This is a genomic window from Citrobacter sp. RHBSTW-00944 (assembly GCF_013615435.1).
GTDB lineage: Bacteria > Pseudomonadota > Gammaproteobacteria > Enterobacterales > Enterobacteriaceae > Citrobacter > Citrobacter braakii.
In genome coordinates, this window is the sequence record NZ_CP055418.1 from 807,004 (window position 1) to 1,037,689 (window position 230,686).

Annotated in this window: 196 protein-coding genes, 6 tRNA genes, 3 rRNA genes, 1 pseudogene and 1 riboswitch (1 of these 207 cut by a window edge); of the genes and pseudogenes, 129 read left to right on the forward strand and 77 right to left on the reverse strand. The window is 53.0% G+C overall.

Going from position 1 to position 230,686, the window contains the following annotated elements; translation table 11 throughout:
• Positions 1-5 precede the first annotated feature (5 nt).
• From HV334_RS03810 to folA, 7 genes are all read left to right on the forward strand, one after another.
• Positions 6-1,292, forward strand: coding sequence for an FAD-dependent oxidoreductase (locus HV334_RS03810; protein WP_047358345.1), 1,287 nt, complete (start codon positions 6-8; stop codon positions 1,290-1,292).
• Positions 1,289-1,576, forward strand: a complete 288-nt coding sequence (fixX, locus tag HV334_RS03815; RefSeq protein WP_000203736.1) for a ferredoxin-like protein FixX — start codon at positions 1,289-1,291, stop codon at positions 1,574-1,576. The genes HV334_RS03810 and fixX overlap by 4 nt, the downstream gene beginning before the upstream one ends.
• 109 nt (positions 1,577-1,685) lie before the next feature.
• On the forward strand, positions 1,686-3,029 hold the full coding sequence (locus HV334_RS03820; RefSeq protein ID WP_103848062.1) for an MFS transporter: 1,344 nt from the start codon (positions 1,686-1,688) through the stop codon (positions 3,027-3,029).
• A 90-nt stretch (positions 3,030-3,119) separates the two neighbouring features.
• Positions 3,120-3,353: a YgdI/YgdR family lipoprotein gene (locus HV334_RS03825; RefSeq protein WP_003018880.1), complete on the forward strand. Its 234-nt coding sequence runs from the start codon at positions 3,120-3,122 to the stop codon at positions 3,351-3,353.
• Between the two features lie 103 nt (positions 3,354-3,456).
• Positions 3,457-3,987, forward strand: a complete 531-nt coding sequence (kefF, locus tag HV334_RS03830) for a glutathione-regulated potassium-efflux system oxidoreductase KefF (protein WP_016151660.1) — start codon at positions 3,457-3,459, stop codon at positions 3,985-3,987.
• Positions 3,980-5,842: a glutathione-regulated potassium-efflux system protein KefC gene (gene kefC, locus HV334_RS03835; RefSeq protein WP_181221191.1), complete on the forward strand. Its 1,863-nt coding sequence runs from the start codon at positions 3,980-3,982 to the stop codon at positions 5,840-5,842. The genes kefF and kefC overlap by 8 nt, the downstream gene beginning before the upstream one ends.
• A 198-nt stretch (positions 5,843-6,040) precedes the next feature.
• Positions 6,041-6,520, forward strand: coding sequence for a type 3 dihydrofolate reductase (folA, locus tag HV334_RS03840; RefSeq protein WP_016151662.1), 480 nt, complete (start codon positions 6,041-6,043; stop codon positions 6,518-6,520).
• Positions 6,521-6,614: 94 nt separating this feature from the next.
• Here the strand turns inward: folA and apaH are convergent, their stop codons facing one another.
• Genes apaH through lptD form a run of 6 tightly spaced genes read right to left on the reverse strand, consistent with a single transcriptional unit; the run spans position 6,615 to position 13,360 of the window.
• On the reverse strand, positions 6,615-7,463 hold the full coding sequence (gene apaH, locus HV334_RS03845; protein WP_016151663.1) for a bis(5'-nucleosyl)-tetraphosphatase (symmetrical) ApaH: 849 nt from the start codon (positions 7,461-7,463) through the stop codon (positions 6,615-6,617).
• A 10-nt stretch (positions 7,464-7,473) separates the two neighbouring features.
• The gene (gene apaG, locus HV334_RS03850; RefSeq protein WP_003018867.1) at positions 7,474-7,851 is read right to left on the reverse strand and encodes a Co2+/Mg2+ efflux protein ApaG; all 378 of its coding nucleotides are present in this window, start codon (positions 7,849-7,851) and stop codon (positions 7,474-7,476) included.
• Positions 7,852-7,853: 2 nt separating this feature from the next.
• Positions 7,854-8,675: a 16S rRNA (adenine(1518)-N(6)/adenine(1519)-N(6))-dimethyltransferase RsmA gene (rsmA, locus tag HV334_RS03855; protein WP_181221192.1), complete on the reverse strand. Its 822-nt coding sequence runs from the start codon at positions 8,673-8,675 to the stop codon at positions 7,854-7,856.
• Positions 8,668-9,660, reverse strand: a complete 993-nt coding sequence (gene pdxA, locus HV334_RS03860; RefSeq protein ID WP_181221193.1) for a 4-hydroxythreonine-4-phosphate dehydrogenase PdxA — start codon at positions 9,658-9,660, stop codon at positions 8,668-8,670. Before pdxA ends, rsmA begins: the two co-directional genes overlap by 8 nt.
• Positions 9,660-10,946 (reverse strand): peptidylprolyl isomerase SurA, encoded by a 1,287-nt coding sequence (gene surA, locus HV334_RS03865; RefSeq protein ID WP_049281584.1) that lies wholly within the window; start codon positions 10,944-10,946, stop codon positions 9,660-9,662. The genes pdxA and surA overlap by 1 nt, the downstream gene beginning before the upstream one ends.
• Before the next feature lie 53 nt (positions 10,947-10,999).
• Positions 11,000-13,360 (reverse strand): LPS assembly protein LptD, encoded by a 2,361-nt coding sequence (lptD, locus tag HV334_RS03870; RefSeq protein WP_049042515.1) that lies wholly within the window; start codon positions 13,358-13,360, stop codon positions 11,000-11,002.
• A 343-nt stretch (positions 13,361-13,703) separates the two neighbouring features.
• Between lptD and djlA the strand changes: the two genes are divergently transcribed.
• Positions 13,704-14,519 carry a co-chaperone DjlA gene (gene djlA, locus HV334_RS03875; RefSeq protein ID WP_046276044.1) on the forward strand — a complete coding sequence of 272 codons (816 nt, stop codon included), beginning with the start codon at positions 13,704-13,706 and terminating at the stop codon, positions 14,517-14,519.
• A 94-nt stretch (positions 14,520-14,613) separates the two neighbouring features.
• Here djlA and rluA read toward each other — a convergent pair whose 3' ends face one another.
• From rluA to polB, 3 genes are all read right to left on the reverse strand, one after another.
• Positions 14,614-15,273: a bifunctional tRNA pseudouridine(32) synthase/23S rRNA pseudouridine(746) synthase RluA gene (rluA, locus tag HV334_RS03880; RefSeq protein ID WP_016151668.1), complete on the reverse strand. Its 660-nt coding sequence runs from the start codon at positions 15,271-15,273 to the stop codon at positions 14,614-14,616.
• 11 nt (positions 15,274-15,284) lie between these two features.
• On the reverse strand, positions 15,285-18,191 hold the full coding sequence (rapA, locus tag HV334_RS03885) for an RNA polymerase-associated protein RapA (RefSeq protein WP_101700374.1): 2,907 nt from the start codon (positions 18,189-18,191) through the stop codon (positions 15,285-15,287).
• Between the two features lie 177 nt (positions 18,192-18,368).
• Entirely contained in the window at positions 18,369-20,720 is a 2,352-nt protein-coding gene (gene polB, locus HV334_RS03890; protein ID WP_016151670.1) for a DNA polymerase II, read from the reverse strand.
• 599 nt (positions 20,721-21,319) lie between these two features.
• On the opposite strand from polB, the gene HV334_RS03895 reads away from it, so the two are divergent.
• Complete coding sequence (locus HV334_RS03895) at positions 21,320-21,703, forward strand: DUF4751 family protein (RefSeq protein WP_181221194.1); 384 nt, start codon at positions 21,320-21,322, stop codon at positions 21,701-21,703.
• A gap of 44 nt (positions 21,704-21,747) precedes the next feature.
• Here the strand turns inward: HV334_RS03895 and araD are convergent, their stop codons facing one another.
• From araD to araB, 3 genes are read right to left on the reverse strand one after another with little or no spacing between them, the layout of a single operon-like run.
• The gene (gene araD / locus HV334_RS03900) at positions 21,748-22,443 is read right to left on the reverse strand and encodes an L-ribulose-5-phosphate 4-epimerase (RefSeq protein ID WP_016151673.1); all 696 of its coding nucleotides are present in this window, start codon (positions 22,441-22,443) and stop codon (positions 21,748-21,750) included.
• A gap of 57 nt (positions 22,444-22,500) precedes the next feature.
• Positions 22,501-24,003 carry an L-arabinose isomerase gene (gene araA, locus HV334_RS03905; RefSeq protein WP_016155678.1) on the reverse strand — a complete coding sequence of 501 codons (1,503 nt, stop codon included), beginning with the start codon at positions 24,001-24,003 and terminating at the stop codon, positions 22,501-22,503.
• 10 nt (positions 24,004-24,013) lie between these two features.
• Complete coding sequence (gene araB / locus HV334_RS03910; RefSeq protein WP_181221195.1) at positions 24,014-25,723, reverse strand: ribulokinase; 1,710 nt, start codon at positions 25,721-25,723, stop codon at positions 24,014-24,016.
• Between the two features lie 339 nt (positions 25,724-26,062).
• Between araB and araC the strand changes: the two genes are divergently transcribed.
• The 5 genes from araC to HV334_RS03935 all read left to right on the forward strand — a co-directional run bounded on the left by araC (position 26,063) and on the right by HV334_RS03935 (position 30,061).
• Entirely contained in the window at positions 26,063-26,908 is an 846-nt protein-coding gene (gene araC / locus HV334_RS03915) for an arabinose operon transcriptional regulator AraC (protein ID WP_003018834.1), read from the forward strand.
• 167 nt (positions 26,909-27,075) lie between these two features.
• Positions 27,076-27,933, forward strand: a complete 858-nt coding sequence (locus HV334_RS03920; RefSeq protein ID WP_181221196.1) for a hypothetical protein — start codon at positions 27,076-27,078, stop codon at positions 27,931-27,933.
• Complete coding sequence (locus HV334_RS03925) at positions 27,930-28,154, forward strand: hypothetical protein (protein ID WP_249415054.1); 225 nt, start codon at positions 27,930-27,932, stop codon at positions 28,152-28,154. Before HV334_RS03920 ends, HV334_RS03925 begins: the two co-directional genes overlap by 4 nt.
• 28 nt (positions 28,155-28,182) lie before the next feature.
• Positions 28,183-28,880, forward strand: a protein-coding gene (locus HV334_RS03930; protein ID WP_095033700.1) for an IS1-like element IS1B family transposase whose coding sequence is annotated in 2 segments (ribosomal slippage) — positions 28,183-28,432 and positions 28,432-28,880 — 699 coding nt in all. Because the reading frame shifts where the segments join, the coding sequence is not laid out codon by codon here.
• Positions 28,881-29,293: 413 nt separating this feature from the next.
• Entirely contained in the window at positions 29,294-30,061 is a 768-nt protein-coding gene (locus HV334_RS03935) for a DedA family protein (RefSeq protein WP_181221197.1), read from the forward strand.
• Between the two features lie 49 nt (positions 30,062-30,110).
• Here HV334_RS03935 and thiQ read toward each other — a convergent pair whose 3' ends face one another.
• The 4 genes from thiQ to sgrR all read right to left on the reverse strand — a co-directional run bounded on the left by thiQ (position 30,111) and on the right by sgrR (position 35,396).
• The gene (thiQ, locus tag HV334_RS03940) at positions 30,111-30,812 is read right to left on the reverse strand and encodes a thiamine ABC transporter ATP-binding protein ThiQ (protein WP_016151677.1); all 702 of its coding nucleotides are present in this window, start codon (positions 30,810-30,812) and stop codon (positions 30,111-30,113) included.
• Complete coding sequence (gene thiP / locus HV334_RS03945; RefSeq protein ID WP_181221198.1) at positions 30,796-32,406, reverse strand: thiamine/thiamine pyrophosphate ABC transporter permease ThiP; 1,611 nt, start codon at positions 32,404-32,406, stop codon at positions 30,796-30,798. The genes thiQ and thiP overlap by 17 nt, the downstream gene beginning before the upstream one ends.
• A complete protein-coding gene (gene thiB / locus HV334_RS03950) occupies positions 32,382-33,365 on the reverse strand; it encodes a thiamine ABC transporter substrate binding subunit (protein WP_181221199.1) in 984 nt (327 codons plus the stop codon). The genes thiP and thiB overlap by 25 nt, the downstream gene beginning before the upstream one ends.
• 33 nt (positions 33,366-33,398) lie before the next feature.
• A riboswitch (TPP riboswitch) is annotated at positions 33,399-33,501 on the reverse strand.
• Between the two features lie 239 nt (positions 33,502-33,740).
• Complete coding sequence (gene sgrR, locus HV334_RS03955; RefSeq protein ID WP_181221200.1) at positions 33,741-35,396, reverse strand: HTH-type transcriptional regulator SgrR; 1,656 nt, start codon at positions 35,394-35,396, stop codon at positions 33,741-33,743.
• A gap of 99 nt (positions 35,397-35,495) precedes the next feature.
• Here sgrR and sgrT point away from each other — a divergent pair, with 99 nt between their 5' ends.
• Together sgrT and HV334_RS03965 are read left to right on the forward strand one after the other, a co-directional pair.
• Positions 35,496-35,618, forward strand: a complete 123-nt coding sequence (sgrT, locus tag HV334_RS03960) for a glucose uptake inhibitor SgrT (protein ID WP_016151681.1) — start codon at positions 35,496-35,498, stop codon at positions 35,616-35,618.
• 115 nt (positions 35,619-35,733) lie between these two features.
• Positions 35,734-36,912, forward strand: coding sequence for a sugar efflux transporter (locus HV334_RS03965; protein WP_181221201.1), 1,179 nt, complete (start codon positions 35,734-35,736; stop codon positions 36,910-36,912).
• Between the two features lie 45 nt (positions 36,913-36,957).
• Here the strand turns inward: HV334_RS03965 and leuD are convergent, their stop codons facing one another.
• The 4 genes from leuD to leuA are packed head-to-tail and all read right to left on the reverse strand — an operon-like array spanning position 36,958 to position 41,639.
• The gene (gene leuD, locus HV334_RS03970) at positions 36,958-37,563 is read right to left on the reverse strand and encodes a 3-isopropylmalate dehydratase small subunit (protein WP_016151683.1); all 606 of its coding nucleotides are present in this window, start codon (positions 37,561-37,563) and stop codon (positions 36,958-36,960) included.
• 10 nt (positions 37,564-37,573) lie between these two features.
• Positions 37,574-38,974, reverse strand: coding sequence for a 3-isopropylmalate dehydratase large subunit (gene leuC, locus HV334_RS03975; RefSeq protein WP_047498383.1), 1,401 nt, complete (start codon positions 38,972-38,974; stop codon positions 37,574-37,576).
• 2 nt (positions 38,975-38,976) lie between these two features.
• A complete protein-coding gene (gene leuB / locus HV334_RS03980) occupies positions 38,977-40,068 on the reverse strand; it encodes a 3-isopropylmalate dehydrogenase (RefSeq protein WP_181221202.1) in 1,092 nt (363 codons plus the stop codon).
• Positions 40,068-41,639, reverse strand: a complete 1,572-nt coding sequence (gene leuA / locus HV334_RS03985; RefSeq protein ID WP_016151686.1) for a 2-isopropylmalate synthase — start codon at positions 41,637-41,639, stop codon at positions 40,068-40,070. The genes leuB and leuA overlap by 1 nt, the downstream gene beginning before the upstream one ends.
• Before the next feature lie 832 nt (positions 41,640-42,471).
• Between leuA and leuO the strand changes: the two genes are divergently transcribed.
• The 23 genes from leuO to mutT all read left to right on the forward strand — a co-directional run bounded on the left by leuO (position 42,472) and on the right by mutT (position 69,722).
• Positions 42,472-43,419, forward strand: coding sequence for a transcriptional regulator LeuO (gene leuO / locus HV334_RS03995; RefSeq protein ID WP_016151687.1), 948 nt, complete (start codon positions 42,472-42,474; stop codon positions 43,417-43,419).
• 318 nt (positions 43,420-43,737) lie between these two features.
• The gene (gene ilvI, locus HV334_RS04000; protein ID WP_181221203.1) at positions 43,738-45,462 is read left to right on the forward strand and encodes an acetolactate synthase 3 large subunit; all 1,725 of its coding nucleotides are present in this window, start codon (positions 43,738-43,740) and stop codon (positions 45,460-45,462) included.
• 2 nt (positions 45,463-45,464) lie between these two features.
• On the forward strand, positions 45,465-45,956 hold the full coding sequence (gene ilvN / locus HV334_RS04005; protein ID WP_003829566.1) for an acetolactate synthase small subunit: 492 nt from the start codon (positions 45,465-45,467) through the stop codon (positions 45,954-45,956).
• 175 nt (positions 45,957-46,131) lie between these two features.
• Positions 46,132-47,136: a catabolite repressor/activator gene (cra, locus tag HV334_RS04010; protein WP_016151689.1), complete on the forward strand. Its 1,005-nt coding sequence runs from the start codon at positions 46,132-46,134 to the stop codon at positions 47,134-47,136.
• Between the two features lie 613 nt (positions 47,137-47,749).
• Positions 47,750-48,208 carry a division/cell wall cluster transcriptional repressor MraZ gene (gene mraZ / locus HV334_RS04015; protein ID WP_005124560.1) on the forward strand — a complete coding sequence of 153 codons (459 nt, stop codon included), beginning with the start codon at positions 47,750-47,752 and terminating at the stop codon, positions 48,206-48,208.
• Position 48,209: 1 nt separating this feature from the next.
• Positions 48,210-49,151, forward strand: a complete 942-nt coding sequence (rsmH, locus tag HV334_RS04020) for a 16S rRNA (cytosine(1402)-N(4))-methyltransferase RsmH (protein ID WP_016151690.1) — start codon at positions 48,210-48,212, stop codon at positions 49,149-49,151.
• Positions 49,148-49,513: a cell division protein FtsL gene (gene ftsL / locus HV334_RS04025; protein ID WP_006686695.1), complete on the forward strand. Its 366-nt coding sequence runs from the start codon at positions 49,148-49,150 to the stop codon at positions 49,511-49,513. Before rsmH ends, ftsL begins: the two co-directional genes overlap by 4 nt.
• Before the next feature lie 15 nt (positions 49,514-49,528).
• Positions 49,529-51,295, forward strand: coding sequence for a peptidoglycan glycosyltransferase FtsI (ftsI, locus tag HV334_RS04030; RefSeq protein ID WP_016151691.1), 1,767 nt, complete (start codon positions 49,529-49,531; stop codon positions 51,293-51,295).
• Positions 51,282-52,769, forward strand: a complete 1,488-nt coding sequence (murE, locus tag HV334_RS04035; RefSeq protein WP_016151692.1) for a UDP-N-acetylmuramoyl-L-alanyl-D-glutamate--2,6-diaminopimelate ligase — start codon at positions 51,282-51,284, stop codon at positions 52,767-52,769. The genes ftsI and murE overlap by 14 nt, the downstream gene beginning before the upstream one ends.
• A complete protein-coding gene (murF, locus tag HV334_RS04040) occupies positions 52,766-54,124 on the forward strand; it encodes a UDP-N-acetylmuramoyl-tripeptide--D-alanyl-D-alanine ligase (protein WP_019078371.1) in 1,359 nt (452 codons plus the stop codon). Before murE ends, murF begins: the two co-directional genes overlap by 4 nt.
• On the forward strand, positions 54,118-55,200 hold the full coding sequence (mraY, locus tag HV334_RS04045) for a phospho-N-acetylmuramoyl-pentapeptide-transferase (protein ID WP_016151694.1): 1,083 nt from the start codon (positions 54,118-54,120) through the stop codon (positions 55,198-55,200). Before murF ends, mraY begins: the two co-directional genes overlap by 7 nt.
• Positions 55,201-55,202: 2 nt before the next feature.
• The gene (murD, locus tag HV334_RS04050) at positions 55,203-56,519 is read left to right on the forward strand and encodes a UDP-N-acetylmuramoyl-L-alanine--D-glutamate ligase (RefSeq protein WP_016151695.1); all 1,317 of its coding nucleotides are present in this window, start codon (positions 55,203-55,205) and stop codon (positions 56,517-56,519) included.
• Complete coding sequence (ftsW, locus tag HV334_RS04055) at positions 56,519-57,763, forward strand: cell division protein FtsW (RefSeq protein WP_016151696.1); 1,245 nt, start codon at positions 56,519-56,521, stop codon at positions 57,761-57,763. The genes murD and ftsW overlap by 1 nt, the downstream gene beginning before the upstream one ends.
• Positions 57,760-58,827, forward strand: coding sequence for an undecaprenyldiphospho-muramoylpentapeptide beta-N-acetylglucosaminyltransferase (gene murG, locus HV334_RS04060; protein WP_019078373.1), 1,068 nt, complete (start codon positions 57,760-57,762; stop codon positions 58,825-58,827). The genes ftsW and murG overlap by 4 nt, the downstream gene beginning before the upstream one ends.
• A 51-nt stretch (positions 58,828-58,878) precedes the next feature.
• The gene (murC, locus tag HV334_RS04065; RefSeq protein ID WP_016151698.1) at positions 58,879-60,354 is read left to right on the forward strand and encodes a UDP-N-acetylmuramate--L-alanine ligase; all 1,476 of its coding nucleotides are present in this window, start codon (positions 58,879-58,881) and stop codon (positions 60,352-60,354) included.
• Positions 60,347-61,267: a D-alanine--D-alanine ligase gene (locus HV334_RS04070; RefSeq protein WP_016151699.1), complete on the forward strand. Its 921-nt coding sequence runs from the start codon at positions 60,347-60,349 to the stop codon at positions 61,265-61,267. Before murC ends, HV334_RS04070 begins: the two co-directional genes overlap by 8 nt.
• A 1-nt stretch (position 61,268) precedes the next feature.
• On the forward strand, positions 61,269-62,102 hold the full coding sequence (gene ftsQ / locus HV334_RS04075; protein ID WP_003018758.1) for a cell division protein FtsQ: 834 nt from the start codon (positions 61,269-61,271) through the stop codon (positions 62,100-62,102).
• Positions 62,099-63,361: a cell division protein FtsA gene (gene ftsA, locus HV334_RS04080; protein ID WP_003018755.1), complete on the forward strand. Its 1,263-nt coding sequence runs from the start codon at positions 62,099-62,101 to the stop codon at positions 63,359-63,361. The genes ftsQ and ftsA overlap by 4 nt, the downstream gene beginning before the upstream one ends.
• Positions 63,362-63,547: 186 nt before the next feature.
• Entirely contained in the window at positions 63,548-64,699 is a 1,152-nt protein-coding gene (gene ftsZ, locus HV334_RS04085; protein ID WP_003018753.1) for a cell division protein FtsZ, read from the forward strand.
• Between the two features lie 100 nt (positions 64,700-64,799).
• Entirely contained in the window at positions 64,800-65,717 is a 918-nt protein-coding gene (gene lpxC, locus HV334_RS04090) for a UDP-3-O-acyl-N-acetylglucosamine deacetylase (protein WP_016151700.1), read from the forward strand.
• A gap of 286 nt (positions 65,718-66,003) precedes the next feature.
• Positions 66,004-66,510 carry a secA translation cis-regulator SecM gene (gene secM, locus HV334_RS04095; RefSeq protein WP_016151701.1) on the forward strand — a complete coding sequence of 169 codons (507 nt, stop codon included), beginning with the start codon at positions 66,004-66,006 and terminating at the stop codon, positions 66,508-66,510.
• 60 nt (positions 66,511-66,570) lie between these two features.
• Positions 66,571-69,276: a preprotein translocase subunit SecA gene (gene secA / locus HV334_RS04100; RefSeq protein ID WP_016151702.1), complete on the forward strand. Its 2,706-nt coding sequence runs from the start codon at positions 66,571-66,573 to the stop codon at positions 69,274-69,276.
• Between the two features lie 56 nt (positions 69,277-69,332).
• A complete protein-coding gene (gene mutT / locus HV334_RS04105) occupies positions 69,333-69,722 on the forward strand; it encodes an 8-oxo-dGTP diphosphatase MutT (RefSeq protein ID WP_046275370.1) in 390 nt (129 codons plus the stop codon).
• A gap of 88 nt (positions 69,723-69,810) precedes the next feature.
• Here the strand turns inward: mutT and yacG are convergent, their stop codons facing one another.
• From yacG to coaE, 3 genes are read right to left on the reverse strand one after another with little or no spacing between them, the layout of a single operon-like run.
• Entirely contained in the window at positions 69,811-70,005 is a 195-nt protein-coding gene (gene yacG, locus HV334_RS04110; protein ID WP_016151704.1) for a DNA gyrase inhibitor YacG, read from the reverse strand.
• Positions 70,006-70,014: 9 nt separating this feature from the next.
• Positions 70,015-70,758 carry a cell division protein ZapD gene (zapD, locus tag HV334_RS04115; protein ID WP_016151705.1) on the reverse strand — a complete coding sequence of 248 codons (744 nt, stop codon included), beginning with the start codon at positions 70,756-70,758 and terminating at the stop codon, positions 70,015-70,017.
• Positions 70,758-71,378, reverse strand: coding sequence for a dephospho-CoA kinase (gene coaE / locus HV334_RS04120; protein WP_016155692.1), 621 nt, complete (start codon positions 71,376-71,378; stop codon positions 70,758-70,760). Before coaE ends, zapD begins: the two co-directional genes overlap by 1 nt.
• Before the next feature lie 222 nt (positions 71,379-71,600).
• On the opposite strand from coaE, the gene HV334_RS04125 reads away from it, so the two are divergent.
• Positions 71,601-72,644 carry a GMP reductase gene (locus HV334_RS04125; RefSeq protein ID WP_003829510.1) on the forward strand — a complete coding sequence of 348 codons (1,044 nt, stop codon included), beginning with the start codon at positions 71,601-71,603 and terminating at the stop codon, positions 72,642-72,644.
• Positions 72,645-72,699: 55 nt separating this feature from the next.
• Here HV334_RS04125 and hofC read toward each other — a convergent pair whose 3' ends face one another.
• From hofC to nadC, 4 genes are all read right to left on the reverse strand, one after another.
• Complete coding sequence (gene hofC / locus HV334_RS04130) at positions 72,700-73,902, reverse strand: protein transport protein HofC (RefSeq protein WP_181221204.1); 1,203 nt, start codon at positions 73,900-73,902, stop codon at positions 72,700-72,702.
• Positions 73,892-75,277 carry a type II secretion system protein GspE gene (gspE, locus tag HV334_RS04135; RefSeq protein ID WP_047499859.1) on the reverse strand — a complete coding sequence of 462 codons (1,386 nt, stop codon included), beginning with the start codon at positions 75,275-75,277 and terminating at the stop codon, positions 73,892-73,894. Before gspE ends, hofC begins: the two co-directional genes overlap by 11 nt.
• Positions 75,278-75,286: 9 nt before the next feature.
• Complete coding sequence (ppdD, locus tag HV334_RS04140) at positions 75,287-75,724, reverse strand: prepilin peptidase-dependent pilin (RefSeq protein WP_016151710.1); 438 nt, start codon at positions 75,722-75,724, stop codon at positions 75,287-75,289.
• Between the two features lie 242 nt (positions 75,725-75,966).
• Positions 75,967-76,860, reverse strand: coding sequence for a carboxylating nicotinate-nucleotide diphosphorylase (gene nadC / locus HV334_RS04145; RefSeq protein ID WP_181221205.1), 894 nt, complete (start codon positions 76,858-76,860; stop codon positions 75,967-75,969).
• An 87-nt stretch (positions 76,861-76,947) separates the two neighbouring features.
• Between nadC and ampD the strand changes: the two genes are divergently transcribed.
• Together ampD and ampE are read left to right on the forward strand one after the other, a co-directional pair.
• The gene (gene ampD / locus HV334_RS04150) at positions 76,948-77,511 is read left to right on the forward strand and encodes a 1,6-anhydro-N-acetylmuramyl-L-alanine amidase AmpD (protein ID WP_016151712.1); all 564 of its coding nucleotides are present in this window, start codon (positions 76,948-76,950) and stop codon (positions 77,509-77,511) included.
• Positions 77,508-78,362, forward strand: coding sequence for a beta-lactamase regulator AmpE (gene ampE / locus HV334_RS04155; RefSeq protein ID WP_016155697.1), 855 nt, complete (start codon positions 77,508-77,510; stop codon positions 78,360-78,362). Before ampD ends, ampE begins: the two co-directional genes overlap by 4 nt.
• Positions 78,363-78,443: 81 nt before the next feature.
• Here ampE and HV334_RS04160 read toward each other — a convergent pair whose 3' ends face one another.
• The 3 genes from HV334_RS04160 to aroP all read right to left on the reverse strand — a co-directional run bounded on the left by HV334_RS04160 (position 78,444) and on the right by aroP (position 82,332).
• Entirely contained in the window at positions 78,444-79,394 is a 951-nt protein-coding gene (locus tag HV334_RS04160) for a family 43 glycosylhydrolase (RefSeq protein ID WP_019078383.1), read from the reverse strand.
• Positions 79,394-80,800, reverse strand: coding sequence for an MFS transporter (locus HV334_RS04165; RefSeq protein ID WP_181221206.1), 1,407 nt, complete (start codon positions 80,798-80,800; stop codon positions 79,394-79,396). The genes HV334_RS04160 and HV334_RS04165 overlap by 1 nt, the downstream gene beginning before the upstream one ends.
• A 158-nt stretch (positions 80,801-80,958) precedes the next feature.
• Positions 80,959-82,332, reverse strand: coding sequence for an aromatic amino acid transporter AroP (gene aroP, locus HV334_RS04170; RefSeq protein WP_085951098.1), 1,374 nt, complete (start codon positions 82,330-82,332; stop codon positions 80,959-80,961).
• 564 nt (positions 82,333-82,896) lie between these two features.
• On the opposite strand from aroP, the gene pdhR reads away from it, so the two are divergent.
• The 5 genes from pdhR (at position 82,897) to traT (ending at position 90,921) form a co-directional block, all read left to right on the forward strand.
• Positions 82,897-83,661, forward strand: a complete 765-nt coding sequence (gene pdhR, locus HV334_RS04175; RefSeq protein ID WP_003018699.1) for a pyruvate dehydrogenase complex transcriptional repressor PdhR — start codon at positions 82,897-82,899, stop codon at positions 83,659-83,661.
• Between the two features lie 162 nt (positions 83,662-83,823).
• Positions 83,824-86,487, forward strand: coding sequence for a pyruvate dehydrogenase (acetyl-transferring), homodimeric type (gene aceE / locus HV334_RS04180; RefSeq protein WP_016151717.1), 2,664 nt, complete (start codon positions 83,824-83,826; stop codon positions 86,485-86,487).
• A 14-nt stretch (positions 86,488-86,501) separates the two neighbouring features.
• Positions 86,502-88,394: a pyruvate dehydrogenase complex dihydrolipoyllysine-residue acetyltransferase gene (gene aceF, locus HV334_RS04185; RefSeq protein ID WP_016151718.1), complete on the forward strand. Its 1,893-nt coding sequence runs from the start codon at positions 86,502-86,504 to the stop codon at positions 88,392-88,394.
• Positions 88,395-88,569: 175 nt separating this feature from the next.
• A complete protein-coding gene (gene lpdA, locus HV334_RS04190; protein ID WP_181221853.1) occupies positions 88,570-89,994 on the forward strand; it encodes a dihydrolipoyl dehydrogenase in 1,425 nt (474 codons plus the stop codon).
• Positions 89,995-90,189: 195 nt separating this feature from the next.
• Positions 90,190-90,921, forward strand: coding sequence for a conjugal transfer complement resistance protein TraT (gene traT, locus HV334_RS04195; RefSeq protein ID WP_043018444.1), 732 nt, complete (start codon positions 90,190-90,192; stop codon positions 90,919-90,921).
• A gap of 61 nt (positions 90,922-90,982) precedes the next feature.
• Here the strand turns inward: traT and HV334_RS04200 are convergent, their stop codons facing one another.
• Both HV334_RS04200 and HV334_RS04205 read right to left on the reverse strand, forming a co-directional pair.
• The gene (locus HV334_RS04200) at positions 90,983-91,777 is read right to left on the reverse strand and encodes a DUF2950 family protein (RefSeq protein WP_047499851.1); all 795 of its coding nucleotides are present in this window, start codon (positions 91,775-91,777) and stop codon (positions 90,983-90,985) included.
• A 10-nt stretch (positions 91,778-91,787) separates the two neighbouring features.
• A complete protein-coding gene (locus HV334_RS04205; RefSeq protein ID WP_181221207.1) occupies positions 91,788-93,389 on the reverse strand; it encodes a DUF3300 domain-containing protein in 1,602 nt (533 codons plus the stop codon).
• Positions 93,390-93,836: 447 nt separating this feature from the next.
• Here HV334_RS04205 and acnB point away from each other — a divergent pair, with 447 nt between their 5' ends.
• Positions 93,837-96,434 (forward strand): bifunctional aconitate hydratase 2/2-methylisocitrate dehydratase, encoded by a 2,598-nt coding sequence (gene acnB / locus HV334_RS04210; protein ID WP_181221208.1) that lies wholly within the window; start codon positions 93,837-93,839, stop codon positions 96,432-96,434.
• 174 nt (positions 96,435-96,608) lie between these two features.
• Positions 96,609-96,971: a protein YacL gene (yacL, locus tag HV334_RS04215; RefSeq protein WP_075847966.1), complete on the forward strand. Its 363-nt coding sequence runs from the start codon at positions 96,609-96,611 to the stop codon at positions 96,969-96,971.
• 83 nt (positions 96,972-97,054) lie between these two features.
• Here yacL and HV334_RS04220 read toward each other — a convergent pair whose 3' ends face one another.
• Entirely contained in the window at positions 97,055-99,118 is a 2,064-nt protein-coding gene (locus tag HV334_RS04220; RefSeq protein ID WP_200013958.1) for a glycoside hydrolase family 36 protein, read from the reverse strand.
• A gap of 17 nt (positions 99,119-99,135) precedes the next feature.
• Positions 99,136-100,539, reverse strand: a complete 1,404-nt coding sequence (locus HV334_RS04225; protein WP_103766823.1) for a sugar porter family MFS transporter — start codon at positions 100,537-100,539, stop codon at positions 99,136-99,138.
• 239 nt (positions 100,540-100,778) lie between these two features.
• Between HV334_RS04225 and HV334_RS04230 the strand changes: the two genes are divergently transcribed.
• Positions 100,779-101,774, forward strand: a complete 996-nt coding sequence (locus HV334_RS04230; RefSeq protein WP_103766822.1) for a LacI family DNA-binding transcriptional regulator — start codon at positions 100,779-100,781, stop codon at positions 101,772-101,774.
• 27 nt (positions 101,775-101,801) lie between these two features.
• Here HV334_RS04230 and HV334_RS04235 read toward each other — a convergent pair whose 3' ends face one another.
• On the reverse strand, positions 101,802-102,149 hold the full coding sequence (locus HV334_RS04235; RefSeq protein ID WP_003018667.1) for a YacC family pilotin-like protein: 348 nt from the start codon (positions 102,147-102,149) through the stop codon (positions 101,802-101,804).
• Positions 102,150-102,302: 153 nt separating this feature from the next.
• Here HV334_RS04235 and cueO point away from each other — a divergent pair, with 153 nt between their 5' ends.
• Positions 102,303-103,919 (forward strand): multicopper oxidase CueO, encoded by a 1,617-nt coding sequence (gene cueO / locus HV334_RS04240; protein ID WP_181221209.1) that lies wholly within the window; start codon positions 102,303-102,305, stop codon positions 103,917-103,919.
• A gap of 121 nt (positions 103,920-104,040) precedes the next feature.
• Positions 104,041-104,562 (forward strand): hypothetical protein, encoded by a 522-nt coding sequence (locus HV334_RS04245; protein WP_016155709.1) that lies wholly within the window; start codon positions 104,041-104,043, stop codon positions 104,560-104,562.
• Positions 104,563-104,596: 34 nt separating this feature from the next.
• Here the strand turns inward: HV334_RS04245 and HV334_RS04250 are convergent, their stop codons facing one another.
• Complete coding sequence (locus HV334_RS04250; protein WP_181221210.1) at positions 104,597-106,987, reverse strand: glucose/quinate/shikimate family membrane-bound PQQ-dependent dehydrogenase; 2,391 nt, start codon at positions 106,985-106,987, stop codon at positions 104,597-104,599.
• Positions 106,988-107,190: 203 nt separating this feature from the next.
• On the opposite strand from HV334_RS04250, the gene hpt reads away from it, so the two are divergent.
• On the forward strand, positions 107,191-107,727 hold the full coding sequence (gene hpt / locus HV334_RS04255; RefSeq protein ID WP_016151732.1) for a hypoxanthine phosphoribosyltransferase: 537 nt from the start codon (positions 107,191-107,193) through the stop codon (positions 107,725-107,727).
• Positions 107,728-107,797: 70 nt separating this feature from the next.
• Here hpt and can read toward each other — a convergent pair whose 3' ends face one another.
• On the reverse strand, positions 107,798-108,487 hold the full coding sequence (gene can / locus HV334_RS04260; RefSeq protein ID WP_016151733.1) for a carbonate dehydratase: 690 nt from the start codon (positions 108,485-108,487) through the stop codon (positions 107,798-107,800).
• A 101-nt stretch (positions 108,488-108,588) separates the two neighbouring features.
• Here can and HV334_RS04265 point away from each other — a divergent pair, with 101 nt between their 5' ends.
• The 4 genes from HV334_RS04265 (at position 108,589) to HV334_RS04280 (ending at position 112,117) form a co-directional block, all read left to right on the forward strand.
• Complete coding sequence (locus HV334_RS04265; protein WP_046275357.1) at positions 108,589-109,515, forward strand: ABC transporter ATP-binding protein; 927 nt, start codon at positions 108,589-108,591, stop codon at positions 109,513-109,515.
• Positions 109,512-110,282, forward strand: coding sequence for an ABC transporter permease (locus HV334_RS04270; RefSeq protein WP_003829467.1), 771 nt, complete (start codon positions 109,512-109,514; stop codon positions 110,280-110,282). The genes HV334_RS04265 and HV334_RS04270 overlap by 4 nt, the downstream gene beginning before the upstream one ends.
• 103 nt (positions 110,283-110,385) lie before the next feature.
• On the forward strand, positions 110,386-110,826 hold the full coding sequence (locus tag HV334_RS04275; protein WP_016151735.1) for a PTS sugar transporter subunit IIA: 441 nt from the start codon (positions 110,386-110,388) through the stop codon (positions 110,824-110,826).
• 61 nt (positions 110,827-110,887) lie between these two features.
• The gene (locus HV334_RS04280; protein ID WP_181221211.1) at positions 110,888-112,117 is read left to right on the forward strand and encodes a polysaccharide deacetylase family protein; all 1,230 of its coding nucleotides are present in this window, start codon (positions 110,888-110,890) and stop codon (positions 112,115-112,117) included.
• A gap of 6 nt (positions 112,118-112,123) precedes the next feature.
• Here HV334_RS04280 and panD read toward each other — a convergent pair whose 3' ends face one another.
• The 9 genes from panD to thpR form a co-directional block, all read right to left on the reverse strand.
• The gene (gene panD, locus HV334_RS04285; protein WP_000621526.1) at positions 112,124-112,504 is read right to left on the reverse strand and encodes an aspartate 1-decarboxylase; all 381 of its coding nucleotides are present in this window, start codon (positions 112,502-112,504) and stop codon (positions 112,124-112,126) included.
• Positions 112,505-112,599: 95 nt separating this feature from the next.
• The gene (gene panC / locus HV334_RS04290; RefSeq protein WP_181221212.1) at positions 112,600-113,454 is read right to left on the reverse strand and encodes a pantoate--beta-alanine ligase; all 855 of its coding nucleotides are present in this window, start codon (positions 113,452-113,454) and stop codon (positions 112,600-112,602) included.
• Between the two features lie 125 nt (positions 113,455-113,579).
• Positions 113,580-114,371, reverse strand: coding sequence for a 3-methyl-2-oxobutanoate hydroxymethyltransferase (panB, locus tag HV334_RS04295; RefSeq protein ID WP_047498557.1), 792 nt, complete (start codon positions 114,369-114,371; stop codon positions 113,580-113,582).
• 120 nt (positions 114,372-114,491) lie between these two features.
• A complete protein-coding gene (gene folK / locus HV334_RS04300; protein ID WP_181221213.1) occupies positions 114,492-114,971 on the reverse strand; it encodes a 2-amino-4-hydroxy-6-hydroxymethyldihydropteridine diphosphokinase in 480 nt (159 codons plus the stop codon).
• On the reverse strand, positions 114,968-116,362 hold the full coding sequence (pcnB, locus tag HV334_RS04305) for a polynucleotide adenylyltransferase PcnB (protein WP_203457720.1): 1,395 nt from the start codon (positions 116,360-116,362) through the stop codon (positions 114,968-114,970). Before pcnB ends, folK begins: the two co-directional genes overlap by 4 nt.
• Positions 116,363-116,433: 71 nt before the next feature.
• A complete protein-coding gene (gene gluQRS / locus HV334_RS04310) occupies positions 116,434-117,330 on the reverse strand; it encodes a tRNA glutamyl-Q(34) synthetase GluQRS (RefSeq protein WP_181221214.1) in 897 nt (298 codons plus the stop codon).
• Positions 117,331-117,400: 70 nt separating this feature from the next.
• Entirely contained in the window at positions 117,401-117,856 is a 456-nt protein-coding gene (dksA, locus tag HV334_RS04315) for an RNA polymerase-binding protein DksA (RefSeq protein ID WP_003018625.1), read from the reverse strand.
• Positions 117,857-118,033: 177 nt separating this feature from the next.
• Positions 118,034-118,738 (reverse strand): DNA/RNA nuclease SfsA, encoded by a 705-nt coding sequence (gene sfsA / locus HV334_RS04320; RefSeq protein ID WP_016151742.1) that lies wholly within the window; start codon positions 118,736-118,738, stop codon positions 118,034-118,036.
• A gap of 15 nt (positions 118,739-118,753) precedes the next feature.
• Positions 118,754-119,284 carry an RNA 2',3'-cyclic phosphodiesterase gene (gene thpR, locus HV334_RS04325; RefSeq protein ID WP_047498551.1) on the reverse strand — a complete coding sequence of 177 codons (531 nt, stop codon included), beginning with the start codon at positions 119,282-119,284 and terminating at the stop codon, positions 118,754-118,756.
• A gap of 73 nt (positions 119,285-119,357) precedes the next feature.
• Here thpR and hrpB point away from each other — a divergent pair, with 73 nt between their 5' ends.
• From hrpB to fhuB, 6 genes are all read left to right on the forward strand, one after another.
• Entirely contained in the window at positions 119,358-121,787 is a 2,430-nt protein-coding gene (gene hrpB / locus HV334_RS04330; protein ID WP_181221215.1) for an ATP-dependent helicase HrpB, read from the forward strand.
• A gap of 135 nt (positions 121,788-121,922) precedes the next feature.
• Positions 121,923-124,463 carry a bifunctional glycosyl transferase/transpeptidase gene (gene mrcB / locus HV334_RS04335; RefSeq protein WP_016151745.1) on the forward strand — a complete coding sequence of 847 codons (2,541 nt, stop codon included), beginning with the start codon at positions 121,923-121,925 and terminating at the stop codon, positions 124,461-124,463.
• A gap of 232 nt (positions 124,464-124,695) precedes the next feature.
• Positions 124,696-126,930, forward strand: coding sequence for a ferrichrome porin FhuA (gene fhuA / locus HV334_RS04340; RefSeq protein ID WP_016155718.1), 2,235 nt, complete (start codon positions 124,696-124,698; stop codon positions 126,928-126,930).
• A gap of 47 nt (positions 126,931-126,977) precedes the next feature.
• Positions 126,978-127,775: a Fe3+-hydroxamate ABC transporter ATP-binding protein FhuC gene (fhuC, locus tag HV334_RS04345; protein ID WP_181221216.1), complete on the forward strand. Its 798-nt coding sequence runs from the start codon at positions 126,978-126,980 to the stop codon at positions 127,773-127,775.
• Positions 127,775-128,665 (forward strand): Fe(3+)-hydroxamate ABC transporter substrate-binding protein FhuD, encoded by an 891-nt coding sequence (gene fhuD / locus HV334_RS04350; protein WP_181221217.1) that lies wholly within the window; start codon positions 127,775-127,777, stop codon positions 128,663-128,665. The genes fhuC and fhuD overlap by 1 nt, the downstream gene beginning before the upstream one ends.
• Positions 128,662-130,644: a Fe(3+)-hydroxamate ABC transporter permease FhuB gene (gene fhuB, locus HV334_RS04355; protein WP_137367174.1), complete on the forward strand. Its 1,983-nt coding sequence runs from the start codon at positions 128,662-128,664 to the stop codon at positions 130,642-130,644. Before fhuD ends, fhuB begins: the two co-directional genes overlap by 4 nt.
• A 100-nt stretch (positions 130,645-130,744) precedes the next feature.
• On the opposite strand, the gene hemL is transcribed toward fhuB, so the two are convergent.
• Complete coding sequence (gene hemL / locus HV334_RS04360) at positions 130,745-132,025, reverse strand: glutamate-1-semialdehyde 2,1-aminomutase (protein WP_016151749.1); 1,281 nt, start codon at positions 132,023-132,025, stop codon at positions 130,745-130,747.
• A gap of 168 nt (positions 132,026-132,193) precedes the next feature.
• Between hemL and clcA the strand changes: the two genes are divergently transcribed.
• From clcA to erpA, 3 genes and pseudogenes are all read left to right on the forward strand, one after another.
• On the forward strand, positions 132,194-133,615 hold the full coding sequence (clcA, locus tag HV334_RS04365) for a H(+)/Cl(-) exchange transporter ClcA (RefSeq protein ID WP_019078400.1): 1,422 nt from the start codon (positions 132,194-132,196) through the stop codon (positions 133,613-133,615).
• Positions 133,616-133,638: 23 nt separating this feature from the next.
• A pseudogene (gene yadW, locus HV334_RS25140) lies at positions 133,639-133,704 on the forward strand (small protein YadW).
• Positions 133,697-134,041: an iron-sulfur cluster insertion protein ErpA gene (gene erpA / locus HV334_RS04370; RefSeq protein ID WP_003018581.1), complete on the forward strand. Its 345-nt coding sequence runs from the start codon at positions 133,697-133,699 to the stop codon at positions 134,039-134,041. The pseudogene yadW and the gene erpA overlap by 8 nt, the downstream one beginning before the upstream one ends.
• A 119-nt stretch (positions 134,042-134,160) precedes the next feature.
• Here erpA and HV334_RS04375 read toward each other — a convergent pair whose 3' ends face one another.
• From HV334_RS04375 to mtnN, 3 genes are read right to left on the reverse strand one after another with little or no spacing between them, the layout of a single operon-like run.
• Positions 134,161-134,784: a TRIC cation channel family protein gene (locus HV334_RS04375; protein ID WP_006686772.1), complete on the reverse strand. Its 624-nt coding sequence runs from the start codon at positions 134,782-134,784 to the stop codon at positions 134,161-134,163.
• A 37-nt stretch (positions 134,785-134,821) separates the two neighbouring features.
• Positions 134,822-135,622 carry a vitamin B12 ABC transporter substrate-binding protein BtuF gene (btuF, locus tag HV334_RS04380; protein WP_016155723.1) on the reverse strand — a complete coding sequence of 267 codons (801 nt, stop codon included), beginning with the start codon at positions 135,620-135,622 and terminating at the stop codon, positions 134,822-134,824.
• Positions 135,615-136,313 carry a 5'-methylthioadenosine/S-adenosylhomocysteine nucleosidase gene (mtnN, locus tag HV334_RS04385; RefSeq protein WP_016151752.1) on the reverse strand — a complete coding sequence of 233 codons (699 nt, stop codon included), beginning with the start codon at positions 136,311-136,313 and terminating at the stop codon, positions 135,615-135,617. Before mtnN ends, btuF begins: the two co-directional genes overlap by 8 nt.
• An 83-nt stretch (positions 136,314-136,396) precedes the next feature.
• Between mtnN and dgt the strand changes: the two genes are divergently transcribed.
• The 3 genes from dgt to cdaR all read left to right on the forward strand — a co-directional run bounded on the left by dgt (position 136,397) and on the right by cdaR (position 140,783).
• Positions 136,397-137,914, forward strand: a complete 1,518-nt coding sequence (gene dgt, locus HV334_RS04390) for a dGTPase (RefSeq protein ID WP_016155724.1) — start codon at positions 136,397-136,399, stop codon at positions 137,912-137,914.
• A 129-nt stretch (positions 137,915-138,043) separates the two neighbouring features.
• On the forward strand, positions 138,044-139,477 hold the full coding sequence (degP, locus tag HV334_RS04395; RefSeq protein ID WP_016151754.1) for a serine endoprotease DegP: 1,434 nt from the start codon (positions 138,044-138,046) through the stop codon (positions 139,475-139,477).
• A gap of 148 nt (positions 139,478-139,625) precedes the next feature.
• On the forward strand, positions 139,626-140,783 hold the full coding sequence (cdaR, locus tag HV334_RS04400; protein WP_016151755.1) for a DNA-binding transcriptional regulator CdaR: 1,158 nt from the start codon (positions 139,626-139,628) through the stop codon (positions 140,781-140,783).
• 42 nt (positions 140,784-140,825) lie between these two features.
• Here cdaR and HV334_RS04405 read toward each other — a convergent pair whose 3' ends face one another.
• The 4 genes from HV334_RS04405 to map form a co-directional block, all read right to left on the reverse strand.
• Complete coding sequence (locus tag HV334_RS04405) at positions 140,826-141,212, reverse strand: DUF3461 family protein (RefSeq protein ID WP_003018562.1); 387 nt, start codon at positions 141,210-141,212, stop codon at positions 140,826-140,828.
• A gap of 109 nt (positions 141,213-141,321) precedes the next feature.
• Positions 141,322-142,146 carry a 2,3,4,5-tetrahydropyridine-2,6-dicarboxylate N-succinyltransferase gene (gene dapD, locus HV334_RS04410; RefSeq protein ID WP_003829186.1) on the reverse strand — a complete coding sequence of 275 codons (825 nt, stop codon included), beginning with the start codon at positions 142,144-142,146 and terminating at the stop codon, positions 141,322-141,324.
• Positions 142,147-142,177: 31 nt separating this feature from the next.
• Entirely contained in the window at positions 142,178-144,850 is a 2,673-nt protein-coding gene (gene glnD / locus HV334_RS04415) for a bifunctional uridylyltransferase/uridylyl-removing protein GlnD (RefSeq protein WP_016151756.1), read from the reverse strand.
• 114 nt (positions 144,851-144,964) lie between these two features.
• The gene (gene map, locus HV334_RS04420; RefSeq protein ID WP_181221218.1) at positions 144,965-145,759 is read right to left on the reverse strand and encodes a type I methionyl aminopeptidase; all 795 of its coding nucleotides are present in this window, start codon (positions 145,757-145,759) and stop codon (positions 144,965-144,967) included.
• 449 nt (positions 145,760-146,208) lie between these two features.
• On the opposite strand from map, the gene rpsB reads away from it, so the two are divergent.
• From rpsB to tilS, 20 genes are all read left to right on the forward strand, one after another.
• Positions 146,209-146,934: a 30S ribosomal protein S2 gene (gene rpsB, locus HV334_RS04425; protein WP_016151758.1), complete on the forward strand. Its 726-nt coding sequence runs from the start codon at positions 146,209-146,211 to the stop codon at positions 146,932-146,934.
• 134 nt (positions 146,935-147,068) lie between these two features.
• Positions 147,069-147,920, forward strand: a complete 852-nt coding sequence (gene tsf, locus HV334_RS04430; protein ID WP_003018551.1) for a translation elongation factor Ts — start codon at positions 147,069-147,071, stop codon at positions 147,918-147,920.
• Positions 147,921-148,065: 145 nt separating this feature from the next.
• Complete coding sequence (pyrH, locus tag HV334_RS04435; RefSeq protein ID WP_005132114.1) at positions 148,066-148,791, forward strand: UMP kinase; 726 nt, start codon at positions 148,066-148,068, stop codon at positions 148,789-148,791.
• A gap of 139 nt (positions 148,792-148,930) precedes the next feature.
• On the forward strand, positions 148,931-149,488 hold the full coding sequence (frr, locus tag HV334_RS04440) for a ribosome recycling factor (protein ID WP_016151760.1): 558 nt from the start codon (positions 148,931-148,933) through the stop codon (positions 149,486-149,488).
• Positions 149,489-149,705: 217 nt separating this feature from the next.
• Positions 149,706-150,902: a 1-deoxy-D-xylulose-5-phosphate reductoisomerase gene (gene ispC / locus HV334_RS04445; protein ID WP_016151761.1), complete on the forward strand. Its 1,197-nt coding sequence runs from the start codon at positions 149,706-149,708 to the stop codon at positions 150,900-150,902.
• A 312-nt stretch (positions 150,903-151,214) separates the two neighbouring features.
• The gene (ispU, locus tag HV334_RS04450) at positions 151,215-151,973 is read left to right on the forward strand and encodes a (2E,6E)-farnesyl-diphosphate-specific ditrans,polycis-undecaprenyl-diphosphate synthase (RefSeq protein ID WP_003018543.1); all 759 of its coding nucleotides are present in this window, start codon (positions 151,215-151,217) and stop codon (positions 151,971-151,973) included.
• A 12-nt stretch (positions 151,974-151,985) separates the two neighbouring features.
• Positions 151,986-152,843, forward strand: coding sequence for a phosphatidate cytidylyltransferase (gene cdsA, locus HV334_RS04455; protein WP_016151762.1), 858 nt, complete (start codon positions 151,986-151,988; stop codon positions 152,841-152,843).
• A gap of 11 nt (positions 152,844-152,854) precedes the next feature.
• Positions 152,855-154,207, forward strand: coding sequence for a sigma E protease regulator RseP (rseP, locus tag HV334_RS04460; protein ID WP_181221219.1), 1,353 nt, complete (start codon positions 152,855-152,857; stop codon positions 154,205-154,207).
• Positions 154,208-154,236: 29 nt separating this feature from the next.
• Entirely contained in the window at positions 154,237-156,651 is a 2,415-nt protein-coding gene (bamA, locus tag HV334_RS04465) for an outer membrane protein assembly factor BamA (RefSeq protein ID WP_016151764.1), read from the forward strand.
• Positions 156,652-156,773: 122 nt separating this feature from the next.
• Complete coding sequence (gene skp / locus HV334_RS04470; RefSeq protein ID WP_016151765.1) at positions 156,774-157,259, forward strand: molecular chaperone Skp; 486 nt, start codon at positions 156,774-156,776, stop codon at positions 157,257-157,259.
• A gap of 3 nt (positions 157,260-157,262) precedes the next feature.
• Positions 157,263-158,288 (forward strand): UDP-3-O-(3-hydroxymyristoyl)glucosamine N-acyltransferase, encoded by a 1,026-nt coding sequence (gene lpxD, locus HV334_RS04475; RefSeq protein ID WP_047498531.1) that lies wholly within the window; start codon positions 157,263-157,265, stop codon positions 158,286-158,288.
• Between the two features lie 103 nt (positions 158,289-158,391).
• Complete coding sequence (gene fabZ, locus HV334_RS04480; protein ID WP_003018528.1) at positions 158,392-158,847, forward strand: 3-hydroxyacyl-ACP dehydratase FabZ; 456 nt, start codon at positions 158,392-158,394, stop codon at positions 158,845-158,847.
• A 3-nt stretch (positions 158,848-158,850) separates the two neighbouring features.
• A complete protein-coding gene (gene lpxA, locus HV334_RS04485) occupies positions 158,851-159,639 on the forward strand; it encodes an acyl-ACP--UDP-N-acetylglucosamine O-acyltransferase (RefSeq protein WP_003018525.1) in 789 nt (262 codons plus the stop codon).
• A complete protein-coding gene (lpxB, locus tag HV334_RS04490; RefSeq protein WP_047498529.1) occupies positions 159,639-160,787 on the forward strand; it encodes a lipid-A-disaccharide synthase in 1,149 nt (382 codons plus the stop codon). Before lpxA ends, lpxB begins: the two co-directional genes overlap by 1 nt.
• Positions 160,784-161,380: a ribonuclease HII gene (gene rnhB, locus HV334_RS04495; RefSeq protein WP_019078405.1), complete on the forward strand. Its 597-nt coding sequence runs from the start codon at positions 160,784-160,786 to the stop codon at positions 161,378-161,380. Before lpxB ends, rnhB begins: the two co-directional genes overlap by 4 nt.
• 24 nt (positions 161,381-161,404) lie before the next feature.
• Positions 161,405-164,887, forward strand: a complete 3,483-nt coding sequence (gene dnaE / locus HV334_RS04500; RefSeq protein ID WP_181221220.1) for a DNA polymerase III subunit alpha — start codon at positions 161,405-161,407, stop codon at positions 164,885-164,887.
• Between the two features lie 12 nt (positions 164,888-164,899).
• Positions 164,900-165,859: an acetyl-CoA carboxylase carboxyl transferase subunit alpha gene (accA, locus tag HV334_RS04505; protein WP_003018513.1), complete on the forward strand. Its 960-nt coding sequence runs from the start codon at positions 164,900-164,902 to the stop codon at positions 165,857-165,859.
• 99 nt (positions 165,860-165,958) lie between these two features.
• Positions 165,959-168,097 carry a lysine decarboxylase LdcC gene (ldcC, locus tag HV334_RS04510; RefSeq protein ID WP_181221221.1) on the forward strand — a complete coding sequence of 713 codons (2,139 nt, stop codon included), beginning with the start codon at positions 165,959-165,961 and terminating at the stop codon, positions 168,095-168,097.
• Positions 168,098-168,163: 66 nt separating this feature from the next.
• Positions 168,164-168,553: a VOC family protein gene (locus tag HV334_RS04515; protein WP_016151771.1), complete on the forward strand. Its 390-nt coding sequence runs from the start codon at positions 168,164-168,166 to the stop codon at positions 168,551-168,553.
• 61 nt (positions 168,554-168,614) lie between these two features.
• Positions 168,615-169,907: a tRNA lysidine(34) synthetase TilS gene (gene tilS, locus HV334_RS04520; protein ID WP_181221222.1), complete on the forward strand. Its 1,293-nt coding sequence runs from the start codon at positions 168,615-168,617 to the stop codon at positions 169,905-169,907.
• Between the two features lie 54 nt (positions 169,908-169,961).
• On the opposite strand, the gene rof is transcribed toward tilS, so the two are convergent.
• Together rof and HV334_RS04530 are read right to left on the reverse strand one after the other, a co-directional pair.
• Entirely contained in the window at positions 169,962-170,222 is a 261-nt protein-coding gene (gene rof, locus HV334_RS04525; RefSeq protein WP_047417117.1) for a Rho-binding antiterminator, read from the reverse strand.
• Positions 170,209-170,409 (reverse strand): YaeP family protein, encoded by a 201-nt coding sequence (locus HV334_RS04530; RefSeq protein ID WP_003018499.1) that lies wholly within the window; start codon positions 170,407-170,409, stop codon positions 170,209-170,211. The genes rof and HV334_RS04530 overlap by 14 nt, the downstream gene beginning before the upstream one ends.
• A 188-nt stretch (positions 170,410-170,597) precedes the next feature.
• Between HV334_RS04530 and HV334_RS04535 the strand changes: the two genes are divergently transcribed.
• Genes HV334_RS04535 through nlpE form a run of 3 tightly spaced genes read left to right on the forward strand, consistent with a single transcriptional unit; the run spans position 170,598 to position 172,294 of the window.
• On the forward strand, positions 170,598-171,140 hold the full coding sequence (locus HV334_RS04535; RefSeq protein ID WP_016151774.1) for a YaeQ family protein: 543 nt from the start codon (positions 170,598-170,600) through the stop codon (positions 171,138-171,140).
• Positions 171,140-171,562, forward strand: a complete 423-nt coding sequence (gene arfB / locus HV334_RS04540; RefSeq protein WP_016151775.1) for an alternative ribosome rescue aminoacyl-tRNA hydrolase ArfB — start codon at positions 171,140-171,142, stop codon at positions 171,560-171,562. Before HV334_RS04535 ends, arfB begins: the two co-directional genes overlap by 1 nt.
• Positions 171,563-171,592: 30 nt before the next feature.
• Entirely contained in the window at positions 171,593-172,294 is a 702-nt protein-coding gene (nlpE, locus tag HV334_RS04545) for an envelope stress response activation lipoprotein NlpE (RefSeq protein ID WP_181221855.1), read from the forward strand.
• A 47-nt stretch (positions 172,295-172,341) separates the two neighbouring features.
• Here the strand turns inward: nlpE and HV334_RS04550 are convergent, their stop codons facing one another.
• From HV334_RS04550 to metN, 7 genes are all read right to left on the reverse strand, one after another.
• Positions 172,342-173,166, reverse strand: a complete 825-nt coding sequence (locus tag HV334_RS04550) for a YaeF family permuted papain-like enzyme (protein WP_181221223.1) — start codon at positions 173,164-173,166, stop codon at positions 172,342-172,344.
• Positions 173,167-173,218: 52 nt separating this feature from the next.
• Complete coding sequence (gene proS / locus HV334_RS04555) at positions 173,219-174,937, reverse strand: proline--tRNA ligase (RefSeq protein ID WP_016151778.1); 1,719 nt, start codon at positions 174,935-174,937, stop codon at positions 173,219-173,221.
• Between the two features lie 113 nt (positions 174,938-175,050).
• Entirely contained in the window at positions 175,051-175,758 is a 708-nt protein-coding gene (tsaA, locus tag HV334_RS04560; RefSeq protein ID WP_047417110.1) for a tRNA (N6-threonylcarbamoyladenosine(37)-N6)-methyltransferase TrmO, read from the reverse strand.
• The gene (gene rcsF, locus HV334_RS04565) at positions 175,755-176,159 is read right to left on the reverse strand and encodes an Rcs stress response system protein RcsF (RefSeq protein WP_016151780.1); all 405 of its coding nucleotides are present in this window, start codon (positions 176,157-176,159) and stop codon (positions 175,755-175,757) included. Before rcsF ends, tsaA begins: the two co-directional genes overlap by 4 nt.
• Positions 176,160-176,275: 116 nt before the next feature.
• Positions 176,276-177,091, reverse strand: a complete 816-nt coding sequence (gene metQ, locus HV334_RS04570) for a methionine ABC transporter substrate-binding lipoprotein MetQ (protein ID WP_006686809.1) — start codon at positions 177,089-177,091, stop codon at positions 176,276-176,278.
• 44 nt (positions 177,092-177,135) lie between these two features.
• Positions 177,136-177,789 carry a methionine ABC transporter permease MetI gene (locus tag HV334_RS04575; protein WP_016151781.1) on the reverse strand — a complete coding sequence of 218 codons (654 nt, stop codon included), beginning with the start codon at positions 177,787-177,789 and terminating at the stop codon, positions 177,136-177,138.
• Positions 177,782-178,813, reverse strand: coding sequence for a methionine ABC transporter ATP-binding protein MetN (metN, locus tag HV334_RS04580; RefSeq protein WP_016151782.1), 1,032 nt, complete (start codon positions 178,811-178,813; stop codon positions 177,782-177,784). Before metN ends, HV334_RS04575 begins: the two co-directional genes overlap by 8 nt.
• A gap of 189 nt (positions 178,814-179,002) precedes the next feature.
• Between metN and gmhB the strand changes: the two genes are divergently transcribed.
• The 7 genes from gmhB (at position 179,003) to dkgB (ending at position 186,076) form a co-directional block, all read left to right on the forward strand.
• The gene (gene gmhB, locus HV334_RS04585) at positions 179,003-179,569 is read left to right on the forward strand and encodes a D-glycero-beta-D-manno-heptose 1,7-bisphosphate 7-phosphatase (protein WP_016151783.1); all 567 of its coding nucleotides are present in this window, start codon (positions 179,003-179,005) and stop codon (positions 179,567-179,569) included.
• Positions 179,570-179,933: 364 nt separating this feature from the next.
• Positions 179,934-181,475 (forward strand): 16S ribosomal RNA (locus tag HV334_RS04590).
• Positions 181,476-181,560: 85 nt separating this feature from the next.
• A tRNA-Glu gene (locus HV334_RS04595) sits at positions 181,561-181,636 on the forward strand.
• A 220-nt stretch (positions 181,637-181,856) separates the two neighbouring features.
• Positions 181,857-184,763, forward strand: a 23S ribosomal RNA gene (locus HV334_RS04600).
• A 97-nt stretch (positions 184,764-184,860) separates the two neighbouring features.
• Positions 184,861-184,976 (forward strand): 5S ribosomal RNA (rrf, locus tag HV334_RS04605).
• Together the 16S, 23S and 5S rRNA genes with 2 tRNA genes alongside form the textbook arrangement of a ribosomal RNA operon.
• 55 nt (positions 184,977-185,031) lie before the next feature.
• A tRNA-Asp gene (locus HV334_RS04610) sits at positions 185,032-185,108 on the forward strand.
• 164 nt (positions 185,109-185,272) lie between these two features.
• Positions 185,273-186,076, forward strand: a complete 804-nt coding sequence (gene dkgB / locus HV334_RS04615; RefSeq protein WP_019076057.1) for a 2,5-didehydrogluconate reductase DkgB — start codon at positions 185,273-185,275, stop codon at positions 186,074-186,076.
• Positions 186,077-186,096: 20 nt separating this feature from the next.
• On the opposite strand, the gene yafC is transcribed toward dkgB, so the two are convergent.
• Entirely contained in the window at positions 186,097-187,011 is a 915-nt protein-coding gene (gene yafC / locus HV334_RS04620; protein ID WP_016155740.1) for a DNA-binding transcriptional regulator YafC, read from the reverse strand.
• Between the two features lie 104 nt (positions 187,012-187,115).
• On the opposite strand from yafC, the gene HV334_RS04625 reads away from it, so the two are divergent.
• The 3 genes from HV334_RS04625 (at position 187,116) to HV334_RS04635 (ending at position 190,070) form a co-directional block, all read left to right on the forward strand.
• The gene (locus HV334_RS04625; RefSeq protein WP_094762217.1) at positions 187,116-188,291 is read left to right on the forward strand and encodes an MFS transporter; all 1,176 of its coding nucleotides are present in this window, start codon (positions 187,116-187,118) and stop codon (positions 188,289-188,291) included.
• Between the two features lie 131 nt (positions 188,292-188,422).
• Positions 188,423-189,223, forward strand: a complete 801-nt coding sequence (locus HV334_RS04630) for an endonuclease/exonuclease/phosphatase family protein (protein WP_047498513.1) — start codon at positions 188,423-188,425, stop codon at positions 189,221-189,223.
• Between the two features lie 76 nt (positions 189,224-189,299).
• On the forward strand, positions 189,300-190,070 hold the full coding sequence (locus tag HV334_RS04635; RefSeq protein ID WP_181221224.1) for a class I SAM-dependent methyltransferase: 771 nt from the start codon (positions 189,300-189,302) through the stop codon (positions 190,068-190,070).
• A gap of 49 nt (positions 190,071-190,119) precedes the next feature.
• Here HV334_RS04635 and mltD read toward each other — a convergent pair whose 3' ends face one another.
• Positions 190,120-191,478 (reverse strand): murein transglycosylase D, encoded by a 1,359-nt coding sequence (mltD, locus tag HV334_RS04640; protein WP_047498509.1) that lies wholly within the window; start codon positions 191,476-191,478, stop codon positions 190,120-190,122.
• A gap of 71 nt (positions 191,479-191,549) precedes the next feature.
• On the reverse strand, positions 191,550-192,305 hold the full coding sequence (gene gloB / locus HV334_RS04645) for a hydroxyacylglutathione hydrolase (RefSeq protein ID WP_103765863.1): 756 nt from the start codon (positions 192,303-192,305) through the stop codon (positions 191,550-191,552).
• Between the two features lie 33 nt (positions 192,306-192,338).
• Between gloB and HV334_RS04650 the strand changes: the two genes are divergently transcribed.
• Positions 192,339-193,061: a class I SAM-dependent methyltransferase gene (locus tag HV334_RS04650; RefSeq protein WP_047498505.1), complete on the forward strand. Its 723-nt coding sequence runs from the start codon at positions 192,339-192,341 to the stop codon at positions 193,059-193,061.
• Here HV334_RS04650 and rnhA read toward each other — a convergent pair.
• On the reverse strand, positions 193,058-193,525 hold the full coding sequence (gene rnhA, locus HV334_RS04655) for a ribonuclease HI (protein WP_016151805.1): 468 nt from the start codon (positions 193,523-193,525) through the stop codon (positions 193,058-193,060). The two genes, HV334_RS04650 and rnhA, sit on opposite strands and share 4 nt — an antisense overlap.
• A 64-nt stretch (positions 193,526-193,589) precedes the next feature.
• On the opposite strand from rnhA, the gene dnaQ reads away from it, so the two are divergent.
• A complete protein-coding gene (gene dnaQ / locus HV334_RS04660) occupies positions 193,590-194,318 on the forward strand; it encodes a DNA polymerase III subunit epsilon (RefSeq protein ID WP_029139417.1) in 729 nt (242 codons plus the stop codon).
• 134 nt (positions 194,319-194,452) lie between these two features.
• A tRNA-Asp gene (locus tag HV334_RS04665) sits at positions 194,453-194,529 on the forward strand.
• A gap of 154 nt (positions 194,530-194,683) precedes the next feature.
• Here HV334_RS04665 and HV334_RS04670 read toward each other — a convergent pair.
• Both HV334_RS04670 and HV334_RS04675 read right to left on the reverse strand, forming a co-directional pair.
• Positions 194,684-195,202 (reverse strand): hypothetical protein, encoded by a 519-nt coding sequence (locus tag HV334_RS04670; protein WP_016155747.1) that lies wholly within the window; start codon positions 195,200-195,202, stop codon positions 194,684-194,686.
• 1 nt (position 195,203) lies between these two features.
• Positions 195,204-195,887, reverse strand: a complete 684-nt coding sequence (locus HV334_RS04675) for a helix-turn-helix domain-containing protein (protein ID WP_249415055.1) — start codon at positions 195,885-195,887, stop codon at positions 195,204-195,206.
• A 749-nt stretch (positions 195,888-196,636) separates the two neighbouring features.
• Between HV334_RS04675 and HV334_RS04680 the strand changes: the two genes are divergently transcribed.
• The 9 genes from HV334_RS04680 to HV334_RS04720 all read left to right on the forward strand — a co-directional run bounded on the left by HV334_RS04680 (position 196,637) and on the right by HV334_RS04720 (position 205,740).
• Positions 196,637-197,185 (forward strand): fimbrial protein, encoded by a 549-nt coding sequence (locus HV334_RS04680; RefSeq protein WP_016155749.1) that lies wholly within the window; start codon positions 196,637-196,639, stop codon positions 197,183-197,185.
• Positions 197,186-197,254: 69 nt separating this feature from the next.
• Positions 197,255-197,803, forward strand: coding sequence for a fimbrial protein (locus tag HV334_RS04685; protein ID WP_019076063.1), 549 nt, complete (start codon positions 197,255-197,257; stop codon positions 197,801-197,803).
• 41 nt (positions 197,804-197,844) lie between these two features.
• Positions 197,845-200,316, forward strand: coding sequence for a fimbria/pilus outer membrane usher protein (locus HV334_RS04690; RefSeq protein ID WP_016155751.1), 2,472 nt, complete (start codon positions 197,845-197,847; stop codon positions 200,314-200,316).
• Between the two features lie 26 nt (positions 200,317-200,342).
• Positions 200,343-201,119 carry a fimbria/pilus periplasmic chaperone gene (locus HV334_RS04695; RefSeq protein ID WP_181221225.1) on the forward strand — a complete coding sequence of 259 codons (777 nt, stop codon included), beginning with the start codon at positions 200,343-200,345 and terminating at the stop codon, positions 201,117-201,119.
• A gap of 12 nt (positions 201,120-201,131) precedes the next feature.
• Positions 201,132-201,737, forward strand: a complete 606-nt coding sequence (locus HV334_RS04700) for a fimbrial protein (protein ID WP_019076065.1) — start codon at positions 201,132-201,134, stop codon at positions 201,735-201,737.
• Entirely contained in the window at positions 201,734-202,798 is a 1,065-nt protein-coding gene (locus tag HV334_RS04705; protein ID WP_131405625.1) for a fimbrial protein, read from the forward strand. The genes HV334_RS04700 and HV334_RS04705 overlap by 4 nt, the downstream gene beginning before the upstream one ends.
• A 9-nt stretch (positions 202,799-202,807) precedes the next feature.
• A complete protein-coding gene (locus tag HV334_RS04710) occupies positions 202,808-203,350 on the forward strand; it encodes a fimbrial protein (protein ID WP_016155755.1) in 543 nt (180 codons plus the stop codon).
• Between the two features lies 1 nt (position 203,351).
• Entirely contained in the window at positions 203,352-205,019 is a 1,668-nt protein-coding gene (locus tag HV334_RS04715) for an O-antigen ligase family protein (RefSeq protein ID WP_181221226.1), read from the forward strand.
• A gap of 1 nt (position 205,020) precedes the next feature.
• A complete protein-coding gene (locus HV334_RS04720; protein WP_181221227.1) occupies positions 205,021-205,740 on the forward strand; it encodes an EAL domain-containing protein in 720 nt (239 codons plus the stop codon).
• 15 nt (positions 205,741-205,755) lie between these two features.
• Here the strand turns inward: HV334_RS04720 and HV334_RS04725 are convergent, their stop codons facing one another.
• The gene (locus HV334_RS04725; RefSeq protein ID WP_016155758.1) at positions 205,756-206,166 is read right to left on the reverse strand and encodes a Spy/CpxP family protein refolding chaperone; all 411 of its coding nucleotides are present in this window, start codon (positions 206,164-206,166) and stop codon (positions 205,756-205,758) included.
• Positions 206,167-206,343: 177 nt separating this feature from the next.
• Positions 206,344-207,111, reverse strand: coding sequence for an amidohydrolase (locus HV334_RS04730; RefSeq protein WP_047417078.1), 768 nt, complete (start codon positions 207,109-207,111; stop codon positions 206,344-206,346).
• A 173-nt stretch (positions 207,112-207,284) separates the two neighbouring features.
• Between HV334_RS04730 and ivy the strand changes: the two genes are divergently transcribed.
• The 10 genes from ivy (at position 207,285) to recD (ending at position 222,160) form a co-directional block, all read left to right on the forward strand.
• Positions 207,285-207,731, forward strand: a complete 447-nt coding sequence (ivy, locus tag HV334_RS04735; protein WP_047498493.1) for an Ivy family C-type lysozyme inhibitor — start codon at positions 207,285-207,287, stop codon at positions 207,729-207,731.
• A gap of 184 nt (positions 207,732-207,915) precedes the next feature.
• A complete protein-coding gene (gene tnpA / locus HV334_RS04740; protein WP_131381019.1) occupies positions 207,916-208,374 on the forward strand; it encodes an IS200/IS605 family transposase in 459 nt (152 codons plus the stop codon).
• A 245-nt stretch (positions 208,375-208,619) separates the two neighbouring features.
• Positions 208,620-209,090 carry a prepilin peptidase-dependent protein gene (locus HV334_RS04745; RefSeq protein ID WP_016157377.1) on the forward strand — a complete coding sequence of 157 codons (471 nt, stop codon included), beginning with the start codon at positions 208,620-208,622 and terminating at the stop codon, positions 209,088-209,090.
• On the forward strand, positions 209,081-209,644 hold the full coding sequence (locus HV334_RS04750; RefSeq protein WP_049041909.1) for a prepilin peptidase-dependent protein: 564 nt from the start codon (positions 209,081-209,083) through the stop codon (positions 209,642-209,644). The genes HV334_RS04745 and HV334_RS04750 overlap by 10 nt, the downstream gene beginning before the upstream one ends.
• The gene (locus tag HV334_RS04755) at positions 209,641-210,048 is read left to right on the forward strand and encodes a DUF2509 family protein (protein ID WP_181221228.1); all 408 of its coding nucleotides are present in this window, start codon (positions 209,641-209,643) and stop codon (positions 210,046-210,048) included. Before HV334_RS04750 ends, HV334_RS04755 begins: the two co-directional genes overlap by 4 nt.
• Positions 210,033-210,356, forward strand: coding sequence for a prepilin-type N-terminal cleavage/methylation domain-containing protein (locus HV334_RS04760; RefSeq protein WP_181221229.1), 324 nt, complete (start codon positions 210,033-210,035; stop codon positions 210,354-210,356). The genes HV334_RS04755 and HV334_RS04760 overlap by 16 nt, the downstream gene beginning before the upstream one ends.
• Positions 210,357-210,368: 12 nt before the next feature.
• A complete protein-coding gene (recC, locus tag HV334_RS04765; protein WP_181221230.1) occupies positions 210,369-213,737 on the forward strand; it encodes an exodeoxyribonuclease V subunit gamma in 3,369 nt (1,122 codons plus the stop codon).
• A 179-nt stretch (positions 213,738-213,916) separates the two neighbouring features.
• Positions 213,917-216,805, forward strand: a complete 2,889-nt coding sequence (gene ptrA, locus HV334_RS04770) for a pitrilysin (protein WP_181221231.1) — start codon at positions 213,917-213,919, stop codon at positions 216,803-216,805.
• A complete protein-coding gene (gene recB, locus HV334_RS04775; RefSeq protein ID WP_181221232.1) occupies positions 216,798-220,343 on the forward strand; it encodes an exodeoxyribonuclease V subunit beta in 3,546 nt (1,181 codons plus the stop codon). The genes ptrA and recB overlap by 8 nt, the downstream gene beginning before the upstream one ends.
• Positions 220,340-222,160 (forward strand): exodeoxyribonuclease V subunit alpha, encoded by a 1,821-nt coding sequence (gene recD, locus HV334_RS04780; RefSeq protein WP_047499369.1) that lies wholly within the window; start codon positions 220,340-220,342, stop codon positions 222,158-222,160. The genes recB and recD overlap by 4 nt, the downstream gene beginning before the upstream one ends.
• Before the next feature lie 46 nt (positions 222,161-222,206).
• On the opposite strand, the gene argA is transcribed toward recD, so the two are convergent.
• Positions 222,207-223,538, reverse strand: a complete 1,332-nt coding sequence (argA, locus tag HV334_RS04785; protein ID WP_008785703.1) for an amino-acid N-acetyltransferase — start codon at positions 223,536-223,538, stop codon at positions 222,207-222,209.
• Between the two features lie 235 nt (positions 223,539-223,773).
• Here argA and amiC point away from each other — a divergent pair, with 235 nt between their 5' ends.
• Positions 223,774-225,027 (forward strand): N-acetylmuramoyl-L-alanine amidase AmiC, encoded by a 1,254-nt coding sequence (amiC, locus tag HV334_RS04790; RefSeq protein WP_016154266.1) that lies wholly within the window; start codon positions 223,774-223,776, stop codon positions 225,025-225,027.
• A gap of 74 nt (positions 225,028-225,101) precedes the next feature.
• On the opposite strand, the gene HV334_RS04795 is transcribed toward amiC, so the two are convergent.
• The 3 genes from HV334_RS04795 to HV334_RS04805 form a co-directional block, all read right to left on the reverse strand.
• Positions 225,102-225,178 (reverse strand) — tRNA-Met (locus HV334_RS04795).
• 34 nt (positions 225,179-225,212) lie between these two features.
• Positions 225,213-225,289, reverse strand: a tRNA-Met gene (locus HV334_RS04800).
• A 34-nt stretch (positions 225,290-225,323) separates the two neighbouring features.
• Positions 225,324-225,400, reverse strand: a tRNA-Met gene (locus HV334_RS04805).
• 205 nt (positions 225,401-225,605) lie between these two features.
• Here HV334_RS04805 and mltA point away from each other — a divergent pair.
• Positions 225,606-226,703, forward strand: coding sequence for a murein transglycosylase A (mltA, locus tag HV334_RS04810; RefSeq protein ID WP_019077597.1), 1,098 nt, complete (start codon positions 225,606-225,608; stop codon positions 226,701-226,703).
• Positions 226,704-226,742: 39 nt separating this feature from the next.
• A complete protein-coding gene (gene tcdA, locus HV334_RS04815; protein WP_019077596.1) occupies positions 226,743-227,549 on the forward strand; it encodes a tRNA cyclic N6-threonylcarbamoyladenosine(37) synthase TcdA in 807 nt (268 codons plus the stop codon).
• 47 nt (positions 227,550-227,596) lie between these two features.
• On the opposite strand, the gene csdE is transcribed toward tcdA, so the two are convergent.
• Both csdE and csdA read right to left on the reverse strand, forming a co-directional pair.
• Positions 227,597-228,040: a cysteine desulfurase sulfur acceptor subunit CsdE gene (csdE, locus tag HV334_RS04820; RefSeq protein WP_047357912.1), complete on the reverse strand. Its 444-nt coding sequence runs from the start codon at positions 228,038-228,040 to the stop codon at positions 227,597-227,599.
• Positions 228,040-229,245: a cysteine desulfurase CsdA gene (csdA, locus tag HV334_RS04825; protein WP_153690054.1), complete on the reverse strand. Its 1,206-nt coding sequence runs from the start codon at positions 229,243-229,245 to the stop codon at positions 228,040-228,042. Before csdA ends, csdE begins: the two co-directional genes overlap by 1 nt.
• A gap of 192 nt (positions 229,246-229,437) precedes the next feature.
• Here csdA and HV334_RS04830 point away from each other — a divergent pair, with 192 nt between their 5' ends.
• Together HV334_RS04830 and gcvA are read left to right on the forward strand one after the other, a co-directional pair.
• The gene (locus HV334_RS04830; protein ID WP_016154261.1) at positions 229,438-229,665 is read left to right on the forward strand and encodes a YgdI/YgdR family lipoprotein; all 228 of its coding nucleotides are present in this window, start codon (positions 229,438-229,440) and stop codon (positions 229,663-229,665) included.
• Between the two features lie 363 nt (positions 229,666-230,028).
• Positions 230,029-230,686, forward strand: the 5' portion of a protein-coding gene (gene gcvA, locus HV334_RS04835; protein ID WP_016154260.1) for a glycine cleavage system transcriptional regulator GcvA. It continues 260 nt past the right edge of the window; the window shows 658 of its 918 coding nt (coding positions 1-658); it begins with the start codon at positions 230,029-230,031; its stop codon lies off the right edge, out of view.

A 230,686-nucleotide genomic window follows, 5' to 3' on the forward strand; every position in this document is an offset into this window, starting at 1 on the left:
TACGTATGTCCGAAGATATCTTTGATGCCATCATCGTGGGTGCAGGTCTGGCGGGTTCGGTTGCGGCGCTGGTGCTGGCTCGGGAGGGCGCACAGGTGCTGGTTATCGAGCGCGGCAATTCTGCTGGCGCGAAGAATGTCACCGGTGGGCGCATGTATGCGCATAGCCTGGAGAACATCATTCCCGGCTTTGCTGAGCAGGCCCCCATTGAACGCATCATCACCCACGAAAAACTCGCCTTTATGACCGACAAAGGGGCGATGACCATCGACTATTGCAACGGCGAAGACGCCAAATCGTCGCAGGTTTCTTACTCTGTCTTACGCAGTAAATTTGACGCCTGGCTGATGGAACAGGCCGAAGAGGCGGGCGCTCAGCTCATCACCGGTATCCGCGTGGATAACGTTGTGCAGCGCGAGGGCAAAGTCGTGGGCGTGGAAGCCGATGGCGATATTCTGGAAGCCAAAGTGGTGATCCTTGCCGACGGAGTGAATTCTCTGTTGGCTGAAAAGTTGGGTATGGCAAAGCGCGTCGAGGCATCGCATGTTGCCGTCGGCGTAAAAGAGCTGATCGAGTTGCCGAAATCGGTAATTGAAGATCGTTTCCAGTTACAAGGGAACGAAGGGGCTGCCTGTCTGTTTGCCGGATCGCCCACCGATGGGTTGATGGGTGGTGGCTTTCTCTATACGAATGAAACGACCCTTTCTCTGGGACTGGTCTGCGGCCTTCATCATCTGAAAGATGCGAAAAAATCGGTTCCGCAAATGCTGGAAGATTTCAAACAACATCCGGCGGTTGCCCCGCTGATCGCCGGTGGCAAGCTGGTGGAATATGCCGCGCACGTCGTACCGGAAGCCGGTATCAACATGCAGCCAGAACTGGTGGGGGACGGCGTACTGATTGCTGGTGACGCTGCCGGAATGTGTATGAACCTCGGCTTTACCATTCGCGGTATGGATCTCGCCATATCCGCAGGTGAAGCGGCGGCGAAAACGGTGCTTTCCGCAATGAAGCGCGACGATTTTAGCAAGCAGTCGCTGGGGGAATACCGTCAGCATCTGGACGAAGGCCCGATGCGCGATATGCGCATGTATCAGAAGCTACCCGCTTTTCTTGATAACCCACGCATGTTTACCGCTTATCCGGAAATGGCGGTCAGTATTGCGCGCGACCTGTTCACCGTAGATGGTTCGGCACCGGTGCCAATGCGTAAAAAAATCCTGCGCCATGCGAAGAAAGTGGGCTTCATCAACCTGATGAAAGATGGCCTGAAAGGAGTGACCGTATTATGACATCTCCCGTCAACGTGGACGTCAAACTGGGCGTCAATAAGTTCAATGTGGATGAAGACAGTCCGCATATCATTCTCAAAACCGATCCTGATAAACAGGCGCTGGAGGTGCTGATTAAGGCCTGTCCGGCTGGCCTGTATAAAAAGCAGGATGACGGTAGCGTACGTTTTGATTATGCCGGATGCCTGGAATGCGGAACGTGCCGCATTCTCGGACTGGATACAGCGCTGGAAAAATGGGAATACCCGCGTGGGACGTTTGGCGTGGAGTTCCGCTACGGCTAAACCTGGTGCCGGATGGCGGCTTCGCCTTATCCGGCCTACAGGAACAATGCGTAGGCCTGATAAGCGTAACGTCATCAGGCATTAAGTTAAAATAAAACAGGACATAACCATGCAGCAGCCCAGGAACTTTGATGACATCAAATTCACCTCTATTCACCGCCGGATAATGCTGTGGGGAAGCGGTGGGCCGTTTCTGGATGGTTATGTGCTGGTGATGATTGGCGTGGCACTGGAACAGCTCACGCCAGCATTGAAACTGGATGCACAGTGGATTGGTCTGCTGGGCGCCGGTACGCTCGCGGGACTGTTTGTGGGGACGTCGCTGTTTGGCTACATCTCCGACAAGGTCGGGCGGCGCAAAATGTTCATTATCGATATTATCGCCATTGGCGTGATATCGGCGGCAACCATGTTTGTCTCCTCGCCCGTTGAGTTGTTGGTAATGCGCGTGCTGATCGGCATTGTGATTGGTGCTGACTACCCGATCGCCACCTCGATGATCACCGAGTTTTCCAATACCCGCCAGCGCGCTTTCTCCATCGGTTTTATCGCCGCTATGTGGTATGTCGGCGCCACCTGTGCCGATCTGGTCGGCTACTGGTTGTATGATGTTGAGGGCGGATGGCGCTGGATGTTGGGCAGCGCGGTGATCCCCTGCATTTTGATCCTGATTGGGCGTTTCGATCTTCCTGAATCGCCGCGCTGGTTGCTGCGTAAAGGTCGGGTGAAAGAGTGTGAGGAGATGATGATCAAACTGTTCGGCGAACCGGTGGTGTTCGACGAAGAAGCGCCGCAGGAGACGCGCTTTCTTCAGCTATTTAATCGCCGTCATTTCCCGTTTGTACTGTTTGTCGCCGCTATCTGGACTTGTCAGGTGATCCCGATGTTTGCCATTTATACCTTTGGTCCGCAGATTGTGGGGCTGCTGGGGCTTGGTGCCGGGAAAAGCGCCGCGTTGGGTAATGTGGTAATCAGCTTGTGCTTTATGTTGGGATGCATTCCTCCCATGTTCTGGCTCAATAGCGCGGGCCGACGACCGCTGTTAATTGGCAGCTTCATTATGATGACGCTGGCGCTGGCCGTGCTAGGGTTAATCCCTGATATGGGCGCGTGGCTGGTGGTGCTGGCGTTTGCCGTATACGCGTTTTTCTCTGGGGGACCAGGAAACCTGCAATGGCTATACCCTAACGAACTGTTTCCCACCGATATTCGTGCGTCTGCCGTCGGGGTGATTATGTCCTTAAGCCGTATCGGCACCATTGTTTCAACCTGGGCGCTGCCGGTGTTCATCACCAAATACGGGATCAGTAATGTCATGTTGATGGGGGCGGGAATTTCGCTGATCGGCCTGCTCGTGTCCATCGCTTTCGCCCCGGAAACGCGAGGTCTGACGCTGGCGCAAACCAGCCAAATGACGATCCGCAGTAAGCCCGTGACCAAGGCGGGTTATTAGGAGTGTTCTGTATTTTCCCTGCAACTCAGTCAGTTAGCCTACAGTTAACGGGTATATCACTGAAAACGACTGAAAAGCAGGGAGAACACCATGCAAAAACATATTCTGATCACCTCTATTTTTACCGCAGCAGCACTGTTCACCGTAGCCGGTTGCTCCTCGAACCAGGCGGTTAAAACGACCGATGGCAAAACAATCGTGACCGACGGCAAACCGCAAGTTGATGATGATACAGGCCTGGTGTCGTACAAAAATGCGCAAACGGGTAAGACGGAACAAATTAACCGCGATCAGGTTAAAGATATGAGCGAACTGGATAACTAGTTCAGTTTTCTCCATTCAACCACTCAATAATATTGACTGTTAGCCTGCGGATTAACTGACTAAACTCACTGTTATTACAATAATGCAGTGAAACAGGCTAATCATGATCCTCATCATTTATGCGCATCCCTATCCGCAGCACTCGCATGCGAATAAGCGGATGCTTGAACAGGCAAGGATGCTGGAGGGCGTGGAGATCCGCTCGCTCTACCAGCTCTACCCCGACTTCAATATCGATATTGCCGCTGAACAGGATGCGCTGGCGCGCGCTGATTTGATTATCTGGCAGCATCCTATGCAATGGTATAGCACACCTCCCTTACTCAAGCTGTGGATGGATAAGGTCCTTTCGCACGGTTGGGCATATGGCCACGGCGGGACAGCGCTCCACGGTAAACATCTGCTGTGGGCAGTGACGACCGGCGGTGGCGAAAACCACTTTGATATTGGCTCCCACCCCGGATTTGATGTGCTTTCCCAGCCCTTACAGGCAACGGCGCTCTACTGTGGGCTCAAATGGCTGCCGCCGTTTGCGATGCACTGTACGTTTATCTGTGATGATGAAACTCTGCAGGCGCAGGCGCGTCATTACAAACAGCGTCTGTTGGAGTGGCAGGAGGTTCATCATGGATAACCATACGCTAATACAGGCGCTGATTTATCTCGGATCGGCGGCGCTGATTGTCCCCATTGCCGTGCGACTGGGGCTAGGGTCAGTGCTGGGGTATCTCATCGCAGGGTGCATTATTGGACCCTGGGGCCTGAGGATGGTGACCGACGCTGAATCAATCCTGCATTTTGCCGAGATCGGCGTGGTGCTGATGCTGTTTGTCATCGGTCTGGAGCTGGATCCGCAACGTTTGTGGAAACTGCGGGCCTCGGTGTTCGGTGGTGGTGCGCTGCAGATGGTGGTATGCGGCGGTCTGATTGGTTTGTTCTGTATGTTCCTCGGCCTGCGCTGGCAGGTAGCGGAACTGATCGGCATGACGCTGGCGCTTTCCTCCACGGCTATTGCTATGCAGGCGATGAATGAACGGAACCTGATGGTTTCGCAAATGGGACGCAGCGCGTTTGCCGTGCTGTTGTTCCAGGATATCGCCGCTATTCCTCTGGTGGCGATGATCCCATTACTTGCGGCGAGCGGAGCATCGACAACGCTTGGGGCGTTTGCGCTCTCCGCCCTTAAAGTGGCGAGCGCCCTGGTGCTGGTGGTGTTGCTGGGGCGTTATGTGACGCGTCCGGCCTTGCGTTTTGTCGCTCGCTCTGGCCTGCGGGAAGTATTCAGTGCCGTTGCGCTGTTCCTCGTTTTTGGCTTCGGTCTGCTGTTGGAAGAGGTTGGACTGTCGATAGCGATGGGGGCGTTCCTGGCTGGCGTGCTGCTGGCAAGCTCTGAGTATCGTCACGCGCTGGAAAGCGATATCGAGCCATTTAAAGGGCTGCTGCTGGGACTGTTTTTCATCGGCGTCGGGATGTCTATCGACTTTGGTACGCTGATTGATAATCCCTTGCGCATTATCATTCTGTTGGTCGGTTTCCTGGTTATCAAAACCGTCATGCTGTGGCTGATAGCGAAACCCTTACAGGTGCCGAACAAGCAGCGCAGATGGTTTGCCGTGTTATTAGGGCAGGGCAGTGAGTTTGCCTTCGTGGTGTTTGGCGCGGCGCAAATGGCAAACGTGCTTGATCCTGATTGGGCGAAATCGCTGACGCTGGCAGTGGCGCTGTCGATGGCGGCGACGCCGATTTTACTGGTAATTCTGACGCGTCTGGAAAAATCGGCGACCGGTGAAGAGCGGGAAGCAGATGAAATCGACGAGGAACAACCTCGGGTGATCATCGCCGGGTTTGGGCGATTTGGTCAGATAACCGGTCGTCTGTTGTTGTCGAGCGGGGTCAAAATGGTGGTTCTTGATCATGACCCGGACCATATCGAAACGCTGCGTAAATTCGGCATGAAGGTTTTCTATGGCGATGCGACGCGGATGGATCTGCTGGAGTCTGCCGGGGCGGCTAAAGCTGAAGTTATTATTAACGCCATTGACGATCCGCAAACCAGCCTGCAACTGACCGAAATGGTGAAACAGTATTTCCCGCATCTGCAAATTATTGCCCGTGCGCGCGACGTGGATCATTACATTCGCCTGCGCCAGGCTGGCGTGGAGATGCCGGAACGTGAAACCTTTGAGGGCGCGCTGAAGACCGGACGTCTGGCACTGGAAGGTCTTGGGCTTGGACGCTATGAAGCGCGTGAGCGGGCCGATGTATTCCGCCGCTTCAACACGCTGATGGTTGAGGAGATGGTGAAAGGAGAAAATGACGCAACGTCCCGCGCGGCGGTATATAAACGCACCAGCGAAATGCTGAGTGAAATTATTGCGGAAGATCGTCAGCACTTATCATTAATTCAACGCCATGGCTGGCAAGGCACGGATGAAGGTAAGCATACGGGCGACGTCGCCGATGAGCCGGAAGTGAAACCGTCAGCATAGGGTAAAAAATGTGATGTTCTGCAAACTTTACTGCTAATTGGCTGTTTTTGAACTACTGTAATGCTGGCGTACAACCTTAAATAGGTCGGTTCGCCAGCAGAACGGAAAATTTTCATGCTCATCCTCTTTCCGCCAGTCGACGAAAGATTGCGCTTTCCGTATAGTGGCGACAATTTTTTTGTATCCGGGAAACATTCAATGATCAGTCTGATTGCGGCGTTAGCGGTAGATCGCGTCATCGGTATGGAAAATGCCATGCCATGGAACCTACCTGCCGATCTCGCCTGGTTTAAACGTAATACCTTAAACAAGCCGGTTGTCATGGGACGCCACACGTGGGAATCCATCGGGCGACCGTTGCCAGGGCGCAAAAATATCGTCATCAGCAGCAAGCCTGGCACCGACGATCGCGTGCAGTGGGTGAAGTCTGTTGAGGAAGCGATCGCGGCCTGTGGCGATGAACCTGAAATCATGGTTATTGGCGGTGGGCGTGTGTATGAGCAGTTCCTGCCGAAAGCGCAGAAACTGTATCTGACACACATTGATGCGGAAGTTGAAGGGGATACGCATTTCCCGGACTACGAACCGGATGACTGGGAATCGGTGTTCAGTGAATTCCACGATGCTGACGCGCAAAACTCCCACAGCTACTGCTTCGAGATTTTGGAACGTCGTTAATGTGGATGCCTGATGGCGTTGCGCTAATCAGGCCTACAGATTGCACATTCGTCTGCCGGATTAGGTGTAAGCACCGCCATCCGGCAGACGGCTATCAGGCGTTGACGGCCTCGCCGGGATCCAGATTCAGATGGCGATTTGATGGCTGTACAAAGTACTGTTTGTCTTCCCAGCGCAGACAGGTGAGATCCCCGCCCCAGCAACACCCCGTATCTAACGCGTAAATACCTTCTGGCGTGCCTTTGCCCTCCAGCGATGCCCAGTGCCCGAATGCAATGCTATAGGCTTCACTGACAGGTCCAGGAATGGCAAACCACGGCTTCAGCGGGGCAGGCGCATCTTCTGGCGACTCTTTGCTGTACATGTCCAACTGACCGTTGGGGAAGCAGTAACGCATGCGGGTAAACGCGTTGGTAATAAAACGCAGGCGCGCCAGCCCCGTCAGCTCCGGGGTCCAGTTATTTGGCATGTCGCCGTACATGGCATCAAGGAAGAATGGATAAGAGTCGCTCGACAGCACGGCTTCAACATCGCGAGCACAGTCCTTCGCCGTCTGCAGATCCCACTGTGGGGTAATCCCTGCATGCGCCATGACCAGTTTCTTCTCTTCATCAACCTGCAACAGCGGCTGACGACGTAGCCAGTTAAGCAGCGTGTCAGCATCCGGTGCCTCAAGCAGCGGCGTGAGCCGGTCTTTCGGTTTATTACGGCTGATGCCAGCAAACACGGCCAGCAGGTGTAAATCGTGATTACCGAGGACTAACCGCACGCTGTCGCCCAGCGATTTAACGTAGCGCAAAACGTCTAACGACCCTGGCCCACGCGCGACCAGATCGCCGGTGAGCCATAAGGTGTCTTGTTCTGGATTAAAGTCAACCTGGTGCAGCAAGGCTACCAGTTCATCGTAACAACCGTGAACGTCGCCAATGAGGTATGTTGCCATAGCTATTGTTTTAATGAATGAGTGTAGGAACGGCGAGTCGGAACACGGGAATGTCGATGGTAAAGGCGATCCCTTGCTCATCGATCATTTCGTAATGACCCTGCATGGTGCCCAGCGGTGTTTCAATCACCGCACCGCTGGTGTACTGGTACTCTTCGCCAGGTTCGATGTGGGGCTGAACGCCAACCACGCCTTCGCCCTGAACTTCGGTTTCACGGCCATGACCATTGGTGATCAACCAATAACGCCCCAACAGCTGCACAGGCGCTCGCCCCAAATTGCGGATAGTCACGGTATAAGCAAAAACGTAACGTTCATCATCAGGTGAGGATTGCGCCTCAATGTAGACGCTTTGTACCTGAATGCACACTCGGGGCGAATTGATCATGTTTAACTCTCCTTCGATGGCGCGTTTTCTGACAGATAGTTAGCCATCCGGCAGTATTGCGCGACAGAGATATTTTCCGCTCGCATCGCCGGATCAACGCCCAGCTCTGTTAGTACTTCAACGCTAAACAGGTTACTGAGACTATTACGTACCGTTTTGCGACGCTGATTAAACGCTTCAGTGGTAATACGGCTCAGCACACGAACATCTTTAACGGGGTACGGCATTGTCGCGTGAGGGACCAGACGTACCACGGCGGAATCGACTTTAGGCGCAGGCGTAAATGCGGATGGCGGCACTTCAAGTACCGGGATCACATTGCAGTAATACTGCGCCATTACGCTTAATCGACCATACGCTTTACTGTTTGGCCCTGCAACCAGACGGTTGACCACCTCTTTTTGCAACATGAAATGCATGTCGGCGATGGCATCAGTATAGGAAAAAAGATGGAACATGAGCGGCGTGGAGATGTTGTACGGCAGGTTGCCGAATACGCGCAGCGGCTGACCCATCGTTTGTGCGAGTTCGCCGAAGTTCATGGTCATGGCATCTTGCTGATAAATCGTCAGCTTCGGCCCTAAAAACGGGTGTGTTTGCAGGCGGGCGGCGAGATCGCGGTCCAGCTCAATGACCGTGAGCTTGTCCAGGCGTTCGCCTACAGGTTCGGTCAACGCTGCCAGGCCCGGGCCGATTTCGACCATAGCCTGACCTTTCTGCGGGTTGATAGCAGAGACAATACTTTCGATCACAAACTGATCGTTGAGGAAGTTTTGCCCGAAACGTTTACGGGCTAAGTGGCCCTGATGGACTCGATTATTCATTGGTATTAACAATCATTTTGATGGCGAGATTAAGCGCCGTAATAAAACTGCCGACATCTGCTTGCCCACGACCCGCAAGTTCAAGCGCGGTGCCGTGATCGACGGATGTGCGAATAAAGGGCAGGCCCAGCGTGATATTCACACCGCGACCAAATCCTTGGTATTTTAGCACGGGGAGACCCTGATCGTGGTACATTGCCAGCACGGCATCCGCGTGGTCGAGATATTTGGGCTGAAACAGCGTATCTGCGGGCAGCGGGCCGTTTAATTTCATCCCCTGCGCACGCAGTTCATCCAGGACCGGAATGAGGGTGTCTATCTCTTCCGTTCCCATATGACCACCTTCACCGGCATGCGGGTTAAGACCGCACACCAGAATATGCGGATCGGCAATGCCAAACTTGGTGCGCAAATCATGATGCAAAATACCGATCACTTCCTTAAGCAGAGCAGGCGTAATGGCGTCGGCAACGGCTCTGAGCGGCAAATGAGTGGTTGCCAGGGCAACGCGCAGCGCTTCAGTCGCCAGCATCATGACGACTTTCTTCGCCTGTGAGCGCTCTTCAAAAAACTCGGTATGTCCGGTAAACGGGACGCCTGCGTCATTGATTACGCCCTTGTGTACCGGACCGGTAATCAGCGCCGCAAACTCACCTTGCAGACAACCATCGCAGGCGCGAGCCAGCGTATCCACCACATATTGTCCGTTCTCTACCGCCAACTGACCCGCGATAACAGGCGCCCGCAGAGCAATCGGCAACAGCGTCAACGTACCTGCTGATTGCGTTCTGGCTGGGGTATCTGGAGAGTATGGGTGGAGTGAAAGCGGTAAACCGAGCATTGCTGCCCGGTCACTGAGGAGTGCGGCATCCGCACAGACAACGAGTTCTACAGGCCACTCACGCTGGGCGAGCTGAACCACCAGGTCCGGGCCAATCCCGGCGGGTTCGCCGGGAGTGATCACAACGCGTTGAATACGAGTCATTAGTTGCTCAGAACTTTAACGTAGGCGCTGGCGCGCTGTTCCTGCATCCAGGTCGCAGCTTCTTCCGAGAATTTACGGTTCATCAGCATACGATAAGCTCTGTCTTTCTGCGCCGCGTCAGTTTTATCAACGTTACGCGTGTCCAGCAGCTCGATCAGATGCCACCCGAAAGAGGAGTGCACCGGGGTACTCATCTGGCCTTTCTGAAGTTTGGTCAGCGCATCGCGGAAAGCGGGATCGAAAATATCCGCTGCAGCCCAGCCCAGATCGCCGCCCTGGTTGGCAGAACCCGGATCCTGAGAAAACTCTTTAGCCGCTGCCGCGAAGGTTGTTTTACCGCTCTTAATATCAGCTGCGATTTGTTCCAGCTTCAGACGCGCCTGTTGATCGGTCATGATCGGCGATGGCTTGAGCAGAATATGGCGGGCATGAACTTCAGTCACGGAGATGCTCTGGCTTTGACCACGCATATCGTTAACTTTCAGGATGTGGAAGCCGACACCAGAACGAATTGGGCCGATGATATCGCCTTTTTTCGCGGTGCTTAGCGCCTGGGCAAAGATGCCCGGCAGCTCCTGAATACGTCCCCAACCCATCTGGCCGCCTTTCAGCGCCTGCTGGTCAGCGGAATAGGTGATAGCCAGTTTGCCGAAATCACTACCGTTACGCGCTTCATCAACAACAGAGCGCGCCTGACTTTCAGCCGCGTTAACCTGGTCAGAAGTTGGGTTTTCCGGTAATGGGATCAGAATGTGGCTCAGGTTCAGCTCGGTGCTGGCATCGTTTTGGTTGCCGACCTGCTGCGCCAGGGCATCCACTTCCTGAGGCAGGATAGTAACGCGACGGCGAACTTCGTTGTTACGCACTTCAGAGATGGTCATCTCTTTGCGGATCTGGTTACGATAGGTCGAATAGCTTAAGCCATCCTGTGCCAGACGGCTGCGCATCTGATCCAGCGTCATGTTGTTTTGCTTGGCGATGTTGGCAATCGCCTGATCCAGTTGCTCGTCAGAGATTTTAACACCCATCTTCTGACCCATCTGCAGGAGGATTTGATCCATGATCAAACGTTCCAGGATCTGATGACGCAGCGTGGCGTCGTCCGGTAATTGTTGACCAGCCTGACCCGCATTAAGTTTTACTGACTGCATTAAGCCATCGACGTCGCTTTCCAGAACGACGCCGTTATTGACGACGGCTGCGACTTTATCGACTACCTGTGGGGCAGCGAAACTGGTATTCGCGATCATGGCGATACCGAGAAGCAGCGTTTTCCAGTTCTTCATACTTTTTCCATTTCAATTAACCGCAAAGCGGATTACGTTGTAAATCAATCAGATCATAAAGAGCTTTGATACGGCAAAATGTTAGAACGCAACATTTGGTTGGTGCCGAGACCGTAGTTAGAACTCAGGCCGCGTAGTTCGATATTAAAGCCGATCGTGTTGTCATAAACTGCATGTTTCTGAGTGTCATCCCAGCCGTTCAGCTTACGTTCGTAGCCGAAGCGAATGGCGTAACAGCAGGAGTTGTACTGCAGACCCAGCATGGAATCCGCTTCTTTGTTCACGTTGGTATCAAAGTAGTAAGCCCCGACAATCGACCAGCGGTCGGCGATCGGGAAGCTTGCTACCGCACCCACCTGTGAAATCCCGTTTTTATACTGCTCTGCTGTAGAGTAGTAAGACGGCAGGGTTGCCTGGATATATTCAGAGCTGGCATAACGGTAGTTCAGCTGCAGCATACGGTTTTCGTCGCGGCGGTATTCGATACTGCTGCTGCTGGTTGCAACGCTGTCCAGACGCGTGTCGTACTGGATCCCACTGCGTAAACCCCAGCGATCGGAGATGCGCCAGTAGGTGTCGCCAGCCCATACCAGTGAGCCCGTTTTGTCGTCATTCTCCCATTTAATGTTGTCATCGCCGGTGCGAGACTCGGTGAAATAGTAGATTTGACCCACAGAAATATTAAAACGTTCAACGGCCGCGTCATCATAAACGCGAGATGTGACCCCGGTCGTGACCTGGTTGGCAGATGCGATGCGGTCCAGACCGCCATAGGTACGATCGCGGAACAGGCCGCTGTAGTCAGATTGCAGCAGGGACGAGTCATAGTTATAGATATGACTTTGGTCGCGATACGGTACATACAGGTACTGAGCACGGGGCTCCAGCGTTTGGGTATAGCCCGGCGCTAACATGTTCATGTCGCGCTCGAAGATCATCTTGCCGTCAACTTTAAACTGCGGCATGACGCGGTTGGCGGAATCATCGAGCTTGTTAACGTTACTCGGGTTGTTGTTGTACCAATCCAGGTTAGTTTGCTGATAGTGCGTTGCCAGCAGCTTCGCTTCGGTATTGATACTTCCCCAGTTATTCGACAATGGCAGGTTGATGGTCGGTTCGAGGTGAACACGCGTTGCTTCCGGCATGTTGTCGTTGGTATTAACGAAATGGACTGCCTGACCATAGATACGGGTATCAAACGGACCGACATCATTCTGGTAGTAGTTGACGTCTAACTGTGGCTGAGCGGAATAGCTACTGTTGTTCTGATCGTCAAAGACCTGGAACTGCTTGGTCGAAACCGTCGCATCAAAGTTTTGTACTGCATAGCCGACGCTGAATTTTTGCGTGGCGTAGCCGTCAGTACTGGAACCGTATTTATTATCAAAATCGTTAAAGTAGCTGGAATCGCTGACCTTGGTGTAGTCGACGTTAAAACGCCACACCTGATCCATTACACCGGCGTGCTGCCAGTAGAACAGCCAGCGGCGGGAATTATCATCCTTAGGGTGTTCATCCTCGTACACTTTATCGGAATTCAGATAGTCGAACTCCATCAGACCTGCGCCCGCCTGGGTGAGGTAGCGGAATTCGTTCTCCCACATGATACCGCCACGACGGTGTATATAATGCGGCGTGATGGTGGCGTCCATATTGGGCGCAATGTTCCAATAATACGGGAGATAGAACTCAAAATAGTTATTGGTAGAGTATTTTGCGTTCGGGATCAGGAAACCAGAGCGACGCTTATCGCCGACGGGTAACTGTAAATAAGGACTGTAAAAGACCGGAACCGGACCCAGTTTAAAACGGGCGTTCCAGATCTCTGCGACCTGTTCTTCACGGTCGTGAATGACTTCGCTACCGACGACGCTCCAGGTATTGGAACCTGGCAGACAGGAGGTGAAGCTACCGTTTTCCAGAATGGTATAGCGGTTTTCCCCACGCTGCTTCATCAGATCGGCTTTTCCGCGCCCCTGACGACCTACCATCTGATAATCACCTTCCCAGATGTTGGTATCTTTGGTATTCAGATTAGACCAGCCCTTCGGCCCCTTCAGAATAACCTGATTGTCATCATAATGGACATTGCCCAGCGCATCGACGGTACGAACTGGCTCCGGCTGGCCTTCTGCCTGCTTCTGATGAAGCTGCACTTCGTCGGCCTGCAGGCGGCTGTTACCCTGTGCGATGTCCACATTGCCGGTAAACACCGCGTCATCCGGGTAATTCCCTTTCGCGTTGTCAGCAGTGATGGTGACGGGTAATTCATTAGTCTCGCCCTGTACCAGAGGACGGTCATAGCTTGGCACGCCCAGCATACACTGTGAGGCGAGATCGGCTGCCAGACCCTGATGGCTATAGAGGGCGCTGGCAATCATGGTGGCCAGAAGAGTGGGAATACGTTTTTTCATACGTTGTATTTATTGTTCCATCATCAGTAGCGTCGCGCGTGACAAACGGTCACAGCCTAACTTATCTCATCTTCACTTCGCTAGTATTAATCCTGCCCATTTTATCCCGCCACCTTTCAAGCTGCATCTTCGTTCCAGATGAATTGGTCACTGCGTTGCCGCCTTGTTGCAACTCGAAATCCAACGGGTATAGCGTTTGTGGTGTTAGGCACGGCATAGAATGACAGGTATGATAATGCAAATTATAGGCGATGTCCCACAATTGACCGCAGCCGTAAATCGGTAAAAGCACCTTATATTGTGGGACATATCCTGGCTGAGAGCAGAAAGATTTGGGGAGTCTATGCAGTATTGGGGAAAGATAATTGGTGTCGCCGTGGCCTTAATGATGGGCGGCGGCTTCTGGGGTGTGGTTCTGGGCCTGTTAGTTGGCCACATGTTCGACAAAGCCCGCATGCGCAAAATGGCGTGGTTTGCCAACCAGCGTGAACGCCAGGCGCTGTTTTTTGCCACCACTTTTGAGGTGATGGGGCATCTGACCAAATCCAAAGGTCGCGTCACGGAAGCCGATATCCATATCGCCAGTCAATTGATGGATCGAATGAATTTGCACGGTGACTCGCGTACCGCCGCGCAACATGCCTTCCGGGTGGGAAAATCGGACAATTACCCATTACGTGAAAAAATGCGTCAGTTTCGCAGCGTCTGTTTTGGTCGCTTCGATCTGATCCGCATGTTTCTGGAGATTCAGATCCAGGCGGCTTTTGCCGATGGGTCGTTGCATCCGAACGAGCGTGAAGTGCTGTATGTGATTGCTGAAGAGTTGGGGATCTCACGTACCCAGTTTGATCAGTTTCTGCGCATGATGCAGGGCGGCGCCCAGTTTGGCGGCGGATATCAGCAACAGTCCGGTGGCGGTGGCTGGCAGCAGACGCAACGCGGTCCGACGCTGGAAGACGCCTGCAATGTGCTGGGTGTGAAAGCGACCGATGATGCGACCACCATTAAGCGCGCATACCGTAAGCTGATGAGCGAGCACCATCCGGACAAACTGGTGGCGAAAGGTCTGCCGCCAGAAATGATGGAAATGGCGAAGCAAAAAGCGCAGGAAATTCAAAAAGCTTACGAGCTAATTAAAGAACAGAAAGGCTTTAAATAATCGTTATGCCGGATGGCAGCTAGCGCCTTATCCGGCCTACGTTAATGAATGTAGGCCGGGCAAGCGAAGCACCCGGCCTAAATGGGGCCTGCGTTTAAAAATCTGCTGGAACTTTAAACGTCATACTGTTGCCGTATTCGGGATGCGTGATAGTTAACATCTCTGCATGCAGCAGCAGGCGCGGCGCTAACGCCAGGGCCTGTGGCGGGGCGTAGAAGCGGTCGCCCAGAATCGGATGCCCTAATGCCAGCATATGCACACGCAACTGGTGGGAGCGTCCGGTAATGGGTTTGAGTACGACCCGGGCGGTGTTATCTTCCGCAAACTCCACCACTTCATACTCGGTCTGCGCCGATTTTCCGGTCTCATAACACACTTTCTGCTTTGGCCGATTCGGCCAGTCGCAAATCAGCGGTAAATCAACCAGCCCCTCGGCCGGAGCGGGATGTCCCCAGACGCGTGCGACATACTGTTTCTTCGGCTCGCGTTCGCGAAACTGGCGCTTTAGCTCGCGCTCTGCCGCTTTAGTTAGCGCCACTACAATCACGCCGCTGGTTGCCATATCCAGACGATGTACGGATTCAGCCTGCGGATAATCGCGCTGAATACGCGTCATCACGCTGTCTTTGTGTTCATCCAGACGACCCGGCACGGACAACAAGCCGCTCGGCTTGTTGACCACCATAATGTGCTCATCCTGATACAGGATAACCAGCCAGGGTTCCTGCGGCGGATTATAGTTTTCCATCCCCATGTCAGGCTCCGTTACTGATGCGTCACGACAATCAGGCGCAGGGCATCCAGACGCCATCCCGCCTGATCCAGGCTTTCCATCACCTGCTGACGATTGCTTTCAATGGCGCTGAGTTCGTCATCACGGATGTTCGGGTTAACGGCACGCAGCGCTTCCAGACGGGAGAGTTCAGCCGTCAGCTTCTCGTCCGCTTCTTTGCGCGCCGCGTCGATCAGCGCGCGGGCCGATTTTTCTACCTGCGCTTCACCGAGTTGCAGAATGGCATGAACATCCTGCTGTACGGCGTTGACCAGTTTACTGCCGGTGTGGCGGTTAACGGCGCTAAGCTGACGGTTAAAGGTTTCGAATTCAACCTGCGCGGCAAGGTTGTTGCCGTTTTTGTCCAGCAGCATGCGTACCGGGGTTGGCGGCAGGAAGCGGTTTAACTGCAGCTGTTTTGGCGCTTGCGCTTCAACGACGTAGACCAGTTCAACCAGCAGAGTACCGACTGGTAATGCTTTGTTTTTCAGCAAAGAAATGGTGCTGCTTCCGGTGTCGCCGGAGAGGATCAGATCCAGACCATTACGGATCAGCGGATGCTCCCAGGTAATAAACTGCGCGTCTTCACGCGACAGGGCAACATCACGCTCAAACGTAATGGTACAGCCATCTTCCGGCAGCCCTGGGAAATCCGGCACCAGCATATGATCGGACGGTGTCAGTACGATCAAATTGTCGCCACGGTCATCCTGATTAATACCAACGATATCAAACAGGTTCATGGCGAAGGCGATCAGGCTGGTATCGTCGTCCTGTTCTTCAATACTCTCAGCCAGCGCCAGCGCTTTTTCGCCGCCGTTAGAGTGGATCTCCAGCAGGCGATCGCGACCTTGCTCCAGCTGTGCTTTCAGCGCGTCATGCTGTTCGCGACAGGTTTTGATCAGATCGTCAAAGCCATCGGTGTTTTCTGGCTCAGCCAGGTAGCCGATCAGATTGTTATATACCGTGTCATAGATGGTACGTCCGGTCGGGCAAGTGTGTTCGAACGCATCCAGACCTTCGTGGTACCAACGCACCAGCACGGATTGAGCGGTTTTTTCCAGGTATGGAACGTGGATCTGGATATCATGCACCTGACCAATACGGTCCAGACGGCCAATACGCTGTTCCAGCAGGTCCGGATTGAACGGCAGATCAAACATCACCAGATGGCTGGCGAACTGGAAGTTACGCCCTTCGGAGCCGATTTCAGAGCACAGCATCACCTGGGCGCCGCTATCTTCTTCGCTAAACCAGGCCGCAGCGCGGTCACGTTCAATGATCGACATCCCTTCATGGAACACGGCGGCGCGGATACCTTCGCGCTCGCGCAGAACCTGCTCCAGCTGAAGCGCAGTGGTGGCTTTCGCGCAGATGACCAGAACTTTTTGCGAGCGGTGGCTGGTCAGGTAGCCCATCAGCCATTCCACGCGCGGGTCAAAGTTCCACCAGGTGCCGGTGTCGCCTTCGAATTCCTGATAAATCTGCTCCGGGTAGAGCATGTCGCGCGCGCGGTCTTCCGCACTCTTACGCGCGCCCATAATGCCGGAGACTTTAATGGCCGTCTGGTATTGGGTTGGCAACGGCAATTTGATGGTATGCAGCTCGCGTTTAGGGAAGCCTTTCACACCGTTACGGGTATTTCGGAACAGCACGCGGCTGGTGCCGTGGCGGTCCATCAGCATCGAAACCAGCTCCTGACGCGCGCTCTGGGCGTCTTCGCTGTCGCTGTTTGCCGCTTGCAGTAACGGCTCAATGTCCTGTTCGCCAATCATGTCACCTAACATGTTCAGCTCATTGTTACTCAGCTTGTTGCCAGCCAGTAACATGGCGACGGCGTCGGCGACCGGACGGTAATTTTTCTGTTCTTCAACAAACTGGGCGAAATCGTGGAAGCGGCTTGGATCCAGTAGACGCAGGCGCGCAAAGTGGCTTTCCAGGCCCAGCTGTTCCGGCGTTGCGGTCAGCAGCAGGATGCCTGGTACGCGCTCTGCCAGCTGCTCAACGGCCATATATTCACGGCTGGGCGCGTCTTCGCTCCACACCAGGTGATGGGCTTCATCGACAATCAGCAGATCCCATTCGGCATCACACAGGTGCTCCAGACGCTGTTTACTGCGACGGGCAAAGTCCAGCGAACAGATAACCAACTGTTCGGTTTCAAACGGGTTGTAGGCATCGTGCTGCGCTTCTGCATAACGCTCATCATCAAACAGCGCAAAGCGCAGGTTGAAACGACGCAGCATTTCGACCAGCCACTGGTGCTGTAACGTCTCCGGGACGATGATCAGCACGCGCTCCGCGGCGCCTGACAGCAGTTGTTGATGCAGGATCATCCCTGCTTCAATGGTTTTACCTAAACCCACTTCGTCTGCCAGCAACACGCGAGGGGCATGACGACGGCCGACATCATGGGCAATATTGAGCTGGTGGGGGATCAGGCTGGTACGTTGACCACGCAAACCACTCCACGGCATACGGTACTGTTCGCTCTGAAATTTACGTGCGCGATAGCGCAGCGCAAAGCGGTCCATACGATCAATCTGGCCAGCAAACAGGCGATCCTGGGGTTTACTGAAAACCAGTTTGCTGTCGAGCAGCACTTCACGCAGCGTTACACCGGTTTCTTCGGTATCAAGGCGGGTTCCGATATAGGCAAGCAGGCCGTTTTCTTCTTTTACTTCATCGACATGCAGTTGCCAGCCTTCATGGCTCGTGATCGTGTCACCAGGGTTGAACATCACGCGGGTCACGGGGGAATCACTGCGCGCATACAGACGGTTTTCACCCGTCGATGAGAAAAGTAAAGTGACGGTTCGCGCATCCATGGCGACAACAGTACCAAGTCCCAATTCGCTTTCTGTATCGCTGATCCAGCGTTGACCAAGTGTAAAAGGCATATATGTTCGGCTCTATATCTTTAATTGCAGGCAATACTCGTCATTTTCCGGGCTAGTCCCCGTTATTGAGAGCATACGACCCCGCTACCAGGCTAATAAATCAGTGGTAGGGGTGTTAAATGGGTCCAGGAATGGAAAGGGCGCTATGGTACTGGATGGCGGCGGTTTCGTCACGCGTCAAAATAACCCCAGTTGTCCTGTGAGTAGTGTAGCAAAATTATCGTCAATAAAGGGAAGAATTCCCTCGGCAACCGGCTGGATCTGGCGGGTCAGATAATGCTCGTAATCAAGTGCAGATAGCTGATAATCAACAGGTTCAGGTCCATTTATCGTCCAGACATATTTAATCGTGCCACGATTCTGATACTGCTGCGGACGCCCCAGTTTGACGTTCTGCTCATCGGCGAGCCGCGCGGCGCGAACGTGCGGCGGAACATTCCGCTGGTATTCGCTCAACGGGCGGCGCAGGCGTTTGCGGTACACCAGGTGTTCATCCAGTTCACCCGCCATCAGACGGTCGATAGTCTCGCGAACAAACTCTTGATAAGGCTCGTTACGAAAAATTCGCAGGTACAGCTCCTGCTGAAACTGCTGGGCCAGCGGCGTCCAGTCGGTGCGTACCGTTTCCAGACCTTTAAAGACCATGCGTTGCTCAGCGCCTGACTGAATCATTCCGGCGTAGCGTTTTTTGCTGCCGGTATCTGCACCGCGAATGGTCGGCATCAGAAAGCGACAAAAGTGGGTTTCAAATTCCAGCTCCAGCGCGCTGGTCAGGTTTTGCTGCTTCAGCGATTGCGCCCACCAGTTGTTGACATAGCTCACCAGCTCCCGACCAATCCGGGCCGCATCGTCTTCCGAGTGCGCCTTTTTAAGCCAGACAAAGGTGGAGTCGGTGTCGCCATAGATGACGTCGTAACCCTGAGCCTCAATCAGCGCTTTGGTCTGACGCATGATCGCGTGACCGCGCATGGTGATAGACGAAGCCAGCCTCGGGTCGAAAAAGCGGCAGGCGGTGGTGCCAAGCACGCCGTAAAACGCGTTCATGATGATTTTCAGCGCCTGTGAGAGCGGCTTATTGCCGCGGCGTTTGGCTTCATCGCGCCCATGCCAGATCTGGGTAACAATCTCTGGCAGACAGTGCTTTTCGCGTGAGAACCAGGCGTCAAGGAACCCCTCGGTACTGTGTTCCTGATCCGGCTGTGCCATCCCTTCGATAAGTCCCACTGGATCGATCAAAAAAGTACGAATAATTGACGGGTACAGGCTTTTGTAATCCAGCACCAGCACGGAGTCGTACAAACCCGGGCGCGAGTCCATCACGTAGCCACCGGGGCTGGCGTGCGCGGGAACTTCCCCCAGATTCGGTGCCACATAGCCCGCCCGGTGCATTCGCGGTAGGTAGAGATGGCCGAAGGCGGCAACGGAACCGCCATGCCGGTCGACCGGCAGGCCGTTTACCGTCGATCGTTCCAGCAAAAATGGCATGATCTCGGTTTTATGAAAAATACGCGTGACCAGCTCACAGTCTTTGAGATTGTAGGTGGCGAGCGCGGGCTTATCCTGGGCAAACCGGCGATCTATTTCGTCCATCCTGTCCCAGGGATTATCTATCGACTTCCCTTCGCCCAGCAGCTCCTGTGACACCGTTTCCAGTGAAAAGGATGAGAAATTCCAGAATGCGGATTTAAGCGCCTCAATGCCGTCGATAATCAGGCGACCTTTAGCCTGCGCGAAGAATACGCCGTTTTTGAAGCCATGTTCGCGCCACTCCAGCTCGCTATTGTCACGGCCAAAACGCAGGGGAATGCGGTAACGTTCAGCATGCTTTTGCAGGACGCGTAAATCGAATTGCACGACGTTCCAGCCGATTACCACATCAGGATCGTGACGGGCAATCCAGTCGTTGAGCTTTTCCAGTAACTGCGGGCGGCTTGCGACATATTCAAGTTCAAAATCCAGCGCTGAGGCATCGCCGTTTGCCGGGCCGAGCATGTAGACAATACGCTGCCCACAGCCTTCAAGGCCGATACAGTAGAGTTCGCCGTGGCGCGTGGTTTCGATATCCAGCGAGACCCATTTCAGCGGCGGTCGATAGTCAGGGTTCGGCTTCAACCGGGCATTAACCAGCGTACCGTTATGTCTGTCGCCTTCAACCCACACAGGTGAGGTGATAAAACGCTCCATCAGATACCGTTCCGGCGGACGCACGTCGGCCTCGTAGACGGTAATTGCGTTTTCACGCAGCAGCTTTTCCAGCCGCATGAGCTGGCGATGTGAGCGGCAATACAGGCCGGAAACGGGCTGGCGGTGGAAGTCTTGCAATTGCAGCGGCGTCAGACGATAGCCGTTTTCATTGCGTAATAATGACGCTACGCGAGGAACCTGACTGACAGGAATAAACGCGACCGACTCCTGAGGCGCGAGCGTGACCTGTAGCGGCCCGTCGTCCGTAGCCAGCCAGAATGTGACCTCAGTTCCCTGCGGGGTGTCCCGCCAGTGCCGGGTTAAAATAAAGCCTGCCTGCGCCACGCTGCGTACCCATTAAAAAACCAGGCATTATTATAGCCTGGTTTACACGATTGTACTGTTATTTTGTACAGTTAAAAATGAGAGCTGCGGGCAGTTATTGTGACAGTAACAGTAAAATGCCCTCCGCAGTAAAAGTGTTACAGGATAGAGTTTGGTATTTAATAAATGAATGCCTTAATTGAAAACTCTTCCTTGAATTATTTTATTGGCCTGTCATGGCTATTTGTATCTATTATTCTTTTGTAATTATATTTGTTTCATAAATTGGAAGTCCGTTTCAGGATTTTTATGTCATTTTCGGAATCGTGCTCGTACGGTTTTGTTACTCATCCCTCGGTTCAGGAAAAATGGTTATTTTTTTATTTGTTTTTATTCATGGTTAGTGTAACTATTTTAATCAAACACTCGGGTTACCCGGTTGAATATAATATATTTTTATGGCTTGCTATTGTCTGGATAAAAACGGATTTTCGGTTCGATTTCGTCGGGAATATCTCTCTGTATAATTTGATTTTTATCGCTGAATATAATTTTATTCATCAGATAGCTCGGGTGTTTTATATCAATAGCTTGGGTGCGTAGTGTTATGGAGGCCTATTATGGATATTTATACTCAGGCGTTACAGGTAGGATATGATCACTATTTATTTGTTAATACTCAGTTATCTAACCCTACAATTAAATCAGTAAGTCAATATATTGAGTATAGAACATGGTCAGGTCAAATTTGGCGTACTGAGATTATTGAACGTGGGAATGCTTTCTTTCACTGGCAAGGGCATGACAGAATAAATGGTCATCGTGATACGGTGATTAATTATCTGTTGAATGGACAGCGCTGGCAGTCAACGATTACAGATTACATTTTCTTTCATTCACTGGATGGTGAAGAGGCGCAGGGACATTATGACAACGTGATTAAATACGTTTGTGCTAATAACTGTGTGTATCGAAGTGCGTTTGCGGAATATATAAAGGAATAACCAGAGAGCGCGTCACCGAGATTCCGGGCGCGCTCAGATTGTTTTCACTGGCCGTAGTAGGCTTTTGCGCCGTGTTTACGCAGGTAGTGTTTATCTAACAGGGTTTGCTGCATATCCGGCAATTGCGGCGCGAGCTGGCGACAGAAGATCCCCATGTAGGCGACTTCTTCCAGCACTATGGCGTTGTGTACCGCATCTTCGGCGTTTTTTCCCCAGGCAAACGGACCGTGAGAGTGCACCAGCACGCCAGGCATCTGCGAAGCGTCAATGCCTTGTTTCTCAAAGGTTTCAACGATCACGTTACCGGTTTCCCACTCATATTCGCCGTTGATTTCTTCCTCGGTCATTTTCCGTGTGCAGGGAATCGATCCGTAGAAATAGTCCGCATGAGTGGTACCCGTGGCTGGAATCGACTGGCCCGCCTGCGCCCAGATGGTTGCATGACGCGAATGGGTATGAACAATGCCGCCAATGGTCGGGAATGCCTGATACAGCAGACGGTGCGTTGGGGTATCGGAGGAGGGTTTCTTCGTACCTTCTACAACCTCACCGGTGGCGATACTGACTACGACCATATCTTCTGCGGTCATAACGCTGTAATCGACCCCGGAAGGTTTTATCACAAACACGCCGCGCTCACGATCGACGGCACTCACGTTCCCCCAGGTCAAGGTGACCAGGTGGTGCTTAGGCAACGCCAGATTGGCTTCCAGCACCTGACGTTTGAGATCTTCTAACATGTTGATTCCTCTGTGCCGGATGGCGGGCAAACGCAGAGCCATCCGGCAACAACATAATTAACGTTTAAAACCGTAATAGACGTCGTTCCAGCGCAGCGCGTCCTTAAAGGCCGGCAGGCGGGTATCGTTGTCGATCACGGCGATCTCGATATCGTGCATTTCAGCGAACTGGCGCATATCGTTCAGATCCAGCGCGTGGCTGAAGACGGTGTGGTGCGCGCCACCGGCCAGGATCCAGGCTTCAGATGCGGTCGGCAGATCAGGCTGGGCTTTCCACAATGCGTTAGCCACCGGCAGTTTCGGCAGGGAGTGCGGTGTTTGAACCGTGTCGATGCAGTTAACCAGCAGGCGATAGCGATCGCCAAGATCGATCAGGCTGGCAACGACTGCCGGGCCAGTTTTGGTGTTGAAGATCAGACGAGCGGGATCGTCTTTACCACCAATGCCGAGATGCTGAACGTCGAGGATCGGTTTATCTTCCACCGCGATAGACGGGCACACTTCCAGCATGTGCGAGCCGAGCACCAGATCGTTGCCTTTCTCGAAGTGGTAGGTGTAATCCTCCATAAATGAGGTGCCGCCCTGCAGACCGGTTGACATCACCTTCATGATGCGAAGCAGAGCGGCGGTTTTCCAGTCGCCTTCGCCCGCAAAGCCGTAGCCTTGCTGCATCAGACGCTGTACGGCCAGTCCCGGGAGCTGTTTCAGGCCGTGTAAATCTTCAAATGTCGTGGTAAAGGCGTGGAATCCGCCCTGTTCCAGGAAGCGCTTCATCCCCAGTTCAATACGGGCCGCTTCCAGTACGTTTTGACGTTTCTCACCGTGGACTTGCGTTGCCGCCGTCATGGTGTAGGTGCTTTCATACTCATCGATTAGCGCGTTGATTTCGCCGTCGCTAATGGAGTTCACTACCTGCACCAGATCGCCTACGGCCCAGGTATTTACCGAGAAGCCGAATTTGATCTGCGCAGCGACTTTATCGCCATCGGTGACCGCGACTTCACGCATGTTGTCGCCAAAACGGCAGACTTTCAGATGGCGGGTATCCTGTTTGGACACGGCCTGGCGCATCCAGGAGCCGATGCGTTCGTGCGCTTGTTTGTCCTGCCAGTGACCGGTGACCACGGCGTGCTGCTGACGCATACGTGCGCCGATGAAGCCGAATTCACGGCCGCCGTGCGCGGTCTGGTTCAGGTTCATAAAGTCCATATCAATGCTGTCCCACGGCAGGGCGGCGTTGAACTGGGTATGGAATTGCATCAGCGGCTTGTTGAGGATAGTCAGACCGTTAATCCACATTTTGGCCGGAGAGAAAGTGTGCAGCCAGACCACCAGACCTGCGCAGCGATCGTCGTAGTTAGCGTCACGACAAATAGCGGTAATCTCGTCAGGTGAAGTACCAAGCGGTTTTAAAACCAGTTTGCAGGGCAGTTTAGCTTCAGTATTCAGCGCGTTAACGACGTGCTCGGCATGTTGGGTTACCTGACGCAGGGTTTCAGGGCCATACAGATGCTGGCTACCAATCACAAACCACACTTCATAGTTATCAAAAATCGTCATTGTCGTGTCCTTAATGTGTCAGGGTTGCCTGGTCTACCGGGGTTTGTTGCGCCGGAGCGGCAGTCGGAAGATATTGTTGTTCAGCGCTAACCGCCCACTGCTGGTAGCGGCGGTAAAGCTGTTCAAAACGTTGAGCCTGCTCTGGTCGAGGTTGCAGCGTGTTTTCCACGGCGCTTGCCATCTGTTGCTGAGCGGCTGGGATATCGGTGTGTACTTTCGCGGCAACGGCGGCAAAGATAGCCGCACCGAGTGCGCAGCACTGGTCTGAAGCGACAATCTGTAGCGGACGGTTGAGCACGTCACAACAGGCCTGCATGATGACCGGGTTTTTACGGACGATGCCGCCTAGCGCCATTACGTTGTTAACCGCAATGCCTTGTTCGGTGAAGCATTCCATGATGGCGCGTGCACCAAAGGCGGTGGCGGCAATCAGACCGCCGAACAGCGCTGGCGCGTCGGTTGCCAGATTCAGATCGGTAATCACTCCTTTCAGACGCTGGTTGGCATTGGGCGTACGGCGACCGTTGAACCAGTCGAGCACCACCGGCAGGTGATCCAGCGACGGATTTCTCGCCCAAGCTTCGGTTAGCGCTGGTAGCAGCTGTTTTTGGCTGGCTTTAATCTGGGTCTTCAGCTCCGGGTGCTGCGTGGCAAGCTGCTCCAGCGGCCAGCTCAGCACACGGCTAAACCAGGCATAGATATCGCCGAACGCGGACTGGCCTGCCTCGAGGCCAATAAAATGCGGCACCACGCTGCCATCAACCTGGCCGCAAATGCCTTTCACCGCGCGCTCGCCGACGCTGTGTTTGTCAGCAATCAGAATGTCGCAGGTCGACGTGCCAATGACTTTCACCAGCGTATTGGGCTGTGCGCCCGCGCCGACCGCGCCCATATGGCAGTCAAAAGCGCCGCCTGCAATCACCACGCTTTCCGGTAGTCCCAGACGCTGCGCCCACTCGGCGCACAGGGTGCCAACCGGCAGGTCGGCTGTGAAGGTATCGGTAAACATCGGGTATTGCAGATGGCGGTTGAGGATGGGGTCGAGTTCGTCAAAGAAACTGGCTGGCGGTAGACCACCCCAGCTTTCATGCCACAGGGATTTATGCCCGGCGCTGCAGCGACCGCGACGAATATCCTGTGGACGTACGGTATTAGAGAGCAGGGCCGGAACCCAGTCGCACAGTTCAATCCACGAAACCGCGGCCTCGGCAACCGCGTGGTCCTGACGGGTCACATGCAGGATTTTGGCCCAGAACCATTCGCTGGAATAAATACCGCCGATATAGCGGGAGTAATCGATCTTGCCCGGTGTGTGGCACAGACGGGTAATTTCTTCAGCTTCTTCTACTGAGGTGTGATCTTTCCACAGGACAAACATTGCATTTGGGTTTTCAGCGAACTCCGGACGCAACGCCAGTACGTTGCCGTCGGCATCGATGGGGGCCGGGGTTGAACCGGTGCTGTCAACGCCAATCCCGACCACTTCCGCACGCTGTTTAACGCTCAGTTCGGCCAGCACGGTTTTCAGCGCCGCTTCCATCGATTCAATGTAGTCGCGTGGATGATGGCGAAACTGGTTGTTTGGGCCATCGCAATACTGTCCTTCCTGCCAACGTGGGTACCACTCTACGCTGGTGGCGATTTCTTCTCCGGTGGCACATTCCACTGCCAAAGCGCGTACTGAATCACTGCCAAAATCGAGGCCAATTGCAATCGCCATCGTCTTACTCCATCCAAAAATACGGGTATGGATAAACAGTAGTTAGTAGGGATAAAAACCGTCAGGCAGGATTCGCTAATCTTATGGACTAAAATGCTGTGGCATCACAAAGTGTGACGCCGTGCAAATAATCAATGTGGACATTTCTGCCGTAGTTATAGACACTTTTGTTAGCCGATTTTAACGTTGGCGCAGTACATATTTTTTACAAAGTGCTTTTCACAAGCGGGGTTGATGGTCCATTACCGCAAACACAGCGGCCCGCAGGGGCGACGGCAATGATGTCTGGCGTAATATGGACAAATTGTTTCTTAGCAGAACATAGGGAGTATTGAAATTATGGCTGAAACGCAAAACGATCCCCTGCTGCCAGGCTATTCGTTTAACGCGCATTTGGTGGCCGGATTAACCCCCATCGAGGCGAACGGATACCTGGATTTTTTTATCGACAGGCCGCTGGGTATGAAGGGCTATATCCTCAATCTCACTATCCGTGGCGAAGGGGTTATCAATAATCAGGGCAAACAATTTGTCTGTCGGCCTGGCGATATTTTGCTGTTTCCGCCCGGAGAAATTCACCACTACGGACGCCATCCTGATGCCAGTGAGTGGTATCACCAGTGGGTTTACTTTCGCCCACGCGCCTACTGGCAGGAGTGGCTGACCTGGCCGGCCATTTTTGCCCAGACTGGATTCTTTCGTCCGGATGAAGCACATCAGCCGCATTTTAACGAACTGTTTGGGCAGATAATCAACGCCGGGCAGGGAGAAGGTCGCTATTCCGAACTGCTGGCGATTAATTTACTGGAACAGTTATTGCTCCGCCGTATGGAAGCCATTAATGAATCGCTGCATCCCCCCATGGACAACCGCGTGCGCGACGCCTGCCAGTACATCAGCGATCACCTGGCGGACAGTAATTTTGATATTGCCAGCGTCGCACAGCACGTCTGCCTGTCGCCTTCCCGTTTGTCGCATCTGTTCCGTCAGCAGTTGGGTATCAGCGTATTAAGCTGGCGCGAGGATCAGCGTATCAGCCAGGCCAAGCTATTGCTGAGTACCACTCGTATGCCCATTGCTACGGTGGGGCGCAATGTTGGCTTTGACGATCAGCTCTATTTTTCTCGCGTTTTCAAAAAATGTACCGGCGCCAGTCCGAGCGAGTTTCGCGCTGGATGTGAATAAATTTATTATGTAGCGCTGGAAGTATTAAACCTCTTTCAGCGCATTATAATTTGGTATCTAAAATAAGTTACAATTTTGTGATGAATAGATATCTATAAAAAATAAAAAAGCAGTATTTGTTTGTTCAAAATGTTCTTGCTATAAACCACCTGTCAAGGAGGTTTTAAATGAGTAAGCGATTTGATATTACTGATGGAGCTTTAGCAACCACTAAAAAAAATGGTTTGATTTATACAGAAGAGCTGGGATGGATTGATTTAGGTCATGCTCAGGGTAATGATGCCAGACTTTTAAAGAAAAAGCTTGAGCAAGAACTGTGGGCAAAATACTATAAAGAATTCAATGATTGGTACTTCCCTGTAAATTATTATCAAGAAATGGGAAAAGGGAAAAACTTATTTGGGGTAAACTTTACTTTTCATACTGGTGTACATACTCAAGTTATGGTTCGTGCTTGTCTTTCTCCAGAGCTTAAAGCTCGAGTGGCTTTGACTATTATGTATGGGACGGCGAAACGATTCGAAGCATGGCAGAACTCTCTCCTTTTCAACTGGTACACGGATAGCGGATTTAGTGTGGAGGATTTGGTTTCTGATTTAGTCGGCTTTTATCGGGTTTTTGGTACGGGACCAGATCCATTGTGGCGAGCAAAACCTGTATCCTATGAAACGGCCATACAGATATGGGATGCACATGATCCAATCGGTACTTATAAAAATAGAGATTTTTTTCCATATTTATTTTCGACAAAACCACCATTCAAATATGGTGAGCCGCTCAAAAAAAACCTCCCAGAGTGGTTGAATTATATAAAGCCATTAGAGAATTCATTTTCAGGTTTATTGTACAATCAGTTTAATAATAATCCTGTTAGCGATTTTTTTAAGGAGAAAAATAGGTTAAATCATGAGCTTTATGGAACATTTTCAATTTCTGATACACTAAGTTATGCTGACTCACCTTTTGATAGACCATCTTTTTTTCTGCTTCATCCTCATTCTCCATTTAAGGGAGGAGAGAGATGAAAAAATATGCTCTGTTTATTTTTTTACTATTTCTGCTGTCCCCTTTGGCGTTCTATAGTTGGTTTGCTTTGACATCGGGAGAACATCATTACAAGCGAGACGATATTTTTTCATATTGGCTATATACGCCTGATATGTTAAAAATTATGCCATTAATATCAGAAGATATTGATTTTTATTATGATTATGATTTAGGTGATGCTGCCAACTTACTGATTTAGTGTATGATGGTGTTTTTGAGGTGCTCCAGTGGCTTCTGTTTCTATCAGCTGTCCCTCCTGTTCAGCTACTGACGGGGTGGTGCGTAACGGCAAAAGCACTGCCGGACATCAGCGCTATCTCTGCTCTCACTGCCGTAAAACATGGCAACTGCAGTTCACTTACACCGCTTCTCAACCCGGTACGCACCAGAAAATCATTGATATGGCCATGAATGGCGTTGGATGCCGGGCAACCGCCCGCATTATGGGCGTTGGCCTCAACACGATTTTCCGCCATTTAAAAAACTCAGGCCGCAGTCGGTAACCTCGCGCATACAGCCGGGCAGTGACGTCATCGTCTGCGCGGAAATGGACGAACAGTGGGGATACGTCGGGGCTAAATCGCGCCAGCGCTGGCTGTTTTACGCGTATGACAGGCTCCGGAAGACGGTTGTTGCGCACGTATTCGGTGAACGCACTATGGCGACGCTGGGGCGTCTTATGAGCCTGCTGTCACCCTTTGACGTGGTGATATGGATGACGGATGGCTGGCCGCTGTATGAATCCCGCCTGAAGGGAAAGCTGCACGTAATCAGCAAGCGATATACGCAGCGAATTGAGCGGCATAACCTGAATCTGAGGCAGCACCTGGCACGGCTGGGACGGAAGTCGCTGTCGTTCTCAAAATCGGTGGAGCTGCATGACAAAGTCATCGGGCATTATCTGAACATAAAACACTATCAATAAGTTGGAGTCATTACCTATGATTTAGATGAGCAGCGAACACTAGTCGTAATAACATGGCATCATGTGAAGGATGTTGCTGAAAAAAAACACTCTTACGTGATTTTCTACACCAACTCGGTTCTTCTATAAAATATGATTGCTTATGGATTTATCACGACCCTAATGATTTCTCCAGGAATTATCAATATTATTGCATCTACCAAAAAGCAGATACCCTCGAACTGGTATTCGTTGAGAGGGCGAAGTGACGCAAAGTGAGTTCCTGAGCGTCCCAATCGCGCCGGATGTGAATAAAAAGTGAATGATGTGTCCTGAAAGTTGTCATAACTCGCAATCTATTCAGACAATTGATGGCTTGACGAAGTTGAGACGGGTTATCAAAATCCCTGCTTCGTAAATCTGACGGACACATTATGCAAGCATTGCTGGAACACTTTATTCTTCAGTCCGCCCTGTACTCCCTGATCGCCGTACTGCTGGTGGCCTTTCTGGAGTCACTGGCGCTGGTTGGTCTGATTCTGCCCGGTACCGTGATGATGGCGGGGCTGGGGGCGCTGATTGGCAGTGGCGAACTGAACTTCTGGCATGCCTGGCTTGCGGGCATCATTGGTTGCCTGTTGGGGGACTGGATCTCTTTCTGGTTGGGCTGGCGCTTTAAAAAGCCGCTGCATCGTTGGTCGTTCATGAAAAAGAACAAGGCGTTGCTGGATAAAACCGAGCACGCGCTGCATCAGCACAGCATGTTTACCATTCTGGTGGGGCGTTTTGTGGGACCGACGCGTCCGCTGGTGCCAATGGTGGCGGGCATGCTGGATCTGCCTGTCGTTAAATTTATCGTCCCGAATATTATTGGTTGCGTACTGTGGCCGCCGTTCTACTTCCTACCGGGGATCCTGGCGGGGGCGGCAATTGATATTCCTTCTGAGATGCAGAGCGGGGATTTCAAATGGTTGCTGCTGGCGACGGCGCTGTTGCTATGGGTAGGGGGCTGGTTTTGCTGGCGACTGTGGCGTAGCGGCAAAGCGGCAGTCGATCGCTTAACCGCGTATTTCCCCCGCAGCCGTTTACTGTATCTGGCGCCGTTGACGCTTGGGATCGGCGTGGTTGCGCTGGTGGCGTTACTGCGCCATCCGCTGATGCCGGTGTATATTGATATTCTGCGTAAAGTCGTGGGTTTCTGACGATTCTTTTGCCGGATGGCGCTGACGCTTATCCGGCCTGGGAAATCAATCACTCGGCTTTGATGCCCAAGAGCGTCGAGGCGCTGGCCTGACCGCTTAATAACTCATCCGTTTTGCCCTGCCAGGCGATGCGCCCGTCGGCGACCACAATCGAACGGGACGCAATTCGCGCCGCATCTTCTACACTGTGGGACACCATCAGCAAGGTAAGCTGTTTATCGCGACAGACCTCGGCAACCAGCGTTAACATCTCCTGGCGCAGGGCGGGATCGAGCGCAGAGAACGGTTCATCAAGCAGCAAAATGGGTTGTTCCCGCACCAGGCAACGCGCCAGCGCTACGCGCTGTCGCTGACCGCCGGAAAGCTCACCGGGGAGGCGCTCCAGCAGTGAGTCGATCCCCATTTGCTGGGCGATGTGATGCATTTTCTCCCGCTGCGATGCATTCAGCTTCAATCCCGGGTTAAGGCCCAGGCCGATGTTTTGCTGCACGCTCAGGTGGCTGAACAGGTTATTTTCCTGAAACAGCATCGAAACGGGGCGACGTGAGGGAGGCGTGGCGGTGTGATCTTCACCTTCAATCAACATGGTACCGCTGGCAGGCGTGAGGAAGCCGGCGATCAGATTCAGCAGCGTACTTTTCCCGGCGCCGCTGGGCCCGAGGATCGCGACCTGCTCACCGCGCGCGATCGACAGCGTAAAGCGCATCGGCAAATGGTGATAAAGCCATGTGATATCAATCAGTTTTAACATTTCGACCCGGCAATTTCTCAATAACGGTAAACAGCGTAAAGCACAGGATCAGCAGCAATAACGCCGTAACTGCGCCATCCTGACTGCGATAAGAGCCAATCTGCTGATATAAATAAAACGGCAGGGTGCGGAAATCCTCATTACCAAATAGCGCGACCACGCCAAAATCGCCAATCGACAGCACGCAGGCAAAAGCCATCGCCTGCGCCAGCGGGCGCTTCAGGGCACGCAGTTCAACCACTTTCAGGCGCGACCATCCCTCAATTCCCAACGACTGGCACAACATACTGTAGCGGGTGGTGACGTCCCGCATTGGGTTTTCCAGTACCTTCAGCGCGTAAGGGATCGCCATCAGCGCATTGGTAAAAATGACAATGCCGTCGGCTGATTCGGGGAGTCCAATGGTGTTATTGAGCAGCAGAAAGAAGCCGGTTGCCAGCACGATGCCCGGCATGGCGAGGATCATCATGCCGCTAAGTTCCAGCATCTGACCTGCCAGCACCTGCTGTCGGGCACGCAGTTCACGACTGCTCCATAACAGCATCATGGTGAGAACTACGCACAACGCACCTGCCGCCAGCGCAATGCGCAGCGAGGTTCCCAGCGCGTGCCACAGTACAGGTTGCTTAAGAACATCCAGCATATGGCGGTTAATACCATCGACAATTACCGCCAGCAGCGGCGGCAGCAGTAGCAGCAGGGCCAGAATAATCAGCAGTGCGTCTGCCAGGCGGCTGTGCAGACGATCGTCGGGATCGCGCCAGCCCTGAACCAGCGTGGTACCGGGGGCGATGGCGCGGCTCAGACGTTGGCTGAAGAGCACCAGCGCTAAACAACAAACCATCTGGATCAACGCCAGCATGGCGGCGCGGGCGGGATCGTAATCAAAGTTCAGCGCCTGATAAATCGCCAGCTCGATGGTTGTGGCCTGCGGTCCACCGCCCAGCGACAAAACGGTGGCGAAGCTGGCGAAACAGAGCATAAAGATGAGCGCCGCGACGGGAAGGATTTGCCGACGCAGCCACGGCCATTCAACAAAGCGGAAGAAATGCCAGCCGCGCAGACCCAACTGAGCGGCTAACTGTCGCTGTTCGCCGGGAATATTCTCCAGCGACTGCAACAGCAGACGACTGGCCATCGGCAGATTGAAAAAGACGTGCGCCAGCAGAATGCCCTGCAGACCGTACGGCGAAAACGTCCATTCCAGCCCGAATGTATGCCAGATCGAGGCCAACCAGCCCTGACGACCGTACACGCTAAGAATACCGAAGACCGCGACCAGCACTGGCAGGATTAACGTCATCGCGCACAGGCGCAGCAGCGCCAGTCGTCCTGGAAAACGGCGGCGATAGAGCGCTCTGGCAAGGAAAATCGCCGGGATGACCGACAGCACTGCGGATAAAAAAGCCTGCCAGAAAGAAAAGCGCACCACGTGCCACAGGTAGTCGTCTTGCCACAGTGAGCGCCACTCCCCCCGTGGGGCGTTAAACCACAGCGCCAGAAACGCGGCCAGGGCAACGGCCACCATCAGCGTGGCGGCGGTAAGCCCTGGAACCAGCCAGCCGGGAATTAACGGCTGACGGCGCGTTGCCATTCGCTAATCCATGCCTGGCGTTGAGCCGCAACCTGCTGCGGCGTAAATTCCAGCGCGGTGGCTGGCTTATTCAGTTGCTCGAATCCAGACGGCAGGGCGACCTGGGTTACCGGATACATCCAGTTACCGGTCGGAATCGCATTCTGGAAGGCCGGAGACACCATAAACTTGAGGAATTTCTCGGCCAGTTCCGGCTGTTTGCTGGCCGCAGTACGGGCGGCGACTTCTACCTGCAAATAGTGGCCTTCGCTAAAGTTGGCTGCGGCGTAGTTGTCTTTTTTCTCGGTGATGATGTGATAGGCCGGAGAGGTGGTGTAGCTGAGTACCAGGTCGCTTTCGCCTTTCAGGAACAGGCCGTAGGCTTCACTCCAGCCCTTGGTGACCGTGACGGTTTTTGCCGAAAGCGCGCGCCAGGCCTCCGGCGCCTTATCGCCATAGACTTTTTGCATCCATAGCAGCAGGCCCAGCCCCGGCGTGCTGGTACGCGGGTCCTGATAAATGACGCGCCATTTTTGATCGCTCTCTACCAGTTCTTTCAGGCTTTTGGGCGGATTCTTCAGTTTGTTCTTATCATAAACGAAGGCGAAATAGCCGTAATCAAACGGAACGAAGGTATCGTTTTTCCAGCCGCCGGGCACGTTTACGGCTTCACTTGCTACACCGCTTTTGGTAAACAGTTTGGTTTGGGTGGCGGCTTCCAGAAGGTTGTTATCGAGGCCCAGTACGACGTCAGCTTTACTGTTTTTTCCTTCCATGCGCAGGCGGTTAAGCAGCGAGACGCCATCTTCCAGCGCGACCAGTTTCAGTTCACAGTTGCAGTCAGCTTCAAAGGCTTTTTTTATTGTCGGGCCCGGGCCCCAGTCAGCTGCGAACGAGTCGTAGGTATAAACGGTCAGTACAGGTTTGGCGAAAGCAGGCGCTGCGCACAGCAGTAAAAGCGGAAGACATTTTTTAAACACTTTGCACCTCATAAAGTTGGGTGGCAAAGGACTTGAGTTGCAGCCTCAAATCCCTTCGCCGGCATTATCCGGATCAGGTTCGACGGGTATCTCTCAGCCCATACACTTCATCATTCACGCTGCCTCTGTGTTGGCTGCGTTACTCGGCCCATCTCCGGGCCTCGCCCCTTCGGGGCCGCTGCAAGCAGCGTTCAAATCTGCTCCCGGCAGATTTGTCGCTCACCCCAGTCACATAGTTATCTATGCTCCTGGGGACTCACTCGCTTGCCGCCTTGATGCAGCGTGAATGATTTTGTGTATGTTTTTATTTAGCACCCCGTTGAGAACGGCGTTAGTGTAATGATTTTGTTGCTATGCGGCAATCAAGAGCCGGATCTAAGGATCCGGTGGTGCAAACCACGCTGATTTAAAATCAAACCAGCCGAGGGTATTCATGCGTAACCCGCGCATACTGCGCTGTCCCTGAATGATCAGCCAGTGGTGGATTAATGGCACAATGGCCTTTGTGGCGAGCAGCTGTTGGCACCATGCCGCCAGGCTCATTTCGCCCGTTCGCCAGCGGGCCGCATCGTTTTTCCAGTCCCGCGAGATACAGTTTTGCAGCAACGGGACTTCGCACAAATGGGCGAACAGCGAGAAATCCAGCGGTAGGGTAAAGTTGGCGCTGTTGAGCCAGATATCGCTGACAATTTCACCCGCATGCCATTGATCGTAGTCGATCTCCTGAATATTTAACTGTACCTGATGCTCTGCCAGCAACGTCTTCATGATCTGCGCGATAATCCGATGTTCGATGTGATCGCGATAGTAGGTGATCGTCAGCGTTTCCAGTCCGGCGGGTTTTTCACCATGGCCGGGTTTGGCATGGTGCCAGCGGGGGAGCAAACCGTAGGCGGGAAACCACAGTCGCTGGAACTGTTCGTCGGCGTGGCAGATGAGATGGGTTGGCGAAAGAACGCGGCTAACCCAATCGCGAACCTCCTGATTAGCGCCACGGTGGGTGCGCGCATCAAACAGCAGGTAGTAGCAACCTTCTTCGAGGCGGCTTTCGATCGCCTTTTCATCCTCCGTGGGGCCTTTTAGCGTCAACCCACCGCCAGGCTCTTCGCCGATATCGGGTAACACCCAAACGTTAACTTCGTCGATCAGCGCCCGGTAGCCAAAGTAATCATCAAATGCATGAATTTTCAGTTGGTTATTGGTATTGCGCATCACCGCATAGGGACCAGTGCCAATTGGGTGGCTGGAGAAGTTGCTGAGCGTCTCCCATTCTCGCGGCAGGATCATGGCGGGGACTTGCCCCAATAGCCAGGGAAGCCAGCGGTCGGGTTGGGCGAGATGGATATCCAGCGTCCAGGCCGTGGGAGAAACGATCTGTGTGATGTGCGAGTACAGCGGCAGAGCGTTAATGCGTATCAGCGAGGTGATGACATCTTCCATTTCCAGTTCGCGGCCATGATGAAAATGAATCCCCGGACGCAGGAAGAATCGCCAGTGTAAAGGTGAAATCTGCTGCCAGTGATGGGCGATGTCAGCTTCCAGTTCCCCATTTTCCTCATTTACCCGAATTAAGGCGCTGAAGATTTGCCGGGCGATATGAGTTTCTGAACGGCGTAGCGCCGTACCGGGAAGCAGGTTGTGCATGGGACGATAATAGAGAACGCGCATGATGTGCCGCCCCTGGCGAAAACTGCGCCCCAGGTGCGAAACCAGCATCTGTCGTACGGCCGTTTTGTCACCGACCAGCTGCACCAGTTGATCGATGCGATCCTGTTCCAGTAGGTCTTCTGCCCGCTGCTGCTGGAGTGCCAGCCCGGTATAGAGGAAAGTCAGGCGCGAGCGTTTACCTCGCCCCACTTCGGCTTCCCACGTTAACCAGCCGCGTTCTTGCATGGTATTGAGCAGGGTACGCATATGGCGGCGCGAACAACTCAGCAGCTCCGCTAGCTCGTTCAGCGTCGTGTCTTGCGTTTTGCCGTCACAGCATTGCCACAGACGGATGAACTGTTGTTGCAGACGACCAGAAGACATAAAAGGGGAACTCCTGCGAAAAACTCAGCAATTTTATTATCCCTATATTAAGCCAATAATAGATTCCGATGAAGCGATGAGACAACGAAGGGGTCATCTATGCGTCAGTTCTGGTTGAAATACTTTACCGCGACAGAAAAATCGTCCTGGTTGGCTTGCCTGAGCGCACCGCAGCGCTTAAAGATGCTCGAAGAACTGATGCAGTGGGAGGTGACAGCCTGACTCCTGAATTGGGAATTGCAGACATCATGTGTGACTGAGTATTGGTGTTAATCGCCGCGCCAGCAGATAATCACTGCTGGCTTTTTTTGTTTCTGCTGCGCTAAAAGGAACTGTAATGCTCTGGATTATGACCATGGGACGGCGCCTCAACGGCGTTTACGCGGCATTTATGCTGGTCGCTTTTATGATGGGCGTAGCAGGTGCATTGCAGGCACCCACGCTGAGCTTGTTCCTGAGCCGTGAAGTCGGGGCGCAGCCGTTTTGGGTCGGGCTGTTTTATACCGTCAATGCGATTGTCGGGATCGTTGTCAGCCTTGCCCTCGCGAAACGATCCGACAGCCAGGGCGACAGGCGCAAGCTGATCATGTTTTGCTGCCTGATGGCAATTGGAAACGCGCTGCTGTTTGCGTTTAATCGCCACTATCTCACGCTTATCACCTGCGGTGTACTGCTGGCCTCGCTGGCGAATACCGCCATGCCGCAGCTGTTTGCGCTGGCGCGGGAATACGCTGATAACTCCGCGCGTGAAGTGGTGATGTTTAGCTCGGTGATGCGTGCGCAGCTTTCGCTGGCCTGGGTAATTGGACCGCCGCTGGCCTTCATGCTGGCGCTGAATTACGGCTTTACGGCGATGTTTTCCATTGCCGCAGGGATTTTCGCCATTAGCCTGGTGCTGATTGCGCTGATACTGCCGTCTGTCGCGCGGGTGGAGCAACCTGTTGACGTACCGCTGGAACAGACCGGCGGTTGGCAGGATAAAAATGTGCGCATGTTGTTTATTGCCTCCACGCTGATGTGGACCTGCAATACCATGTACATCATCGATATGCCGCTGTGGATAAGCCTTGAGCTGGGGTTACCGGACAAGCTGGCCGGGATCCTGATGGGGACGGCGGCTGGGCTGGAAATTCCGGCGATGATCCTGGCGGGCTACTATGTGAAGCGCTTTGGTAAACGGCGAATGATGATCGCGGCCGTCGCGGCGGGCGTACTGTTTTATCTTGGTTTGATCTTCTTTCACAGCCGCACGGCGCTGCTGGTGCTGCAACTGTTTAATGCAGTATTTATCGGTATCATCGCCGGGATAGGAATGCTGTGGTTTCAGGATCTTATGCCCGGGCGTGCGGGGTCAGCAACCACATTATTTACCAACAGTATTTCAACGGGGGTCATTCTCGCGGGAGTGATTCAGGGGGCTGTTGCGCAAAGCTACGGTCACTTTGCCGTCTATTGGGTGATTGCGGCGATTTCTGTGGTCACGCTGGTGATGACCGGGCGGGTGAAGGACGTTTGATTTTTGGAGTGCCGGATGCGCTGCGCTTATCCGGCACTCCAAGGACTAGCGCATAAACGCTGGCTGCTTGTCTTCGTACTCGGTGATGGCTGCTTCATGCTGCAGCGTCAGCCCGATGCTGTCCAGACCGTTCAGCATGCAGTGGCGGCGGAAGTCGTCGATTTTAAAGCTGTAGGACTTATCGCCCGCTTTCACCACCTGCGCTTCCAGATCCACTTCAAATTTAATGCCCGGATTGGCTTTCACCAGGGCGAACATTTCATCTACCTGCGCGTCGCTCAGGGTCACCGGCAGCAGTTGGTTATTGAAGCTGTTGCCGTAGAAGATGTCAGCGAAGCTTGGCGCGATCACTACTTTAAAGCCGTAATCGGTCAGCGCCCATGGCGCATGTTCACGGGAAGAGCCGCAGCCAAAGTTTTCCCGCGCCAGCAGAATTGACGCGCCTTTATATTCCGGGAAGTTCAGTACGAACTCTGGGTTAGGCTGTTGCCCTTTTTCATCCAGAAAACGCCAGTCGTTAAACAGATGAGCGCCAAAACCGGTGCGCGTAACCTTCTGCAAAAACTGTTTGGGAATAATCGCGTCGGTATCCACGTTGGCGGCATCCAGTGGGACAACCAGGCCGGTATGTTGGGTAAATTTCTCTGCCATGGTAGTTTCCTTATTTGATGCTGCGAATGTCGGCAAAATGACCGGTAACGGCGGCAGCGGCGGCCATGGCCGGGCTGACTAAGTGCGTGCGACCACCGCGGCCCTGTCGGCCTTCAAAGTTACGGTTGCTGGTGGATGCACAGCGCTCGCCTGGGTTCAGGCGGTCATTGTTCATGGCCAGACACATGGAACAGCCCGGTAAACGCCATTCAAACCCGGCTTCGATGAAGATCTTGTCCAGACCTTCCGCTTCAGCCTGCGCTTTCACCGGACCAGAACCCGGCACAACCAGCGCCTGTACGCCTGGCGCAACTTTGCGCCCTTTGGCGATTTGGGCCGCAGCGCGTAAATCTTCAATACGCGAGTTGGTACAGGAACCGATAAACACTTTATCAATAGCCACTTCTGTTAACGGAATACCCGGTTTCAGCCCCATATATGCCAGCGCTTTTTCAGCCGATGCGCGCTCAACGGGATCGGAAAATGACGCCGGGTCGGGAATATTATCGTTCACCGAGATGACCTGACCCGGGTTCGTACCCCAAGTGACCTGCGGTGCGATTTCTTCTGCCTGCAGGGTAACGACGGTATCAAACGTCGCGTTGTCGTCGGTTTTCAGCGTTTTCCAGTACGCAACCGCGTTGGTAAAATCCTCACCCTTCGGTGCGTGTAAACGCCCCTGCACATAGTTAAAGGTGGTTTCATCCGGTGCGACCAGACCCGCTTTGGCGCCCATTTCAATGGCCATGTTGCACAGGGTCATACGGCCTTCCATGCTCAGCGCACGGATGGCTTCGCCACAAAATTCAACGACGTGCCCGGTACCGCCTGCACTACCGGTTTTACCGATAATCGCCAGCACGATATCTTTGGCGGTAATGCCAGGTGCTGCCGCGCCGTTAACTTCAATCTTCATAGTTTTGGCACGCCCCTGTTTCAGGGTCTGCGTCGCCAGAACGTGTTCAACTTCAGAGGTGCCAATACCAAAGGCCAGCGCGCCAAACGCGCCGTGTGTGGCGGTGTGGGAGTCGCCGCAAACGATGGTCATACCCGGCAACGTTACGCCTTGCTCAGGCCCCATCACGTGAACGATCCCCTGGTACGGGTGGTTCAGGTCGTACAGTTCGACGCCAAATTCATTGCAGTTTTTGATCAATTCCTGCATCTGAATGCGCGCCATTTCGCCGGAAGCGTTAATGTCTTTGGTTTGCGTGGAGACGTTATGGTCCATGGTGGCAAAGGTTTTACCCGGCTGGCGCACCTGACGGCCATGCGCACGCAGGCCATCAAACGCCTGCGGAGAGGTCACTTCATGCACCAGATGTCTGTCGATATACAACAGCGGGGTTTCGTTTTGCGCTTCGTAGACGACGTGCGCATCGAACAATTTTTCGTATAACGTTTTGGCCATGATTACACCCCTTCTGCGACGTAACGGGCAATAATGTCACCCATTTCATCGGTACCGACTGCGGCAGCGCCACGGGCTAAGTCACCGGTGCGAATGCCTTCTTCTAATGCGCGGTTGATGGCGCTCTCAATTGCGGTTGCCGCATCATTGGTGTCCAGGCTGTAGCGCAGCAGCAGCGCCAGCGAAAGGATTTGGGCGATAGGGTTAGCAATGTTTTTCCCGGCGATATCCGGAGCGGAGCCGCCAGCGGGCTCGTACAGACCAAAGCCCTGCTCATTCAGGCTGGCGGACGGTAACATCCCCATTGATCCGGTGATCATGGCGCATTCGTCAGACAGAATGTCGCCAAACAAGTTGGAGCACAGCAGCACGTCGAACTGGGATGGATCTTTGATCAACTGCATCGTCGCGTTGTCGATGTACATATGCGCCAGCTCAACGTCCGGATATTCATTAGCAATTTCATTGACGATTTGGCGCCACAGAATAGACGTTTGCAGTACGTTGGCTTTATCAATCGACGTGACTTTGCGGCGACGCTGGCGAGCAGATTCAAACGCGATACGTGCGATACGCTCGATCTCGAAACGGTGATAAACCTCGGTATCAAAGGCTTTTTCATGTTGTCCGCTGCCTTCGCGGCCTTTTGGCTGACCGAAGTAGATACCGCCGGTCAGTTCGCGCACGCACAGGATGTCGAAACCGTTCGCGGCAATATCTGCGCGCAGAGGGCAAAATGCTTCCAGACCCTGGTACAGCTTAGCCGGGCGCAGGTTGCTGAATAATTTGAAGTGTTTACGCAACGGCAGCAGCGCGCCGCGTTCAGGCTGCTGATTGGGTGGCAGATTTTCCCATTTCGGGCCGCCAACGGAGCCAAACAGAATGGCGTCGGCTTGCTCACAGCCTTCAACCGTCGCTGGCGGCAGCGGCTGACCATGGTTATCGATAGCGGCCCCCCCCACGTCGTAGTGGCTGGTGGTAATGCGCATGTTAAAACGGTTGCGGATTGCGTCCAGTACCTTCAGGGCTTGCGCCATCACTTCCGGGCCAATACCGTCGCCCGGCAAAACAGCAATATGATAATTCTTCGACATCACACGGTTTCCTTGTTGTTCTCGTTGTTCTGAGCTTTGCGTTGCAATTCTTTTTCGACTTCTTCGGCGCGCCAAATGTTGTTCAGCACATGAACCATCGCTTTCGCGGACGATTCGACGATATCTGTTGCCAGACCGACGCCGTGGAAGCGGCGACCGTTATAATTAGCAACGATATCCACCTGGCCCAGCGCATCTTTACCGTGCCCTTTGGCGGTCAGGCTGTATTTCACCAGTTCGATGTTGTACTCGGTCACACGGTTGATGGCCTGATAAATGGCATCGACCGGACCGTTACCGTTCGCCGCTTCGGCTTTGACTTCTTCACCGCAGGCCAGCTTGACGGAGGCGGTGGCGATGTCATTTGAGCCGGACTGCACGCTGAAGTAATCCAGACGGAAATGCTCCGGCTCCTCCTGCTGTTTATTAATAAAGGCCAGCGCTTCCAGGTCGTAATCAAATACCTGACCCTTTTTATCCGCCAGCTTCAGGAATGCGTCGTACAGGTTGTCCAGATTGTATTCGTTCTCTTTATATCCCATCTCGTCCATACGGTGTTTCACCGCGGCGCGTCCGGAACGGGAAGTCAGGTTCAACTGCACCTGGTTCAGACCGATGGATTCAGGCGTCATGATTTCGTAGTTTTCACGATTTTTCAGTACGCCGTCCTGATGGATGCCAGAGGAGTGGGCAAAGGCGCCGCTACCGACAATGGCTTTGTTGGCCGGAATAGGCATGTTGCAGATTTGGCTGACTAACTGACTGGTACGCCAGATTTCCTGGTGATTAATGCGGGTCTGTACGTTCAAGATATCTTTGCGCACTTTGATCGCCATGATCACTTCTTCCAGTGAGCAGTTACCGGCGCGTTCGCCGATACCGTTCATCGCGCCTTCCACCTGGCGAGCACCGGCGTGGACGGCCGCCAACGCGTTGCCAACGCCCAGACCTAAATCATCATGGGTGTGCACGGAGATGATGGCTTTATCGATATTCGGTACGCGTTCATACAGACCAGAAATGATTGCTCCGAATTCGAAAGGCATGGTGTAGCCAACGGTATCGGGGATATTGATGGTTTTGGCACCCGCATTAATCGCGGCTTCGACCACGCGGGCCAGATCGGCAATAGGGGTACGGCCAGCATCCTCGCATGAGAACTCCACGTCATCCGTATAATTACGCGCACGCTTCACCATATAGACTGCTCGCTCGATCACTTCATCCAACGTGCTGCGCAATTTCGTCGCGATATGCATCGGCGAGGTGGCGATGAACGTATGAATGCGGAAAGCCTCAGCGACCTTCAGAGATTCTGCGGCAACGTCGATATCTTTTTCTACGCAGCGGGCTAAGGCGCAAACGCGGCTGTTCTTCACCTGACGAGCGATGGTTTGTACGGACTCAAAGTCACCCGGTGAAGAGACCGGAAAACCGACCTCCATCACGTCAACGCCCATACGCTCGAGGGCCAGCGCAATCTGCAGTTTTTCTTTCACACTCAGGCTCGCCTGTAACGCCTGTTCACCGTCACGTAAGGTGGTATCGAAAATAATGACTTGCTGGCTCATGGTTTAGGTCCTTGGTCTTTAGGGCGCCTTGCTTCGAGCATAAAAAAACCCGCGCAACGGCGCGGGTTTTTTGTCTTAACTGGAGCTGACTTAATGCTGAATGTCGTCCACCAGTCTACCGCGCAATGAGAATGCGTTTAGTAGTAGTAGACCGATAAAACGAGCAATGTAAGTCATCAATCAAGCTCCAGGCGAATGCGATATGCTTTTAGTGGTACTGGATATGAAGACTGATGTCAACCCCATTCCCTGCAAATGCTCCCGTTAAGGGGGGGAAGTTTATGATAAACTTAAGCGAATTGTGCTGAATTTCTCAGGGTATATTAAATTAATCATCTGATCGTTGAACATGTTTTTCACGGTTTGACATATTTAAGCATATTTATTTGCATTTATGGTCACGAAGAACTGAAGATAACGCCTCGTTTGGGATTTCATATCTTTATGATTTATCAGAATTTATAGCTATTCTGAATGGATTGAATCAATGTGCCACCCTATAATTGATAAATTAATGTTAACTTTTAATGTGTTAATAATAGAAATGTTTAATTAAAACTTAAAAACGTATTCACTGTGCGCATGATTGTGTATTCGCCACGCTTATGGTTATATTGTTTTCGAAATTTAAACATATGAATCATCGCGCAGTGACATCTGCCACACTACGTTTGTAGTGTTTTTTTGTACATTTAGATTTGTGCCTTTATGTTTTCCTAATTTTAATGTTTTTCCTTTTTCTTATTTTATATGCATGGTAAATCATATTAACGGAGATTATTTCTGCACTCCGTCTGGGAAAAGGGAGTTTAGAGTGACAGTGGAGTTAAATATGCCAGAAGTAAAAATAATAGATAAATCTAATCTCATAGAGATGGGGAAGCCACAGCTTCGCATGGTTGATCTTAATTTATTAACTGTTTTTGATGCGGTGATGCAGGAACAAAATATTACGCGTGCTGCACATACGCTGGGGATGTCGCAACCCGCTGTCAGTAATGCGGTCGCACGCCTGAAAGTCATGTTTAACGATGAGCTTTTTGTTCGTTATGGCCGTGGAATCCAGCCGACAGCAAGAGCCTTCCAGCTGTTTGGCTCCGTTCGTCAGGCTTTACAATTAGTGCAGAATGAACTGCCTGGTTCCGGCTTTGAACCTACCAGCAGCGAGCGTGTATTCAATCTTTGCGTATGCAGTCCATTGGATAATATTCTTACTTCGTTGATTTATAATCGGGTTGAGCAAGTCGCACCGAACATCAATGTCGTTTTTAAATCCTCACTAAATCTAAATACCGAGCACCAATTACGTTATCAGGAAACTGAGTTTGTTATTAGCTATGAAGAATTCCGTCGTCCGGAATTTACCAGTGTTCCGTTATTCAATGACGAAATGGTGTTAGTGGCAAGTAAAAAACATCCGCGCATTAGTGGCCCATTGCTGGAAAGCAATCTCTATCATGAACAGCATGCCGTGGTTTCGCTTGATCGCTTCGCCTCATTCAGCCAGCCGTGGTATGACACACCGGATAAACAATCCTGCGTGGCTTATCAGGGAATGGCATTAATCAGCGTGCTTAATATTGTGTCGCAAACGCACCTGGTCTCTATTGCGCCGCGTTGGTTGGCGGAAGAGTTCGCCGATTCTTTAGAACTGCAGATATTGCCTTTACCTTTAAAATTGAATAGCCGCACATGTTATCTTTCCTGGCATGAGGCTGCGGGGCGCGATAAAGGACATCAATGGATGGAAGAACTGTTGGTCTCCGTCTGTAAGAAGTAGCCGCTGGCAGAATAAATCGGGGAATACATCTGGTTTATTCTGCTTTTATCTTTATATCTAAAATTTTGTGCTGAACTCGACTTTTTACGTATGTCCGAAAGTGTAAAAAAATAGACTAATTGCTGTAAGTCCCCCTTTTTAAGCGATTATTTATCATATCAATTGCTTATGCTGGTTTAATTCTCCATTTATTCAATTCTTACCTCCGTTTTATTCTTATTTACTCCAGTGCCACCCCTTCGGAGTCAATTGCCATGCGTCATCGTCAGCGGTTAATGTGTTGTTAAACCGTAATTCATTATAAGAGTGAGGCAAGCCATGGAGATGTTGTCTGGAGCCGAGATGGTCGTCCGATCGCTTATCGATCAGGGTGTGAAGCAGGTATTCGGTTATCCCGGGGGGGCCGTCCTCGATATTTATGATGCATTGCATACGGTCGGCGGTATTGATCATGTGTTAGTCCGTCATGAGCAAGCCGCGGTACATATGGCTGATGGCCTGGCGCGTGCCACAGGAGAAGTGGGCGTCGTTTTGGTCACTTCCGGACCAGGAGCAACCAATGCGATCACCGGGATTGCAACGGCATATATGGATTCCATTCCGCTGGTGATCCTCTCTGGCCAGGTCGCCACTTCCCTGATTGGCTACGATGCCTTCCAGGAGTGCGACATGGTGGGTATATCCCGCCCGGTGGTAAAACACAGTTTTCTGGTTAAACAAACGGAAGATATCCCGCTGGTGCTGAAAAAAGCCTTCTGGCTGGCGGCAAGCGGTCGTCCGGGGCCGGTGGTGGTGGATTTGCCGAAAGATATTCTGAATCCGGCGAAAAAACTGCCTTATAGCTGGCCGGAGTCGGTGAGTATGCGTTCGTATAACCCGACAACGACCGGGCACAAAGGACAGATAAAACGTGCTTTGCAGACGCTGGTCGCGGCGAAGAAACCGGTTGTCTATGTTGGTGGTGGCGCGGTGAATGCCGCCTGTCACGAACAACTGGGGCAAATTGCCGAAGCACTCAATCTGCCGGTTGTCTCCTCGCTGATGGGGTTAGGCGCGTTTCCGGCCACGCATCGCCAGGCGCTGGGAATGTTGGGCATGCATGGTACTTACGAAGCGAATATGACCATGCATCATTCTGATGTGATCTTTGCCGTCGGCGTTCGTTTTGACGATCGAACGACCAATAACCTGGCAAAATATTGCCCGAATGCGACCGTGCTGCATATCGACATCGATCCGACCTCTATTTCAAAAACCGTCACTGCGGATATTCCGATTGTGGGCGATGCTCGCCTGGTGCTGGATCAGATGCTTGAACTGCTGCCGCAGGAGAAATCGCAGCAGCCGCTGGATGATAACCGTGACTGGTGGCAACAGATCGAACACTGGCGCGCTCGTCAGTGCCTGAAATACGACACGCAAAGTGAAAGTATTAAACCGCAGGCGGTGATTGAAACCATCTGGCGTCTGACGAAAGGGGATGCATACGTGACCTCTGACGTTGGCCAGCATCAAATGTTTGCCGCACTTTACTATCCGTTCGATAAACCACGCCGCTGGATTAACTCAGGCGGCCTCGGCACCATGGGATTCGGTTTACCCGCGGCGTTAGGGGTGAAAATGGCGCTGCCGGATGAAACAGTGGTGTGCGTTACCGGGGATGGCAGCATTCAGATGAACATCCAGGAACTGTCGACGGCGCTGCAATATGAGCTACCGGTACTGGTGCTCAACCTTAACAACCGCTATCTCGGCATGGTCAAACAGTGGCAGGACATGATTTACTCCGGGCGTCACTCCCAGTCTTACATGCAGTCGCTACCTGATTTTGTGCGCCTTGCTGAAGCTTATGGGCATATCGGTATCCAGATTAATCATCCAGGCGAACTGGAGAGCAAGCTGGGCGAAGCGCTGGAACATGTGCGTAACCATCGCCTGGTGTTTGTTGATGTCACCGTCGACGGCAGTGAGCATGTCTATCCGATGCAGATTCGTGGGGGCGGGATGGACGAAATGTGGTTAAGTAAAACGGAGAGGACCTGATTATGCGCCGGATATTATCAGTATTGCTGGAAAACGAGTCGGGTGCATTGTCACGTGTGATTGGCCTCTTCGCCCAGCGCGGATACAACATTGAAAGCCTGACCGTCGCGCCGACTGACGACCCGACCTTATCGCGAATGACGATTCAAACGGTAGGGGATGAGAAAGTCCTGGAGCAGATCGAAAAGCAGCTACACAAACTGGTGGATGTTTTGCGCGTCAGCGAACTGGGGCAGGGCGCCCACGTTGAACGAGAAATCATGCTGGTGAAAATCCAGGCCAGCGGCTATGGCCGGGAAGAGGTGAAACGCAACACGGAGATATTCCGTGGGCAAATCATCGATGTTACGCCGTCGATCTACACCGTACAGCTGGCGGGCACCAGCGATAAGCTGGATGCGTTTCTGGCAACGCTACGGGAAGTCGCCAAAATCGTGGAAGTAGCCCGTTCCGGCGTGGTGGGGCTTTCCCGCGGCGATAAAATTATGCGCTAACGCTTACCTGACCTACGCGAGATGCCTTGGCTATCGGTTGCTTTTTTTTGCGAAATCAGCAGTAACCAGAGACAAAAGCGGTTGCCGCAGTCATTATTCTGCGCTTAGATGTTAAGAAGTTTAACCCATGCCATCTTAAAGGTTATGGTTTGTACATTTTACGCAAGGGGCAATTGTGAAACTGGATGAAATCGCTCGGTTGGCCGGCGTTTCGCGAACGACTGCAAGCTACGTTATTAACGGCAAAGCAAAGCAATACCGCGTAAGCGACAAAACGGTTGAAAAAGTCATGGCGGTGGTGCGTGAGCATAATTACCACCCGAATGCCGTGGCGGCCGGGCTGCGTGCTGGACGCACACGTTCTATCGGGCTGGTGATCCCGGATCTCGAGAACACGAGCTATACCCGGATCGCAAACTATCTGGAGCGCCAGGCGCGTCAGCGCGGGTATCAACTACTGATTGCCTGCTCTGAAGATCAGCCGGATAACGAAATGCGCTGTATTGAGCATCTTTTACAACGTCAGGTTGATGCCATTATCGTTTCGACTTCCTTGCCGCCTGAACATCCGTTTTATCAGCGCTGGGCGAACAGTTCATTCCCGATTGTGGCGCTGGATCGCGCGCTGGATCGTGAACATTTCACCAGCGTGGTGGGCGCAGACCAGGATGATGCGCAGATGCTGGCGGAGGAGTTACGTAAATTCCCTGCTGAAACCGTGCTCTATCTGGGGGCGCTTCCTGAATTGTCCGTCAGTTTCCTGCGCGAACAGGGTTTCCGTACCGCGTGGAAGGACGATCCGCGTGAAGTGCATTTTCTCTATGCCAACAGCTATGAGCGGGAGGCGGCCGCGCAGTTATTTGATAAATGGCTGGAAACGCATCCAATGCCTCAGGCGCTGTTTACCACGTCGTTTGCCCTGTTGCAGGGGGTGATGGATGTGACCCTGCGCCGCGACGGGCAGTTACCGTCTGATTTAGCGATTGCGACTTTTGGCGACCACGAGCTGCTCGACTTCCTGCAGTGCCCGGTTCTGGCGGTGGCGCAGCGCCATCGAGATGTCGCGGAACGCGTGCTGGAGATTGTGTTGGCAAGCCTGGATGAGCCGCGTAAACCCAAACCAGGTTTAACGCGTATACGGCGTAATCTGTACCGTCGCGGTATTCTAAGCCGTAACTAAGTTGCCTCAATTGATGATGTCGGCGGATAAGCCTCTGACATCATCAATTATCCCGTTCTCGGAAATAACCGCATTATAATTAAGAATATTCTTTAGAATTATCTGAAATTGATTCTTCTATTATGCCGAATTAAAACTGCAACTATCCATTTTTGGGTTATTGAGACGTAACGATGCGTTACGGTTGTATTATTTTGTTACAAGCATGTAGGGATTTGCCGAATTAACAAACACTTTACTGGTGTGTTGCGGCAATCTCGCCCTTATCTCGCTCCTGTGCGGCGTACAGACTGATTAACTGGTACTGTTATCTCGCTGCATATTGTCCTAAAATGCCGCTCGCGTCGCAAACTGACACTTTATATTTTTCTTTTGATGATATTCAGTTGTTTTAAACAATCATGAGTTGTTGGATTTTTTTCTTACAAATATTCATGACGTTAATTTGCTTCGTTTGCTGTACGGAATTTGTTCAACGCTGATATTAGCCGTAAACAATGGGTTTTTTGCTCCGCTAAGCGCCGTGACTTGCTTGACAAGGTTTTCCTCCGCTCCGTAAACTCCTTTAAGTGGGAATTTGTGGGATAAAGTGGTAATCGGGGGTGAGGCTGGCATGTTCCGGGGAGCAACGTTAGTTAATCTCGACAGTAAAGGGCGCTTATCTGTGCCTACCCGTTATCGGGATCAACTGCTCGAGAGCGCTACCGGTCAAATGGTTTGCACCATTGACATCCATCACCCGTGCCTGCTGCTGTACCCCCTGCCTGAATGGGAAATTATCGAGCAGAAGTTATCGCGTCTGTCGAGCATGAATCCAGTTGAGCGTCGCGTACAGCGCCTGTTGTTGGGTCATGCTAGCGAATGTCAGATGGATAGCGCTGGTCGATTATTGATAGCGCCCATTCTGCGGCAACACGCAGGGCTAACGAAAGAAGTGATGCTGGTTGGGCAGTTCAATAAGTTTGAGCTGTGGGATGAAACGACCTGGTATCAACAGGTCAAGGAAGATATCGACGCTGAGCAGTCTGTTACCGGCGCGCTGTCGGAACGATTGCAGGATTTGTCTCTATAAAATGATGGAAAATTATAAACATACAACGGTGTTGCTGGATGAAGCCGTAAACGGCCTGAATATTCGTCCAGACGGCATCTACATTGACGGGACATTTGGTCGCGGTGGTCACTCACGTCTGATCCTCTCGCAACTTGGCGAAGAGGGGCGTTTACTGGCAATCGATCGCGATCCGCAGGCGATTGCCGTTGCAAAGACGATTACCGATCCCCGTTTTTCCATCGTCCATGGTCCTTTTTCTGCGCTGGCTGATTATGTCGCCGAGCGCGGACTTACCGGTAAGATCGACGGGATTCTTCTCGATCTTGGGGTTTCTTCTCCACAGCTTGATGATGCTGAGCGCGGATTCTCATTTATGCGTGACGGTCCGTTAGATATGCGTATGGACCCAACACGCGGTCAGTCAGCGGCCGAATGGCTGCAAACCGCCGATGAAGCAGACATTGCCTGGGTGATTAAAACCTTTGGCGAAGAGCGCTTCGGCAAACGCATTGCTCGCGCCATCGTAGAGCGCAACCGCATCGAACCGATGACCCGCACTAAAGAGCTGGCGGAAGTGATTGCGGCGGCAATGCCGGTGAAAGACAAATTCAAACATCCCGCGACCCGTACCTTCCAGGCGGTGCGCATTTGGGTGAACAGTGAACTGGAGGAGATAGAGCAGGCGCTAAAAAGCTCGCTCAGCGTGCTGGCACCAGGTGGTCGCCTTTCGGTAATCAGTTTCCATTCGCTTGAAGATCGCATTGTGAAACGCTTTATGCGCGAACAAAGCCGTGGTCCTCAGGTTCCGGCTGGAATACCGATGACTGAAGCGCAGATCAAAAAGCTGGGCGGCCGTGAGTTAAGAGCACTAGGCAAGATGATGCCGGGTGAAGAAGAGGTAGCTGAAAATCCTCGTGCCCGTAGTTCAGTTCTGCGTATTGCAGAGAGGACGAACGCATGATCAGCAGAGTGACAGAAGCCCTCAGCAAAGTTAAAGGATCGATAGGAAGCAACGAGCGCCATGCCTTGCCTGGCGTGATCGGTGACGATCTTTTGCGGTATGGGAAGCTGCCACTCTGCCTGTTCATTTGCATTATTTTGACGGCGGTTACCGTCGTGACAACAGCACACCATACGCGGTTACTGACCGCGCAGCGTGAGCAGCTGGTTCTGGAGCGAGATGCGCTGGATATCGAATGGCGCAACTTGATCCTTGAGGAGAACGCGCTCGGCGACCATAGCCGTGTTGAACGGATCGCAACGGAAAAGCTGCAAATGCAGCATGTTGATCCCTCACAAGAAAATATCGTAGTACAAAAATAAGGATAAACGCGACGCATGAAAGCAGCGGCAAAAACGCACAAGCCAAAACGCCAGGAAGAACAAGCCAACTTTATCAGTTGGCGTTTTGCGTTACTGTGCGGCTGTATTTTGCTGGCACTGGGTTTTCTGCTGGGGCGCGTTGCCTGGCTGCAAATCATCGCGCCGGACATGCTGGTGCGTCAGGGCGACATGCGCTCTCTGCGCGTACAGGAAGTGTCCACATCGCGCGGGATGATTACTGACCGTTCAGGTCGTCCGCTGGCGGTGAGCGTTCCGGTTAAGGCGATTTGGGCTGACCCAAAAGAGGTGCATGACGCAGGCGGCGTAAGCGTTGGTGAACGCTGGAGAGCGCTGTCGACCGCGCTGAATCTCCCGCTCGATCAACTGGCTTCCCGCATTAACGCCAACCCGAAAGGGCGCTTTATCTATCTGGCGCGTCAGGTAAACCCTGACATGGCTGACTACATCAAAAAACTGAAGCTGCCAGGCATTCACCTGCGCGAAGAATCCCGCCGTTACTATCCTTCCGGAGAAGTGACCGCTCACCTTATCGGCTTTACTAACGTCGACAGCCAGGGGATTGAAGGCGTTGAGAAGAGCTTCGACAAATGGCTCACCGGGCAACCGGGCGAACGTATTGTACGTAAAGACCGTTATGGCCGCGTCATTGAGGATATTTCCTCAACCGACAGCCAGGCGGCGCATAACCTTGCGCTAAGTATCGATGAGCGTTTACAGGCGCTGGTCTACCGCGAACTGAATAACGCCGTGGCGTTTAACAAGGCGGAGTCAGGCAGTGCGGTACTGGTGGATGTGAACACCGGTGAAGTGCTGGCGATGGCCAACAGCCCGTCCTACAACCCGAACAATCTCACCGGTACGCCGAAGGATGCGATGCGTAACCGTACGATTACCGACGTGTTTGAACCGGGTTCCACCGTTAAACCGATGGTGGTGATGACGGCGCTGCAGCGTGGCGTGGTTCGCGAAAATACCGTACTTAACACTATCCCTTACCGAATTAATGGCCATGAAATCAAAGACGTGGCGCGTTATAGCGAATTGACCCTCACCGGGGTTTTGCAGAAGTCGAGTAACGTCGGTGTTTCCAAGCTGGCGTTAGCGATGCCGTCCTCAGCGTTAGTAGACACTTACTCACGTTTTGGGCTGGGAAAAGCGACCAATTTGGGGTTGGTCGGAGAACGCAGTGGCTTATATCCTCAAAAACAACGGTGGTCTGACATAGAGAGGGCCACCTTCTCTTTCGGCTATGGGCTAATGGTAACGCCGTTACAGTTAGCGCGAGTCTATGCAACGATCGGCAGCTATGGCGTTTATCGGCCACTGTCGATCACCAAAGTTGACCCTCCTGTTCCGGGCGAGCGTATCTTCCCGGAATCAACCGTGCGTACCGTGGTGCACATGATGGAAAGCGTGGCGCTGCCCGGCGGCGGCGGCGTGAAGGCGGCGATTAAAGGCTATCGTATCGCCATTAAAACCGGTACGGCGAAGAAAGTAGGGCCGGATGGCCGCTACATCAACAAATACATTGCTTATACCGCAGGTGTTGCGCCTGCGAGTCAGCCGCGCTTCGCGCTGGTTGTTGTTATCAACGATCCGCAGGCGGGTAAATACTACGGTGGCGCCGTTTCCGCGCCGGTCTTTGGTGCCATCATGGGCGGCGTACTGCGCACCATGAACATCGAGCCGGATGCGCTGACAACGGGCGATAAAAATGAATTTGTGAATAATCAAGGCGAGGCAACAGGTGGCAGATCGTAATTTGCGCGACCTTCTTGCTCCATGGGTGCCGGGTGCACCGGAGCGAGCACTGCGGGAGATGACGCTCGACAGCCGTATGGCTGCATCGGGCGATCTCTTTGTCGCAGTATTGGGTCATCAGGCGGACGGGCGTCGGTATATCCCGCAGGCGATAGCGCAAGGTGTGGCTGCCATTATTGCAGAAGCAAAAGATGAAGCTACTGACGGTGAAATCCGTGAAATGCACGGCGTTCCAGTTATCTATCTCAGTCAGCTTAACGAACGTTTATCTGCACTGGCGGGCCGCTTTTACCACGAGCCTTCTGAAAAAATGCGACTGGTCGGTGTGACCGGGACCAACGGTAAAACCACCACCACCCAATTGCTGGCACAGTGGAGCCAACTGCTTGGCGAAACCAGCGCGGTGATGGGAACAGTCGGCAATGGCCTGCTGGGCAAAGTGATCCCGACGGAAAATACCACCGGCTCAGCCGTTGATGTCCAGCATGTGCTGGCAGGGCTGGTTGCACAAGGCGCAACGGTTGGCGCGATGGAAGTGTCTTCACACGGTCTGGTTCAGCATCGCGTGGCGGCGCTGAAGTTTGCCGCATCAGTATTTACCAACTTAAGCCGCGACCATCTTGATTACCACGGCGACATGGAACATTACGAAGCCGCGAAATGGCTGCTGTATTCCACGCACCATTGCGGCCAGGCCATCGTTAATGCGGATGATGAAGTCGGTCGTCGCTGGTTGGCCAAACTTCCGGATGCGGTTGCCGTATCGATGGAAGATCACATCAACCCGAACTGTCACGGTCGTTGGTTAAAGGCGATTGACGTGAATTATCACGACAGCGGGGCAACGATTCGTTTTACCTCCTCATGGGGTGACGGCGAAATTGAAAGTCGCCTGATGGGCGCGTTTAACGTCAGCAATCTGCTGTTGGCGCTGGCAACGCTGCTGGCGTTGGGATATCCGTTAGCTGATTTACTGAAAACGGCGACACAATTACAGCCGGTTTGTGGGCGCATGGAAGTGTTCAGCGCGCCGGGTAAAACCACCGTTGTGGTTGATTATGCCCATACGCCAGATGCGCTGGAAAAAGCGCTGCAGGCGGCACGTCTGCACTGTACTGGCAAACTGTGGTGCGTCTTTGGTTGCGGCGGCGATCGCGACAAAGGCAAACGTCCGTTGATGGGCGCGATTGCCGAGCAGTTTGCTGATGTTGTCGTGGTGACCGATGACAACCCGCGTACCGAAGAGCCGCGCGCCATTATTAACGACATTCTGGCGGGTATGCTGGATGCCGGACAGGCGAAAGTGATGGAAGGTCGCGCAGAGGCTGTGACAAACGCCATTATGCAGGCGAAAGAAAACGACGTGGTGCTGGTGGCCGGGAAAGGTCACGAAGACTACCAGATCGTTGGCTCGCAGCGCCTCGACTATTCTGACCGCGTCACGGCAGCGCGTCTGCTGGGAGTAATCGCATGATTAGCGTAACGCTCAGCCAACTGGCGGAGATCCTCCGTGGCGAACTGAAAGGAGCCGATCTGACTCTTGATGCGGTGACAACTGATACGCGTAAAGTTACGCCGGGTTGCCTGTTTGTCGCGCTGAAAGGCGAACGCTTTGATGCCCACGATTTCGCAGACAAGGCGCAAGAGAGCGGGGCGGGTGCGCTGCTGGTCAGCCGTCCGTTGGACACCAACCTGCCGCAGCTGATTGTTAAAGATACACGTCTGGCGTTTGGTGAACTGGCGGCATGGGTACGTGCCCAGGTTCCGGCGCGCGTTGTCGCGCTGACCGGCTCTTCCGGTAAAACGTCCGTCAAAGAGATGACCGCATCCATTCTGAGTCAGTGTGGCAACACCTTATATACCGCGGGCAACCTGAATAACGACATCGGCGTACCGATGACGCTGTTGCGCTTAAACAACGATTACGACTATGCCGTGATTGAGCTTGGCGCTAATCATCAGGGCGAAATCGCCTGGACCGTTGGTCTGACGCGTCCAGAAGCGGCGCTGGTGAATAACCTGGCGGCCGCGCATCTGGAAGGCTTTGGTTCACTGGCGGGCGTTGCGAAGGCAAAAGGTGAGATTTTTACCGGCCTGCCAGCGAACGGAATCGCCATTATGAATGCCGACAATAACGACTGGCTGAACTGGCAGAGCATTATCGGCGATCGTAAAGTCTGGCGCTTCTCCCCGAATGCGGCCAACAGCGACTTTTCGGCGGCCAATGTTCATGTGACTTCACACGGCACAGAGTTTTCTCTGCAAACGCCAACCGGAAGCATTGATGTTCTGCTGCCGTTGCCGGGTCGTCACAATATTGCTAACGCCCTGGCGGCGGCTGCGCTCTCTATGGCGGTAGGCGCGACGCACGAAGCGATTAAAGCGGGTCTGAAGGAACTGCAAGCGGTACCGGGGCGTCTGTTCCCGATTCAACTGGCAGAAAATCAGCTACTGCTGGATGACTCCTATAACGCAAATGTCGGGTCAATGACCGCAGCGGTAAACGTGCTGTCCGAAATGCCGGGCTACCGCGTGCTGGTCGTTGGCGATATGGCAGAGCTTGGCGCGGAAAGCGAAGCATGCCACGTGCAGGTGGGTGACGCTGCGAAGGCTGCAGGTATCGACCGTGTGCTGAGTACAGGGAAACTGAGTCAGGCAATTAGCCATGCCAGCGGTGTGGGTGAGCATTTTGCGGATAAAACCGCGTTGACCGCGCATCTTAAGGCGCTGATTGCAGAACATCAGATTATGACGATTTTAGTGAAGGGTTCACGTAGTGCCGCCATGGAAGAGGTAGTACGCGCATTACAGGAGAATGGGACATGTTAGTTTGGCTGGCCGAACATTTGGTCAAATATTATTCCGGCTTTAACGTCTTTTCCTATCTGACGTTTCGCGCCATCGTCAGCCTGCTGACCGCGCTGTTCATCTCTTTGTGGATGGGCCCGCGCATGATCGCCCGCTTGCAAAAAATGTCCTTTGGACAGGTCGTGCGTAACGACGGTCCGGAATCACACTTCAGTAAACGCGGTACGCCGACCATGGGCGGGATTATGATCCTCACCGCGATTGTTATCTCCGTACTGCTGTGGGCATACCCGTCGAATCCGTACGTATGGTGCGTGCTGGTGGTATTGGTCGGTTACGGCATTATCGGTTTTGTCGATGACTACCGCAAAGTGGTACGCAAAGACACCAAGGGCCTGATCGCGCGCTGGAAATACTTCTGGATGTCGGTGATTGCGCTGGGCGTGGCCTTTGCCCTGTATCTGGCTGGTAAAGATACCCCGGCCACTGAGCTGGTGGTGCCGTTCTTTAAAGACGTGATGCCGCAGTTGGGGCTGTTCTACGTGCTGCTGGCGTACTTCGTGATTGTGGGTACTGGCAACGCGGTCAACCTCACCGATGGTCTGGATGGTCTGGCGATTATGCCGACCGTGTTTGTGGCCGCAGGTTTTGCGTTGGTGGCGTGGGCGACCGGTAACATGAACTTCGCCAACTATCTGCATATTCCCTATTTACGTCATGCCGGCGAATTGGTGATCGTTTGTACGGCAATTGTCGGTGCGGGGTTAGGCTTCTTGTGGTTTAACACTTATCCGGCGCAGGTCTTTATGGGCGACGTCGGATCGCTGGCGCTGGGCGGCGCGCTGGGCATTATTGCCGTGCTCCTGCGTCAGGAGTTCCTGCTGGTGATCATGGGCGGTGTATTCGTCGTAGAAACACTGTCGGTCATTTTGCAGGTTGGCTCCTTTAAGCTGCGCGGACAGCGCATCTTCCGTATGGCGCCGATCCACCATCACTATGAACTGAAAGGCTGGCCGGAACCGCGCGTAATTGTGCGCTTCTGGATTATTTCGCTGATGCTGGTGCTGATTGGCCTGGCAACGCTGAAGGTACGTTAATCATGGCTGATTACCAGGGTAAAAAAGTCGTCATTATCGGTCTGGGTTTGACTGGGCTGTCCTGCGTGGATTTCTTCCTGGCGCGTGGCGTGACGCCGCGCGTAATGGATACCCGCGCGACGCCGCCGGGCCTGGACAAATTACCGGAAGCGGTTGAGCGTCATGTTGGCAGTCTGAATGATGACTGGCTGCTGGCCGCTGATCTTATTGTCGCCAGCCCTGGTATTGCCCTGGCGCATCCTTCGTTGAGCGCCGCCGCAGATGCGGGAATTGAAATTGTCGGCGACATTGAGCTGTTCTGTCGCGAAGCACAGGCACCGATCGTCGCGATCACCGGTTCCAACGGGAAAAGTACAGTCACTACGCTGGTAGGTGAGATGGCGAAAGCGGCCGGTGTGAACGTGGGGGTTGGCGGTAATATTGGCCTGCCCGCGCTGATGCTGCTGGATGACGAACGTGAGCTGTATGTTCTGGAACTGTCGAGCTTCCAACTGGAAACGACCTCCAGCTTACAAGCCGTAGCCGCTACCATTTTGAACGTCACCGAAGACCATATGGACAGATATCCGTTTGGCTTGCAGCAGTACCGTGCGGCCAAACTGCGCGTCTATGAAAACGCGAAAGTGTGTGTGGTCAACGCTGATGATGCGCTGACCATGCCGGTTCGCGGGGCGGATGAGCGTTGCGTGAGCTTTGGCATCAACATGGGTGACTATCACCTGAACCGTCAGCAGGGCGAAACCTGGCTGCGAGTGAAGGGTGAAAAAGTTCTTAACGTGAAAGAGATGACGCTTTCCGGTCAGCATAACTATACCAACGCCCTGGCTGCGCTGGCGCTGGCGGATGCTGCGGGTCTGCCGCGGGCGTCGAGCCTGAAAGCGCTCACCACGTTTACCGGTCTGGCGCACCGTTTCCAGACTGTGCTTGAGCACAACGGCGTGCGCTGGATTAACGATTCTAAAGCCACCAACGTCGGCAGCACTGAAGCCGCGCTGAATGGCCTGCACGTTGACGGTACGTTGCACCTGTTGCTGGGGGGAGACGGGAAATCCGCTGACTTTACGCCGCTGCAACGATACCTGACCGGCGACAACATTCGTCTGTATTGCTTTGGTCGCGATGGCGCGCAGCTTGCCGCTCTGCGACCTGACGTTACGGAACAAACTGAAACCATGGAGCAGGCAATGCGTCTGCTCGCACCGCGCGTGAAGTCGGGCGATATGGTGCTGCTGTCGCCCGCCTGCGCCAGCCTCGACCAGTTCAAGAACTTTGAGCAACGCGGTGACGTATTTACCCGTCTGGCGAAGGAGTTGGGTTGATGCGCTTATCTCTCCCTCGTCTGAGAATGCCGCGCTTACCGGGACTGGGTATCCTGGCGTGGGTCTTCGCGGCACTTAAAGGCTGGGTGATGGCTTCGCGTGATAAAGACGCGGACAGCCTGATCATGTATGACCGCATGCTGCTGTGGTTGACCTTTGGTCTGGCAGCGATCGGTTTTGTGATGGTGACATCGGCATCGATGCCCGTAGGGCAACGCCTGGCGGGCGATCCTTTCCTGTTTGCTAAGCGTGACGCACTGTACATCTTCCTCGCCTTCTGCCTGGCGATGGTGACGCTGCGTCTGCCGATGGAGTTCTGGCAAAAGTACAGTACGACGATGCTGATAGCCTCGATCATCATGCTGCTGATTGTGCTGGTGGTGGGTAGCTCCGTTAACGGGGCGTCGCGCTGGATTGCGCTGGGGCCGCTGCGTATTCAGCCTGCGGAATTTACTAAGCTGTCGCTGTTCTGTTACCTCGCCAACTACCTGGTGCGTAAAGTTGATGAAGTGCGTAACAACCTGCGCGGTTTCTTAAAACCGATGGGTGTGATCCTGGTGCTGGCTATTTTACTGCTGGCACAGCCTGACCTTGGTACGGTGGTGGTGCTGTTCGTCACTACTCTGGCGATGCTGTTTCTCGCCGGAGCGAAACTGTGGCAGTTCATTGCCATTATCGGCATGGGGATTTCAGCGGTCGTGCTGCTGATCCTTGCCGAACCGTATCGTATTCGCCGCGTAACCTCCTTCTGGAACCCATGGGAAGATCCGTTCGGCAGTGGCTACCAGCTGACGCAATCCCTGATGGCCTTTGGTCGCGGTGAGGTTTGGGGGCAGGGCTTAGGTAATTCAGTCCAAAAACTGGAGTATTTACCAGAAGCGCACACCGACTTCATCTTCGCCATCATTGGGGAAGAACTGGGTTATATCGGTGTGGTATTGGCACTTTTAATGGTATTCTTCGTCGCTTTTCGCGCGATGTCGATTGGCCGTAAGGCGTTGGAAATTGACCACCGTTTTTCAGGCTTTTTAGCCTGCTCAATCGGGATCTGGTTTAGCTTCCAGGCACTGGTAAACGTCGGTGCGGCGGCGGGTATGCTGCCAACCAAAGGTCTGACGCTGCCGCTGATCAGTTATGGTGGTTCAAGTTTGTTGATTATGTCGACGGCCATCATGTTTTTGTTACGTATTGATTATGAAACGCGTCTGGAAAAAGCCCAGGCGTTTACACGAGGTGCACGATGAGTGGTCAACCGAAGCGGTTAATGGTGATGGCAGGCGGTACCGGCGGGCATGTATTCCCGGGGCTGGCGGTCGCGCACCATTTAATGGCCCAGGGCTGGCAGGTTCGTTGGCTGGGCACCGCCGATCGTATGGAAGCGGACTTAGTGCCGAAACACGGCATTGAAATTGACTTTATTCGTATCTCCGGTTTGCGTGGTAAAGGCGTCAATGCGCTGCTTGCCGCACCTGTGCGTATTTTTAATGCCTGGCGTCAGGCGCGCGCCATCATGAAGCAGTTTAAACCCGATGTGGTGCTGGGTATGGGCGGCTACGTGTCTGGCCCTGGCGGTCTGGCGGCCTGGTCATTAGGTATTCCGGTTGTACTGCATGAGCAGAACGGCATTGCGGGATTAACTAACAAATGGCTGGCGAAGATTGCCACTACGGTGATGCAGGCTTTTCCTGGCGCTTTCCCGAATGCGGAAGTGGTGGGCAACCCGGTGCGCACTGACGTGCTGGCGCTGCCGTTGCCAAAAGTGCGTCTGGCCGGGCGTGAAGGTCCGGTTCGTGTGTTGGTCGTCGGGGGATCTCAGGGTGCACGCGTACTGAACCAGACGATGCCGCAGGTTGCCGCAAAGCTTGGCGGCGCGGTGACTATCTGGCATCAGAGCGGCAAAGGCGCGCAGCAGACCGTTGAACAGGCGTATGCCGACGCGGGACAACCGCAGCACAAGGTCACTGAGTTTATTGATGATATGGCAGCGGCCTACGCGTGGGCTGATGTCGTGGTTTGTCGCTCAGGCGCGCTGACGGTGAGCGAAATTGCCGCCGCAGGTTTGCCTGCGCTGTTTGTGCCGTTCCAGCACAAAGACAGACAGCAGTATTGGAATGCGCTGCCGCTGGAGAAAGCGGGCGCCGCCAAAATTCTGGAGCAGCCGCAGTTTACTGTGGATGCCGTCGCCAGCACCCTTGCCGGGTGGTCGCGAGAAACGTTATTAACCATGGCAGAACGTGCGCGCGCCGCATCCATACCGGATGCCACAGAGCGCGTTGCAAATGAAGTGAGCCGGGCTGCCCGGGCGTAATTGTGGTGATGCCTTTTGCATCGCATGAACTAAGAAGTTAATGGCTAAAGAATGAATACACAACAACTGGCAAAACTGCGTTCCATCGTGCCCGAAATGCGTCGCGTTCGGCACATTCACTTTGTCGGCATCGGTGGTGCTGGTATGGGCGGTATTGCCGAAGTTTTGGCCAATGAAGGTTATCAGATCAGCGGTTCTGACTTAGCGCCGAATCCTGTGACGCAGCAGTTGACGAATCTGGGTGCCACGATTTTTTTCAACCATCGCCCGGAAAACGTGCGCGATGCGAGCGTGGTGGTGGTATCCAGCGCTATTTCTGCGGATAACCCGGAAATTGTTGCAGCGCATGAAGCACGTATTCCGGTGATTCGTCGTGCTGAAATGCTGGCGGAGTTAATGCGTTTTCGTCACGGTATTGCTATTGCCGGGACGCACGGTAAAACCACGACTACGGCAATGGTCTCCAGCATCTACGCGGAAGCGGGTCTGGATCCCACTTTTGTCAACGGCGGTCTGGTGAAGGCTGCAGGCGTGCATGCGCGCCTGGGTCATAGCCGTTATTTGATTGCTGAAGCGGATGAGAGCGACGCGTCGTTCCTACATTTGCAGCCGATGGTGGCGATTGTCACCAATATCGAAGCTGACCACATGGATACCTACCATGGCGACTTCGAAAATTTAAAGCAGACGTTTATTAATTTCCTGCATAACTTGCCGTTTTATGGTCGTGCGGTGATGTGCGTTGACGATCCGGTTATCCGCGAACTGTTACCGCGAGTTGGCCGTCAAACCACAACCTATGGTTTCAGTGATGATGCCGATGTGCGCGTTGAAGATTACCAGCAGATTGGTCCACAAGGACACTTCACGCTGGTGCGTCAGGGGATGGCCGATTTACGTGTTACGTTAAACGCGCCGGGTCGTCACAATGCACTGAACGCGGCGGCGGCAGTGGCGGTCGCGACGGAAGAAGGTATTGAAGACGACGCTATTCTGCGCGCGCTGGAAAGTTTCCAGGGTACCGGACGTCGTTTTGACTTCCTCGGCGAATTCCCGCTTGAGCCGGTGAACGGTAAAGCCGGGACCGCGATGCTGGTTGATGACTATGGCCACCACCCAACGGAAGTGGACGCCACGATTAAAGCCGCGCGCGCGGGCTGGCCGGACAAAAACCTGGTGATGCTGTTCCAGCCGCACCGGTTTACGCGTACACGCGATCTGTACGACGACTTTGCTAACGTGCTGACCCAGGTCGATGCGCTGTTGATGCTGGATGTGTATGCCGCGGGCGAAGCTGCGATTCCGGGTGCCGACAGCCGCTCGTTGTGCCGTACGATTCGTGGCCGCGGTAAGATCGATCCGATTCTGGTATCCGATCCGGCCCAGGTGGCAGAAATGCTGGCACCCGTATTAACCGGCAACGATCTGATTTTGGTGCAGGGCGCTGGAAATATCGGCAAAATCGCGCGTTCCTTAGCTGAAATCAAACTGAAGCCGCAAAACCCGGAGGAAGAACAACATGGCTGATAAAATCGCGGTCCTGTTAGGGGGAACCTCCGCTGAGCGTGAAGTATCGCTGAATTCAGGCGCGGCCGTATTGGCAGGGTTACGCGAAGGTGGTGTAGATGCCCATCCGGTTGACCCTAAAGAGGTCGATGTCACTCTTCTGAAATCTATGGGGTTTCAGAAGGTGTTTATTGCGCTGCATGGTCGTGGCGGTGAAGATGGCACATTGCAGGGCATGCTGGAGCTGATTGGCCTGCCGTATACCGGCAGCGGCGTCATGGCTTCCGCGATTTCCATGGACAAACTGCGCAGCAAGCTGCTGTGGCAGGGCGCAGGTTTACCCGTCGCCCCATGGGTTGCGCTGACCCGCGCTGAGTTCGAAAAAGGTCTTAGCGATGAAGCAGTTACAAAAATTTCTGCGTTAGGCTTGCCGCTGATTGTAAAGCCAAGCCGTGAAGGTTCCAGTGTAGGGATGTCAAAAGTTGAAGAAGAAAATGCTTTGCAGGGTGCATTAGCATTGGCTTTTCAGCATGATGAAGAAGTACTGATTGAAAAATGGCTCAGTGGCCCGGAATTTACAGTTGCGATACTTGGCGAAGAAATTTTACCGTCAATACGTATCCAACCCGCGGGAACCTTCTATGATTATGAGGCGAAGTATCTCTCTGATGAGACACAATATTTCTGCCCTGCTGGTCTGGAAGTCGAACAAGAAGCCTTTTTACAGGAATTAGTCCTGAAAGCGTGGACTGCATTGGGCTGTAAAGGTTGGGGTCGCATTGACGTCATGCTGGACAGCGATGGCCAGTTTTATCTGCTGGAAGCGAATACCTCTCCGGGTATGACCAGCCACAGCCTGGTGCCGATGGCAGCGCGTCAGGCGGGCCTGAGCTTCTCGCAGTTGGTGGTAAGAATTCTGGAGTTGGCGGACTGATATGTCGCAGGCTGCGCTGAACACGCGAAACGGTGATGAAGAAGAAGTAAACTCCTCACGCCGCAATAATGGAACGCGTCTTGCAGGAATACTGTTCCTGCTGACAGTGCTGTGCACCGTGTTTGTCAGCGGCTGGGTAGTGTTGGGATGGATGGAAGATGCGCAGCGCCTGCCATTGTCAAAACTGGTGTTAACCGGCGAACGGCATTACACGCGCAATGATGATATCCGTCAGTCCATCCTGGCGCTGGGCGCTCCGGGAACATTTATGACTCAGGATGTGAATATCATCCAGAGTCAGATTGAACGCCTCCCCTGGATCAAACAGGCGAGCGTCAGAAAGCAATGGCCTGATGAATTGAAGATTCATCTGGTTGAATATGTGCCAATAGCGCGTTGGAATGACCAACATATGGTGGATGCCGAAGGAAATACCTTCAGTGTCCCAACCGGTCGGGCCAATAAGCAGGTATTACCTATGTTGTACGGACCGGAAGGCAGCGCAAGTGAAGTGCTGCAAGGGTTCCGCGATATGGGGCAGGTGCTGGCTAAGGACAGATTCACCCTGAAGGAAGCGGCAATGACCGCTCGTCGTTCCTGGCAGTTGACGCTGAATAACGATATTAAGCTAAATCTGGGCAGGGGCGATACGATAAAACGTTTGGCTCGCTTTGTGGAACTCTACCCGGTTTTACAGCAGCAGGCGCAAACCGATGGCAAACGGATTAGCTACGTTGATTTGCGTTATGACTCAGGAGCGGCAGTAGGCTGGGTTCCCTTGCCTCCTGAGGAATCTAATCAGCAACAGAATCAGGCACAGGCAGAACAACAATGATCAAGGCGACGGACAGAAAACTGGTAGTTGGACTGGAGATTGGCACCGCGAAGGTAGCCGCTTTAGTAGGGGAAGTTCTGCCCGACGGTATGGTCAATATCATTGGCGTGGGCAGTTGCCCATCGCGAGGTATGGATAAAGGCGGGGTGAATGACCTTGAGTCAGTGGTGAAGTGCGTACAGCGCGCCATTGACCAGGCTGAACTGATGGCAGATTGCCAGATCTCTTCAGTGTATCTGGCGCTTTCCGGTAAACATATTAGCTGTCAGAATGAAATTGGTATGGTGCCCATTTCCGAAGAGGAAGTGACGCAGGAAGATGTGGAAAACGTGGTACATACGGCAAAATCCGTACGCGTTCGCGATGAACATCGTGTTCTGCACGTCATCCCGCAGGAATACGCCATCGACTACCAGGAAGGTATCAAAAATCCGGTCGGTCTTTCCGGTGTGCGTATGCAGGCAAAAGTCCATCTTATTACCTGCCACAACGACATGGCGAAGAATATTGTCAAAGCCGTTGAACGTTGTGGTCTGAAAGTTGACCAACTGATTTTTGCCGGGTTGGCAGCCAGTTATTCCGTATTGACGGAAGATGAACGTGAACTGGGTGTCTGCGTGGTGGATATTGGTGGTGGTACAATGGACATCGCCGTTTATACTGGCGGGGCGTTGCGCCACACTAAAGTTATCCCTTATGCAGGGAATGTCGTGACCAGCGATATCGCGTATGCCTTTGGTACGCCGCCGAGCGATGCTGAAGCCATCAAAGTGCGTCATGGCTGCGCACTGGGTTCCATCGTGGGTAAAGACGAGAGCGTTGAAGTGCCAAGCGTTGGTGGTCGTCCGCCGCGTAGCCTGCAACGTCAGACTCTGGCAGAGGTCATTGAGCCGCGTTATACCGAGCTGCTCAACCTGGTCAACGAAGAAATTTTGCAATTACAAGAACAGCTTCGCCAGCAGGGTGTGAAACATCATCTGGCGGCGGGGATTGTGTTAACCGGCGGCGCTGCGCAAATTGAAGGTCTTGCGGCCTGCGCACAGCGTGTGTTCCATACACAAGTACGTATTGGCGCACCGCTGAATATTACCGGTCTGACGGATTATGCCCAGGAGCCGTATTATTCAACGGCGGTAGGGCTGCTGCACTACGGGAAAGAATCCCATTTAAGTGGTGAGGCTGAAGTAGAAAAGCGCGTAACTGCCTCGGTCGGATCGTGGATCAAGCGACTGAATAGCTGGTTACGTAAAGAGTTTTAATTTTTAAAGAGACCGACGCAAATTAACGGTCTCAGGCGACAGGCACTACACAAAGTCATTCAAGTTGCATCGCGGCGGCAACTGAGCGAATCTCCTGGAGCATAGTTTACTATGTCACGGGAGTGAGTGAAGGCAGCCAACAACGAGGCGGCTTGAAGGATGAAGTGTAAAACGGAGAGAGAAACTATGTTTGAACCTATGGAACTAACCAACGACGCGGTGATTAAAGTCATCGGCGTCGGTGGCGGCGGCGGTAATGCCGTTGAACACATGGTGCGTGAGCGCATCGAAGGTGTTGAATTCTTCGCGGTGAATACCGACGCTCAGGCGTTGCGTAAAACGGCGGTTGGACAGACCATTCAGATTGGTAGCGGCATCACCAAAGGTCTGGGCGCGGGTGCAAACCCGGAAGTCGGTCGTAATGCGGCAGACGAAGATCGCGAAGCTCTGCGCGCAGCGCTTGACGGCGCAGACATGGTGTTTATCGCAGCTGGCATGGGCGGCGGTACCGGTACCGGTGCAGCGCCAGTGGTAGCTGAAGTCGCAAAAGATTTAGGTATCCTGACCGTTGCTGTCGTGACTAAGCCTTTCAACTTTGAAGGCAAGAAGCGTATGGCATTCGCGGAGCAGGGTATCACCGAACTGTCCAAACACGTGGACTCTCTGATCACTATCCCGAACGACAAACTGCTGAAAGTACTGGGCCGTGGTATCTCCCTGCTGGATGCATTTGGCGCAGCGAACGACGTGCTGAAAGGCGCAGTCCAGGGTATCGCTGAACTGATTACTCGTCCGGGCCTGATGAACGTCGACTTTGCAGACGTGCGCACCGTGATGTCCGAAATGGGCTACGCGATGATGGGTTCTGGCGTGGCGAGCGGTGAAGACCGTGCAGAAGAAGCGGCTGAAATGGCTATCTCTTCTCCGCTGCTGGAAGATATCGATCTGTCCGGCGCGCGCGGTGTGCTGGTTAACATTACTGCGGGCTTCGACCTGCGTCTGGATGAGTTCGAAACCGTGGGTAACACGATTCGTGCCTTTGCATCGGATAACGCGACTGTGGTTATCGGTACCTCTCTGGACCCGGATATGAACGACGAACTGCGCGTGACCGTTGTTGCGACTGGAATTGGTATGGACAAGCGTCCTGAAATCACTCTGGTGACCAACAAACAGGTACAGCAGCCGGTAATGGATCGTTACCAGCAGCACGGTATGGCGCCGTTGACGCAAGAGCAGAAACCTGTAGCGAAAGTGGTTAACGACAATACGCCGCAAACCACGAAAGAGCCGGATTATCTGGATATCCCTGCATTCCTGCGTAAGCAAGCTGATTAAGAATTAGCTGGAATTTGGGAATTGTGGCTCTTTGTGCTAAACTGGCCCACCGAATGTATAGTACACTTCGGTTGGATAGGTAATTTGGCGAGATTATACGATGATCAAACAAAGGACTCTTAAACGTATCGTTCAGGCGACTGGCGTCGGTTTGCATACCGGCAAAAAAGTCACCCTGACATTACGCCCTGCGCCGGCCAACACCGGGGTCATCTATCGTCGCACCGACTTGAATCCTCCGGTAGATTTCCCGGCCGATGCCAAATCTGTGCGTGATACCATGCTCTGTACGTGTCTGGTCAATGAGCATGATGTGCGGATTTCAACCGTAGAGCACCTTAATGCTGCTCTGGCGGGCTTAGGTATCGATAACATCGTTATTGAAGTTAACGCCCCGGAAATCCCGATTATGGATGGCAGTGCCGCTCCGTTCGTTTACCTGCTGCTTGATGCAGGTATTGAAGAACTGAGCAGCGCCAAAAAATTTGTTCGCATCAAAGAGACCGTTCGTGTCGAAGATGGCGATAAGTGGGCTGAGTTTAAGCCGTATAATGGTTTTACGTTGGATTTCACCATCGACTTTAACCATCCGGCGATCGACTCCAGCACGCAGCGCTACGCGATGAACTTCTCTGCGGATGCGTTCATGCGCCAGATCAGCCGCGCGCGTACTTTCGGCTTCATGCGTGATATCGAATATCTGCAGTCCCGCGGCCTGTGCCTGGGCGGCAGCTTCGATTGTGCCATCGTTGTTGACGATTATCGCGTATTGAACGAAGACGGCCTGCGTTTTGAAGACGAATTCGTTCGTCACAAAATGCTCGACGCGATTGGTGACTTGTTCATGTGTGGTCACAACATTATTGGTGCATTCACCGCGTTTAAATCCGGTCATGCACTGAATAACAAACTATTGCAGGCAGTCCTGGCAAAACAGGAAGCCTGGGAATATGTGACCTTCCAGGACGATGCAGAACTGCCGTTGGCGTTCAAAGCACCTTCGACTGTACTGGCATAACGACATACGCTGTCGCATAAATTCGACTGGTAAATCTGGCACTCTCTCCGGCCAGGTGAGCCAGTCGTTTTTTTATCTTCCGATTGCAAAACCACCTTATCTGAAGCGACTTTTTCCCCACCGACAGATTAAAACACCGTTCGATCGCTGCTTTCTTAAGCATATTTACCCGCGACTTGCTGTCATTACTGCTGTGGAGCGTACGCTTTAATGGTAATATTTATGCGCAAAAAAAATGGTTTTGCATTTGTAACCCCAAACGCAGGGTATATCAGGTGGCAATAACGTGAGTGGAATACTGACGCGTTGGCGACAGTTAGGCAGACGGTACTTCTGGCCGCATCTCCTGTTGGGGATGGTCGCGGCTAGCTTTGGCCTGCCTGCGCTCGGTAATGCTGCTGAACCTAATACTCCCGCGAAGGCGACCGCTAGCAATCACGATCAATCTGCCAAAGTTAACTTTAGCCAGCTTGCTTTGCTGGAGGCGACCAATCGCCGCCCGAACTTTACCGTTGACTACTGGCATCAGCATGCCATTCGTACGGTCATTCGCCATCTTTCTTTTGCTATGGCTCCTCAGGCGCTGCCTGTTGCCGAAGAGCCGTTGCCAATCCAGGCGCACCATCTTGCGTTACTGAATACGCTCAGTGCGATGCTGACGCAAGAAGGCAGACCGCCCGCGGCCGTGAGTCGCGTGACATATGCCCATTTTACCTCTCAGGCCGCATTTAGCGTTCCGGTCTGGATCAGCCAGCTGCAGGGTATCCGCGCTGGCCCTCAACGCCTCAGCTAAAAAAGAACCTTCCAACTTATAATTTTTGACTCCGCACCGCGGGGCGTTTGAGATTTTATTATGCTAATCAAATTATTAACAAAAGTATTCGGTAGCCGTAACGAGCGTACGCTGCGTCGTATGCGTAAAGTGGTCAATGTCATCAATGCAATGGAACCGGAGATGGAAAAACTCTCCGATGATGAACTGAAAGCGAAGACCGCTGAATTCCGCGCCCGTCTGGAAAAAGGCGCCAGCGTTGAAAGCCTGATCCCGGAAGCCTTCGCGGTGGTCCGCGAAGCGAGTAAGCGTGTGTTCGGCATGCGTCATTTCGACGTACAGCTGCTGGGTGGTATGGTGCTTAACGATCGCTGCATCGCGGAAATGCGTACCGGTGAAGGTAAAACCCTGACCGCAACGCTGCCAGCCTACCTCAACGCCTTAAGCGGGAAAGGTGTACACGTGGTTACCGTGAACGACTACCTGGCTCAGCGTGACGCCGAAAATAACCGCCCGCTGTTTGAATTCCTCGGCATGACCGTGGGTATCAACATGTCTGGCCTGCCTGCGCCAGCCAAGCGTGAAGCCTACAATGCCGATATTACTTACGGTACCAACAACGAATACGGCTTTGACTACCTGCGCGACAACATGGCGTTTAGTCCGGAAGAGCGCGTTCAGCGTAAACTGCACTATGCGCTGGTCGATGAAGTCGACTCCATCCTGATCGATGAAGCGCGTACGCCGCTGATCATTTCCGGTCCGGCTGAAGACAGCTCGGAAATGTATAAAAAAGTGAACAAAATCATCCCGCACCTGATTCGTCAGGAGAAGGACGATTCCGACACGTTCCAGGGGGAAGGCCACTTCTCTGTTGATGAGAAAGCGCGCCAGGTCAACCTGACCGAACGTGGTCTGGTACTGATTGAAGAGCTGTTGGTTAACGAAGGCATTATGGATGAGGGCGAGTCGCTGTACTCTCCGGGCAACATTATGCTGATGCACCACGTGACTGCTGCACTGCGCGCGCACGTGCTGTTTACCCGCGACGTTGACTATATCGTGAAAGACGGCGAAGTTATCATCGTCGACGAACACACCGGTCGTACCATGCAGGGCCGCCGCTGGTCCGATGGTCTGCACCAGGCTGTTGAAGCCAAAGAAGGCGTAGATATCCAAAACGAGAACCAGACGCTGGCATCCATTACCTTCCAGAACTACTTCCGTTTGTACGAAAAACTGGCCGGTATGACCGGTACAGCAGATACTGAAGCCTTTGAATTCAGCTCCATCTACAAACTGGATACCGTTGTTGTGCCGACCAACCGCCCGATGATCCGTAAGGATTTACCGGATCTGGTGTACATGACTGAAGCGGAAAAAATTCAGGCGATCATTGAAGATATTAAAGAGCGTACCGCAAATGGCCAGCCGGTGCTGGTTGGTACTATCTCTATTGAAAAATCGGAAGTGGTTTCTAATGAGCTGAACAAGGCGGGTATCAAACACAACGTTCTGAACGCCAAGTTCCACGCCAACGAAGCCGCAATCGTCGCCCAGGCGGGTTATCCGTCCGCCGTGACTATCGCGACAAACATGGCAGGTCGTGGTACCGATATCGTGCTGGGAGGTAGCTGGCAAGCGGAAATTGCCGAGCTGGAGGACCCGACTCCAGAACAAATCGCGCAGATCAAAGCCGAGTGGCAGGTTCGCCATGATGCGGTGTTAGCAGCAGGTGGTTTACATATTATCGGTACCGAGCGTCACGAATCTCGTCGTATAGATAACCAGCTGCGTGGTCGTTCTGGTCGTCAGGGGGATGCGGGGTCTTCTCGTTTCTATCTGTCGATGGAAGATGCGCTGATGCGTATTTTTGCTTCTGACCGCGTGTCCGGCATGATGCGTAAACTGGGCATGAAGCCTGGTGAAGCGATTGAACACCCGTGGGTGACTAAAGCGATTGCAAACGCGCAGCGTAAAGTAGAAAGCCGCAACTTCGATATTCGTAAGCAACTGCTGGAATATGATGACGTTGCCAATGACCAGCGTCGCGCAATCTACACCCAGCGTAACGAACTGCTGGACGTAACTGACGTTAGCGAAACCATTAATAGCATCCGTGAGGATGTCTTCAAAGCGACGATTGATGCCTATATTCCGCCGCAGTCTCTGGAAGAAATGTGGGATATCCCGGGTCTGCAGGAACGTCTGAAAAACGACTTCGATCTGGAAATGCCTATTTCAGAGTGGCTGGATAAAGAGCCTGAGCTGCATGAGGAAACGCTGCGCGAACGTATTCTGGCAAACGCCATCGAAGTTTATCAGCGTAAAGAAGAAGTTGTGGGCGCGGAGATGATGCGTCACTTCGAAAAAGGCGTGATGCTGCAAACTCTCGATTCTCTGTGGAAAGAGCACCTTGCGGCGATGGATTACCTGCGTCAGGGTATCCACCTGCGTGGTTATGCGCAAAAAGATCCGAAGCAGGAATACAAGCGTGAATCCTTCTCTATGTTTGCATCAATGCTGGAATCACTGAAGTACGAAGTGATCAGTACCCTGAGCAAAGTTCAGGTACGTATGCCTGAAGAAGTAGAAGCGATGGAGCAGCAACGTCGTGAAGACGCTGAACGTTTAGCGCAGATGCAGCAGTTGAGCCATAAGGGTGACGATTCTGCCGCGGCAGAAGAGCTGGCAGCACAAACTGGCGATCGTAAAGTGGGTCGTAACGATCCGTGTCCTTGCGGTTCCGGCAAAAAGTACAAACAGTGCCATGGCCGCCTGAGTTAAGAAAATAACTTACTGAAAAGGCGCAGAATTCTGCGCCTTTTTTATGGACGATAAAGATGAAAATACTGCAGATCGCTGTCGGGATTATTCGCAACCAGCACCATGAAATTTTTATAACCCAGCGTGCGGCTGATGCCCACATGGCCAATAAGCTGGAGTTCCCCGGCGGGAAAATTGAAGCGGGCGAAACGCCGGAGCAGGCGCTGATTCGCGAGTTACAGGAAGAAGTAGGCATTACGCCGACTCAAAGCTCACTGTTCGAAAAGCTGGAGTACCAGTTTCCGGACCGGCATATCACTCTGTGGTTCTGGCTGGTTGAAAGCTGGGAAGGCGAACCGTGGGGGAAAGAGGGGCAACCGGCGCAGTGGATTGCGCAAGATGCTCTGAATGCAGAAGATTTTCCGCCTGCGAATGCGCCGGTAATTGAAAAGCTGATTGCTGGATAAAGGTGTTCGTAGGCCGGATTAGGCAACCCCACCATCCGGCAAATTAGGGCGGGGTCGCTACGCTTGCCCGCCTTACGTTTTAGCTGAATTACTTCTGCTCTTCACTCCAGTCGTCGTTTTCCGACAGATCACCAGAGCTTGGGATACGTTTCTCTTCTGCGGCCCACTCACCCAGATCGATTAACTGGCAGCGCTTGCTGCAGAATGGGCGAAACGGGCTGACTTCACCCCACACTACGGGTTTGCCGCAGGTTGGGCAGTTGACGATGGTTTGTTCAGACATGTTGACTCCTTAACAGCACGCCAGATCAAAATCGAGACGCTCAGGCACCTGGCCATTCTCGCTATCCAGCGGCATAAAGCGAATAGCAAAGCGGCTCTTATGACCAGAAATTTGCGGATAAAGCTGCGAATCAAGCGGCAGCTGCAAGCGAAGCAGATCGGCATCTTCGCCGTTGTCCTGATAAAAACCATTCAAGCTGGTTTGCTTACGGAATGGCGCAGAGTTGCGAATTAAATCCAGCACCAGCGACAGTGCCTGATTGAGCGGATTCAGACTTGCAAGCCATGTTTCAACCTGCGCGTCGCGATGCGACTGCGGTAGATGTAACCAAATATGCAGGGTCGGCAGATCGAAACTGCAGCATCCGCCAGGAATGCTTAAACGCTGACGTACAAGGCCAATTAGACGATCTTCGCGCAGCGTCTGTCCAATGCGCGGAGCCGAAATCAGAATGCTGCCCGCGCTTTTTAACTGCTGGCGCAATGCGTCGATCCTGTTTTGATCGACGCCGGGAACTTCAACCCAGGCCTGGAGTTTACGCTGTTGTCTTTCCAGCTCTTTGAGGAGTTCGGTACGGACTTCGCCGCGTTCAAAGACATCCAGTAAGTCTCCGATGTTGCGGAAAAAATGCAGTGCGCCTGCATGGTCCGCTATGGGTACATTAACGGAGAGCTGTTGGATTAAAAACTCAATGCGCAGCCATGTACGCATCTTCTCATTGAGAGGGTGTTCAAAAAGGACCTGGGTGTGCATTACGGTTTTTCCTGTGAGACAAACTGCAACGCGCATTGCAGATAGAGCGCGTGCAGGCGGGCGACATCCGAGGCGATGGCCTCCGGTGCGCCATTATTATCAATAACATCGTCTGCCACGGCCAGACGCGCTTCGCGCGTTGCCTGGGCAGCAAGAATTTGTTCAACATGCTCACGCGTGACGTCATCGCGCTGCATAGTGCGTCTGAGCTGTGTCTCGGGGGTAACATCCACCACGAGTACGCGGTTGGCTTTTTTATACAGCGAATTTTCCACCAGCAAAGGTACAACCCACAACAGATAAGGGGAGGTTGCTTGCTGAAACTGGCGCTGCGTTTCCTGCTGAATAAGCGGATGGAGCAGGGCATTCAGCCAGCTTTTCTCCTCAGGACTGGAAAAAATGCGTTCGCGTAAAATGCGTCGCTGCAACGATCCGTCGGCAGCTATAACTTCGGTACCAAAATGTTCTTCGATCGCCTTAAGGGCTGGGGTACCGGGTTCAACCACCTGGCGCGCAATAATATCTGCATCAATGACGTTTATTCCGAGGTCAGCGAACGCATTTGCAACGGTACTTTTACCACTGCCAATGCCGCCGGTTAAGGCTACCGTATACCTCATAGATGCAGATCCTGGAGTTTAAGTTTGATTATCAAACAGTTAAAAGTTAAGCGTGCGACGGCGAGGCTGCAGGATTAACCTACTATTCGCCAGGTAAATTTATGGGATTGTAGCGTAAAAAAAGAGAATTTCGCAGTCTTGCGCGGCATTGATTAGTGCGTATGATAGCGTCACTGGAGTTGTGAGTTTCGATTTTTCGCCATTAACCCCAGGAATCCGCACATGCGTATCGAAGAAGATCTGAAGTTAGGTTTCAAAGACGTTCTTATCCGCCCTAAGCGTTCTACTCTCAAAAGCCGTTCCGATGTTGAGCTGGAACGTCAATTTACCTTTAAGCACTCAGGTCAGACCTGGTCCGGCGTACCGATTATTGCCGCGAACATGGACACTGTCGGGACGTTTGCCATGGCAACGGCGCTGGCATCCTTCGACATCCTGACTGCGGTACACAAACACTATTCTGTTGAAGACTGGGCTGCTTTCATCGCAGAGAGCTCTGCTGATGTGCTCAAACATGTAATGGTTTCAACCGGTACCTCTGATGCCGATTTCGAAAAAACCAAACAGATTCTGGCGCTCAACCCGGCGCTGAACTTTATCTGCATTGATGTGGCAAATGGCTACTCAGAGCATTTTGTTCAGTTTGTGTCGAAAGCGCGTGAAGCATGGCCGACAAAAACAATTTGTGCGGGCAATGTGGTTACTGGAGAAATGTGTGAAGAGCTGGTACTTTCCGGCGCGGACATTGTTAAAGTCGGCATTGGCCCGGGTTCTGTATGTACCACACGTGTAAAAACCGGCGTTGGCTACCCACAGCTTTCTGCGGTTATTGAATGTGCCGATGCAGCTCACGGTCTGGGCGGCATGATTGTCAGTGACGGCGGCTGCACAATGCCGGGTGACGTGGCAAAAGCGTTCGGCGGTGGCGCGGACTTCGTTATGCTCGGCGGTATGTTGGCCGGTCATGAAGAAAGCGGCGGAAAAATTGTTGAAGAGAACGGTGAGAAATTCATGCTGTTCTACGGCATGAGCTCTGAATCAGCCATGACGCGTCACGTCGGTGGTGTTGCACAATACCGCGCTGCGGAAGGTAAAACCGTTAAGTTGCCTCTGCGTGGCCCGGTTGATAACACTGCACGCGATATCCTTGGTGGCCTGCGTTCTGCCTGTACCTATGTCGGTGCATCTCGCCTGAAAGAACTGACCAAACGTACAACGTTTATTCGTGTACAGGAACAAGAAAACCGCGTTTTCAATAGCCTGTAAGAACAGGTAGTACTATGACATGCCGGATAAGCTGTGCGCCATCCGGCATTTGAATTTATCCCCCCCCGCTCATCGCATCTCCTAAATGAAAAATCGGCAAATACATCGCAACGACCAGCGTACCGATTATCAGCCCCGTAATGACCAGTAACGCAGGCTCGAGTAGTGCAGCCAGATTCTCTGCCTGAGACAATGTTTTCTCGCCGTGGTGATAGGCGAGATTACGCAGCATTACATCCAGCGAGCCGGAAGCCTCACCTGTTCTGACCAACTGTATGCACAATGGGCTGAATTCACCGCAATTTTTGAGTGCTAACCAGACCGGTTTTCCGGCGCTGATGTCGTGATGTACCTGCGCTAAGCGTTGCGACCAGAAAGGGTTGGCCAACGTTTCAGTGACGCTCTCAAGGCCTTGCAGAAAAGGAATACCTGCATTTTGCGTTAACGCCAGAACAGTGAAGATCTGCGTGAGCTTTTGCCCTCTCACCATCGGCCCTATGACCGGGAAGCCGAGCAGCAATTTCTGGCGCAGAGTGAGCCAGTATGGCTTCTGCTTCATCAGGTGATATGCCGCACCCGCTACCAGGATGAATGCTCCCGCCAGCCATCCCCATTGGCTGCTAAAATGCGCGATGGCAATAATCCACTGAGTGAGTGCCGGTAGCGGGGTGTTAAACGTCTGGTAAATGGCGGCAAACTCAGGGAGTACAAACTGCAGCATCGCGAATACCACCATCACTGCCATCGTGATGATGAATATCGGATAGCGTAGGGCTTTTTTAACTTTATCCGCCAGTTGCTGTTGATTCTTCTGCTGGCGAGCGAGTTCAAAGCAGCAGTCGTCCAGCTTACCCGTAAGCTCTCCGGTACGGATCATTGCCTGATAAAGAGGCGGAAAAACGTGTTGCCACTGAGATAGCGAGGTGGAGAGAGAAATACCCTGTTCCATATCGTGAGCCAGCGTGCGCAGTAGCGCTTGCCATTGGCTGCTGGGATGCTGTTCAGCCAACAAAGCTAAACTTGCCGAGAGTGTTAGCCCTGCTTTCAGCAACGTCGCCAGTTGATGTATGGTTTCAGCGCTTTTTTCACGGCTCCATTGTGAGGCTTTGACACGCATACGATTAATGCGCAGCGGCGTAATATGCCGTTGCTCGAGAGCAAGCATCAATGAGGGGCGGGTATCGGCCCAAAGTACGCCTTCCAGTGGATTACCTTCGTTGCTAATACCTTGCCAGCGCCAAAGCAGTTTAGCTGACATGGGGCATGCCCAGTACGCGTACCAACTCTTCAAATGTTGTTAACCCTTGTTCGACGGCCTTGCAACCATTTTCGAAAAGCGTGCTCATCCCCAGTTGCTGAGCATTCGATTCCACTCCGTCTACGGACGTACCGTTGGCGATGCTCTGGCGCAATGCAGGTGTAACGGGGAGAACTTCAAACAATGCCGTACGGCCATAAAATCCGTGATAGCAATGTTGGCAGCCCGGAGCCTTCCAACGAGGCAGTGGCGTAGGCCAGATCGCTTCCGGGAGCATGATCGGCGTTTCCAGACGTTGTCGGCAATGGGGACACAATTTTCTCACCAACCGCTGCGCAATAACGAGCGTCAGCGCGGAGGCGATCATCCAGCGTGCAACCCCCATTTGCTGCAAGCGTATTAGTGTTTCTGTGGTGGAATTGGTATGCAGTGTTGATAGAACCAGATGACCGGTTTGTGCGGCTTTAAGGGCTATTTCAGCCGTTTCGCCATCACGGATTTCACCCACCATGATAATGTCGGGATCCTGACGCAGCAGCGCGCGCAATACTCCCTGAAAAGTGAGACCGGCACGTGGATGAATTTGTGTTTGGTTAAGACCTGCGATCGGGATCTCTACTGGATCTTCCACGCTACAGAGGTTAACGTCCGGAGTGTTTCGGGTCTGCAGCGCACTGTACAGCGTGACCGTTTTACCGCTTCCGGTCGGTCCGGTGACCAGAATCAGCCCCTGAGGCTGCTGCAACGCTTGTGAAAATGCTGCCAGCTGCGCGTCCTGCATTCCCAGCGCGGTGATTTCCAGCGCTTGATCGACCTGATGCAGTAGCCGTAGCACCACTTTTTCGCCAAAGCGACAGGGCAGGGTGGCGATGCGAAACGAGACCGGCTCTCCTGAAATCTCAACGGTAAACTGGCCGTCTTGCGCAAGTCGGTGCTCGGCAATATCCAGACTGCCTAAAACTTTTAGTCTGGCAGTGATGGCGATACCCATCTCGGTCGTGACGTCCGGTAAAGCATGCAGTACGCCATCCACACGTAATCTGATGCGATAGTGATTTTCCGCTGGCTCAAAATGAATATCAGAAGCCCGTTGCACCAGAGCGGATTGAAACGTCTGATTCAGCAAATCTGCTGCGCTGGCGCTGCTTTTCGTGACCACTGCCGGGAGCATTTTCTGTGGCGTATGCGTGTGGCCTTCCATTTGTTGACGCGTCCAGCAGACGATGTCGATACGTCGGGTGGTGGCAAAATGCAGTGCGTCCAGCAATTCGTGGGACGGAGCGTCCACGACGGCGATGTGCACCACTTCATTGTCTGCATCCAGTAATATTCCCTGATGACGTTGGCACAGCGCCGTAAGTTGGGTGGTATTCATCTCTTTTCCTTAATTAATATCGAAACGGAAAACATCTTCACAGGCCTGTTGCAATGCGCTGTCATTCTGGATAACGCAGTTACGGCTCCAGCCGGTAATACCGTTGGCATTGTCCCAACCCGGCGTCATGGTGATGCTTAACCCGTTCAGGCTTTCTTGTCCGCTGAGGCTGACCACTCCTTTTTCAACGCTCATGGCGGAGACATAACGGGTGGTGGCTGGAGAAGGGATGCCATTCGTTCCGGCATCACAGGTTGTTGTTCCGCCATGCTCCAGCGCACAGAGCTCAACCGCCGTGCGATAGGGAACAAAGGTTTGCAGCATGTCTGTTAACGCGGCTTTGCGCAGATAGTTTTGATAAGCCGGAATACCGATGGCGCTAAGGATGGCAATAATGCCAATGACCACCATGAGTTCGATAAGTGTGAAGCCTCGTTGCTTGTCCATCGTTCGCTCCTTGAGTTAGCTGGCGCTACTTTGGCAAACGCTCGGGGTCACGGCGAGAGGCAAAAAACAGAACGGGAAGGCGGGTTCCGAGGATTTTTATGAAATTACAGAGTCAGACAACGTATTTGCGAAGAGGCTCGAAGAAACAGCCGTATGGCGGCGTAAACGCTTATCCGGCCGATAGAAAAACCGGCGTGATGGGCCCGATAAGTGAAAGTACTATCGGGCTAAACCATCAGTAATTAGCGAAAACGCATAGAGAGATCGAGCGCGCGAACATGCTTGGTCAGCGCGCCAACAGAGATGAAATCCACGCCGGTTTCAGCAAATTCGCGCAGAGTTTCATGAGTGACGTTACCCGACACTTCCAGACGCGCCTGGCCGTTGGTGCGTTTTACCGCTTCCCGCATTTGGTCAGTTTCGAAGTTATCGAGCATGATGATGTCGGCCCCTGCTTTCAGCGCGTCGTCCAGTTCATCCAGGCTTTCTACTTCGACTTCAACCGGCACATCCGGGTGCAGCCAGAAGGCTTTTTCAACGGCCTGACGTACCGAACCTGAAGCAATAATGTGGTTTTCTTTAATCAGGAAAGCGTCAGAAAGGCCCAGACGATGATTCGCGCCGCCGCCGCATAATACGGCGTATTTCAGCGCAGTACGCAGCCCCGGCAGAGTTTTACGTGTATCCAGCAGTTGGGTTTTTGTTCCCGCCAGCAGGTCGACATATTTACGCACCTCGCTCGCCACACCCGAAAGCGTCTGTACAAAATTAAGCGCGGTACGTTCGCCGGTTAGCAGTACGCGGGAAGGGCCGTCCAGTTCAAATAGCGGCTGATTGGCCTTAATGCTGTCGCCATCTTCGACATGCCAGATGATGTTGACATCATCGCCAGCCAGTTGAATAAAGACCTCTTCCACCCAACGTTTTCCACAAAAAACGCCATCTTCGCGGGTGATCACGGTGGCGTGGGAGCGCATCTCCGCGGGTAAAAGCTGTGCGGTGATATCGTTATTGGCATCAACTTCTCCGCCTAAATCTTCACGCAGCGCCTGAGCTACAGCGGCAGGGATATCCAGATTTATGCGTTCCAACAGCGCGTCACGTCGGTAGTCAGGGTTATAGCGGCGAGGCGGCATGATAAAACTCCAAATTGCTAACGAATCATAAGGTGGAAACATGCTACCCTGAACCTGATATGAGCACCACCAATAAGGAGATTCTGCATGTTGTTAGACGAGGGCTGGCTGGCAGAGGCGCGACGCGTTCCCTCTCCTCATTACGATTGCCGCCCAGATGACGAAAACCCTTCTCTGCTGGTGGTGCATAATATCAGCCTGCCGCCCGGCGAGTTTGGCGGCCCGTGGATCGATGCGCTGTTTACGGGCACGATTGATCCCAATGCCCATCCTTATTTTGCCGGGATCGCCCATTTGCGCGTTTCGGCACATTGTTTAATTCGCCGTGACGGTGAAATTGTGCAGTATGTCCCCTTTGATAAACGCGCCTGGCATGCTGGCGTGTCGAACTATCAAGGCCGCGAACGCTGTAATGATTTCTCAATTGGTATTGAGCTGGAAGGGACGGATACGCTGGCCTATACCGATGCGCAGTATCAGCAACTGGCAGCCGTGACGAATGCCCTGATTACGCGTTATCCGGCCATTGCCAACAACATGACAGGACATTGCAATATTGCGCCCGAGCGTAAGACCGATCCCGGGCCCTCTTTTGACTGGGCAAGGTTTCGCGCCCTGGTCACCCCCTCGTCGCACAAGGAGATGACATGACGCTGTTTACAACATTACTGGTGTTGATTGTTGAACGCCTGTTTAAGCTGGGTGAGCACTGGCAGCTTGATCACCGGGTTGAAGCTTTTTTCCGCCGGGTGAAGCATTTTTCGATGATGCGTACGGTAGGCATGGCCCTTATTGCGATGGGGGTGACGTTCCTGCTGCTGCGCGCACTTCAAGGCCTGTTGTTTAACGTGCCTTTGCTGGTGGCGTGGATCTTAATTGGTTTGCTGTGCATCGGCGCTGGCAAGACGCGTCTTCATTATCATGCCTATCTGAACGCGGCTGCTCGCGATGACGCTCACGCCCGTGAAGCGATGGCCAGCGAGCTGACCCTGATTCATGGGATTCCGCCTGAGTGCGATGAGCGTGAGTTCTTGCGCGAACTGCAGAACGCGCTGTTATGGAACAACTTTCGCTTTTATCTGGCGCCGTTATTCTGGCTGATTGTCGGTGGCCCGTGGGGACCGGTGACGCTGGTGGGTTATGCCTTTCTACGTGCCTGGCAGTCCTGGCTGGCGCGCTATCAGACGCCGCACCAGCGTTTGCAATCAGGTATCGATGCGATCCTGCATGTGCTGGACTGGATCCCGGTGCGCCTGGCGGGTGTCGTCTATGCGCTGCTGGGGCACGGCGAGAAGGCGTTGCCTGCCTGGTTTGCGTCGCTGGCGGATCTGCATACTTCGCAATATCAGGTGCTTACTCGCCTTGCGCAGTTTTCTTTAGCGCGTGAACCACATACCGATAAAGTCGCAACGCCAAAAGCCGCGGTTTCGATGGCGAAGAAGACCTCGTTTGTGGTGGTGGTGGTCATTGCCGTGTTGACCATTTATGGCACATTAATTTAAGCCATTATTGGTGGATGGCGCTGCGCTTATCCGTCGAGGAAAAAAATTGGCCCGGTCGCTTTGTGCTTGCGGGCCAATCTTTCAAAGCGTATCAGCAGGCGGGATGCCAAAATCTGGCATCCCGTTTTCGTTCCAGCGCACCAGCTTCAGACGAGTGTGGCGGTTTGGATCGTATAGCGGATCGCCCTCGATTTCAGTGTAATTTCTCGCGTGGTACACCAGCACATCTTCACCTTCCGGCGTTTGCGTAAAGCTGTTGTGCCCCGGCCCGTATTGGCGGTTTTCGTAGCTGGTGGTAAAGACCGGGCGCGGCGATTTGTGCCAGTTCTGCGGGTTGAGCGGATCGGCATTGAGATCAATCCACAATAATCCCATACAGTAGTTCTCATCGGTGGCGCTGGCGGAATAGCTGATAAACAGCTTGTCACCGTGAACCATGACGGCCGGGCCTTCGTTGACCCAAAAACCCCGGCATTCCCAGTCATACTCTGGATGACTGAGCATTACCGGCTCGCCTTTAATCGTCCATGGATTTTCCAGTTCGGCGAGATAGATATTGGAGTTTCCGGCGATATCGGGGGATTTCTGCGCCCACAGATACCACTGTTTTCCCTGATGGTTAAAGGTGGTGGCATCGAGCGCGAAGGTATCAAACTGCGTTTTAATCTGCCCTTTCTCTGTCCATTGGCCGGTCAGCGGATCGGCGTCTGCACATTCGAGCGCAAACATACGGTGCTGGAACATCCCCAGCTTGTCGAGTGCCTGTGTGTGGGCGGCGGCAAAATAGATGTACCACTTGCCTGCCAGATGATGGATCTCAGGTGCCCAGATCAGTTGGCTCATGGGGCCGTTTTCTGGTTTGCGCCAGACGACAACCGGGATAGCGGTGCGTAACCCTTCCAGCGAGTCCGCCCGGCGGATCTCCAGACGATCGTATTCGGGCACTGAAGCAATGAAATAGTAGTGGCTACCGTCACGTAAAATAAACGGGTCAGCACGCTGTTCAATAAAGGGGTTTGGCCACTGATTCATTAGGCTTTCCTTACGTTTTCAGTCGTTTTTATATCGTGGTACTCATTCAGTTCACGGTAGTTGGCGCGGCGCTTTTCTAAATCTGTCTGGATTTGTTGCATAAACTCGCGGTCAACTTTCAGCAGACGAACTACGCCTGCGGTAATCAGGTAGCCTACACCCGGTATGATGGTAAACAGCAGCATAATACCGTTAATGGCGGAGTCGCTTTGCGCTTTCGCCCCTGCGTCGTAGCCGTACCAGGAGAGCAGGAAACCAACCATCGCTCCGGCAATCGCCAGGCCCAGTTTCAGGAAGAACAGGTTGCCGGAGAAGCTGATTCCGGTGATACGTTGACCGGTTTTCCACTCGCCGTAGTCATCGACATCTGCCATCAGCGACCAGTGCAGTGGGGATGGGATCTGGTGCAGAATGTTGAGCAGGAAGTAAAGCACCATAATCATCATGGTGGCTTTAGGATCGAAGAAGTAAAACGCGCCGGAGAAAATCGCCAGGATGATATTGGTCCAGAAGAAGACTTTCAGTTTGCACCAGCGATCGGTTAACACCTTCGCCAGCATGCTGCCGATCATCATGCCCACAACGCCAAGGCTGATAAACAGCGTTGCGAACTGCGTGCTTTGCTGCATAACCCAGGTTACGTAGTACATGGTGGCAGCCATGCGAATAAAGCCCGGACAGACGTTGCACAGGGTTAACAGCAGGATTTTTACCCACTGATCGTTCTTCCATACGTCTTTCAGGTCGGCTTTTAAATCGTCGTTAGTCGGGACGGCAGGACGTACGCGCTCACGGACGGTTGCAAAGCAAAACAGGAACATACACATGCCGATGAAGGCCAGCACTGCCATCGCCATCTGATAGCCTTTAGCTTTATCTTCCCCGCCAAACCAGTCCGCCATTGGCAGCAAGGTGAGGGAGAGCAGCAGGGTTGCAATTCCTACCAACACAAAGCGATATGACTGGCAGGCGACACGTTCCTTTGGATCGTTAGTGATGACGCTGCCGAGCGAGCAGTAAGGGATATTGATCGCCGTATAGGTGATAGAGAGCAGGAAGTAGGTGACGAACGCATAGATTACTTTGCTGTTATATGTCCACTCAGGGGTGGTAAACATGAGTACGCTAAATAATGCGTATGGGAAAGCCATCCACAAAAGCCATGGACGAAATCGACCATATTTGCTGCGGGTGCGGTCGGCCATCGCGCCCATAATAGGGTCGGTAACGGCATCTATAACGCGTACTGAGAGCAGTAACACGCCGACCAGGGCCGGTGCCAGGCCAAAAATATCTGTGTAAAAATAGTTAACAAACAACATGATGGCGCCAAAGATGATGTTGCATCCGGCGTCGCCCATTCCATAGCCGATCTTTTCTTTCACCGTGAGCTTACTGGTTTCCATCAACTGCACTCCATTAATAAGATATGGAGATAATTATTGTCTGGGAGAGGTGTTTTTGCGTTGCAGTATAACGCCAGTGATATGGACGAAACAGTCGTGAGTGGGAAAGTGTGAGGCAGGTAACAACCCCCACCTGATGCAGGTGGGGGGAGGGAGAATTAATGCGCTTTAGCTACTTTGGCGGTTTTCTGTTTGCACAAATAGCCGATGCCAAGAATGGCAATCCATACCGGGATTAAGTACACCGAAATCGCCATGCCCGGCGTCATCAGCATAATCACCAGCACTGCAGCCATGAAAATCAGACATACCCAGTTCCCAAGCGGATAGAGCAGCGCCGGGAAACGGGTGGTAACGCCTTGCTGCTGTTTGGCTTTGCGGAACTTCATGTGCGCCAGGCTAATCATTGCCCAGTTGATCACCAGTGCGGAAACCACTAGCGCCATCAGCAGGCCAAAGGCGGATTCCGGTGCCAGATAGTTGATCAGTACACACAGAGCCGTAACCAGCGCGGAGACCAGAATGGTGTTCACCGGTACGCCGCGTTTGTCGACGTTCATCAGCGCTTTTGGCGCGTTGCCCTGCTGTGCCAGACCGAACAGCATACGGCTGTTGCAGTATACGCAGCTGTTATAGACAGAAAGGGCAGCGGTCAGCACTACGATGTTCAGAGCATTGGCAACAAAGGTGTCGCCCAGCTCGTGGAAAATAAGGACAAACGGGCTGGTATCAGCCGTGACGCGCGTCCACGGCATCAGGGAAAGCAGAACAGCCAGCGAACCTACATAGAAAATCAGGATACGGTAGATAACCTGGTTGGTTGCTTTGGGAATGCTTTGCTCCGGGTTATCGGCTTCTGCTGCGGTGATCCCGACCAGCTCCAGCCCACCGAAAGAGAACATAATAATAGCCATCATCATCACCAGACCGGTGAAGCCGTGCGGCAGGAAGCCCCCCTGGCTCCACAGGTTACTGACGCTGGCCTGCGGGCCGCCGTTGCCGCTAAACAACAACCAGCCGCCGAACAGAATCATCGCAACCACGGCAATGACTTTAATAATGGCGAACCAGAACTCCATTTCCCCAAACACTTTCACGTTGGTCAGGTTGATGGCGTTGATCAGCACGAAGAAGGCTGCAGCAGAAACCCAGGTGGGGATATCCGGATACCAGAACTGGATGTATTTACCTACGGCAGTCAGTTCAGCCATGGCAACCAGGACGTACAGTACCCAATAGTTCCAGCCAGAAGAGAAACCCGCGAAACCGCCCCAGTATTTATAAGCAAAGTGGCTAAAGGAGCCTGCAACCGGCTCTTCAACCACCATTTCACCTAACTGACGCATAATCAAAAAGGCGATAAAGCCGGCAATTGCGTAACCCAGAATAATACCCGGTCCTGCAGACTGGATAACAGATGCGCTACCGAGGAATAACCCGGTACCAATCGCGCCACCCAGCGCGATTAGCTGTATATGGCGGTTCTTAAGACCGCGCTTGAGCTGATCGCCATGCTGTTGACTTTCCATCATTAAACCTCGTGTGTGGTTTTACTCTTCATATTTCGAGTACTTATTTTTTGAACTACGCAGCAATGCGTGTGTAAGTATGCAATTCCGTTTGTTGTATTTATTTGTTTACAGATGCTTTAGATAAAATGTTGCCTCAATGCTTTTGTCTTGATCAGAATAATGATATGCGAGCGCGAATGCACCTGCTTTATGCGGGCAAGATGACGAGTTGAATAAAAAGAAACCATTTGTAAATGCGAGTTTATCTACCACAAAATTTCCATTTTGAATTTTTATTCACTAATTGTGGCTAATGTGTCGATAAATAATCAGGTGAATCGGTTCAGATGAGATATTTTTTCGTTTCAATTCCGTTAAAACTACCCCGTGGTGGGTAAATTTAACATTTGTGCATAGTTACATGTTTGAAACGTTATTTCTGTAATGTTGTTAAAATATGCCCCCTTTACTGATTTCAATCAAAACCTGTATGGACAGAAGGTGAATACTTTGTTACTTTAGCGTCAAGAACATGAAATTGGTAAGACCAATTGACTCCGGGCAAATGGCTTAAGACAGGAAATCATGGCCTACAGCAAAATCCGCCAACCAAAACTCTCCGATGTGATTGAGCAGCAGCTGGAGTTTTTAATTCTTGAGGGGACACTTCGCCCCGGAGAAAAACTCCCACCGGAACGCGAGCTGGCAAAACAGTTCGACGTCTCCCGCCCCTCCTTACGCGAGGCGATCCAACGCCTTGAAGCGAAGGGGTTACTGCTTCGTCGTCAGGGCGGTGGCACTTTTGTTCAGAGCAGCCTGTGGCAGAGCTTTAGCGACCCACTGGTAGAGCTGCTCTCCGACCATCCTGAATCCCAGTTTGACCTGCTTGAGACGCGCCATGCGCTGGAAGGTATTGCAGCCTATTACGCTGCACTGCGCAGCACGGATGAAGACAAAACGCGTATCCGTGAACTCCACCATGCGATCGAGCTTGCTCAACAGTCCGGCGATCTTGACGGCGAATCTGACGCGGTACTCCAGTATCAAATTGCTGTCACCGAAGCGGCACATAATGTGGTGCTGCTCCATTTGCTAAGGTGTATGGAGCCGATGCTGGCCCAGAACGTTCGGCAAAACTTCGAATTGCTGTATGCGCGTCGCGAGATGCTGCCGCTGGTGAGCAGTCACCGTACCCGCATCTTTGAAGCAATTATCGCCGGGAAGCCTGAAGAAGCGCGTGAAGCGTCTCACCGTCACCTGGCGTTTATCGAAGAGATTCTGCTGGACAGGAGCCGTGAGGAAAGCCGTCGTGAACGCGCCTTACGCCGTCTGGAGCAACGAAAGAATTAGTGATTTTTCTGGCAGAACGTTAACCAGAAGATGTTGTAAATCAAGCGCTATCGAAAGGCGCGGCAACTAAACGCAGAACCTGTCTTATTACGCTCTCTGGTGAGAACGTAATGGGACAGGTTCCAGATAACTCAACGTATTAGATAGATAAGGAATACCCCCATGTCAGAACGTTTCCCAAATGACGTGGATCCGATCGAAACTCGCGACTGGCTACAGGCGATCGAATCGGTCATCCGTGAAGAAGGTGTTGAGCGTGCTCAGTATCTGATCGACCAACTGCTTTCAGAAGCTCGCAAAGGCGGCGTGAAAGTAGCGGCAGGTGCTGGGGCCAGCAATTATGTAAACACTATTGCCGTTGAAGATGAACCGGAATACCCGGGCAATCTGGAGCTGGAGCGTCGTATTCGTTCTGCTATCCGCTGGAACGCCATCATGACCGTACTGCGCGCGTCTAAAAAGGACCTCGAGCTGGGTGGCCACATGGCATCCTTCCAGTCCTCCGCAACGGTGTATGATGTTTGCTTCAACCACTTCTTCCGTGCACGCAACGAGCAGGATGGCGGCGATCTGGTTTACTTCCAGGGCCACATCTCTCCGGGCATCTACGCTCGCGCATTCCTGGAAGGTCGTCTGACTGAAGAGCAGATGAACAACTTCCGTCAGGAAGTACATGGCAAAGGCCTGTCTTCCTACCCGCACCCGAAACTGATGCCGGAATTCTGGCAGTTCCCGACCGTATCTATGGGTCTGGGCCCAATCGGTGCAATCTACCAGGCTAAATTCCTGAAATATCTGGAACACCGTGGCCTGAAAGATACCTCTAAACAAACCGTTTACGCCTTCCTGGGCGACGGCGAAATGGATGAGCCAGAATCTAAGGGTGCTATCACCATCGCGACCCGTGAGAAACTGGACAACCTGGTCTTTGTTATCAACTGTAACCTGCAGCGTCTTGACGGTCCGGTCACCGGTAACGGCAAGATTGTTAACGAACTGGAAGGCATCTTCGCGGGCGCTGGCTGGAACGTTATCAAAGTCATGTGGGGCGGTCGTTGGGATGAGCTGCTGCGTAAAGATACCAGCGGTAAACTGATCCAACTGATGAACGAAACCGTTGACGGCGACTACCAGACCTTTAAATCCAAAGATGGCGCATACGTACGTGAGCACTTCTTCGGTAAATACCCGGAAACCGCAGCTCTGGTTGCTGACTGGACTGACGAGCAGATTTGGGCTCTGAACCGTGGTGGTCACGATCCGAAGAAAGTCTACGCTGCACTGAAGAAAGCGCAGGAAACCAAAGGCAAAGCAACTGTAATCCTGGCCCATACCATCAAAGGTTACGGCATGGGTGACACCGCCGAAGGTAAAAACATCGCTCACCAGGTTAAGAAAATGAACATGGATGGCGTGCGTTATATCCGCGACCGTTTCAACGTTCCTGTGACCGATGAGCAGGTTGAAAACCTGTCTTACATCACCTTCCCGGAAGGTTCTGAAGAGCACACTTATCTGCACGCTCAGCGTCAGAAACTGCACGGCTATCTGCCTGCTCGTCAGCCGAACTTCACCGAGAAGCTGGAACTGCCTGCTCTGGAAGACTTCGGTGCGCTGCTGGAAGAGCAGAACAAAGAAATCTCCACCACTATCGCTTTCGTTCGTGCCCTGAACGTGATGCTGAAGAACAAGTCGATCAAAGATCGTCTGGTTCCGATCATCGCTGACGAAGCGCGTACTTTCGGTATGGAAGGTCTGTTCCGTCAGATCGGTATCTACAGCCCGAACGGTCAGCAGTACACCCCGCAGGACCGTGAGCAGGTTGCTTACTATAAAGAAGACGAGAAAGGTCAGATCCTGCAGGAAGGCATCAACGAACTGGGTGCTGGCGCATCCTGGCTGGCTGCTGCGACCTCCTACAGCACCAACGATCTGCCGATGATTCCGTTCTACATCTACTACTCCATGTTCGGGTTCCAGCGTATCGGTGACCTGTGCTGGCAGGCAGGCGACCAACAGGCTCGCGGCTTCCTGGTAGGGGGAACTTCTGGTCGTACGACGCTGAACGGCGAAGGTCTGCAGCACGAAGATGGTCACAGCCATATTCAGTCTCTGACTATCCCGAACTGTATCTCTTACGATCCGTCTTACGCGTACGAAGTTGCGGTCATCATGCACGATGGTCTGGAGCGTATGTACGGTGAGAAACAAGAGAACGTTTATTACTACATCACCACGCTGAACGAAAACTACCACATGCCGGCAATGCCAGCAGGTGCCGAGGAAGGTATCCGTAAAGGTATCTACAAACTCGAAACCCTCGAAGGTAAGAAAGGTAAAGTTCAGCTGCTGGGCTCCGGTTCTATCCTGCGTCACGTGCGTGAAGCAGCACAGATCCTGGCGAACGACTACGGTGTAGGTTCTGACGTTTACAGCGTAACCTCCTTCACTGAACTGGCGCGTGATGGCCAGGATTGTGAACGCTGGAACATGCTGCACCCGATGGAAACTCCGCGCGTTCCGTACATCGCTCAGGTGATGAACGACGCTCCGGCAGTGGCATCTACTGACTATATGAAACTGTTTGCCGAACAGGTTCGTACTTATGTACCGGCTGATGATTATCGCGTACTGGGTACTGACGGCTTCGGTCGCTCTGACAGCCGTGAAAACCTGCGTCACCACTTCGAAGTTGATGCTTCTTATGTGGTTGTAGCGGCCCTGGGCGAACTGGCTAAACGTGGCGAAATCGATAAGAAAGTGGTTGCTGACGCAATCATCAAATTCAACATCGATGCAGATAAAGTTAACCCGCGTCTGGCGTAAGAGGTAAAAGAATAATGGCTATCGAAATCAATGTACCGGACATCGGGGCTGATGAAGTTGAAATCACCGAGATCCTGGTCAAAGTGGGCGACAAAGTTGAAGCTGAACAGTCGCTGATCACCGTAGAAGGCGACAAAGCCTCTATGGAAGTTCCGTCTCCTCAGGCAGGTATCGTTAAAGAGATCAAAGTCTCTGTTGGCGACAAAACTGAGACCGGCAAACTGATCATGATTTTCGATTCCGCCGATGGTGCAGCAGCCGCTGCACCTGCTCCGGCAGAAGAGAAGAAAGAAGCAGCTCCGGCAGCAGCACCTGCTGCGGCAGCGGCGAAAGAAGTACACGTACCGGACATCGGCGGTGACGAAGTCGAAGTTACCGAGGTTATGGTTAAAGTGGGCGACACCGTTGCGGCTGAACAGTCTCTGATCACCGTTGAAGGCGATAAAGCGTCGATGGAAGTTCCGGCGCCGTTCGCGGGCACCGTTAAAGAGATCAAAATCAACACGGGCGATAAAGTGTCTACCGGTTCTCTGATTATGGTCTTCGAAGTTGCAGGCGCAGCGCCTGCTGCAGCACCGGCTCAGGCGGCAGCTCCAGCAGCAGCGGCGGCTCCGGCAGCTTCTGGCTCGAAAGAGGTTAACGTTCCGGATATCGGCGGTGACGAAGTTGAAGTCACTGAAGTGATGGTTAAAGTGGGCGATAAAATTGCCGCTGAGCAGTCACTGATTACCGTTGAAGGCGATAAAGCGTCGATGGAAGTTCCGGCACCGTTCGCGGGCACCGTGAAAGAAATCAAAATCAGCACCGGTGACAAAGTCAAAACCGGTTCTCTGATTATGATCTTCGAAGTTGAAGGCGCAGCACCTGCTGCCGCTCCAGCTGCCGCGGCTGCTCCAGCCTCTGCAGCTGCACCGGCTCAGGCTGCTAAACCAGCCGCAGCTCCGGCCGCGAAAGCGGAAGGTAAATCTGAGTTCGCTGAGAACGACGCTTATGTTCATGCAACGCCGCTGATTCGTCGCCTGGCGCGCGAGTTCGGTGTAAACCTGGCGAAAGTGAAAGGTTCTGGCCGTAAAGGTCGTATCCTGCGTGAAGACGTTCAGGCTTACGTGAAAGACGCTATCAAGCGTGCTGAAGCTGCTCCGGCAGCAGCAGGCGGCGGTATTCCGGGCATGCTGCCTTGGCCGAAAGTGGACTTCAGCAAGTTTGGTGAAATCGAAGAAGTGGAACTGGGCCGTATCCAGAAAATCTCTGGTGCTAACCTGAGCCGTAACTGGGTGATGATCCCGCACGTTACGCACTTCGACAAGACCGATATCACCGATCTGGAAGCGTTCCGTAAACAGCAGAACGCCGAAGCTGAAAAACGTAAACTGGACGTGAAATTCACGCCAGTGGTCTTCATCATGAAAGCCGTTGCCGCCGCTCTGGAACAGATGCCACGCTTCAACAGCTCTCTGTCTGAAGACGGTCAGCGTCTGACCCTGAAAAAATACATCAACATCGGTGTTGCGGTAGATACGCCGAATGGTCTGGTTGTTCCGGTCTTCAAAGACGTGAACAAGAAGAGCATTACCGAGCTGTCTCGTGAACTGACCACCATCTCCAAGAAAGCGCGTGATGGCAAGCTGACCGCTGGCGAAATGCAGGGCGGTTGCTTCACCATCTCCAGCATCGGTGGCCTGGGTACGACCCACTTCGCGCCGATTGTGAACGCGCCGGAAGTGGCTATCCTCGGTGTCTCCAAGTCCTCTATGGAGCCAGTGTGGAACGGTAAAGAGTTTATGCCGCGTCTGATGATGCCGATTTCGCTCTCCTTCGACCACCGCGTAATCGACGGTGCTGATGGTGCGCGCTTTATCACCATCATCAACAACATGCTGTCTGACATTCGCCGCCTGGTGATGTAAGCGAAAAAGCCGGCCCGACAGCCGGCTTTTTTCTGGTAATCTCATGAAGTCAGTGAGGTTATTGTGCGAAAGACAAATCGGTTGCCGTTTGTTGTTTCAAAATTGTTAACAATTTTGTAAAATACGGGCGGATAGAACGACCCGGTGGACGACGGGTATAAATTAAGAGGTCATGATGAGCACTGAAATCAAAACTCAGGTCGTGGTACTTGGGGCAGGCCCTGCAGGTTACTCTGCTGCCTTCCGTTGCGCAGATTTAGGTCTGGAGACCGTCATCGTAGAACGTTACAGCACCCTCGGTGGTGTTTGTCTGAACGTCGGCTGTATCCCTTCTAAAGCGCTGCTGCACGTAGCAAAAGTTATCGAAGAAGCCAAAGCGCTGGCTGAACACGGTATCGTTTTTGGCGAGCCGAAAACCGATATCGACAAGATTCGTACCTGGAAAGAAAAAGTTATCACTCAACTGACCGGCGGTCTGGCGGGTATGGCCAAAGGCCGTAAAGTGAAAGTGGTTAACGGTCTGGGTAAATTTACCGGGGCAAACACCCTGGAAGTTGAAGGTGAAAACGGCAAAACCGTGATCAACTTTGACAACGCGATCATCGCGGCGGGTTCCCGTCCGATCGAACTGCCATTCATTCCGCATGAAGATCCGCGCGTGTGGGATTCCACCGATGCACTGGAACTGAAAACTGTTCCTAAGCGCCTGCTGGTAATGGGCGGCGGTATCATCGGTCTGGAAATGGGTACCGTGTACCATGCGCTGGGTTCAGAGATCGACGTGGTTGAAATGTTCGACCAGGTTATCCCGGCAGCCGATAAAGACGTGGTTAAAGTCTTTACCAAACGCATCAGCAAGAAATTCAACCTGATGCTGGAAACCAAAGTAACCGCCGTTGAAGCGAAAGAAGACGGTATCTACGTTTCCATGGAAGGCACAAAAGCGCCTGCTGAAGCTCAGCGTTACGATGCAGTGCTGGTGGCTATCGGTCGTGTACCGAACGGCAAAAACCTCGACGCGGGCAAAGCTGGCGTGGAAGTTGATGACCGTGGCTTCATCCGCGTTGACAAACAGCTGCGTACCAACGTGCCGCACATCTTTGCTATCGGCGATATCGTCGGTCAGCCGATGCTTGCGCACAAAGGTGTTCACGAAGGTCACGTTGCCGCTGAAGTTATCGCCGGTAAGAAACACTACTTCGATCCGAAAGTTATCCCATCCATCGCATACACTGAACCAGAAGTTGCATGGGTTGGCCTGACTGAGAAAGAAGCGAAAGAGAAAGGCATCAGCTACGAAACCGCCACCTTCCCGTGGGCTGCTTCTGGTCGTGCTATCGCTTCCGACTGCGCAGACGGTATGACTAAACTGATTTTCGACAAAGAATCTCACCGTGTTATCGGTGGTGCGATTGTCGGTACCAACGGCGGTGAGCTGCTGGGTGAAATCGGTCTGGCGATCGAAATGGGTTGTGATGCTGAAGACATTGCGCTGACCATCCACGCGCACCCGACTCTGCACGAGTCTGTGGGCTTGGCGGCAGAAGTGTTCGAAGGTAGCATCACCGACCTGCCAAACCCGAAAGCGAAGAAAAAGTAATCTTCCCGCTTTTGTGAAAACGCCTCTTCGGAGGCGTTTTTTTTGCCTGAAAGCTACCAGTTCTGGTAGTCATCTTATTGATATTTCCACTAAAAAAAATTGCGCAACTGCCGATACTTTTTTCGCCATTGTGTGGCTACTGGCCGCGCGGTTAAGAGGCTCTGGATTCTCTATTACACGAAAAAAGGAAATAACATGTCTTTAAAAAAAATCGCGGTTGTTGGCATGGTTGTCGCGACAATGACGCTGACTGGTTGTGGCGCGATGACCACCGCCGTTAAAAAACGTAATCTCGAAGTGAAAACGCAGATGAGTGAAACCATCTGGCTGGAGCCTTCCAGCGAGAAGACCGTCTACATTCAGGTAAAAAACACTTCTGATAAAGACATGAGCAACCTGCAAACCCTGCTGGCAAACGACCTGTCTGCGAAGGGCTATAAAGTGACCAGTTCACCAGACAGCGCTTACTACTGGGTACAGGCGAACGTACTGAAAGCGGACAAAATGGATCTGCGTGAAGCTCAGGGCTTCCTGAAGACCGGCTATGAAGGGGCAGCGGTGGGTGCTGCGTTGGGAGCGGGCATCACCGCCTATAACAGCAACTCCTCCGGCGCGGCGCTGGGCGTTGGCCTGGCGGCGGGGCTGATCGGTATGGCCGCGGATGCTATGGTAGAAGACGTGAACTACACCATGGTCACTGACCTGCAAATCTCTGAGCGCAGCAAAGCGAAAGTGACAACGGATAACGTTGCCGCACTGCGCCAGGGCACGTCCGGTATCAAGCTGCAAACCAGCAGCGCGCAGGGCGATCGCGCAAAATACCAGACCCGCGTCGTGTCTAATGCCAACAAAGTGAACCTGAAGTTCGAAGAAGCGAAACCGGTTCTGGAAGCGCAGCTGGCGAAATCCGTCGCTAACATCTTGTAATCTCTCGTGAGTTGGCCGGAGGGGGGGCGCTTCCCCGGCCAAATCACTATTTGACTGGCATTCAGGGCGCTACGGGCTGCCAGTTTTTATCCAGATGATATGCGGTTAACGCCTCGGCTTTCTGCTGTGCATCAGCGCCGAGATCGGCCTGATAGACTTTATCATCACCGTTAATCATAAAACTCATAACGCCAGTGTGATCGTAGCTGACGGGCCAGGCAACCATCGCAAAGCCGCTGGTTTTATCGGGAAGGATACGGAAACGATAGCCGTGATAGCCCGTGCCAGGCTCTTGCGGACTAAAGGCCGGGCCAAGCGGGCTTGGCGCTTCGCCGGGCGAAACAGGCCAGTACAGACCATCTTTTTTCCCTTCAGAACTGACAATCTTTTGCGCGTATTTTTGGTTCATCGCAAAGTAGCTTTGCTGAGCATCTACATAGGCGTGTAATGCTTCAATAGCGGCAAGTTCGTTGCGCCCAATCTCACGGGTCAGGATCTCTTCAGCCGCTTCCTTGATATCAAATTGCCAGCCGGAAGCGGTTTTAACAACCGGGATCGGCAGTTGCCAGTCGCTGTCCCCGACCACCAGGTGCGCGCTATTGCCGTCGATGACGGTATTATGGCGGACCTTCCAGTCGCGCAGGAAGCGATCAACCGCATCAGGATCGACGCCTTCCGGTGGCAGAAACTCGCGCCAGTTTTCCCCGAGCAGGTTGTTCATCGCGCTTTCATTCTGCTCGCTTATCGCGGTTGCCAGGGCATCGGTCGCCTGGTCTGGTGTGCTGAAGGATTGCTGTGCCATCGCGGTGGTCGAAACCATGAATAACACCATTCCACTGAGTAGTTTATTTTTCATGTCGCTTCCCTTAACGATGACGGAATTCACGGTGTTCAGCACGGTCGCCGGATAGCTGGCGAGATGGCTGATTGCGGGCGACCTGCCTGCTTTGAGCCCCTCGCTGCTGCTGCGCCTGCCAACTGGCGGAGCGACTGTCGTTGCCGCTCAGCGCATTGGCCCGCGGTTGGCTGGTCCGTTGTTGAAGATTGCGCTGCTGCACGTTGCGTTGCTGCGCTGGTTGCGTGACCCGTTTCTCTTGTCGCTGAGTGGCGGCCTGGCGATGTTCATGTTGCTGAGTGTTTGCCCGTTTTGCCGTTTGCGGTTTGGTATCGTAACCACGGTAGTTATTACGCTGGGAAATTTGCTTTAGCTGTTGGCTGGATGCCTGACGCTGGGCGTCTTTCGTTCCCGTACGCGCCGTCTGGGGGAAGGTTTTCCCCGTTGATTTTTCCATCTGGCTCAACGCTGCCTGACGCTGGCTATCACGGTTGACCGGTCTTTGCTGGGTTGAGCTTAGGCCCGTAGCCGTGTTAGTGGAGTGGAAGCGGTTATTGAGCTGGCTATTAGGGTACGGCACCCCTTCGCGATAGGCCGGGTTGTGCTGCCAGGTACGGTTGGCATCCGTCAGATGCTGTCCACTGATTTTATTGAAGTTATCTACGTTGATATTGATGTTGTTATCACCGTTGCGGTTATAGCCGCCATGGTTATCCCAGTCATCGTTATGATGGTGATCCCAGTCATCGTCGTCATCCCAGTCAATATTGCTGAAGATGGCATAAGTTGTGGCGACGCCGAGGCTGAAGCCTAAACCGTTAACGAAGCTGTTGCCAAACTGCTCGCCGGGCGTTGGCGGTAGATAGGTTGGCGGATAGGCGGTGTTCGGCCAGGTACCGTAAACCGTATTTGGGTTATAGGTGGGAACGTAAACTACCTGCGGGTCGGCGGATTCAATTTTGATTACCGTTGGGCTTGCTGAAGCAGCGGTCGTGGCTGTTGTGGTCGTTGACTCGCTGGTGACAGTTTTAGTCGGTGCTGCTTTGGCCACGGTGGTAACGGTCTGCTGCGGTGTTGATTGTAACGCTCCGGTCTGTTGCGCCAGCGCACGCAGGCGTTGAACGGAATCCATAACCTCTTTCGGCTGCGCAAGGAATGCATCGCCCAGGCTCTGTACCCACGGCGGATTTTCACCCATCAGCGACATCAGCTGTGGAAACGCCACCAGCGATTTTACGCTGGGATCCCAGGGTTGGCTGGCAACGGCCTGAATGGCGGCATCACCCTGCATTTTGGGATTGTCTTTTGACCACTGCGCGGCCTGGATGACGTTGGCCGGGTAGGTTGAGGCCATCAAAATTTGCGACAGCAGTGAATCCGGATAGAGCGCGATAGGCGCAACCCACTGATCGATTTGTGCCGATGTGTACGTAGGGGCTGCGGTGGGCGCTGGTTGATCGGCCGGGGCAGGGGCCGCTACGGGAGCTGGAGCCGGTGCGGACGGTTGCTGTGCGACGGGGGCTGGAGTTACTGGCTCCGTTGCGCGACTTTTAACGAACATCACGCCAGAGGCGGCAAACAGCCCGGCACTGCACAGAAGGACAAGCAGATGTGGCTTAAAGGGCAACTTCATAAAATGACTCCAACGAGACAAGCGCTGTGCCGTGAGGCGTTCTGTTGCCGCGAGTATTATTCACCCGTGTTAGATAGTTTTGACTTTTATTGGGGATTCACCCGGCAGGTCCGGAAAAAGAGTGTGAAGATTTATTACACAATTATATCTGATGGCTGAAAAATCGCTGGAATATTCAGCATGTCGCGCTTGAAAATCAACCGTTTTACATCGTTTTTAGGGAGCCTAAATTACGCCCCGCCTTGTCGCTACACCATTCTTAACGATTCAGCCAATTTTTTATGTTGCTTTTTTGTAAACGGATTAACACTTAATGAAAATCCTGTTATTGTGCCTTACGCGGTACCGGGCATTTACCCTACTAACTACTGTCTCACAGGAGCGTGAAGAGAATCGCCCATCTACAAAAGCGCCGCATTATGACAATGAGAGCGAGGAGATATCGTCGTGCTAGAAGAATACCGTAAGCACGTAGCTGAGCGTGCTGCCCAGGGGATTGTGCCAAAACCGTTAGACGCAACCCAAATGGCCGCACTTGTCGAGCTGCTGAAGACCCCGCCTGTGGGCGAAGAAGAATTCCTGTTAGACCTGTTGATCAACCGCGTTCCTCCTGGCGTAGATGAAGCCGCTTATGTTAAAGCGGGTTTTCTCGCTGCCGTCGCGAAAGGCGACACCACCTCCCCGCTGGTGACGCCAGAAAAAGCCATTGAACTGCTGGGCACCATGCAGGGTGGTTACAACATTCATCCGCTGATCGACGCGCTTGACGACGCGAAACTGGCGCCGATTGCTGCCAAAGCGCTCTCTTCAACGCTGCTGATGTTCGATAACTTCTACGATGTAGAAGAAAAAGCCAAAGCGGGCAACGAATATGCGAAGCAGGTAATGCAGTCCTGGGCCGATGCCGAATGGTTCCTGAACCGTCCTGCTCTGGCTGAAAAAATCACCGTTACCGTGTTTAAAGTGACGGGTGAAACCAACACCGATGACCTCTCTCCGGCACCGGACGCATGGTCTCGCCCGGATATCCCTCTGCACGCGCTGGCGATGCTGAAAAACGCCCGTGAAGGTATCGAACCGGACCAGCCGGGCGCGGTAGGCCCGATCAAACAGATTGAAGAACTGCAGAAAAAAGGCTACCCGCTGGCGTATGTGGGTGACGTTGTTGGTACCGGCTCTTCGCGTAAATCTGCAACCAACTCCGTACTGTGGTTCATGGGCGATGATATCCCTCATGTACCGAACAAGCGCGGCGGCGGTCTGTGTCTCGGCGGCAAAATTGCACCTATCTTCTTTAACACCATGGAAGATGCGGGCGCACTGCCATTCGAAGTGGACGTCTCGAACATGAACATGGGCGACGTGATTGACGTTTACCCGTTCAAAGGAGAAGTGCGTAACCATGAAACCGGCGAATTGCTGGCAAGCTTTGAGCTGAAAACTGATGTGCTGATCGACGAAGTGCGCGCTGGTGGCCGTATTCCGCTGATCATCGGTCGTGGCCTGACTACCAAAGCGCGCGAAGCGCTGGGACTGCCGCACAGCGACGTATTCCGTCAGGCGAAAGACGTGGCGGAAAGCAGCCGCGGCTTCTCTCTGGCGCAGAAAATGGTGGGCCGCGCCTGCGGCGTGAAAGGTATCCGTCCGGGCGCGTACTGCGAACCGAAGATGACCTCCGTGGGTTCTCAGGATACCACCGGCCCGATGACCCGTGATGAACTGAAAGACCTGGCGTGCCTGGGCTTCTCTGCTGACCTGGTGATGCAGTCCTTCTGTCACACTGCCGCGTATCCGAAGCCGGTTGACGTGACCACGCACCACACTCTGCCGGACTTCATCATGAACCGTGGCGGCGTGTCGCTGCGTCCGGGCGATGGCGTAATCCACTCCTGGCTGAACCGCATGCTGTTGCCGGATACCGTCGGCACCGGCGGTGACTCCCATACTCGTTTCCCGATTGGCATCTCCTTCCCGGCGGGTTCTGGCCTGGTGGCGTTTGCTGCTGCGACCGGCGTGATGCCGCTGGATATGCCGGAATCCGTTCTGGTGCGTTTCAAAGGCAAAATGCAGCCGGGGATTACCCTGCGCGATCTGGTACACGCCATTCCGCTGTACGCGATCAAACAGGGTCTGCTGACCGTTGAGAAGAAAGGTAAGAAAAACATCTTCTCTGGCCGCATCCTCGAAATCGAAGGTCTGCCGGATCTGAAAGTGGAGCAGGCGTTCGAACTGACCGATGCCTCCGCTGAACGTTCCGCTGCCGGTTGTACCATCAAACTGAACAAAGAGCCGATCGTTGAGTATCTGAACTCTAACATCGTTCTGCTGAAGTGGATGATCGCTGAAGGTTACGGCGATCGCCGTACGCTGGAGCGTCGTGTGCAGGGGATGGAAAAATGGCTGGCGGATCCGCAATTGCTGGAAGCCGACGCTGACGCAGAATACGCGGCGGTGATCGACATCGATCTGGCGGATATCAAAGAGCCAATCCTGTGTGCACCGAACGATCCGGACGACGCGCGTCTGCTGTCTGACGTGCAGGGCGAGAAGATCGATGAAGTCTTCATTGGCTCCTGCATGACTAACATCGGCCACTTCCGTGCGGCGGGTAAACTGCTGGATGCACACAAAGGCCAGTTGCCGACGCGTCTGTGGGTGGCTCCGCCAACCCGTATGGATGCGGCGCAGCTGACCGAAGAAGGCTACTACAGCGTGTTTGGTAAGAGCGGTGCGCGTATTGAGATCCCAGGCTGCTCGCTGTGCATGGGTAACCAGGCGCGTGTGGCTGACGGCGCAACGGTGGTTTCGACCTCTACCCGTAACTTCCCGAACCGTTTAGGTACCGGGGCGAATGTCTACCTGGCTTCTGCGGAACTGGCGGCGGTTGCGGCGCTGATTGGCAAACTGCCGACGGCGGAAGAGTATCAGACCTATGTGGCGCAGGTTGATAAGACGGCGGTGGATACTTACCGTTATCTGAACTTCGACCAGCTGTCTCAGTATACTGAGAAAGCCGATGGTGTGATTTTCCAGACCGCGGTGTAATACGCTAACGCGATTTGTGTAAAAACGCATCAATGCCCGGAGAAGTCTTCTTCTCCGGGCATTTTTATTTCTGTTCCTTATACCCGCTACGCTTTTTTTCTGCCGCGCTGCTGCGATAATTACAGCAAGGTGCAATGCGGTATTGGCGCATTGCCGGGAGCAGAGGAAGACATTATGGATTACGAATTTCTGCGCGATATTACCGGAGTGGTAAAAGTGCGTATGTCCATGGGCCACGAGGTGGTGGGGCACTGGTTTAACGAAGAAGTGAAAGAGAACCTGGCCTTACTTGATGAAGTGGAACAGGCGGCGCATGCGGTGAAGGGCAGTGAGCGCTCCTGGCAGCGAGCAGGGCATGAATATACGCTCTGGCTGGATGGTGAAGAGGTGATGGTGCGCGCCAATCAGCTGGAATTCTCCGGAGATGAAATGGAAGAGGGGATGAGCTACTACGACGAAGAGAGCTTTTCACTTTGCGGCGTAGAGGACTTTCTTCAGGTCGTGGCGGCGTACCGCGAGTTTGTACAACAACGCTAATCAACGCGGAGCCACTCGGCTCCGCATTACTATCGGGTGAGCGCTGTGCGCACCCGATAGCCGAGCACTTTTTCGCAGGCCCGTTATCGGGTGTATTCACTGGTAAAAGTAAGGTGAAATAACCTTGCGGTCATCTTTTGGTTCAGAAAAACGCAGGCACCTGACGACTGGAGTATAGGCTGGCAGCGCGACTGTTCGGCCTGGGGATACACGCAGGTGATAGTGGCGAGTTGCGCGAGAGGGACGGTCATCGCTCCTTGTTCGCTGTCCATACGCCATACCGCGAGCCACGCCTCATGCTCGTTACGCAGGCCAAAGGCCAACCACGGTGAGGATAATGTGGGCATACCCAACGGCCAGAAAGGCTGTAGATGCGGAATTTTCTCGCGAAACGTTTTATACAGCGCAATCCCTTCCTGAACCAGCGCAAAACGTTCTTCACTCAACTCCGCCAGATGACCACTCTGATGCACCCGCAGCAGCATGCTGTTAACCATATTCATCACCACTTCTTCCCGATCCCCCTCGCGCAGGGGATAAGACCAGATAGCAGCTTGCTCAGGAGTGACCGCTGACGCTGCGGCGGCAGCGATAGCCGCCATGAGCCGATAGTCGGTTTGATCGGTAACGGATTGAATACTGTGCTGTTGCAGCATCGCGTAATCCATCCGTAAACCACCGCTGCCGCAGTTCTCGATCACCAGTTGTGGGTAGCGTTGCATTGTTTTCTGCAGCCAGGCTAGATAGGCACGGTTATGCTGCAACAGGCCGTCGCCGCTGCTGTCGGCCTGGTAGTCAGTACCGCTGCCTGCATTGATGTTGTAATCCATTTTGATATAGCTAACACCGTAATCCTCGACCAGGCGCGTGATGATCCGTTCGGCATGTTCTTGTACCAATGGGTGGCGGAAATCGAGCTGATAGCGCTGGTGGTCGATAACCCGTTTGCCATGACGCTGGAAAAAACACTCATCGGGCAGCTTTTGCGCCAGCGGACAAGCTATGCCCATGACCTCAAGCTCTAACCACAGACCTGATTTCATCCCTTTGGCGGCAATATACTCAAGCGGTTCGTGGATCCCGCCAGGGAAACGCGCGGATGAAGGCAGCCATTCACCAACGCCATCCCACCATTCACCGTCCGAGTACCAACCGCAATCAATGCAGAAATATTCGCAGCCAGCCTTTGCGGCTGCATCAATCAACGGCAGCAACTTTTCAGTCGTAGGGTCACCTGAGAGGCAGTTCATATAATCATTGAAGATCACTGGTAGCTGCACATTATCCTGTGAAGGGCGCATTATTCGTCGACGATAGCGCGTTATCTCTTGTAGCGCCTCTTGCAGCCCGCCGTGTACCTGGCTTACGGCAACAGGCACGGAGGTAAAGGTTTCACCGGGTAGTAGTTGTTTCCACCAGTGATTTTCGTTTTCCGTTGGCCCGCTAGCCTGCAAATAGAGACGATTACGGAAATCGCCGATCTCCCATTGCCACGAACCGTTATGCTCAATTTGCCAGAGCAGTGTTGTTCCTGCCGCCGTGTCTTCAAATGCCGCCATAGGAAGATAGCCAATACTGGACCAGGTTCCTGTGTTTTCGATAGCGATACGATTAAGGGAGAAGACATTCACCTTATCCAGCCCAAGCTCTGGTGGTGTGGCGCTTTTCCACTGTGCTTCGCCGTACCAGTTATTATGCGGTAGATGCAGGACGCTATTTTTTTGCCAGGGCAGGCTGTCGATGGCGAACAACGTCAGCGAACTGACATACTCCAGGCCGATAGTATCGGCGCTGGCGTTACGGATATCACACCAGACGCGGGCCGCCTGTAGCCCACGAAAATGCTGTAGATGCCAGCGGGCGTGAACCGCTGGGCTATGTAGATCTATCTCCAGTTTTTTCCCCTGTGCATTTTCGCTTTCCCGATGGGCGTGATAGCGCAGAGAGGAGCCTGGTTCGCTACCGGTATGCTTACGGGCGTGGTGATCGTTTTGATTATGGCCACTGACATGCACCTGAATAAGAGGGAATGCACCCTGTACATCACTCTTTCCGACAAGTAAAAACTGGCTGATATAAATTTGTTGTTCTTCATTTAACTCGAAGGAAATATGAAAGTTATCTTCTTTAAAGTCTATAAAGCTCATCTTGTCGCACCCTTGTATTATTGTCCGATATTTCGCAGTTTTTTTCCTGCCATCAGGTTTTGCTCAATGCGCTCCAGTGAAATATTTTTTGTTTCAGGCACAAAAAGATAGATGATCACGAGGGCGACAATATTCAGTAGCGCATATAAATAAAATGTATGGGCGCTACCTAAACTATTTAGCAATGACAGGAAGGTTGCACTGACAATCATCCCGGCGATGTGACAGGTAAAAGTGGAGCAGGTGATACCAAATTCTCGGCCTTTCAGCGGTTGAATCTCAGAGCACAATAACCAGATAAGCGGCCCGGCAGACATGGAGAAGCCGACGATAAACAGCAACAGCATGGTAACCGTGATACCTTTCTCCAGCGCTGATAACGCATCACCACCCAGCAACGTCCCTACGATGCTCATAGCGAAACCCATCGTGATAAAACCAGCGTACAGCATTGGTTTTCGTCCCCAGCGATCGACGAAGCCGACGGCAATAAAGGTGGCGAGCGTCATCACGAAGCCCACAATAACCGTGCCCCACATCTGCTCGGCTGTTGAAGTGAAGCCAATTTCATGGAATATACGCGGCGCGTAATACATCATCACATTTACGCCAGAGAACTGCTGCATGATTTGCAAAATAATTCCCAGGCTAACACTGCGACGAAAATTCCTGTTTTCTTTGAATAAATTCCAGCCTTGTTGCTTAACGTTGAGCTGTTCTTTAATTTCGCTAAGCTCATTCTCCACCTCTTCACGGCTATTACGCAGGCGGATTAACACTATCCGAGCCTCCTCTTCACGGCCATGCATCATGAGCCAGCGCGGGCTGCGCGGCAGGAATAGCGCCCCGAACAGAAAAACCAGAGAAGGGATGGCGACAACCAGCAGCATACCGCGCCAGTTGCCGCTGTAGCTAAAGGCGGTATTGGTCAGAAAAACCAGCAAGATGCCTAGCGCAATCATCAATTGATAGGCTGATATCATTGCACCGCGAATGTTTTTTGGCGTTATTTCAGAAAGATAGAGTGGTGTCGCATAAGATGCGACACCCAGACCGACGCCGAGGATCAGCCGTCCGACGATGAGCATCCCTGGGCCAACTGCGCAGGTGCAAATAATCGCTCCTATGCAAAAGGAGGCCGCGGCGATTAATAAAGCGTATTTACGGCCCAGGCGATAGGCCAGAAAACCGCTACACAGAGTTGCGACGGCGGCGCCGACCATCATTGAACTGACCACCCACTCCTGCTGGCTATCCAGCAGTTGATACTCTTTAGCGATCAGCGGTAGAGCGCCGGAAATGACGCCGATATCCAGGCCAAATAACAGCCCTGCGAGCGCAGCCAACAGGCAAATCCAGATGACTTGGGGGCGCGTTTTATGTTTTTTGGCCGCAGTTGGAAGTGTACTATCTAATGTCATGATATAAGTACCTTTGTTTGTATGATTATTTTTCAGGGCTTTTTGTTTTAATACTTAATCGATTTCGTATTGTTTTATGCTAGATCTGAAAAATAATGATTTCAATGGTTGTAACTGCATAATTGTGATCGTTGCTACACAATAAAGTCGTGTCGAAATGTTTTTTATTGTCACGTAAAAACTAATCAGTTAAATTGGCAGGAATATCCTTGTTCAGAGCTATTTAGTCCATAATAAATATGAATATAAAAGAGCTGGCGGCGTATCTTAATCTTTCGACAGCGACGGTTTCGAAAGCGCTAAATAATAAAAGTGATATCAGTAACCACACCCGTAAAAAAGTACTGGAAGCGGCGGATAAACTGGGTTACCGGCCAAATGCATCAGCCCGCTATTTGCGTAGTGGTAAAACAGGGGTCGTGGCTCTGCTGCTGCCTGCAGCGGATGATGGCAATATCCATACCGCCTCGTTCTTTATGGCTATCGCCAGGGGGCTACAGGCTAGTTTAAAAGAGAGTGCCATCGATCCGGTCATCCATATTTCTACCGATCGCGAAAGTGAGCTACAACTGCTGCATAAAATTGTTGAGCAGAACCGTGCTGACGCGATTATCCTGACAGACACTCGTATTGATGATGAACGGATCCTTCTGCTTGATGAACTAAAGTTTCCCTTTGTGACGATGGGGCAAAGCCGCTCGCTGGGCGGGAACTTCAATTGGGTCGATTTTCATCATGAGGAGATGGGGAAACAATGCGTGCGTGCGGCACTGCGTCTCGGAGCGCAACGTATTGCCATTGCGACGCTTGGCCCGGACAGTATGCATGGCCGTCAGTTCTTGACCGGCTGTTTGCAGGCGTTGGCGGTGCAAGGGATTCATTACCATGACGGGTTGGTTTTCTTTGGCAGCGTAGCTGAATCTTCCGGTGAAGAGGCCGCGCGGCAATTTCTACAGCAGCCAGAGCGGCCTGATTTCATTATTTTCATCAACGACTTTTTACTGATGGGGGCGAGTCACTATCTGGCCTCGTTACCCGAGTGCGGACTCAATGAAAAAAACATGCTGTGTGCCACGGCAAGCAGCGATTTTTCTGTGCGAGTGGTGTCGTCGAGTTGTCTCTTTACCGTCGATCACGAAGAGGTTGGGCGGCAACTGGGGCTGGCGATATTGAGAGTCACTAAAGGGGAAAACCAGGCAAAATCAGTGTTGCTGACGTTGCCGGTAAAAGAGTAAGCGAAGCTTGCTGGTTCCGCAGCGCGGCTATTTAACGTAAGCCAACAGGCTCAGGGAGTCACGTGCCAGCGCTTTGCATTTCTTGGCCGTTGGGATGCCTATACCGCTGAGGTCGCGGTAGCTGTCTTCACCCAACGCTTTCATATTGAAGGTGTCGTAATTGCTCAGGTCCCACTGGTTTTGCTGGGCAAAAAAGACCAGTGCGCGACGAATCTGCCCATTTGGCAAATTCTGGTATCCACAGTCATTTTTCAGAAAAACAAAAACTGCCGTTAAATCGGCCATATCTTCGGCTTCGGACTCACTAAGCGCGTAACTGTTTGCGCATACGGCCATCAGGCTGCCGAACAAAACGGTTCTGAAAAACGTCTTCATTGCTTCTACCACTGCATCACGGAATTTAAACGTTAGCACACTGCGAGCGAAGCGACGACCTTTATTATTAGCCGTTTACTTGACCTTCCCGTAAGGGGAAGGGTTATGCTTAAAAGATAGCCTGCTTAAGCTGCTGAATATAAGGAAGTGATTATGCAACGTCGTGACTTTTTAAAGTACTCCGTGGCGCTGGGCGTCGCGTCAGCGTTACCTCTGTGGAGCCGGAGCGTATTTGCTGCAGACCGTCCCGCATTACCCATTCCAGACCTGTTAACCGCAGATGCCTCTAACCGTATGCAGCTGATCGTGCAAGCCGGACAGTCGAGTTTTGCCGGTAAAACAGCCACGACCTGGGGATATAACGGCAGTTTGCTCGGGCCGGCGGTCAAGCTGAGTAAAGGGCAATCGGTGACGGTGGATATCCATAACCAGCTTGCCGAAGAGACGACGTTGCACTGGCACGGGCTGGAAATCCCCGGTGAAGTCGACGGTGGCCCGCAAGGTATTATTCCGGCGGGTGGGAAACGTTCTGTGACCTTCACACCGGATCAGCGCGCGGCAACCTGCTGGTTCCACCCGCATCAGCATGGGAAGACCGGTCGTCAGGTGGCGATGGGCCTGGCCGGACTGGTGCTGATTGAAGATGAAGAGATTCGCAAGCTGCTGCTGCCTAAGCAGTGGGGCATTGATGATGTGCCGGTGATTATTCAGGATAAACAGTTCTCTGCTGATGGTCAGGTTAACTATCAACTGGACATCATGACCGCTGCCGTCGGTTGGTTTGGCGATACGCTGCTGACCAATGGGGCGATTTATCCTCAGCATGCTGCACCGCGCGGTTGGCTACGCCTGCGTCTGCTAAATGGTTGTAACGCACGCTCACTGAATATCGCGGCCAGCGACAATCGTCCTTTGTACGTTATTGCCAGCGACGGCGGACTGTTGGCGGAGCCAGTAAAAGTAACCGAACTTCCTATGCTGATGGGCGAACGCTTTGAAGTGCTGGTGGATGTGAGCGACGGTAAAGCGTTTGATCTGGTCACTCTGCCTGTGGGTCAGATGGGCATGGCGATTGCGCCATTTGATAAGCCGCATCCGGTGATGCGCGTTCAGCCGCTGCTGATTACCGCTTCCGGCACGTTGCCGGATACGCTGACATCCATGCCGGCGCTGCCATCGCTTGAGGGGCTGACGGTGCGCAAACTGCAATTATCGATGGACCCAATGCTCGACATGATGGGCATGCAAATGTTGATGAAGAAGTACGGCGCTCAGGCTATGGCGGGTATGGATCATGGGAAGATGATGGGCCATATGAATAATGACAATATGGGCCACGGGAACATGAAGCATGGCAATATGAGCCACGGTGAGATGGGGAATATGCAGCATGGTGACATGGGCAACATGAAGCATGGAACATTCGATTTCCATAATGCCAACCGGATTAATGGTCAGGCGTTTGATATGAATAAACCGATGTTTGCCGCGGCGAAAGGTCAACACGAACGCTGGGTGATTTCCGGTCAGGGCGACATGATGCTGCATCCGTTCCACATTCACGGCACGCAGTTCCGTATTCTGTCTGAAAATGGCAAAGCGCCTGCTGCGCACCGCGCGGGATGGAAAGATACGGTGCGGGTAGAGGGCGGCGTGAGCGAGGTGCTGGTGAAATTTGACCACGACGCGCCAAAGGAACATGCCTATATGGCGCACTGCCATTTGTTAGAGCATGAGGATACCGGGATGATGCTCGGTTTTACCGTATAAACAGCGGCGGATAGCGGTGGCGCTATCCGCTAAATGTTTATTCCAAAAACGGATTATTACTCTATCGTCGAGTAAAAGCATTCATATACTGATGAGGTTAATCACTCATCACGAGGTATTCATGACCCTTTTGCGTAAAGTACTGACGGCATCTTTTATTATGCTTCTGGCGGTTTCGGCACAGGCTGCGATGAAGATGGAACGCCAACAGATTTCAAAACTGAATTTAAGTCTCGAAATTCCGCAGACGCTCACGCCAATGCCGGACGAAATGGCAAAAATCAAATACCCTTCTGAAAACCGTCCACAGGTGATTTACGGTGACGAACGCGGTAAAGCGTCTCTAGGTATTACCGCCGGGCGCAACGCGTTGCCTGCCGCTCAGTTGGATATGGCAAAGGATGCGACACTGAAGATGCTTACCAATTTCAAGCCGCAGGCGGAACCTGTCACGGTTGATGGACATAAAGCGTGGCTGATTACTTTCCGTTCTCAAGCGCCGGATACTGAAATTCTCAATATGCTGCTGATTACCTCGCAAAACGAGAAAGCGGTGCAGGTCTCCTTCAATATGACCAAAGATCTGGTGGCTCAGTATCAGGAAGCCGCAAAAGCGTCGTTACTGTCACTGAAGTTTGAATAAAAAAACGCCCGCTGATTAGCGGGCGTTGTCCATTTTACTTCGCGTCGTCCGGCAACGCGTATGCCACGATATAATCGCCCATCTTAGTGCCAAATGAGCCGTGGCCCCCGGCTGATATCACCACATACTGCTTACCGTTAACTTCATACGTCATCGGCGTTGCCTGGCCGCCTGCCGGAAGCCGACCCTGCCACAGTTTTTCACCGTTGCTCATGTTGTATGCGCGCAGATAGTTATCGGCAGTCGCAGCTATAAACAGCACGTTACCCGCGGTGGAGATAGGTCCACCCAGCATCGGCATCCCCATATTGAACGGCACCGGAACCGGCATTGGGAATGGCATGCTGTCCTGTGGCGTGCCAATGCGTTTTTTCCATACCACTTGATTGGTTTTCAGATCTACGGCGGAAATGTAGCCCCATGCTGGCTGTTTACACGGCAGACCAAATGGTGAAAGGAACGGATTGAGCGTTACGCCGAACGGTACGCCGTACTGCGGCTGAATACCGGACTCCGTGCCAGTACCTTTGGCATCTTTCGGCGGCTCCATCGGGTTGCCGGGACCGCGTGGGATCAGCTTAGAAACGAACGGCAGCGCCATCGGGTTGGCAATGGCTACCTGACGGTTGGGATCAACGGAAATGCCGCCCCATTCGAACATGCCGAGGTTACCCGGGAACACCAGAGTGCCTTGCTCTGAAGGCGGGGTAAAAATGCCTTCATAGCGCAGCTGGTGGAACATTACGCGGCACACCAACTGGTCAAACATGGTTGCGCCCCACATATCCGCACCACTGAGATCTTTTTGCGGACGGAAACTGAGATCGGAGAACGGCTGGGTTTTGCTGACATAATCACCTTTGGCTGCACCTTGCGGCACCGGTTTTTCCGGGGCAGGCACCACCAGTTCACCATTACGGCGGTCGAGCACAAAGATATTACCGGTTTTTGCCGGGGCATAAATGACCGGAATTTTCTCTCCATTGACGTTGATATCCGCCAGGGTTGGCTGCGCCGGTAAGTCCATATCCCACAGATCGTGGTGAACGGTCTGATAGCTCCAGGCCAATTTCCCGGTCGTGGCATTTAACGCCAGAATGGCGCTGGCGTAACGTTCCTGTTCCGGTGTGCGGTTACCGCCCCAGATATCCGGCGTGGTAACGCCCATGGGCAGATACACCAGATCCAGCTTCGCGTCGTAGGCCGCAGGCGCCCAGGAGTTGGGTGAGTTAAAGGTGAAGGTATGTTCATCTGACGGGATGAAATTAGGATCCTTGGCACCGGGATCAAACGCCCATAGAAGCTTGCCGTTATTGACGTCAAAACCACGTATCACCCCGGATGTTTCGCGGGTTGAGTAGTTATCGGTTACCGACCCGGCAATAACGATAGTTTTATCGGTGATTATCGGGGGAGACGTTGGTTCGTACAGGCCCGGTGAGGTATCCGGCATATTGGTCTGCAGATTTAAAATACCTTTATTGGCGAAGGTTTCGCACAGCTTGCCGGTCTCGGCATTCAAGGCAAACAGTCGACCATCATTGACAGGCAAAAGGATGCGGCGCGGACAGTCGGCCATCACCTCTGCAGAAGCCGTATCCGGTTTGGCTTCATGATAAGAAACGCCGCGACAGGTTACGTGCTGGAAGCTGGTATTGGTATTGAGTTGGGGATCGAAATGCCACTTCTCTTTACCGCTGGCCGCATCCAGGGCGAACAGCCGCTGGTGGGCGGTACACAGATAAAGAGTATCCCCCACTTTTATTGGCGTGACTTCATTGGTGATTTCACCGGGATCGTTGGGTTGTTTTAAATCCCCGGTACGAAATACCCAGGCTTCTTTCAATTGATGAACGTTGTCAGCGTTAATTTGTTTTAACGGTGAGTAGCGTTGACCTTCCTGATTGCGACCGTAAGCCGGCCAGTCCTCGTCGGCAACCGCTGAGATTGCATCGGCCTGAGAGGTATCTGCACTCAGCGTGCCGTGAACCTCTTGTGGGTCGTTGAAGCCAGCCCAGGTCAGGATACCGCCGCTAATCAGCAGGGCCACCACCAGCGCCGCTACTGCGCCACTGGAAGGGATAATCAGGCGATGCCAGACGAAAGGCAGGATAAGCCAGATACCAAAGAAGACCAGGATGTCGCTACGCGGCGTCAGCGCCCAGAAATCAAAGCCGACTTCCCAGACGCCCCAAATCATGGTGGCGAAAAGCAGGGCGGCATACAGCCAAAGGGCGGATCGGTTACTGCGCCACAGCAGGAGAGCCACACCGAGCATGGCAAGGCCCGCGATCGGGTAATACCAGGAGCCACCGATGGCGACCAGCCAGCCTCCACCAATCAGGAGATATAGTCCACAAAGTGCCGCAAACAGGGCGCTCAGGGTCACGATAAGCTGTTGAGAACGTACGTTGTTATTTGCCATAAAAAATACCATCACAGGTGTTATTTCTTTAATAGCAGTTAATTATAGGAGCTAAAACGCGTGATAAACGTCACATTATGAACTTTATCAACAGATGCCGCGTATGAATGCTTTTGCTGGTATACTGCGTGCCTTGCGCTTAGATGCTGGCTTATTAAAAGTTAGCATTGAGTGATTTGTTTTTAAATCATATGGTTAGAGATATGAAACATACTGTTGAAGTCATGATCCCGGAAGCGGAGATCAAAGCGCGTATTGCTGAACTGGGACGTCAGATTAACGAACGTTACAAGGACAGCGGCAGCGATATGGTGCTGGTTGGTCTGTTACGCGGCTCATTTATGTTTATGGCCGACCTGTGCCGTGAAGTGCATGTCTCCCACGAAGTCGATTTCATGACTGCTTCCAGCTATGGCAGCGGAATGTCCACCACGCGCGATGTTAAAATCCTGAAAGACCTGGATGAAGACATTCGTGGCAAGGACGTGCTGATTGTCGAAGACATCATCGACTCCGGTAACACGTTGTCAAAAGTGCGTGAGATTCTGAGCCTGCGCGAGCCGAAATCCCTGGCTATTTGTACGCTGCTGGACAAACCTACCCGTCGTGAAGTGGATGTTCCGGTTGAGTTTATCGGATTCTCTATCCCAGATGAGTTTGTTGTCGGCTATGGCATTGACTATGCCCAGCGTTATCGCCATTTGCCGTACGTTGGCAAAGTGGTGCTGCTGGACGAGTAATGTCGGGAGCGCCTGATGGCGCTTTGCTTATTCGGCCTGCACGATACTTCCCCGCAGGCCGAAAAGCGACTTAAGCGTCGCTGCCGCTTGTTGGTATCTGCTTGTGATTGGTATGTTTCTGGCTGAGGTTAGACAGCCCCTGGCGATAGCGCTGCTCCAGCGTCTCGCGACTGGTGGCGGTGACGTCCAGATCGCGCAGCAGGCCATCATGAATACCGTAAGCCCAGCCGTGAATGGTAACTTTCTGACCGCGCTTCCAGGCTGAACGCATGATGGTTGAGTGGCCCAAGTTGTAGACCTGCTCCATTACATTCAGTTCGCACAGGGTGTCAATGCGACGTTCCTGCGGCATTTCGCCCAGCAGTGAACTGTGTTTAAACCAGATATCGCGAATATGCAGTAACCAGTTATCAATCAGCCCCTGTTCTTTATTTTCAATAGCCGCCTGTACGCCACCACATCCATAGTGGCCGCAAATAATAATATGTTCCACTTCCAGCACATCCACCGCATACTGAACCACTGAGAGACAGTTCAGGTCGGTGTGAATAACCAGATTGGCAACATTACGGTGAACAAATAATTCACCCGGCTCAAGACCGGTTAAACGTTCTGCGGGAACGCGACTGTCGGAACATCCAATCCATAAAAAGCGCGGATTTTGTGCGTGAGTCAGCGTTTCAAAAAATCCGGGATCCTCTTCTACCAGCATCTTTGACCATAGCGCGTTGTTGCTGATGAGTGTATCTATGTCTTTCATGGAGGCTGTAACCAATTGAATTGCGTTGCGCTAATATAGGTTAACTCCTGATTTATTAAAACCAAATATCAAGCATTAGAATGTAAGGTAAGTAAAAAACCATGACCATTGCTCTGGAACTTCAACAACTTAAAAAAACCTATCCCGGTGGCGTTCAGGCGTTACGCGGAATAGATTTGCAAGTCGAAGCGGGGGATTTTTATGCGCTTTTGGGACCGAATGGCGCAGGCAAGTCCACCACCATCGGGATAATCAGCTCGCTGGTGAATAAAACCTCTGGGCGGGTGAGCGTCTTCGGATACGATCTTGAAAAAGATACCGTTAATGCGAAACGCCAGCTTGGTCTGGTACCGCAGGAGTTTAACTTTAACCCGTTTGAAACCGTGCAGCAGATCGTAGTCAACCAGGCGGGTTATTACGGCGTTGAGTATAAAGAGGCGGTCAAACGCAGCGAACTATATTTAAAGCAGCTCGATTTATGGGAAAAACGTAACGAGCGCGCGCGCATGCTCTCCGGCGGGATGAAACGCCGTCTGATGATTGCCCGCGCACTAATGCACGAGCCTAAATTACTCATCCTTGATGAACCGACGGCGGGGGTCGACATTGAGCTGCGTCGTTCAATGTGGGGTTTTTTAAAGGATTTAAACGACAAAGGCACCACGATTATTCTGACCACTCACTATCTCGAAGAAGCGGAAATGCTGTGTCGCAACATCGGCATTATTCAGCACGGCGAGCTGGTGGAAAACACCTCGATGAAGAGCCTGCTCTCTAAGCTGAAATCCGAGACCTTTATTCTCGATCTGGCACCGAAAAGCCCGCTGCCAAAACTGGAGGGCTATCAATACCGGCTGGTGGATACCTCCACGCTGGAAGTGGAAGTCCTGCGTGAACAGGGGGTCAACAGCGTGTTCTCACAGCTGAGCGCCCAGGGCATTCAGGTATTGAGTATGCGAAACAAAGCGAACCGACTGGAAGAACTGTTTGTTTCTCTGGTGCATGAAAAACAAGGAGATCGCGCATGATGCAGCTTTATTGGGTTGCGCTGAAAAGCATCTGGGCGAAAGAGATCCACCGCTTTATGCGAATCTGGGTCCAGACTCTGGTTCCTCCCGTCATTACTATGACGCTCTATTTTATTATCTTTGGTAACCTGATCGGCTCGCGTATCGGCGAAATGCATGGTTTTAGCTATATGCAGTTTATCGTGCCAGGGCTGATTATGATGGCGGTAATTACCAACTCGTACGCTAACGTGGCATCGTCATTCTTCAGCGCCAAGTTTCAACGCAACATTGAAGAGTTACTGGTCGCTCCGGTACCGACGCACGTGATCATCGCCGGTTTTGTTGGCGGCGGCGTGGCGCGTGGCCTGTGCGTAGGGATCCTGGTAACAGCGATTTCGCTGTTCTTTGTGCCGTTCCAGGTGCATTCCTGGGTCTTTGTGGCGCTTACGCTGGTGTTAACGGCGGTGCTGTTTTCGTTGGCCGGTCTGTTGAACGCGGTTTTCGCTAAAACCTTTGACGATATCAGCCTGATCCCAACCTTCGTGCTGACTCCGCTGACCTATCTGGGCGGCGTTTTCTATTCGTTAACGCTGCTGCCGCCGTTCTGGCAGGGACTGTCCCATCTGAACCCGATTGTCTACATGATTAGCGGTTTCCGTTACGGCTTCCTGGGGATCCACGATGTTCCGCTGGTCACGACCTTTGGCGTGCTGGTGGTGTTTATCGCGGCGTTTTATTTGCTGTGCTGGTACCTGATTCAGCGCGGACGCGGCCTGCGCAGCTAATGCTTTCTTCCTCTCCTTGCCCGGGAGAGGAAGACTTTTGATGCTTATCACCATTACGGATTTATCACCCTGATAAACTACTTGCCTGCTAAGGAGGTAGGCAATGCTAGGTTGGGTAATTACCTGTCATGATGATAAGGCACAGGATATGCTGCATCGTCTGGAGAAAAAGTACGGCCCGTTGGTTCAATGCCAGGCGGTGAGTTTTTGGCGTGGGCTTAGCTCGAATATGCTAAGCCGCATGATGTGCCATGCCCTGCATGCTACAGACTCTGGCGAGGGTGTGATATTCCTGACGGATATGGCCGGGGCCGCGCCTTACCGCGTGGCTTCGTTAATGAGCCATAAACATCCCCAGTGTGAAGTGATTTCAGGTATCAGTTATCCATTGCTTGAGCGAATGCTTTCGTCGCGGGAATCGATGAGCAGTTCTGCGTTTCGTGATAGCATCGTTGCGCTTGGCGGGCCCGAAGTCTCTAGCCTCTGGCATCAACAACAGAAAAATCCCCCCTTCGTGTTGAAGCATGATTTGTATGAGTATTAATCATTGGTATTGATGGCGCTTTTGCTACAATAGCCGGGGTTTCTCGCCTCGGTTATCTCATATGGTGATGCGCGTTCTGCTTGTTTTATTGCTCCTGTTTTCTGGCAGCATAGCTGCGGCTTTGCCTGCTCGCTACATGCAAACCACCGAAGCAGCCGCCGTGTGGGCGCAGATTGGCAACAAGATGGTGACGGTAGGAAATATTCGCGCCGGGCAGATCCTCGCCATTGAGCCAATTGCGGCAGACTATTACGAATTTACCTTTGGTTTTGGTACCGGGTTTATTGATAAGGGGCATCTGGAGCCTGTGCAGGGGCGGCAGAAAGTCGATGATGGTCTGGGCGATCTCAATAAACCTCTCAGCAACCAAAGCCTGATCACCTGGAAAGATACGCCGGTTTATAACGCTCCGGATGTTGGTAGCGCCCCGTTTGGCGTGCTGGCGGATAATCTGCGTTATCCGGTTATCAGCAAGCTTAAAGACCGTCTCAACCAAACCTGGTACCAGATCCGTATTGGCGGCAGACTGGCCTATATCAGCGCTCTGGATGCGCAGGAAGACAACGGTATCCCGGTGTTAACCTATCACCATATTCTGCGCGATGAAGAGAATACCCGTTTTCGCCACACCTCTACGACAACCTCCGTACGCGCCTTCAGCAACCAGATGGCCTGGCTACAGGACCGCGGCTACACCACGTTGACGATGTACCAACTGGAAGGCTATGTTCGCAACAATATGAATCTCCCGGCGCGGGCGGTGGTGCTGACTTTTGATGATGGTCTGAAGTCGGTGAGTCGTTATGCTTACCCGATTCTGAAGCAGCACGGCATGAAGGCAACGGCGTTTATTATCTCCTCACGTATCAAGCGCCACCCGCAGAAGTGGGATCCGAAATCACTGCAGTTTATGAGCATCGCGGAACTGAATGAGATCAGGGACGTGTTCGACTTCCAGTCGCATACCCATTTTTTACATCGGGTTGATGCGAATCACCGGCCAATCCTGCTGAGTCGCAGCTATCATAATATTCTGTTTGATTTCGCCCGTTCGCGTCGGGCGTTGTCTCAGTTTAACCCTCACGTTCTTTATCTTTCGTATCCGTTTGGCGGCTATAACTCCACGGCAGTAAAAGCGGCAGGCGACGCGGGATTCCACATGGCGGTCACCACGGTGAGAGGGAAGGTTAAACCGGGGGATAATCCGTTCTTATTGAAAAGACTTTATATTTTAAGAACGGATTCGCTGGAGACGATGTCGCGGCTGATAAGTAATCAGCCGCAGGGGTAAGGGCTGTCAGGCAACCTGTACCGGAATGGCTTTCGCGGTGCGCTTCATTTCGTTGTCGCCTTCAAAATAGGCCACTTTCGGACGCCAGGTGCGGGCTTCTTCATCAGACATGGTGACGAAGCTGGCGATAATCACAATGTCGCCGACTTCAGCACAGTGTGCCGCTGCGCCGTTCACCGAGATGATTCTGGAGCCGCGTTCAGCCGCAATCGCGTAGGTTGAGAAACGTTTACCGTTGGTCACGTTCCAGATATCAATAGCTTCGTTTTCCAGAATACCAGAGGCATCGAGGAAATCCTGGTCGATGGCGCAGGAGCCTTCGTAGTGCAGGTCCGCCTGCGTGACTTTGACGCGGTGGAGCTTGCCTTGCAGCATGGTGCGAATCATAACTTCTATACCCTGTCGTTTACCTTGGCTAAGCAGGCGCTACTGGCCTGCTTTGAGAAATTCTCAGGCAGTATTGCCTGATTTTTAACCCCTGTCTACTGGGCTAATGTAACGCTTTGATTATCGATCAGACGTGCCTGACCCAGCCAGGCGGCGGCCAGAATCACCGCGCGTTTACTGGTTTCCGTCAGCTCCAGCAGCGTGTCGGCATCACGAATCTGAATATCGTCGGCACGGAAGCCTTTTTCATTCAGTTCCTGCTCGGCAATGGCAATAATCTCTTCCTGGTCACGATGGCCGGCAAGCAGCTTTTCAGCGATGCCGTTCATCACTTTGTGCAGACCCGGCGCAATTTTTCGCTGCTCTGCGGTCAGATAACCGTTACGTGAGCTAAGCGCCAGACCGTCTTTGGCGCGAATAATCGGCACGCCAACGATCTCAATGTCATAACCCAGATCCGCCACCATTTTGCGGATCAGTGCGAGCTGCTGGAAATCTTTCTCGCCAAAGCAGGCGATATCAGGCTGGATCAGGTTAAACAGCTTGCTGACGATAGTGGAGACGCCACGGAAGTGGCCTGGACGGCTGGCGCCTTCCAGCATGGTGGAGAGACCGGGAACTTCAACGAACGTCTGGCCATCCAGACCCTGCGGGTAGATTTCCTCAACGGCTGGCGCAAAAACATAATCGACTTTACGCTTGTTCAGCTTTTCACAATCTTCCTGCAGCGTGCGCGGATAGCGCACCAGATCGTCCGGTCGGTCAAACTGCATCGGGTTGACGAAAATGCTGACGATCACCACATCAGCCCGCGCTTTTGCCTCATCGACCAGCTTCATATGGCCGTCGTGCAGGTTGCCCATGGTGGGAACCAGAGCGACGCGTTTGCCTTCCTGACGCAGACGACGAATATGCTGGCGCAGCAGCGGCAGGGTTTCAATGATTAACACGACAAGACTCCTTGAGTTGCCTGAGGAACCGTAGGCCGGATAAGGCGTTTACGCCGCCATCCGGCAACATGCAGCGAACCGCCTGATGGCGCTACGCTTTTCAGGCCGATATATGGCCTGAAAAATTAGTGGAAACTGTGTTCTTCGCCCGGATAAACGCCGGACTCCACTTCAGCCATATACTGCCGCACTGCGGCGCGCATGTCGCCTGCTTCATTGAGGAAATTCTTCGCAAATTTCGGGATGTGGCCACCGGTAATACCAAAGGCATCGTGCATGACGAGGATTTGTCCATCGGTGACGTTACCTGCGCCGATACCGATAACCGGAATCGACAGCGCTTCGGTGACGCGCTTCGCCAGCTCAACCGGCACGCACTCCAGCACCAGCAACTGAGCGCCAGCGGCTTCTAAGGCCAGCGCGTCATCCAGCAATACCTGCCCGGCGTCGCCGCGGCCCTGAATTTTATAGCCGCCGAAAATATTCACCGACTGCGGTGTTAATCCCAGATGACCGCAAACCGGTACGGCGCGTTCGGTGAGCATTTTTACCGTATCCACCAGCCAGGCGCCGCCTTCAATTTTGACCATATTAGCGCCCGCCCGCATCACCACCGCGGCGTTTTCAAATGCTTGTTCCGGCGTGGCGTAAGCCATAAATGGCAGGTCGGAGAGCAGCAGACAGTTGGGAGCGCCACGACGTACGGCACGAGTGTGGTAAGCAATATCTTCAACGGTGACCGGTAGGGTGGAGTCATGCCCCTGAATCGTCATGCCCAGCGAGTCGCCAACCAGCATCACTTTGATGCCTTCGTCGGCAAATAACTTAGCGAAGCTGTAGTCGTAGGCGGTAATGGTCGCGAAGCGTTTTTTCTCTTGCTTGCATTTCTGCAGCAGTGAAATGGTGGTGGGTTTCATAACATTTCCTGATGATGAAAGTCATATTTATCGGCATTCTAACAGTCACATTCAGGGGGGCAATTGTTTTAAGCAACCGTTTGGCACTAAAGTAGTAAACGTGGAAGGGGAGAGGATACTTTACCAGTGTGCAGGTTTTGCGGCACCAAGATGGGTGAGGAGCTTATGCAGGCTGATACCCTCCGGGAAGATAAGCTCAGGTGCGATTTCAGCGAGCGGCCACAGCATAAAACCACGGTTTTTCATGTCGTAGTGCGGCACGGTCAGACGTTCGGTGTTAATCACTTCATCGCCAAACAGCATAATATCGAGGTCCAGAGTGCGCGGCCCCCAGCGTTCGGCTTTACGTACGCGTCCCTGTTGCAGCTCAATGCGTTGGGTATGATTAAGCAATTCTTCGGGAGCGAGAGTGGTTTCCAGCGCCACGGCAGCGTTCAGGTAATCTGGCTGATCCTGTGGGCCTAATGGCGGTGTGCGGTAAAAGGAGGAAACAGCGACGATACGGCTGTCGGGAATGTCGCCAATCGCTTTTACGGCAGCATTAACCTGCTCCAGAGGAGAGGCCAGATTACTGCCGAGAGCGATATAGGCGATGGTCACGCGGAACCTTCACGGCGCGGGGCGCGTTTACGCGGGCGACGATGACGACGGCGCTCCGGTTCTTCGTCGAGTTCGTTGAGCATGCCTTTTTGTTCCGGCGGTGCTGAAACCTGGAATTCTCCCCACCACTGCGCCAGACGCTGCAGCTCAGCGTTGTTTTCCACTTCGGCACGCAGGGCCAGCAGATCGTAAGCGGCGCGGAACTTCGGATGCTCCATCAGCTTCCAGGCGCGTTTGCCCTGGCGACGAGACATGCGTAGCTGCAACTGCCAGATATCACGGGTCAGCGAGGTCAGACGTTTCGGGATCGCCAGCGAGCGGCAGGCTTCATCCAATACGTCGTTCATCGCCAGTGCGAAGGCATCGTAGTAAGCCAGACCGCTTTCCTGGGCAATTTTCTGCGCAGCTTCCAGTAACGGATACCAGAACATGGCGGCGAACAAGAACGCCGGGTTAACGCGCATATCATTGTGGATGCGGTTATCGGTATTCTTCAGCACCTGAGCGATGATGCGTTCCATTGGGCTGTCACCGTCTTCGGTGAAATAGCGCGTAATGGTGGGGAACAGCGGCTGGAACAGGCTGTACTCACGCAGTTTTTTATAGGTTTCATACCCATAGCCCGCCTGTAACAGTTTGAGCGCTTCTTCAAACAGGCGTGCGGGGGGAATATCGTTAAGCAGTGTTGCCAGACGCGGGATTGGCTCAGCGGTTTCCGGGCTGATACGCATGTCGAGCTTGGCGGCAAAGCGCACGGCCCGCAGCATACGTACAGGGTCTTCGCGGTAGCGCGTTTCCGGATTACCGATCAGGCGAACGATGCCCTCTTCGAGATCCTGCATGCCACCAACGTAATCACGCACGGTGAAATCGGCCACGCTGTAATACAGGCTGTTAATCGTGAAGTCGCGACGCTGGGCATCTTCTTCGATGGAGCCGAAGATGTTGTCGCGCAGCAGCATACCGTTTTGTCCGCGCTGTGAGGTTGTGCGATCGGACTCGCTGCCTTCATGATGACCACGGAAAGTTGCCACTTCGATAATTTCCGGGCCAAACATGACATGGGCCAGACGGAAACGGCGACCAACCAGACGACAGTTACGAAACAGTTTTCGCACCTGATCTGGCGTGGCGTTAGTCGTGACATCAAAATCTTTCGGCTTTTTGCCCAGCAAAAGATCGCGTACGCCTCCGCCAACCAGCCATGCCTCGTATCCGGCCTTATTGAGCCTGTACATTACCTTCAGGGCATTTTCACTGATATCTTTGCGGGAGATAGAGTGCTGCTCACGCGGGATTACCGTCATGTGTGGACGGGCGACGGCGAGCTCGGCCTCGCGCTCCTCGCGGCTTAGCACCTTGCGGCAAAAATTAGCGACTCGGGTAAAAATAGTGCACCTCGGTAGTGTCAAACTTCAATCAGAACAAGTGTTGCTGTGTAAAAATAGCGGCTAATCATAGCTCAGCATGATGCATTTGAGAATGGCGGATTTACGATCGCCGATTCTGGCACCGCTGTCAGACTCCAGTTTTCAATGGCAAACGTGAGAATCTGATCCACGCGCATCTCCTGCCACGGGATATCGGAGTGCTGGCCGAGAAAGCGCAGCGCAGCAACAATCACCGGGCGTGGATCGCCTTGCGGCAGTGCAGGTGCATGATTTTGTTTTGAAAGTTTAGCGCCTTGTTCGTTGAGCGCCAGCGGCAGATGAATATAGTCCGGCGCTTGCCAGCCGAACTGTTGATACAACGAAATTTGCCGTACCGTCGGTTCGATAAGATCGGCACCGCGCACAATTTCCGTCACGCCCTGGAAGTGGTCGTCCACCACCACCGCGAGGTTATAGGCAAACAGCCCGTCGCGACGGTGAATAATAAAATCTTCCCTTGCAAGCCGCGGATCAGCCTGAATCACACCGCGCAGTTGGTCCGTAAACTGCATCACCGGATGGCGTTGCTTAATGCGGACCGCCGCCTGTTCAGGCCCGTGGCGTAGCTCACGGCAATGACCGTCGTAAATACCGCCGACGCTTTGAATACGCGCGCGCGTACAGGTGCAGTAATAGCTCAGATCCTGCTGATGCAGCCAGGCCAGCGCCTCGCGGTAGGCGTCATGACGCTGGGATTGCCATAAAATATCGCCATCCCAGTGCAGCCCGTAATGTTCCAGCTGACGCAGAATCGTGTCTGCAGCACCGGGAACTTCACGAGGGGGGTCAATATCTTCAATGCGTACCCGCCAGATTCCGCGACGAGCACGGGCCTGCAGGTAACTCCCGAGGGCGGCAATCAGTGAACCAAAATGGAGTTCGCCAGAGGGGGAAGGGGCGAAGCGGCCAATATAATGTGAATCGCTCATTTTGCGGGCTAACAAATAATAAGGCGGGAGAAGCTCCCGCCTGAAGTAAACGTGGTAAAAATGACCGGAATTAACCTGCCATTTGTTTTTCGCGGATTTCTGCCAGCGTTTTACAGTCGATGCACAGATCGGCTGTCGGACGCGCTTCCAGACGGCGAATACCAATTTCTACGCCGCATGATTCGCAGTAGCCGAAATCTTCGTCTTCTACTTTCTTCAGCGTCTTCTCGATCTTTTTGATCAGTTTGCGCTCACGATCACGGTTACGCAGCTCAAGGCTGAATTCTTCTTCCTGTGCGGCGCGGTCCACCGGATCAGGGAAGTTAGCCGCTTCGTCTTGCATATGAGATACGGTGCGATCAACTTCATCCCTAAGTTGATTACGCCATGCCTCAAGAATACGCCTGAAGTGCGACAGCTGGGCTTCGTTCATATACTCTTCGCCCGGTTTCTCCTGGTACGGCTCCACCCCAGCGATGGCGAGAATACTCAGGGACGATGTTTTACGGTTTTGCCCTTCTTGCATGTTGCTTCTCCTTAACACGCACTATCGATCCCCATGTTCGGGGGAAAAATCAGGTCGCTATAAATAGCAGATGCTTTTCCGGATAGCAATTATCTAAACGTAACACTTGACAACCCTGTGAGGAAAAGCGTATTTGCCCACGCGCCCAGAATACTAATTAACCGAATGTTTACACCATTACAAGGTAATGGGCAACGGCTCTTTAAGAGTCATACCATGGGCAGAAAGTTCCGCTTTATAAACCAGAATTTCTACCCCCTTAAGCTGTGCTTCAACTAATAATTGCGCATATTTTGCATCGATATGGCGCGCGGGTGAAAACCGTGTAATGGCTGAATGCAACACCGCGAAAAATATCACCGCGCGCTTGCCTTCGGCCGCTACGCTCATCAATTCCCGAAGATGTTTCTGACCTCGTTCAGTGATGGCATCGGGAAAATAACCCTGATCTTTTTCCGCCAACGTGACTGATTTCACTTCAATATAGCAGTCAGGTCGGGAATCCGCCTGTAACAAAAAGTCGATGCGGCTCCCTTCGGCGCCGTATTTTACTTCACTTTTCAAGGTGCTGTAGTCTGAAACTTCCGAAATTAACGAACGCTGAATAGCCTCTTTCGTTAATCTATTGGCCCACAGCGTGTTAACACAAATAAGTGCACCGGATTGGGTTTGCGTTAATTCCCAGGTATGTGGATATTTTCGTTTGGTATTTTCTGATGTCGAATACCAGACAGTATCTCCCGGCGTTGCGCAGCCGGTCATGGCTCCCGTATTGGGGCAGTGTAGCGTTAACGTTGTGCCATCCGGTGTGATCACATCCGCTAAAAAACGCTTATAGCGCTGAATGAGCGTTGCAGGTTGTAAAGGTGGAGAAAATTGCATGAACAGTTCCTTTGATTATTCAGTCAGCGTCCAGCGTTGCAACTGCGTGTAACGCGTACGTCCTCGCATGAATGAGGAGGAGTAAAGCCCAAACTCCGTTACCGGAAACGACCAGCCAAACCCTGGCGGAGGGATAGATACCGCGTGACCGGCGTCACGCAGCATCGTGATATGCGGGTGAAACGGCTGCGGGCTCTGGTGGCACCCACTGCGTGCGGCTTGTGCCCGCAACATGTTCGCCAACTGTAGCAGCCCGCGCGGCGGCTGACGCATTCCCAACCACACTACACGCGAGCGCAGCCATTGCCCGGCATCGTCGAGTTTGAGCGTAAAACCCGGCTGGCGAATACGCCCCGCAAGCTGCGTTAACGCATGCTGCTTCTCAGCGCTGACGTCGCCCAAAAAGGCGAGCGTCAGATGCAGATTATCGGCGGCGACGGGACGACCCGCTTCAGGGGGGAACTGCGCGGCCCGCCAGTGGATTAACTGCTCCCGAACCTCGCCAGGCAATTCAATCGCAAAGAACAGCCTTTTTGGCTCAGACATGATGGATACTCGGTTATGAATTAACGCGATGCTACAATGCAGCGCGAAGAATGTTAACCCTCTGGAGTCATTTGTGACGTCGTTGCCCGTTGCCGCCGTAGTGCCTGAACTACTTACCGCCCTTGATGCCTCGTCGCAGGTTTTGCTGACGGCGCCGACCGGTGCCGGGAAATCAACCTGGCTGCCGTTGCGACTCCTTGAACATCGCGGTATCAAGGGACGGATTATTTTGCTGGAGCCGCGGCGTCTGGCAGCACGCAATGTGGCGCAGCGGTTGGCGGAATTGCTGAATGAAAAGCCTGGCGAGACCGTGGGGTATCGCATGCGTGCGCAAAGCTGCGTAGGGCCGCAGACCCGCCTTGAGGTGGTGACGGAGGGGGTTCTGACACGCATGATCCAGCGCGACCCCGAATTGACGGGCGTTGGGCTGGTCATCCTCGACGAATTTCACGAGCGGAGTTTGCAGGCCGACCTGGCGCTGGCGCTGTTGCTGGATGTGCAGCAAGGGCTGCGTGACGATCTGAAACTGTTGATCATGTCTGCCACTTTGGACAACGGGCGTTTGCAGCAGATGTTGCCCGATGCGCCGACGATCGTTTCTGAAGGCCGCGCATTTCCCGTTGATCGACGATATCAGCCGTTGGCGGCGCATCTGCGTTTTGCTGAAGCGGTAGCGATAGCGACGGCAGAACTCCTGCGCCATGAAAGCGGGTCGCTGCTGCTGTTTTTACCGGGTGTAGGGGAAATCCAGCGCGTGCAGGAGCAACTGGCAACGCGTGTGGGCAGCGATGTGTTGTTGTGCCCACTGTACGGCGCGCTGACGCTTGCCGAGCAGCGTCAGGCGATTTTGCCCGCGCCGCAAGGCAAGCGCAAAGTGGTGCTGGCGACCAATATTGCCGAAACCAGCTTAACGATCGAAGGCATCCGGCTGGTGGTGGACAGCGCCCAGGAGCGCGTGGCGCGCTATGACGCGCGTACCGGTTTGACGCGACTAATTACCCAACGCATAAGCCAGGCCTCGATGACCCAGCGAGCGGGACGCGCGGGCCGTCTGGAACCCGGTATCTGCCTACATTTACTTGCCAAAGAGCAGGCGGAAAGAGCGGCGGCACAGGGAGAACCGGAGATTTTACAGAGCGACCTGTCCGGACTGCTGATGGAGTTACTGCAATGGGGATGCACCGACCCTGAGCAACTGAACTGGCTGGATACACCGCCCGCCATCAACCTGCAGGCGGCAAAGCGGCTGCTGCAGATGCTGGGGGCGCTTGAGGGTGACAGGCTCAGCGCCAGGGGGCAGAAAATGGCGACGTTGGGTAACGACCCCCGTTTAGCGGCTATGCTGGTTAGCGCCAACAATGACAATGAAGTGGCAACGGCGGCAAAACTGGCTGCGATTCTGGAAGAGCCGCCGCGCGGTGGCAGTACCGATCTGGCTGTAGCGTTTTCACGAAATCAGCCCGCCTGGCAGCAGCGCAGCCAACAATTACTGAAACGGCTTAACGTTCGCAGCGGACAGCCGGACAGCGCGCTGCTCCCCTCATTACTGGCGCAGGCGTTTGCCGATCGGATCGCGCGTCGGCGCGGGCAGGAAGGGCGCTATCAACTGGCGAATGGCATGGGGGCAATGCTGGATGCCGATGACGCCTCCGGACGCCATGAATGGCTGATTGCGCCGCTGTTACTGCAGGGCAGCGCTTCGCCGGATGCGCGTATTCTGCTGGCTCTGCCGCTGGATATCGAAGCGCTGATACAGGCATGCCCTGAACTGCTACAACAATCTGACACCATCGAATGGGATGAAACTCAGGGAACGTTAAAAGCATTGCGTCGGTCGCGCATTGGCCAGCTAACGGTAAAAGTACAGGCGCTGGCCAAACCCTCGGAAGAGGAGTTGCACCTGGCGATGTTGAACGGCATTCGCGATAAAGGGCTAAGTGTGCTCAACTGGACGCCGGAAGCCGAGCAGTTTCGCCTGCGTCTGCAATGTGCGGCAAACTGGTTGCCAGAGTATAACTGGCCCGCGGTAGATGAGGATTCTCTGCTGGCGACGCTGGAGAGCTGGCTGCTGCCGCACATGAGCGGTGTGCACTCGTTACGCGCGTTAAAAGCGCTAAATGTGGGTCAGGCGTTGCGCGGTTTGCTGGATTGGTCAATGCTGCAACGTCTGGATAGTGAACTGCCAGCGCATTACACTGTGCCGACGGGAAGCCGGATTGCCATTCGCTATCATGAGGATAACCCTCCGGTATTGGCGGTTCGGATGCAGGAAATGTTTGGTGAAGCGAAGACCCCAACCATCGCCGAGGGGCGCGTGCCGCTGGTGCTGGAACTGCTATCTCCGGCGCAACGACCACTACAGGTAACGAGCGATTTGAGCGCGTTCTGGCAGGGATCGTACCGTGAGGTGCAAAAAGAGATGAAAGGGCGCTATCCCAAACATGTCTGGCCGGACGATCCGGCGAATACCGCGCCAACGCGGCGAACAAAGAAGTATTCGTAATGAAACTGTAGGCCGGATAAAGCGAAACCGTCATTCGGTATAAACACGGCAGTAAATTGAGAGATTTCTTCTTCTGTTAACTGACGGAAGAACAGAGAATCGGGCCCTTGCGCCTGAATGTTGCGGAGAAAAAGCATGGCGGGGAATGACCGCGAGCCAATTGGACGTAAAGGGAAACCCTCGCGTCCGGTGAAACAAAAGGTGAGCCGTCGTCAACTCAGAGATGAAGAGTATGACGACGATTATGATGATGATGACTATGAGGATGAAGAACCGATGCCGCGTAAGGGTAAAGGCAAAGGGCGTAAGCCTCGTGGTAAACGCGGCTGGTTCTGGCTGCTGGTAAAACTGTCGATTGTTTTTTTGGTGCTGATCGCCATTTACGGCGTTTATCTGGACCAAAAAATCCGCAGCCGTATAGATGGTAAAGTCTGGCAGCTTCCTGCGGCAGTATATGGCCGTATGGTTAACCTTGAGCCAGAAATGCCGATCGGCAAGAACGAGATGGTGAAACTGCTGGAGGCTACGCAGTATCGTCAGGTGACGAAGATGACGCGCCCTGGCGAATTCACCGTGCAGGCGAAAAGCATCGAGATGATCCGTCGTCCGTTTGATTTTCCGGACAGTAAAGAAGGGCAGGTGCGCGCGCGTCTGACCTTTGATGGCGACCATCTGGATACCATCGAGAATATGGATAACAACCGCCAGTTCGGTTTCTTCCGTCTCGATCCGCGGCTGATTACCATGCTCTCTTCGCCTAACGGTGAGCAGCGCCTGTTTGTCCCGCGCAGTGGATTCCCGGATCTGCTGGTGGACACGTTGCTGGCGACCGAAGATCGTCACTTCTATGAGCATGACGGTATCAGCCTCTATTCCATTGGCCGTGCGGTGCTGGCGAACCTGACGGCGGGGCGCACGGTACAAGGGGCCAGTACGCTGACCCAGCAACTGGTGAAAAACCTGTTCCTGTCCAGCGAACGTTCCTACTGGCGTAAGGCCAACGAAGCCTATATGGCGCTGATCATGGATGCGCGTTACAGCAAAGACCGCATTCTTGAGCTGTACATGAACGAAGTCTATCTCGGTCAAAGCGGTGACAATGAGATCCGCGGCTTCCCGCTGGCGAGCCTTTACTACTTTGGCCGTCCGGTGGAAGAGCTGAGCCTCGACCAGCAGGCGCTGCTGGTAGGGATGGTTAAAGGGGCGTCAATCTATAACCCGTGGCGTAACCCGAAGCTGGCACTGGAGCGTCGTAACCTGGTGCTGCGTTTGCTGCAGCAGCAGCAGATTATCGACCAGGATCTTTATGACATGCTGAGCGCGCGTCCGTTAGGCGTACAGCCGCGTGGTGGGGTGATCTCACCGCAGCCCGCCTTTATGCAGATGGTGCGCCAGGAGCTACAGGCGAAGCTGGGCGATAAAGTTAAAGATCTCTCCGGCGTGAAGATTTTCACCACCTTTGATTCCGTGGCGCAGGACGCTGCAGAAAAAGCGGCGGTGGAAGGTATTCCGGTGCTGAAGAAACAACGTAAGCTGAGCGATCTGGAAACCGCGATTGTGGTGGTTGACCGCTTTAGCGGCGAAGTGCGTGCCATGGTCGGTGGGGCAGAACCGCAGTTCGCTGGTTATAACCGTGCGATGCAGGCACGTCGTTCGATTGGTTCTTTGGCTAAACCGGCGACCTATCTGACCGCGCTCAGCCAGCCGAAGCTGTATCGTCTGAATACCTGGATTGCCGATGCCCCGATTGCGCTGCGCCAGCCTAACGGCCAGGTGTGGTCGCCGCAGAACGATGACCGTCGCTATAGCGAAAGCGGAAAAGTGATGCTGGTGGATGCGTTAACGCGCTCAATGAACGTGCCAACGGTAAATCTGGGGATGGCGCTGGGCCTGCCTGCCGTCACCGATACCTGGCTGAAGCTGGGCGCGCCGAAAGATCAGCTTAACCCGGTTCCGGCCATGCTGCTGGGGGCGTTGAACCTGACGCCGATCGAAGTGGCGCAGGCGTTCCAGACTATCGCCAGCGGCGGGAACCGCGCGCCGCTGTCGGCGCTGCGTTCGGTGATTGCCGAAGATGGTACGGTGCTGTATCAGAGCTTCCCGCAGGCCGAGCGTGCCGTTCCGGCGCAGGCGGCGTATATGACGCTGTGGACCATGCAACAGGTGGTTCAGCGTGGTACGGGCCGCCAGCTTGGCGCGAAATATCCTGGGCTTCATCTGGCAGGGAAAACCGGGACCACTAACAACAACGTGGATACCTGGTTTGCCGGGATCGACGGCAGCCAGGTAACCATCACCTGGGTGGGCCGTGATAACAACCAGCCAACCAAGCTGTACGGTGCCAGCGGTGCGATGTCGATTTATCAGCGTTATCTGGCTAACCAGACGCCAACACCGCTGGTGCTGACGCCGCCGGAAGATGTGGTGGATATGGGCGTGGACTACGACGGTAACTTCGTTTGTAGCGGGGGGATGCGTACGCTTCCGGTATGGACTACCGATCCTGATTCGCTGTGTCAGCAGGGTGAAATGATGCAACAGCCGACCGGGAATCCGTTCGATCAGTCAACGCCGCAGCAGCAGCCTCAACAGCAGCAGCAACAACCGGCGCAGCAGGAAAAGAAAGATAGCGACGGTGTCGCTGGCTGGATAAAGGATATGTTCGGCAGTAACTGATATTGCTCAAAACCCGCTTCGGCGGGTTTTTCTTCTTTGGTCCATTCTCAGGGCCGAATAACATTCCAGCCTAATTTATTAACCCTTTCTTTTCATCTGGTTATTTCTTAACCCCTCAGTTTTAGTAGGGACGCGTATTGCTTGCTATCTCGCCAGAGTTTCGAATATTATGCTGCCGTTATAATAATAATTCTCGTTTACGTTATCATTCACTTTCATCAGAGAAATACCAATGGCGCGTCTTAAAACTGCTCAGCCAAGTTCATCGCTGCGTAAAATCGCAGTAGTGGTAGCCACAGCGGTTAGCGGCATGTCTGTCTATGCACAGGCGGCGGTTGACCCGAAAGAAGAAACCATCACCGTAACTGCTGCACCTGCCGCACAAGAAAGCGCATGGGGGCCTTCGCCGACAATTGCCGCGAAGCGTTCCGCCACCGCTACCAAAACCGACACGCCGATCGAAAAGACGCCACAGTCTGTTTCGGTAGTGACAAACGAAGAGATGCAGATCCATCAGTCTCGTTCCGTCAAGGAAGCGCTGGGTTATACCCCAGGGGTTGTGGTCAGTAATCGTGGTGCTTCAAATACATACGATTTTGTCAGCATCCGTGGTTTTACCTCTGTCGGTTTAAGCCAGAACAACTATCTGGATGGTCTGAAGCTACAAGGGAACTTCTATAACGACGCGGTTATCGATCCTTACATGCTGGAGCGTGTAGAGTTGATGCGTGGGCCAACTTCCGTGTTGTACGGTAAGAGTAACCCTGGCGGTATTATTTCGATGGTCAGCAAACGTCCAACCACCGAGCCGCTAAAAGAAGTTCAGTTTAAAATGGGAACAAATAATCTGTTCCAGACAGGATTTGATTTTAGTGATGCATTGGACGATAACGGTGAATTCTCTTACCGTTTAACCGGTCTGGCTCGTTCCACAAATGAGCAGCAGCAAGGTTCTGAATCACAGCGTTATACCGTTGCTCCGTCCTTCTCATGGCGTCCTGACGACAAGACTAACTTTACATTCCTTTCTTATTTCCAGAATGAACCCGAAACGGGTTACTACGGTTGGTTGCCGAAGGAAGGTACGGTTGAACCGCTACCTAACGGCAAGCGTTTGCCGACTGATTTTAATGAAGGTGCTTCAAATAATACTTATTCCCGCAATCAGAAAATGGTGGGGTACAGCTTTGAACACGACTTTAATGACACCTTCACTGTCCGGCAGAATTTACGTTTTGCTGAAATGAAAACGTCGCAGCAGAGCGTGTACGGTACGGGTATCTGTACAACAAATGCGTTTAACGCGCCTTGCCAGGCAATTCCGGCCGATCAGCGCGACCATTATCTTGGTCGTGGCACGGTTGTCGATGATGAACGTTTGCAGAACTTCAGTGTTGATACCCAGTTGCAGAGCAATTTCGCGACAGGAACGGTGGACCATACGTTGCTGACAGGTGTTGACTTCATGCGTATGCGTAATGATATCAATGCTAAATTTGGCACAGCTCCTGTTCTGGATCTTTATAACCCACAGCCTCTGGAAGATTTTGATTTCGACTCTACCGAGCCTTATCAGATGAACGAAACCAAACAAACCGGTATCTACATCCAGGATCAGGCGGAATGGGATAAGTGGGTCTTTACGCTGGGTGGTCGTTATGACTGGTCACAGCAAGCGACGACGATTCGTCAGAATTCAACCACTCCGCAAGCGGGTTATATTGAGCGTAACGATCATCAGTTCACATGGCGTGGCGGTGTAAACTACCTGTTTGATAATGGTATTTCTCCGTACGTTAGCTATAGCCAGTCATTTGAACCAAACGCATTCGATCTCTACAGCACTCCACGCATGGCTTTTGCGCCATCCAAGGGTGAACAGTATGAAGCGGGTGTAAAATATGTGCCGAAAGATCTGCCTGTGGTTATTACGGCTGCGGCATATCATCTGACGAAGACGAATACGCTGACAACCGATCCGACCAACTCGAATCTGCAAGTTCCGTCAGGCGAAGTACGTTCTCAGGGCTTTGAATTTGAAGCTAAAGCGGCCTTGAATGCCAATATCAATGTGACTGCTTCATATACTTACACTGATGCGGAGTACACTAAGGACACCAACCTCAAAGGGAACAACGTAGAACAAGTTCCTGAAAATATGGCATCACTCTGGGGCGACTATACCTTCAACGAAGGCGTTCTGTCGGGACTGACCCTGGGAACCGGTGGACGTTTTATCGGTTCAAGCTATGGCGATCCAGCAAACACCTTTAAAGTGGGAAGTGCTGCTGTAATGGATGCTGTCGTGAAATACGATTTAGCGCGTTTTGGTATGGCTGGTTCTAGTGTTGCTGTCAACGTTACCAACCTGCTGGATCGTGAATACGTTTCTAGTTGCTTCCAAACCTATGGCTGCTTCTGGGGCGCAGAACGTCAGGTCGTTGCAACCGCAACCTTCCGTTTCTAATTTCTTTTTGGGCACGCTTTGCGTGCCCGTTTTACAAGTTGGCTGCTATGCAGGAAAACAGATCCCATCCCGACACCACTTTCGCGTTGCGTAATGTCTCCTTTCGTGTGCCTGGCCGCACGCTTTTGCATCCTCTCTCATTAACTTTTCCGGTGGGGAAAGTGACCGGCCTTATCGGTCACAACGGGTCCGGAAAATCGACGTTATTGAAAATGCTGGGACGTCATCAGCCGCCGTCGGAAGGTGAAATCCTGCTCGACGAACAGCCGCTGGAGAACTGGAGCAGTAAAGCGTTTGCCCGCAAGGTCGCCTATCTGCCGCAGCAGTTGCCGCAGGCCGAAGGGATGACGGTGCGTGAACTGGTGGCGATTGGCCGCTATCCGTGGCACGGGGCGCTGGGACGTTTTGGCGTTGCCGACAGAGAGAAAGTAGAAGAAGCTATTTCGTTGGTCGGCTTAAAACCGCTGGCGCACCGCCTGGTGGATAGCCTGTCCGGCGGAGAACGCCAGCGTGCGTGGATTGCCATGCTGGTGGCGCAGGACAGCCGCTGTCTGCTGCTTGATGAGCCGACTTCCGCGCTGGATATCGCTCATCAGGTTGACGTGCTGGCGCTAGTGCATCGCTTAAGTAAGCAGCGTGGGCTAACGGTGATTGCGGTGCTGCATGATATCAACATGGCGGCCCGCTACTGCGATTACTTAGTTGCGCTGCGCGGTGGTGAAATGATTGCGCAAGGAACGCCTGCTGAACTGATGCGCAGTGAAACTCTGGAACAGATTTACGGTATCCCGATGGGCATTTTGCCGCATCCGGCCGGTGCCGCACCCGTGAGTTTTGTCTATTAATGATTGAATTACATCATATTACCCGTCGGCGTCTGCTTACGGCGATGGCGCTCTCGCCGCTGCTGTGGCGGATGAATACGGCGTCCGCCGCGGCGATTGATCCGCAGCGTATTGTGGCGCTGGAATGGCTGCCGGTAGAGCTGTTGCTGGCGCTGGGTATTACGCCGTATGGCATTGCGGATATCCCTAACTACAAGCTGTGGGTCAGTGAGCCACCTCTACCGGACTCGGTGATTGATGTCGGGCTACGCACGGAACCCAATCTCGAACTGCTGACCGAAATGAAACCCTCGTTTCTGCTCTGGTCGGCAGGCTATGGTCCTTCCCCTGAAAAGCTGGCACGTATTGCACCTGGTCGGGGATTTAACTTCAGCGACGGTAAAAAACCTCTGGTCGTTGCGCGACAATCGCTGCAGGAAATGGCGCAATTGTTCAATCTGCAGGACTCTGCTGAACGCCATCTGACTGAGTATGATCGTTTTATTGCCGGCCTGAAGCCGCGCTTCATTCAACGCGGTGCGCGCCCTGTGCTTCTCACCTCTCTGCTTGATTCGCGGCATATGCTGGTGTTTGGCCCAAACAGCCTGTTTCAGGACGTGCTGGACGAATATGGGATCCCCAACGCCTGGCAGGGAGAGACAAACTTTTGGGGCAGCACTGCCGTGAGTATTGACCGTCTGGCTGCTTTTCAGGATGTCGATGTATTGTGCTTTGATCACGGCAACGATAAAGAGATGGCTGCACTGATGTCTACGCCGTTGTGGCAGGCGATGCCCTTTGTTCGCAGTGGACGTTTTCAGCGCGTGCCGGCCGTCTGGTTCTATGGCGCAACGCTATCGGCCATGCATTTTGCCCGCATTCTGGATAATGCGCTGGGAGGCAAAGCGTGAGTAAACGTATCGCGCTGTTCCCCATTCTCCTGCTGACGGTTCTGTTTGTTGCCGCCTGTTGGCTCACATGGGTTAACTTCTCCGTTGCGCTACCGCGCAGCCAATGGCAACAGGCTATCTGGTCACCGGATATCGATGCCATTAAACAGATGGTTTTCCACTACAGCCTGCTGCCGAGGCTGGCGATTTCGCTGTTGGTCGGGGCCGGGCTGGGACTGGTCGGCGTATTGTTTCAGCAGGTGCTGCGTAACCCACTGGCGGAGCCAACCACGCTAGGCGTTGCGACCGGTGCGCAGTTGGGCATTACCGTCACGACGCTGTGGGCTATTCCCGGTGCGCTCACCACGCAATTTGCTGCGCTGGCAGGTGCTTGTGTCGTTGGGGCGCTGGTGTTTGGCGTCGCCTGGGGCAAACGTCTTTCTCCGGTGACGTTAATCCTCGCCGGACTGGTGGTCAGCCTGTACTGCGGGGCGATTAACCAGTTGATGGTTATCTTCCATCACGATCAACTGCAAAGCATGTTTTTATGGAGCAGCGGCACGCTAACCCAAACCGACTGGAGCGGCGTACAGCGACTGTGGCCACAGCTGCTGGGCGGCGTGATGCTGACTCTGCTGCTGTTGCGTCCAATGACGCTGATGGGACTGGATGACGGCGTGGCGCGTAACCTCGGTCTGGCGTTGTCGCTGGCGCGCCTGGCGGCCTTATCGCTGGCGATTGTCATCAGCGCCTTGCTGGTTAACGCGGTTGGGATTATCGGCTTTATTGGCCTGTTTGCACCGCTGCTGGCGAAAATGCTCGGCGCGCGGCGTCTGTTGGCGCGTCTGATGCTGGCCCCGCTGATTGGTGCGTTGATCCTCTGGCTCTCTGACCAAATCATTCTGTGGCTGACCCGCGTATGGATGGAAGTCTCCACCGGTTCGGTGACGGCGCTGATTGGCGCGCCATTGCTGCTGTGGCTGTTGCCGCGCCTAAGAAGTATGAGCGCACCGGATATGAATGCCAGCAACCGTATCGCCGCGGAGCGTCAGAATGTACTGATGTTTGCGCTGGCGGGCGGGGTGGTTTTGCTGCTGACTCTGGTGGTGGCGCTGTCGTTTGGCCGCGATGCGCACGGCTGGACATGGGCCAGCGGCGCGATGCTGGATGAACTGATGCCCTGGCGCTGGCCACGTATTCTGGCGGCGTTGATTGCCGGGGTGATGCTGGCGGTAGCAGGCTGTATTATTCAGCGTCTGACCGGAAACCCAATGGCTAGCCCGGAAGTTCTGGGCATTAGCTCCGGTGCGGCATTTGGCGTGGTGTTAATGCTGTTTCTGGTCCCCGGAAATGCCTTTGGCTGGCTGCTGCCCGCAGGGAGTCTCGGGGCTGCGGTCACCTTGCTTATCATTATGATTGCCGCCGGGCGCGGTGGTTTTTCGCCGCACCGTATGCTGCTGGCAGGGATGGCGCTCAGTACGGCGTTTACTATGTTGTTGATGATGTTGCAGGCCAGCGGCGATCCGCGTATGGCGGGCGTGCTGACCTGGATCTCCGGCTCAACTTATAACGCGACGGGCGAACAGGTACTGCGCACCGGAATTGTGATGGTTATCCTGCTGGCGCTGACACCGCTGTGTCGTCGTTGGCTGACGATTTTACCGCTCGGCGGCGATACGGCGCGTGCGGTGGGTATGGCGATCACGCCGTCACGCGTGGGGTTACTGCTGTTGGCTGCGGGGCTAACGGCGACAGCAACCATGACCATTGGACCGTTGAGTTTTGTCGGGCTGATGGCTCCGCATATTGCCCGAATGATGGGTTTTCGTCGCGCGATGCCGCATATGCTGATTTCGGCGCTGGCGGGAGGTGTGCTGCTGGTCTTTGCTGACTGGTGCGGCAGGATGGTGCTGTTTCCGTATCAGATCCCGGCAGGATTACTGTCGACGTTTATTGGCGCGCCGTACTTTATCTATCTGCTACGTAAGCAGAGTCGCTGAGGTTAATCTCTTCCATTTAGGCTGCGTCGCCATCCGGCAATAAAAAAGCCGGGTGGCGGCTTCGCCTTACCCGGCCTAGGTTATTTCTGGGCGTTATCTTTTACAATTTCGCAAATACCCGGCGCGCGGCGTCGATGGTGTTATTGATATCGTCTTCACTGTGCGCGACGGACATAAAGCCCGCTTCGAAGGCGGACGGCGCCAGGTAAATCCCTTCATCCAGCATCATGTGGAAGAAACGCTTGAAGCGTTCAACGTCGCATGCCATCACATCCTGATAGCAGGTCACGGTTTCTGCATCGGTGAAGAAAATCCCGAACATCCCGCCCACATGGTTAACCACCAGCGGAATATTTGTTTCTGCGGCGGCTTCCAGTAGACCTTCCGCCAGGCGCGTCGTCAGTTCATTCAGCGTTTCATGAATACCCGGCTGGGCCACTTCGTTCAGACAAGCAAAGCCTGCCGCCATCGCAATCGGGTTACCTGAAAGCGTACCCGCCTGATAAACCGGACCGGTTGGCGCCAGCGCGTCCATCACATCACGGCGACCGCCGAATGCGCCAACGGGCATCCCGCCACCGATGATTTTGCCAAGGCAGGTCAGATCCGGAACGACGCCGTAATAATCCTGCGCACCGGCCAGCGCCACGCGGAAACCGGTCATGACTTCATCGATGATCAACAGTGCGCCAAACTCATCACACAGGGCACGCAGGCCCGGCAGGAATTCTGGCAGCGGCGGGATGCAGTTCATGTTGCCTGCGACCGGCTCAACGATAATGCAGGCGATCTCCTGCGGATACTGTTCAAATGCCGCACGAACTGAAGAGAGATCATTGTAGGTGCAGGTCAGGGTGTGTTTCGCGAAATCGGCTGGAACGCCCGGGGAGTTTGGCTGACCCAGCGTTAACGCGCCGGAACCAGCTTTAACCAGCAGGCAGTCGGCATGACCGTGATAGCAACCTTCAAATTTGATGATCTTATCGCGACCGGTGAAACCGCGCGCCAGACGGATTGCGCTCATCGTCGCTTCCGTACCGGAGTTCACCATACGCACCATATCCATGGTCGGCACAAGTTCAGTGACCAGCTCCGCCATTTTCACTTCCATCTCGGTCGGCGCGCCGAAGCTTAAACCGCGCTCCGCGGCTTCAATCACCGCATTGCGAATTGCCGGGTGGTTATGGCCCAGTACCATCGGTCCCCAGGAACCGACGTAATCGACATAGGCTTTACCATCGACATCGTACAGATACGCGCCGTCCGCTTTTTCGATAAACAGCGGAGTACCACCCACGCCAGTAAAGGCGCGAACGGGGGAGTTAACGCCGCCAGGGATAAGTTCGCGTGCTGCGCTGTAGAGATTTTCAGACTTACTCATGGATGGGGTCCTGGTTCGTAGAAAAAGTAAATGCCCGCTATTCTAGTTATTCAGAGAAGGTTATGAAAGTTTTACGCATTTGAAACAATGCGATTTGCAGGGGATTTTCGTGAAATGTGCGAGTAGAATGCCGATTCCGTATTTGTATTACCAATTAATGATCATCTGATGAAGACTGACTCTCCCTCTTTTGAAGCACAACAAATTGTGCGTTTACGCCGCAGGGATCAAATCCGTCGACTCCTGGAACGCGACAAAACGCCGCTGGCGATCCTGTTGATGGCCGCCGTTGTCGGTACCGTGACGGGGCTTGTTGGCGTGGCATTTGAGAAAGCGGTGACCTGGGTGCAAAATCAGCGCATTGGCGCCCTGGCCCAGGTTGCGGACCATGCCATTCTGCTGTGGCCGCTGGCGTTTATTCTCTCTGCATTGCTGGCGATGGTCGGCTATTTTCTGGTTCGTAAATTTGCGCCGGAAGCGGGAGGCTCGGGGATCCCTGAGATTGAAGGCGCGCTGGAAGAGCTACGACCTGTGCGCTGGTGGCGTGTTCTGCCGGTGAAATTTATTGGCGGCATGGGCACGCTGGGAGCCGGTATGGTGCTCGGGCGAGAAGGGCCGACCGTACAGATAGGCGGGAACATTGGGCGCATGGTGCTGGATATTTTCCGCATGCGCAGCGCCGAAGCGCGACATACCCTGCTGGCCACCGGTGCGGCTGCGGGTTTGTCGGCGGCGTTTAATGCGCCTCTGGCGGGGATCCTGTTCATTATTGAAGAGATGCGCCCGCAGTTTCGCTATAACCTCGTCTCGATCAAAGCCGTGTTTACCGGCGTTATTATGTCGAGCATTGTGTTTCGTGTGTTCAACGGTGAAGCACCGATTATTGAAGTCGGAAAGCTGTCTAATGCGCCGGTAAATACGCTGTGGCTGTATCTTGTGCTGGGGCTTATTTTTGGCTGTGTCGGGCCGTTGTTCAACACGATGGTGTTGCGTACCCAGGATATGTTCCAGCGCTTCCACGGCGGTGAAATTAAAAAATGGGTGCTGATGGGCGGCGCGATTGGTGGCCTGTGCGGGATCCTGGGATTAATTAAACCGGAAGCGGCAGGCGGCGGGTTTAACCTGATTCCTATCGCCGCGGCGGGTAATTTTAGCGTCGGTTTACTGCTGTTTATATTTATTACCCGGGTGATCACCACGCTGTTGTGCTTCTCTTCCGGCGCGCCCGGTGGGATTTTTGCCCCGATGCTGGCGCTGGGTACGTTACTTGGCACCGCGTTCGGTATGGCCGCGGCGGCCTCTTTTCCACAGTATCATCTGGAGGCCGGAACCTTTGCCATTGCCGGAATGGGGGCTTTGCTGGCGGCTTCGGTACGTGCACCACTAACCGGTATTGTACTGGTGCTGGAGATGACCGATAACTATCAGCTCATTTTGCCAATGATTATTACCTGCCTTGGCGCAACACTATTAGCCCAATTTATGGGTGGAAAGCCGCTATACTCGACTATCCTTGCCCGCACGCTGGCAAAACAGGAAGCGGAGCAGGCGGCAAAAAGCCAGAGTACTGCCGCTGGCGAGAATACTTGAACGAAATACCAGGGTATTAGATAATGGCCTTAACCATTGGGTTATAATTTGCCCAATTGCCAATGTCGTTTGGAGCAAAATATGAGTGATGACGTAGCGCTGCCACTGCAATTTACTGAAGCAGCAGCCAATAAAGTAAAAAGCCTGATCGCTGACGAAGATAACCCGAATCTGAAATTACGCGTGTATATCACCGGCGGTGGTTGCAGCGGTTTCCAGTACGGTTTCACCTTTGATGATCAGGTGAACGATGGTGATATGACCATTGAGAAACAAGGTGTGGGTCTGGTGGTTGATCCGATGAGCCTGCAATATCTGGTGGGCGGCGCGGTTGACTATACCGAAGGTCTGGAAGGTTCCCGCTTCGTTGTGACTAACCCCAATGCGAAAAGCACCTGCGGGTGTGGTTCTTCTTTCAGCATCTGATTGCTGCCTGTAATACCGATGGTCTGATGGTGTAGGCCCGGTAAGCGTAGCGCCACCGGGCAATGTGCCGGTTGGCGGCGTAAACGCCTTATCCGGCCTACATGTTCTGCATCATCACATCAGCGCCCGTTATCATCCAGTGCAAACGTCGGCAATTTCAAATGCCAGCGAATGGCGGCAAGCCTAATCAGCAGGGTGACGATCATCCCCATCATACTGGCGTTTTCCAGCGATACATTAAAGGTATAAAACGCTGTCGCATGCACGATCCCGCCGATAATACATGCCGTGGCGTAGATTTCGGTGCGCAGAATCATCGGGACTTCACGAGCTAACACGTCGCGAATGATCCCGCCGCCGACGCCGGTAATCACCCCCATACAGATCGCCACCAGGGGGCCCGTCCCTGCGAGAAATGCTTTATTGACGCCAATCCCCACGAACACCGCCAGGCCAACGGCATCCAGCACCGGAAGGATCCACTTCGGTAAACGTCGTGGCTGACGTACCAGCAGGATTGTCAGCATGCTGGTGATCATTGCCACCACCAGATCGGTGGGATCCTTAACCCAAAAAACCGGCCCATGATCCAGCGCCATATCGCGGATCGTTCCGCCGCCAACGGCGGTAACCACCCCGAGGACCAGGACGCCAAACGGGTCCATACGCAATTTTCCGGCCAGTAAGACGCCAGAGATAGCAAATACCGCGGTGCCGACAATATCCAGCCAATAGACGAGCATTTTTAAATCCTCACAACAGACCTGGTGGGGGCAGGCGCTAATTTATCTGTGAAAGCGCATTACAGAGTTGTTTTGCGGCGAGGATAATACGCGGGCTCGCGCGTTCGAACCAGTCACTATTAAGTGTAATAATGGGTATTTTTAGCTGGTTTCCCCAGTATTGTTCAATTTTCAGAGTTTCGCCTGGCCCTCCGGTTGCAACAATAGCCTGGGGCGCTCGTGCCAGGACCTGCTCACGGCTAACCTGTGGCCAGGGGACCCGACTGCCGGCAAAGATGTTTTCTCCACCGCATACCTCAAGAACTTCGTGCTGAATGGAGCCTTTTCCACTGGTAAACAGAGGATTTGCGCCAAACTGGAGAAACACGCGTTTTTTCGGTTTGTTGGCATACCGAGATTTTAGTAAAGCATAGTCATCAAGCATGGTTTGCGCCGCCTGTTTAGCCTGCTCAGGCTTTGGGCTCCACGCTGCCAACTGGCGGAGCGCATCGGCGACCTGCTCGATGGTAACGGCGTCCACCCAGATGACCTTAATTCCCAGGGCGGTCAGCTGATTCACCTGCCGCTCAGCATTTCCCCCGCGCCAGGCGACGACTAAATCCGGTTTAAGCGCCACAATGCGTTCAAGGTTCATACCTTGCCAGGTGGAAACCTCCTCGATATTTTTGGCCGCTGGCGGGTAGTTTGAGTAGCTGCTGACGCCTACGGGTGTAATGCCGGCGGCAAAGGCGAGTTCGGTATTGGCAGGAGAAAGCGTCACAACACGCGGTGCGGCGTACAGGAACGCCGGAAGAGTGAAAAGCAGGGCGACCAGCGCCCTGGAGAGTAATTTAGCCATGCGCCAGTTTCTGTACCAGCGTTTCAACCATCAGGCTTGACTGTTTCGCGGCAACAACCAGGAACTCGTCAAAGCTGAGATGGGACTGCTGATCGGCGACGTCAGAGATGGCGCGAACCACGACAAACGGCACATTGAAGTTATGGCAAACGTGCGCAATCGCGGTCGCTTCCATTTCAACGGCAATGGCCTGCGGGAAGTTATGCTTAATTTTAGCCAGACCCACGGAGCCATTAATGAAGGCATCGCCGCTGACGATAAGTCCGCGAACGGCGTTCAGATTGAGTTGCGCAATGCAGGATTCTGCTGCAGCAATCAGCGCAGGATCGGCTTTAAAACCAGCCGGGCAGCCCGGTAACTGACCAAATTCATAGCCAAAGGCGGTAACGTCGGCATCGTGATAGCGCGCTTCGTCAGAAACCACGATATCGCCGACTTTCAGCGTAGAGGCCAGGCCGCCCGCGGAACCGGTGTTAATGATGGCATCCGGCTTGCAGCGTTCAAGCAGCAGCGTAGCGCCCAGCGCCGCCGCCACTTTACCGATACCTGATTTCAGTAGCGCAACCTCTGTACCGTTCAGTTGGCCGGTGTAAATTTCACAACCGCCGAGAGAGAGGGTCTGACGGTTTTCGATTTTGTCACGCAGCAGCGTAACTTCTTCTTCCATTGCACCAATGATGCCGATTTTCATAGATTTACTCGCGATAAGCCAGATTTGAGGGCATAGTCTATCATGCGCTTAAGGGGTAGCGCATTTCTCAGGCGGGAGAGGATATGGTACAGATCGATTTCCGAAAAAAAATAAACTGGCATCGTCGTTACCGTTCGCCGCAGGGCGTGAAGACGGAGCATGAGATCCTGCGTATTTTCGAAAGCGATCGTGGACGTATTATCAATTCTCCGGCTATTCGCCGACTGCAACAAAAAACCCAGGTCTTTCCGCTGGAGCGTAACGCGGCGGTGCGCACGCGGCTGACGCACTCGATGGAAGTTCAGCAAGTTGGGCGCTATATCGCTAAAGAGATCCTCAGCCGACTGAAAGAACTAAAACTGCTGGAGCAGTATGGTCTGGATGAACTGACGGGACCGTTTGAGAGTATTGTCGAAATGTCGTGCCTGATGCATGACATTGGCAATCCGCCGTTTGGTCATTTTGGTGAAGCGGCGATTAATGACTGGTTCCGCCAGCGGCTGTATCCCGCCGACGCGGAAAGTCAGCCCCTCAGCGACGACCGCTGCCTGGTGGCGGCGTTACGTTTGCGCGAAGGCGAAGAGTCGCTGAATGATATTCGCCGTAAGGTGCGCCAGGACCTGTGCCATTTTGAAGGTAATGCCCAGGGGATTCGTCTGGTGCATACTTTGATGCGTATGAATCTTACCTGGGCCCAGGTTGGTGGTATTTTAAAATATACCCGTCCGGCGTGGTGGCGCGGAAGTACGCCTACGACGCATGACTATTTAATGAAGAAACCGGGCTATTACCTTTCTGAAGAACCGTATATTGAACGGTTACGTAAAGAATTATCATTAGCGCCCTACAGTCGCTTTCCATTAACCTGGATAATGGAAGCTGCCGATGATATCTCTTATTGCGTGGCCGACCTGGAAGATGCCGTTGAGAAAAGAATCTTTAGCGTCGAACAACTTTATCACCATCTGCATGAGGCGTGGGGGCATCACGAAAAAGGTTCCCTGTTTAGCCAGGTTGTTGAGAATGCCTGGGAGAAATCACGTTCAAATACATTAAGCCGGAGCACGGAAGATCAGTTCTTTATGTATTTACGCGTCAATACGCTGAATAAACTGGTGCCGTATGCAGCCCAGCGGTTTATTGATAATTTACCGCAGGTTTTTGACGGCAGCTTTAATCACGCCCTGTTAGAAGATGCCAGTAGCTTTAGTCAGTTGCTGGGGGTCTATAAAAATGTGGCGGTAAAACACGTATTTAGTCATCCGGACGTTGAGCAGTTGGAATTGCAGGGGTATCGGGTGATCAGCGGGTTGCTGGAGATCTATCAGCCTTTATTAAAAATGTCCCAGTCAGATTTTACTGAGCTGGTCGACAATGAAAGAGTTAAACGTTTTCCTATCGAATCACGATTATTTCAGAAGTTGTCTACTCGCCATCGTCTTGCTTATGTCGAGGCGGTTAGTAAAATATCAACGGGTTGCGCTGAGTTTTCGGTAATGGAATATTATTATCGCTGCCGGCTGATTCAGGATTATATCAGCGGGATGACCGATCTGTATGCCTGGGATGAATATCGTCGCTTGATGGCCGTAGAACAATAAATACTCATTTGTAAAGACGGCCAATAAAATTTTACTTTTTCCTTAAACTCAATTCTGGAACTTAGCGCTATAAAACGACTCTGACGTATACAGCAATTTTGCGTTACCTGTTAATCGAGAACGAAACACATGAAAAAAACCACATTAGCAATGAGTGCACTGGCTCTGAGTTTAGGTTTGGCGTTGTCCCCCCTGTCTGCCACAGCGGCTGAGACGTCGTCTTCAGCAATGACCGCCCAACAGATGCCAAGCCTGGCCCCGATGCTCGAAAAAGTGATGCCATCGGTGGTAAGTATTAACGTCGAGGGGAGCACGACGGTAAATACGCCGCGTATGCCGCGTAATTTCCAGCAGTTCTTCGGTGATAATTCACCATTCTGCCAGGACGGTTCACCGTTCCAGAGTTCACCGTTCTGCCAGGGCGGCGCGCCGGGCGCTGACAACGGCGGCGGCCAGCAGCAGAAATTTATGGCGCTGGGTTCCGGCGTAATTATTGATGCCGCGAAAGGGTATGTCGTGACCAACAACCACGTGGTAGATAACGCCACGGTGATTAAGGTTCAGTTGAGCGATGGCCGTAAATTTGATGCGAAGATCGTGGGTAAAGATCCGCGCTCCGATATCGCGCTGATCCAAATTCAGGATCCGAAAAACCTGACGGCGATTAAGCTGGCTGATTCCGACGCGCTGCGTGTGGGTGATTATACCGTAGCAATTGGTAACCCGTTTGGCCTCGGTGAGACCGTGACCTCCGGTATTGTTTCTGCGCTGGGCCGTAGCGGCCTGAACGCGGAAAACTACGAAAACTTTATTCAGACGGATGCCGCGATCAACCGGGGTAACTCCGGCGGCGCACTGGTCAACCTGAACGGTGAGCTGATCGGTATTAACACCGCGATCCTTGCGCCGGACGGCGGCAACATCGGTATCGGCTTTGCAATCCCGAGCAACATGGTGAAAAACCTGACGTCGCAGATGGTTGAGTTTGGTCAGGTTAAACGCGGTGAGCTGGGTATTATGGGTACCGAGCTGAGCTCTGAGCTGGCGAAAGCGATGAAAGTTGATGCTCAGCGTGGCGCATTTGTCAGCCAGGTGATGCCGAACTCTTCCGCAGCGAAAGCAGGTATTAAAGCCGGGGATGTGATTACCTCCCTGAACGGTAAACCGATCAGCAGCTTCGCCGCCCTGCGTGCGCAGGTGGGTACGATGCCGGTAGGCAGCAAAATTAACCTTGGCCTGTTGCGTGACGGTAAGCCGGTCACTGTGAATCTGGAACTGCAGCAGAGCAGCCAGACTCAGGTTGATTCCAGCTCTATCTTCAAAGGCATTGAAGGGGCTGATATGAGCAACAAAGGCCAGGACAAAGGGGTCGTGGTCAGCGAGGTGAAAGCGAATTCTCCGGCTGCACGGATTGGCCTGAAGAAAGGGGATGTGATTATCGGTGCGAACCAGCAGCCGGTGAAAAATATCGCCGAACTGCGCAAAATCCTCGACAGCAAACCGGCTGTACTGGCGCTGAACATTCAGCGTGGTGACAGCTCCATCTATCTGTTGATGCAGTAATCTCCCTAAACCCCTTCCTGCACAGGAAGGGGTTTCTTTTTGTGATACTTCCCACAACTCCATACTTCTCCCTCTCGCTTTGTGCAGTTGCACAATGCCGCCGCTTATTATCTTCCCTATGCTTGAGCTCTGCTCACAGGAGGGGTTTATGGCTGGCTGGCATCTTGATACCAAAATGGCGCAGGATATCGTAGCGCGAACCATGCGCATCATTGATACCAATATCAACGTAATGGATGCCCGCGGGCGGATCATTGGCAGCGGCGATCGCGAACGAATTGGTGAATTGCACGAAGGCGCGCTGCTGGTGCTTTCGCAAGGTCGGGTGGTCGATATTGACGATGCGGTAGCCCGGCATTTACATGGTGTGCGTCAGGGGATAAACCTGCCGCTGCGTCTGGAAGGCGAAATCGTTGGCGTTATCGGTCTTACTGGCGAGCCGGAACATCTGCGCAAGTATGGCGAACTGGTGTGCATGACCGCCGAAATGATGCTGGAACAGTCGCGTCTGATGCATCTGTTAGCGCAGGATAGCCGTCTGCGTGAAGAGCTGGTGATGAACCTGATTCAGGCTGAAGAGAATACCCCGGCGCTGATGGAATGGGCACAGCGATTGGGCATTGATTTGAACCAGCCGCGCGTGGTGGCGGTAGTGGAGGTCGACAGCGGTCAGCTTGGCGTTGATAGTGCGATGGCGGAGCTACAGCAATTGCAGAACGCGTTGACTACACCCGAACGTAATAATCTGATTGCGATTGTTTCTCTGACCGAGATGGTGGTGCTGAAACCAGCCCTCAATCAGTTTGGTCGCTGGGACGCTGAAGATCATCGCAAGCGCGTTGAGCAACTGATTGCCCGCATGAAAGAGAATGGACAACTGCGTTTTCGCGTGTCGCTGGGCAACTATTTTACCGGGCCAGGCAGCATTGCCCGTTCGTATCGTACGGCGCGCACCACCATGATGGTCGGCAAGCAGCGGATGCCGGAAAGCCGGAGCTATTTCTATCAGGACTTGATGCTGCCGGTGCTGCTGGACAGCCTGCGCGGCGGCTGGCAGGCCAATGAGCTGGCGCGCCCGCTGGTAAGGCTGAAAGCGATGGATAACAACGGTTTGCTGCGTCGAACATTATCGGCATGGTTTCGACATAACGTTCAGCCGCTGGCGACCTCAAAAGCATTGTTTATTCACCGCAATACGCTGGAGTATCGCCTGAACCGTATTTCAGAGCTGACCGGGCTGGATCTGGGGAATTTTGACGATCGACTGCTGCTGTATGTGGCGTTGCAGCTGGATGAGCAGCATTGATTAATTGCCTGATAAGCGTAGCGCTATCAGGCAACAATCGACTTATTTGCGCGTCAGTTTTTCCAGATCGGCTTCAATCTCGCTGATCTTGTTGGTCACGACGCTTTCCAGATGACGTAAATCATCGAGGATCTTGCGTTTAAGATCGACTTCGCTGCGATCTCGCTGGCAGATCTGATCCAGTTCGTCGATCACGTAGCGCAGGTTGGGACTGATCTCCTGCACTTCTTTGTAACCCTGACCGACGCCATCGGCGACAACCGTTTTACGCTGACGGGGATATTTGAACTTCACGCTCTTGGCAAAAAACTCGCCTTTATCCTTCTGGAAATAGATTTTCAGGATATCGTTGTTGGCTTCTTGCCGCAGACTGTAACGATCGATCTCTTCAGGATTAGTAATGCCCAGACTTTTCAGATTGTCATACATAGCGGTACCCTTAAGCTCACTATAACCATTGAATAATTAACGAAAAGCCTTGTTTATGCCACTCGCAGATGTAAAAAAAGCGGGCTAAGCCCGCTTTTTCAAATCGCTGTTAGTCGATGGTGCGTAACAGTTCGTTGATTCCCACTTTGCCACGCGTTTTGGCATCGACTTTCTTCACAATCACCGCGCAGTACAGGCTGTATTTGCCATCTTTCGACGGCAGGTTGCCGGAGACGACCACGGAGCCCGCTGGAACGCGGCCGTAATGCACTTCGCCGGTTTCGCGATCGTAAATACGGGTGCTCTGGCCGATATACACACCCATGGAGATGACGGAGCCTTCTTCGACGATCACGCCTTCAACCACTTCAGAGCGCGCGCCGATGAAGCAGTTGTCTTCGATGATGGTCGGGTTAGCCTGCAACGGTTCCAGTACGCCACCAATACCAACGCCACCGGACAGGTGTACATTCTTACCGATTTGCGCACAGGAACCCACTGTCGCCCAGGTATCAACCATCGTACCTTCATCAACATAAGCGCCGATGTTCACGTAAGACGGCATCAGCACGGTGTTACGGGCGATAAACGCGCCCTGACGCACTGCCGCAGGCGGAACCACGCGGAAACCTTCTTTCTGGAAGCGCGCTTCGTCGTAGTTGGCGAATTTCATCGGCACTTTATCGAAGTAACGGCTTTCCGCACCCTCGATAACCTGATTATCGTTAATACGGAAAGAGAGCAGGACCGCCTTTTTCAGCCACTGATGCGTGACCCACTGACCCTCAATCTTTTCTGCGACGCGCAGTGCACCGGAATCCAGTAAAGAAATAACCTGATTCACCGCTTCGCGGGTTACGGTATCTACATTTGCCGGAGTAATGTCGGCACGGCGCTCGAAAGCGGACTCAATAACGTTCTGTAACTGCTGCATTGTTAAACTCTTTCCATAATAAATAAAAACATTACCCTTTATCGTTTGGATTGAGGGCCTCTGTCAACCGTTGATGCACTTCCTGCTGCAGCTCATTATTAAGGGCGCGCCGGTCGGCGGTGGCGATTATGAATAAATCTTCTACTCGCTCGCCAATAGTTGTAATTCGGGCGCCATGCAGCGAAATTCCCAGATCGGCAAAAATCTGCCCGACCCGCGCCAGCAGTCCTGGCTGGTCGAGAGCGATAAGCTCAAGAAATGATTTTCGGTCGGTATGGGTCGGCAGAAAAGTGACCTCGGTATCGACGGTAAAGTGACGTAATTTTGCCGGCTGGCGACGCGGTTGCGGCGGCTGCCAGCTACGCTGGGTGATCGCCTGTTCAAGCCCAAAACGGATCGCTTCGTGTCGGTCTGACGACAGCGGGCTACCGTCTGGTTCCAGCACAATGAACGTATCCATCGCCATCCCATCGCGGGTGGTGAAAATCTGCGCATCGTGGACGCTAAGGTTGCGCCTGTCCAGTTCGGCGCAGACGGCAGCAAACAGGTAAGGGCGGTCAGGGCTCCAGATGAAAATTTCCGTCCCGCCTCGCGTGGCCTGCGGGCTGAGCAGGATCAGCGGCTTGCTGAGATCGTGTTGCAGCAGATGACGTGCATGCCAGGCCAACTGATTTGGACTGTGACGTACAAAATAGTTGGCGCGACAGCGCGACCAGATATGGTGCAGCGCTTCTTCATCAATGTTGTCCATGCGCAGTAGCGCCAGCGCCTGAAGTTGATGATGACGTACGCGCTCACGCATATCCGGCGTGTTTTGCATTCCGCGGCGTAACTGTTTTTCCGTCGCGAAGTACAGCTCGCGCAGCAGGCTTTGCTTCCAGCTATTCCACAGCGTTTCGTTGGTGGCGCAAATATCTGCGACGGTCAGGCACACCAAAAAGCGCAGACGATGTTCCGTTTGCACCTCTTCGGCGAATTGCTTAATGACTTCGGGATCCTGAATATCGCGGCGCTGAGCGGTAACCGACATCAGCAAATGCTGGCGCACCAGCCACACGATCAGTTGCGTTTCGCGGGAGTTCAGACCGTGCAGTTCGGCGAATTTGAGCACATCCTGGGCGCCGAGAACCGAGTGATCGCCGCCGCGACCTTTGGCGATATCGTGGAACAGCGCGGCAATCAGAATCAGCTCCGGCTGTCGCAGACGCGGCCACAGATCCACGCACAGCGGATGGCGCTGACGGGTCTCTTCGTTAGCAAAACTTTCCAGCTTAAGCATGACGCGAATAGTGTGTTCATCCACCGTATATGCATGAAACAGGTCAAACTGCATTTGGCCGACAATATGCGACCATTGCGGCATATAGGCCCACAACACGCTGTGGCGATGCATAGGCAGCAGGCCGCGACTCACCGCGCCCGGATGGCGCAACATACTGAGAAACAGCGAACGCGCTTCCGGGATGTAGCACAGCGGCTGCGTTAAATGACGGCGGGCATGACGCAAATGGCGCAGCGTAGTGGAGTAAATTCCGCTGATCGCGCTATTACGCACCATGATGTAAAACATCCGCAATATCGCTTCGGGTTTGCGAATAAACAGGTCGTCGTCGCGCAGATCAATCAACGTGCCGCGCAGTTGAAAGTCGTCATCAATCGGACGTGGTTTTTCATCGGCGGGCAGGGCGAGGATCGCCTCGTCGAACAGTTGCAACAGCATGTGGTTCAGTTCGCTGACCCGCCGTGTGACACGGAAATAGTCTTTCATCATCCGCTCGATAGGCTCGTTGCCTTCACCGCCGTAGTTCAGGCGTTGCGCCACGCTGAGCTGACGATCAAACAGCAGACGGTTGTCGTAACGACTAACGACCAGATGCAGGGCAAAGCGAATGCGCCACAGGATATGCAAACATTCATTCAGCTCGGCACGTTCTGCCTGCGTCAAAAAGCCGAAACCGACCATTTCATCCAGTGAGGTGGCGCCAAAATGGCGGCGGGCCACCCATTGCAGGGTATGAATATCGCGCAGGCCGCCGGGACTACTTTTGATATCCGGCTCCAGGTTATAGCTGGTGCCGTGATAGCGCTGGTGGCGCTGATTCTGCTCTTCAACTTTGGCTGCGTAAAACTTATCGGACGGCCAGAAACCTTCGCTAAAAATATGCTTTTGTAGCTCAAGAAACAGCGCCACATCACCAATCAGCAGGCGCGTTTCAATCAGGTTGGTGGCGACGGTTAAATCTGACAATCCTTCCAGCAGACACTCTTCCAGCGTGCGCACGCTGTGCCCAACCTCGAGCCTCACGTCCCATAGCAGCGTTAACAGTTCGCCAACTTTTTCGGCCTGCGCGTCTGGTAGCTTTTTACGACTCAGGATCAGCAGGTCAATATCGGAAAGCGGATGCAGTTCGCCGCGCCCGTAACCGCCAACGGCAACCAGCGCCAGGTCGGCAATTTGACCGAAACCGGCTTCAATCCACAGACGTTGCAGTAACTGGTCAATAAACTCGGTGCGGGCCTCAATCAGCTGCTCTGCGGAAATCCCGCTGTCAAACGCGTCACCTAACCAGTGCTGGAAAGTGTCGATATGCGCTTTAATGCCGGGGCAGTTGAGATCGTGCTGCGGCCAGGTTCCGGGGTTCTGCGGTTGGCCTGGCAGGGTGGGGAGGGCAGTATTTGCGTGTTGTTCAGGAAGAGTATTCATTATGCGCCACCCATTAAAAAAGCCGGATGACGGCGTGAACGCCTTACCCGGCCTACGAAGTAGTACAATTTGTAGGCCTGATAAGATGCGGGTGCATCGCCATCAGGCAAAACATTATTCGTCGTGTGTGGTGATCGCCGGGATGGTGTCATCCTTGCGTAATGTCAGAATTTCACAGCCTTTTTCCGTCACCACAATAGTATGCTCGTACTGAGCAGACAAGCTCCGATCTTTAGTTTTCACCGTCCACCCGTCTTTCATGGTGCGGATGCGGTAATCACCGGCATTCAGCATGGGTTCTACGGTGAAGGTCATGCCCGGCTGCAGTACCACACCGCCGTCGTCTGCATCGTAGTGCAGGACCTGCGGCTCTTCATGGAAGCCGCGACCGATGCCGTGACCGCAATATTCACGGACCACAGAGAAGCCTTCGCCTTCCGCGTATTTCTGAATCGCAGCGCCCAGCGTGCGCAGGCGAATACCCGGTTTTACCATCCGCAGCGCCAGATACAGGCTTTCCTGCGTGACGCGGCACAAACGCTCGCCCAGAATGGTTGGTTTGCCGACGATGAACATTTTCGAGGTATCACCGTGGAACTCGTCTTTAATCACGGTTACGTCGATGTTGACGATATCGCCGTCTTTCAGGAGCTTGGCGTCGTCCGGGATCCCATGGCACACCACTTCATTAATAGAGATGCACACGGACTTCGGATAACCGTGATAGCCCAGGCAGGCGGAAATGGCCTGCTGCTCATTCACGATGTAGTCATTACAGATGCGATCCAGTTCGCCGGTGCTGACGCCTGGCTTAACAAACGGTTCGATCATTTCCAGTACATCGGCGGCCAGACGGCCAGCGACGCGCATTTTTTCGATTTCTTCAGGGGTCTTGATTGAGATAGCCATGAATTCTGTCCATCAGTGCCGATGATATCGGCAATAATTGTTTAAGTGGTGCCAATGGTATCAGTCCGGCATACATGCTGCCAAATTGAGAATCATTCTGAACTTCGCCTTTCGTGCCACAGGTGTGTTGGCTGTATTTGTTCACTCCAGCCGCTTACTGCATGTAGGCTCCCGGAGATGCAAAAATTGGCTGCCTCCCTGTAACACGAAATTCATCGTTCATTCAGCACGCACCGCCAACAATTATTGGTGTCGGTAGCGTATTTGTGGTATAAAGCGCGCCGGACTTCCGATCCATTTGAAGACTACACACGATGGACGGGAGCGACAAATCTCACTTTGTGTAACAACACACACGTATCGGCACATATTCCGGGGTGCCCTTTGGGGTCGGTAATATGGGATGCGTGGAGGCTTAACCCCAACTTTTATATATAGAGGTTTTAATCATGGCAACTGTTTCCATGCGCGACATGCTCAAGGCTGGTGTTCACTTCGGTCACCAGACCCGTTACTGGAACCCGAAAATGAAGCCGTTCATCTTCGGTGCGCGTAACAAAGTTCACATCATCAACCTTGAGAAAACTGTACCGATGTTCAACGAAGCTCTGGCTGAACTGAACAAGATCTCTGCTCGTAAAGGTAAAATCCTTTTCGTTGGTACTAAACGCGCTGCAAGCGAAGCGGTGAAAGAAGCTGCTAACAACTGCGACCAGTTCTTCGTGAACCATCGCTGGTTGGGCGGCATGCTGACTAACTGGAAAACCGTTCGTCAGTCCATCAAACGTCTGAAAGATCTGGAAACTCAGTCTCAGGACGGTACTTTCGAAAAGCTGACCAAGAAAGAAGCGCTGATGCGTACTCGTGAGCTTGAGAAACTGGAAAACAGCCTGGGCGGTATCAAAGACATGGGCGGTCTGCCGGACGCTCTGTTCGTAATCGATGCTGACCACGAGCACATTGCTATCAAAGAAGCAAACAACCTGGGTATCCCAGTATTTGCTATCGTTGATACCAACTCTGATCCGGACGGTGTTGACTTCGTTATCCCGGGTAACGACGACGCAATCCGTGCTGTGACCCTGTACCTGGGCGCTGTAGCTACTACCGTTCGTGAAGGCCGTTCTCAGGATCTGGCTTCCCAGGCGGAAGAAAGCTTCGTAGAAGCTGAATAATAAGGCACGCTCGTTCGAGCCCCCTTATAAACCAGGTAGTATCACGTTTGGTTAGGGGCCCTTTAGGCCCCTTTTTCACTTTTAAATCTGTGCGGTTTCATGCCGGGCAGATCAAATCTTCCGAGGATTTTAGAATGGCTGAAATTACCGCATCCCTGGTAAAAGAGCTGCGTGAGCGTACTGGCGCAGGCATGATGGATTGCAAAAAAGCACTGACTGAAGCTAATGGCGACATCGAGCTGGCAATCGAAAACATGCGTAAGTCCGGCGCAATCAAAGCGGCGAAAAAAGCAGGCAACGTTGCTGCTGACGGCGTAATCAAAACCAAAATCGACGGCAACATCGCTTTCATTCTGGAAGTTAACTGCCAGACTGACTTCGTTGCTAAAGATGCTGGTTTCCAGGCATTTGCTGACAAAGTACTGGACGCTGCCGTTGCTGGCAAAATCACTGACGTTGAAGTTCTGAAAGCGCAGTTCGAAGAAGAACGTGTTGCTCTGGTTGCTAAAATCGGTGAGAACATCAACATCCGTCGCGTTGCTTCCCTGGAAGGCGAAGTTCTGGGTAACTACCAGCACGGTGCTCGTATCGGTGTTCTGGTTGCTGCAACTGGCGCTGACGAAGAGCTGGTTAAACAGCTGGCAATGCACGTTGCTGCAAGCAAACCAGAATTCGTTAAGCCGGAAGACGTTTCTGCTGAAGTGGTAGAGAAAGAATACCAGGTTCAGCTGGACATCGCGATGCAGTCTGGTAAGCCGAAAGAAATCGCAGAGAAAATGGTTGAAGGCCGTATGAAGAAATTCACCGGCGAAGTTTCTCTGACCGGCCAGCCTTTCGTTATGGAGCCGAGCAAATCTGTTGGTCAGCTGCTGAAAGAGCACAATGCTGACGTAACTGGCTTCATCCGCTTTGAAGTGGGCGAAGGCATCGAAAAAGTTGAGACTGACTTTGCAGCAGAAGTTGCTGCGATGTCCAAGCAGTCTTAATTTTTAAAGGAGCCGCCTGAGGGCGGCTTCTTTTTGTGTCTGGCTTGTAAATTCAGCGAACCGCTATAGTGGTCATGCTGAAAAGCGACATACAATGTCGCCGGAATTAATTCATCTCATTCGTTGACAGTCTCAGGAAAGAAACATGGCTACCAATGCAAAACCCGTCTACAAACGTATTCTGCTTAAGTTAAGTGGCGAAGCTCTGCAAGGTTCAGAAGGCTTCGGTATTGATGCAAGCATCCTTGACCGTATGGCTCAGGAAATCAAAGAGCTGGTTGAGCTGGGTATCCAGGTTGGCGTAGTGATTGGTGGTGGTAACCTGTTCCGTGGCGCTGGTCTGGCGAAAGCAGGGATGAACCGCGTTGTGGGCGACCACATGGGCATGTTAGCCACCGTCATGAACGGTCTGGCGATGCGCGATGCGCTTCACCGCGCCTATGTGAACGCTCGCTTGATGTCCGCAATTCCTCTGAATGGCGTGTGTGATAACTACAGTTGGGCGGAAGCAATCAGCCTGCTGCGTAACAACCGCGTTGTTATTTTGTCTGCGGGTACTGGCAATCCGTTCTTCACTACCGACTCTGCGGCTTGCCTGCGTGGTATTGAAATTGAAGCGGATGTGGTACTGAAAGCCACCAAAGTCGATGGCGTATTTACGGCTGACCCGGCTAAAGATCCAACGGCGACTATGTACGAACAGTTGACCTATGCTGAAGTACTGGATAAAGAGCTGAAAGTGATGGATCTTGCGGCGTTTACGCTGGCTCGTGACCACAAATTACCGATTCGTGTCTTTAACATGAACAAACCGGGTGCGCTGCGCCGTGTTGTTATGGGTGAAAAAGAAGGCACGTTAATCACGGAATAATTCCCGTTGCGGCTAAATGCAGGTAATATTTCGCTTTAATGTCGCGGGATACGTCCCTCAAAATTAATCAAGACTATACTTGTCACATCTTGCGTGGTGGGTATGGTCTGACTGAAACAAGCTTTCAAGGATTCGTAACGTGATCAACGATATCAGAAAAGATGCTGAAGTACGCATGGACAAATGCGTCGAAGCGTTCAAAAACCAAATCAGCAAAATTCGCACGGGCCGTGCTTCTCCTAGCCTGCTGGATGGTATTGTCGTGGAATATTACGGCACACCGACCCCGCTGCGCCAGCTGGCAAGCGTAACGGTTGAAGATTCCCGTACCCTGAAAATCAACGTGTTTGACCGTTCTATGGGGCCAGCCGTTGAGAAAGCAATTATGGCTTCCGACCTCGGTCTGAATCCAAGTTCTGCGGGTTCCGACATCCGCGTTCCGCTGCCGCCGCTGACTGAAGAACGTCGTAAAGATCTGACCAAGATCGTGCGTGGCGAAGCTGAAGGCGCGCGCGTTGCCGTACGTAACGTACGCCGCGATGCCAACGACAAAGTGAAAGCGTTGTTGAAAGAAAAAGAGATCAGCGAAGATGACGATCGCCGTTCTCAGGACGACGTACAGAAACTGACTGACGCAGCTATCAAGAAAGTTGATGCGGCGCTGGCAGAGAAAGAAACGGAACTGATGCAGTTCTGATTCGCCTGTACGCTAAAAACGCCGCTTAGAAGGCCTGAGAAGGCTGGATGGCGGCGTTTTGCTTTTTTCTGTCTATATACTCTAAATATTCGAGTTGCAGAAGGCGGCGACGCAGGGCATCCCCGGGAGCGTACACCCGTGCGTGACAGGGGTGAACGAGGAGAGCCAACGTACATGCAACTTGAAATATGACGAGTAAAATTCTTCTGGATGTCTGATGAAGCAATTAACCATCCTGGGATCAACCGGTTCCATTGGTTGCAGTACGCTGGATGTAGTACGCCATAACCCGGAAAAATTTCGTGTTGCTGCGTTGGTGGCGGGTAAAAATGTCGTCCGTATGGTTGAGCAATGTCTGGAATTTTCTCCTCGCTATGCGGTAATGGACGATGAAAAAAGCGCTGCGTTGGTAAAAGCAGCTCTGCTGGAGCAGGGCAGTCGTACTGAGGTTATGAGCGGGCAGCAGGCTGCCTGTGATATGGCTGCGCTGGATGATGTTGATCAGGTTATGGCGGCGATTGTCGGCGCGGCGGGCTTGCTACCGACGCTGGCGGCAATCCGCGCGGGCAAAAGCATTTTGCTGGCGAATAAAGAGTCTCTGGTGACCTGCGGGCGTCTGTTTATGGACGATGTGCAACGCCACAAAGCACAGCTTTTGCCGGTAGATAGCGAACATAACGCGATTTTTCAGAGTTTACCGCAACCTATCCAACACAATCTGGGATACGCTGACCTTGAGCAAAATGGCGTCATATCAGTTTTGCTTACCGGGTCTGGTGGCCCTTTCCGTGAAACGCCATTGCGCGATCTGGTTTCTATGACCCCCGATCAGGCATGTCGTCATCCGAATTGGTCGATGGGACGAAAAATCTCTGTCGATTCAGCCACCATGATGAATAAAGGTCTGGAATACATTGAAGCGCGTTGGTTATTTAATGCCAATGCAGGCCAGATGGAAGTGCTGATTCACCCGCAGTCGGTTATTCATTCGATGGTGCGTTATCAGGATGGTAGCGTTCTGGCGCAGTTGGGGGAACCTGATATGCGTACGCCTATTGCTCATACGATGGCATGGCCAGAACGAGTGACGTCCGGCGTTAAGCCTGTCGACTTTTGCAAGCTCAGTGCGTTGACGTTTTCCGCACCTGATTACCAGCGTTATCCATGCCTGAAACTGGCGATGGACGCGTTTGAGCAAGGGCAGGCGGCGACGACCGCTTTGAACGCAGCGAATGAAATTACCGTTGCCGCATTCCTGGCGCAGCAGATCCGATTTACCGATATTGCTGACCTGAATTTATCCGTACTGGATAAGATGGATTTGCAGGAGCCACAGAGCGTTGATGACGTGCTGAAGGTTGATGCTATCGCGCGGGAAGTCGCCAGAAAAGAAGTGATGCGACGCTCAAGCTGATGATAATCCCTCCTCGGAGAATCGCGCTATTTGTTAGCGTTGGGCTTCAGTGATATAGTCTGCGCCACTCGATCGCGGGTATTTGTTTTTTTTCGGTCGGGTAAGCCGTGGTTTGACACGGCTTTTTTGTGGATGCACAAAATCATTCAGGTTGCATCAAGGTGGCAAGTGGATGAGTCCCCTGGAGCATACAAAGAGTATGTGACTGGGGCGAAGATCACAGCCAACGAAGGAGCAGCCTGAAGGATGAAGCGCAAAAGGCTTCAGTATTCCTGAGTACCGTATAATCCTTTCAGGGACTAAAAACGCGTTATGTTGTCTGCAACTAAACCATTAAGCGAAAATTTGCCAGCACATGGTTGTCGCCATGTAGCAATTATCATGGATGGCAATGGCCGCTGGGCGAAAAAGCAAGGGAAGATTCGCGCCTTTGGACATAAGGCCGGAGCAAAGTCCGTCCGCCGGGCTGTCTCTTTTGCTGCCAATAACGGTATTGATGCGTTAACGCTGTATGCCTTTAGCAGTGAGAACTGGAACCGACCTGCGCAGGAAGTGAGCGCGTTAATGGAGCTGTTTGTGTGGGCGCTTGATAGCGAAGTGAAAAACCTGCACCGCCATAACGTACGTCTGCGTATTATCGGGGATATCAGTCGATTTAACTCACGTTTGCAAGAACGGATTCGCAAATCAGAAGCGATTACCGCCCAGAATACCGGGTTGACGCTAAATATTGCAGCGAATTACGGTGGACGGTGGGATATAGTCCAGGGAGTCAGACAACTGGCACAACAGGTGCAGGATGGTCTGCTGCGTCCAGAGCAAATCGATGAAGAGATGCTGGGGCAGCAAATTTGTATGCATGAACTGGCTCCTGTGGATTTAGTGATAAGGACTGGGGGAGAGCATCGAATTAGTAATTTTCTGTTGTGGCAAATTGCCTATGCCGAACTTTACTTTACGGATGTTCTCTGGCCCGATTTCGATGAACAAGACTTTGAAGGTGCGCTGCATGCCTTTGCTAATCGTGAGCGTCGTTTCGGCGGCACCGAGCCCGGTGATGAAAAAGCCTGATGGGGGTCGCTTTTGCTGAAGTATCGCCTGATTTCTGCTTTTGTTTTAATACCCGTTGTCATCGCGGCGCTGTTTTTGCTGCCGCCGGTGGGGTTCGCCATTGTTACGCTGGCCGTCTGTATGCTGGCCGCCTGGGAATGGGGACAGTTAAGCGGTTTTACCACGCGTACGCAGCGAGTCTGGCTGGCTGTTTTGTGCGGGCTATTGCTGGCACTGATGCTATTTTTGTTGCCGGAATACCATCGCAATATTCATCAGCCGCTGGTTGAAGTATCGCTGTGGGCGTCGCTGGGCTGGTGGGTCGTGGCGCTGTTACTGGTGCTGTTTTATCCCGGCTCTGCGTCGGTCTGGCGTAATTCCAAAACATTACGCATAATTTTCGGCGTGTTAACCATAGTCCCTTTCTTTTGGGGAATGCTGGCGCTACGTGCATGGCACTATGATGAGAATCATTATAGTGGCGCGCTATGGCTGCTGTATGTCATGATCCTCGTCTGGGGAGCGGACTCGGGTGCCTATATGTTTGGTAAGTTGTTTGGCAAACATAAGCTGGCGCCGAAGGTTTCTCCTGGTAAAACCTGGCAGGGTTTTATTGGCGGACTCGCCACTGCGGCCGTGATCTCATGGGGTTATGGCATGTGGGCGAATCTTGAGGTTGCGCCTGTCACCTTGCTTATTTGCTCCATCGTTGCAGCCCTGGCCTCCGTGCTGGGTGATCTGACCGAGAGTATGTTTAAGCGTGAAGCAGGTATTAAGGACAGTGGTCACTTAATACCAGGACACGGCGGTATTTTGGATCGTATTGATAGCCTGACGGCTGCGGTACCGGTCTTTGCCTGCCTGTTGTTACTGGTATTCAGGACGCTCTAACGGATGGTCTTATGCTGAGTATTCTCTGGAATCTGGCTGCATTCATCGTTGCACTTGGTGTGCTTATCACCGTGCATGAATTTGGTCATTTCTGGGTTGCACGGCGCTGCGGAGTCCGCGTCGAACGCTTTTCCATTGGCTTTGGAAAAGCGCTTTGGCGGCGTACCGATAAATCAGGTACGGAATACGTCATCGCCCTGATTCCCCTCGGCGGTTACGTCAAAATGCTGGATGAGCGCGCTGAACCGGTCGCACCGGAGCTGCGCCATTACGCTTTCAACAATAAAACGGTTGGACAACGCGCAGCCATCATTGCCGCAGGTCCGATTGCCAACTTCCTTTTTGCTATTTTCGCGTATTGGCTGGTGTTTATCATCGGTGTCCCTGGTGTTCGTCCGGTTGTTGGTGAAATAACACCCAACTCGATTGCCGCACAGGCGCAAATTCAGCCGGGTACGGAACTAAAAGCGGTTGATGGTATCGAAACCCCTGATTGGGATGCCGTGCGATTACAACTGGTATCCAAAATTGGCGATGAACATACGACTCTCAGCGTGGCGCAGTTTGGCAGCAACCAGCGGCAGGACAAAACGCTGGATTTACGCCATTGGGCATTTGAGCCAGACAAAGAGGATCCTGTTTCCAGTTTAGGGATTCGCCCGCGCGGTCCGCAGATTGAATCGGTGCTGTCAGAAGTGCAGGTAAACTCCGCTGCAAGTAAGGCGGGTTTGCAAGCTGGCGACAGGATCGTTAAAGTCAATGGTCAGCCGCTAACGCAATGGATGACGTTCGTGACGCTGGTGCGCGATAATCCGGATAAGCCGTTAGCGCTAGATATTGAAAGACAAGGAAGTTCCTTGTCTTTAACGTTAACCCCAGATTCAAAACAGGTTAACGGGAAGGCTGAGGGTTTTGCGGGCGTGGTGCCTAAAGTTATTCCTCTGCCTGAAGAGTATAAGACTGTACGCCAGTATGGGCCATTCAGCGCCATCCTCGAAGCCTCGGATAAAACGTGGCAGTTGATGAAGCTGACGGTCAGTATGCTGGGAAAATTGATTACCGGTGATGTAAAACTGAACAACCTCAGTGGGCCGATTTCTATCGCCCAGGGGGCTGGGATGTCAGCGGAGTTCGGGGTTATTTATTACCTGATGTTCCTTGCGCTTATCAGCGTGAACTTAGGGATAATCAACCTGTTTCCGTTGCCCGTTCTTGACGGGGGGCATCTGCTGTTCCTGGCGATTGAAAAGCTGAAGGGCGGTCCGGTATCCGAGCGGGTTCAAGACTTTAGTTATCGCATTGGCTCTATCTTGCTGGTGTTGTTAATGGGGCTTGCACTTTTCAATGATTTCTCTCGGTTGTAAGAGAGTGTTAGGAAGAACGCATAATAACGATGGCGATGAAAAAGTTGCTCATAGCGTCGCTGCTGTTTAGCAGCGCCACCGTATACGGTGCTGAAGGGTTCGTAGTGAAGGACATTCATTTCGAAGGCCTACAGCGAGTCGCCGTTGGTGCGGCTCTCCTCAGTATGCCGGTGCGCACAGGCGACACGGTTAATGATGAAGACATCAGTAATACCATTCGTGCTCTGTTCGCCACCGGTAACTTTGAGGATGTCCGCGTCCTGCGCGATGGTGATACCCTTCTGGTTCAGGTAAAAGAACGTCCGACGATTGCCAGCATCACTTTCTCCGGTAACAAATCGGTGAAAGATGACATGCTCAAGCAAAACCTCGAGGCTTCTGGTGTGCGTGTTGGCGAGTCTCTGGATCGCACCACGCTAGCCGATATCGAAAAAGGGCTGGAAGATTTCTACTATAGCGTCGGTAAGTACAGCGCCAGTGTGAAAGCGGTGGTAACGCCGTTGCCGCGTAACCGCGTTGACCTCAAGCTGGTCTTCCAGGAAGGCGTTTCGGCGAAGATCCAACAGATCAATATCGTCGGCAACCATGCTTTCTCGACCGACGAACTGATCTCTCACTTCCAACTGCGTGATGAAGTGCCGTGGTGGAACGTGGTGGGCGATCGTAAATACCAGAAACAGAAACTGGCAGGCGATCTTGAAACCTTGCGCAGCTACTATCTGGATCGCGGTTATGCTCGCTTCAATATCGATTCCACCCAGGTTAGTCTGACGCCGGATAAAAAAGGTATCTACATTACCGTTAACATCACTGAAGGCGATCAATACAAGCTTTCAGGGGTACAGGTGAGCGGTAACCTGGCTGGGCACTCCGCCGAAATTGAGACCCTGACCAAAATCGAGCCAGGCGAACTCTATAACGGCACCAAAGTGACCAAAATGGAAGATGATATCAAGAAGCTTCTGGGTCGCTATGGCTATGCCTATCCGCGCGTACAGTCGCAACCTGAAATCAACGACGCCGACAAAACCGTTAAATTACGCGTAAACGTGGATGCAGGTAACCGTTTCTACGTGCGTAAGATTCGTTTTGAAGGTAACGACACCTCTAAAGATTCCGTTCTGCGTCGCGAAATGCGCCAGATGGAAGGGGCCTGGTTGGGTAGCGATCTGGTCGATCAGGGTAAAGAGCGTCTGAACCGTCTGGGTTACTTTGAAACCGTCGATACCGATACTCAGCGTGTACCGGGTAGCCCGGATCAGGTTGATGTGGTCTATAAGGTCAAAGAGCGTAACACCGGTAGCTTTAACTTCGGCGTTGGTTACGGTACTGAAAGCGGCGTGAGCTTCCAGGCTGGCGTTCAGCAAGATAACTGGTTAGGTACCGGTTATTCAGTCGGCATCAACGGCACCAAAAACGACTATCAGACCTATACTGAGTTGTCTGTCACCAACCCATATTTCACCGTTGATGGGGTGAGCCTTGGTGGTCGCGTTTTCTACAATGACTTTAAAGCGGATGATGCAGACCTGTCCGACTATACCAACAAAAGTTATGGTACTGACGCAACGCTCGGCTTCCCGATCAACGAATACAACACCTTACGTGCGGGTGTGGGTTATGTGCATAACTCCTTGTCTAACATGGATCCACAGGTTGCAATGCAACGTTATCTGGTTTCAATGGGTAAGGATCCTGACGCTGATAGCTTTAAATCAGACGATTTCACCTTCAACTATGGGTGGACATATAACAAGCTGGACCGTGGGTACTTCCCAACGGAAGGTACGCGTGTCAACCTGAACGGTAAAGTAACCATTCCGGGTTCTGACAACGAATACTACAAAGCGACGTTGGATACCGCGACCTATGTGCCGATCGATGACGATCACAAATGGGTTGTTCTGGGCCGCACGAAGTGGGGCTATGGTGACGGCATCGGCAGCAAAGAGATGCCGTTCTACGAGAACTTCTATGCCGGTGGTTCCAGCACCGTGCGTGGTTTCCAGTCCAACACCATCGGTCCAAAGGCTGTCTATTTACCGGCTAATCGTTATAACAACGATAGCGATTACGATAACGAATGTGACGCCACCAATACTTCACCGTGTAAATCGGATGATGCGGTGGGCGGTAACGCCATGGCTGTCGCCAGCCTGGAATTTATTACCCCGACGCCGTTTATCAGCGACAAGTATGCCAACTCGGTTCGTACCTCATTCTTCTGGGATATGGGTACCGTTTGGGATACGAACTGGGATTCAGCTAAGTACTCTGGTTATCCGGACTACAGCGATCCGAACAATATCCGTATGTCAGCGGGTATCGCTTTACAATGGATGTCCCCATTGGGGCCGTTGGTTTTCTCCTACGCCCAGCCGTTCAAGAAGTACGATGGAGACAAAGCGGAACAGTTCCAGTTTAACATTGGTAAAACCTGGTAATTGTTCTTCGCAAAGGAATGTAGTGGTAGTGTAGCGATGACTTTAGGCGATCTTGCATGGGATCGCCTGGCCACGCAAAGAACTGTACCTTCGGGTGCAAATGGGATGGTAAGGAGTTAATTGTGAAAAAGTGGTTATTAGCTGCAGGTCTCGGTTTAGCGATGGCAACGTCCGCACAGGCTGCTGACAAAATTGCAATCGTCAACATGGGTAGCTTGTTCCAACAGGTTGCACAGAAGACGGGCGTTTCTGCTACGCTGGAAAACGAGTTCAAAGGCCGTGCCAGCGAACTGCAGCGTATGGAATCTGATCTGCAATCTAAAATGCAGCGTCTGCAATCCATGAAAGCGGGTAGCGATCGTACCAAGCTGGAAAAAGACGTCATGGCTCAGCGTCAGACTTTCTCTCAGAAAGCTCAGGCTTTTGAGCAGGATCGTGCGCGTCGTTCCAACGAAGAACGTGGCAAACTGGTTACTCGTATCCAGACAGCTGTGAAATCTGTTGCTAACAGTCAGAGCATCGATCTGGTTGTTGACGCAAACACCGTTGCATACAACAGCAGCGATGTAAAAGACATCACCGCTGACGTACTGAAACAGGTTAAATAAGTAATGCCTTCAATTCGACTGGCTGATTTAGCAGAGCAGTTGGATGCAGAATTACACGGTGATGGCGATATCGTCATCACCGGCGTAGCGTCCATGCAATCTGCGCAAACTGGCAATATCACGTTCATGGTGAATCCTAAGTACCGTGAACACTTAGGCACATGCCAGGCTTCTGCCGTTGTGATGACGCAGGACGATCTTCCTTTTGCTAAGAGTGCAGCGCTGGTAGTGAAGAATCCCTACCTGACCTATGCACGTATGGCGCAAATCTTAGATACCACGCCGCAGCCCGCACAAAACATTGCACCGAGTGCAGTGATCGATGCGACGGCGAAGCTGGGTAATAATGTTTCTGTGGGCGCAAATGCGGTCATTGAGTCTGGCGTAGAACTGGGCGATAACGTCGTTATCGGCGCTGGCTGCTTCGTCGGAAAAAATACTAAAATCGGCGCAGGTTCACGCTTGTGGGCGAATGTGACGATTTACCACGACATTCAGATCGGTGAGAATTGCCTGATCCAGTCCAGCACTGTCGTCGGATCTGATGGATTTGGTTACGCGAACGATCGCGGTAACTGGGTGAAGATCCCGCAGCTTGGTCGCGTGATTATCGGCGATCGCGTCGAGATCGGCGCTTGTACCACCATTGACCGTGGTGCGCTGGACGATACTGTGATCGGTAATGGTGTTATCATTGATAACCAGTGCCAGATTGCGCATAACGTTGTGATTGGCGACAATACGGCGGTAGCCGGTGGCGTCATTATGGCGGGTAGCCTGAAGATTGGCCGTTACTGCATGATTGGCGGCGCCAGCGTGATCAATGGGCATATGGAAATATGCGATAAAGTCACGGTTACTGGCATGGGTATGGTGATGCGTCCTATCACCGAACCTGGCGTCTATTCCTCAGGCATTCCGCTACAGCCCAATAAGGTATGGCGTAAAACAGCTGCACTGGTGATGAATATTGATGATATGAGCAAGCGTCTCAAAGCGATTGAGCGCAAGGTTAATCAACAAGACTAAAGCACCGTTTTTGCATGTCTGACTTTTCGGCCTGTCCCATTCATACGATTGCGACAGGCCGTGTTATTATTGCCTTTTAGTATATTTTGACAGGAAGAGTATTTTGACTACTAACACTCATACTCTGCATATTGAAGAGATTTTAGAACTTCTGCCGCACCGTTTTCCGTTTCTGCTGGTTGACCGCGTGCTGGATTTTGAAGAAGGTCGTTTTCTGCGCGCAGTGAAAAATGTATCTGTTAACGAGCCTTTCTTCCAGGGCCACTTCCCGGGTAAACCTATTTTCCCAGGCGTACTGATTCTGGAAGCAATGGCGCAGGCCACCGGTATCCTCGCGTTTAAAAGCGTAGGGAAACTGGAACCAGGTGAACTGTACTATTTTGCGGGTATTGACGAAGCGCGCTTTAAGCGTCCTGTCGTGCCAGGCGATCAGATGATCATGGAAGTGACTTTCGAGAAAACGCGCCGCGGCCTGACCCGTTTTAAAGGGGTTGCGCTGGTCGACGGTAAAGTTGTGTGCGAAGCAACGATGATGTGTGCCCGTAGCCGGGAGGCCTGATACGTGATTGATAAATCCGCCTTTATTCACCCAACTGCCATTGTGGAAGAAGGCGCCAGCATTGGCGCTAACGCTCACATTGGCCCATTTTGTATTGTTGGACCCCATGTTGAAATTGGTGAGGGTACCGTACTGAAGTCTCACGTTGTCGTGAATGGCCATACAAAAATTGGTCGCGATAACGAGATCTATCAGTTTGCCTCCATCGGTGAAGTTAACCAGGATCTGAAATATGCTGGCGAACCGACCCGCGTGGAAATTGGCGATCGCAACCGCATCCGCGAAAGCGTCACCATTCATCGTGGCACAGTGCAGGGCGGTGGAGTGACGAAGGTGGGCAGCGATAACTTACTGATGATTAATGCGCACGTCGCGCATGATTGTACGGTAGGCAACCGCTGTATTCTGGCGAATAACGCCACGCTTGCCGGGCATGTGTCGCTGGATGATTTTGTTATCATCGGCGGCATGACTGCGGTGCATCAGTTCTGCATCATCGGCGCGCATGTGATGGTTGGCGGCTGTTCTGGCGTTGCGCAGGACGTGCCTCCATACGTTATCGCCCAGGGCAACCACGCAACGCCATTTGGTGTCAATATCGAAGGTCTGAAGCGTCGTGGATTCACCCGCGAAGCGATTACCGCGATTCGTAATGCCTACAAAGCGTTGTACCGTAGCGGTAAAACGCTGGAAGAAGTGAAACCGGAAATCGCGGAACTGGCGAAACAGTACCCTGAAGTTCAGGCTTTCAGCGACTTCTTTGAGCGCTCAACGCGTGGTCTGATTCGTTAATGACTGAGCAGCGTCCTTTAACGATTGCCCTCGTCGCCGGAGAAACCTCCGGCGATATTCTTGGTGCAGGGTTAATTCGTGCACTCAAGGCTCGCGTTCCCAATGCGCGTTTTGTTGGCGTGGCGGGTCCGCTGATGCAGGCCGAAGGCTGTGAAGCCTGGTACGAAATGGAAGAGCTGGCGGTAATGGGCATTGTTGAAGTGCTCGGACGCCTGCGCCGTTTACTGCATATTCGCGCCGATCTCACTCGCCGATTTACCGACTTAAAGCCGGATGTTTTCGTCGGTATTGATGCGCCTGATTTCAATATTACCCTCGAAGGGAATTTGAAAAAGCAGGGCATTAAAACCATTCATTACGTCAGCCCCTCTGTGTGGGCCTGGCGACAGAAACGCGTTTTCAAAATAGGCAGATCCACCAATATGGTGCTGGCCTTTCTGCCTTTCGAAAAAGCGTTTTATGACAAATTTAACGTCCCGTGCCGCTTTATCGGTCATACCATGGCAGATGCCATGCCGTTGGACCCGGATAAAAACGCGGCTCGCGATGTTCTGGGTATTCCCCATGACGTTCACTGCCTGGCGCTATTGCCAGGAAGCCGTGGCGCAGAAGTGGAGATGCTCAGCGCCGATTTTCTGAAAACGGCGCAGTTGTTACGCCAGCATTATCCAGATCTCGAAGTGGTAGTGCCGTTGGTGAATGCCAAACGTCGCGAGCAGTTTGAGCGCATTAAAGCTGAAGTTGCGCCGGAGCTTTCCGTACATCTGCTTAATGGGATGGGACGTGAAGCGATGGTTGCCAGCGATGCCGCACTGCTGGCTTCCGGCACCGCTGCGCTGGAATGTATGCTGGCAAAATGCCCGATGGTGGTTGGCTATCGTATGAAACCTTTCACCTTCTGGCTGGCGAAGCGTCTGGTGAAGACCGATTACGTTTCGCTACCTAACCTGCTGGCGGGAAGAGAACTGGTTAAAGAGCTGTTGCAGGAAGAGTGCGAACCGCAGGCGCTGTCGCAAGCGCTGTTGCCGTTGCTGGCGAATGGCAAAACCAGCCATGCGATGCACGACACATTCCGTGAACTGCATCAGCAGATCCGTTGCAACGCTGATGAGCAGGCGGCGGATGCGGTCCTGGAGTTAGCGCAATGATTGAATTTGTATATCCGCATACGCATTTAGTGGCGGGTGTAGATGAAGTTGGACGTGGTCCTTTGGTCGGCGCGGTCGTCACTGCCGCCGTCATTCTGGATCCGGCTCGCCCTATTATCGGTCTTAACGACTCAAAAAAACTGTCGGAAAAACGTCGCCTGGCGCTATTCGATGAGATTAAAGAAAAAGCGTTAAGCTGGAGCCTGGGGCGTGCGGAACCACATGAAATCGACGAGTTGAATATTTTACATGCCACTATGCTGGCCATGCAGCGTGCGGTTGCGGGTCTACATATAGCGCCGGAATACGTACTGATCGACGGCAATCGTTGCCCGGCATTACCGGTGCCATCGCTTGCGGTGGTAAAAGGTGATAGCCGTGTGGCGGAGATTAGCGCGGCGTCGATACTGGCAAAAGTCACTCGTGATGCTGAAATGGCGGCCCTGGATACGGTGTTCCCGCAGTATGGCTTTGCACAGCACAAAGGCTATCCAACCGCTTTTCATCTGGAAAAGTTGGCAATGCATGGCGCAACAGAGCACCATCGCCGTAGTTTTGGCCCCGTCAAACGCGCACTGGGACTCACGTCCTGATTCTTGTGTCGAAGGAATCTGAAGATGTCTGAACCTCGTTTCGTCCACCTGCGGGTGCACAGCGACTACTCCATGATCGATGGGCTGGCGAAAACCGGGCCGCTGGTGAAAAAGGCGGCCGCGTTAGGCATGCCTGCGCTGGCGATCACTGATTTTACCAACCTGTGTGGTCTGGTGAAGTTTTACGGAGCGGGTCACGGTGCGGGTATCAAGCCGATAGTTGGCGCAGATTTTCATGTCCGTAGCGAGCTGCTGGGCGATGAACTCACGCAGCTCACCGTGCTGGCCGCAAACAATACTGGCTATCAGAACCTGACGTTGTTGATATCGAAAGCCTATCAGCGTGGTTATGGCGCAGAAGGGCCGGTCATCGACCGGGATTGGCTGGCCGAGTTAAAAGAAGGTTTGATTTTGCTCTCCGGCGGCCGCATGGGCGACGTTGGGCGCAGCCTGCTGCGCGGTAATAGCGCACTGGTTGATGAGTGCGTAGCGTTTTACGAAGAACATTTTCCAAATTGTTACTTCCTCGAGCTTATCCGCACCGGCAGGCAAGATGAAGAAAATTATCTGCATGCAGCGGTAGAGCTGGCGGAAAGGCGTGGTCTTCCGGTGGTGGCGACCAACGATGTTCGTTTCCTTGAAACTGGTGATTTTGACGCGCATGAAATCCGCGTAGCAATCCACGACGGGTTCACCCTTGACGACCCGAAACGCCCACGTAATTATTCGCCGCAGCAGTACATGCGTAGCGAAGATGAGATGTGCGAGCTGTTTTCCGATATTCCGGAAGCGCTGCAAAACACCGTTGAGATAGCTAAGCGCTGTAACGTGACGGTACGTCTGGGTGAGTATTTCCTGCCACAGTTCCCGACCGGTGATATGACCACCGAGGATTTCCTCGTGGCGAAATCGCGCGAAGGTCTGGAAGAGCGTCTGGCGTTTTTGTTCCCGGACCCTGAAGTTCGCGCCCAGAAGCGCCCGCCTTATGACGAACGTCTGGAAGTTGAACTGAAAGTTATCAACCAGATGGGATTTCCTGGCTACTTCCTGATCGTGATGGAATTTATCCAGTGGTCGAAAGATAACGGCGTACCGGTAGGCCCTGGACGTGGTTCCGGTGCCGGCTCGCTTGTCGCCTATGCGCTGAAAATTACCGACCTGGATCCGCTGGAATTTGACCTGCTGTTCGAACGTTTCCTGAACCCGGAACGTGTCTCAATGCCCGACTTCGACGTTGACTTCTGTATGGAGAAACGCGACCGGGTAATTGAACACGTGGCGGAAATGTACGGTCGTGATGCGGTTTCGCAGATTATTACCTTCGGTACGATGGCGGCCAAAGCGGTTATCCGCGACGTGGGGCGCGTGCTGGGACACCCGTACGGCTTCGTGGACCGTATTTCGAAACTGGTGCCGCCCGATCCGGGCATGACGCTGGCAAAAGCCTTTGAAGCCGAACCCCAACTGCCGGAAATCTATGAGGCAGATGAAGAGGTTAAAGCGCTGATCGATATGGCGCGTAAGCTGGAAGGTGTCACGCGTAACGCCGGTAAACACGCCGGTGGTGTAGTTATCGCGCCGACCAAAATTACCGATTTTGCGCCGCTGTACTGCGATGAACAGGGGCTGCACCCGGTTACTCAGTTTGATAAGAACGACGTGGAATATGCCGGCCTTGTGAAGTTCGACTTCCTCGGCCTGCGTACGCTCACCATCATCAACTGGGCGCTGGAAATGATTAACGCGCGCCGTGAAAAGAACGGCGAGCCGCCGCTGGATATCGCCGCTATCCCGCTGGATGACAAGAAAAGCTTCGACATGCTGCAACGCTCGGAGACCACGGCGGTCTTCCAGCTTGAATCCCGCGGCATGAAAGATCTTATCAAACGTCTGCAGCCTGACTGCTTCGAAGATATGATCGCCCTGGTGGCCCTGTTCCGTCCGGGTCCGCTACAGTCGGGGATGGTAGATAACTTTATCGACCGTAAGCATGGTCGCGAAGAGATTTCCTACCCGGACGTACAATGGCAGCATGAGTGTCTGAAACCGGTACTGGAGCCGACCTACGGCATTATCCTGTATCAGGAACAGGTTATGCAGATTGCCCAGGAGCTGTCCGGATATACCCTTGGCGGTGCGGACATGTTGCGTCGTGCGATGGGTAAGAAAAAGCCGGAAGAGATGGCTAAGCAGCGCGGCACCTTTGAAGAAGGGGCGAAAAAGCGCGGCGTCGACGGCGAACTGGCGATGAAAATCTTTGACCTGGTGGAGAAATTCGCCGGTTACGGATTTAACAAATCGCACTCCGCTGCCTATGCGCTGGTCTCTTACCAGACGCTATGGCTGAAGGCGCATTACCCCGCCGAGTTTATGGCGGCGGTAATGACCGCCGATATGGATAACACCGAGAAAGTGGTCGGGCTGGTGGATGAATGCTGGCGTATGGGGCTCAAAATCCTGCCGCCGGATATCAACTCCGGGCTTTATCATTTTCACGTGAATGATGATGGCGAAATTGTCTATGGCATCGGCGCGATAAAAGGCGTGGGTGAAGGGCCAATTGAAGCTATTATTGAGGCGCGCAACGAAGGCGGTTACTTCCGCGAGCTGTTTGATCTCTGTGCGCGCACGGACATCAAAAAACTCAACCGCCGGGTGCTGGAAAAGTTAATCATGTCCGGGGCGTTTGACCGCCTTGGTCCGCATCGTGCGGCGCTGATGAATTCGCTCAACGATGCGCTAAAAGCCGCCGATCAGCATGCGAAAGCCGAGGCAACGGGTCAGGCGGACATGTTTGGCGTGCTGGCTGAAGAGCCGGAACAAATTGAACAGTTTTATGCTAACTGTACACCGTGGCCGGAGCAGGTGGTATTAGAAGGGGAACGTGAAACGTTAGGGCTTTACCTGACGGGACACCCCATCAACCAGTATTTAAAAGAAATTGAGCGCTATGTTGGAGGCCACAGGCTGAAAGACATGCATCCGACAGAACGTGGTAAAGTCACCACGGCTGCGGGGCTCGTCATTGCTGCGCGGGTAATGGTCACCAAGCGCGGCAATCGTATCGGCATCTGTACCCTGGATGACCGTTCCGGGCGTCTGGAAGTTATGTTGTTTACCGATGCTCTGGATAAATACCAGCAATTGCTGGAAAAAGACCGCATACTTATCGTCAGCGGACAGGTCAGCTTTGATGACTTCAGCGGCGGGCTTAAAATGATGGCTCGTGAAGTCATGGATATTGACGAAGCCCGGGAAAAATATGCTCGCGGGCTTGCTATCTCGCTGACGGACAGGCAAATTGATGACCAGCTTTTAAACCGACTCCGTCAGTCTCTGGAACCCCACCGCTCGGGGACAATTCCAGTACATCTCTACTATCAGAGGGCGGATGCACGTGCGCGATTGCGTTTTGGCGCAACGTGGCGTGTCTCTCCGAGCGATCGTTTGCTAAACGATCTCCGTGGCCTTATTGGTTCGGAGCAGGTGGAACTGGAGTTTGACTAATACAGGAATACTATGAGTCTGAATTTCCTTGATTTTGAACAGCCGATTGCAGAGCTGGAAGCAAAAATCGATTCTCTGACTGCGGTTAGCCGTCAGGATGAGAAACTGGATATTAACATCGATGAAGAAGTGCATCGTCTGCGTGAAAAAAGCGTAGAGCTGACGCGTAAAATCTTCGCCGATCTTGGCGCATGGCAGGTAGCCCAGCTGGCGCGCCATCCACAGCGTCCGTACACCCTGGATTATGTCCGCCTGGCATTTGATGAATTTGATGAGCTGGCGGGCGATCGTGCCTATGCGGATGATAAAGCTATTGTCGGCGGCATCGCGCGTCTGGATGGCCGTCCGGTAATGATCATTGGTCATCAGAAAGGCCGTGAGACCAAAGAAAAAATTCGTCGTAATTTCGGCATGCCGGCACCGGAAGGCTATCGCAAAGCGCTGCGTCTGATGGAAATGGCCGAGCGTTTCAATATGCCGATCATTACTTTCATCGACACCCCTGGGGCTTATCCGGGCGTGGGCGCGGAAGAACGTGGTCAGTCTGAAGCGATTGCGCGCAACCTGCGTGAAATGTCGCGTCTGAGCGTACCGGTAATCTGCACCGTTATTGGTGAAGGTGGTTCCGGCGGCGCGCTGGCGATCGGCGTAGGCGATAAAGTGAATATGCTGCAATACAGCACCTATTCCGTTATCTCCCCGGAAGGTTGTGCCTCCATTCTGTGGAAAAGCGCCGACAAAGCGCCGCTGGCTGCAGAAGCGATGGGGATTATCGCGCCGCGTCTGAAAGAGCTGAAGCTTATCGACTCTATCATCCCGGAACCGCTGGGCGGCGCGCACCGCAACCCGGAAGTGATGGCTGCGTCCCTGAAAGCACAGCTGCTGGCCGATCTGGCCGATCTCGACGTGTTAAGCAAAGATGATTTGAAAAACCGTCGTTACCAGCGTCTGATGAGCTACGGTTACGCGTAAACTGCATTAATTCTGAAAAGGGCCACAACGCTGTGGCCCTTTTTTTTACCTGTGGTTTCACCAGGCTATGATTAACTAAGGTTTTTCCAGGAGGATCGCATGAATATCATTGCCATCATGGGACCGCATGGCGTCTTTTATAAAGATGAGCCCATCAAGGAACTTGAGCGTGCGCTGCAACAGCAGGGGTTTCAGATTATCTGGCCGCAGAATAGCGTCGACCTGCTTAAGTTTATCGAACATAACCCACGAATTTGCGGTGTCATTTTTGACTGGGATGAATACAGTCTGGATCTGTGCAGTGACATCAACCAGCTCAACGAGTATCTCCCGCTCTACGCCTTTATTAATACCCATTCGACGATGGATGTCAGCGCGCACGACCTGCGCATGGCGCTGTGGTTTTTTGAGTATGCGCTGGGCCAGTCTGAAGATATTGCAACCCGCATCCGTCAGTACACCAGCGAATACCTCGATAACATCACGCCTCCTTTCACCAAGGCGCTGTTTACCTATGTGAAGGAAGGAAAGTACACCTTCTGCACGCCCGGACATATGGCGGGAACGGCGTATCAGAAAAGCCCGGTCGGCTGCCTGTTCTATGATTTCTTTGGCGGCAATACGCTGAAGGCCGACGTGTCTATTTCCGTGACTGAACTGGGTTCGCTGCTGGATCATACCGGCCCGCATCTGGAAGCGGAGGAGTATATCGCGCGCACCTTTGGCGCCGAGCAGAGCTATATGGTGACCAACGGCACCTCGACGTCGAACAAGATTGTCGGCATGTATGCCGCGCCTTCAGGCAGTACGCTACTGATTGATCGCAACTGTCATAAGTCGCTGGCGCATTTGCTAATGATGAGCGATGTGGTGCCAATCTGGCTGAAGCCTACGCGCAATGCGCTGGGGATCCTCGGCGGTATACCTCGTCGGGAATTCACCCGCGCAAGCATTGAACGCAAGGTAGAAGAGACCCCTCAGGCGCAATGGCCGGTACACGCGGTGATCACCAATTCCACCTATGACGGCCTGTTGTATAACACCAACTGGATCAAGCAAACCCTGGATGTGCCCTCCATTCATTTTGATTCTGCCTGGGTGCCGTATACCCATTTTCACCCGATCTATCAGGGGAAAAGCGGGATGAGCGGCGAACGGGTGCCGGGGAAAGTGATTTTTGAAACCCAGTCAACCCACAAGATGCTGGCGGCACTATCACAGGCTTCTCTGATCCACATTAAGGGCGACTACGACGAAGAGACGTTCAACGAAGCCTTTATGATGCACACTTCCACTTCCCCGAGCTACCCGATTGTCGCGTCGATAGAAACGGCGGCGGCAATGCTGCGTGGCAATTCAGGCAAGCGGTTGATCAATCGTTCGGTGGAGCGGGCGCTGCATTTCCGTAAAGAAGTGCAGCGGCTACGCGAAGAGTCGGATGGCTGGTTCTTTGATATCTGGCAGCCGGAAAGGGTAGATGAAGCGGAGTGCTGGCCGGTAGCGCCTGGTGAAGACTGGCACGGATTTGTTGATGCTGACGCCGATCATATGTTCCTCGACCCGGTGAAGGTCACCATTCTTACGCCGGGAATGGATGAACAGGGAAATATGAGTGAAGAGGGGATCCCTGCGGCGCTGGTGGCGAAATTCCTTGATGAGCGCGGCGTCGTTGTCGAGAAAACAGGACCGTATAATCTGTTGTTCCTGTTTAGTATTGGCATTGATAAAACCCGGGCGATGGGGCTACTGCGCGGCCTGACGGAATTTAAACGCTCGTACGATCTGAATTTACGCGTGAAAAATATGCTGCCGGATCTGTATGCCGAGGATCCCGATTTCTATCGTAATATGCGTATTCAGGATCTGGCGCAGGGGATCCATAAGCTGATCCGCCAGCACGATCTCTCCGGGCTGATGCTGCGGGCATTTGATACCTTACCGGAAATGAAAATGACCCCGCACCAGGCCTGGCAGCGGCAGATCAAAGGTGAGGTCGAAACGGTGGCGCTCGATCAACTGGTGGGGCGCATTTCTGCCAATATGATTCTGCCTTATCCTCCCGGTGTGCCGCTCTTGATGCCCGGGGAAATGATCACGGCCAAAAGTCGGGCTGTACTCGATTTTCTGCTGATGTTGTGTTCAGTGGGTCATCACTATCCCGGATTTGAAACCGATATCCATGGCGCTAAACTGGGTGAGGATGGCGTGTATCGCGTGCGAGTCCTAAAAATGGCATGACGACTTGCGTGAACCCATTACGCACGAGTAACGTGCTGGCAGAAAAACGAAAGAGGCGATGACGCTATGCTGGGATTAAAACAGGTTCACCATATTGCCATTATTGCGACGGATTACGCGGCGAGTAAGGCATTTTACTGTGATGTGCTGGGCTTTACGCTAATCAGCGAAGCCTACCGGGAAGAACGTGACTCGTGGAAGGGTGATCTGGCATTGAACGGTCAGTATGTGATTGAGCTTTTTTCTTTTCCATTTCCGCCTTGCCGTCCGAGCCGACCGGAAGCCTGCGGTTTACGCCATCTGGCGTTCAGCGTAGATGACGTGGAAAAAGCGATCGCGCATCTGGAAGCTCACCACGTGAAGTGCGAATCCGTGCGTATCGATCCGTTTACCGGCAAACGCTTTACGTTTTTTAACGATCCGGACGGATTACCGCTCGAACTGTACGAGCTGTAAGTCTTATCATTGTGGCATTAGCCCGGCAATGTGCCGGGCAATGCCATTGTAAGTAACCATCATGACGACACTCACGCTGAATACTTCACTGCTAAATTCTCAATCGATTCTGGCCGCCTTTAGCGGCGGGCTGGACTCCACCGTGCTGCTGCATCAGCTGGTACTGTGGCGAGCGCAAAATCCTGAGGTTGCCTTGCGCGCAATCCATATTCATCACGGATTAAGCCCGCAGGCAGACAGTTGGGTGCAACACTGTGAGTCGGTATGCGCACAGTGGCAGGTGCCGCTGGTGGTTGAACGGGTCCAACTTGAGGATGATGGTCTGGGCATCGAAGCTCAGGCGCGACGCGCGCGCTATCAGGCATTTGCGCAGACCTTACTACCGGGTGAAGTGCTGATGACCGCCCAGCATCTCGACGACCAGTGTGAAACCTTTCTACTGGCGCTTAAGCGCGGCAGTGGTCCTGCCGGGCTTTCCGCCATGGGCGAAAGCTCACCATTTGCCGGAACCCAACTGATTCGACCGCTGCTGGCGCAAACGCGAGAGGCGCTTGAAGTATGGGCGCGACAGCATGAATTATGCTGGATCGAAGATGAAAGTAATCAGGATGATGCCTACGATCGCAATTTTCTCAGATTGCGCGTTACCCCGTTGCTCCAACAACGATGGCCGCACTTCGCGCAAGCCGCAGCCCGCAGCGCCGCGCTGTGCGCCGAGCAGGAGAGTTTACTGGATGAACTGCTGGCCAACGATTTAGCCGACTGCGTGACTGTTCAAGGCACACTGTTACTGGCACCGTTAATGATGATGAGTGGCGTGCGGCGTGCCGCTCTGCTGCGTCGCTGGCTGGCGGGGTTAAATGCGCCGATGCCTTCCCGGGACGGGCTGGAACGTATCTGGCAGGAAGTGGCGTTGGCGCGAGAAGATGCTTCTCCCTGTTTTCGTCTAGGAGAATATGAGGTCCGTCGCTATCAGTCACAGCTATGGTGGGTTAAATCGGTCGACGGGCAAAGCGAAACAGTCATCCCGTGGTCATGCCGGGAAACGCCGTTGACGCTGCCAGCCGGGTTAGGCTCGGTGCAGCTAATCTCTGCTGGCGAATTGCGCATGCCGCAAGCAGGTGAAGCCGTCAGTATTCGTTTTAAAGCGCCAGGCGTATTGCATATTGTCGGGCGTAACGGTGGACGTAAATTAAAGAAAATCTGGCAGGAGCAGGGGATCCCGCCCTGGCGACGAGATACCACGCCGTTGTTGTTTTACGGTGAAACGTTGATTGCGGCTGCGGGTGTTTTTGTGACGCGTGAGGGTGCGGCGGTAGATGAAGAAGGTATGAGTCTGATTTGGCATGCCTGATGGCGGTGCGATTATCAGGCCTGGTCATTTAGGCCTGATAAGGCGCAAGAAAAGCTAAGATTCGCTGACGACCACGGTACCGATTTGCGGGTGGCTGAAGCTGGCAATTTTATCGAGACGAAGCTCCCGGGTTTCACCTGCGACATCTGCGACCAGATACTCCACGTTTTTGCGTGAAACCAGGTCATTCGCTTTCGCCTGCAAAACTTCGCCATCTTTTAGCGCCAGCGTCAGTAACAAATGGTTCTGGCAGGCGAGTTCAAGATTGTCGTAATCATCACAATTGATGGGTTGATACGTTTCATTCATTGACATAATCGCTCACCAGTAAGTTGGCGGCAGCATAGGCCGCTTTTTCCCTGACCGACTCTGGAAGGGCGCTGTCTGCCGCCACTTCATTAAGCACCTTCAATACGCAACCCAGCGCATCCGGGATATACCCTAAGTCTCCGCTGGCGATTTCCGCGTACCGCTTGCGTATTAACTCACAATATTTTTCCACATGCCCTCCTGTCAGCACTCTGACTTAACCGTGGATGCAAGTCTAAGCCTACGAAGATAAACTCTGTTTAGCAAGGTGACTATACCATACTCATTCAAGCAATATCAGCGCCTTGATTGAGGAGCTGTTAGCAGCCTTTTGCCGCAGTTTTCGCTACAATGAGCGCCTGATTCGAAAGGAGTTCTCTCATGGCGCTTAAAGCGACAATTTATAAAGCCGTCGTCAACGTAGCGGATCTCGACCGCAACCAGTTCCTTGACGCGGCCTTGACGCTGGCGCGTCATCCCTCTGAAACCCAGGAGCGCATGATGCTGCGCCTGCTGGCCTGGATTAAATATGCCGATGAACGGCTGCAGTTCACGCGTGGCCTGAGTGCTGAAGACGAGCCTGAAGCATGGCTGCGTAACGACCATCTGGGCATCGATCTCTGGATTGAACTGGGTCTGCCGGATGAGCGTCGTATTAAAAAAGCCTGTACCCAGTCTGGTGAGGTTGCCCTGTTTACTTACAACAGCCGTGCGGCCCAGATCTGGTGGCAGCAAAATCAGAACAAGTGTGCGCAGTTTAAAAATCTCACCGTGTGGTATCTGGATGATGAACAGCTGGCGCAACTGAGTGATTTTGCTGGTCGTACAATGGCGCTGCAGGCAACTATCCAGGATGGCGCTATCTGGCTGTCTGATTCTCAGAACAATCTGGAAATTCATCTGACCGCGTGGCAGCCGCGTTGATGATTGTTATCTCCCGAAACGTCTCTATCCCTGACAGTGAGCTGGAAATCACGGCGATTCGGGCACAGGGCGCGGGCGGTCAGCACGTTAACAAGACCTCCACGGCTATCCATTTGCGCTTTGACATTCGGGCCTCAGGCCTGCCAGAGTATTACAAGGAACGTCTGCTGGCCGCCAGCCATCATCTGATTAGCAGCGATGGCGTTATTATCATAAAGGCGCAGGAATACCGTAGCCAGGAGCTAAATCGGGAAGCGGCAATCTCCCGACTGGTGGCGGTGATAAAAGAATTAACCGCGGTGCAAAAAAGCCGACAGGCAACACGTCCTACGCGCGCCTCGAAAGAGCGCAGGTTGTCATCGAAGGCGCAAAAATCCACAGTGAAAGCACTGCGTGGGAGAGTTCGTCGAACGCAAGACTGACGAGCGGGAATAAAAAATTATAAGGAATTCATAGTGAAAACAGCAATATTGTCCGTGGTCGCTGCATGCACGCTTTTTTCCTTGATCGGCTGTAACAACCGTACTGAAGTCGATGTACTACAGCCGACGCGGGCGGCAGAATTAAAACCGATGCAGCAAAGCTGGCGTGGCATTTTGCCTTGCGCGGACTGCGAAGGAATTGAAACCTCTCTGTTCCTGGAAAAAGACGGCACATGGGTGATGAACGAACGCTATCAGGGCGTGCGGGATGAACCGTCCTCCTTTGCCTCTTATGGTACATGGGCGCGCACTGCCGATAAGCTGGTGCTGACTGACAGCAAAGGTGAAAAGTCGTACTACCGGGCAAAAGGTGAAGCGCTGGAGATGCTCGATCGTGAAGGTAACCCGATTGAGTCACAGTTCAACTACACGCTTGGGCCAGTTTCCGCCAGCTTACCGGTGACGCCAATGCCGATGCGGGGCATGTACTTCTATATGGCTGACGCGGCAACCTTCACTGATTGTGCGACGGGTAAAAGAGTCTCTGTCGCGAACAATGCACAACTGGAGCGAGATTATCTGACTGCGCGTGGTGCAACGGATAAGGCAGTTCTGCTTACTGTGGAAGGGCACTTCACGATGGAAGAAAATCCTGATACGGGCACACCAGTGAAAACCTTAAGAGCGGATAAAGAAATTAAGTTTATCCCTGGCCAGAGTTGCGATGATTAATCTGCAGCTTATAAAAACTGTCCGGCGATCGCCCGGACAGTTTTTCCTTATCGGATCAATCCAACAAAACGGCTGGTTTTGATATAAATCCCTAACTTCAGGTGGCCGATATACTGTAGCTGCGTTTCAGACTTAAAAGCGGAAATGTCACCTTCGCGCATATGCATCAGGTCGGAAGGGCTAATCCAACCCGGCTGCGCCATTGTTAGCGGGTGCCCGGCTGTGGCAAACGCATCGGTTACGAATTCGGAGCAAAACCACGCCTTCTTTTCTCCTTCACTGGTATTGTTCAACTGTGCTTTTGCCAGCCCGCTGACGCATTGCTGGCGAAAATCCTCTGAGAAAGGATTCAATGAACATATTTGCCGGGTCACCATAAACGGAATAAATTCGACGATGCCACGGTAGTTATAGCCGCTATCTTTGATTTTATAAGCGAATGTTTTGATTTCTTCGGCCTGCTGCGGTGTGAGGTTGGGGACCCGCAGAGCAAAAAGCTTATCGCTGTGATTTTCAGCCTTTTTGAGCGAAATGATTTGTACTCCCGCCCCGGTCGCTTCGGCAACTTCATTATCGCCAAGGTAAACGGTGACATGGCTGACAGAAGAGGTGCTGAACGCGCGAATACCAAATGAGGTCACCCCAAGACTAGAGGAAAACAGCAGGTCGCCCGGCCTGAGGTCGGTATCCGTAATTTCATGCAGCGCTTGATCGGTAAATGAGCTTTGATGCTGGAGTTTTATCTCCCATTTCTTTGCCTGGGCATCAACAGCGGTTGCTGATGAATTTTGCTGACTGACGTCAATCGTGCAGGCTGAAAGCAGAAGAACGAAGGGGAGGAGCAGGCGGTAATACGCCGTTGGTTTAGCCATTTTATACAATCCATGTAAAAAAGGCCCTGATCCTCAGGGCCTTGTGCTGGTATTAGCCTTTAATAGCTTTGACCAGGTAGTCGACGATGTCGCCGGTTTTAATCAGCTCTTTCTCGCCGTTACGACGGTATTTGTATTCGATATCGTCGTTGTCGAGGTTACGGTCGCCCAGCACGATGGTATGCGGAATACCGATGAGCTCCATATCAGCAAACATCACGCCTGGACGCTCTTTACGATCGTCCATCAGCACTTCAATACCCTGCGCGCGCAGCTCCGCGTACAGCTTTTCAGCCAGCTCCTGCACACGGTAGGATTTGTGCATGTTCATCGGCAGAATAGCAACCTGGAACGGGGCAATGGCGTCTGGCCATACAATGCCGCGATCGTCGTAGTTCTGTTCAATCGCAGCAGCCACAACGCGAGTGACCCCGATACCGTAGCAGCCCATGGTCAGCGTCTGGTTACGACCATCTTCTCCCTGAACGGCGGCTTTCATCGCTTCAGAGTACTTGGTACCCAACTGGAAGATGTGGCCCACTTCGATACCGCGTTTGATCATCAGCGTACCTTTGCCATCCGGGCTTGGATCGCCGGCGACCACGTTACGAATGTCAGCCACTTCCGGGGTGGCCACGTCGCGATCCCAGTTGATACCGAAATAGTGTTTACCGTCGATGTTGGCACCGGCAGCAAAATCGCTCATTACCGCAACGGTACGGTCGATAACCACCGGAATAGGCATGTTCACCGGACCCAGAGATCCTGGACCTGCTTTAACCAGCGCACGAATTTCTTCTTCGGTGGCGAAGGTCAGCGGGCTGGCAACCTGCGGCAGTTTTTCCGCCTTGACTTCGTTCAGCTCGTGATCGCCACGAACCAGCAGCGCAACCAGCGGGTAGCTGCTGCCTTCAACCGCTTTCACCAGCAGGGTTTTCACGGTTTTCTCGATAGGCAGGTTGAATTGTTCAACCAGCTCGGCGATAGTTTTAGCGTTCGGCGTATCAACCAGCGTCATTTCCTGCGTTGCAGCGGCGCGCGGTTCTTTCGGTGCAACAGCTTCGGCAAACTCGATGTTTGCCGCATAGTCGGAAGAGTCAGAGAAGATCACATCGTCTTCACCGCTCTGCGCCAGCACCTGGAATTCGTGAGAGGCGCTGCCACCGATAGAACCGGTATCCGCTTGTACCGCACGGAAATCCAGCCCCATACGGCTGAAGATTTTGCTGTACGCAGCGTACATCGCGTCGTAGGTTTCCTGCAGAGATTCCTGAGAGGTGTGGAAAGAGTAGGCATCTTTCATCAGGAATTCGCGGGAACGCATCACGCCGAAGCGCGGACGCACTTCGTCACGGAATTTGGTCTGGATCTGATAGAAGTTCAGCGGCAGCTGTTTGTAAGAGCTCAGCTCATTACGGATCAGGTCGGTGATCACTTCTTCATGCGTTGGGCCGAGTACGAACGAACGATCGCCACGGTCAGCAATACGCAGCAGTTCCGGGCCGTATTGTTCCCAACGGCCGCTCTCTTCCCACAGTTCAGAAGGCTGAACGACCGGCATCAACACCTCGATCGCACCGGCGTTGTTCATCTCTTCACGCACGATGTTTTCGACTTTTTTCAGGACGCGCACGCCGGTCGGCAGCCAGGTATATAACCCGGAGGCCAGCTTGCGGATCATCCCGGCGCGCAGCATCAGCTGGTGGCTGATGACCTCGGCGTCGGCAGGTGTCTCCTTCAGAGTGGAGAGCAGATATTGGCTAGTACGCATGTTGTTACGGTTCCAGTTGAACGATCGAACAGGCTCAAAATGAGCCTGGCACAAAACAAAAGTGGTTTAGTTTACCAGCGAGAAGGGGATGTCAAAAGAGTACGCGATGCAAATTAGCGGGCTTCCAGAGCAAAGACCTCAAATCCTGACGGTGTCACGCGCCAGCGGACGTTAAAGTCCAGCAACCAGACGGCATAGGTTTTGCCTTCTTCCTCGTTTTTACGGTAGGCAGGACGCGGATCCTGCGCCAGCACTTCGGCAATAAACTGACGAAGATGCGGGTAACGCTGTTCGAGCTTTGGTAGTTGCTCAGCGAGCTCTTCACTGAACGTCACGTCTACACTGGCCTGCGGCGCGTCCTGAGCATAGCTGGCGCGAGCATCAGGCAGCGATTCGGCAAACGGCAGATACGGTTTTATATCCACTACCGGCGTGCCATCAACAAGATCCAGCCCGCCGAGCTCAAGGATTACATGCTCTTTATGGCAACGGATGCCCCGCAGCTCAACCAACGACATGCCAACAGGGTTCGGACGAAACGTTGAACGCGTGGCAAAGACGCCCATTCTGGCATTGCCGCCAAGACGGGGAGGGCGCACAGTTGGACGCCATCCACCTTCCATTGTCTGGTGAAAAACAAAAATCACCCACAAATGGCTGAAGGCTTCCAGGCCGCGAACGGCATCGGCCTGGTTATAAGGTGCGAGCAAATGCAGTTCACCGCTGGCACTTTTCACCAGACCTGGCTGGCGTGGAACGGCGAACTTTTCTTTATAAGGTGAGCGGATAACGCCTATTTGCTCGAACTGAAAATGGCTCATTTCGCCGAAATGTTCAGTGCAGAACCGATGCAAACCGCCTGGCGATAGCAACCCGGCGTTCCGCTGGTTACTTCGCAACTGTGCAGCAATACCGCATTTGCTTTCATTTTAGATGCGTTAATCTGCATGCGTTTGCGTGCGGTTGGAATGCTCGGCGGAGAATCCTGGTTGGATGCCTGGCAGGATTCGCCGCTGACTTCGCCGAGATCGCGGAACGGTTTGCCAACTAAATCTTCAGCGTTAGTAATGATTCTTACCGGCGCCGCGCGCGGTGCTTTGGGTTTTTCCGGCTCCGCTTTAGGCGGGGTAGCGGTGCTTTGAACGGGTTCAACAGGGGATCTGCTTAACATAGAACAGCCGCTCAGCATGAGTGCTACTAAACAGATCGGTAAAGCACGCATAATATTTCCTCAATGAATGATCTAAACGTCAGATATTGAATCAGGTGCTTGCATAAATGACAAGACGGGCAAGCGCCCGTCCTGATGATATTACAGATTCTGGAAACAGCCTAAAATTACCAGCCCTTAACAGCACCACCGTTGAAGACTTTGTTTGCTGCTTCGTACACTTCGTCAGACTGGTATGCCTGAACGAATTTCTTCACATTCTCAGCATCTTTATTGTCTTCACGAGTCACGATCAGGTTTACGTACGGAGAATCTTTATCTTCAACAAAGATACCGTCTTTAGCCGGGGTCAGGCCGATCTGGCTGGCGTAGGTCGTGTTGATGACCGCCAGTGCGATTTGTGCATCGTCCAGGGAACGCGGCAGCTGCGGCGCTTCCAGTTCAACCAGCTTCAGGTTTTTCGGGTTTTCAATCACGTCCAGCGCGGTCGGCAGCAGACCAACACCGTCTTTCAGTTTGATTAAGCCCACTTTTTGCAGCAGCAGCAGGGAGCGGCCAAGGTTAGTCGGATCGTTTGGAATCGCGACCTGAGAGCCTTCCTGCAACTCATCCAGTGATTTGATTTTTTTAGAGTAGCCCGCAATCGGGTAAACAAAAGTATTACCTGCGGCAACCAGTTTGTAGCCGCGATCTTTGATCTGTTGATCCAGGTACGGTTTGTGCTGGAAGGCGTTAGCATCGATATCGCCTTTGCTCAGCGCTTCGTTAGGCAGGACGTAATCGTTAAACGTGACCAGCTCAACGTCCAGACCGTATTTTTCTTTAGCCACTTTCTGCGCGACTTCTGCGACCTGCTGCTCTGCGCCAACAATAACGCCCACTTTGATGTGGTTAGGATCTTTTTCATCCTGACCGCAACCCACAAGTGCCAGAGAACCGATCAGGGCTCCAACTGCCGCAAAGGTTTTGAATTTGAACGCCATGCTTATTTCCTTTTCTTAATGAGTTTTTAGTGTTGTGTGCAACGTTATTTGTGCGTGACAGCCCGGACGATGCGATCGCCGGATAACTGAATTAAATAAACCAGAATGACGAGCAATACCAGCACTGTATTCATGACGGTAGCGTTGTAGCCAATATAACCGTACTGATAACCAATCTGGCCAAGACCACCGGCACCGACGGCACCGCCCATCGCGGAATAACCCACCAGCGTGATAAGGGTGATGGTAGCCGCATTGACCAGTCCAGGCAGTGCTTCTGGTAGTAATACCTTACGTACAATTTGTAGCGGCGTGGCGCCCATTGCACGGGAGGCTTCAATCAGCCCGGTCGGGATTTCGAGCAGCGCGTTTTCCACCATACGGGCGATAAACGGCGCGGCACCAACGGTCAGCGGGACGATAGCGGCCTGCAGTCCAATAGAGGTGCCAACGATCATGCGGGTGAACGGAATCATCCACACCAGCAAGATAATGAACGGGATGGAACGGAAAATATTCACCAGTGCAGAGAGCGTGCGGTAGAGCTTCGCGTTCTCAATGATTTGCCCCGGCCGCGTTACGTACAGCAACACGCCAACCGGCAGGCCAATCACAAAACCAAAAAAACCGGACACAAAGGTCATTGCCAGCGTTTCCCATACGCCGCGAACCAGCAGCCACATCATCGGCTCAGACATAACCCAGTACCTCTACTTTTACATGGTGTTCCTGCAACCAGTTAATGGCTGCTTGTGTATCTTCCTGTGTGCCGTGCATTTCAGTCAGCATGATGCCGAACTTCACGCCGCCGGCGTAATCCATCTGCGCGCTAATAATGTTGTTATTCACATTAAAGCGACGGGCCGTCTCAGAAAGTAATGGCGCATCAACCGAATGACCGGTGAATTCCATGCGCAGCATTGGCACGCTGTCGGCTTCTGGCTTTGCTTTTAAACGTTCCAGATAATCTTCCGGGATATCCAGGTGTAGCGTGGACTGGATAAATTTCTGTGCCAGCGGCGTTTTCGGGTGGGAGAACACTTCGCTGACGGTGTCCTGCTCAATCAGCTCACCATTACTGATGACCGCCACGCAGTCACAAATGCGTTTTACAACGTCCATCTCATGGGTAATCAGCAGAATGGTGAGTCCCAAACGACGGTTAATGTCTTTCAATAATTCCAGAATCGAGCGGGTTGTTGCCGGATCAAGTGCGCTGGTGGCTTCATCACACAGCAACACTTTTGGATTGCTGGCCAGCGCACGCGCAATCGCCACTCGCTGTTTTTGTCCGCCGGAAAGGTTGGCCGGGTAGCTGTCGTGCTTGTCGCCAAGGCCGACTAAATCCAGCAGTTCTGTTACACGGCGTTTGATCTCTTCCTTTGGCGTGTTATCCAGTTCCAGCGGCAGCGCGACGTTGCCAAACACGGTACGGGAAGAAAGCAGGTTAAAGTGCTGGAAAATCATGCCAATTTGACGGCGAGCTTTAGTCAGCTCGGATTCAGAAAGCGTCGTCAGCTCCTGACCGCCAACCTGAACACTGCCCTCGGTTGGGCGTTCAAGTAAGTTAACGCAGCGAATGAGCGTACTTTTACCGGCACCGGAGGCGCCAATGACGCCATAAATCTGCCCGGCAGGAACGTGCAGGCTGACTTTATTTAGCGCCTGAATGGTGCGAGTCCCCTGCTGGAACACTTTGGTGATATTCGAAAGTTTAATCATTGGTTATTTATTATCGTAATTAAGTTAGCCGTGGCATTTTCGTCTGTCTGGGACGGTCGAAGCCGTCAACAAGATGGATGTTAAGGCATCCAGACGTCTAAATCAATCTAGCTTTGCACGATGAGCACTTTCTTGCCCGCCGAAACATGCGATACTAGAGCCACATGCCTTATTCAGGAGCTATAAAAGGTGGCAAAATCTGTACCCGCAATTTTTCTCGACCGCGACGGCACCATTAATGTGGACCACGGTTACGTACATGAGATTGACGAGTTCGAGTTTATCGACGGCGTTATTGATGCCATGCGTGAACTTAAAAATATGGGTTACGCGCTCATTATCGTGACAAACCAGTCTGGTATCGCTCGTGGCAAATTTACTGAGGCACAGTTTGAAACGTTGACCGAATGGATGGACTGGTCGCTGGCCGATCGCGACGTTGATTTGGATGGTATCTACTATTGCCCGCATCATCCGCAGGGCACAGTAGAAGAGTATCGTCAGGTCTGCGACTGTCGTAAACCGCATCCTGGAATGTTGATCTCCGCCCGAGACTTCCTGCATATCGATATGGCCGCTTCCTATATGGTAGGCGACAAGATAGAAGATATGCAGGCAGCGGCAGCGGCGAATGTTGGAACGAAGGTTCTGGTGCGCACGGGTAAACCTGTTACGCCGGAAGCAGAAAATGCGGCAGATTTGGTCATAAACAGTCTGGCAGACCTGCCAATGGCGATAAAAAAGCAGCAAAAGTAAGCGCAATGGATAAAAGGTGAGCGGTTGAAACAAAAATGCATTTTTCCGCTTGTCTTCCTGAGTCGACTCCCTATAATGCGCCTCCATCGACACGGCGGATGTGAATCACTTCACACAAACAGCCGGTTCGGTTGAAGAGAAAAACCTGAAAATGAGGGTTGACTCTGAAAGAGGAAAGCGTAATATACGCCACCTCGCGACAGAGCGCTAAAGCGCGTCGCAACTGCTCTTTAACAATTTATCAGACAATCTGTGTGGGCACTCGAAGATACGGATTCTTAACGTCGCAAGACGAAAAATGAATACCAAGTCTCTGAGTGAACACGTAATTCATTACGAAGTTTAATTCACGAGCATCAAACTTAAATTGAAGAGTTTGATCATGGCTCAGATTGAACGCTGGCGGCAGGCCTAACACATGCAAGTCGAACGGTAGCACAGAGGAGCTTGCTCCTTGGGTGACGAGTGGCGGACGGGTGAGTAATGTCTGGGAAACTGCCCGATGGAGGGGGATAACTACTGGAAACGGTAGCTAATACCGCATAACGTCGCAAGACCAAAGAGGGGGACCTTCGGGCCTCTTGCCATCGGATGTGCCCAGATGGGATTAGCTAGTAGGTGGGGTAACGGCTCACCTAGGCGACGATCCCTAGCTGGTCTGAGAGGATGACCAGCCACACTGGAACTGAGACACGGTCCAGACTCCTACGGGAGGCAGCAGTGGGGAATATTGCACAATGGGCGCAAGCCTGATGCAGCCATGCCGCGTGTATGAAGAAGGCCTTCGGGTTGTAAAGTACTTTCAGCGAGGAGGAAGGTGTTGTGGTTAATAACCGCAGCAATTGACGTTACTCGCAGAAGAAGCACCGGCTAACTCCGTGCCAGCAGCCGCGGTAATACGGAGGGTGCAAGCGTTAATCGGAATTACTGGGCGTAAAGCGCACGCAGGCGGTCTGTCAAGTCGGATGTGAAATCCCCGGGCTCAACCTGGGAACTGCATCCGAAACTGGCAGGCTAGAGTCTTGTAGAGGGGGGTAGAATTCCAGGTGTAGCGGTGAAATGCGTAGAGATCTGGAGGAATACCGGTGGCGAAGGCGGCCCCCTGGACAAAGACTGACGCTCAGGTGCGAAAGCGTGGGGAGCAAACAGGATTAGATACCCTGGTAGTCCACGCCGTAAACGATGTCGACTTGGAGGTTGTGCCCTTGAGGCGTGGCTTCCGGAGCTAACGCGTTAAGTCGACCGCCTGGGGAGTACGGCCGCAAGGTTAAAACTCAAATGAATTGACGGGGGCCCGCACAAGCGGTGGAGCATGTGGTTTAATTCGATGCAACGCGAAGAACCTTACCTACTCTTGACATCCAGAGAACTTAGCAGAGATGCTTTGGTGCCTTCGGGAACTCTGAGACAGGTGCTGCATGGCTGTCGTCAGCTCGTGTTGTGAAATGTTGGGTTAAGTCCCGCAACGAGCGCAACCCTTATCCTTTGTTGCCAGCGATTCGGTCGGGAACTCAAAGGAGACTGCCAGTGATAAACTGGAGGAAGGTGGGGATGACGTCAAGTCATCATGGCCCTTACGAGTAGGGCTACACACGTGCTACAATGGCATATACAAAGAGAAGCGACCTCGCGAGAGCAAGCGGACCTCATAAAGTATGTCGTAGTCCGGATTGGAGTCTGCAACTCGACTCCATGAAGTCGGAATCGCTAGTAATCGTGGATCAGAATGCCACGGTGAATACGTTCCCGGGCCTTGTACACACCGCCCGTCACACCATGGGAGTGGGTTGCAAAAGAAGTAGGTAGCTTAACCTTCGGGAGGGCGCTTACCACTTTGTGATTCATGACTGGGGTGAAGTCGTAACAAGGTAACCGTAGGGGAACCTGCGGTTGGATCACCTCCTTACCTTAAAGAACCGACCTTTGTAGTGCTCACACAGATTGTCTGATGAAAAGTAAATAGCAAGGCGTCTTGCGATTGAGACTTCAGTGTCCCCTTCGTCTAGAGGCCCAGGACACCGCCCTTTCACGGCGGTAACAGGGGTTCGAATCCCCTAGGGGACGCCACTTGCTGGTATGTGTGAGTGAAAGTCGCCGACCGAAGTATCTCAAAACAGACTTTCGAGTCTCGTTTGAGATATTTGCTCTTTAAAAATCTGGATCAAGCTGAAAATTGAAACGACACACTGTTTCATTTCTCCGTAAACAAGAAATGAAAAGCGGTGTGTTCGAGTCTCTCAAATTTTTGCAACACTGAAGTGTTTTACGAAACATCTTCGGGTTGTGAGGTTAAGCGACTAAGCGTACACGGTGGATGCCCTGGCAGTCAGAGGCGATGAAGGACGTGCTAATCTGCGATAAGCGTCGGTAAGGTGATATGAACCGTTATAACCGGCGATTTCCGAATGGGGAAACCCAGTGTGATTCGTCACACTATCATTACGTGAATACATAGCGTAATGAAGCGAACCGGGGGAACTGAAACATCTAAGTACCCCGAGGAAAAGAAATCAACCGAGATTCCCCCAGTAGCGGCGAGCGAACGGGGAGCAGCCCAGAGTCTGAATCAGCATGTGTGGTAGTGGAACGGTCTGGAAAGTCCGGCGATACAGGGTGATAGTCCCGTACACAAAAGTGCATGTGTTGTGAACTCGAAGAGTAGGGCGGGACACGTGGTATCCTGTCTGAATATGGGGGGACCATCCTCCAAGGCTAAATACTCCTGACTGACCGATAGTGAACCAGTACCGTGAGGGAAAGGCGAAAAGAACCCCGGCGAGGGGAGTGAAAAAGAACCTGAAACCGTGTACGTACAAGCAGTGGGAGCCTCTTTATGGGGTGACTGCGTACCTTTTGTATAATGGGTCAGCGACTTATATTCTGTAGCAAGGTTAACCGAATAGGGGAGCCGAAGGGAAACCGAGTCTTAACTGGGCGTTAAGTTGCAGGGTATAGACCCGAAACCCGGTGATCTAGCCATGGGCAGGTTGAAGGTTGGGTAACACTAACTGGAGGACCGAACCGACTAATGTTGAAAAATTAGCGGATGACTTGTGGCTGGGGGTGAAAGGCCAATCAAACCGGGAGATAGCTGGTTCTCCCCGAAAGCTATTTAGGTAGCGCCTCGTGAACTCATCTTCGGGGGTAGAGCACTGTTTCGGCTAGGGGGTCATCCCGACTTACCAACCCGATGCAAACTGCGAATACCGAAGAATGTTATCACGGGAGACACACGGCGGGTGCTAACGTCCGTCGTGAAGAGGGAAACAACCCAGACCGCCAGCTAAGGTCCCAAAGTCATGGTTAAGTGGGAAACGATGTGGGAAGGCACAGACAGCCAGGATGTTGGCTTAGAAGCAGCCATCATTTAAAGAAAGCGTAATAGCTCACTGGTCGAGTCGGCCTGCGCGGAAGATGTAACGGGGCTAAACCATGCACCGAAGCTGCGGCAGCGACACTATGTGTTGTTGGGTAGGGGAGCGTTCTGTAAGCCGTTGAAGGTGTGCTGTGAGGCATGCTGGAGGTATCAGAAGTGCGAATGCTGACATAAGTAACGATAATGCGGGTGAAAAACCCGCACGCCGGAAGACCAAGGGTTCCTGTCCAACGTTAATCGGGGCAGGGTGAGTCGACCCCTAAGGCGAGGCCGAAAGGCGTAGTCGATGGGAAACAGGTTAATATTCCTGTACTTGGTGTTACTGCGAAGGGGGGACGGAGAAGGCTATGTTAGCCGGGCGACGGTTGTCCCGGTTTAAGCATGTAGGCGGAGATTCCAGGTAAATCCGGAGTCTTGTTAACGCTGAGGTGTGATGACGAGGCACTACGGTGCTGAAGTAACAAATGCCCTGCTTCCAGGAAAAGCCTCTAAGCATCAGGTAACACAAAATCGTACCCCAAACCGACACAGGTGGTCAGGTAGAGAATACCAAGGCGCTTGAGAGAACTCGGGTGAAGGAACTAGGCAAAATGGTGCCGTAACTTCGGGAGAAGGCACGCTGATATGTAGGTGAAGTGATTTACTCATGGAGCTGAAATCAGTCGAAGATACCAGCTGGCTGCAACTGTTTATTAAAAACACAGCACTGTGCAAACACGAAAGTGGACGTATACGGTGTGACGCCTGCCCGGTGCCGGAAGGTTAATTGATGGGGTTATCCGTAAGGAGAAGCTCTTGATCGAAGCCCCGGTAAACGGCGGCCGTAACTATAACGGTCCTAAGGTAGCGAAATTCCTTGTCGGGTAAGTTCCGACCTGCACGAATGGCGTAATGATGGCCAGGCTGTCTCCACCCGAGACTCAGTGAAATTGAACTCGCTGTGAAGATGCAGTGTACCCGCGGCAAGACGGAAAGACCCCGTGAACCTTTACTATAGCTTGACACTGAACACTGGTCCTTGATGTGTAGGATAGGTGGGAGGCTTTGAAGTGTGGACGCCAGTCTGCATGGAGCCAACCTTGAAATACCACCCTTTAATGGCTGGTGTTCTAACGTAGACCCGTAATCCGGGTTGCGGACAGTGTCTGGTGGGTAGTTTGACTGGGGCGGTCTCCTCCTAAAGAGTAACGGAGGAGCACGAAGGTTAGCTAATCCTGGTCGGACATCAGGAGGTTAGTGCAAAGGCATAAGCTAGCTTGACTGCGAGAGTGACGGCTCGAGCAGGTGCGAAAGCAGGTCTTAGTGATCCGGTGGTTCTGAATGGAAGGGCCATCGCTCAACGGATAAAAGGTACTCCGGGGATAACAGGCTGATACCGCCCAAGAGTTCATATCGACGGCGGTGTTTGGCACCTCGATGTCGGCTCATCACATCCTGGGGCTGAAGTAGGTCCCAAGGGTATGGCTGTTCGCCATTTAAAGTGGTACGCGAGCTGGGTTTAGAACGTCGTGAGACAGTTCGGTCCCTATCTGCCGTGGGCGCTGGAGAATTGAGGGGGGCTGCTCCTAGTACGAGAGGACCGGAGTGGACGCATCACTGGTGTTCGGGTTGTCATGCCAATGGCATTGCCCGGTAGCTAAATGCGGAAGAGATAAGTGCTGAAAGCATCTAAGCACGAAACTTGCCCCGAGATGAGTTCTCCCTGACCCTTTAAGGGTCCTGAAGGAACGTTGAAGACGACGACGTTGATAGGTCGGGTGTGTAAGCGTAGCGATACGTTGAGCTAACCGATACTAATGAACCGTGAGGCTTAACCTTACAACGCCGAAGGTGTTTTGGCGGATGAGACATCGAAATTCAGCTTGATTACAGATTACATCGACAGACCGAGAGGTGTGTTGATAAACAGAATTTGCCTGGCGGCTGTAGCGCGGTGGTCCCACCTGACCCCATGCCGAACTCAGAAGTGAAACGCCGTAGCGCCGATGGTAGTGTGGGGTCTCCCCATGCGAGAGTAGGGAACTGCCAGGCATCAAATTGCAGTAAACCGGGATGAATAATCCGGGTAGTGACAAAGAAATTCGGTGGAGCGGTAGTTCAGTTGGTTAGAATACCTGCCTGTCACGCAGGGGGTCGCGGGTTCGAGTCCCGTCCGTTCCGCCACTTATTAAGAGCCCTGAGCTAACGCTCAGGGCTTTTTCTTTTCCAGCGATTTAATTATTGCTGAATCCGCAAAAATCCTCTGCATTTTTCACTCTTTTTCGGCAAAGAACTGATGGTCATAATCCTCTCAGTTAACGAACATAGTGATTAAAAAGAGGAATTCTATGACTATCCCTGCATTCGGTTTAGGTACGTTTCGCCTGAAAGACGACGTGGTTATCGCTTCTGTCAAAACGGCGCTTGAGCTGGGCTACCGTGCTGTCGACACTGCGCAAATCTATGAAAATGAAGCGGCTGTTGGTCAGGCGATTGCCGAAAGTGGCGTACCGCGTAACGAGTTGTACATCACCACCAAGATCTGGATTGAAAATCTCAGCAAAGACAAACTGATCCCAAGTCTGAAAGAAAGTCTGAAGAAACTGCGTACGGATTATGTCGATCTGACGCTGATCCACTGGCCATCTCCGGGCGATGCGGTATCCGTTGAAGAGTTTATGCAGGCGCTGCTTGAAGCGAAAGAGCAGGGGCTGACTCGCGAAATTGGTATCTCAAACTTCACTATTCCGCTGATGGAAAAAGCCATTGCTACAGTAGGTGCAGACAATATCGCGACCAACCAGATTGAGCTGTCTCCGTATCTGCAGAGTCGTAAGGTGGTTGACTGGGCTAAAGCGCACGGTATCCACATCACCTCTTACATGACGCTGGCTTACGGTAAGGCGCTAAAAGATGAAGTGATTGCACGCATTGCCGCTAAACATAACGCGACCCCGGCGCAGGTTATTCTGGCATGGGCAATGGATGAAGGTTACTCCGTGATCCCTTCATCTACCAAGCGTGAAAACCTGGCAAGCAACCTGCTGGCGCTGGACCTGCATCTGGATACTGAAGATAAAAAAGCGATCGCTGCACTGGACTGCAACGATCGTCTGGTCAGCCCGGAAGGCCTGGCCCCTGATTGGGATTAATTGCCCGACCCTCTGTACCTTTAACCCTCTTTCACAGCTCCTTCGGGAGCTGTTCTTATATACTCACTTAAAAAGTCTATAAATGCCCGAATGCGTGTACTGACCGCACGATCGCTGTAGTAAACGGCGCTGAAAGGCATTTCTACCGGCAGACGTTTATCGGCCAGCAGCTCCACCAGTTCTCCCCGCGCGATCTCTTTATCAATCATATAATCTGAAAGACATGCGATGCCGTTGCCGCTCAGGCAAAGCTGCTTTAACGTTTCCCCGCTGTTGGAAGAAATCCCACATTCGACCTCATGGAGCTGTCCGTCGCTACGGGCAATCGGCCAGGTATTGAGTGAAACGGGTTCGGAAAACCCCAGACACAGATGCTGCTTTAACTGTTCGACGGTCTCGGGCTTGCCAAAACGGGCAATATAGTCCGGTGAGGCAATAATCTTACGATAGCTGGTAAACAACGGACGCGCACGCAGGCTTGAGTCAGTCAGCGTACCTGCTCGTATTGCGACATCCACTTTTCGTTCAATAAGATTGATGAACGTTTCTGAGGAGACAAGAGACAACGTCATCTCAGGATATCGCTCACGGAACGGTTTGATTAGCGGCATCAGGAAATGCAGCATCACCGGCGTTGCCGCGTCGATACGCAGCAGGCCGCGCGGGGTATTGCGCGACTCCATGATTTCCGTTTCTGCTGCTGCCATCTCTTGCAGTATCTGCTGCACACGCCTGAAGTAGCGTTCTCCTTCTTCAGTCAGGCTTAGCTGTCGGGTAGTTCGATTAAGCAGACTCACACCCAATTTCATCTCCAGCTTTTTTACTGCCCGACTGACTGCGGAATTAGCCTGACCGAGTTGTTCTGCCGCCCGGCTGAAGCTGCCGCTTTCCACAACGGCCACAAAAATCGCAAGTTCTTCAGAGGTTGCTTTCATTTTTGCACCTGACGCAAAATTATATTGAGATTTTGGATATTTTTGTTATTAAAGCATCCCGGCATACTGCGTGTCATCTGATTACTGATGTTACGGAGTTATTTATGCCTCTCGCTTTATTTGCACTAACAATAAGTGCCTTCGCTATTGGCACGACTGAGTTTGTGATTGTTGGCCTGGTGCCGACCATCGCTCAACAACTGGCGATCTCGTTACCTTCTGCCGGGATGCTGGTTTCAATCTATGCACTGGGTGTGGCGATTGGCGCACCAGTGCTGACCGCTCTGACCGGAAGCCTGCCACGTAAACAGCTGCTTGTCGCGCTGATGGTCCTGTTTACGGCGGGGAATTTACTGGCATGGCAGGCACCCGGGTATATGACACTTATTGTCGCCCGTCTGCTGACAGGGCTGGCTCACGGCGTATTCTTCTCGATTGGTTCCACTATCGCGACAAGTCTGGTGCCAAAAGAAAAAGCGGCTTCCGCTATCGCTATTATGTTCGGTGGCTTAACCGTTGCGTTGGTCACGGGCGTGCCGCTGGGTACGTTTATCGGCCAGCACTTTGGCTGGCGTGAGACTTTCCTGGCAGTGTCAATGTTAGGCGTGATTGCGCTGATTAGTAGTCAACTGCTGATCCCGGCTAACATTCCAGGTCGAGCGGCCGCCAGTATTCGCGACCAGGTGAAAGTGCTGACTCATCCTCGTTTGTTGCTGATTTACGCCGTTACGGCATTGGGCTACGGTGGTGTGTTCACGGCTTTCACCTTCCTGGCACCGATGATGCAGGATCTGGCGGGCTTCTCCCCGGCAGCGGTAAGCTGGATCTTACTGGGTTACGGCGTATCAGTCGCTATCGGCAATATCTGGGGCGGTAAGCTGGCGGATAAGCATGGTGCGGTTCCTGCGTTGAAATTCATTTTCGCCGCGCTGTTTGTTCTGCTGATGGTCTTCCAACTGACGGCTTCCACGCAGTACGCCGCGCTGGCTACCATTCTGGTGATGGGGATCTTTGCCTTCGGTAACGTACCGGGGTTGCAGGTCTACGTGGTACAGAAAGCGGAACAATTTACGCCCAATGCTGTTGATGTGGCGTCAGGGCTGAACATTGCAGCGTTTAACATTGGTATTGCACTGGGTTCCGTGATTGGCGGACAAACGGTCGAGCATTATGGGTTGGCGCAGACACCATGGATTGGCGCACTTATTGTTCTGGTGGCTTTCCTGCTGATGGGGCTGAGTGGCCGTCTTGATAAGTCCACACGCGTTGCTCTAGGGTAAATCATTGATGTAAGCGCCTACTTACAAAACAAACTGCAATTGTTCGTTGAAAGTGAGTGCTAAAATCCCTATAACAGAAGAACCAGTCCGGCTGCGGACTGGTTGACGTTACAGAGGTTTGAAAGTCTAAAGTGCGAAAAAACACCTATGCCATGCGTTATGTTGCCGGACAACCCGCCGAGCGGATTTTACCGCCGGGCTCGTTTGCGCATATTGGCCAGGCATTACCCGCAGGCGTACCGTTGAGCAGTGAAGATCGCATTCGCGTGCTGGTATGGAATATTTTTAAACAGCAGCGAGCAGAATGGCAGTCGGTGCTGAAGAATTTTGGTAAAGACGCGCATCTGGTGTTATTGCAGGAAGCGCAAACCACGCCAGAACTGGTGCAGTTTGCGACCACTAACTATCTCGCTGCCGACCAGGTTCCCGCCTTTGTGCTGCCTCAGCACCCCTCTGGCGTTATGACACTCTCCTCCGCCCATCCAGTTTACTGCTGCCCATTGCGCGAGCGTGAGCCTATTTTACGGCTGGCGAAATCGGCGCTGGTGACGGTGTACCCGTTGCCTGACTCTCGGTTGTTAATGGTGGTGAATATCCACGCGGTTAACTTTAGCCTTGGCGTTGATGTCTATAGTAAGCAGTTACTTCCCATTGGCGATCAGATTGCTCATCACAGCGGTCCGGTGATTATGGCCGGCGATTTTAATGCCTGGAGCCGTCGACGGATGAATGCGCTGTACCGCTTTGCGCGTGAAATGTCGCTGCGCCAGGTGCGCTTTACCGACGATCAGCGCCGCCGCGCGTTTGGTCGTCCTCTCGATTTTGTGTTCTATCGCGGTCTGAACGTGAGTGAGGCCTCTGTGCTGGTCACCCGCGCCTCCGACCACAACCCGCTACTCGTTGAATTCAGTCCCGGCAAACCTGAACAATAACGGTGTGTCAGGTCTGCCGTAGGGCAGGCCTGTGATGGTTGCCCTTCATATTTCACAACAACCGAAGGACAACACAATGACAACACGCTCTCATCATGACAACGTCGAAAAACAGTTTGGCTCTCAGGCTAATGCCTACTTAACCAGTGCGGTGCACGCCTCTGGTCGTGACTTGCAACGTCTGGGGGAAAGGTTGCTGGCATTTCCGCAGGCCCGCGTGTTGGATATGGGATGCGGAGCGGGGCACGCCAGCTTTGTGGCCGCGCAATACGTAAAGCAGGTAGTGGCATATGATTTATCGTCGCAGATGCTTGACGTGGTCACTGAAGCGGCAAAGGACAGAGGTCTGGAGAATATCGCCACACGGCAGGGTTATGCTGAAAGCCTGCCGTTTGAAGATAACGTATTTGACGTGGTGATTAGCCGCTATTCCGCGCATCACTGGCATGATGTCGGGCGTGCGTTGCGAGAAGTGAACCGCGTTCTGAAGCCCGGCGGCGTGCTGATTGTGATGGATGTGATGTCGCCAGGCCATCCTGTACGTGACATCTGGTTGCAAACTGTGGAGGCGTTACGCGATACCTCGCACGTACCCAACTATTCCAGCGGAGAATGGCTGTCGTTAATCAATGACGCCAATCTGATTGCCGATACCTTGTTAACCGATCGTCTGCCGCTGGAGTTCAGTTCGTGGGTGGCGCGGATGCGTACGCCTGCAGCGTTGAGCGACGCGATCCGTGTATACCAACAAAGTGCTTCTGCGGAAGTGAAAGCCTATTTTGCGTTACAGGAAGATGGCTCGTTTACCAGCGACACGATAATGGTTGAAGCACATAAAGCGGGATAAATAAAAAAGGCACTGGGGGGAAACCAGTGCCTTCATTTCTACAATGCTATCAGGAGTCCGGCATACCGCTGTTTTTCACAAACAACGTTAGCTGATCGCCTGGCTGCAGATTGTTCGTATCGCTGTTCCAGCGCATCACATCCTTGATGTTAACCCCGTGGCGTTTGGCAATGCTCGAGAGCGAGTCGCCTTTACGCACACGATAGGTGATGCTATCGCTGTTGTTCGCCAGTCGCTGTGCGCTGGTACCAGCGCCCACCGTCAGATTTTGGCCTACTTTCAGCGATGACCCGCGCAGATTATTCCACTGCTTAAGGTCATTGGTGCTCACGCCAAGACGTGAAGCGACGCCAGAAAGCGTATCGCCAGAGCGAACTTTGTAGCTACGGCTGTTCAGCGGCGTGTTATCCGCAACCAACGTTGACTGCACGGCTGCAATTTCGCCTGAGGCCAGAGACTCACGCAGCTTCTCTGCATGCTTCTTTGGCACCATCACATATTGCGGACCACTGGCACCCAACGTGGAGCCTTTCACGCCTGCATTGAAGGTTTTCAGCTTGCTGACGGAAATACCCGCCATATCGGCAACCTGAGCCATTTCAACTGGGCTACTCAGGCGAACACGTGCCAACGCGCGGCTTTCGTCTGTTGTTGGCAGACGCACGCCATAGCGTTTGCTGTTTTTGAGTATATCGCTCAATGCCAGCATTTTTGGCACATATAGCTTCGTTTCCTGAGGCAATGGCAACGACCAGAAGTCAGTGGGTTTACCACGGGCTTTGTTCGTTTTAATTGCCTTCATGACACGACCTTCACCGCTATTATAAGCAGCAACGGTCAGCAGCCAGTCGCCATCAAACATTTTGTTCAGACGCTGCATCATGTCCAGTGCGGCGGTGGTGGAAGCCACAACGTCGCGACGTGCATCATAACTGCGGGTCTGTTTTAAACCATAATTGCGCCCCGTGCTCGGAATGATCTGCCAAATACCTGCGGCATTGGCGCCAGACGTTGCGTGAGGATCAAAAGCGCTCTCCACTATGGGTAGTAGTACCAGTTCCATTGGCATGTTACGTTTCTTAACCTGCCCGGCTATCCAGTACATATACGGCTCTGCCCGTAAAGTTACATCGTGGAGATAGCTCTTATTGCGTAAATACTTCTGTTTCTGTTCGCGAATCCGGTTGTTTTCCGGAATTCCCATCTTTAGCTCGTCACCAATGAAAGCCCACAAATCTTGATCAGCAGCGATAGATGTTCCGTCGTCCATCCATCGCGCCTGACTTGTAAACTTTCCTGCTTCCCCTTGACCAGCTGCAGAAAGGCTCTGTGCGTGTTGTTGGACGTTACCAGTATTCTGGCACCCAACAAGCAGGACAGAGGCGAGTAATATCGCTTTTGCCTTCATGTGTGTGTCAATAGTTGCTTAAAAGACGACCGATCATAACGGCGAAGTTTTCAAAAGGCAACCCGCAATTGTCAGAACGTATCTTTCTTTGACCTTAACCAGGCAAAACGCTCTTCAGGTTGTTGCAATATTGTTTTTTTATTTATTTCATTAATTAAATCAATATCTTCCGTTCTTAAAAAAAGATTATTTCGTCGCTCATTTTTCAGAATTACGGGCAGTGTCATTTGTTTTTTTACGCGTAACTCATTAACTTTACGATAATATTCATTTATGAACGGATCGTGCGGAAGAATGCTTAAGGCAAACTTCATGTTTGCTAATGTGTACTCATGTGCGCAACAAATCAATGTATCGTCAGGAAGTGCGTTTAGTTTTTTAAGTGATTGATACATTTGAGATGCTGTGCCTTCAAAAAGCCGACCGCAGCCACCGGAGAAGAGCGTGTCGCCGCAAAACAGGTAAGGGTGGCTAAAGTAACAGATATGTCCTAAAGTGTGACCCGGCGTAGCAATTACCGTAAATTCATGCCCCAAAACGAGAGCAGTATCGCCATCTTCGACTATATGCGTCGTTCCCTTATCTTGCGTTTCAGCCGGTCCGTATACCGCGATTTGTGGGAAATGTTGCAGAAGTTCTTTCACGCCGCCCACGTGATCCTGATGATGATGTGTCAGCAGAATGGCCTCGGGAACCCAGTTATGTTCTGCAATAGCTTTCAGAACAGGTGCTGCTTCACCTGGGTCCACAATCAGACAATGTTTGTCATTATTCGACAGGACCCAGATGTAATTGTCCTGAAATGCAGGAATACTGTTAAGATTCATAGATTACCTCTCAATGCGTAACGGAAGGTTGTGATGAAACCGGCAAGGATCCCTCAAACTGTCATAGCGCCCGTTAGTTGGGATGATTTGCCCTGGGGCGAACACTATCGTCAGGCGCTGGAGCATCAGCTTAACCCGTGGTTCGCAAAAATGTACGGATTTCATCTGCTTAAGATTGGTAATTTAAGCGCAGAAATCAATTCTGAAGCGTGCGCGGTTTCTCATCAGGTAAATGTTTCTTTGCAAGGCGCTCCCATGCAGGTGACTGCCGATCCTTTACATCTGCCCTTTGCCGATAAGTCCGTGGATGTTTGTTTGTTGGCTCATACGCTGCCGTGGTGTTCCGATCCACATCGCTTACTGCATGAAGCCGATCGCGTGCTTATTGATGACGGTTGGTTGATTCTGAGCGGCTTTAACCCGGTAAGTCTGATGGGATTGCGTAAACTGGTGCCCGTATTGCGTAAAACATCGCCCTACAACAGCCGGATGTTTACCCTCATGCGGCAGTTGGACTGGCTCTCATTGCTGAATTTTGAAGTACTGCACTACAGCCGTTTTCATGTCCTGCCCTGGAACAAGAAGGGCGGGAAAATGTTAAGCGCCCATATCCCTGCGCTGGGCTGTTTGCAACTGGTGGTTGCGCGTAAGCGAACCATTCCGCTTACGCTCAACCCGATGAAACAAAATAAAAGCAAAACGCCTATCCGCCAGGCCGTTGGCGCAACCCGGCAATACCGTAAACCAGACGTTTAAGCCTCAGCCTGATACCCAATATCATCCTGAGTGGGACGCATTGCAGCAGCGCGCGCAAGCTCATCACAGCGTTCGTTTTCCGGATGGCCCGCATGGCCTTTAACCCATTCCCATTTGATTTGATGCGGCCCCAGCGCGGTATCCAGACGTTTCCACAGATCGACGTTCTTCACTGGTTTTTTATCTGCCGTTTTCCAGCCGCGCTTCTTCCAGTTGTGGATCCACTGCGTAATGCCCTGGCGCACATACTGGCTGTCCGTGCTGAGTATCACTTCACACTGTTCTTTCAGGGCTTCCAGCGCAACGATTGCCGCCATCAGCTCCATGCGATTATTGGTGGTGAGGTTGTAGCCTTCGCTAAAGGTTTTTTCGCGCCCGCGATAGCGTAAAATCGCCCCATAACCACCTGGCCCTGGATTTCCCAGGCAAGAACCATCGGTGAAAATCTCTACCTGTTTAAGCATCTCTGGTAGACTTCCTGTTTTAGCAAATCGAAATCAAACGATAAGTCTGACATAAATGACCGTTATGAGCACTGGAATTACACGACAGATCGTCCTCGATACCGAAACCACCGGTATGAACCAGATTGGCGCCCACTACGAAGGCCACAAGATCATTGAGATCGGTGCGGTTGAAGTGGTGAACCGCCGCCTGACCGGGAATAACTTCCACGTTTACCTGAAACCGGATCGGCTGGTGGACCCGGAAGCGTTTGGTGTACACGGAATCGCAGACGAATTCCTGCTTGATAAACCTACGTTTGCCGATGTGGCCGATGAGTTTCTCGACTACATCCGCGGTGCGGAGCTGGTCATCCATAACGCATCGTTTGATATCGGCTTTATGGATTACGAATTCGCTAAGCTCAGGCGGGATATTCCGAAGACAAACGAATTCTGCAAAATTACCGATAGCCTGGCGCTGGCGAGGAAAATGTTTCCTGGCAAGCGCAACAGCCTTGATGCGTTATGCTCACGCTATGAAATAGACAACAGTAAGCGAACCCTGCACGGCGCATTGCTCGATGCCCAGATTCTGGCCGACGTTTATCTGATGATGACCGGTGGGCAGACCACGATGGCGTTCTCAATGGAAGGTGACAGCCAGCAGCAGAATGACACGGGGATCCAGCGTATTGTGCGACAGTCCAGCAAACTACGCGTTGTTTTCGCCACTGATGAAGAGTTAGCGGCCCATGAGTCGCGCCTTGACCTGGTGCAGAAAAAAGGCGGAAGTTGCCTCTGGCGGGCATAGTTTGTTCGTTTTCCGTATGGAAATGACCATTCGGGTGATTTTTGCAGCAAACGATTAAAAAACGTGAGAAAAAGCGTTGACGAGGCGTGAGGCAATCCGTAATATTCGCTTCGTTCCCAAGCGGAACACAACGCGGAGTGGTAGTTCAGTTGGTTAGAATACCTGCCTGTCACGCAGGGGGTCGCGGGTTCGAGTCCCGTCCATTCCGCCACTATTCAGAAAGCCTGAATCAGAAATGATTCAGGCTTTCGTCGTTTTAGCCCGCCACAATAATAATCTCATCATCACACTTTATCGACCACGTCCGTGCTATCGGGCAGGCAACACATCAGGTCATCCTTAACCCGACGCATATCCAGGGGCAATCAACCTGCGAAGTGATTCATCACGCAGGCGAAACGGGGGGAAAAGTTATCGCCGATAAGCACCGTTTCTTCATTCAAGTGCTTTAGCATATACAGCTTGTCGGCACGTTCGTAAGCGTCGAAGAAGAGATAATCGACTGCATCCGTTGCTTCATCATCGGGGGATTTTTCACGTCCGTTGGGAGTGAGCATGAAAACACCGGCGGTATGGCCGAGTGGTCGGGCATAGCGAAAGAACAGTTTTCGGTTCACAGCAAACTCGCCATCATCACTTTTGAGTTTCCCTTGTACTGACAATGAAAGGTGTCCGGAGTTGTAGCTGGTAATCAGCATTATTCCATGGAGTACCTTTTTTGTATCCTGGATGTCGAGTATCGACGTGAATTCCGAGGAGCAGGAAAAACTGATTTCTTGTTTTTTCGCATTCCCGGCGATAATAAAAAAAGCGATAGCCGCCAGCCCAAAAATGGCAATCACGACTGACCATAGTAAAGGAGAGTGATCGCTTTCTTGCTTCATATCATTCCTCATGATGGCGATACTGGCTGATGCAATGGTAATAGCCGAGGTTCAGCCCGCATTCAGCGGCAAACGACCACTCAACCAGATTATGGTTGCTCGCCCAGGTATTGAGATACAGATCTTTTGGGTACGAACAGTCGGGGTTAATGCCCACGGACTTGAAAATATCCAGCGCTTTCTTTTCGGTTATGGTATCGGTGAGGGCGTTTCCTAATATATGTACACGGCATTGTTCATAGTCGATAGTCCGCAGGATAGTCGCGTCCGTCATGGCGATTTCATTGGGAATCCATGTTAACCACGCTGTCGCCAGCACGGCGATACCGGTAATTAACGCGGTTATCGCGACAGGCCAACGGCTTTGTTTCTTTTTGTTGAGCGTCGATGCAACATTGGCAATTCTGGCGGGAGCTTGCGCTTCTTCCAGTTGCTGAATATTGATATTAGTGTCGCCCATCCGAAATCCCATCCGCGGAATTGTGACGATGAGTTCTGCAGGATGACCCGTAGACGTTATTGCTTTGCGCAGAAATGAAATGTGCTGATTGAGATTCGCATCCGTCGCTCTGGCGCCATTATGCTGAAAAACATTCAGCAGAATTTCATCACGCGAGGATATCTCTTTACCATTTTGCAACAAATAGAGCAGTAATTGTGTTGCCACATTATTCAATGTGGCCATTTCACCAGATGCCAGGTCTTTTAGGGTATTTTTATGTGGTCTGAAAACTAAGCCATCACCAATAATTACGGATTTAATTTTGTTTATTGGTATATGAGAAATCACTGATGTCTCCTTTAAAGCAGGATATCTCGCATTCGAGTGGGTGAAGCAATAGCATAACATAATTCATTTATAAAAAATGGTTGTACCATAGATCGCTTTATTAATATTTATATAACAATATTTTAATATCTCTTATAGAATCCTCTTTTCTCCTTTCTCTCTTTCACTATCTTATTGTCATTACTCGCTTTTGATATCCAATTTCATTTTTACAAAAATTTCATAAATACATTTTGCCTGTTGTTCTGGCTAAATAAAAAAATAGTTGATAGATAAAAACTCTATAAAAATGATGAATGATAGATATTAACACTGGCTACGTCGTGATTTTTGGCGGTTTTTTAGGTAAACGATCGCTGTGCAGACAGTGTGACAACATGATTCCCTGAGTTTGATTAATACCGGATTTTTGCATTGTGTCATTTTCCCGTCGACTTAATATAAGCCCCGAAACAGCGTAAACAACTGTGGACGGTATTTCGGATGGAATACCAATGAAGTTCAAAATACGGGGCGGCTTGAGATGGATTGTTTGCAAGGATATGCGCTACCGCCACCTGCAGATCAGGATTCCCGGACATAAATTATCTGCGGAAATAGATCTTCGGAATAACTAAAAAACAGATATAAGGTTAAGTAGTAATATGAAAATGAAAAACGTGGCTGTGGCCTGTGCGCTGATGGCGGGAATGACTTTTACTGCCTCTTCTGCTTTTGCTGCAAAAAATGTCGAACCGACTAACGGTAAAATTCACTTCACCGGTTCTCTGGTTAATTCCGCATGTGGTCTGGCACCAGAATCCAGCCCGGTACAGGTTAATTTTGGTGAGATCCCAACTTCTCAGTTAAAAGACAACCAACGTGCTGGCGTTAAGCATGCCAAAATCGTTCTGCAGGGCTGTGATACGACCGTCGCGAAAACAGCCACTGTGACTTATACCCCGGCAACGATTGATACAGACAACAACGCGCTGGCTGCGTTCACCTCTGGTACTGCAAAGGGTGCGGGCATCGGTATGATTGACAGTGGCAACCAGGACGTGGAATGGGGCCAAGCCGCCTCTCAGGTCAACATTACCGATGGTGAAACCGACATTGATTTCGTCGCTTACCTGCAGGCAAACAACGCATCTGCCGCGGTAACCCCAGGTGATTTCGAATCTACCGTTAATTTCCAGATCGACTACCAGTAACGATCTGCAGCAGGCGCATTAACGCGCCTGCTTAACCCTTCCTGCGAATAACTGAAAGGAAATGCGGTGATGCCTGGATGGCGAATTTTACTGCTTTTTATCTTCATATCGCCTGCATGGGTTTTGGCTGACACCAATCGTCTTGTCAGTACGCCCGGCAAAATGCGCATGCGCGGAAATATTATTGAGGCTGCCTGTTATGTCGATCCACGCGACCGGTCGCTACTGGTTGAATTTGATGATCTCTCAGCCAGAGATATTTCCGGAAAACCAGAGAAAGTATCAGCGCATGATTTCAGCATTCATTTGTTGGGATGTTCATTAGGGGATTCTCAACATCCCGGGAATCTGTTTCAACGCGCCAATATTACCTTTTCTGGCGCACCGGATAGTGACAATCCTGATTATCTAAGCGTGCAATCGGAAACTGAAAATTTAGCGATAGAAATATATGACAGCAACGGACAGCAAATTCATCTGGGTGAGCCATCACCGGACTATGTGCTTAATCCAGGGAAAAACACGCTCAATTTTACGGCTTATTTGATCTCCCGCGACGGAAGAATGACATCTGGCGAATTTACTGCGGTCACGCATTTTGTTGTGAATTATCTCTGAGCTGCACTGCAATTCGGGTATCTGAAGGTTTGCGAACGAAAATGATCACGCTGAAAACAGATAAAAAACGTCTGGCGCTTTTTATTGCTCTGGTCTGTGCCTCTTCATGGGCTGAAGCGGATGAGGCCATTGAATTTAATACCGACGTACTGGATGCCAGCGACAGGCACAATGTCGATTTGCAGCGTTTTTCCGAAGGCAACTTTGTGACTCCCGGAGAATATCTGCTGGATGTTCGTATTAACAGCCAGGAGATTCCACAGCAGTCGATCCGTTATATCGTCGATCCTGCCAACCCGCATAAATCCATGGCATGTCTGACCCCGCAACAACTCGAATTACTGGCGCTCAAAGAAGAGGCGCTGGCCTATATTCATCCGATTAGCGCGACCTGCTATGACATTTCCCGCCTGCCGGGTGTGGCGTTGAATAATAGCGCAGGCGTACTGGACATTATCGTGCCACAGGCGTGGATGAAATATACCGATCCAGACTGGACGCCACCGGAGCGCTGGGATAACGGCGTCGCGGGGCTGATTTTTGACTACAGCGTCTCGGGCCAGGCCACACATTATGAACAGGGCGGAGATCGTTATCGCTCTCTGTCTGGCTATGGGCAGACAGGTTTTAACCTCGGCGCGTGGCGATTTCGTGGCCAGTATCAGGCCAATTACGCTTCGGATGATAATCGCGGCCGTATCGACTGGGATCAGATCTATGCCTATCGACCGTTGCCGATGCAGGCTGCAAAACTGACGGTCGGCGAAATCTACCTGAATTCTCAGGTTTTTGATTCGGTGCGTTTCACCGGGGCTAACCTCGCCAGCGACGAGCGTATGTTGCCACCAAATTTGCAGGGCTACGCACCTGAAGTGCACGGCATCGCCCGCAGCAATGCGAAGGTTACCGTCAGTCAGCAGGGCCGTGTTATCTATCAAACCACCGTTCCTGCAGGGCCATTTAATATTCAGGATCTGCACGGTTCGGTACGCGGCACGCTGGATGTTCGCGTCGAGGAGCAGGATGGCAGCGTACACACTTTTCAGGTCAATACAGCCGATATTCCTTACCTGACGCGACCAGGCTATGTGCGCTACAACGCCGCGGTCGGGAAGCCATCGCGTTATAACCACGACGTTCAGGGGCCTGCGTTTTATAGCGGTGATTTTTCATGGGGGGTCAGCAATGCATGGTCGCTGTACGGCGGCGCGCTGCTCACTGGCGATCGCTATAACGCCTGGTCGATGGGGATTGGGCGGGACTTGAGCTGGCTGGGGGCGCTGTCGGCTGATGCGACGCAATCCGTGAGTCGGGTAAAGCATCAGGCTGAACAAAAAGGCATGTCTTTTAAGCTCAGCTACGCCAAAACTTTTGATGAGTACAACAGTGCCATCACCTTTGCCGGTTACCGCTTCTCACAGCGTAACTTCCGCACTTTCTCGCAGTTTCTCGACGAGCAGTATGAAAATAACAACAGTGCCGGCAACGAAAAAGAGATGTACACCATCACCGGCAACAAAACCTTCTTTGCTGACGACCCACTATTAGCGACCACGCTGTACCTGACCTATACCCACCAGAACTATTGGGATCGCGGTTCCCAGGATCGTTACGGATTATCGATGGGGCACAGCTTTTCATTTGCTGGCATCCAGGGGATCAGCGCCAACGTTGCGGCTTACCGCTCTGAGTATCAGGGCAAACGAGACGACAGTCTTTCGCTTTCAATCTCGGTGCCATGGAGCGATGGCCGCTCTATGGATTACGAATTGCAGAACAGCGGCAACCAGACCAGCCAGATGGTTTCGTATTCCGATAACCGCGACCGTAACAATCCGTGGCGTTTGCGCACAGGGGTTTCCGGTGAAGGGCGTACGGCGTTTGATGGCTATTACAAGCACCGCAGCATGATGGCGGAACTGGAATCTAACGTCAGCTGGCAGCAATCACGTTATTTCTCCGTTGGCGGCACGATGCGCGGCGGCTTTACCGCGACGCGTCACGGTGCGGCGCTGCACAACAGCCAGGCGTCGATGAATACCGCCAGAGTGATGGTTGATACCGACGGGGTGGCGAACGTGCCGCTGAACGGCGAACAGGCGCACTCAAACCGCTTCGGTATTGCCGTCGTACCGGACGTCGTTAGCTATCACAGCTTTGATACCCGTATCGATGTGGACGCAATGGACGAGGACATTTCCGCGACTAAAGCCATCGTGACCAACACCCTGACGGAAGGTGCGATTGGCTACCAGCATTTTGCCGTGGCGCAGGGGCAAAAAATGATGGCGCTGCTGCGCCTGAAGGATGGTTCGGTACCGCCGTTTGGCGCCGAAGTGTTTAACGCTAACGGCGTTAGCGTCGCCATGGTAATGGAAAACGGTATGGCCTGGATTGCGGGTGTGAATCCGGCTGAGCGTCTTTCCGTTGCCTGGGCTGGCCGTGCGCAGTGCCACTTACAGGTGCCACAACAAATCAACCCGGAAGGTAACGTGCTGTTGCCTTGTGAATAATTTCAATAACCTGAATGAATTTTGTCATGAATAATCAAGCTTTTTACTCCGTGCAGCGTTGGCTTAAACCCGTGGCCTGTGGCCTGCTTTTGATTGCAGAGATCAACACCTCATGGGCGGGTATTGCGCTCGACCGTACCCGCATGATCATCACGGGTGATGCGCGCTCAGTCAGTGCGAACTTATCCAATACCAGCCCGAGCATTCCGTTTCTGGCTCAGTCGTGGGTGGAAGATGCTAACGGAACAAAAATTACCTCGCCGCTGATGGTCTTACCGCCGCTGCAACGAATTAACGGCGGGCAAAAGGGAATTGCCCGCGTGACGAAAACCAGCGGGATCAACGCCCTGCCGCAGGATCGCGAGAGCTTGTTCTACCTGAACGTACGTGAAATTCCGCCTAAACCGGATAAGCCGAACGTGCTGCAACTGGCGATGCAGTCGCGCATCAAATTGTTCTACCGTCCGGCCGCCATTGTGCCGGAAACGCCGGGTGCCGTGTGGCAAAACCAACTGGTCTTTCACAAGCAGGGCCAGCGCTGGAGTGTGGATAACCCAACGCCTTACTTCGTCACCTTAATCGGCTTAAGCCGCAAGCCAGAAGCGCAGGGAGGCGGCAGATTGACCGACTTCCCCGGCGTTATGGTCTCACCAAAATCCTCTCTCGATTTCAGCGTCACGGACGGCAGCGTCAGCCAGTTCAGCATGATGTACGTGAACGATTTTGGCGGTCATCCCGAACTGAAATTCAGCTGCACAGGCAATGTATGTAAAGCATTGCCGATGGAGCAACAGCCCCGGTAACAGGAATCGTAAATGAAAAAGATGCTTTGCGCCCTGCTGATGGCGGGCATGGCCTGGCAGGTTCAGGCCACCAGCGGCCGCCAGGATATGAGCAACGTGTCCGGTGAGTATGGCAACGTCCGCTTTCACGGCCGGGTCTACGTGTCGCCGTGCGTGCTGGATATGGCCTCACGCGATCAGACCATCAATCTTGGTGATATTTCCGCCAGTCGGTTTCGCCAGGGCGGCGATCGCAGCGAACCGGTATTGGTCACGCTGTACCTGAACGGCTGCTTAAAGGGCTCTGGTCATACCCTGAGGGATTTCCCCGGGCAGACCAGCGAAATGCCTGAGCTGGCGCACAGCACGGTGGAACGTGGCGTTTCGATGACGCTGATGGCCGAAGGCGCGCCGGAAAACAGTGACCTGGGGCGTATTCGTGGTGATGTGCGCGGCGCGGGCATTCGGCTACTGACCGAGCGTAATCAGCTGATCCATCTGAACCAACCGCAACGTATGTGGATCCTCAAACCAGGCGATAACGCCATTCACTTTCTGGCCACGCTGGAATCTTTTGGGCCAGAGGTGACTGCCGGAGAATTTAACGGCCTGGTGAGACTTAAGCTGGAGTATCTATGAGCGTATTACGCAAAGCGCTGTTGTGGGTTGCCCTGGCTGGCTGTCCACTGGCCGGGCAGGCATTTACACAGGGGGAAGGTGAGCCGGAGGGCGGGTCGCCGCATCAGTACGATATCGAATTGAGCTCGCTGGATGTCAGTAAAAACCACGTGGGCGGCAGAACGGATCCGTTTACCTGGAATCTGGGCAGTTGGTATGTGGTGAATTTCTATTGCGAGCAGGCTGACATCTCCCGGTCGCCGATTTACTACACCACCACGACTACGATGCCGCCTTCAAATCAGGGGGCGAACCGTTTTCGGCTAAATGAGTATCTGGATGTGGAAGTGCAGGTGTGGGTTGCCGGGGGCTATAAACGGTATGTTCAGGCGCCTTTTACCAACGTTTCAAACCGCAACAGCAATAACACTTGCAAAAAGCGCAAGGGCTACACACGCGCCACTAACGTTGAAAGTGGTTCAAAAGGGAAAGTGACGTTTATTGTCACTAAACCCATTATCAACGGCATCAATATCACTTCCCAATCGCTGGTGGAGGTAGCCGGGCGCATGGGGAGCGCGGGACCTACGCCCACTACGGCGATTTCCCGTGTGGTGATTAAATCCGGGCTGATTACCGTACCGGACAAATGCACCTTCAACCGGGGAGACAAAATCAGTATTGAGTTTGGCGATCTGCCAGGATCCGCTGCCCGGCTCAATGGCACTAACTACAGCAAGTCGATCCCCATTCATGTTGTTTGTGAAGGCGGCAGCTTCGATCAGGGCGCGCTGAACATTAATCTTGGCGTACAAACTACCACGGCGTCAGGCACGGCGGGGTTCAACGATCATCTCCTCGGCACGCTGAGCGGCGGACAAAAGCGCGACGATCTCGGCATTATGCTTAAAGACGAGAGCGGTGGCACCGTCGTGCCCAATCAATTCTATAACGTGAAAGGTTTTTACCAGAATCAGGGCGACTGGAATCTCACCGCTGCACCGGTGGCAAAGCCGGGCGTGGGAAGCGTTAAGGAAGGTGAGTTTGAAGCCTCTGCCACCGTTGTTGCGCAGTTTCAGTAGGGGGATGCCATGAGATTTTCGGCGTTATTCGCGATCGGCGTGCTACTGCTTGGCGGCATGGCGCAGGCCGACACCAAACTGGTCGGCGGCGATATGTATTTTCACGGCACTATCAGAGCGCTGGCCTGCAGCCTGGCACCTGGAGGCGACAAAATCGAGGTCGATTTCGGGCAAATCGCAACGCAGGATCTCTATCTTTCGGGGCGCAGTAAGCCGGAAAAATTCAGCATTCAGCTACGCGACTGCAACCCCGAGGTTTTTCGCGGGATCTCGGTCACTTTCAGTGGTAGTGAGGATGCTGAACTGGACGATCATCTGGCGCTGGATAGCAGTGAACAGGGCGGCGCGACAGGGATCGGTATTGGGATGAGCGAAGAGGACGGCACGGCAATTCGCCTTGATGAGAGCACGTCAGTCAAAGAGATAACTGCAGGCTCGATGACGCTAAATTTTTGGGCGTGGGTCGCAGCAGAGCCGTCGGCGATAAAAAATCAGTCTCTCGAATACGGTCCGTTCAGCGCCAGCGGAACCTGGACACTGAACTACCAGTAGCATGATGAACGCACTGAATCGTATTGCCCCGCTGCCTGCGCAGAAATTATTGCTCGTTATTAGTCTGTTTTTCTGGTGTGGGGGAATGCATCTCTACTGGCTGAATAACGGCGGCAGCGGTCTGTCGTTGCCGCTTAATATTACGAGCTGGATTTATGCCGTTGTGCTGGCTGCAAGCGCATCAGTGCTGGTGCCTCGTCAACGCTGGCGCATCACTGTCCCCGCCACAGTTTTTTCGATGGGGGCGCTCATCCTGACGCTGCTTTGTCTGTTGACGCCTGGCGTCTGGCAGTTCGAGGCGCAGCTGGTCGCAGGGGCGCTGCTGGGAGGCGTGCTCGTCTATCTGGTGACATTGCAGATTCCGCTTGCGGCAAACACCCTGACGGTACTGCTGACTCTGCTATGGGGGGCGTGCGTCATCGAATGTCTGGCGTTTTTGTATCAGTACTGGCATTTGCCGGGTGTTGATTACTGGGAGTTTGCCTGGCGACGCGGTACGCGGCCCTACGGTATTTTTCAGCAGGTCAATCTGATGGCCAGCTTCACAGCATCTGGTGTGCTGCTGTCAGCTCCGCTCTTTTTACGGCTACGCGACAGATATCGAATTGTCATCGGGGTTGCTCTGGTGATGATGGGCTTTGTGCTGCATGAATCCCAGTCGCAAACCGGCTATGTGTCTGTGGTGGTAGGTGAAGTCTTGCTGCTGGTGGTTTTCCCGGCGCAACGCCGTATGTTGTTGCTACTTCTGCTGCCGCTGGCGTTAGGCATGGTGGCGGGCACGCTTGCTCGCCATTTTTTGTCCGTTGCTACAGTCGATCACCTGACCACTTCCCAGGTGCGCTGGACGGTGCTTAAAACGTCACTGGCATTATTTGCCGAACGCCCGTGGACGGGGTGGGGTGTGGGCAGTTTTGCCGCCGTGTTTCTCGAACGTGCGGGGCCGTTGGGGCTGAGCAGCATCTCGCATCCGCACAATGAGCTGGTGCTGTGGCTGGTGGAGGGCGGCCTGGTTGGGCTGGCGGGGGCGCTGTGCTTTATTACGGGGGGCTTCTGGCTGTGGATGCACGGAAATTGCTGGCGTCGCGCTTGTCTGGTGGCGGCGCTGCCGGTGGTTATTCATATGTTGACGGAATACCCCGTCAGGCAGTCAACACCACACTGGTTACTGCTGATCCTGCTGCTTCGTTGTGCAGATAGCCCGCTAAAAGTGGCTCGCCTGACGCTTACGTCGACGTCGCTGATTCGTGCGCTGGCATTGATCTCGTTTTTAACCTTCACGCCATTGTTGCTTCTCTCACTGCACACGCAACAGCAGCTGACGCTGGTGGAGCGACAATCAGCGCAGTGGCGTCTGGCCGAGTCGCTCCCGGTAGGAGGCTGGCTCCTTGCCCCTCGCTACCGGTTTGATGTGCAGATGGGGTATCTGCAACGGTATCAGCGTACCCGGGACGCTCGCTGGCTGGAAGCGGTTCGCCGCTGGGCGCCTGACTATGTGCGTGTTCACCCAGACCCGAATGTCTCCTTCACGCAAATCTTGCTGGCGTTACAGCAGCGCGACCTACCTGAGGCGCATCGTCTGGCGACGCGCTTTTACCTGACATACCCGAACGATCGTCGTATCCCGTGGCTGCAGGATGCACGACGTCCTTTCAATCAAAAAATGGAATGATATGAACAGATTCAGCGAACAGACCCGCCATGTGCCAGAGCTTCCCCGCAACGCCGAGCTGCTGCGGATCACCGGGATCCGTTTGCAGCGCATCCATTTTTTTGATGATGCATCGCTGGATGTCTGTGAGGTGTTAAGTCAGGTACGCACGCCGCTACCGCTCGATCTTTTTTTCAAGCACCTTTCCATCACCGCAAAACAGCAGCTATTTCTGTGGCAAATGCGGCAGGTACTGGCACTCTCAGGAAGTTATTCGCTGAATTTATCCGTCAGGATGCTGACCTGTCTGTCGTGGATTGCGCAGCTCGCCCGGCAGGCGCATCAGGGGCGGATTGTTATCGAAATACAGGATCCTGGCACCATGATGCGACTGGAAAAGGCAGAACAGCAGGCTGTATGCATTGCCGTCAAAACCCTGGTGCGTCACGGGTTTCGCGTGTGGCTGGATGATGTTTCGCCTGAGCTATTTTTTATCTGGCGACTGTCTGGCATCCGTTTCGATGCCATCAAAATTGAAAGCGGAATGTTTCATCAGTTCAGGACGTCGGAGTGGCAGTTGAGGGTACTGGTCAATCAATTTCGCGGGCTGGGAGAACGGGTTGTGATCGAGGGGGTGGAAACGCCGCAGGATTACGCCATTTGCCGTATGAGCGGCGCAGATGCTGTGCAGGGATTTTTGTTCGAGCAGGAAGTATTACCGAAAAGCCTGAATCATTGCTGATTCAGGCCATGGTCATTATTCGCTCAGCGTCTGTGCGATATCTTTTTGCACCTGCTGGCGCTGTTCTGGGGTCAATACTTTGTTCAGGTCGAAATAGTATTTCACGCGGTAATAACGCGCCTGCTGTTCAATATTGCTGAACGCGGAAAGCTGTTTTTTGACGGCGGCTTCATCCCATTTCCCGGACTTGATGACGTCAATCAACGCGCCGTCTTTAACATCCTTCACCGATATCTGGCTAACGTTGGTTTCAAGCTGCTGGTGCAGTTTTTTAATCTGCGCAACCTGGTCAGTGCTCAGTTTAAGGTGCTGAACTACCGGGTCCTGAGCTGGTGCGGGTACATTGGATACGTTTGCTGCAAGCGTGCTAAAAGAAGCGCCAGCCACGGTTGCCGCCAGCAAAGTCATGCGTACGAAGTTCTTCATTTCGGGATCCTGATAAGGGAATTATTAACATTGTCTGTCACTCGCTGGAGACGAGTGATTATCCTTTGCAGAATACGATGCCCGAAGCACGTCGCCACGCGAATTTGTTTTGCGGTTGGTTACGGAGTGAAACAATCCCGCTACGGAAAACGTTGTGCAGCGGGAAGAAGGCGATATCTACAGCGTGAACGGGTCAGCGTCCTGCCAGGCGGGGAATTTCTCGCGGTACTCGCGCAGCGCCGAGAGTGACAGTTCAGCGTCAATGCGCGTAGCCTGATGTGGCTCGGCGGTGGCAATAATCTCACCCTGTGGATTAATCACCCGGCTGTCACCGCGATAATGATGGCCGTTACCGTCAGTACCCACGCGGTTACATCCTGCTACATAAGCCTGGTTCTCAATTGCCCGCGCGGTGAGCAGAACCTGCCAGTGTAGCGAACGCGGCGCCGGCCAGTTGGCGACATACAATGCCAGGTCGTAATCGTTGCGGTTGCGCGACCATACTGGAAAACGCAGGTCATAACAGACCAACGGCAGAATGCGCCAGCCGCGCCATTCAAAAATAACCCGCGCGTCACCCGCCTGATAATGTTGATGTTCATCCGCCATGCGGAACAGATGGCGCTTGTCATAGAAATGGACATTACCTTCGGGTTCGACCAGCAAAAAGCGGTTTACTGGGCCACGTTCAGACAGGAGAGCGGCGCTGCCTGCTATAAGGGCGTTCGTCTGTTGCGCCTTAGTGCGCATCCAACTGACAACCTCTTCCTGCGGCAGCGATTTGCTTGCCGCTTCCATGGCAAATCCGCTGGTAAACATTTCAGGTAACACAATGACATCACGTCCGGTGACGGTTTCCAGTTGGCGGTCGAAATGGCGCAGGTTAGCCGGACCATCCATCCAGACCAAAGATTGTTGCAAGAGAGTAATCTTCAAACCAGACACAGTACCAAACTCCTCGTTGTGGGCTTAAGTTAACTCTAACATCTTATTCGCGGAGTGTGTGGGTGGGGGACATCTTGAAAGGCCATTTTCCAGAAACCGCTGATTTGCATTTATCAGTATCTCCAACCACCATTTACAGGCAGAATAATGCGGGGATCGGCCAAGGAGGAAAAATGCTAAAGATATTAACCACTATCGCTACGATGGTCGTGGCAACAGGTGCAATGGCGCAAAGCGATATTAACCTGAGCACTCTGGCGAAAGATGATGCGACAAAAGCAGCGTACAGCCAAATGGTGGAAGGGAATAAATTGCCCGCATGGATCAATAAAGGGGGAACATCTTCCCCGACGCAGACGGTGAAGCTGGGTGGCGAATCATACCAGGTTCTGAGCGCGTGCAAACCGCATGATTGCAGTGCAGAACGTATTGCGGTGCTGTGGTCAGAAAAGTCACAGCAGATGATGGGGGTGTTCTCAACGGTTGATGAGAAAACCTCACGAGAGAAACTAACGTGGCTGAACGTGAGCGACGAGCTGTCAATCGATGGTAAAACGGTACTGTTCGCTGCGCTGAGCGGGAGCCTGCAAAATCATCCTGATGCGTTTAACTACAACTAATGTGTAAGCAAAAAAGCGGAGCTTCAGCTCCGCTTTTTATTGTGCACAGAAAACCCCCAGCTAGGCTGGGGGTTCCGGAAAGCTTTCAGCTTTGGGCCAGTTATTAAAACCCCTTTTGATTTGTTAAAACACATTGCGGTCTGGCAACTGCAAATGTTTAACAAGAAATCAAAAGGGGGTCCCAATGGGGGACGAAAAGAGCTTAGCGCACACCCGATGGAACTGTAAATATCACATAGTTTTTGCGCCCAAATACCGAAGACAAGCATTCTACGGGGAGAAACGCAGGGCGATAGGCAGCATTTTAAGAAAGCTGTGTGAGTGGAAAAACGTGCGGATCCTGGAAGCGGAATGCTGTGCGGATCATATCCATATGCTTGTGGAAATCCCACCCAAAATGAGCGTATCCGGCTTTATGGGGTATCTGAAAGGGAAAAGCAGTCTGATGCTGTATGAACAGTTTGGGGATATGAAATTCAAGTACAGGAATAGAGAGTTCTGGTGCCGGGGATACTACGTAGATACGGTGGGTAAGAACACGGTGAAGATACAGGAATACATAAAGCACCAGCTTGCAGAAGATAAAATGGGTGAGCAGTTATCGATCGCTTATCCGGGTAGCCCGTTTACGGGCCGTAAGTAACGAAGTCTGATGCAAATGTCAGATCGTATGCGCCTGTTAGGGCGCGGCTGGTAACAGAGCCTTATAGGCGCATCCGAAAAACCTCCGGCTATGCCGGAGGATATTTATTTGTCTCAAATCGCGTTCTTCGGCGTGGGTTCCTGAAATATTGCAACGACCTGCAACGCGACAAATATTCCTCGTAGCTCGCCGTAGAAACCGAATTTCCCGCTCGTTATTCATTTTCCTCACGCCATACTGGCGACATGAAAAAACAACACGGCTACACGCTTCTCGAAACCCTGATTGCGATGCTGATCGTCGCGGCGCTTGGCGCCTCGGGGCTGTATGGTTGGCAGCGCTGGCAGCAGCAACAGCGGCTATGGCAAACCGCCATTCAGGTGCGAGATTACCTGCTGCAACTGCGTGAAGATGCTAACTGGCGTAACCGCGATCACGTCATCAGCGTGATTCGGGATGGCACATCCTGGTGTTTTGTCAGCTCTGCTGCTGTGCAAACCACGTGTCTACCCGTTTCGCCCTTGGTTTTTACACCGCCCTGGGACGATGTCGAAATGGCAGAGATAACGCCTTCACTGGCCTTTTTTGGTCTGCGCAATACGGCATGGGCTGGACATATTCGCCTGAAAAATACGACAGGGGAATGGCGCGTGGTGGTGTCTGGCTGGGGGCGAATCAGGCTTTGCGAGAAAGATGAGGCCAGGTTATGTCAGTAAATGAACGGGGCTTTTCACTCCTGGAGGTGCTGATTGCTATGGCGATTAGCAGCGTTTTATTGCTTAGCTCAGCGCGATTTTTACCCGCGCTGCAGCGAGAGATCCTGCGCAACACGCGCCAGTTAGCGCTTGAAGATGAAATATGGCAGCGGGTATACACCGTGGCGAAGCATCTTCAGCGGGCAGGGTATTGCCGCGGAAACTGTGTCGGAGAAGGGCTGGAGATATCGGCTAAGGGCGACTGTGTCATTGCGCGCTGGGATGCCAATAGCAACGGCATTTGGGAGAGCAGTCCCGCGAAAGAGGCCGATACGATTGGATTTCGTTTACAGGACAAGGTACTGGAGACCCTGCGGGGAGTAACGGACTGCAATGGAAAAGGGTGGGAGAAAATGACCGATCCAGCCACGATACAGATTGAGGCATTTCAGGTTGAACGTCTGAATATCAGCGGATATTCCCCGCTCCTTACGTTGCGTTTGCGCGGAGTGAACAATGTCGAACCACAAAAGGTTATTGAAGCAGTCTACAGCGTGACAGGATTCAACTTGTGAACCGTGAGCGGGGCGTTTCATCTTTAGCGATGGTCCTGTTACTGCTGGTGCTCGGTAGCCTTCTGCTGCAAGGCGTTAGCAGGCGGGAGTCCCGTTTTGCTTCGCGAGTGGTCACGCAAAGTCAGGCTCTGCAGCGCCAGGCGGTGGTGCAATCTGCGATGGAATGGGGGCGTATGCAGCCCTGGCGCTTACAACTCACCGCACAGTGTCGGCGTTATACCACGCAGGATGCCGCTGTTTGTCTGCGACTGCTTACTAATAATTTCGTGCTGCTTATAGTCCATTATGAAGGGGTATCGTTATGGCGGCAGGGGGCGATTATTGATGACAATATCGAATATTCGGCGCATGGCTGGAGCGATTTTTGTCCACTAAAGGAGCAGGCACTATGTCAGATCCCCTGAACAGACAGCGTGGCTTTAGCCTGCCGGAAGTGATGCAGGCAATGGTGCTGATGATCATGATTGTGACCGCGCTTTCAGGATACCAGCGGGCGCTGATGAACAGCTTTATCATCAGAAACCAGTATCAGCAACTCTGGCGTCACGCCTGGCAGCAAACCCAGCTGTATCAGTTTTCATCGCCTTTGAACTGGCAGGTTAACCGAATGCAGACAACGAGCGCGGGATGTGTCAGCATCAACGTTAAAATTTCTTCACCCTTGGGCAGGCAGGGTCAGATGACGCGTCTGCATTGCCCGAATCGTCAGTAGTCAGGAGTCGCTATGTTAAGGGTCTACCACTCCAATCGTCTGGATGTGCTGGAAGCGTTAATGGAATTTATCGTTGAGCGCGAGCGGCTGGACGACCCCTTTGAACCTGAGATGATCCTGGTTCAAAGTACCGGTATGGCACAGTGGCTACAAATGACCCTTGCACAGAAGTTTAGTATTGCCGCCAACATCGATTTTCCGCTGCCCGCGAGTTTTATCTGGGATATGTTTGTGCGCGTGCTGCCGGATATCCCGAAAGAGAGCGCGTTCAGCAAACAGAGCATGAGCTGGAAGTTGATGACGCTGTTGCCGCAATTGCTGGATGGCGATGACTTCGCATTGCTGCGCCACTATCTGACGGACGACACCGATAAACGTAAGCTGTTTCAGCTTTCCTCGCGCGCGGCTGACCTCTTCGACCAGTATTTAGTCTATCGCCCTGAGTGGTTGACCCAGTGGGAAGCTGGGCGACAGGTTGAGGGACTCGGCGAGTCTCAGGCCTGGCAGGCGCCGTTGTGGAAAGCGCTGGTGGAACACACCGAGGAATTGGGCCAGCCGCGCTGGCATCGCGCCAATTTATACCAACGATTTATTCAGACTCTGGAAAGTGCGTCCGAGTGCCCGCAGGGACTGCCTTCTCGCGTCTTTATTTGCGGCATTTCAGCGCTGCCGCCGGTTTATTTGCAGGCATTGCAGGCGCTGGGCAAGCACATTGATATTCATCTGCTGTTTACCAACCCTTGCCGCTACTACTGGGGAGATATAAAAGATCCCGCCTGGCTGGCGAAGCTGATGGCGCGTCAGCGTCGGCACAGCTTTGAAGAACGCCATCTGCCGCTGTTTCGCGATAGTCAGAAAGCCGAAGGATTGTTTAACAGCGATGGTGAACAGGATGTGGGCAACCCGATGCTGGCCTCGTGGGGCAAACTGGGGCGCGATTACATTTATTTGCTTTCAGAACTGGAAAATAGTCAGGAACTGGATGCGTTTGTCGATATTACGCCTGACAATCTTTTGCATAATATTCAATCGGATATTCTGGAACTTGAAAGCCATGCCGTGGCGGGTGTTACGCTGGAAGAGTATTCGCGTAGCGATAATAAACGACGGCTTGAGCTGAACGACACCAGCGTGACTTTCCATGTTTGTCATAGCCCACAGCGCGAGGTAGAAATTCTTCATGACCGCCTGCTGGCAATGCTGGAAGCGGATCCCACGCTGACGCCGCGCGATATTATTGTGATGGTGGCGGATATCGACAGCTACAGCCCGTTTATTCAGTCGGTCTTTGGCAGCGCACCAGCTGAGCGTTACTTACCTTATGCGATTTCCGACCGTCGGGCGCGCCAGTCTCATCCTGTCTTACAGGCCTTTATTAGCCTGCTGTCGCTGCCGGATAGCCGTTTTGTCTCAGAGGATGTGCTGGCATTACTGGATGTGCCCGTGCTGGCGGCGCGTTTCAATATCGATGAAGAAGGGCTGCGCTATCTTCGGTTATGGGTCAATGAATCCGGGATTCGCTGGGGAATTGACGACGATAATGTGCGTGAACTGGAACTTCCGCCTACAGGTCAGCATACCTGGCAATTTGGTTTAACGCGCATGCTGCTCGGCTACGCGATGGAAAGCGCGCAGGGCGAGTGGCAATCGGTATTGCCATACGATGAGTCCAACGGTTTGATTGCCGAGTTGGTAGGGCATCTGGCCTCGTTGCTGATGCAGCTCAATCTCTGGCGTAGAGGGTTAGCGCAGGAGCGCCCGCTGGAAGAGTGGCTGCCCGTTTGTCGGGACATGCTTAATGATTTCTTCCTGCCGGATGCAGATACCGAAGCGGCGATGACGCTGATTGAACAGCAGTGGCAGGCCATTATCACTGAAGGTCTGGGGGCTGAGTATGGTGATGCCATACCGCTTTCTCTATTGCGTGATGAGCTGGCCCAGCGTCTTGACCAGGAGCGCATTAGCCAGCGCTTCCTGGCGGGGCCAGTTAACATTTGTACGCTGATGCCGATGCGCTCTATTCCTTTCAAGGTGGTGTGCCTGCTGGGTATGAACGATGGCGTTTATCCGCGTCAGCTTGCGCCGTTGGGCTTTGATTTGATGAGTCAAAAACCGATGAGGGGCGATCGCAGCCGTCGCGATGATGACCGCTACCTGTTTCTTGAAGCATTGATTTCAGCACAGCAAACGCTCTACATCAGCTACATTGGCCGCTCCATTCAGGACAACAGCGAGCGCTTCCCGTCGGTACTGGTGCAGGAACTGATGGACTACATCGGGCAAAGCCACTACCTGCCGGGCGATGAATCGTTGACCTGCGATCAAAGCGAGGCCCGGGTAAAAGCACACATTACTCGTTTACATACCCGTATGCCCTTTGATGCACAAAACTATCTGCCGGGCGAACAGCAAAGCTATGCCCGGGAATGGCTGCCTGCGGCGAGCCTGTCAGGAAAAGCGCACACGGATTTTGTCCAGACGCTTCCCTTTGAGATGCCTGAAACGCTGACGCTGGAAACGCTGCAGCGATTTTGGGCTCATCCGGTAAGGGCTTTTTTCCAGATGCGGCTGAGGGTCAACTTCCGCTCTGAAGAAAGTGAGATCCCGGAAACGGAACCGTTCACTCTTGAAGGATTAACCCGCTATCAGCTTAATCAGCAATTGCTTAACACGCTGGTTGAAGAGAAGGATGCTGAACAACTGTTTCGCCGTTTTCGTGCGGCGGGCACGCTTCCCTATGGGCCATTTGGCGAAATTCTGTGGGATACGCAGCGTCAGGAGATGCAGTCGCTGGCTGAACGCATTATTGCCTGTCGTCAGCCCTGTCAGAGTATGGAAATCGATCTTAACTGTAACGGCGTGCAAATCACCGGTTGGCTGCCACAGGTGCAAGAGAACGGTTTGTTGCGCTGGCGCCCATCTTTGATAAGCATTGCGCAGGGGGTGCAACTTTGGCTGGAACATCTTGTCTATTGTGCCAGTGGCGGTACGGGAGAGAGCCGGTTGTTCCTGCGTAAAGACGGGGAATGGCGTTTTCCGCCACTGGATGCAGAGCAGGCGCTGCTGTACTTGTCGCAGCTCATTGACGGGTATCGGGAAGGCATGTCGTCACCATTGCTGGTATTGCCCGAAAGCGGCGGCGCCTGGATAAAAACCTGTTATGACGCCGTAAATGATGCCATGTTAGATGACGATGCAACGTTGCAAAAAGCGCGCAGTAAGTTTCTGCAGGCCTATGAAGGCAACATGATGGTACGGGGTGAAGGTGATGATATCTGGTATCAGCGTCTTTGGCGTCAACTGGATGCGGCTACGCTGGAGACCATTGTTTTACAGTCTCAGCGCTACCTGTTACCGATTTTTCGCTTTAATCAGTCATGATGATTGTATAAAAATTGCGCAGTTCGATGGCTTCCACTATGATGCGCATTCTGTCACGGACTGATTCTTACAAAGAGAGGATGCTGGCTCGTTCAGCACATAGTCTTGCCCTGTTCAGACCACGTATTTATGCGTGCTTTGCTGTGAACAGGTGAATACGTTAATGATGAGGTTTGTGAATGCCCCGCAGCACCTGGTTCAGCGCATTACTGTTGTTCGTCGCCCTTTGGGTTCCCGTAAGTCAGGCAGATACCGGTTGGCAGCCTTTAGCTGAAACCATCCGTAAAAGCGATAAAGACACCCGCCAGTATCAGGCCGTGCGCCTTGATAACGGCATGGTCGTGTTGCTGGTATCCGATCCTCAGGCCGTGAAATCCCTTTCTGCACTGGTGGTTCCCGTGGGCTCGCTGGAAGATCCGGACGAGCATCAGGGGCTGGCGCATTATCTCGAACATATGTGTCTGATGGGCTCGAAAAAATACCCACAGCCGGACAGTCTGGCTGAATTCCTGAAAATGCACGGCGGCAGCCACAATGCCAGCACCGCGCCTTACCGTACGGCCTTCTATCTTGAAGTCGAAAACGACGCGTTGGTGGGGGCGGTGGATCGCCTGGCGGACGCTATTGCCGATCCGTTGCTGGATAAAAAATATGCCGATCGTGAGCGTAACGCGGTTAACTCCGAGCTGACGCTGGCGCGTACCCGAGACGGGATGCGTATGGCGCAGGTGAGTGCTGAGACCATCAACCCGGCGCACCCTGGCTCGCGTTTCTCCGGCGGAAATCTCGAGACATTAAGCGATAAACCGGGAAACCCGGTGGTGCAGGCATTACAAAAATTTCATGAAAAGTATTACTCCGCGAACCTGATGAAGGCGGTGATTTATAGCAATAAGCCGCTGCCAGAGCTGGCGCGGATAGCTGCTGACACCTTTGGACGCGTACCGAACAGAAATATCGTAAAGCCTGAAATTACCGTACCGGTAGTCACCGACGCGCAAAAGGGCGTCATCATCCACTATGTTCCGGCAATGCCGCGTAAAGTACTGCGCGTCGAGTTTCGTATCGATAACAACAGCGCGCAGTTCCGCAGTAAAACCGATGAGCTGGTGACCTATCTGATTGGTAATCGTAGCCCTGGCACGTTGTCTGACTGGCTGCAAAAGCAGGGACTGGTTGAAGGTATTCGTGCGGATTCCGATCCGGTGGTCAATGGGAACAGCGGCGTGTTAGCCATTTCCGCGACGTTAACCGACAAAGGGCTGGCGAACCGCGATGAAGTTGTTGCGGCAATATTCAGTTATCTCGATCTGTTACGCGATAAAGGCGTCGATAAACGCTATTTTGACGAACTGGCGCACGTACTGGATCTCGATTTCCGTTATCCCTCCATCACCCGTGATATGGACTACGTGGAATGGCTGGCTGATACCATGATCCGCGTTCCTGTCGAACATACGCTGGATGCGGTGAATATTGCCGACCAGTACGATGTGAAAGCCGTTGAGCAACGCCTGGCAATGATGACGCCACAGAATGCGCGTATCTGGTATATCAGTGCGAAAGAACCGCATAATAAAACCGCTTATTTTGTCGATGCGCCTTACCAGGTGGATAAAATCAGCGACAAAACCTTTGCCGACTGGCAGCAAAAAGCGCAGGGCATTGCGCTGTCGTTACCGGAGTTGAACCCCTACATTCCGGATGATTTCACGCTGATTAAAACGGATAAAAAATACGCGCACCCGGAACTGATCGTTGATGAGCCGGAGCTACGCGTGGTGTATGCGCCGAGCCAGTATTTTGCCAGTGAGCCGAAGGCTGACGTCAGCGTGATCCTGCGTAACCCGAAGGCCATGGACAGCGCTCGCAACCAGGTATTATTCGCACTTAACGATTACCTGGCGGGGATTGCGCTCGATCAGTTAAGCAACCAGGCGTCGGTAGGTGGAATTGGTTTCTCTACCAACGCTAACAATGGGTTGATGCTTAACGCCAACGGCTATACCCAACGTCTGCCGCAGCTTTTTCAGGCGCTGCTGAGCGGCTATTTCAGCTACACCTCAACGGATGAACAGCTGGAACAGGCGAAATCCTGGTATGCCCAGATGATGGATTCTGCAGAGAAGGGTAAAGCCTACGATCAGGCAATTATGCCAGTGCAGATGCTTTCTCAGGTGCCGTACTTCTCACGCGATGAGCGCCGTAAACTACTGCCTTCTATCACCCTGAAAGAGGTGATGACGTACCGCGACGCCTTAAAAACCGGTGCGCGGCCTGAATTCCTGGTAATTGGTAATATGAGCGCCGCTCAGGCGACGACCATGGCGCGGGATATCCAACAACAGCTTGGCGCTAACGGGTCACAGTGGTGTCGCAATAAAGATGTGGTTGTGGACAAGAAGCAGTCCGTCATCTTTGAAAAAGCAGGCAGTAGCACGGACTCCGCGCTGGCGGCGGTATTTGTGCCGACCGGATACGATGAGTACGCTAGTTCAGCCTACAGCGCCATGTTAGGGCAGATTGTTCAGCCGTGGTTCTACAATCAACTGCGTACTGAAGAGCAGTTAGGCTACGCTGTATTTGCTTTCCCAATGAGTATTGGCCGTCAGTGGGGAATGGGGTTCCTGCTGCAAAGCAATGATAAGCAGCCGTCTTACCTTTGGGAGCGTTATAAAGCGTTCTTCCCGACGGCGGAAGCGAAGCTGCGGGCGATGAAACCTGAAGAGTTTGCGCAAATTCAGCAGGCGATTATTGCGCAAATGCTGCAGGCGCCGCAAACGCTGGGGGAAGAAGCCTCACAGTTAAGCAAAGATTTTGATCGCGGCAATATGCGCTTCGATTCACGTGATAAAATAGTGGCTCAGATTAAACTGCTGACGCCGCAAAAACTTGCCGACTTCTTCCATCAGGCGGTGGTTGAGCCGCAAGGCATGGCGATACTGTCACAGGTTTCCGGCAGTCAGAACGGGAAAGCAGAATATGTGCACCCGGAAGGCTGGAAAGTGTGGCAGACCGTCAGCGCGTTGCAGCAAACCTTACCCCTGATGAGTGATAAGAATGAATGATGCCGCTGAGTCCCTTGATCCACTGCGCTTGCCCCTGACGGGCGAGCGCCTGATTGAAGCCTCTGCGGGCACCGGTAAAACCTTTACCATCGCCGCCCTGTATTTACGTTTACTGCTTGGACTGGGCGGCTCTGCCGCCTTTCCTCGTCCTCTGACCGTTGAAGAACTGCTCGTGGTCACCTTCACCGAGGCAGCCACCGAAGAGTTGCGCGGTCGAATTCGTAGCAACATTCATGAACTGCGAATTGCCTGCCTGCGTGAAAAGACCGACAACCCGCTATATGCCCGTTTGTTAGATGAAATCGCCGATAAAAAACAGGCCGCTCACTGGCTGCTATTGGCTGAAAGACAGATGGATGAAGCGGCGGTGTTTACCATCCACGGCTTTTGTCAGCGTATGCTCAGTCTCAACGCCTTTGAATCAGGCATGCTGTTCGAACAGCAACTGATAGAAGATGAATCGCTGCTGCGCTATCAGGCCTGTGCGGACTTCTGGCGTCGGCACTGCTATCCGCTACCCCGCGACATTGCGCAGGTGATTTTTGAAACGTGGAAAGGACCGCAGGCTCTGCTGAGAGACATCGATCGCTATCTGCAGGGGGAAGCGCCGGTCATCAAGGCTCCGCCGTCTGATGACGAAACGCTGGCTTCCCGGCACGAACAAATTCTCACGCGCATTAACCAGATCAAGCAGCAATGGCGTGATTCCGTTGATGAGCTGGATGGCCTGCTGGAAGCCTCCGGGATCGACCGGCGTAAATTTAACCGTGGTAACCAGGGTAAGTGGATCGAAAAGATCAGCGCATGGGCGCAAGAACAAACCCAAAGTTATCAGCTTCCTGACGCGCTGGAGAAATTCTCACAGCGTTTTCTGGAAGAGCGCACTAAAGCGGGCGGAATAACCCCTCAGCACCCGCTGTTTGTCGCTATTGATGAACTGCTTAGCGAACCGTTAACTCTCCGCGATCTGGTGATCACCCGGGCGCTGGCGGAGATCCGTTCGGCGGTTGCCGAGGAGAAACGACGCCGCGGTGAGCTAGGCTTTGACGATATGCTCAGCCGTCTGGATGCGGCGTTGCGCAGTGAAAGCGGCGATGCCCTGGCGACGGCTATCCGTACCCGTTTTCCGGTCGCGATGATCGATGAATTTCAGGATACCGATCCGCAGCAGTACCGTATTTTTCGCCGGATCTGGCAGCATCAGCCGGATACCGCACTGCTGCTGATTGGCGACCCAAAACAGGCGATTTACGCGTTCCGCGGCGCGGATATCTTCACCTATATGAAGGCGCGCAGCGAGGTCAGCGCACACTATACGCTCGATACCAACTGGCGTTCGGCCCCCGGCATGGTCAATAGCGTAAATACGCTTTTCAGCCAGATGGATGACGCATTTATGTTCCGCGAAATCCCCTTTAGCCCGGTAAAATTTGCAGAAAAAAACCAGTCGTTTCGGTTTGTTTTACATGGTGAGACACAGCCAGCCATGAGCATGTGGCTGATGGAAGGGGAAAGCTGCGGCGTAGGCGATTATCAGAACTACATGGCCCAGGTGTGCGCCACGCAAATTCGCGACTGGCTTAAGGCCGGGCAGTCTGGCGCTGCGCAACTGGTCAGTGGTAAAACATCCAGTCCGGTACGCGCGTCGGATATCAGCGTACTGGTTCGTAGCCGCCAGGAGGCGGCACTGGTCCGTGATGCGCTGACGCAGCTGGCAATTCCCTCCGTCTACCTTTCCAACCGTGACAGCGTATTTGAAACGCTGGAAGCGCGGGAGTTGCTGTGGGTGCTGCAGGCGGTGATGACGCCGGAACGTGAGAACACGCTGCGTAGCGCGCTGGCGACCTCAATGATGGGGCTGAATGCGCAGGATCTTGAAGCCTTAAATAACGACGAAAATGCCTGGGATGCGGTGGTCGAAGAGTTTGATGGCTATCGTCAGATCTGGCATAAACGCGGCGTGATGCCGATGCTGCGCGCGCTGATGACAACCCGCCAGATTGCGGAAAACCTGCTGGCGACGGCGGGGGGCGAACGCCGCCTGACCGATATTTTACATATCAGCGAACTGTTGCAGGAAGCGGGCTCGCAGCTGGAAAGCGAGCATGCGCTGGTGCGCTGGCTGTCCCAGCATATTCTTGAACCCGACAGCAACGCGTCCAGCCAGCAGCTCAGGCTGGAAAGCGACAAGCATCTGGTCAAAATCGTCACTATCCATAAATCTAAAGGGCTGGAGTATCCGCTGGTCTGGTTGCCGTTTATCACGAATTTCCGCGTCCAGGATCAGGCTTTCTACCACGATCGCAGCTCTTTTGAAGCCGTGCTGGATCTCAGCGATGCCGAGGAGAGCGTTGAGCTGGCTGAAGCGGAGCGTCTGGCGGAAGACCTGCGTTTGCTCTATGTCGCGCTAACCCGTTCGGTATGGCACTGCAGCCTTGGCGTGGCGCCGTTGGTGCGACGTCGGGGCGATAAAAAAGGGGATACCGATGTGCATCACAGCGCCCTTGGTCGCCTGTTGCAAAAAGGTGAGCTGATGGATGCCGCGGGTCTGCGTAGTGCGATTGAAGCGTTGTGCAGTGATGATATTGCCTGCCAGACGCCTGCGCAGCCTGACGGTGAACGCTGGCAAGTTGCGCAGACTGTTATCTGCGAACTGAGTGCGAAAATACTGCAGCGTACGCCCGGCGATAGCTGGCGCGTGACTAGTTATTCCGGTCTGCAACAGCGTGGGCATGGAATCGCGCAGGATCTGATCCCGCGACTGGATATTGATGCCGCAGGCGTTGGTGAGGTTATTGAAGAGTCAGGGCTTACACCGCATCAGTTCCCGCGCGGCGCTTCGCCAGGTACATTCTTGCATAGCCTGTTTGAAGATCTCGACTTTACTCAACCGGTAGATCCGAGTTGGGTCGAGGAAAAACTGGCGTTGGGCGGTTATGACGCGCACTGGACGCCGGTTTTGACCGAATGGCTGGACGCCATTTTGCAGGCGCCTCTCAACGAGACGGGCGTGAGTTTGAGCCATCTTTCCGCGCGTGAAAAACAGGTGGAGATGGAGTTTTACCTGCCGATTTCGCAGCCGCTGATGGCCAGCCAACTTGATGCGTTAATTCGCCAATACGATCCGCTCTCCGCGGGGTGCCCTGCGTTGGAATTTATGCAGGTACGCGGCATGCTGAAAGGATTTATTGACCTGGTTTTCCGCCACCAGGGGCGTTATTACCTTCTCGATTACAAATCGAACTGGCTGGGGGAAGACAGCTCAGCGTATACGCAGCAGGCGATGGCCTCTGCCATGCAGGCGCATCGCTACGACCTGCAGTATCAACTTTATACCCTGGCGCTGCATCGCTACTTGCGCCATCGCATTGCTGATTACGATTATGAATGCCATTTTGGCGGCGTTATCTATCTCTTCTTGCGTGGCATTGACAGTGAAAATCCGCAACAGGGAATTTACGCGACCCGACCAGACGGGGAGTTAATCGCCTTGATGGACGAGATGTTTGTCGGTGCGCCACTGGAGGAGATGTCATGACAATCCAGAAACGATTACTGGAAGCTGTGGAGCAAAAACAGCTCCGGCCTCTGGATGCCCAGTTTGCGCTGGCGGTTGCCGGAAATGACAACCCTGCCGTTGCGCTGGCGGCGGCGTTGCTCAGTCGTGAAGCAGGAGAAGGGCACGTCTGCTTACCACTTTCACGGTTATCCCTGAGCGAGGATGCCCATCCCCTTTTAAGCGCCTGGCTCGCTGAAGTGGGGGAGCCAGAAGACTGGACGGAATGTCTGCTGGCCTCTGGGGCGGTAAGCCGTGGTGAGCAACCCACGCCGCTGGTGCTGCACAGCGATCGCTTGTATCTGAACCGGATGTGGCATAACGAACGGGCGGTGGCTCGCTTTTTCAGTGAAGTTAACCACGCCATTGAGGTGGATGAACAACGGCTGACCCACACGCTGGCGGCGTTGTTTCCACCAGCGGAAGGTGTTAACTGGCAAAAAGTGGCCGCTGCGGTGGCGTTGACCCGTCGTATATCGGTGATCTCCGGCGGGCCGGGGACCGGAAAAACGACAACAGTTGCGAGGCTTTTGGCGGCGTTGATTCAGATGGCGGAGGGAGAACGCTGCCGTATTCGCCTGGCGGCTCCTACTGGAAAGGCGGCAGCGCGCCTGACTGCCTCGCTGGGCGCAGCGCTACGAGAACTGCCGTTAACCGAAGAGCAAAAGAAACGCATTCCCGATGACGCCAGTACGTTGCATCGATTATTAGGCGCTCAGCCAGGCAGTCAGCGCCTGCGCCATCATGCGGGAAACCCGCTGCATCTGGATGTGCTGGTGGTGGATGAAGCCTCGATGATTGATTTGCCGATGATGTCGCGCCTTATCGATGCGCTGCCGCCGCACGGGCGGGTGATTTTTCTTGGCGATCGTGACCAGCTCGCTTCCGTCGAAGCGGGGGCGGTGCTGGGGGATATCTGTGCTTTCGTCGGTGACGGGTTTACCCCGGAACGCGCCCGCCAGCTCAGTCGTCTGACCGGAAGCGCTATTCCGGCAGGTCTGGGAACTCAGGCCGCCGCTTTGCGCGACAGTTTGTGTCTGCTGCAAAAGAGTTACCGTTTCGGTAGCGATTCCGGAATCGGTCAGTTGGCTGCTGCGATTAATCGTGGTGACAAAGCCGCGCTCAAAACGGTCTTCCTGCAGGGGTTTAGCGACATCGAAAAACGCACGCTACATAGCAGCGAAGATTACGCCGCGATGTTGGATGAGGCGCTGGCGGGTTATGGGCACTATCTGGATTTACTGCGCGAGGGCGCTGAGCCGGATGCCGTCATTCAGGCCTTCAATGAGTATCAGCTGTTGTGTGCCCTGCGTGAAGGCCCGTTTGGCGTGGGTGGTTTGAATGAACGCCTTGAGCAGGTGATGGCGCAAAAACGTAAAATTCATCGTTCGACGCATAGCCGCTGGTATGAGGGAAGGCCGGTGATGATCGCGCGCAATGACAGTTCGCTGGGATTATTTAACGGTGATATCGGCATTGCCCTTGATCGTGGACAGGGCCTGAGGGTGTGGTTTGCGCTGCCGGACGGTTCTATCAAATCAGTCCAGCCCAGTCGCTTACCTGAACATGAAACCACCTGGGCGATGACCGTGCACAAATCGCAGGGATCTGAGTTTGACCATGCGGCGTTGATTTTACCTAGCCAGCATTCACCTGTGGTTACCCGCGAGCTGGTCTATACCGCCGTCACCCGCGCGCGCCGGCGTCTGTCACTGTATGCCGATGAGCGGATATTAAGTAACGCCATTGCCACCCGCACCGAACGTCGCAGCGGATTGTCGGCGTTGTTTAATCAATAAAATTCGTCGCCGGATAAGGCATTTATACCGCATCCGGCAACGACCACTACCCCAAATCCGCCATCAGTACCTTTGACCGCCGCTGATAGTTGTACATCTCTTTCTTGCTTTCCGGCAGCAGGTCGATATCCACCGGCGTGAAACCACGTTCCTGGAACCAGTGGATGCTGCGCGTGGTCAGCACGAACAGTTTGCTCAGTCCCATTTGCCGGGCCTGCGCGGCGATCCTCTCCAGCAATACTTCCCCGCGCGATGAGCTACGGTAGTCCGGATGCACCGCCACGCACGCCATTTCGCCAATTCTCTCCTCCGGGAAAGGGTACAGAGCGGCGCAGGCGATGGTCAGGTTATCGCGCTGAATAATCGTGAATTTGTCGATCTCCATTTCCAGTTGTTCGCGGGAGCGACGTACCAGAATGCCTTGCTGCTCCAGCGGGCGGATCAGCTCCAGAATCCCGCCGATATCGTTAATGGTAGCGCGGCGGATCTGCTCGGCGCTTTCCATTACGATCTGCGTACCGATCCCGTCACGGGAGAACAGTTCCTGCAGCAATGCGCCATCTTCCTGATAGCTGATCAGATGGCAGCGCCGTACCCCACTGCGACAGGCTTTCACTGCCCCACGCAGAAAGCGCACTGTGCCGGAGCTGTAATCGCCTTTCTCTTCCTGCAACTCAACGCGCGCCTGGGCTTCGTTAGGAAACAGCTCGGAAATAATATCGCCATCATCGTTGGTGACGCCCTGAGAGGAGCAAAAGCCGATCATTTTCTCTGCCTTCAGTTTGATAGCCAACTGCGTGGCGACCTCTTCTGAAGTCAGGTTAAAGCTCTCTCCGGTGACGGAAACGGCGACCGGGCCCATCAGCACAATTGCGCCACTGTCTAACTGGCGGTGAATGGCATCTTCATCAATACGACGAATACGTCCGCTATGGCAGTAATCCACGCCGTCATCAACGCCAAGCGGCTGGGAGATAATAAAATTACCGCTGACCACATTGATGTGCGCCCCCTGCAATGGCGTATTATTCAGGCTCATTGACAGGCGGGCGGTAATATCAAGCTGAAGTAACCCTGCCGCCTGTTTGACCAGCTCCAGGGTTTTAGCGTCGGTAACGCGCGTATTCTTGTGGTACACCGGTTCATGATGATGTGCCGCAAGATTGGCATCAATCTGCGGTCGTGCGCCATAGACCACGACAAGGCGGATGCCGAGGCTATGAAGAAGGCCAATGTCATTGACGATACTGGAAAAGTTTTCATGCTCGATGGCTTCGCCGCCCAGCATAATGACAAACGTCTTTCCCCGATGGGTATTGATATAGGGAACAGAATGGCGGAATCCCTGTACCAGTTCGGTTCTACGCTCCTTCACCACGGCACACCCTCATTGCATGATTATTCGTAATTTGTGTATTTTTATTCTGTTTTGACGCTGTGCGCAAGCGTAATTTTTACCCATGCCGAAGATTTTTCTCAGTAATGCCGTGAATATAAAAAGAATGTTTACCCTTTTATAGATGACAGATTATGCGTCATTCGCTAAAGTTTCCGGTCAATTCAGACGTTTTACGTATTACCTCAATAAAGATTTCTTTTTGCTCGGGAGAAGCATGTCGGGATCCAATTCAGCAATCAGTCGCCGCCGTTTACTGAAAGGTGCGGGTGCTATGTGGCTTTTGAGCGTCAGCCAGGTTGGTCTGGCTGCCATGAGTCAGGTCGTTGCCGTACGTGTCTGGCCAGCGTCCAGCTACACCCGCGTCACGGTAGAATCTAACCGTCTGCTGAAATACAAACAGTTTGCCCTGAGTAATCCTGAGCGTGTGGTTGTGGATATTGAAGGCGTTAATTTGAACTCGGTGCTCAAGGGCATGGGTGCGCAGATCCGTCCTGACGATCCGTATATTAAATCGGCGCGTGTCGGGCAGTTTGACCCACAGACCGTGCGGATGGTGTTCGAGCTGAAACAGAATGTGAAGCCGCAACTTTTTGCGCTGGCTCCGGTGGCCGGCTTTAAAGAACGTCTGGTGATGGATCTCTATCCCGCGAATGCCCAGGATGTTCAGGATCCGCTGCTGGCGTTGCTGGAAGAATACAACAAGGGCGATCTGGACAAACAGGTGCCGCCTGCGCAAAGTGGCCCGCAGCCGGGTAAAGCGGGGCGCGATCGTCCCATTGTCATTATGCTCGACCCAGGGCATGGCGGAGAGGACTCCGGTGCGGTGGGGAAATACAAGACGCGTGAAAAAGATGTGGTGCTGCAGATTGCCCGACGCCTGCGAGCCCTCATAGAGAAAGAGGGCAACATGAAGGTCTTTATGACGCGAAATGAAGATATCTTCATTCCGCTTAAAGTCCGCGTGGCGAAAGCGCAGAAGCAGCGTGCAGACCTGTTTGTCTCTATTCACGCCGATGCATTTACCAGTCGACAGCCCAGAGGTTCGTCGGTATTTGCGCTCTCGACCAAAGGGGCGACCAGCACCGCCGCGAAATATCTGGCGCAAACTCAGAACGCCTCGGATTTGATTGGCGGCGTCAGCAAGAGCGGCGATCGCTACGTCGACCATACCATGTTCGACATGGTGCAATCGCTGACCATTGCCGACAGCCTGAAGTTTGGTAAAGCGGTATTGAATAAGCTCGGTAAAGTTAACAATCTGCATAAGAACCAGGTTGAACAAGCCGGGTTTGCGGTACTTAAAGCGCCGGATATTCCGTCTATTCTGGTGGAAACCGCATTTATCAGTAACGTTGAGGAAGAGCGCAAGCTCAAAACTGCGACCTTCCAGCAGGAAGTTGCAGAGTCGATTCTGGCGGGGATCAAAGCCTACTTTGCCGATGGCGCGACGCTGGCGAGAAGGGGATAACAAAAAAGCGCTGAAAAGCGCTTTTTTTATGGACCGCAGATACAAAAAAACACCCTTTAGGGTGTTTATAATGTTGGTTGCGGGGGCCGGATTTGAACCGACGACCTTCGGGTTATGAGCCCGACGAGCTACCAGGCTGCTCCACCCCGCGTCACCGTACTGCTTTATATTTTATCAAATTTGATTGGTTGCGGGGGCCGGATTTGAACCGACGACCTTCGGGTTATGAGCCCGACGAGCTACCAGGCTGCTCCACCCCGCGTCACCGTACTGCTTTTATTTCATCAAGTTTTAATTGGTTGCGGGGGCCAGATTTGAACTGACGACCTTCGGGTTATGAGCCCGACGAGCTACCAAGCTGCTCCACCCCGCGTCCGTGGATGCGCACTATACTCTGCTCGCATTTTCATGCAACCCTTTTTTCACCTTGATCACGTTTTTAAGGTGAAAATGAACAAAAACAACGCATTCTGGATTGTTTTTTGCTCAAAATTTGCGTTCGGGTATGTATACGCATTTCATTAGGTTCGGGGGTTTGTTATCTTCGTCTCGCATTCAGGCAACATAAGACGAGAACAATGAAAGGACGTTGGGCAAAATATCTTCTTGCGGGAGCAGTCGTCGCGATGCTCGCCGCGTGTTCCTCAAAACCCACCGATCGTGGGCAGCAGTATAAAGACGGGAAATTTACCCAGCCTTTCTCACTGGTGAACCAGCCTGATGCGGTTGGCGCACCAATCAATGCCGGTGATTTCGCCGAGCAGGTTAATCAAATTCGCAGCGCTTCGCCACGTTTGTACGGCAACCAGAGCAACGTTTACAACGCTATCCAGCAGTGGTTACGTGCGGGTGGTGATACGCGCAGTATGCGCCAGTTTGGTATTGATGCCTGGCAAATGGAAGGGGCGGACAACTACGGTAACGTCCAGTTTACCGGTTACTACACGCCGGTTATTCAGGCGCGCCATACGCGCCAGGGCGAGTTTCAGTATCCTATCTATCGCATGCCGCCAAAACGTGGGCGCTTACCAAGCCGTGCCGAGATTTACGCGGGTGCGCTGAGCGACAACTACATTCTGGCATACAGCAACTCCCTGATGGATAACTTCATTATGGATGTGCAGGGCAGTGGTTACATCGATTTTGGCGATGGCAGTCCGCTTAACTTCTTTAGCTATTCCGGGAAAAACGGCCACGCCTATCGCAGCATCGGTAAAGTGCTTATCGACCGTGGCGAAGTGAAAAAAGAAGATATGTCGATGCAGGCTATTCGCCATTGGGGTGAAACGCACAGCGAAGCCGAAGTGCGTGAGCTGTTGGAGCAGAACCCATCGTTTGTCTTCTTTAAACCGCAATCTTTTGCACCGGTCAAAGGGGCCAGCGCGGTACCGTTGATTGGCCGCGCATCTGTGGCTTCTGACCGCAGTATCATTCCGGCGGGCACAACATTGCTGGCGGAAGTCCCGTTACTGGACAATAACGGCAAGTTTACCGGCCAGTACGAACTGCGCCTGATGGTGGCGTTAGATGTGGGTGGCGCTATTAAAGGGCAACACTTCGATATCTATCAGGGCATTGGTGCTGACGCCGGACACCGTGCGGGGTGGTATAATCACTACGGTCGCGTCTGGGTACTGAAAACAGCGCCGGGTACGGGTAACGTGTTCAGCGGTTAATAGCCGGATGGCGCTCGATATTAATGAATTTGAGGTGTTATGTCTGTGGTTATCAGTGATGCCTGGCGCCAGCGTTTTGGCGGTACGGCGCGTCTGTATGGCGAAAATGCGCTGCAGTTGTTTGCCCAATCGCACGTTTGTGTGGTCGGGATTGGCGGGGTAGGGTCGTGGGCGGCGGAAGCGCTGGCGCGTACCGGTATTGGCGCCATCACGCTCATCGATATGGATGATGTGTGCGTCACCAATACTAACCGCCAGATCCATGCTCTGCGCGATAACGTCGGCCTGGCAAAAGCTGAAGTGATGGCTGAACGTATCCGCCAGATTAACCCGGAGTGCCGGGTGAACGTGGTCGATGATTTTGTCACGCCGGATAATGTTGCTGAGTATATGAGTGCGGGTTATTCGTATGTCATTGATGCGATTGATAGCGTGCGCCCAAAAGCGGCACTGATCGCCTGGTGTCGGCGTAACAAAATTCCGCTGGTGACCACCGGTGGTGCGGGAGGGCAGATCGACCCGACGCAGATACAGGTCGTTGATTTGGCAAAAACTATCCAGGATCCGCTGGCAGCCAAGCTACGCGAGCGACTGAAAAGCGATTTTGGCGTGGTGAAAAACAGCAAAGGCAAGTTGGGCGTGGACTGTGTGTTCTCGACCGAAGCGCTGGTTTACCCGCAGGCAGATGGCTCGGTATGTGCGATGAAAGCGACGGCGGAAGGGCCGAAGCGAATGGATTGCGCATCCGGTTTTGGCGCTGCCACTATGGTGACCGCCACCTTTGGCTTTGTTGCAGTCTCACACGCGCTGAAGAAGATGATGGCGAAAGCGGCGCGCCAGAGTTGAGTGTGATGTGCCGGATAAGACGCGTTCGCGTCGCCATCCGGCAACCATCAAACCTGTCGGGCAGCCTCAAGAATCGCCTCGTTCAGAGCATGCAGCCCCTGGGTACGCGAGGCGCTGAGCTGCGCGCGTAAACCTAGCTCGTCAAATAATGCCATAGGCGAATGCGCCAGTAACTCGGCTGCAGTTTTACCTTCGACCGCCGTGAGTAATACCGCCAGCAGCCCGCGTACAATGCGACCTTCGCTGTCGCCGAAGAAATGCAAAGTACCATTCTCATGAAGGGTATGCCCCAGCCAAACGCGGTTTTCGCAGCCCGCGATCTCTTTGGCCTGTGCCTTTAGCGAATCCGGAAGCGCTGGCAACTGCTTACCCAGCAGAATCAGCTGGCGATATTTATCTTCCCACTGGGTGAGCGAGGTAAAGGTATTGCGTAACGTCTCTTCCGTTACGGTTGTGCCAAACGGGTGTCCGGCGAACAGAGGGCTTGTCATTAATCCACCAATATTTCCAGCGCGCGGTCAACGGCTGCGACCAACGCATCTACATCACTTTGCGTATTATAAGGTGCAAATGAGGCGCGTAGCGTCCCGGATACGCCCAGTTCTGCCAGCAGCGGTTGCGCACAGTGTTGTCCTGCACGCAGTGCAATGCCATATTCGGCTAGCAACGTCACCATGTCGCTGTGATGAACGCCTGCGAAATCAAAGGCTAACAGACTGGAGTCCTGGCAGCGGAAGGAGCGAAAGCCGGGGCGTTTCGCCAGCGCATCTTCTGCCAACGTCGCCAGACCCCGGCTCCAGTTTTCGGCCTGCACCACGTCAACGTCCGCCAGCCATTCGAGCGCCGCGCTTAGCCCGATAACGCCAGCAACGTTAGGCGTACCGGCCTCCAGCTTCCATGGAGCAGCCTGGGTGGTGAAACCGTCAAAACTGACTTCGCTAATCATTTTACCGCCACCGAGCCAGGGAGACATGGCATCCAGCAGTTCCGGTTTACCGTACAGCACGCCAATGCCGGTGGGGCCATACAGCTTGTGGCCCGAGAACGCATAGAAATCAATGTCTAATTGCTGTACGTCGGCGGGGAAATGGACAATCCCCTGGGCACCATCCACCATCACCACCATTCCAGCCGCATGGGCGAGCGTAATGGCGCGGGCCAGATCCGGGCAACCGCCGGTAACGTTCGACATCTGCCCAAGCGCCAGAATGCGGCTGCGTGGAGTGATGAGTTGCGTGAGGCATTCAACGTCTGGCAATAAATGGGCGTTAAGCGGCAGCCTGACGACCTTCGCCCCCGTTTGCTCCGCCACCATCAGCCAGGGCACGAGGTTGGCATGATGCTCTGCTGCGCTAACGATAATCTCATCACCCGGTTGTAAGCGCGGTCGCGCATAGCTTTGGGCAACCATGTTGATCGCTTCCGTCGTACCGCGGGTCCAGACGATTGTTTTGTCATCCGGCGCATTAATCAGGCTTGCGACTTTTTCCCGCGCGGCTTCATAGCGTGCGGTCAGGCGCTGTGCTTCGGCAAACTGGCTGCGGTGGACGTTCCCGGCGCTCAGGCTATAAAACTGATGGGTGGCCTCAATCACTGCCTGCGGCTTCAGTGCTGTAGCAGCGCTGTCGAGATAGACGCCAGCATCGTTGAGTGCGGGAAATTGCGCGCGAAACTGCGCGGGGTTAAAAGCGTTCATGGTATTCCTCAGTTCAGTAAACCGATCGTGGCGCAAAAAGGGCGCTGATACAAGGGGGGGGCTAACCATCGGAATACTCTGGATATCCTGGCAAAGTCCACGCAGTGTCTTATGCTATATACCGTTAGGCGAGCAATTTAGCCTGTTACGGAGTGTGTTTTTAATAGCATAAATCGCTTTAAGGAGAAAAAGATGAAAAAGACTGCCGCAATTATCTCTGCTTGTATGCTGACTTTTGCCCTGAGCGCCTGTTCTGGTTCGAATTACGTGATGCACACCAATGATGGTCGATCAATCGTATCTGATGGTAAGCCACAGACCGACAATGAAACGGGGATGATTTCGTATAAAGACGCTAACGGCAACAAACAGCAGATTAACCGTACCGATGTGAAAGAGATGGTAGAACTGGATAACTAACCGGTCGTCCATCGACAAAGAGTCGGACAAAAAAAAGCACCGCAATTTGGCGGTGCTACATTAATCACTATGGACAGACAGGGTAAATGTACAGGAAGTGAAAAAGGGTAGCTTTGCTACCATGGTCTGAATCGCAGACCAATTGCAAACACAACAACACAACATCACAACCGTAAGCCAAAAGCCCACCAGAACACGCATTCCGATAAAACTTTTCGTTCCGGCTTCAGGAAGTGCCGCCACTATAGGTATTTGCTGGTAGAACCTCAACGGACAATTTATAATGGCTCAGATAAAAAAAACTAATAGGTTACAACCTGTTGGTTAATTGTTAAATTCATTTAACATCAAAGCCTAAAAGTCATGTCAAAACGATTACCACCCCTAAATGCGTTGCGTGTTTTTGATGCTGCAGCGCGTCATTTGAGCTTTACTCGCGCAGCAGAAGAGCTTTTTGTGACGCAGGCCGCAGTAAGTCATCAAATCAAGTCACTTGAGGATTTCCTGGGGCTGAAGCTGTTTCGTCGACGCAATCGATCTTTGCTGTTAACGGAAGAAGGCCAAAGCTACTTTCTCGACATCAAAGAGATTTTTTCGCAATTAACCGACGCGACGCGTAAACTTCAGGCACGCAGTGCAAAAGGTGCGCTCACCGTGAGTTTATTGCCCAGTTTTGCAATCCAATGGATGGTTCCCAGACTCTCTAGCTTTAACTCAGCTTATCCGGGAATCGATGTCAGGATCCAGGCGGTGGACCGTCAGGAAGACAAACTGGCTGACGATGTTGATGTGGCGATTTTCTACGGACGTGGCAACTGGCCGGGTCTGCGCGTTGAAAAATTGTACGCAGAATATTTATTGCCGGTCTGCTCGCCGCTATTACTCACCGGTGATAAACCGCTAAAGACGCCCGAAGATCTGGCGAAACACACATTATTGCACGATGCGTCACGCCGTGACTGGCAAGCCTATACGCGCCAGCTTGGCCTGAATCATATCAACGTACAGCAGGGACCCATCT

What these genes read in the sequence shown, in the direction of transcription:
- HV334_RS04205 (WP_181221207.1), bottom strand. Translation starts at nt 93,389, where the DNA reads ATGAAGTTGCCCTTTAAGCCACATCTGCTTGTCCTTCTGTGCAGTGCC.
- folA (WP_016151662.1), top strand. Translation starts at nt 6,041, where the DNA reads ATGATCAGTCTGATTGCGGCGTTAGCGGTAGATCGCGTCATCGGTATG.
- metN (WP_016151782.1), bottom strand. Translation starts at nt 178,813, where the DNA reads ATGATTAAACTTTCGAATATCACCAAAGTGTTCCAGCAGGGGACTCGC.
- ftsW (WP_016151696.1), top strand. Translation starts at nt 56,519, where the DNA reads ATGCGCTTATCTCTCCCTCGTCTGAGAATGCCGCGCTTACCGGGACTG.
- proS (WP_016151778.1), bottom strand. Translation starts at nt 174,937, where the DNA reads ATGCGTACTAGCCAATATCTGCTCTCCACTCTGAAGGAGACACCTGCC.
- HV334_RS03820 (WP_103848062.1), top strand. Translation starts at nt 1,686, where the DNA reads ATGCAGCAGCCCAGGAACTTTGATGACATCAAATTCACCTCTATTCAC.
- ispU (WP_003018543.1), top strand. Translation starts at nt 151,215, where the DNA reads ATGTTGTCTGCAACTAAACCATTAAGCGAAAATTTGCCAGCACATGGT.
- HV334_RS04675 (WP_249415055.1), bottom strand. Translation starts at nt 195,887, where the DNA reads ATGGCCACATTGAATAATGTGGCAACACAATTACTGCTCTATTTGTTG.
- ampD (WP_016151712.1), top strand. Translation starts at nt 76,948, where the DNA reads ATGTTGTTAGACGAGGGCTGGCTGGCAGAGGCGCGACGCGTTCCCTCT.
- fhuA (WP_016155718.1), top strand. Translation starts at nt 124,696, where the DNA reads ATGGCGCGTCTTAAAACTGCTCAGCCAAGTTCATCGCTGCGTAAAATC.
- fhuD (WP_181221217.1), top strand. Translation starts at nt 127,775, where the DNA reads ATGATTGAATTACATCATATTACCCGTCGGCGTCTGCTTACGGCGATG.
- panB (WP_047498557.1), bottom strand. Translation starts at nt 114,371, where the DNA reads ATGAAACCCACCACCATTTCACTGCTGCAGAAATGCAAGCAAGAGAAA.
- erpA (WP_003018581.1), top strand. Translation starts at nt 133,697, where the DNA reads ATGAGTGATGACGTAGCGCTGCCACTGCAATTTACTGAAGCAGCAGCC.
- mraZ (WP_005124560.1), top strand. Translation starts at nt 47,750, where the DNA reads ATGTTCCGGGGAGCAACGTTAGTTAATCTCGACAGTAAAGGGCGCTTA.
- HV334_RS04225 (WP_103766823.1), bottom strand. Translation starts at nt 100,539, where the DNA reads ATGACATTAGATAGTACACTTCCAACTGCGGCCAAAAAACATAAAACG.
- sgrT (WP_016151681.1), top strand. Translation starts at nt 35,496, where the DNA reads ATGCGTCAGTTCTGGTTGAAATACTTTACCGCGACAGAAAAATCGTCC.
- pdxA (WP_181221193.1), bottom strand. Translation starts at nt 9,660, where the DNA reads ATGACTCGTATTCAACGCGTTGTGATCACTCCCGGCGAACCCGCCGGG.
- HV334_RS04125 (WP_003829510.1), top strand. Translation starts at nt 71,601, where the DNA reads ATGCGTATCGAAGAAGATCTGAAGTTAGGTTTCAAAGACGTTCTTATC.
- djlA (WP_046276044.1), top strand. Translation starts at nt 13,704, where the DNA reads ATGCAGTATTGGGGAAAGATAATTGGTGTCGCCGTGGCCTTAATGATG.
- tsaA (WP_047417110.1), bottom strand. Translation starts at nt 175,758, where the DNA reads ATGAGCCATTTTCAGTTCGAGCAAATAGGCGTTATCCGCTCACCTTAT.
- HV334_RS04680 (WP_016155749.1), top strand. Translation starts at nt 196,637, where the DNA reads ATGAAAATGAAAAACGTGGCTGTGGCCTGTGCGCTGATGGCGGGAATG.
- rof (WP_047417117.1), bottom strand. Translation starts at nt 170,222, where the DNA reads ATGTCAATGAATGAAACGTATCAACCCATCAATTGTGATGATTACGAC.
- araD (WP_016151673.1), bottom strand. Translation starts at nt 22,443, where the DNA reads ATGTTAGAAGATCTCAAACGTCAGGTGCTGGAAGCCAATCTGGCGTTG.
- HV334_RS04165 (WP_181221206.1), bottom strand. Translation starts at nt 80,800, where the DNA reads ATGGAAACCAGTAAGCTCACGGTGAAAGAAAAGATCGGCTATGGAATG.
- HV334_RS03935 (WP_181221197.1), top strand. Translation starts at nt 29,294, where the DNA reads ATGCAAGCATTGCTGGAACACTTTATTCTTCAGTCCGCCCTGTACTCC.
- HV334_RS03920 (WP_181221196.1), top strand. Translation starts at nt 27,076, where the DNA reads ATGAGTAAGCGATTTGATATTACTGATGGAGCTTTAGCAACCACTAAA.
- murD (WP_016151695.1), top strand. Translation starts at nt 55,203, where the DNA reads ATGGCTGATTACCAGGGTAAAAAAGTCGTCATTATCGGTCTGGGTTTG.
- tcdA (WP_019077596.1), top strand. Translation starts at nt 226,743, where the DNA reads ATGTCTGTGGTTATCAGTGATGCCTGGCGCCAGCGTTTTGGCGGTACG.
- kefC (WP_181221191.1), top strand. Translation starts at nt 3,980, where the DNA reads ATGGATAACCATACGCTAATACAGGCGCTGATTTATCTCGGATCGGCG.
- lptD (WP_049042515.1), bottom strand. Translation starts at nt 13,360, where the DNA reads ATGAAAAAACGTATTCCCACTCTTCTGGCCACCATGATTGCCAGCGCC.
- leuB (WP_181221202.1), bottom strand. Translation starts at nt 40,068, where the DNA reads ATGTCGAAGAATTATCATATTGCTGTTTTGCCGGGCGACGGTATTGGC.
- HV334_RS04515 (WP_016151771.1), top strand. Translation starts at nt 168,164, where the DNA reads ATGCTGGGATTAAAACAGGTTCACCATATTGCCATTATTGCGACGGAT.
- HV334_RS04760 (WP_181221229.1), top strand. Translation starts at nt 210,033, where the DNA reads ATGTCAGATCCCCTGAACAGACAGCGTGGCTTTAGCCTGCCGGAAGTG.
- rnhB (WP_019078405.1), top strand. Translation starts at nt 160,784, where the DNA reads ATGATTGAATTTGTATATCCGCATACGCATTTAGTGGCGGGTGTAGAT.
- leuA (WP_016151686.1), bottom strand. Translation starts at nt 41,639, where the DNA reads ATGAGCCAGCAAGTCATTATTTTCGATACCACCTTACGTGACGGTGAA.
- leuD (WP_016151683.1), bottom strand. Translation starts at nt 37,563, where the DNA reads ATGGCAGAGAAATTTACCCAACATACCGGCCTGGTTGTCCCACTGGAT.
- HV334_RS04230 (WP_103766822.1), top strand. Translation starts at nt 100,779, where the DNA reads ATGAATATAAAAGAGCTGGCGGCGTATCTTAATCTTTCGACAGCGACG.
- araC (WP_003018834.1), top strand. Translation starts at nt 26,063, where the DNA reads ATGGCTGAAACGCAAAACGATCCCCTGCTGCCAGGCTATTCGTTTAAC.
- araB (WP_181221195.1), bottom strand. Translation starts at nt 25,723, where the DNA reads ATGGCGATTGCAATTGGCCTCGATTTTGGCAGTGATTCAGTACGCGCT.
- ftsA (WP_003018755.1), top strand. Translation starts at nt 62,099, where the DNA reads ATGATCAAGGCGACGGACAGAAAACTGGTAGTTGGACTGGAGATTGGC.
- arfB (WP_016151775.1), top strand. Translation starts at nt 171,140, where the DNA reads ATGATTGTTATCTCCCGAAACGTCTCTATCCCTGACAGTGAGCTGGAA.
- apaG (WP_003018867.1), bottom strand. Translation starts at nt 7,851, where the DNA reads ATGATCAATTCGCCCCGAGTGTGCATTCAGGTACAAAGCGTCTACATT.
- HV334_RS04745 (WP_016157377.1), top strand. Translation starts at nt 208,620, where the DNA reads ATGAAAAAACAACACGGCTACACGCTTCTCGAAACCCTGATTGCGATG.
- ppdD (WP_016151710.1), bottom strand. Translation starts at nt 75,724, where the DNA reads ATGGACAAGCAACGAGGCTTCACACTTATCGAACTCATGGTGGTCATT.
- ftsZ (WP_003018753.1), top strand. Translation starts at nt 63,548, where the DNA reads ATGTTTGAACCTATGGAACTAACCAACGACGCGGTGATTAAAGTCATC.
- HV334_RS04535 (WP_016151774.1), top strand. Translation starts at nt 170,598, where the DNA reads ATGGCGCTTAAAGCGACAATTTATAAAGCCGTCGTCAACGTAGCGGAT.
- clcA (WP_019078400.1), top strand. Translation starts at nt 132,194, where the DNA reads ATGAAGACTGACTCTCCCTCTTTTGAAGCACAACAAATTGTGCGTTTA.
- can (WP_016151733.1), bottom strand. Translation starts at nt 108,487, where the DNA reads ATGAAAGACATAGATACACTCATCAGCAACAACGCGCTATGGTCAAAG.
- HV334_RS03825 (WP_003018880.1), top strand. Translation starts at nt 3,120, where the DNA reads ATGCAAAAACATATTCTGATCACCTCTATTTTTACCGCAGCAGCACTG.
- pdhR (WP_003018699.1), top strand. Translation starts at nt 82,897, where the DNA reads ATGGCCTACAGCAAAATCCGCCAACCAAAACTCTCCGATGTGATTGAG.
- dnaE (WP_181221220.1), top strand. Translation starts at nt 161,405, where the DNA reads ATGTCTGAACCTCGTTTCGTCCACCTGCGGGTGCACAGCGACTACTCC.
- sfsA (WP_016151742.1), bottom strand. Translation starts at nt 118,738, where the DNA reads ATGCAATTTTCTCCACCTTTACAACCTGCAACGCTCATTCAGCGCTAT.
- glnD (WP_016151756.1), bottom strand. Translation starts at nt 144,850, where the DNA reads ATGAATACTCTTCCTGAACAACACGCAAATACTGCCCTCCCCACCCTG.
- HV334_RS04575 (WP_016151781.1), bottom strand. Translation starts at nt 177,789, where the DNA reads ATGTCTGAGCCGATGATGTGGCTGCTGGTTCGCGGCGTATGGGAAACG.
- mutT (WP_046275370.1), top strand. Translation starts at nt 69,333, where the DNA reads ATGAAAATACTGCAGATCGCTGTCGGGATTATTCGCAACCAGCACCAT.
- HV334_RS04750 (WP_049041909.1), top strand. Translation starts at nt 209,081, where the DNA reads ATGTCAGTAAATGAACGGGGCTTTTCACTCCTGGAGGTGCTGATTGCT.
- fhuC (WP_181221216.1), top strand. Translation starts at nt 126,978, where the DNA reads ATGCAGGAAAACAGATCCCATCCCGACACCACTTTCGCGTTGCGTAAT.
- sgrR (WP_181221200.1), bottom strand. Translation starts at nt 35,396, where the DNA reads ATGTCTTCTGGTCGTCTGCAACAACAGTTCATCCGTCTGTGGCAATGC.
- csdE (WP_047357912.1), bottom strand. Translation starts at nt 228,040, where the DNA reads ATGACAAGCCCTCTGTTCGCCGGACACCCGTTTGGCACAACCGTAACG.
- dapD (WP_003829186.1), bottom strand. Translation starts at nt 142,146, where the DNA reads ATGCAGCAGTTACAGAACGTTATTGAGTCCGCTTTCGAGCGCCGTGCC.
- hemL (WP_016151749.1), bottom strand. Translation starts at nt 132,025, where the DNA reads ATGAGTAAGTCTGAAAATCTCTACAGCGCAGCACGCGAACTTATCCCT.
- yacL (WP_075847966.1), top strand. Translation starts at nt 96,609, where the DNA reads ATGGATTACGAATTTCTGCGCGATATTACCGGAGTGGTAAAAGTGCGT.
- HV334_RS04715 (WP_181221226.1), top strand. Translation starts at nt 203,352, where the DNA reads ATGATGAACGCACTGAATCGTATTGCCCCGCTGCCTGCGCAGAAATTA.
- murG (WP_019078373.1), top strand. Translation starts at nt 57,760, where the DNA reads ATGAGTGGTCAACCGAAGCGGTTAATGGTGATGGCAGGCGGTACCGGC.
- HV334_RS04670 (WP_016155747.1), bottom strand. Translation starts at nt 195,202, where the DNA reads ATGAAGCAAGAAAGCGATCACTCTCCTTTACTATGGTCAGTCGTGATT.
- zapD (WP_016151705.1), bottom strand. Translation starts at nt 70,758, where the DNA reads ATGCACACCCAGGTCCTTTTTGAACACCCTCTCAATGAGAAGATGCGT.
- HV334_RS04705 (WP_131405625.1), top strand. Translation starts at nt 201,734, where the DNA reads ATGAGCGTATTACGCAAAGCGCTGTTGTGGGTTGCCCTGGCTGGCTGT.
- HV334_RS03810 (WP_047358345.1), top strand. Translation starts at nt 6, where the DNA reads ATGTCCGAAGATATCTTTGATGCCATCATCGTGGGTGCAGGTCTGGCG.
- aroP (WP_085951098.1), bottom strand. Translation starts at nt 82,332, where the DNA reads ATGATGGAAAGTCAACAGCATGGCGATCAGCTCAAGCGCGGTCTTAAG.
- ftsL (WP_006686695.1), top strand. Translation starts at nt 49,148, where the DNA reads ATGATCAGCAGAGTGACAGAAGCCCTCAGCAAAGTTAAAGGATCGATA.
- HV334_RS04720 (WP_181221227.1), top strand. Translation starts at nt 205,021, where the DNA reads ATGAACAGATTCAGCGAACAGACCCGCCATGTGCCAGAGCTTCCCCGC.
- cueO (WP_181221209.1), top strand. Translation starts at nt 102,303, where the DNA reads ATGCAACGTCGTGACTTTTTAAAGTACTCCGTGGCGCTGGGCGTCGCG.
- murC (WP_016151698.1), top strand. Translation starts at nt 58,879, where the DNA reads ATGAATACACAACAACTGGCAAAACTGCGTTCCATCGTGCCCGAAATG.
- accA (WP_003018513.1), top strand. Translation starts at nt 164,900, where the DNA reads ATGAGTCTGAATTTCCTTGATTTTGAACAGCCGATTGCAGAGCTGGAA.
- rapA (WP_101700374.1), bottom strand. Translation starts at nt 18,191, where the DNA reads ATGCCTTTTACACTTGGTCAACGCTGGATCAGCGATACAGAAAGCGAA.
- ilvN (WP_003829566.1), top strand. Translation starts at nt 45,465, where the DNA reads ATGCGCCGGATATTATCAGTATTGCTGGAAAACGAGTCGGGTGCATTG.
- traT (WP_043018444.1), top strand. Translation starts at nt 90,190, where the DNA reads ATGTCTTTAAAAAAAATCGCGGTTGTTGGCATGGTTGTCGCGACAATG.
- rcsF (WP_016151780.1), bottom strand. Translation starts at nt 176,159, where the DNA reads ATGCGTGCTTTACCGATCTGTTTAGTAGCACTCATGCTGAGCGGCTGT.
- csdA (WP_153690054.1), bottom strand. Translation starts at nt 229,245, where the DNA reads ATGAACGCTTTTAACCCCGCGCAGTTTCGCGCGCAATTTCCCGCACTC.
- yacG (WP_016151704.1), bottom strand. Translation starts at nt 70,005, where the DNA reads ATGTCTGAACAAACCATCGTCAACTGCCCAACCTGCGGCAAACCCGTA.
- ampE (WP_016155697.1), top strand. Translation starts at nt 77,508, where the DNA reads ATGACGCTGTTTACAACATTACTGGTGTTGATTGTTGAACGCCTGTTT.
- thpR (WP_047498551.1), bottom strand. Translation starts at nt 119,284, where the DNA reads ATGTCTGAGCCAAAAAGGCTGTTCTTTGCGATTGAATTGCCTGGCGAG.
- HV334_RS03895 (WP_181221194.1), top strand. Translation starts at nt 21,320, where the DNA reads ATGGATATTTATACTCAGGCGTTACAGGTAGGATATGATCACTATTTA.
- HV334_RS04235 (WP_003018667.1), bottom strand. Translation starts at nt 102,149, where the DNA reads ATGAAGACGTTTTTCAGAACCGTTTTGTTCGGCAGCCTGATGGCCGTA.
- metQ (WP_006686809.1), bottom strand. Translation starts at nt 177,091, where the DNA reads ATGGCGTTCAAATTCAAAACCTTTGCGGCAGTTGGAGCCCTGATCGGT.
- HV334_RS04270 (WP_003829467.1), top strand. Translation starts at nt 109,512, where the DNA reads ATGATGCAGCTTTATTGGGTTGCGCTGAAAAGCATCTGGGCGAAAGAG.
- rnhA (WP_016151805.1), bottom strand. Translation starts at nt 193,525, where the DNA reads ATGCTTAAACAGGTAGAGATTTTCACCGATGGTTCTTGCCTGGGAAAT.
- HV334_RS04220 (WP_200013958.1), bottom strand. Translation starts at nt 99,118, where the DNA reads ATGAGCTTTATAGACTTTAAAGAAGATAACTTTCATATTTCCTTCGAG.
- yafC (WP_016155740.1), bottom strand. Translation starts at nt 187,011, where the DNA reads ATGAAAGCAACCTCTGAAGAACTTGCGATTTTTGTGGCCGTTGTGGAA.
- aceE (WP_016151717.1), top strand. Translation starts at nt 83,824, where the DNA reads ATGTCAGAACGTTTCCCAAATGACGTGGATCCGATCGAAACTCGCGAC.
- mltD (WP_047498509.1), bottom strand. Translation starts at nt 191,478, where the DNA reads ATGAAGGCAAAAGCGATATTACTCGCCTCTGTCCTGCTTGTTGGGTGC.
- thiQ (WP_016151677.1), bottom strand. Translation starts at nt 30,812, where the DNA reads ATGTTAAAACTGATTGATATCACATGGCTTTATCACCATTTGCCGATG.
- HV334_RS04700 (WP_019076065.1), top strand. Translation starts at nt 201,132, where the DNA reads ATGAAAAAGATGCTTTGCGCCCTGCTGATGGCGGGCATGGCCTGGCAG.
- murF (WP_019078371.1), top strand. Translation starts at nt 52,766, where the DNA reads ATGATTAGCGTAACGCTCAGCCAACTGGCGGAGATCCTCCGTGGCGAA.
- HV334_RS04830 (WP_016154261.1), top strand. Translation starts at nt 229,438, where the DNA reads ATGAAAAAGACTGCCGCAATTATCTCTGCTTGTATGCTGACTTTTGCC.
- recD (WP_047499369.1), top strand. Translation starts at nt 220,340, where the DNA reads ATGACAATCCAGAAACGATTACTGGAAGCTGTGGAGCAAAAACAGCTC.
- HV334_RS04275 (WP_016151735.1), top strand. Translation starts at nt 110,386, where the DNA reads ATGCTAGGTTGGGTAATTACCTGTCATGATGATAAGGCACAGGATATG.
- btuF (WP_016155723.1), bottom strand. Translation starts at nt 135,622, where the DNA reads ATGGCTAAATTACTCTCCAGGGCGCTGGTCGCCCTGCTTTTCACTCTT.
- leuC (WP_047498383.1), bottom strand. Translation starts at nt 38,974, where the DNA reads ATGGCCAAAACGTTATACGAAAAATTGTTCGATGCGCACGTCGTCTAC.
- lpxC (WP_016151700.1), top strand. Translation starts at nt 64,800, where the DNA reads ATGATCAAACAAAGGACTCTTAAACGTATCGTTCAGGCGACTGGCGTC.
- surA (WP_049281584.1), bottom strand. Translation starts at nt 10,946, where the DNA reads ATGAAGAACTGGAAAACGCTGCTTCTCGGTATCGCCATGATCGCGAAT.
- ivy (WP_047498493.1), top strand. Translation starts at nt 207,285, where the DNA reads ATGCTAAAGATATTAACCACTATCGCTACGATGGTCGTGGCAACAGGT.
- HV334_RS04685 (WP_019076063.1), top strand. Translation starts at nt 197,255, where the DNA reads ATGCCTGGATGGCGAATTTTACTGCTTTTTATCTTCATATCGCCTGCA.
- HV334_RS04650 (WP_047498505.1), top strand. Translation starts at nt 192,339, where the DNA reads ATGAAACCGGCAAGGATCCCTCAAACTGTCATAGCGCCCGTTAGTTGG.
- ilvI (WP_181221203.1), top strand. Translation starts at nt 43,738, where the DNA reads ATGGAGATGTTGTCTGGAGCCGAGATGGTCGTCCGATCGCTTATCGAT.
- dksA (WP_003018625.1), bottom strand. Translation starts at nt 117,856, where the DNA reads ATGCAAGAAGGGCAAAACCGTAAAACATCGTCCCTGAGTATTCTCGCC.
- HV334_RS04250 (WP_181221210.1), bottom strand. Translation starts at nt 106,987, where the DNA reads ATGGCAAATAACAACGTACGTTCTCAACAGCTTATCGTGACCCTGAGC.
- rsmH (WP_016151690.1), top strand. Translation starts at nt 48,210, where the DNA reads ATGATGGAAAATTATAAACATACAACGGTGTTGCTGGATGAAGCCGTA.
- fixX (WP_000203736.1), top strand. Translation starts at nt 1,289, where the DNA reads ATGACATCTCCCGTCAACGTGGACGTCAAACTGGGCGTCAATAAGTTC.
- leuO (WP_016151687.1), top strand. Translation starts at nt 42,472, where the DNA reads ATGCCAGAAGTAAAAATAATAGATAAATCTAATCTCATAGAGATGGGG.
- mtnN (WP_016151752.1), bottom strand. Translation starts at nt 136,313, where the DNA reads ATGAAAATCGGCATCATTGGTGCAATGGAAGAAGAAGTTACGCTGCTG.
- amiC (WP_016154266.1), top strand. Translation starts at nt 223,774, where the DNA reads ATGTCGGGATCCAATTCAGCAATCAGTCGCCGCCGTTTACTGAAAGGT.
- bamA (WP_016151764.1), top strand. Translation starts at nt 154,237, where the DNA reads ATGGCGATGAAAAAGTTGCTCATAGCGTCGCTGCTGTTTAGCAGCGCC.
- HV334_RS04695 (WP_181221225.1), top strand. Translation starts at nt 200,343, where the DNA reads ATGAATAATCAAGCTTTTTACTCCGTGCAGCGTTGGCTTAAACCCGTG.
- HV334_RS04710 (WP_016155755.1), top strand. Translation starts at nt 202,808, where the DNA reads ATGAGATTTTCGGCGTTATTCGCGATCGGCGTGCTACTGCTTGGCGGC.
- rseP (WP_181221219.1), top strand. Translation starts at nt 152,855, where the DNA reads ATGCTGAGTATTCTCTGGAATCTGGCTGCATTCATCGTTGCACTTGGT.
- gloB (WP_103765863.1), bottom strand. Translation starts at nt 192,305, where the DNA reads ATGAATCTTAACAGTATTCCTGCATTTCAGGACAATTACATCTGGGTC.
- gluQRS (WP_181221214.1), bottom strand. Translation starts at nt 117,330, where the DNA reads ATGAGCGATTCACATTATATTGGCCGCTTCGCCCCTTCCCCCTCTGGC.
- rluA (WP_016151668.1), bottom strand. Translation starts at nt 15,273, where the DNA reads ATGGGGATGGAAAACTATAATCCGCCGCAGGAACCCTGGCTGGTTATC.
- lpxB (WP_047498529.1), top strand. Translation starts at nt 159,639, where the DNA reads ATGACTGAGCAGCGTCCTTTAACGATTGCCCTCGTCGCCGGAGAAACC.
- HV334_RS03925 (WP_249415054.1), top strand. Translation starts at nt 27,930, where the DNA reads ATGAAAAAATATGCTCTGTTTATTTTTTTACTATTTCTGCTGTCCCCT.
- HV334_RS04635 (WP_181221224.1), top strand. Translation starts at nt 189,300, where the DNA reads ATGACAACACGCTCTCATCATGACAACGTCGAAAAACAGTTTGGCTCT.
- ftsI (WP_016151691.1), top strand. Translation starts at nt 49,529, where the DNA reads ATGAAAGCAGCGGCAAAAACGCACAAGCCAAAACGCCAGGAAGAACAA.
- HV334_RS04405 (WP_003018562.1), bottom strand. Translation starts at nt 141,212, where the DNA reads ATGTATGACAATCTGAAAAGTCTGGGCATTACTAATCCTGAAGAGATC.
- secA (WP_016151702.1), top strand. Translation starts at nt 66,571, where the DNA reads ATGCTAATCAAATTATTAACAAAAGTATTCGGTAGCCGTAACGAGCGT.
- HV334_RS04265 (WP_046275357.1), top strand. Translation starts at nt 108,589, where the DNA reads ATGACCATTGCTCTGGAACTTCAACAACTTAAAAAAACCTATCCCGGT.
- rsmA (WP_181221192.1), bottom strand. Translation starts at nt 8,675, where the DNA reads ATGAATAATCGAGTCCATCAGGGCCACTTAGCCCGTAAACGTTTCGGG.
- thiP (WP_181221198.1), bottom strand. Translation starts at nt 32,406, where the DNA reads ATGGCAACGCGCCGTCAGCCGTTAATTCCCGGCTGGCTGGTTCCAGGG.
- HV334_RS04245 (WP_016155709.1), top strand. Translation starts at nt 104,041, where the DNA reads ATGACCCTTTTGCGTAAAGTACTGACGGCATCTTTTATTATGCTTCTG.
- panD (WP_000621526.1), bottom strand. Translation starts at nt 112,504, where the DNA reads ATGATTCGCACCATGCTGCAAGGCAAGCTCCACCGCGTCAAAGTCACG.
- HV334_RS04550 (WP_181221223.1), bottom strand. Translation starts at nt 173,166, where the DNA reads ATGGCTAAACCAACGGCGTATTACCGCCTGCTCCTCCCCTTCGTTCTT.
- mrcB (WP_016151745.1), top strand. Translation starts at nt 121,923, where the DNA reads ATGGCGGGGAATGACCGCGAGCCAATTGGACGTAAAGGGAAACCCTCG.
- recB (WP_181221232.1), top strand. Translation starts at nt 216,798, where the DNA reads ATGAATGATGCCGCTGAGTCCCTTGATCCACTGCGCTTGCCCCTGACG.
- ftsQ (WP_003018758.1), top strand. Translation starts at nt 61,269, where the DNA reads ATGTCGCAGGCTGCGCTGAACACGCGAAACGGTGATGAAGAAGAAGTA.
- HV334_RS04725 (WP_016155758.1), bottom strand. Translation starts at nt 206,166, where the DNA reads ATGAAGAACTTCGTACGCATGACTTTGCTGGCGGCAACCGTGGCTGGC.
- map (WP_181221218.1), bottom strand. Translation starts at nt 145,759, where the DNA reads ATGGCTATCTCAATCAAGACCCCTGAAGAAATCGAAAAAATGCGCGTC.
- aceF (WP_016151718.1), top strand. Translation starts at nt 86,502, where the DNA reads ATGGCTATCGAAATCAATGTACCGGACATCGGGGCTGATGAAGTTGAA.
- dgt (WP_016155724.1), top strand. Translation starts at nt 136,397, where the DNA reads ATGGTACAGATCGATTTCCGAAAAAAAATAAACTGGCATCGTCGTTAC.
- gspE (WP_047499859.1), bottom strand. Translation starts at nt 75,277, where the DNA reads ATGAATACCACCCAACTTACGGCGCTGTGCCAACGTCATCAGGGAATA.
- rpsB (WP_016151758.1), top strand. Translation starts at nt 146,209, where the DNA reads ATGGCAACTGTTTCCATGCGCGACATGCTCAAGGCTGGTGTTCACTTC.
- HV334_RS04070 (WP_016151699.1), top strand. Translation starts at nt 60,347, where the DNA reads ATGGCTGATAAAATCGCGGTCCTGTTAGGGGGAACCTCCGCTGAGCGT.
- dnaQ (WP_029139417.1), top strand. Translation starts at nt 193,590, where the DNA reads ATGAGCACTGGAATTACACGACAGATCGTCCTCGATACCGAAACCACC.
- araA (WP_016155678.1), bottom strand. Translation starts at nt 24,003, where the DNA reads ATGACGATTTTTGATAACTATGAAGTGTGGTTTGTGATTGGTAGCCAG.
- kefF (WP_016151660.1), top strand. Translation starts at nt 3,457, where the DNA reads ATGATCCTCATCATTTATGCGCATCCCTATCCGCAGCACTCGCATGCG.
- mltA (WP_019077597.1), top strand. Translation starts at nt 225,606, where the DNA reads ATGAAAGGACGTTGGGCAAAATATCTTCTTGCGGGAGCAGTCGTCGCG.
- dkgB (WP_019076057.1), top strand. Translation starts at nt 185,273, where the DNA reads ATGACTATCCCTGCATTCGGTTTAGGTACGTTTCGCCTGAAAGACGAC.
- HV334_RS04200 (WP_047499851.1), bottom strand. Translation starts at nt 91,777, where the DNA reads ATGAAAAATAAACTACTCAGTGGAATGGTGTTATTCATGGTTTCGACC.
- lpxD (WP_047498531.1), top strand. Translation starts at nt 157,263, where the DNA reads ATGCCTTCAATTCGACTGGCTGATTTAGCAGAGCAGTTGGATGCAGAA.
- HV334_RS04690 (WP_016155751.1), top strand. Translation starts at nt 197,845, where the DNA reads ATGATCACGCTGAAAACAGATAAAAAACGTCTGGCGCTTTTTATTGCT.
- lpdA (WP_181221853.1), top strand. Translation starts at nt 88,570, where the DNA reads ATGAGCACTGAAATCAAAACTCAGGTCGTGGTACTTGGGGCAGGCCCT.
- degP (WP_016151754.1), top strand. Translation starts at nt 138,044, where the DNA reads ATGAAAAAAACCACATTAGCAATGAGTGCACTGGCTCTGAGTTTAGGT.
- ptrA (WP_181221231.1), top strand. Translation starts at nt 213,917, where the DNA reads ATGCCCCGCAGCACCTGGTTCAGCGCATTACTGTTGTTCGTCGCCCTT.
- HV334_RS04280 (WP_181221211.1), top strand. Translation starts at nt 110,888, where the DNA reads ATGGTGATGCGCGTTCTGCTTGTTTTATTGCTCCTGTTTTCTGGCAGC.
- recC (WP_181221230.1), top strand. Translation starts at nt 210,369, where the DNA reads ATGTTAAGGGTCTACCACTCCAATCGTCTGGATGTGCTGGAAGCGTTA.
- hofC (WP_181221204.1), bottom strand. Translation starts at nt 73,902, where the DNA reads ATGTCAGCTAAACTGCTTTGGCGCTGGCAAGGTATTAGCAACGAAGGT.
- pyrH (WP_005132114.1), top strand. Translation starts at nt 148,066, where the DNA reads ATGGCTACCAATGCAAAACCCGTCTACAAACGTATTCTGCTTAAGTTA.
- apaH (WP_016151663.1), bottom strand. Translation starts at nt 7,463, where the DNA reads ATGGCAACATACCTCATTGGCGACGTTCACGGTTGTTACGATGAACTG.
- HV334_RS04625 (WP_094762217.1), top strand. Translation starts at nt 187,116, where the DNA reads ATGCCTCTCGCTTTATTTGCACTAACAATAAGTGCCTTCGCTATTGGC.
- HV334_RS04375 (WP_006686772.1), bottom strand. Translation starts at nt 134,784, where the DNA reads ATGCTCGTCTATTGGCTGGATATTGTCGGCACCGCGGTATTTGCTATC.
- coaE (WP_016155692.1), bottom strand. Translation starts at nt 71,378, where the DNA reads ATGAGGTATACGGTAGCCTTAACCGGCGGCATTGGCAGTGGTAAAAGT.
- mraY (WP_016151694.1), top strand. Translation starts at nt 54,118, where the DNA reads ATGTTAGTTTGGCTGGCCGAACATTTGGTCAAATATTATTCCGGCTTT.
- tsf (WP_003018551.1), top strand. Translation starts at nt 147,069, where the DNA reads ATGGCTGAAATTACCGCATCCCTGGTAAAAGAGCTGCGTGAGCGTACT.
- hpt (WP_016151732.1), top strand. Translation starts at nt 107,191, where the DNA reads ATGAAACATACTGTTGAAGTCATGATCCCGGAAGCGGAGATCAAAGCG.
- HV334_RS04160 (WP_019078383.1), bottom strand. Translation starts at nt 79,394, where the DNA reads ATGAATCAGTGGCCAAACCCCTTTATTGAACAGCGTGCTGACCCGTTT.
- tnpA (WP_131381019.1), top strand. Translation starts at nt 207,916, where the DNA reads ATGGGGGACGAAAAGAGCTTAGCGCACACCCGATGGAACTGTAAATAT.
- nadC (WP_181221205.1), bottom strand. Translation starts at nt 76,860, where the DNA reads ATGCCGCCTCGCCGCTATAACCCTGACTACCGACGTGACGCGCTGTTG.
- tilS (WP_181221222.1), top strand. Translation starts at nt 168,615, where the DNA reads ATGACGACACTCACGCTGAATACTTCACTGCTAAATTCTCAATCGATT.
- ldcC (WP_181221221.1), top strand. Translation starts at nt 165,959, where the DNA reads ATGAATATCATTGCCATCATGGGACCGCATGGCGTCTTTTATAAAGAT.
- HV334_RS03965 (WP_181221201.1), top strand. Translation starts at nt 35,734, where the DNA reads ATGCTCTGGATTATGACCATGGGACGGCGCCTCAACGGCGTTTACGCG.
- ispC (WP_016151761.1), top strand. Translation starts at nt 149,706, where the DNA reads ATGAAGCAATTAACCATCCTGGGATCAACCGGTTCCATTGGTTGCAGT.
- cdaR (WP_016151755.1), top strand. Translation starts at nt 139,626, where the DNA reads ATGGCTGGCTGGCATCTTGATACCAAAATGGCGCAGGATATCGTAGCG.